This window comes from Bradyrhizobium sp. ma5 (genome assembly GCF_042258955.1).
GTDB lineage: Bacteria > Pseudomonadota > Alphaproteobacteria > Rhizobiales > Xanthobacteraceae > Bradyrhizobium.
In genome coordinates this window covers 5,158,965-5,382,093 of record NZ_CP170156.1, presented here as the reverse complement: position 1 = coordinate 5,382,093, position 223,129 = coordinate 5,158,965, and the positions used below count along the sequence as shown (strand labels likewise).

The 223,129-nt window shown below is 64.5% G+C and carries 223 protein-coding genes, 3 tRNA genes, 2 pseudogenes and 1 riboswitch (1 of these 229 running past the window's edge); of the genes and pseudogenes, 163 read left to right on the top strand and 65 right to left on the bottom strand.

The features are described 5' to 3' along the window. Positions 1–60 precede the first annotated feature (60 nt). A complete protein-coding gene (locus ACE103_RS25165) occupies positions 61–888 on the top strand; it encodes a cysteine hydrolase family protein (protein ID WP_375775281.1) in 828 nt (275 codons plus the stop codon). Positions 889–941: 53 nt separating this feature from the next. On the opposite strand, the gene plsY is transcribed toward ACE103_RS25165, so the two are convergent. Continuing rightward, positions 942–1,610, bottom strand: coding sequence for a glycerol-3-phosphate 1-O-acyltransferase PlsY (plsY, locus tag ACE103_RS25160; RefSeq protein ID WP_375775280.1), 669 nt, complete (start codon positions 1,608–1,610; stop codon positions 942–944). A 198-nt stretch (positions 1,611–1,808) separates the two neighbouring features. Here plsY and ACE103_RS25155 point away from each other — a divergent pair, with 198 nt between their 5' ends. From ACE103_RS25155 to ACE103_RS25145, 3 genes are all read left to right on the top strand, one after another. Beyond that, positions 1,809–2,324 carry a GNAT family N-acetyltransferase gene (locus ACE103_RS25155; RefSeq protein ID WP_375775279.1) on the top strand — a complete coding sequence of 172 codons (516 nt, stop codon included), beginning with the start codon at positions 1,809–1,811 and terminating at the stop codon, positions 2,322–2,324. 106 nt (positions 2,325–2,430) lie between these two features. Then, positions 2,431–2,886 carry a cupin domain-containing protein gene (locus ACE103_RS25150; protein ID WP_375775278.1) on the top strand — a complete coding sequence of 152 codons (456 nt, stop codon included), beginning with the start codon at positions 2,431–2,433 and terminating at the stop codon, positions 2,884–2,886. Between the two features lie 90 nt (positions 2,887–2,976). Next, positions 2,977–3,159, top strand: a complete 183-nt coding sequence (locus ACE103_RS25145; RefSeq protein ID WP_223966216.1) for a hypothetical protein — start codon at positions 2,977–2,979, stop codon at positions 3,157–3,159. A gap of 27 nt (positions 3,160–3,186) precedes the next feature. On the opposite strand, the gene ACE103_RS25140 is transcribed toward ACE103_RS25145, so the two are convergent. After that, positions 3,187–4,122: a sugar kinase gene (locus ACE103_RS25140; protein WP_375775277.1), complete on the bottom strand. Its 936-nt coding sequence runs from the start codon at positions 4,120–4,122 to the stop codon at positions 3,187–3,189. Further along, positions 4,106–5,149, bottom strand: coding sequence for an SPFH domain-containing protein (locus tag ACE103_RS25135; protein ID WP_375775276.1), 1,044 nt, complete (start codon positions 5,147–5,149; stop codon positions 4,106–4,108). Before ACE103_RS25135 ends, ACE103_RS25140 begins: the two co-directional genes overlap by 17 nt. Before the next feature lie 120 nt (positions 5,150–5,269). Here ACE103_RS25135 and ACE103_RS25130 point away from each other — a divergent pair, with 120 nt between their 5' ends. Next, positions 5,270–5,977: an NUDIX domain-containing protein gene (locus tag ACE103_RS25130; protein ID WP_375775275.1), complete on the top strand. Its 708-nt coding sequence runs from the start codon at positions 5,270–5,272 to the stop codon at positions 5,975–5,977. Here ACE103_RS25130 and ACE103_RS25125 read toward each other — a convergent pair. After that, positions 5,961–6,974, bottom strand: coding sequence for a phosphotransferase (locus ACE103_RS25125; RefSeq protein ID WP_375775274.1), 1,014 nt, complete (start codon positions 6,972–6,974; stop codon positions 5,961–5,963). The two genes, ACE103_RS25130 and ACE103_RS25125, sit on opposite strands and share 17 nt — an antisense overlap. A gap of 129 nt (positions 6,975–7,103) precedes the next feature. Between ACE103_RS25125 and ACE103_RS25120 the strand changes: the two genes are divergently transcribed. The 4 genes from ACE103_RS25120 (at position 7,104) to ACE103_RS25105 (ending at position 10,741) form a co-directional block, all read left to right on the top strand. After that, positions 7,104–7,589 (top strand): copper chaperone PCu(A)C, encoded by a 486-nt coding sequence (locus ACE103_RS25120; protein WP_375775273.1) that lies wholly within the window; start codon positions 7,104–7,106, stop codon positions 7,587–7,589. A 134-nt stretch (positions 7,590–7,723) separates the two neighbouring features. Continuing rightward, positions 7,724–9,496, top strand: a complete 1,773-nt coding sequence (locus ACE103_RS25115) for a PQQ-dependent dehydrogenase, methanol/ethanol family (protein ID WP_223966204.1) — start codon at positions 7,724–7,726, stop codon at positions 9,494–9,496. A gap of 79 nt (positions 9,497–9,575) precedes the next feature. Then, positions 9,576–10,118, top strand: a complete 543-nt coding sequence (locus tag ACE103_RS25110; RefSeq protein WP_223966202.1) for a c-type cytochrome — start codon at positions 9,576–9,578, stop codon at positions 10,116–10,118. Further along, entirely contained in the window at positions 10,115–10,741 is a 627-nt protein-coding gene (locus ACE103_RS25105) for a hypothetical protein (RefSeq protein ID WP_223966201.1), read from the top strand. The genes ACE103_RS25110 and ACE103_RS25105 overlap by 4 nt, the downstream gene beginning before the upstream one ends. A 51-nt stretch (positions 10,742–10,792) precedes the next feature. Here ACE103_RS25105 and ACE103_RS25100 read toward each other — a convergent pair whose 3' ends face one another. Next, a complete protein-coding gene (locus ACE103_RS25100) occupies positions 10,793–11,788 on the bottom strand; it encodes an IclR family transcriptional regulator (RefSeq protein ID WP_223966200.1) in 996 nt (331 codons plus the stop codon). Positions 11,789–11,807: 19 nt separating this feature from the next. Here ACE103_RS25100 and ACE103_RS25095 point away from each other — a divergent pair, with 19 nt between their 5' ends. From ACE103_RS25095 to ACE103_RS25085, 3 genes are all read left to right on the top strand, one after another. Further along, positions 11,808–11,987 (top strand): hypothetical protein, encoded by a 180-nt coding sequence (locus ACE103_RS25095; RefSeq protein ID WP_223966199.1) that lies wholly within the window; start codon positions 11,808–11,810, stop codon positions 11,985–11,987. 61 nt (positions 11,988–12,048) lie between these two features. Beyond that, positions 12,049–13,818, top strand: coding sequence for an acyl-CoA dehydrogenase family protein (locus ACE103_RS25090; RefSeq protein WP_374707942.1), 1,770 nt, complete (start codon positions 12,049–12,051; stop codon positions 13,816–13,818). A 34-nt stretch (positions 13,819–13,852) separates the two neighbouring features. Beyond that, positions 13,853–15,073, top strand: coding sequence for an ABC transporter substrate-binding protein (locus ACE103_RS25085; protein ID WP_375775272.1), 1,221 nt, complete (start codon positions 13,853–13,855; stop codon positions 15,071–15,073). 91 nt (positions 15,074–15,164) lie between these two features. Here ACE103_RS25085 and ACE103_RS25080 read toward each other — a convergent pair whose 3' ends face one another. Together ACE103_RS25080 and ACE103_RS25075 are read right to left on the bottom strand one after the other, a co-directional pair. Beyond that, a complete protein-coding gene (locus tag ACE103_RS25080) occupies positions 15,165–16,868 on the bottom strand; it encodes a protein kinase (protein WP_375775271.1) in 1,704 nt (567 codons plus the stop codon). A gap of 30 nt (positions 16,869–16,898) precedes the next feature. Next, positions 16,899–18,158 carry an MFS transporter gene (locus ACE103_RS25075; RefSeq protein ID WP_375775270.1) on the bottom strand — a complete coding sequence of 420 codons (1,260 nt, stop codon included), beginning with the start codon at positions 18,156–18,158 and terminating at the stop codon, positions 16,899–16,901. 637 nt (positions 18,159–18,795) lie between these two features. On the opposite strand from ACE103_RS25075, the gene nirB reads away from it, so the two are divergent. The 4 genes from nirB to ACE103_RS25055 all read left to right on the top strand — a co-directional run bounded on the left by nirB (position 18,796) and on the right by ACE103_RS25055 (position 25,625). Further along, the gene (gene nirB, locus ACE103_RS25070; RefSeq protein ID WP_375775269.1) at positions 18,796–21,255 is read left to right on the top strand and encodes a nitrite reductase large subunit NirB; all 2,460 of its coding nucleotides are present in this window, start codon (positions 18,796–18,798) and stop codon (positions 21,253–21,255) included. After that, positions 21,252–21,581 (top strand): nitrite reductase small subunit NirD, encoded by a 330-nt coding sequence (gene nirD / locus ACE103_RS25065; protein WP_074130559.1) that lies wholly within the window; start codon positions 21,252–21,254, stop codon positions 21,579–21,581. Before nirB ends, nirD begins: the two co-directional genes overlap by 4 nt. A 21-nt stretch (positions 21,582–21,602) precedes the next feature. Beyond that, positions 21,603–24,266 carry a molybdopterin-dependent oxidoreductase gene (locus ACE103_RS25060; protein WP_375775268.1) on the top strand — a complete coding sequence of 888 codons (2,664 nt, stop codon included), beginning with the start codon at positions 21,603–21,605 and terminating at the stop codon, positions 24,264–24,266. A gap of 165 nt (positions 24,267–24,431) precedes the next feature. Next, positions 24,432–25,625, top strand: a complete 1,194-nt coding sequence (locus ACE103_RS25055) for a LanC-like protein (RefSeq protein WP_375775267.1) — start codon at positions 24,432–24,434, stop codon at positions 25,623–25,625. A gap of 20 nt (positions 25,626–25,645) precedes the next feature. On the opposite strand, the gene ACE103_RS25050 is transcribed toward ACE103_RS25055, so the two are convergent. After that, positions 25,646–25,888 (bottom strand): hypothetical protein, encoded by a 243-nt coding sequence (locus ACE103_RS25050; RefSeq protein WP_375775266.1) that lies wholly within the window; start codon positions 25,886–25,888, stop codon positions 25,646–25,648. A gap of 273 nt (positions 25,889–26,161) precedes the next feature. Between ACE103_RS25050 and ACE103_RS25045 the strand changes: the two genes are divergently transcribed. Then, positions 26,162–27,388, top strand: a complete 1,227-nt coding sequence (locus ACE103_RS25045; protein WP_375775265.1) for a CaiB/BaiF CoA transferase family protein — start codon at positions 26,162–26,164, stop codon at positions 27,386–27,388. A gap of 235 nt (positions 27,389–27,623) precedes the next feature. Then, positions 27,624–28,019: a Rid family hydrolase gene (locus tag ACE103_RS25040; protein ID WP_375775264.1), complete on the top strand. Its 396-nt coding sequence runs from the start codon at positions 27,624–27,626 to the stop codon at positions 28,017–28,019. 11 nt (positions 28,020–28,030) lie between these two features. On the opposite strand, the gene ACE103_RS25035 is transcribed toward ACE103_RS25040, so the two are convergent. Continuing rightward, positions 28,031–28,720 (bottom strand): TetR/AcrR family transcriptional regulator, encoded by a 690-nt coding sequence (locus ACE103_RS25035; RefSeq protein WP_375775263.1) that lies wholly within the window; start codon positions 28,718–28,720, stop codon positions 28,031–28,033. A gap of 295 nt (positions 28,721–29,015) precedes the next feature. Between ACE103_RS25035 and ACE103_RS25030 the strand changes: the two genes are divergently transcribed. The 3 genes from ACE103_RS25030 to ACE103_RS25020 all read left to right on the top strand — a co-directional run bounded on the left by ACE103_RS25030 (position 29,016) and on the right by ACE103_RS25020 (position 32,736). Continuing rightward, complete coding sequence (locus ACE103_RS25030; protein ID WP_212309687.1) at positions 29,016–30,248, top strand: acyl-CoA dehydrogenase family protein; 1,233 nt, start codon at positions 29,016–29,018, stop codon at positions 30,246–30,248. Between the two features lie 134 nt (positions 30,249–30,382). Continuing rightward, complete coding sequence (locus ACE103_RS25025) at positions 30,383–31,441, top strand: phosphotransferase family protein (protein ID WP_375775262.1); 1,059 nt, start codon at positions 30,383–30,385, stop codon at positions 31,439–31,441. Between the two features lie 380 nt (positions 31,442–31,821). Next, the gene (locus ACE103_RS25020) at positions 31,822–32,736 is read left to right on the top strand and encodes a DMT family transporter (protein WP_375775261.1); all 915 of its coding nucleotides are present in this window, start codon (positions 31,822–31,824) and stop codon (positions 32,734–32,736) included. 102 nt (positions 32,737–32,838) lie between these two features. Here the strand turns inward: ACE103_RS25020 and lepB are convergent, their stop codons facing one another. From lepB to ACE103_RS25005, 3 genes are all read right to left on the bottom strand, one after another. Continuing rightward, positions 32,839–33,597 (bottom strand): signal peptidase I, encoded by a 759-nt coding sequence (lepB, locus tag ACE103_RS25015; protein ID WP_375775260.1) that lies wholly within the window; start codon positions 33,595–33,597, stop codon positions 32,839–32,841. Positions 33,598–33,636: 39 nt separating this feature from the next. Beyond that, a complete protein-coding gene (argE, locus tag ACE103_RS25010; protein WP_375775259.1) occupies positions 33,637–34,806 on the bottom strand; it encodes an acetylornithine deacetylase in 1,170 nt (389 codons plus the stop codon). Between the two features lie 390 nt (positions 34,807–35,196). Further along, positions 35,197–35,982, bottom strand: a complete 786-nt coding sequence (locus ACE103_RS25005; protein WP_375775258.1) for an SDR family NAD(P)-dependent oxidoreductase — start codon at positions 35,980–35,982, stop codon at positions 35,197–35,199. Between the two features lie 152 nt (positions 35,983–36,134). On the opposite strand from ACE103_RS25005, the gene ACE103_RS25000 reads away from it, so the two are divergent. Next, positions 36,135–36,842, top strand: a complete 708-nt coding sequence (locus ACE103_RS25000) for a histidine phosphatase family protein (protein WP_223967321.1) — start codon at positions 36,135–36,137, stop codon at positions 36,840–36,842. A gap of 76 nt (positions 36,843–36,918) precedes the next feature. Continuing rightward, the gene (locus ACE103_RS24995) at positions 36,919–37,686 is read left to right on the top strand and encodes an SDR family NAD(P)-dependent oxidoreductase (RefSeq protein ID WP_375775257.1); all 768 of its coding nucleotides are present in this window, start codon (positions 36,919–36,921) and stop codon (positions 37,684–37,686) included. Between the two features lie 174 nt (positions 37,687–37,860). On the opposite strand, the gene ACE103_RS24990 is transcribed toward ACE103_RS24995, so the two are convergent. Further along, positions 37,861–39,084, bottom strand: a complete 1,224-nt coding sequence (locus ACE103_RS24990) for a serine hydrolase domain-containing protein (RefSeq protein WP_375775256.1) — start codon at positions 39,082–39,084, stop codon at positions 37,861–37,863. 169 nt (positions 39,085–39,253) lie between these two features. Here ACE103_RS24990 and ACE103_RS24985 point away from each other — a divergent pair. Then, a tRNA-Trp gene (locus ACE103_RS24985) sits at positions 39,254–39,329 on the top strand. 64 nt (positions 39,330–39,393) lie between these two features. On the opposite strand, the gene ACE103_RS24980 is transcribed toward ACE103_RS24985, so the two are convergent. Then, positions 39,394–40,599, bottom strand: coding sequence for an ABC transporter substrate-binding protein (locus tag ACE103_RS24980; protein ID WP_375775255.1), 1,206 nt, complete (start codon positions 40,597–40,599; stop codon positions 39,394–39,396). 186 nt (positions 40,600–40,785) lie between these two features. Between ACE103_RS24980 and ACE103_RS24975 the strand changes: the two genes are divergently transcribed. From ACE103_RS24975 to ACE103_RS24915, 13 genes are all read left to right on the top strand, one after another. Beyond that, positions 40,786–41,550, top strand: a complete 765-nt coding sequence (locus ACE103_RS24975; RefSeq protein ID WP_375775254.1) for a FadR/GntR family transcriptional regulator — start codon at positions 40,786–40,788, stop codon at positions 41,548–41,550. Between the two features lie 65 nt (positions 41,551–41,615). After that, the gene (locus tag ACE103_RS24970) at positions 41,616–43,229 is read left to right on the top strand and encodes an acyl-CoA synthetase (RefSeq protein WP_375775253.1); all 1,614 of its coding nucleotides are present in this window, start codon (positions 41,616–41,618) and stop codon (positions 43,227–43,229) included. Positions 43,230–43,561: 332 nt separating this feature from the next. After that, positions 43,562–43,753, top strand: coding sequence for a preprotein translocase subunit SecE (secE, locus tag ACE103_RS24965; protein ID WP_223967326.1), 192 nt, complete (start codon positions 43,562–43,564; stop codon positions 43,751–43,753). Positions 43,754–43,773: 20 nt separating this feature from the next. Further along, complete coding sequence (gene nusG / locus ACE103_RS24960; RefSeq protein WP_021081670.1) at positions 43,774–44,307, top strand: transcription termination/antitermination protein NusG; 534 nt, start codon at positions 43,774–43,776, stop codon at positions 44,305–44,307. A gap of 129 nt (positions 44,308–44,436) precedes the next feature. Then, positions 44,437–44,865 (top strand): 50S ribosomal protein L11, encoded by a 429-nt coding sequence (gene rplK / locus ACE103_RS24955; RefSeq protein WP_066499365.1) that lies wholly within the window; start codon positions 44,437–44,439, stop codon positions 44,863–44,865. 5 nt (positions 44,866–44,870) lie between these two features. Continuing rightward, positions 44,871–45,563, top strand: a complete 693-nt coding sequence (gene rplA / locus ACE103_RS24950) for a 50S ribosomal protein L1 (protein ID WP_029081784.1) — start codon at positions 44,871–44,873, stop codon at positions 45,561–45,563. Between the two features lie 186 nt (positions 45,564–45,749). Beyond that, complete coding sequence (locus ACE103_RS24945) at positions 45,750–46,703, top strand: 2-hydroxyacid dehydrogenase (protein ID WP_375775252.1); 954 nt, start codon at positions 45,750–45,752, stop codon at positions 46,701–46,703. Positions 46,704–47,283: 580 nt separating this feature from the next. Further along, complete coding sequence (rplJ, locus tag ACE103_RS24940; protein WP_223967656.1) at positions 47,284–47,802, top strand: 50S ribosomal protein L10; 519 nt, start codon at positions 47,284–47,286, stop codon at positions 47,800–47,802. Between the two features lie 54 nt (positions 47,803–47,856). Continuing rightward, positions 47,857–48,234, top strand: a complete 378-nt coding sequence (gene rplL / locus ACE103_RS24935; RefSeq protein WP_223967328.1) for a 50S ribosomal protein L7/L12 — start codon at positions 47,857–47,859, stop codon at positions 48,232–48,234. A 440-nt stretch (positions 48,235–48,674) separates the two neighbouring features. Then, positions 48,675–52,793: a DNA-directed RNA polymerase subunit beta gene (gene rpoB, locus ACE103_RS24930; protein ID WP_223967329.1), complete on the top strand. Its 4,119-nt coding sequence runs from the start codon at positions 48,675–48,677 to the stop codon at positions 52,791–52,793. A gap of 127 nt (positions 52,794–52,920) precedes the next feature. After that, the gene (rpoC, locus tag ACE103_RS24925; protein ID WP_223967330.1) at positions 52,921–57,123 is read left to right on the top strand and encodes a DNA-directed RNA polymerase subunit beta'; all 4,203 of its coding nucleotides are present in this window, start codon (positions 52,921–52,923) and stop codon (positions 57,121–57,123) included. A 181-nt stretch (positions 57,124–57,304) separates the two neighbouring features. Next, positions 57,305–59,365: an FAD-dependent oxidoreductase gene (locus ACE103_RS24920; protein ID WP_375775251.1), complete on the top strand. Its 2,061-nt coding sequence runs from the start codon at positions 57,305–57,307 to the stop codon at positions 59,363–59,365. Between the two features lie 163 nt (positions 59,366–59,528). After that, entirely contained in the window at positions 59,529–61,586 is a 2,058-nt protein-coding gene (locus ACE103_RS24915; RefSeq protein WP_375775250.1) for an ABC transporter ATP-binding protein, read from the top strand. 31 nt (positions 61,587–61,617) lie between these two features. Here ACE103_RS24915 and ACE103_RS24910 read toward each other — a convergent pair whose 3' ends face one another. Beyond that, on the bottom strand, positions 61,618–62,826 hold the full coding sequence (locus tag ACE103_RS24910) for an FAD-dependent oxidoreductase (protein WP_375775249.1): 1,209 nt from the start codon (positions 62,824–62,826) through the stop codon (positions 61,618–61,620). 700 nt (positions 62,827–63,526) lie between these two features. Between ACE103_RS24910 and rpsL the strand changes: the two genes are divergently transcribed. The 33 genes from rpsL to ACE103_RS24745 all read left to right on the top strand — a co-directional run bounded on the left by rpsL (position 63,527) and on the right by ACE103_RS24745 (position 84,058). After that, entirely contained in the window at positions 63,527–63,898 is a 372-nt protein-coding gene (rpsL, locus tag ACE103_RS24905) for a 30S ribosomal protein S12 (protein ID WP_028168167.1), read from the top strand. Positions 63,899–63,913: 15 nt separating this feature from the next. Further along, entirely contained in the window at positions 63,914–64,384 is a 471-nt protein-coding gene (rpsG, locus tag ACE103_RS24900) for a 30S ribosomal protein S7 (RefSeq protein ID WP_021081660.1), read from the top strand. A gap of 30 nt (positions 64,385–64,414) precedes the next feature. After that, on the top strand, positions 64,415–66,487 hold the full coding sequence (gene fusA / locus ACE103_RS24895) for an elongation factor G (RefSeq protein ID WP_223967334.1): 2,073 nt from the start codon (positions 64,415–64,417) through the stop codon (positions 66,485–66,487). 40 nt (positions 66,488–66,527) lie between these two features. Beyond that, positions 66,528–67,718, top strand: coding sequence for an elongation factor Tu (tuf, locus tag ACE103_RS24890; protein WP_223967335.1), 1,191 nt, complete (start codon positions 66,528–66,530; stop codon positions 67,716–67,718). 94 nt (positions 67,719–67,812) lie between these two features. Further along, positions 67,813–68,121, top strand: a complete 309-nt coding sequence (gene rpsJ, locus ACE103_RS24885; RefSeq protein ID WP_002712302.1) for a 30S ribosomal protein S10 — start codon at positions 67,813–67,815, stop codon at positions 68,119–68,121. A gap of 54 nt (positions 68,122–68,175) precedes the next feature. Beyond that, on the top strand, positions 68,176–68,895 hold the full coding sequence (gene rplC / locus ACE103_RS24880) for a 50S ribosomal protein L3 (protein WP_029081772.1): 720 nt from the start codon (positions 68,176–68,178) through the stop codon (positions 68,893–68,895). Between the two features lies 1 nt (position 68,896). After that, positions 68,897–69,517 (top strand): 50S ribosomal protein L4, encoded by a 621-nt coding sequence (gene rplD, locus ACE103_RS24875; RefSeq protein ID WP_097675074.1) that lies wholly within the window; start codon positions 68,897–68,899, stop codon positions 69,515–69,517. After that, positions 69,514–69,813: a 50S ribosomal protein L23 gene (locus ACE103_RS24870; protein WP_016843746.1), complete on the top strand. Its 300-nt coding sequence runs from the start codon at positions 69,514–69,516 to the stop codon at positions 69,811–69,813. The genes rplD and ACE103_RS24870 overlap by 4 nt, the downstream gene beginning before the upstream one ends. 12 nt (positions 69,814–69,825) lie before the next feature. Continuing rightward, complete coding sequence (rplB, locus tag ACE103_RS24865; protein WP_021081655.1) at positions 69,826–70,659, top strand: 50S ribosomal protein L2; 834 nt, start codon at positions 69,826–69,828, stop codon at positions 70,657–70,659. Positions 70,660–70,671: 12 nt separating this feature from the next. Next, positions 70,672–70,950 (top strand): 30S ribosomal protein S19, encoded by a 279-nt coding sequence (gene rpsS / locus ACE103_RS24860; protein WP_018272137.1) that lies wholly within the window; start codon positions 70,672–70,674, stop codon positions 70,948–70,950. Positions 70,951–70,960: 10 nt separating this feature from the next. Then, a complete protein-coding gene (gene rplV / locus ACE103_RS24855) occupies positions 70,961–71,347 on the top strand; it encodes a 50S ribosomal protein L22 (protein ID WP_223967338.1) in 387 nt (128 codons plus the stop codon). 20 nt (positions 71,348–71,367) lie between these two features. After that, the gene (gene rpsC / locus ACE103_RS24850) at positions 71,368–72,069 is read left to right on the top strand and encodes a 30S ribosomal protein S3 (RefSeq protein ID WP_018272135.1); all 702 of its coding nucleotides are present in this window, start codon (positions 71,368–71,370) and stop codon (positions 72,067–72,069) included. 30 nt (positions 72,070–72,099) lie between these two features. Next, a complete protein-coding gene (gene rplP / locus ACE103_RS24845) occupies positions 72,100–72,513 on the top strand; it encodes a 50S ribosomal protein L16 (protein ID WP_016843752.1) in 414 nt (137 codons plus the stop codon). A 5-nt stretch (positions 72,514–72,518) separates the two neighbouring features. Then, positions 72,519–72,725 (top strand): 50S ribosomal protein L29, encoded by a 207-nt coding sequence (gene rpmC, locus ACE103_RS24840; RefSeq protein ID WP_212309665.1) that lies wholly within the window; start codon positions 72,519–72,521, stop codon positions 72,723–72,725. A 10-nt stretch (positions 72,726–72,735) separates the two neighbouring features. Then, on the top strand, positions 72,736–72,984 hold the full coding sequence (gene rpsQ / locus ACE103_RS24835; RefSeq protein WP_092114991.1) for a 30S ribosomal protein S17: 249 nt from the start codon (positions 72,736–72,738) through the stop codon (positions 72,982–72,984). Between the two features lie 75 nt (positions 72,985–73,059). After that, on the top strand, positions 73,060–73,428 hold the full coding sequence (gene rplN / locus ACE103_RS24830; RefSeq protein ID WP_011473865.1) for a 50S ribosomal protein L14: 369 nt from the start codon (positions 73,060–73,062) through the stop codon (positions 73,426–73,428). Beyond that, positions 73,428–73,742, top strand: a complete 315-nt coding sequence (gene rplX, locus ACE103_RS24825; protein WP_029081764.1) for a 50S ribosomal protein L24 — start codon at positions 73,428–73,430, stop codon at positions 73,740–73,742. The genes rplN and rplX overlap by 1 nt, the downstream gene beginning before the upstream one ends. Then, entirely contained in the window at positions 73,735–74,292 is a 558-nt protein-coding gene (gene rplE, locus ACE103_RS24820; protein WP_223967341.1) for a 50S ribosomal protein L5, read from the top strand. The genes rplX and rplE overlap by 8 nt, the downstream gene beginning before the upstream one ends. 46 nt (positions 74,293–74,338) lie before the next feature. Further along, positions 74,339–74,644, top strand: a complete 306-nt coding sequence (rpsN, locus tag ACE103_RS24815; RefSeq protein ID WP_029081762.1) for a 30S ribosomal protein S14 — start codon at positions 74,339–74,341, stop codon at positions 74,642–74,644. A 15-nt stretch (positions 74,645–74,659) separates the two neighbouring features. Further along, positions 74,660–75,058, top strand: a complete 399-nt coding sequence (gene rpsH / locus ACE103_RS24810; RefSeq protein ID WP_223967342.1) for a 30S ribosomal protein S8 — start codon at positions 74,660–74,662, stop codon at positions 75,056–75,058. Positions 75,059–75,072: 14 nt separating this feature from the next. Beyond that, positions 75,073–75,606 carry a 50S ribosomal protein L6 gene (rplF, locus tag ACE103_RS24805; RefSeq protein WP_375775248.1) on the top strand — a complete coding sequence of 178 codons (534 nt, stop codon included), beginning with the start codon at positions 75,073–75,075 and terminating at the stop codon, positions 75,604–75,606. An 11-nt stretch (positions 75,607–75,617) separates the two neighbouring features. Continuing rightward, the gene (gene rplR, locus ACE103_RS24800; RefSeq protein WP_029081760.1) at positions 75,618–75,977 is read left to right on the top strand and encodes a 50S ribosomal protein L18; all 360 of its coding nucleotides are present in this window, start codon (positions 75,618–75,620) and stop codon (positions 75,975–75,977) included. Between the two features lie 57 nt (positions 75,978–76,034). Next, positions 76,035–76,610, top strand: a complete 576-nt coding sequence (gene rpsE, locus ACE103_RS24795) for a 30S ribosomal protein S5 (RefSeq protein ID WP_097675080.1) — start codon at positions 76,035–76,037, stop codon at positions 76,608–76,610. Positions 76,611–76,649: 39 nt separating this feature from the next. Continuing rightward, positions 76,650–76,841: a 50S ribosomal protein L30 gene (gene rpmD / locus ACE103_RS24790; RefSeq protein WP_092114985.1), complete on the top strand. Its 192-nt coding sequence runs from the start codon at positions 76,650–76,652 to the stop codon at positions 76,839–76,841. Positions 76,842–76,862: 21 nt separating this feature from the next. Beyond that, on the top strand, positions 76,863–77,348 hold the full coding sequence (gene rplO / locus ACE103_RS24785; protein ID WP_375775247.1) for a 50S ribosomal protein L15: 486 nt from the start codon (positions 76,863–76,865) through the stop codon (positions 77,346–77,348). Between the two features lie 159 nt (positions 77,349–77,507). Continuing rightward, complete coding sequence (gene secY / locus ACE103_RS24780) at positions 77,508–78,842, top strand: preprotein translocase subunit SecY (RefSeq protein WP_021081647.1); 1,335 nt, start codon at positions 77,508–77,510, stop codon at positions 78,840–78,842. Positions 78,843–78,914: 72 nt separating this feature from the next. Then, entirely contained in the window at positions 78,915–79,829 is a 915-nt protein-coding gene (locus ACE103_RS24775) for an adenylate kinase (protein ID WP_375775246.1), read from the top strand. Positions 79,830–80,020: 191 nt separating this feature from the next. Further along, entirely contained in the window at positions 80,021–80,389 is a 369-nt protein-coding gene (rpsM, locus tag ACE103_RS24770; RefSeq protein ID WP_050420404.1) for a 30S ribosomal protein S13, read from the top strand. Between the two features lie 114 nt (positions 80,390–80,503). Then, positions 80,504–80,893 carry a 30S ribosomal protein S11 gene (rpsK, locus tag ACE103_RS24765; RefSeq protein WP_006021048.1) on the top strand — a complete coding sequence of 130 codons (390 nt, stop codon included), beginning with the start codon at positions 80,504–80,506 and terminating at the stop codon, positions 80,891–80,893. A 118-nt stretch (positions 80,894–81,011) separates the two neighbouring features. Next, positions 81,012–82,043, top strand: a complete 1,032-nt coding sequence (locus tag ACE103_RS24760) for a DNA-directed RNA polymerase subunit alpha (RefSeq protein ID WP_223967345.1) — start codon at positions 81,012–81,014, stop codon at positions 82,041–82,043. A 208-nt stretch (positions 82,044–82,251) separates the two neighbouring features. Next, positions 82,252–82,668, top strand: a complete 417-nt coding sequence (rplQ, locus tag ACE103_RS24755) for a 50S ribosomal protein L17 (RefSeq protein ID WP_223967346.1) — start codon at positions 82,252–82,254, stop codon at positions 82,666–82,668. A gap of 289 nt (positions 82,669–82,957) precedes the next feature. Beyond that, positions 82,958–83,752, top strand: coding sequence for an SDR family NAD(P)-dependent oxidoreductase (locus tag ACE103_RS24750; protein WP_375775245.1), 795 nt, complete (start codon positions 82,958–82,960; stop codon positions 83,750–83,752). A gap of 9 nt (positions 83,753–83,761) precedes the next feature. Further along, positions 83,762–84,058, top strand: coding sequence for a DUF1330 domain-containing protein (locus ACE103_RS24745; protein ID WP_375775244.1), 297 nt, complete (start codon positions 83,762–83,764; stop codon positions 84,056–84,058). On the opposite strand, the gene ACE103_RS24740 is transcribed toward ACE103_RS24745, so the two are convergent. The 3 genes from ACE103_RS24740 to ACE103_RS24730 form a co-directional block, all read right to left on the bottom strand. Then, positions 84,055–85,182 carry a hypothetical protein gene (locus tag ACE103_RS24740; protein WP_375775243.1) on the bottom strand — a complete coding sequence of 376 codons (1,128 nt, stop codon included), beginning with the start codon at positions 85,180–85,182 and terminating at the stop codon, positions 84,055–84,057. The genes ACE103_RS24745 and ACE103_RS24740 overlap by 4 nt on opposite strands. Before the next feature lie 21 nt (positions 85,183–85,203). Next, positions 85,204–86,283: a phosphotransferase gene (locus ACE103_RS24735; protein WP_375775242.1), complete on the bottom strand. Its 1,080-nt coding sequence runs from the start codon at positions 86,281–86,283 to the stop codon at positions 85,204–85,206. A gap of 251 nt (positions 86,284–86,534) precedes the next feature. Then, positions 86,535–87,548 carry a zinc-binding alcohol dehydrogenase family protein gene (locus tag ACE103_RS24730; protein ID WP_375775241.1) on the bottom strand — a complete coding sequence of 338 codons (1,014 nt, stop codon included), beginning with the start codon at positions 87,546–87,548 and terminating at the stop codon, positions 86,535–86,537. Between the two features lie 117 nt (positions 87,549–87,665). On the opposite strand from ACE103_RS24730, the gene ACE103_RS24725 reads away from it, so the two are divergent. After that, positions 87,666–88,043, top strand: coding sequence for a winged helix-turn-helix transcriptional regulator (locus ACE103_RS24725; RefSeq protein WP_375775240.1), 378 nt, complete (start codon positions 87,666–87,668; stop codon positions 88,041–88,043). A 276-nt stretch (positions 88,044–88,319) separates the two neighbouring features. Here the strand turns inward: ACE103_RS24725 and ACE103_RS24720 are convergent, their stop codons facing one another. Next, positions 88,320–89,918 carry an OprO/OprP family phosphate-selective porin gene (locus ACE103_RS24720; RefSeq protein ID WP_375775239.1) on the bottom strand — a complete coding sequence of 533 codons (1,599 nt, stop codon included), beginning with the start codon at positions 89,916–89,918 and terminating at the stop codon, positions 88,320–88,322. Positions 89,919–90,262: 344 nt separating this feature from the next. Here ACE103_RS24720 and ACE103_RS24715 point away from each other — a divergent pair, with 344 nt between their 5' ends. Further along, on the top strand, positions 90,263–91,621 hold the full coding sequence (locus tag ACE103_RS24715; RefSeq protein WP_375775238.1) for a DegQ family serine endoprotease: 1,359 nt from the start codon (positions 90,263–90,265) through the stop codon (positions 91,619–91,621). Then, on the top strand, positions 91,618–92,952 hold the full coding sequence (locus ACE103_RS24710) for a replication-associated recombination protein A (RefSeq protein ID WP_375775237.1): 1,335 nt from the start codon (positions 91,618–91,620) through the stop codon (positions 92,950–92,952). The genes ACE103_RS24715 and ACE103_RS24710 overlap by 4 nt, the downstream gene beginning before the upstream one ends. A gap of 257 nt (positions 92,953–93,209) precedes the next feature. Here ACE103_RS24710 and ACE103_RS24705 read toward each other — a convergent pair whose 3' ends face one another. Next, on the bottom strand, positions 93,210–94,151 hold the full coding sequence (locus ACE103_RS24705; RefSeq protein WP_375775236.1) for an alpha/beta hydrolase: 942 nt from the start codon (positions 94,149–94,151) through the stop codon (positions 93,210–93,212). 128 nt (positions 94,152–94,279) lie between these two features. Here ACE103_RS24705 and ACE103_RS24700 point away from each other — a divergent pair, with 128 nt between their 5' ends. The 6 genes from ACE103_RS24700 (at position 94,280) to ACE103_RS24675 (ending at position 102,330) form a co-directional block, all read left to right on the top strand. Continuing rightward, positions 94,280–95,479, top strand: a complete 1,200-nt coding sequence (locus ACE103_RS24700) for an RluA family pseudouridine synthase (protein ID WP_375775235.1) — start codon at positions 94,280–94,282, stop codon at positions 95,477–95,479. Positions 95,480–95,602: 123 nt separating this feature from the next. After that, positions 95,603–96,817, top strand: coding sequence for an amidohydrolase family protein (locus ACE103_RS24695; RefSeq protein WP_375775234.1), 1,215 nt, complete (start codon positions 95,603–95,605; stop codon positions 96,815–96,817). Between the two features lie 721 nt (positions 96,818–97,538). Then, a complete protein-coding gene (gene glsA, locus ACE103_RS24690; protein WP_375781177.1) occupies positions 97,539–98,537 on the top strand; it encodes a glutaminase A in 999 nt (332 codons plus the stop codon). A gap of 71 nt (positions 98,538–98,608) precedes the next feature. Next, positions 98,609–100,261 carry an MFS transporter gene (locus tag ACE103_RS24685; protein WP_375775233.1) on the top strand — a complete coding sequence of 551 codons (1,653 nt, stop codon included), beginning with the start codon at positions 98,609–98,611 and terminating at the stop codon, positions 100,259–100,261. Between the two features lie 50 nt (positions 100,262–100,311). Next, on the top strand, positions 100,312–100,875 hold the full coding sequence (locus ACE103_RS24680; RefSeq protein WP_375775232.1) for an HdeD family acid-resistance protein: 564 nt from the start codon (positions 100,312–100,314) through the stop codon (positions 100,873–100,875). 147 nt (positions 100,876–101,022) lie between these two features. Continuing rightward, positions 101,023–102,330, top strand: coding sequence for an amidohydrolase family protein (locus tag ACE103_RS24675; protein WP_375781176.1), 1,308 nt, complete (start codon positions 101,023–101,025; stop codon positions 102,328–102,330). 72 nt (positions 102,331–102,402) lie between these two features. Here the strand turns inward: ACE103_RS24675 and ACE103_RS24670 are convergent, their stop codons facing one another. After that, a complete protein-coding gene (locus tag ACE103_RS24670; protein ID WP_375775231.1) occupies positions 102,403–103,638 on the bottom strand; it encodes an MBL fold metallo-hydrolase in 1,236 nt (411 codons plus the stop codon). Between the two features lie 64 nt (positions 103,639–103,702). Between ACE103_RS24670 and ACE103_RS24665 the strand changes: the two genes are divergently transcribed. Next, the gene (locus ACE103_RS24665) at positions 103,703–104,530 is read left to right on the top strand and encodes a hypothetical protein (RefSeq protein WP_375775230.1); all 828 of its coding nucleotides are present in this window, start codon (positions 103,703–103,705) and stop codon (positions 104,528–104,530) included. A 63-nt stretch (positions 104,531–104,593) separates the two neighbouring features. Here the strand turns inward: ACE103_RS24665 and ACE103_RS24660 are convergent, their stop codons facing one another. The 7 genes from ACE103_RS24660 to ACE103_RS24630 all read right to left on the bottom strand — a co-directional run bounded on the left by ACE103_RS24660 (position 104,594) and on the right by ACE103_RS24630 (position 113,801). Next, positions 104,594–105,052, bottom strand: coding sequence for a GNAT family N-acetyltransferase (locus ACE103_RS24660; protein WP_375775229.1), 459 nt, complete (start codon positions 105,050–105,052; stop codon positions 104,594–104,596). Between the two features lie 240 nt (positions 105,053–105,292). Further along, on the bottom strand, positions 105,293–107,467 hold the full coding sequence (locus ACE103_RS24655) for an alkaline phosphatase family protein (protein WP_375775228.1): 2,175 nt from the start codon (positions 107,465–107,467) through the stop codon (positions 105,293–105,295). Next, positions 107,467–109,269 (bottom strand): multicopper oxidase family protein, encoded by a 1,803-nt coding sequence (locus ACE103_RS24650; RefSeq protein ID WP_375775227.1) that lies wholly within the window; start codon positions 109,267–109,269, stop codon positions 107,467–107,469. The genes ACE103_RS24655 and ACE103_RS24650 overlap by 1 nt, the downstream gene beginning before the upstream one ends. 387 nt (positions 109,270–109,656) lie before the next feature. Next, positions 109,657–110,955: a dicarboxylate/amino acid:cation symporter gene (locus ACE103_RS24645; protein ID WP_375775226.1), complete on the bottom strand. Its 1,299-nt coding sequence runs from the start codon at positions 110,953–110,955 to the stop codon at positions 109,657–109,659. A 98-nt stretch (positions 110,956–111,053) separates the two neighbouring features. Then, positions 111,054–112,235 carry an aminotransferase class V-fold PLP-dependent enzyme gene (locus ACE103_RS24640; protein WP_375775225.1) on the bottom strand — a complete coding sequence of 394 codons (1,182 nt, stop codon included), beginning with the start codon at positions 112,233–112,235 and terminating at the stop codon, positions 111,054–111,056. 217 nt (positions 112,236–112,452) lie between these two features. Beyond that, positions 112,453–113,241, bottom strand: a complete 789-nt coding sequence (locus ACE103_RS24635; RefSeq protein WP_375775224.1) for an IclR family transcriptional regulator — start codon at positions 113,239–113,241, stop codon at positions 112,453–112,455. A gap of 104 nt (positions 113,242–113,345) precedes the next feature. Beyond that, entirely contained in the window at positions 113,346–113,801 is a 456-nt protein-coding gene (locus ACE103_RS24630; protein WP_375775223.1) for a hypothetical protein, read from the bottom strand. A gap of 70 nt (positions 113,802–113,871) precedes the next feature. Here ACE103_RS24630 and ACE103_RS24625 point away from each other — a divergent pair, with 70 nt between their 5' ends. The 5 genes from ACE103_RS24625 (at position 113,872) to ACE103_RS24605 (ending at position 118,248) form a co-directional block, all read left to right on the top strand. Next, positions 113,872–114,657: an ATP12 family chaperone protein gene (locus ACE103_RS24625; protein ID WP_375775222.1), complete on the top strand. Its 786-nt coding sequence runs from the start codon at positions 113,872–113,874 to the stop codon at positions 114,655–114,657. Positions 114,658–114,721: 64 nt separating this feature from the next. Continuing rightward, positions 114,722–116,302, top strand: a complete 1,581-nt coding sequence (locus ACE103_RS24620; protein ID WP_375775221.1) for a flagellar hook-length control protein FliK — start codon at positions 114,722–114,724, stop codon at positions 116,300–116,302. Next, entirely contained in the window at positions 116,299–116,562 is a 264-nt protein-coding gene (locus tag ACE103_RS24615; RefSeq protein WP_050625765.1) for an EscU/YscU/HrcU family type III secretion system export apparatus switch protein, read from the top strand. The genes ACE103_RS24620 and ACE103_RS24615 overlap by 4 nt, the downstream gene beginning before the upstream one ends. 132 nt (positions 116,563–116,694) lie before the next feature. Then, a complete protein-coding gene (blaOXA, locus tag ACE103_RS24610) occupies positions 116,695–117,507 on the top strand; it encodes a class D beta-lactamase (protein WP_375775220.1) in 813 nt (270 codons plus the stop codon). 84 nt (positions 117,508–117,591) lie between these two features. Next, positions 117,592–118,248, top strand: a complete 657-nt coding sequence (locus ACE103_RS24605) for a carboxymuconolactone decarboxylase family protein (RefSeq protein ID WP_375775219.1) — start codon at positions 117,592–117,594, stop codon at positions 118,246–118,248. A 204-nt stretch (positions 118,249–118,452) separates the two neighbouring features. Here ACE103_RS24605 and ACE103_RS24600 read toward each other — a convergent pair whose 3' ends face one another. Further along, positions 118,453–119,808, bottom strand: a complete 1,356-nt coding sequence (locus ACE103_RS24600; protein WP_375781175.1) for a PLP-dependent aminotransferase family protein — start codon at positions 119,806–119,808, stop codon at positions 118,453–118,455. Positions 119,809–119,993: 185 nt separating this feature from the next. Here ACE103_RS24600 and ACE103_RS24595 point away from each other — a divergent pair, with 185 nt between their 5' ends. After that, positions 119,994–120,902 (top strand): DMT family transporter, encoded by a 909-nt coding sequence (locus ACE103_RS24595; RefSeq protein ID WP_375775218.1) that lies wholly within the window; start codon positions 119,994–119,996, stop codon positions 120,900–120,902. Between the two features lie 84 nt (positions 120,903–120,986). On the opposite strand, the gene ACE103_RS24590 is transcribed toward ACE103_RS24595, so the two are convergent. Next, positions 120,987–121,397, bottom strand: a complete 411-nt coding sequence (locus tag ACE103_RS24590; protein WP_375775217.1) for a DUF4260 domain-containing protein — start codon at positions 121,395–121,397, stop codon at positions 120,987–120,989. Between the two features lie 160 nt (positions 121,398–121,557). On the opposite strand from ACE103_RS24590, the gene ACE103_RS24585 reads away from it, so the two are divergent. From ACE103_RS24585 to ACE103_RS24575, 3 genes are all read left to right on the top strand, one after another. Beyond that, entirely contained in the window at positions 121,558–123,090 is a 1,533-nt protein-coding gene (locus ACE103_RS24585; RefSeq protein ID WP_375775216.1) for an acyl-CoA carboxylase subunit beta, read from the top strand. Positions 123,091–123,688: 598 nt separating this feature from the next. Beyond that, positions 123,689–124,036, top strand: coding sequence for a hypothetical protein (locus tag ACE103_RS24580; RefSeq protein ID WP_223967382.1), 348 nt, complete (start codon positions 123,689–123,691; stop codon positions 124,034–124,036). Between the two features lie 26 nt (positions 124,037–124,062). Then, positions 124,063–124,599 carry a GNAT family N-acetyltransferase gene (locus ACE103_RS24575; protein WP_375775215.1) on the top strand — a complete coding sequence of 179 codons (537 nt, stop codon included), beginning with the start codon at positions 124,063–124,065 and terminating at the stop codon, positions 124,597–124,599. Between the two features lie 215 nt (positions 124,600–124,814). Here the strand turns inward: ACE103_RS24575 and ACE103_RS24570 are convergent, their stop codons facing one another. Continuing rightward, positions 124,815–125,165 carry a cupin domain-containing protein gene (locus ACE103_RS24570; RefSeq protein WP_375775214.1) on the bottom strand — a complete coding sequence of 117 codons (351 nt, stop codon included), beginning with the start codon at positions 125,163–125,165 and terminating at the stop codon, positions 124,815–124,817. A 243-nt stretch (positions 125,166–125,408) separates the two neighbouring features. Between ACE103_RS24570 and ACE103_RS24565 the strand changes: the two genes are divergently transcribed. After that, the gene (locus ACE103_RS24565) at positions 125,409–125,720 is read left to right on the top strand and encodes a twin-arginine translocation signal domain-containing protein (protein WP_375775213.1); all 312 of its coding nucleotides are present in this window, start codon (positions 125,409–125,411) and stop codon (positions 125,718–125,720) included. A gap of 70 nt (positions 125,721–125,790) precedes the next feature. Here the strand turns inward: ACE103_RS24565 and ACE103_RS24560 are convergent, their stop codons facing one another. Together ACE103_RS24560 and ACE103_RS24555 are read right to left on the bottom strand one after the other, a co-directional pair. Continuing rightward, entirely contained in the window at positions 125,791–126,057 is a 267-nt protein-coding gene (locus ACE103_RS24560; protein ID WP_375775212.1) for a GCG_CRPN prefix-to-repeats domain-containing protein, read from the bottom strand. 308 nt (positions 126,058–126,365) lie between these two features. Beyond that, positions 126,366–127,061, bottom strand: a complete 696-nt coding sequence (locus tag ACE103_RS24555; protein ID WP_375775211.1) for an ArsR/SmtB family transcription factor — start codon at positions 127,059–127,061, stop codon at positions 126,366–126,368. A gap of 91 nt (positions 127,062–127,152) precedes the next feature. Here ACE103_RS24555 and ACE103_RS24550 point away from each other — a divergent pair, with 91 nt between their 5' ends. Genes ACE103_RS24550 through ACE103_RS24540 form a run of 3 tightly spaced genes read left to right on the top strand, consistent with a single transcriptional unit; the run spans position 127,153 to position 128,722 of the window. Next, a complete protein-coding gene (locus ACE103_RS24550; RefSeq protein ID WP_223967386.1) occupies positions 127,153–127,461 on the top strand; it encodes an NIPSNAP family protein in 309 nt (102 codons plus the stop codon). A gap of 32 nt (positions 127,462–127,493) precedes the next feature. Then, positions 127,494–127,847 (top strand): antibiotic biosynthesis monooxygenase family protein, encoded by a 354-nt coding sequence (locus ACE103_RS24545; protein WP_375775210.1) that lies wholly within the window; start codon positions 127,494–127,496, stop codon positions 127,845–127,847. Positions 127,848–127,903: 56 nt separating this feature from the next. Continuing rightward, positions 127,904–128,722, top strand: coding sequence for an oxaloacetate decarboxylase (locus ACE103_RS24540; protein WP_375775209.1), 819 nt, complete (start codon positions 127,904–127,906; stop codon positions 128,720–128,722). Positions 128,723–128,790: 68 nt separating this feature from the next. On the opposite strand, the gene ACE103_RS24535 is transcribed toward ACE103_RS24540, so the two are convergent. Then, entirely contained in the window at positions 128,791–129,219 is a 429-nt protein-coding gene (locus ACE103_RS24535; protein ID WP_223967389.1) for a hypothetical protein, read from the bottom strand. A 274-nt stretch (positions 129,220–129,493) separates the two neighbouring features. Here ACE103_RS24535 and ACE103_RS24530 point away from each other — a divergent pair, with 274 nt between their 5' ends. Beyond that, on the top strand, positions 129,494–130,135 hold the full coding sequence (locus ACE103_RS24530; protein WP_223967390.1) for a trimeric intracellular cation channel family protein: 642 nt from the start codon (positions 129,494–129,496) through the stop codon (positions 130,133–130,135). A 24-nt stretch (positions 130,136–130,159) separates the two neighbouring features. Here ACE103_RS24530 and ACE103_RS24525 read toward each other — a convergent pair whose 3' ends face one another. Next, a complete protein-coding gene (locus ACE103_RS24525) occupies positions 130,160–131,347 on the bottom strand; it encodes a c-type cytochrome (protein ID WP_375775208.1) in 1,188 nt (395 codons plus the stop codon). Between the two features lie 276 nt (positions 131,348–131,623). On the opposite strand from ACE103_RS24525, the gene ACE103_RS24520 reads away from it, so the two are divergent. From ACE103_RS24520 to ACE103_RS24465, 12 genes and pseudogenes are all read left to right on the top strand, one after another. Continuing rightward, a complete protein-coding gene (locus ACE103_RS24520; RefSeq protein WP_375775207.1) occupies positions 131,624–135,118 on the top strand; it encodes an indolepyruvate ferredoxin oxidoreductase family protein in 3,495 nt (1,164 codons plus the stop codon). A gap of 270 nt (positions 135,119–135,388) precedes the next feature. Beyond that, a complete protein-coding gene (locus tag ACE103_RS24515) occupies positions 135,389–136,546 on the top strand; it encodes a thiolase domain-containing protein (RefSeq protein ID WP_050405615.1) in 1,158 nt (385 codons plus the stop codon). After that, the gene (locus ACE103_RS24510; RefSeq protein WP_375775206.1) at positions 136,546–136,935 is read left to right on the top strand and encodes a Zn-ribbon domain-containing OB-fold protein; all 390 of its coding nucleotides are present in this window, start codon (positions 136,546–136,548) and stop codon (positions 136,933–136,935) included. The genes ACE103_RS24515 and ACE103_RS24510 overlap by 1 nt, the downstream gene beginning before the upstream one ends. Before the next feature lie 202 nt (positions 136,936–137,137). Then, entirely contained in the window at positions 137,138–137,998 is an 861-nt protein-coding gene (locus ACE103_RS24505; protein WP_097675119.1) for a MaoC family dehydratase, read from the top strand. A 108-nt stretch (positions 137,999–138,106) separates the two neighbouring features. Continuing rightward, positions 138,107–138,988 carry an SDR family oxidoreductase gene (locus tag ACE103_RS24500; protein ID WP_163153357.1) on the top strand — a complete coding sequence of 294 codons (882 nt, stop codon included), beginning with the start codon at positions 138,107–138,109 and terminating at the stop codon, positions 138,986–138,988. A gap of 136 nt (positions 138,989–139,124) precedes the next feature. Beyond that, complete coding sequence (locus ACE103_RS24495) at positions 139,125–140,081, top strand: dihydrodipicolinate synthase family protein (protein WP_223967397.1); 957 nt, start codon at positions 139,125–139,127, stop codon at positions 140,079–140,081. 2 nt (positions 140,082–140,083) lie between these two features. Then, on the top strand, positions 140,084–140,881 hold the full coding sequence (locus tag ACE103_RS24490) for an NUDIX hydrolase (protein WP_375775205.1): 798 nt from the start codon (positions 140,084–140,086) through the stop codon (positions 140,879–140,881). 123 nt (positions 140,882–141,004) lie between these two features. Then, complete coding sequence (locus ACE103_RS24485; RefSeq protein WP_375775204.1) at positions 141,005–141,952, top strand: alpha/beta hydrolase; 948 nt, start codon at positions 141,005–141,007, stop codon at positions 141,950–141,952. Positions 141,953–141,987: 35 nt separating this feature from the next. After that, positions 141,988–142,869, top strand: coding sequence for a DMT family transporter (locus ACE103_RS24480; RefSeq protein WP_375781174.1), 882 nt, complete (start codon positions 141,988–141,990; stop codon positions 142,867–142,869). Between the two features lie 137 nt (positions 142,870–143,006). Continuing rightward, complete coding sequence (locus tag ACE103_RS24475) at positions 143,007–143,978, top strand: Bug family tripartite tricarboxylate transporter substrate binding protein (RefSeq protein WP_375775203.1); 972 nt, start codon at positions 143,007–143,009, stop codon at positions 143,976–143,978. A 145-nt stretch (positions 143,979–144,123) separates the two neighbouring features. Beyond that, positions 144,124–146,805: a PAS domain S-box protein gene (locus ACE103_RS24470; RefSeq protein WP_375775202.1), complete on the top strand. Its 2,682-nt coding sequence runs from the start codon at positions 144,124–144,126 to the stop codon at positions 146,803–146,805. 324 nt (positions 146,806–147,129) lie between these two features. Further along, positions 147,130–148,192 (top strand): annotated as a pseudogene (locus ACE103_RS24465) (SMP-30/gluconolactonase/LRE family protein). A gap of 159 nt (positions 148,193–148,351) precedes the next feature. Here the strand turns inward: ACE103_RS24465 and ACE103_RS24460 are convergent. Beyond that, positions 148,352–148,702, bottom strand: coding sequence for a GrlR family regulatory protein (locus ACE103_RS24460; RefSeq protein ID WP_092114933.1), 351 nt, complete (start codon positions 148,700–148,702; stop codon positions 148,352–148,354). Positions 148,703–148,939: 237 nt separating this feature from the next. Here ACE103_RS24460 and ACE103_RS24455 point away from each other — a divergent pair, with 237 nt between their 5' ends. Next, positions 148,940–149,371: a hypothetical protein gene (locus ACE103_RS24455; RefSeq protein ID WP_374707963.1), complete on the top strand. Its 432-nt coding sequence runs from the start codon at positions 148,940–148,942 to the stop codon at positions 149,369–149,371. A 15-nt stretch (positions 149,372–149,386) separates the two neighbouring features. Here ACE103_RS24455 and ACE103_RS24450 read toward each other — a convergent pair whose 3' ends face one another. Beyond that, positions 149,387–149,770 (bottom strand): VOC family protein, encoded by a 384-nt coding sequence (locus ACE103_RS24450; protein ID WP_173642388.1) that lies wholly within the window; start codon positions 149,768–149,770, stop codon positions 149,387–149,389. A gap of 264 nt (positions 149,771–150,034) precedes the next feature. Between ACE103_RS24450 and ACE103_RS24445 the strand changes: the two genes are divergently transcribed. Further along, positions 150,035–150,673, top strand: a complete 639-nt coding sequence (locus tag ACE103_RS24445) for a hypothetical protein (protein ID WP_375775201.1) — start codon at positions 150,035–150,037, stop codon at positions 150,671–150,673. 217 nt (positions 150,674–150,890) lie between these two features. Further along, entirely contained in the window at positions 150,891–151,409 is a 519-nt protein-coding gene (locus ACE103_RS24440; protein ID WP_375775200.1) for a hypothetical protein, read from the top strand. 121 nt (positions 151,410–151,530) lie between these two features. Here ACE103_RS24440 and ACE103_RS24435 read toward each other — a convergent pair whose 3' ends face one another. Then, entirely contained in the window at positions 151,531–151,944 is a 414-nt protein-coding gene (locus ACE103_RS24435; RefSeq protein ID WP_375775199.1) for a hypothetical protein, read from the bottom strand. A gap of 216 nt (positions 151,945–152,160) precedes the next feature. Continuing rightward, positions 152,161–152,240: riboswitch (ZMP/ZTP riboswitch) on the top strand. 15 nt (positions 152,241–152,255) lie between these two features. Here ACE103_RS24435 and ACE103_RS24430 point away from each other — a divergent pair. From ACE103_RS24430 to ACE103_RS24405, 6 genes are all read left to right on the top strand, one after another. After that, positions 152,256–153,119, top strand: coding sequence for a bifunctional 5,10-methylenetetrahydrofolate dehydrogenase/5,10-methenyltetrahydrofolate cyclohydrolase (locus ACE103_RS24430; protein ID WP_375775198.1), 864 nt, complete (start codon positions 152,256–152,258; stop codon positions 153,117–153,119). Positions 153,120–153,263: 144 nt separating this feature from the next. Further along, positions 153,264–153,716 carry a MaoC/PaaZ C-terminal domain-containing protein gene (locus ACE103_RS24425; RefSeq protein ID WP_375775197.1) on the top strand — a complete coding sequence of 151 codons (453 nt, stop codon included), beginning with the start codon at positions 153,264–153,266 and terminating at the stop codon, positions 153,714–153,716. A gap of 151 nt (positions 153,717–153,867) precedes the next feature. Beyond that, positions 153,868–154,290 (top strand): zinc-ribbon domain containing protein, encoded by a 423-nt coding sequence (locus ACE103_RS24420; protein ID WP_375775196.1) that lies wholly within the window; start codon positions 153,868–153,870, stop codon positions 154,288–154,290. Between the two features lie 201 nt (positions 154,291–154,491). After that, on the top strand, positions 154,492–154,785 hold the full coding sequence (locus tag ACE103_RS24415) for a hypothetical protein (RefSeq protein ID WP_375775195.1): 294 nt from the start codon (positions 154,492–154,494) through the stop codon (positions 154,783–154,785). 172 nt (positions 154,786–154,957) lie between these two features. Next, the gene (locus ACE103_RS24410) at positions 154,958–155,329 is read left to right on the top strand and encodes a hypothetical protein (protein WP_375775194.1); all 372 of its coding nucleotides are present in this window, start codon (positions 154,958–154,960) and stop codon (positions 155,327–155,329) included. Positions 155,330–155,480: 151 nt separating this feature from the next. Next, a complete protein-coding gene (locus ACE103_RS24405; protein WP_375775193.1) occupies positions 155,481–156,257 on the top strand; it encodes a hypothetical protein in 777 nt (258 codons plus the stop codon). 9 nt (positions 156,258–156,266) lie between these two features. Here the strand turns inward: ACE103_RS24405 and ACE103_RS24400 are convergent, their stop codons facing one another. Next, a complete protein-coding gene (locus ACE103_RS24400; protein ID WP_375775192.1) occupies positions 156,267–156,659 on the bottom strand; it encodes a winged helix-turn-helix transcriptional regulator in 393 nt (130 codons plus the stop codon). 149 nt (positions 156,660–156,808) lie between these two features. Between ACE103_RS24400 and ACE103_RS24395 the strand changes: the two genes are divergently transcribed. After that, on the top strand, positions 156,809–157,927 hold the full coding sequence (locus ACE103_RS24395; RefSeq protein WP_375775191.1) for an L-dopachrome tautomerase-related protein: 1,119 nt from the start codon (positions 156,809–156,811) through the stop codon (positions 157,925–157,927). Positions 157,928–157,990: 63 nt separating this feature from the next. Here the strand turns inward: ACE103_RS24395 and ACE103_RS24390 are convergent, their stop codons facing one another. After that, complete coding sequence (locus ACE103_RS24390; protein ID WP_375775190.1) at positions 157,991–159,148, bottom strand: alkane 1-monooxygenase; 1,158 nt, start codon at positions 159,146–159,148, stop codon at positions 157,991–157,993. A 64-nt stretch (positions 159,149–159,212) separates the two neighbouring features. Between ACE103_RS24390 and ACE103_RS24385 the strand changes: the two genes are divergently transcribed. Then, on the top strand, positions 159,213–160,223 hold the full coding sequence (locus ACE103_RS24385) for a helix-turn-helix domain-containing protein (protein ID WP_375775189.1): 1,011 nt from the start codon (positions 159,213–159,215) through the stop codon (positions 160,221–160,223). Here the strand turns inward: ACE103_RS24385 and ACE103_RS24380 are convergent. Next, entirely contained in the window at positions 160,220–161,074 is an 855-nt protein-coding gene (locus ACE103_RS24380; protein ID WP_375775188.1) for a sterol desaturase family protein, read from the bottom strand. The genes ACE103_RS24385 and ACE103_RS24380 overlap by 4 nt on opposite strands. A 345-nt stretch (positions 161,075–161,419) precedes the next feature. Continuing rightward, a complete protein-coding gene (locus ACE103_RS24375; RefSeq protein ID WP_223967418.1) occupies positions 161,420–161,569 on the bottom strand; it encodes a hypothetical protein in 150 nt (49 codons plus the stop codon). A gap of 648 nt (positions 161,570–162,217) precedes the next feature. Between ACE103_RS24375 and ACE103_RS24370 the strand changes: the two genes are divergently transcribed. Beyond that, positions 162,218–162,553 (top strand): VanZ family protein, encoded by a 336-nt coding sequence (locus ACE103_RS24370; RefSeq protein WP_375775187.1) that lies wholly within the window; start codon positions 162,218–162,220, stop codon positions 162,551–162,553. A 237-nt stretch (positions 162,554–162,790) separates the two neighbouring features. Here the strand turns inward: ACE103_RS24370 and ACE103_RS24365 are convergent, their stop codons facing one another. Both ACE103_RS24365 and ACE103_RS24360 read right to left on the bottom strand, forming a co-directional pair. Further along, on the bottom strand, positions 162,791–162,979 hold the full coding sequence (locus ACE103_RS24365) for a hypothetical protein (protein ID WP_375775186.1): 189 nt from the start codon (positions 162,977–162,979) through the stop codon (positions 162,791–162,793). 345 nt (positions 162,980–163,324) lie between these two features. After that, positions 163,325–163,510 (bottom strand): hypothetical protein, encoded by a 186-nt coding sequence (locus ACE103_RS24360; RefSeq protein ID WP_375775185.1) that lies wholly within the window; start codon positions 163,508–163,510, stop codon positions 163,325–163,327. A gap of 258 nt (positions 163,511–163,768) precedes the next feature. On the opposite strand from ACE103_RS24360, the gene ACE103_RS24355 reads away from it, so the two are divergent. Next, a complete protein-coding gene (locus tag ACE103_RS24355; protein WP_375775184.1) occupies positions 163,769–163,957 on the top strand; it encodes a hypothetical protein in 189 nt (62 codons plus the stop codon). Between the two features lie 594 nt (positions 163,958–164,551). Here ACE103_RS24355 and ACE103_RS24350 read toward each other — a convergent pair. After that, a tRNA-Arg gene (locus ACE103_RS24350) sits at positions 164,552–164,628 on the bottom strand. Between the two features lie 85 nt (positions 164,629–164,713). Next, positions 164,714–164,998, bottom strand: a complete 285-nt coding sequence (locus tag ACE103_RS24345) for a hypothetical protein (RefSeq protein ID WP_375775183.1) — start codon at positions 164,996–164,998, stop codon at positions 164,714–164,716. 224 nt (positions 164,999–165,222) lie between these two features. Here ACE103_RS24345 and ACE103_RS24340 point away from each other — a divergent pair, with 224 nt between their 5' ends. Both ACE103_RS24340 and ACE103_RS24335 read left to right on the top strand, forming a co-directional pair. Beyond that, positions 165,223–165,669: a hypothetical protein gene (locus ACE103_RS24340; protein ID WP_223967421.1), complete on the top strand. Its 447-nt coding sequence runs from the start codon at positions 165,223–165,225 to the stop codon at positions 165,667–165,669. A gap of 232 nt (positions 165,670–165,901) precedes the next feature. Continuing rightward, positions 165,902–166,024, top strand: a complete 123-nt coding sequence (locus ACE103_RS24335; RefSeq protein WP_256459054.1) for a hypothetical protein — start codon at positions 165,902–165,904, stop codon at positions 166,022–166,024. A 321-nt stretch (positions 166,025–166,345) separates the two neighbouring features. Here ACE103_RS24335 and ACE103_RS24330 read toward each other — a convergent pair whose 3' ends face one another. Then, positions 166,346–167,155, bottom strand: coding sequence for a helix-turn-helix transcriptional regulator (locus ACE103_RS24330; protein WP_375775182.1), 810 nt, complete (start codon positions 167,153–167,155; stop codon positions 166,346–166,348). Between the two features lie 116 nt (positions 167,156–167,271). Between ACE103_RS24330 and ACE103_RS24325 the strand changes: the two genes are divergently transcribed. The 4 genes from ACE103_RS24325 to ACE103_RS24310 all read left to right on the top strand — a co-directional run bounded on the left by ACE103_RS24325 (position 167,272) and on the right by ACE103_RS24310 (position 170,092). Beyond that, entirely contained in the window at positions 167,272–167,685 is a 414-nt protein-coding gene (locus tag ACE103_RS24325) for a hypothetical protein (RefSeq protein ID WP_375775181.1), read from the top strand. A 26-nt stretch (positions 167,686–167,711) separates the two neighbouring features. Next, on the top strand, positions 167,712–168,455 hold the full coding sequence (locus ACE103_RS24320; RefSeq protein WP_375775180.1) for an MFS transporter: 744 nt from the start codon (positions 167,712–167,714) through the stop codon (positions 168,453–168,455). A gap of 114 nt (positions 168,456–168,569) precedes the next feature. After that, positions 168,570–168,974 carry a hypothetical protein gene (locus ACE103_RS24315; RefSeq protein WP_375775179.1) on the top strand — a complete coding sequence of 135 codons (405 nt, stop codon included), beginning with the start codon at positions 168,570–168,572 and terminating at the stop codon, positions 168,972–168,974. Positions 168,975–169,219: 245 nt separating this feature from the next. Further along, the gene (locus tag ACE103_RS24310) at positions 169,220–170,092 is read left to right on the top strand and encodes a DMT family transporter (RefSeq protein WP_375775178.1); all 873 of its coding nucleotides are present in this window, start codon (positions 169,220–169,222) and stop codon (positions 170,090–170,092) included. Positions 170,093–170,100: 8 nt separating this feature from the next. On the opposite strand, the gene ACE103_RS24305 is transcribed toward ACE103_RS24310, so the two are convergent. Both ACE103_RS24305 and ACE103_RS24300 read right to left on the bottom strand, forming a co-directional pair. Next, entirely contained in the window at positions 170,101–171,564 is a 1,464-nt protein-coding gene (locus tag ACE103_RS24305; RefSeq protein WP_375775177.1) for a cryptochrome/photolyase family protein, read from the bottom strand. Between the two features lie 21 nt (positions 171,565–171,585). After that, complete coding sequence (locus tag ACE103_RS24300) at positions 171,586–172,245, bottom strand: peroxiredoxin (protein WP_207830171.1); 660 nt, start codon at positions 172,243–172,245, stop codon at positions 171,586–171,588. Positions 172,246–172,634: 389 nt separating this feature from the next. Between ACE103_RS24300 and ACE103_RS24295 the strand changes: the two genes are divergently transcribed. After that, positions 172,635–173,216, top strand: coding sequence for a hypothetical protein (locus ACE103_RS24295; protein WP_375775176.1), 582 nt, complete (start codon positions 172,635–172,637; stop codon positions 173,214–173,216). Between the two features lie 61 nt (positions 173,217–173,277). On the opposite strand, the gene ACE103_RS24290 is transcribed toward ACE103_RS24295, so the two are convergent. From ACE103_RS24290 to ACE103_RS24270, 5 genes are all read right to left on the bottom strand, one after another. Then, a complete protein-coding gene (locus ACE103_RS24290; protein ID WP_375775175.1) occupies positions 173,278–175,119 on the bottom strand; it encodes an alkaline phosphatase family protein in 1,842 nt (613 codons plus the stop codon). A gap of 139 nt (positions 175,120–175,258) precedes the next feature. Then, positions 175,259–178,483, bottom strand: a complete 3,225-nt coding sequence (locus ACE103_RS24285) for an efflux RND transporter permease subunit (protein WP_375775174.1) — start codon at positions 178,481–178,483, stop codon at positions 175,259–175,261. Then, positions 178,476–179,699: an efflux RND transporter periplasmic adaptor subunit gene (locus ACE103_RS24280; protein ID WP_375775173.1), complete on the bottom strand. Its 1,224-nt coding sequence runs from the start codon at positions 179,697–179,699 to the stop codon at positions 178,476–178,478. The genes ACE103_RS24285 and ACE103_RS24280 overlap by 8 nt, the downstream gene beginning before the upstream one ends. A gap of 113 nt (positions 179,700–179,812) precedes the next feature. Then, positions 179,813–180,163: a hypothetical protein gene (locus ACE103_RS24275; RefSeq protein WP_375775172.1), complete on the bottom strand. Its 351-nt coding sequence runs from the start codon at positions 180,161–180,163 to the stop codon at positions 179,813–179,815. Positions 180,164–180,255: 92 nt separating this feature from the next. Next, positions 180,256–180,483 (bottom strand): hypothetical protein, encoded by a 228-nt coding sequence (locus ACE103_RS24270; protein WP_375775171.1) that lies wholly within the window; start codon positions 180,481–180,483, stop codon positions 180,256–180,258. 93 nt (positions 180,484–180,576) lie between these two features. On the opposite strand from ACE103_RS24270, the gene ACE103_RS24265 reads away from it, so the two are divergent. The 4 genes from ACE103_RS24265 (at position 180,577) to ACE103_RS24250 (ending at position 184,973) form a co-directional block, all read left to right on the top strand. Beyond that, the gene (locus ACE103_RS24265; protein ID WP_375775170.1) at positions 180,577–181,071 is read left to right on the top strand and encodes an ArsI/CadI family heavy metal resistance metalloenzyme; all 495 of its coding nucleotides are present in this window, start codon (positions 180,577–180,579) and stop codon (positions 181,069–181,071) included. A 148-nt stretch (positions 181,072–181,219) separates the two neighbouring features. After that, positions 181,220–181,726: a hypothetical protein gene (locus ACE103_RS24260; RefSeq protein WP_375775169.1), complete on the top strand. Its 507-nt coding sequence runs from the start codon at positions 181,220–181,222 to the stop codon at positions 181,724–181,726. Positions 181,727–181,857: 131 nt separating this feature from the next. Next, on the top strand, positions 181,858–184,569 hold the full coding sequence (locus ACE103_RS24255; RefSeq protein ID WP_375775168.1) for an EAL domain-containing protein: 2,712 nt from the start codon (positions 181,858–181,860) through the stop codon (positions 184,567–184,569). Between the two features lie 107 nt (positions 184,570–184,676). Then, on the top strand, positions 184,677–184,973 hold the full coding sequence (locus ACE103_RS24250) for a septal ring lytic transglycosylase RlpA family protein (RefSeq protein ID WP_223967436.1): 297 nt from the start codon (positions 184,677–184,679) through the stop codon (positions 184,971–184,973). 19 nt (positions 184,974–184,992) lie between these two features. Here the strand turns inward: ACE103_RS24250 and ACE103_RS24245 are convergent, their stop codons facing one another. Both ACE103_RS24245 and ACE103_RS24240 read right to left on the bottom strand, forming a co-directional pair. Beyond that, on the bottom strand, positions 184,993–187,461 hold the full coding sequence (locus ACE103_RS24245; protein WP_375775167.1) for a PAS domain-containing protein: 2,469 nt from the start codon (positions 187,459–187,461) through the stop codon (positions 184,993–184,995). 91 nt (positions 187,462–187,552) lie between these two features. Next, positions 187,553–188,350 (bottom strand): thermonuclease family protein, encoded by a 798-nt coding sequence (locus tag ACE103_RS24240; protein WP_375775166.1) that lies wholly within the window; start codon positions 188,348–188,350, stop codon positions 187,553–187,555. Positions 188,351–188,509: 159 nt separating this feature from the next. On the opposite strand from ACE103_RS24240, the gene ACE103_RS24235 reads away from it, so the two are divergent. From ACE103_RS24235 to ACE103_RS24215, 5 genes are all read left to right on the top strand, one after another. Beyond that, complete coding sequence (locus tag ACE103_RS24235) at positions 188,510–188,641, top strand: hypothetical protein (protein ID WP_263009971.1); 132 nt, start codon at positions 188,510–188,512, stop codon at positions 188,639–188,641. A 53-nt stretch (positions 188,642–188,694) separates the two neighbouring features. Then, positions 188,695–188,901, top strand: coding sequence for a hypothetical protein (locus tag ACE103_RS24230; protein WP_375775165.1), 207 nt, complete (start codon positions 188,695–188,697; stop codon positions 188,899–188,901). Between the two features lie 166 nt (positions 188,902–189,067). After that, positions 189,068–191,083, top strand: coding sequence for an acetyl-CoA carboxylase biotin carboxylase subunit (locus tag ACE103_RS24225; RefSeq protein WP_375775164.1), 2,016 nt, complete (start codon positions 189,068–189,070; stop codon positions 191,081–191,083). Between the two features lie 79 nt (positions 191,084–191,162). Next, a complete protein-coding gene (locus ACE103_RS24220; protein ID WP_223967441.1) occupies positions 191,163–192,029 on the top strand; it encodes an oxaloacetate decarboxylase in 867 nt (288 codons plus the stop codon). Then, positions 192,026–192,325 (top strand): acylphosphatase, encoded by a 300-nt coding sequence (locus tag ACE103_RS24215; protein WP_223967442.1) that lies wholly within the window; start codon positions 192,026–192,028, stop codon positions 192,323–192,325. The genes ACE103_RS24220 and ACE103_RS24215 overlap by 4 nt, the downstream gene beginning before the upstream one ends. A gap of 7 nt (positions 192,326–192,332) precedes the next feature. On the opposite strand, the gene ACE103_RS24210 is transcribed toward ACE103_RS24215, so the two are convergent. Continuing rightward, entirely contained in the window at positions 192,333–193,145 is an 813-nt protein-coding gene (locus tag ACE103_RS24210) for a class I SAM-dependent methyltransferase (protein WP_375775163.1), read from the bottom strand. Positions 193,146–193,383: 238 nt separating this feature from the next. On the opposite strand from ACE103_RS24210, the gene ACE103_RS24205 reads away from it, so the two are divergent. From ACE103_RS24205 to ACE103_RS24190, 4 genes are read left to right on the top strand one after another with little or no spacing between them, the layout of a single operon-like run. Beyond that, complete coding sequence (locus ACE103_RS24205) at positions 193,384–193,941, top strand: GbsR/MarR family transcriptional regulator (RefSeq protein WP_375775162.1); 558 nt, start codon at positions 193,384–193,386, stop codon at positions 193,939–193,941. Positions 193,942–193,967: 26 nt separating this feature from the next. Beyond that, a complete protein-coding gene (locus tag ACE103_RS24200; protein ID WP_375775161.1) occupies positions 193,968–194,633 on the top strand; it encodes a DUF4166 domain-containing protein in 666 nt (221 codons plus the stop codon). Continuing rightward, positions 194,630–196,066 (top strand): TIGR01777 family oxidoreductase, encoded by a 1,437-nt coding sequence (locus tag ACE103_RS24195; protein ID WP_375775160.1) that lies wholly within the window; start codon positions 194,630–194,632, stop codon positions 196,064–196,066. The genes ACE103_RS24200 and ACE103_RS24195 overlap by 4 nt, the downstream gene beginning before the upstream one ends. A gap of 10 nt (positions 196,067–196,076) precedes the next feature. Continuing rightward, positions 196,077–196,502, top strand: a complete 426-nt coding sequence (locus ACE103_RS24190) for a hypothetical protein (protein ID WP_375775159.1) — start codon at positions 196,077–196,079, stop codon at positions 196,500–196,502. Positions 196,503–196,523: 21 nt separating this feature from the next. On the opposite strand, the gene ACE103_RS24185 is transcribed toward ACE103_RS24190, so the two are convergent. Next, the gene (locus tag ACE103_RS24185) at positions 196,524–197,381 is read right to left on the bottom strand and encodes a LysR family transcriptional regulator (protein ID WP_375781173.1); all 858 of its coding nucleotides are present in this window, start codon (positions 197,379–197,381) and stop codon (positions 196,524–196,526) included. A 112-nt stretch (positions 197,382–197,493) separates the two neighbouring features. Here ACE103_RS24185 and ACE103_RS24180 point away from each other — a divergent pair, with 112 nt between their 5' ends. Beyond that, complete coding sequence (locus ACE103_RS24180; protein WP_375775158.1) at positions 197,494–197,919, top strand: 4-oxalocrotonate tautomerase family protein; 426 nt, start codon at positions 197,494–197,496, stop codon at positions 197,917–197,919. Positions 197,920–197,922: 3 nt separating this feature from the next. On the opposite strand, the gene lipB is transcribed toward ACE103_RS24180, so the two are convergent. Next, a complete protein-coding gene (lipB, locus tag ACE103_RS24175; RefSeq protein ID WP_375775157.1) occupies positions 197,923–198,651 on the bottom strand; it encodes a lipoyl(octanoyl) transferase LipB in 729 nt (242 codons plus the stop codon). Positions 198,652–198,711: 60 nt separating this feature from the next. Between lipB and ACE103_RS24170 the strand changes: the two genes are divergently transcribed. From ACE103_RS24170 to ACE103_RS24160, 3 genes are all read left to right on the top strand, one after another. Then, the gene (locus ACE103_RS24170) at positions 198,712–198,957 is read left to right on the top strand and encodes a FliM/FliN family flagellar motor switch protein (protein ID WP_021080574.1); all 246 of its coding nucleotides are present in this window, start codon (positions 198,712–198,714) and stop codon (positions 198,955–198,957) included. 92 nt (positions 198,958–199,049) lie between these two features. Further along, positions 199,050–199,134: transfer RNA gene (locus tag ACE103_RS24165), tRNA-Leu, on the top strand. 232 nt (positions 199,135–199,366) lie between these two features. Next, positions 199,367–199,741, top strand: coding sequence for a hypothetical protein (locus ACE103_RS24160; protein ID WP_375775156.1), 375 nt, complete (start codon positions 199,367–199,369; stop codon positions 199,739–199,741). Between the two features lie 9 nt (positions 199,742–199,750). Here the strand turns inward: ACE103_RS24160 and ACE103_RS24155 are convergent, their stop codons facing one another. Both ACE103_RS24155 and ACE103_RS24150 read right to left on the bottom strand, forming a co-directional pair. Next, positions 199,751–201,127, bottom strand: coding sequence for a polysaccharide deacetylase family protein (locus ACE103_RS24155; RefSeq protein ID WP_375775155.1), 1,377 nt, complete (start codon positions 201,125–201,127; stop codon positions 199,751–199,753). Between the two features lie 95 nt (positions 201,128–201,222). Next, on the bottom strand, positions 201,223–202,038 hold the full coding sequence (locus ACE103_RS24150) for a polysaccharide deacetylase family protein (RefSeq protein ID WP_375775154.1): 816 nt from the start codon (positions 202,036–202,038) through the stop codon (positions 201,223–201,225). 84 nt (positions 202,039–202,122) lie between these two features. Between ACE103_RS24150 and mgtE the strand changes: the two genes are divergently transcribed. The 4 genes from mgtE (at position 202,123) to ACE103_RS24130 (ending at position 205,116) form a co-directional block, all read left to right on the top strand. Next, positions 202,123–203,544 carry a magnesium transporter gene (mgtE, locus tag ACE103_RS24145; RefSeq protein WP_223967453.1) on the top strand — a complete coding sequence of 474 codons (1,422 nt, stop codon included), beginning with the start codon at positions 202,123–202,125 and terminating at the stop codon, positions 203,542–203,544. A gap of 82 nt (positions 203,545–203,626) precedes the next feature. Beyond that, positions 203,627–203,947 (top strand): DNA-binding transcriptional regulator, encoded by a 321-nt coding sequence (locus tag ACE103_RS24140; RefSeq protein WP_298376790.1) that lies wholly within the window; start codon positions 203,627–203,629, stop codon positions 203,945–203,947. A 455-nt stretch (positions 203,948–204,402) separates the two neighbouring features. Beyond that, entirely contained in the window at positions 204,403–204,612 is a 210-nt protein-coding gene (locus tag ACE103_RS24135) for a hypothetical protein (protein WP_375775153.1), read from the top strand. A gap of 75 nt (positions 204,613–204,687) precedes the next feature. Then, complete coding sequence (locus ACE103_RS24130; protein ID WP_375775152.1) at positions 204,688–205,116, top strand: DoxX family protein; 429 nt, start codon at positions 204,688–204,690, stop codon at positions 205,114–205,116. 55 nt (positions 205,117–205,171) lie between these two features. Here the strand turns inward: ACE103_RS24130 and ACE103_RS24125 are convergent, their stop codons facing one another. Beyond that, entirely contained in the window at positions 205,172–205,699 is a 528-nt protein-coding gene (locus tag ACE103_RS24125; RefSeq protein WP_375775151.1) for a DUF6428 family protein, read from the bottom strand. A gap of 49 nt (positions 205,700–205,748) precedes the next feature. Here ACE103_RS24125 and ACE103_RS24120 point away from each other — a divergent pair, with 49 nt between their 5' ends. Genes ACE103_RS24120 through ACE103_RS24105 form a run of 4 tightly spaced genes read left to right on the top strand, consistent with a single transcriptional unit; the run spans position 205,749 to position 208,379 of the window. Then, entirely contained in the window at positions 205,749–206,108 is a 360-nt protein-coding gene (locus ACE103_RS24120) for an ArsR/SmtB family transcription factor (RefSeq protein WP_375775150.1), read from the top strand. Further along, on the top strand, positions 206,108–206,794 hold the full coding sequence (locus ACE103_RS24115; protein WP_375775149.1) for an aquaporin: 687 nt from the start codon (positions 206,108–206,110) through the stop codon (positions 206,792–206,794). Before ACE103_RS24120 ends, ACE103_RS24115 begins: the two co-directional genes overlap by 1 nt. Next, positions 206,791–207,216, top strand: a complete 426-nt coding sequence (arsC, locus tag ACE103_RS24110) for an arsenate reductase (glutaredoxin) (RefSeq protein ID WP_375775148.1) — start codon at positions 206,791–206,793, stop codon at positions 207,214–207,216. Before ACE103_RS24115 ends, arsC begins: the two co-directional genes overlap by 4 nt. Continuing rightward, positions 207,213–208,379 carry an MFS transporter gene (locus tag ACE103_RS24105; protein WP_375775147.1) on the top strand — a complete coding sequence of 389 codons (1,167 nt, stop codon included), beginning with the start codon at positions 207,213–207,215 and terminating at the stop codon, positions 208,377–208,379. Before arsC ends, ACE103_RS24105 begins: the two co-directional genes overlap by 4 nt. Here the strand turns inward: ACE103_RS24105 and ACE103_RS24100 are convergent. Further along, positions 208,348–209,256: a LysR substrate-binding domain-containing protein gene (locus ACE103_RS24100; RefSeq protein WP_375781172.1), complete on the bottom strand. Its 909-nt coding sequence runs from the start codon at positions 209,254–209,256 to the stop codon at positions 208,348–208,350. The genes ACE103_RS24105 and ACE103_RS24100 overlap by 32 nt on opposite strands. 80 nt (positions 209,257–209,336) lie before the next feature. On the opposite strand from ACE103_RS24100, the gene psrA reads away from it, so the two are divergent. The 10 genes from psrA to ACE103_RS24050 all read left to right on the top strand — a co-directional run bounded on the left by psrA (position 209,337) and on the right by ACE103_RS24050 (position 221,036). Beyond that, the gene (psrA, locus tag ACE103_RS24095; RefSeq protein WP_375775146.1) at positions 209,337–210,467 is read left to right on the top strand and encodes an iron-containing alcohol dehydrogenase PsrA; all 1,131 of its coding nucleotides are present in this window, start codon (positions 209,337–209,339) and stop codon (positions 210,465–210,467) included. A gap of 25 nt (positions 210,468–210,492) precedes the next feature. Continuing rightward, positions 210,493–211,740, top strand: a complete 1,248-nt coding sequence (gene phnA, locus ACE103_RS24090) for a phosphonoacetate hydrolase (protein WP_375781171.1) — start codon at positions 210,493–210,495, stop codon at positions 211,738–211,740. 23 nt (positions 211,741–211,763) lie between these two features. Next, positions 211,764–213,212 carry a phosphonoacetaldehyde dehydrogenase gene (gene phnY / locus ACE103_RS24085; RefSeq protein ID WP_375775145.1) on the top strand — a complete coding sequence of 483 codons (1,449 nt, stop codon included), beginning with the start codon at positions 211,764–211,766 and terminating at the stop codon, positions 213,210–213,212. A 95-nt stretch (positions 213,213–213,307) separates the two neighbouring features. Beyond that, a complete protein-coding gene (locus tag ACE103_RS24080) occupies positions 213,308–214,624 on the top strand; it encodes an MFS transporter (protein WP_375775144.1) in 1,317 nt (438 codons plus the stop codon). A gap of 378 nt (positions 214,625–215,002) precedes the next feature. Then, positions 215,003–216,307, top strand: a complete 1,305-nt coding sequence (locus tag ACE103_RS24075; RefSeq protein ID WP_223967464.1) for an MFS transporter — start codon at positions 215,003–215,005, stop codon at positions 216,305–216,307. Positions 216,308–216,359: 52 nt separating this feature from the next. Beyond that, positions 216,360–217,136: an aspartate/glutamate racemase family protein gene (locus tag ACE103_RS24070; protein WP_223967465.1), complete on the top strand. Its 777-nt coding sequence runs from the start codon at positions 216,360–216,362 to the stop codon at positions 217,134–217,136. Between the two features lie 134 nt (positions 217,137–217,270). Then, positions 217,271–217,936 (top strand): GntR family transcriptional regulator, encoded by a 666-nt coding sequence (locus tag ACE103_RS24065; RefSeq protein ID WP_375775143.1) that lies wholly within the window; start codon positions 217,271–217,273, stop codon positions 217,934–217,936. Continuing rightward, positions 217,933–218,697 (top strand): aspartate/glutamate racemase family protein, encoded by a 765-nt coding sequence (locus ACE103_RS24060; protein ID WP_375775142.1) that lies wholly within the window; start codon positions 217,933–217,935, stop codon positions 218,695–218,697. Before ACE103_RS24065 ends, ACE103_RS24060 begins: the two co-directional genes overlap by 4 nt. Then, complete coding sequence (gene hydA, locus ACE103_RS24055; protein WP_375775141.1) at positions 218,697–220,109, top strand: dihydropyrimidinase; 1,413 nt, start codon at positions 218,697–218,699, stop codon at positions 220,107–220,109. The genes ACE103_RS24060 and hydA overlap by 1 nt, the downstream gene beginning before the upstream one ends. Before the next feature lie 42 nt (positions 220,110–220,151). Then, positions 220,152–221,036, top strand: coding sequence for an alpha/beta fold hydrolase (locus ACE103_RS24050; RefSeq protein ID WP_375775140.1), 885 nt, complete (start codon positions 220,152–220,154; stop codon positions 221,034–221,036). On the opposite strand, the gene ACE103_RS24045 is transcribed toward ACE103_RS24050, so the two are convergent. Beyond that, positions 221,017–221,397 carry a YybH family protein gene (locus tag ACE103_RS24045; protein ID WP_375775139.1) on the bottom strand — a complete coding sequence of 127 codons (381 nt, stop codon included), beginning with the start codon at positions 221,395–221,397 and terminating at the stop codon, positions 221,017–221,019. The genes ACE103_RS24050 and ACE103_RS24045 overlap by 20 nt on opposite strands. 170 nt (positions 221,398–221,567) lie before the next feature. Then, entirely contained in the window at positions 221,568–221,990 is a 423-nt protein-coding gene (locus ACE103_RS24040) for an SDR family NAD(P)-dependent oxidoreductase (protein WP_375775138.1), read from the bottom strand. Between the two features lies 1 nt (position 221,991). Here ACE103_RS24040 and ACE103_RS24035 point away from each other — a divergent pair. Both ACE103_RS24035 and ACE103_RS24030 read left to right on the top strand, forming a co-directional pair. Next, a pseudogene (locus ACE103_RS24035) lies at positions 221,992–222,618 on the top strand (AraC family transcriptional regulator); the annotation flags it as partial. A gap of 181 nt (positions 222,619–222,799) precedes the next feature. Continuing rightward, positions 222,800–223,129: the beginning of a phospholipase C gene (locus ACE103_RS24030; protein ID WP_375775137.1), read on the top strand. 1,374 nt of this gene lie beyond the right edge of the window; only the first 330 of its 1,704 coding nucleotides appear in the window; its start codon is at positions 222,800–222,802; the stop codon falls past the right edge of the window.

Sequence of the window (223,129 nt, the reverse complement as noted above, 5' to 3'; positions counted from 1 at the left end):
GTCAAAAAACATAGGCAAGAAAACATAGCCAAGAAAACATAGGCAAGGGAGGAAAGTCCGATGACGAGTTCCACTTTAGCAAAGGCCACGGAATCCACAGCGCCCAGCACCGCCAATCCGCTTGGGTCTGCGCCCGGCTACAAATGGCTGGTCGACGACACCAACGTCAACATGGCGATGGCGCCGCCGCCGCCCAAGGCGGTCACGATCGACGCGCAGCCGCAAACGGTGACGGTCGATCTGCACCGCACGGCTCTCATCGTCGTCGACATGCAAAACGACTTCTGTGCGAAGGAGGGATGGGTCGATCATCTCGGAGTCGACTACACGCCGGATCGGGCGCCGATCGAGCCGCTGCAGAAGCTTCTCCCGGTGTTGCGAAAGGCCGGCGTGCACGTCATTTGGCTGAACTGGGGCAATCGGCCCGATCTGAAGAACATGGCACCCAACCAGCTCCATCTCTACAAGCCGAAGGGCGTCGGCATCGGCCTTGGCGAGCCGCTGCCGGGCAGTGGCGCGCGCGTGCTGCAGAAGGACAGCTGGGCCGCGGCCGTTGTCGATGAATTGAAGCAGGAGCCCGGGGACATTCACGTCGACAAATACCGGATCAGCGGCTTCTGGGACACGCCGCTGGATAGCATTCTGCGCAATCTCGGAACCAAGACCATCCTGTTTGCCGGCGTCAACACCGATCAATGCGTGCTGCATTCGCTCACCGACGCGAATTTCCTGGGATACGGTTGCCTTCTGGTCGAGGACTGCTGCGCCACGACGTCGCCGGGCTACTGCGTTGAAGCAACCTTGTTCAACGTCAAGAAATGCTTCGGCTTCGTGACGCATTCGTCAGATGTCATCGAGGCCATTTCAGGCGCACATCGAACGGCGTGACGGATTCGGGCGCGCTGCCGCTAGCGGCAGCGACCGCATTCTGAGTGCACACGCTAGCCTTGCGAAGCCGCTTTCGATGATCCCAAGCGCGGCTCGGTCCCGGCCAGTAGCCGCTGAATGTTGGCACGATGACGCGCAATCACGTAAACGCCACCTGCGATGACCAGCAGCCGATAGGGCAGCGGCTGCTCCAACGCGCAGATCAGGGCGATCGCAGTGAGCGCCGCCAGCATCGAACCAAGGGACACCATCCGGGAAACAGCCAGCACAACGCCAAAGGCTGCGGCAGCGCCCAAACCGACCGGCCAGGACAGCGCCAGCAACACGCCGAGCCCTGCCGCGGCGGATTTGCCGCCCGTAAAATTCAGCCAGATCGAACGGCTGTGGCCCAGCAGCACGGCAAGTCCCGCCAGGCAGACCGCCCAAGGCAGCAAGGTTTGCAGATCGGTCGGTGGCGTGACCGACGGCAATGTCCCGATCCAAGGATAGAACCAACGGGCGAACGCGATCGCCGCCGCGCCCTTCAGCACGTCGACCAGGAGGACCGCCAACGCGGGCCACTTGCCGAGGGTTCGCAACACGTTTGTGGCCCCGGTGGACCTGGAGCCGTGCTCCCGGATGTCGATACCCCTGAGCAGTTTCCCCGCCAGATAGCCCGCGGGTATCGAGCCGAGAAGGTAAGCGGTCGCCAATCCAGCCACACTCGCGATCCAGAAAACCATCGGCTTCTCCTCGATGCGCCAGTGTCAGGCAAGCGTGATCCGGAGTCTACCTCTATGCGACGGCCGATGCCGCAGATATGAGAGGTGGAATCGTTTACCCGCTGCAACTCTCTTTCGAATAGGCTGGCCGCGCGATAGAAATTGCGAGCGACATGCCGATCGATCGGCCATGCTGCCGCGACGGAGACAGGACACGGAATGACGACGCACGCCATCGAGATTCGCCGCCTGTTGCCTGCCGACGCTGCGCTTTATCGCGACATCCGTCTCGAGGCGCTGAGCTTGAGCCCCGAGGCGTTCGGCAGTGCGTATGAGACGGAGAGCGTTCATCCCGTCGGCTGGTTCGCGGAGAGGCTCGCGCACGGGGCGGTGATACTTGGCGCGTTTCGGGGCGGCGAACTCGCCGGCATCGTCGGCTTCATCGCGGCGGAAGGGCCGAAACGCCAGCACAAGGGCGCGCTGGTCAGTATGTATGTGCGGCAGCAAGCCCGGCGCGCCGGTGTCGGCAGGCTCTTGGTCGATGCCGCGCTCGCGCTCGCCGCGCAATCGGTCGAGCTGGTGCAGCTCGTCGTGGTGAAGGGCAACGAGCCTGCCTGCGAGCTCTACCGGCGCGCCGGCTTTGTCGAGTACGGGCTGGAGAGGCATGCCCTGAAGATCGACGGCCGCTACTACGACGACATCCTGATGGCGAAGGACTTGCTCGGGCGCGCCTGACGTCGCATGAAGTGAAGCGTCACAGTTCCGGCGAGCCGTTGCTATAGCCGCACATCCACGCTCAACGTCACGCATCCGCTTGCTGTCATCGCCCGGGGACACTGCCATGCCGAAGATCGATCTGACAAAAGTGCCGGAACGCAAGGGGACCGGCTATCCGGCTGAGTTCGCCGCACCATGCGCGGAACGAATCCGGCAGCGTCTCGGCGACGCCGGCGGGCTCGACGATTTCAGCGTCAATCTGATGCGGCTGCCGCCGGGCAACTGGTCGAGCCAGCGCCATTGGCATTCGGACGAGGACGAGTTCGTCTACGTGCTTGCGGGCGAGGTAGTGCTGGTCGAGGACGGTGGCGAGACGGTGCTGCGCGCCGGTGACTGCGCGGCATTCCCCAAGAATTCCGGCAACGGCCACCACATGATCAACCGATCGCAGATGACGGCGACCTATCTCGAGGTCGGCTCGCGCTCACGCGCCGACGTCATCACCTGTTCCGACATCGACATGATGAGCCCGAGCTCCGACGGCCGCTTCCTGCTTAAGGACGGCCGTCCGTACGAATAACTCCTGAACCGCAAGTCGGCGCGAAAATTCGGCGTTGCGGACTGGCCGGCGAAGGGACAATCTTCCGGAGAGGGAGCTTGGTCACGGCCCATGACGGAATGGTATTTCATCTGGATTGATGGGCCGCGCGGCCCCGAGCCGCAGAAATGGTCGTCGGACGCGCTGTGGGGCCAGCTTGCGCGCCAGGACATCATTGTCCGCTTTCCCTTGACGGAGCGCGAGGCCCGGCTGTCGATCGATCAGTTGGTGCGGCTGCATCCCGTGCCGCAGTGAGCTGTGCGCGGCGGGCTCTTGGTGGCGTCAAACCACCAGCCGTCCTTCGCGGTCAGCGACCGTGATCTGGGCTTCCGTTCCCGAGTTGAAATCGAGCCGGTCGGCTTCGATGCCGTCGCTGAAGATGACGCCGTTCTCGGGCATCAGCGAGCGGACGCTGAGGCGCTCGGCGCGTTCGAGGCTGCCGCAAACGAGTGTGACCTGCGAGGTGCGGCTCGGAAACGGCTCGCGCACCGCAAAGCGCAGCGCGCCGGCGTCCCAGGCCTGCGGCAGATAGGGCGGGCCGCCGGCGCCGCTGCCGAAGCTGCCTGCGATCGCGAGCGAACCGGTGACGATGCTCTTGAACCAGGCGGTCGAGCCGAGACCGGTCGCGACGATCAGGCCGCTCGAGGACTGACGCTCCTTCCGGTCGGCGAGGGCGATCTCGTAGACGGCTGATGTATGCGTGCGTGCGCCGATGAAGAGATCGTTGACGGCATAGAGGATCTGGCCGTCGGTGAGTGCGGCTTTGGCCATCGTCACCGCCTTGTGGCCGCGTCTGTCGCCTGCGACCTCGCGCAGCAGGGCAGGGAGGTCGCGCGGCACGAAGGGCAGCAGGATGCCGTCATAGCGTCCGGCATCCGGATTGAGCCCGATCAGCGGATGGCCGTCGAGATATTTCATCGTGTTGGCGACGACGCCGTCCTGGCCGAGCGCCACCACGATGTCGGAGGGGCCGAAGATGAAATTCGGCAGAAAGCTCCGGTCGATCACCTGGTAACGGCCCCATTGCTCCAGCGCCTGCACGGTGACGTGGCGCTCGGCCTGGTAGACATCGTGTTCGCGCTGGTAGTCGGAGAAGTCCGCGCCGAGATGCTCGACATAGAATCGCGCCTGCGCCGCCGTCAGGTATTTGGCGATCAGCTCCTCGAGCCGCGTCTTGCGGGTGACGAGGACGATCTTGCGGTCATTGTCGGCGGGCACGGGGAGCCTCCACGACGGGCCTTTCCAGCAGCGTGTTGAGCAGGTCGGGCGAGACGTTGAGTTGGCCGATCTTCTCGGCCTTTTCGGCGATGCCGCTGAAGGCCTGCGCGATCAGCTGCCCCGGCTGCATGCCGGCTGCGGCCAGCGCCTGGATCACGCGGGTGTCGACGCCTTCGAAGATCTTCATCAGCGCGCCGACCCGATAGGCCTCGGCATCCGCCAAGGTGCGGGTGTTCTCGGCGTTGAGGCCGACGAAATCCTTGCGCTTGCTCTCCAGCGTGATGTCGGCGACCATGCCGGCCTCGCGCAGCTCGGCCTGCTTCGCCGCAACGCTCGCTTCGGCGTCCATCTGGGTCTCCCGGATCGAGCGCTTCTTCTGCTCGACCGCGATCTCGGTGTCGAGCTCGCTTTCGCGGATGGCGCGTTCCTGCTCCACCGCAAAGTTGCGCCGCGCGAAGATCGCTTCGTCCGCGATCTTGAGGATCGCCTCGCGCGCCTCGGCCTCCAGTGCCTTGGCGGTGTCCGGCGTCGGCTTCACGCCGCGGATGGAGACGCCGAGAATCTCGAGACCGAGGGCAGCGATATCGGCGCGGGCATGCAGTCCGCTTTCGATCAGGCCGGCGATGCGGTCGGCGGCCTGCAGCGCTTCCTTCAAGGTGAGTTCCTTGACCGCCTGCTGCGCCAGCACCTCGACGGTCGCGAGAATCCGCTGCGCCAGCTGCTCCGGGTCGTCGGACTCGTAGGTCTTGCCGTCGGCCTTGAGGGTAAAGTTGAGCATCGCGGCGGCCTTCTGCGGCTCGCTGATCCGATAGGTGACATGGCCCTGGATGGTCAGCGCCTGGAAGTCGCGCGCGATCTGCTGGAAGATGAAGGCGGCGTCGCGGCTTCCGATCGGCACCGCGACCAGCGAGGTGACCGGCCCATAATAGAAGCCGGACAGGCCGGCGCCCTGCTGGGTCACCGCGCCGCGGCGGTACTTCATGAGATAGGTGGTCGGCTGGGCCTTGATGAAGCGGAGACCGAACATGGCGTGCACTCCTACGTAAGTGTGTCTAGGCAACTAAGCTAGTTGGACTGTACAACTAAGTATGTTATTGTCAAGGCCGGCGGCGAGAAGGTTCACGCCAGCAGGGGAAGCGGGGAGAGCATGCCCGAGAAGCCGGAACTCGACTTTCCGAGGCCGCTGACGACGGTCGACGTCGTCATTTTCGCTATACGGTCAGACGCGCTTCAGGTTCTGTTGGTTCAACGCCCAAGAGCGGAAACCGAGCCGTTTCCAGGGTCTTGGGCCTTGCCCGGCGGCTTCGTCGATATCGCAGGCGATCGCGACCTCGAAGCGTGCGCGGCGCGCAAGCTGAAGGACAAGACCGGCGTGGTCAGTCCGTATCTGGAGCAACTCGGCAGCTGGGGCAGCGCGTCAAGGGATCCGCGCGGCTGGTCTGCGACGCATGCCTACTTCGCATTGCTGCCGGAACACGCCGCGGGCGGCGCGCTGGCCGCAGATGCGCAGTGGTTCGCGATCGAGGGCGAGAGAGTGAGGCCGAAGCTTGCCTTCGACCATGCCGAGATCCTGCAGGCCGCGGTGCAGCGTTTGCGGAGCAAGGTCGAGTATACCTCGCTGCCCGCCTATCTGATGCCGCCGGAATTCACGCTGCCGGAACTGCAACGGACCTATGAGATCGTGCTCGATCGTCCGTTGGAGAAAAGCGCCTTCCGCACCCGTATGCTCGCCGCCGATCTGATCGAACCAGTCGCGAAGATGCGCAAGGGACCGAACCGGCCGGCGCAGCTCTACCGGTTGAAGAAGGCCAAGGCGCCGGTGTTCTTTGCACGGACGTTCAATCCGCCGGGCTGACCGTCAAGCCGAGATCGAAGCCGGGCGTCGCAACGTCGGTCAGGAACGAGGCAAGGAACATTTTTCCAAGCACGTGCTTTGCCGCCGGCGTGTCGATCCTGAGCCGGCCGGCGCGGGCGGCTGCTGTGAGCTCGGTCAGCGTCGGTGCGGCGAGGCTCGTGTCGGGCGCGGCGCGCGGTGCCGTCGCAGATGCGCTGAACAGCACGCCGGCATAATAGAGACGGGTGAGGGCGCGGACCAGCCGCAGCCGGGCGCGCAGCGCTTCGTCGGGCGGGCAGCCAAGCCAGGCGCGATGCAAAATCTCCTCCAACTCCGGCGTTCGCGCGAAGCTGTCGCCGACAACAGCGAGATCGACCAGCGGATCGGTGCGATAGGCGGATTCCCAGTCGATCATCCAGAGCCTGTTGCCGTCGAACAGGATGTTGGCGGGAAGCGAGTCGTTGTGGCTCGAGACCGAGTTCGCCTCATCCCAGACATAGGCCGCGCGAATGCGTTCGAGATGCTCGTTGCATCGGTCGAGCACGCCGGGCGCGAACAGGCCGGTGCGGCAGACATGGGCCCAGAGCCGTGCCACGATGTCGGGATAGCGCACGAAAGCCGGAAAGGTCGGCGTCGCCTGCAACCGCGCCAGCAATTCGCCGAGCGCGTTTGCCAACGCCGGCGGCCCGCCGGGATAGCGATCGAGTGGCTGCCGCTGGATAAAATCCATCACCGCGACGCGCGACGCTTCGTCGACATAATAGAGTCGCGGCGCGATGCCGGCCTCGGCCGCGATGCGCAGCGAAACATATTGATGCGGATTGCGCAGCGGGCTCGGCACGCCTTCGATCCGTAGCAAATAATTCTTGCCGCCTGCATCGATCCGAAACAAACGCGCCGACGTGGCGCCGCCTGAGATCGGCGTCACGGCGTCGACCGCTGCTCTGCCGATGACCTCACGCAACGCAGCATGCGCTGCATCACGCTGTTCCGGCTGAAGTGTATCGAGGTCACTCATGCACAAAAAGTTAGCATGACGGCTATGCGTGCCGAAATCGCTTTGATGTTGGGTTCCCGATCTTCAATCGCTGGTCGCGCGCGACGAAGCATGAAACACTACTGAAAAATCATGTCGGGAGAAAACTTGATGTCGTTCGAGCGGGGGTTGCATTGCGCCGTTGCGTGCAGGACCGTCAAGCGCAGATCATGGATCGCGTTGCCATTATTCTGCCTGATCGGCACGTTCGGAGTGGTGCATCACGCCGTCGCGAACGAATCCTTGCAGATTGTGGATGCGCGCGTACCGGCTGCGGACAAAGAAGGCGGAGACCTTCCGTTGACGATGACGATCAAGAACGAGGCCGACAGCGCCGATGCGCTGCTCCGTGTGCGCTGCCCGGTCGCGAATTTTTCCGAGCGCCACATCGTCGATCGCGGCGAAGGCGCGCCCGCCATGCGCTCGATATCCAATATACCAGTCCCCGCCAAGACAACGCTCGAGCTGAAGCGCGACAGTTATCACGTCATGCTGCTGCAGTTGCGTCAGGCGCTCGCGCCGGGCGAGACCTTCAAATGCGCGGTCGTTTTTCAGAAAGCAGGCACCATCGAGACGGAGGTACAGGTCCAGAAGTGACCGCAAGACAAGTCGCTAAGGAAGGCGGCGGGCGGCACAGCCGATCGCCAGGACTCAAGGCTTCTCGCGCGACCGCCCGTATGTGACGGGCGGTTCGATCAATGAAGAATGCTGGATCCGGAGGAAATGAACTCATGACAAGGTTGAATTGGGTTAAATCGCACATGCTTGCGGCGGCAGTAGCATCCGCCGCGACCTTCGCGGGCTCTTTCGCGCTCGCCGACGATGTCAACCAGGATCGCCTGCTCAATGCTGACAAGGAAGCAGGCAACTGGCTGCACCATCACAAGAACTATTCGGCGACCCGCTTCTCGTCGCTGGCGGATATCAACAAGGACAACGTCAAGAACCTGAAGGTCGCCTGGACCATGCATCTCGGCGGCGTCGAGGGCGGCGGAATCTGGGGACACGGCGGCCTGGAGGGAACCCCGATCGTCGAGAACGGATTCATGTACGTCACCGACGGCTGGGGCTCGGTCTACAAGATCGACGCGCATGACGGCAAAGGCGTGCTGCTCTGGAAGATGGATCCCAAGACCGACCACGACTGGGCCGGCGCGGTCGCTTGCTGCGGCGTCGATAACCGCGGCGTCGCGCTGTGGGACAACCTCGTGATCTCGCACACGCTCGACGGCCGCCTGATCGCGACCAACAAGGAGACCGGGCAGGTCGCCTGGCAGCGTCAGGTCGCCGATCCCGACAAGGGTGAGGTGATCACCGGCGCGCCGTTGATCGTCAAGGGCATGGCGATCACGGGCGTCGCTGGCGCCGAATACGGCATTCGCGGCTGGATCGCCGCGACCGACCTGAAGAGCCAGAAGGAAGTCTGGCGCACCCACACCATCCCGGGCAAGGACGAACCCGGTTCCGAGACCTGGAAGGACGACAAGAACGCCAAGGCTAGCGGCGGCGGATCGACCTGGGTCACCGGCAGCTACGACCCGTCGACCAACACCGTCGTCTGGGGCGTCGGAAATCCCGGACCGGACTGGGACAATGAATACCGGCCCGGCGACAACCTCTACACCGACTCGTCGCTCGGTCTCGATGCCGACACCGGCAAGATCAAGTGGCACTACCAGCACACGCCGAACGATCCCTACGACTATGACAGCGTGGCGGAGAACGTGCTGGTCGACGTTCCCGGCCCCAACAACACGACGCTGAAGCTCGCGCTCGAGGCCGACCGCAACGGCTTTGCCTATGCGGTCGATCGCAACAGCGGCAAGTTCGTCTGGGGTCTGCCCTTCGTCAAGAAGGTGACCTGGACCAAGGGGCTCGATCCCGAATCCGGCAAGCCGGTGGAGTATGATCCGAAGCAGGGGGTGCAGAAGTACAACGCGTCGGTGACGCCGAGCCGCACCAACAAGGAGACGGATATCTGCCCGGGCAATATGGGCGGCAAAAACTGGCCGCCGACCGCCTACAATCCGACCCTGAAGCTCTGGTACATTCCCGTCATCGAGAGCTGCAACCACATCAAGGTCGAGGAGATGACGCCGGACAAGGTGAAGGCGCGCGAGTTCTTCACCGGCGGCGGGCCGAGCCAGAACGTCAAGATCACCGGCAGCGTCACCGCGATCGACGTCACCACCGGCAAGGTGGCGGGGAAAGCGGAGACGCAATTCCCGAATCTCGGCGGCATCCTGGCGACGCCTGATCTCGTGTTCTCCGGACAGCCGTCCGGCGAGGTGATCGCCTATGATGCGAAATCGCTGCAGCAACTCTGGCAGTTCAACACCGGCGGTGGCGTCAACGCGCCTCCGATGACGTTCTCGGTGGACGGCAAGCAGTATGTCGCGATCCTGGTCGGCCTCGGCGGTGCCTGGGACAAGTGGTTCATCGACGCCACGCCCGAGCTGAAGCGGATGCAGCCGGGCTCGATGCTCTACGTGTTCGCGCTCTGACATCGTAAGCGCGGGAGGCCTCAGCGAGAGGCCTCCCGCGTCGATCTGGCCGAGAGAAGTAAAACAAGAAACAAGACAAATGAAACAAACATGGCTGGTTGGCGCGTGGCTCGGCTGCGCGCTCGTGATGGGGTTCGTGAGCACGGCGCAGGCGCAGTCGGCGGGCGACCCGACCGATGCAGGCAAGGCGGTGTTCAAGCGCGGCAATTGCGTCGGCTGCCACAAATGGCACGGCAATGGCGGCGGCGGCTATGGCGGCGACGCGCTGTCGCTGCGCAAGACCGAGCTGACGCGCGAGCAGATCATCGAGACCGTGACGTGCGGGCGGCCAGGCACCGGCATGCCGTTCTTCGTGCGCGGCTCCTACGACACCACGAAATGCTACGAGATGACCCGGCAGGATGTCGCCGACCGCATGCCACCCGAGGCCAATGTGTTCCTGCGGCCGAACGAGATCGAGGCGGTCGCCGATTACGTGCTCGCCCACGTCAAGGGCAAGGGTGAGCCGAGCTATGACGAATGCATCGCCTTCTTCGGCGACGGCTCGCGCGTCTGCAATATCTACAAGGAGGCCGGCCATGCCGCCGCGCCGTCCGACCCAAGCGAGAAGGCAAAACCATGAGCAAGCAGAGATCGACAATCCGTGGGTTCGTCTTCGCGGCTACCGTCACCGCGGCCGTGCCAGCGATGGCGACCGCGGGAGATCTGCGCGACATCAATGTCGGCATGGACATCGGCAAGGTTCCCGACGCGGGATACATCAACCTGACCTGCGTTGGGGAGAAGACGCACAGATTGGCGGAATGGGCGCAGTGGGCGGCTTGCCCGGCCGGGCCGGACGAGCTCCGCGGCATCCGCTTCGAGTATGACCGCGAGACCGCGCGGGAAGGCACCATGGTCGGCGGCCATCCGGCCATCCTGACTGTCATGATCGACAAGGACGCCAGGATCGCGGCGTTGACGATCGAGACCGATCCGAAGGCGCGGCTCTATCTGCGCAAGAAGGCGTTCCTGCTCGGCCTGCAGGCGAAGTCACGCTACGGCGAGGACGGCTGGACCTGCTCGGAGGCGAAGCCGGGCGCCGACAAGCAGGAGGTCGGCGGCGTATTCGTCGACGAGACGTGCAGCAAGACGACCGATGGCCGGACCGTCCGGATCGAGCGTCACCTCTACCGTGAGCCGAACAAGGAACTCAAGGACATGACCGACGAGACCCGGATCACGATCAGCCGCGCGGGGTCCTGAGAGACTTCGAACATCGATCGGGCGCGTTTGCGCCGGGTAGCCCGCCCGATCTCAGGTCTCGATCGGCGCTGCGTCGACGTCGATCTGTGGTAGCAGGCCGGGCGACTGCCGTTCGACCAGCTCGCGCATCTTTCCGATGATCGCCTTGCCTTCCGCGGAGATGATCGAGCTCGGGCCGGCGACGGTGATGACGAGCGGGGGCGTCTGGTCGGCCTCGGTCAGCCGCATCGCAATCGCGCTCAGGCCGGGCGTTCCCATGTCGCGCGTGTAGGCGAATCCCTGGCGGCGGATCGTCGCCAGCGCATGCTGGATATCGCCGAAGCGGACCGCGGATGACGGTGCTTCCTCGGCGTTGATCCGCTGCACGATCCGCCGCGCATCCTCGTCGTTCATCAGGCTGAGAAACACCCGGCCCGGAGTCGAATGGGTCAGCAGCCGTCGTGCGCCGGGCTCCAGATAATAGCGCACTGGTGTCGTGCCCTGCAGCACGCGGATGTACTGGCTGTAGAGCTGGTTGCGCGCCACCACGAAGGTGGTCAGCCGCGTCGCCTCGTGCAGCTCGCGCGTGATCGCATCGAGCGTCGCTCCCGGCAATGTCTGGCTCGTGAGCCAGCCGCCGAGCAGGGCGATGCGGACCGTCGGCCGGTAGGTGCGCGCCTGCCGGTCGTGGTCGAGATAGCCGAGTTCGACTAGGCTCTTCAGCAGCGCCGACGTGCTCGACGGCGGATAGTTCAACCGGCGCGCGATCTCGGTCATGGCCGCGGGCCGCTCGATCTCGGCAAAATATTCGAAGATGCGGAGCACGCGATGGGCGGACTTGACGATTGACGGATCGGGGCTGCCGTCGGCAGCGCGAAACAATTCGTCATGCCGGTTGGCCTCGATCACCATCGCCGAGGGATCGTCCGCTTGCAGGCGCACGCGGTCGGCGACGATGCGCCTGCGGCCCCGCCGGGGCGGGGGCTGGGTATCGGAGCGAACGCCCTTCATCTTCTTGCCGCTCGTGTCCTTGAAGGCAGCGCAAGCCTGGTGCGCTGCAATATCCATTGTCGCCTTGTGCTGTCGAATGTGCAGCGAAACCAACGGACGTCAAGCGTCCGCGGTGCGGCATGACCGGGCGTGCGATCCGCGTGCGGACGGCATTTCCTCCACGTATCTGAAATTATTCTCGCAAGCCGGCTCGCCGGTGGACATCGCCGCGATCGTTCCCGATGTTGCAGGCAAGGTTTTGAACACCGAGCGATGACATCCCGCACACCGGCAAGGCTGCCGCGACGTCATCCCGAACCAGGAGAGCCCCGATGCAGATGAGCGCGCGCGACCTTCGCAGCCCCGACGATGCCGCCGATCCGGCCCGCCACATCTCGCATGATTGCGCCGGCCTCAACTTCTATGATTTCGATCGCGGGCTCCGCGGCCTGCTGGGGCTCTATCTGGCGCGCGAGGATCGCGAGCGGCTGGAGCCGCACTTCAAGCGTCTCGGAGAACTGGCGGGCGGCAGCCTCGACCGGTTGGCCCGGATCGCCGACAAGCATGCGCCGGTGCTCAATCCGAGGGACGCCTACGGCCGCGACGAGGACTGGATCGACTATCATCCGTCCTACCGCGAGATGGAGGCGATCGCGTTCGGCGATTTCCAGTTTCACGCCATGAGCCATCGCGCCGGTGTGCTCGGCATGGACCGGCCGCTGCCGGCGGTGGCCAAATACGTGTTTCAGTATCTGTTCGTGCAGTCCGAGTTCGGGCTGATGTGCCCGATCAGCGTTACCGACACCTCGACGCATTTGATCCGCAAATTCGGCTCCGACGAGCTCAAGGCCTATCTGCTGCCGAAGATGCTGTCGGACGACATGGCGACGCTGTGGAAAGGCACCCAGTTCATGACCGAGCGCGCCGGCGGCTCCGATGTCGGCGCCGTCGAGACCGTTGCGCGGCGGGATGGCGACGTCTGGCGTCTGACCGGCGACAAATGGTTCTGCTCGCACGCCGATGCCGACGTCGCGCTGATGCTGGCGCGGCCGGAAGGCGCGCCCGACGGCACCAGGGGGCTCGCACTGTTCGCGCTGCCGCGCCGCCTCAAGGACGGCCGGCGCAACAGCTACCGGATCGTCCGTCTCAAGGACAAGCTCGGCACCAAATCGATGGCGTCGGGCGAGATCCGGCTCGACAACGCGGTTGCCTATCTGGTCGGCGATCCCACGCAGGGCCTCAAGCAGATGATGGAGCAGGTCAACCTCTCGCGCCTGTCGCACGGCGTGCGTGCCGCCGCGATGATGCGGCGCTGTGTCAACGAGGCTGTCGTCAGTGCCTCGTCGCGCGCGGCGTTCGGCCAGCGCGTCATCGATTTCCCGCTGCTGCGCCGTCAGCTGATGAAGCTGATCGTACCGACCGAGCAGGCGCTGTCGATGATGCTGGTGGCGGCGCGCGCGATGGACGATGCCAACGCCGGCTCGGCGCAGGCGAGGGACCTGCTGCGGATCCTGACGCCGCTGTTGAAGTACCGCGCCTGCCGCGACAACATTCCGGTCGCCACCGGTGCGATGGAGGTGCGCGGCGGCAACGGCTACATCGAGGAATGGGTGCAGCCGCGGCTGGTGCGCGATGCCCATGTCGGCGTGCTCTGGGAAGGCACCAGCAACATCAACGCGCTCGACATCATTTCGCGCGCCGTCGGCAAGAGCGGCGCGCACCGGGCGCTCGCCGCTGTCCTTCAGTCGCGCCTCGAGGAGGCGAAGGCGTTGCCCGAGCCGTTCCGCAAGCGGCTTCGGACAGCGCTCGATCGGGCGATTGCCTTTGCCGAACGGGTGGCGGCCGATCCCAGCTCGGAGCACACGGCGCGGCTTGCGGCGAGCGCGCTCTACCATGCGGCATCTGCGATCACGCTCGCATGGGAAGGATCCCAGCCTGAGGTGGACGCACGGCGTTTGTTGCTGTCGCGTTTCGTGCTCGAGCATCGTCTGTCGACGAAGGATCCGCTGGCTCCGGCCGACGACGCGTGGGAGCGCGAGGCCATCGATCTGATGCTGAGCGATGCGCCGGTCACGTTCGGTCAAGCGGTCAGATCCCTGACGGCCTGACCACAACAACAAAAAACATCTCGGGGAGGTTTCGATGCGATCGATTGCGGCCGCGCTCACGGCGGTCTTGTGTCTGGCTGCCGTTGGGTCGGTGCGCGCGCAGGTGTCCGGCGACGTGGTGCGCATCGGCGTCATCAACGACATGTCGGGACTTTATTCCGATCTTGGGGGCGAGGGCTCGGTGGAGGCGGCGCGGCTCGCGATCGAGGATTTTGGCCCGACCGTGCTCGGCAAGAAGATTGAGCTGATGTCGGCCGACCATCAGAACAAGCCCGATATCGCCTCCGGCATCGTGCGTCGTTGGATCGACGAGAACGGTGTCGATCTGATTGCCGATGGCGGCAATTCGGCGACGGCGCTTGCCATTCAAGCCATCACCCGCGAGAAGAAGCGCATCTTTGTAATTTCCGGGCCTGGTAGTTCCGATCTTACCGGAAAGCAGTGCTCGCCTTATGGGTTTCATTTCACCTACAGCACTTACGCTGAAGCCTCCGCCGTTACCAAGGCCATGCTCAAGAAGGGCGCGGATACCTGGTTCTTCCTGACTGCGGACTACGCCTTCGGCCATGCGCTGGAGCGCGACGCATCAAGCTTCATAACGACCGCGGGGAGCAAGGTCGTTGGGTCGGTTCGCCATCCGCTCGGTGCGTCGGACCTATCATCGTTTCTGCTCCAGGCACAGAAGTCGAAGGCGAAAGTCATTGCATTGGCGAACGCGGGCGGCGATACGGTCAACAGCCTCAAGCAGGCTGCGGAGTTCGGCATCGGAAAATCTGCCGACCAGAACATCGTCGCTCTTCTGATGTTGATCACGGACGTGCATTCGCTCGGCCTCGAGGCGGCGCAGGGCATCATCTACGCGACGTCGTTTTCGTGGACCCAGAATGAGGCAACCCGGACCTTCGGTCATCGCTTCATGGCGCGTCGGCACGGGCAGGCGCCGACCATGATCCAGGCCGGCGTCTACAGTGGAGTGATGCACTATCTGAAGGCAGTGCAGGTGGCCGGAACCGACGATCCTGGCGCCGTTGCCGCCGCCATGCGCAAGCTTCCGGTCAACGATTTCATGACGCAGAATGCACAGATCCGCGAGGATGGGCAGGTGATGCGCTCGATGTATTTGGTCCAGGCCAAATCGCCATCCGAATCGCACGAGCCTTGGGACTATGAAAAGGTGATCGCGACGATTTCGCCGGACGAAGCCTGGCGGCCGCTCGCGGAAGGCGGGTGTCCGTTCGTCACGAAAGCTCAGTAACGCTTGCGTTCGCGCCGTTGGCAGGAAGTTGAAGAAGTCTCCCGGTGACGTCAGCTTCGTCGCCGCCAAGGAAGACGTCTTCAACAGCCCGCTAATGCCGCGCCAGCAGCACGACGATGATCAGGGCCAGGATGGCGCACAGCACCTTCCAGAAGGTCACGGGATCGCGGTCGTGCAGCGATTTGCGGGTCGTGACGGCGGGGCCGGCCCAGGTCGCGCCGTTCTCGAGCTCGTGCGCGAACTCGATGGCGTCGCCGAAGCGTTGCGCGGGTTCCACGCTGAGCGCCTTGCCAATCACCGCGTCGAGCCAGGCCGGCAGGTCAGGCCGGTAGCGTGACAGCGGCGCCGGTTTGCCGAACCGTGGCCGCGAGAACGGCTCGATCTCGCCGAACGGATAGTTCGCGGTGAACATGCGGTAGACGGTGACGCCGAGCGCGAACAGGTCGGAGGCCTCGTCGCCGGCCTTGCCGCCGAACAGCTCGGGCGCCATGTAGCTCGCGGTGCCCGGAATGTCCTCGGCGGGAAAATCCTCCAGCAGCGGCACGCGCGCGACGCCGAGATCGACCAGGCGCAATCCGCCATCTTTCAGCAGGATCACGTTGTCGGGCTTGATGTCGCGATGGATGATGCCGGCGCGGTGCAACGCGGTGACCGCGCGCACCAGCTTGGTTGCGATCGCGATGCCCTCGGTGAGCGACAGCCGCGGCGCATGGTTGAGCCGCTGTTCCAGCGTTTCGCCCTCGTAGAGCGGCATCGCCGAATAGAGCCTGGTCTGCCGCTCCGCGGGCACCTCGATGATCTCGCCGATCCACAGGCTGCGGACGCGCGCGGCGACCCAGGCCTCGCGCACGAAGGCGAGGCGGTAGGAGCCTTCGCTGGCGACCCGCGGATGCGGAAACTTCAGCACGACCTCGCGTCCGGCACGCTTGTCGGTCGCCTTGAACAGGCGGCTGTAGCGCCCGTCGGACAGCACGTCGTGGAGCGCGAAATCGTCGATCGTGTCGCCGCTCTCGGGCAAGTCCAAAATCGGCAAGGTCGCGATCGCATGAGTAAGGTCGTCGCGATCCGCTGGCGGCAGGTCGACGACGTCGAGCACCAGCGCGGTGGTGTTGTCGCTGCTGCCGGCCGCGAGCGCGGCATCGACGATGCTGTGCGCCGACTCGTCGGGCGGCGTGCGTTCCTCCAGCAGCTGCTGCAGGCGGGAATCGGAGAGCGCGCCGTGAACCCCGTCGCTGCAGATCACGAGACGGTCATGCTGCCGCAGCCCGACCGAGGTGTAATCGAAGCGGGCGAACTCCTCGAAACCGATGGCGCGGCTCAGCATATGGGCGAGGTCGCCGCGACCGGCGATGTGGTCCTGCGTCAGCCGCTCCAGCCGTCCATCGCTCAGGCGGTAGGCGCGGGTGTCGCCGATATGGATCACATGGCATTGCCGCCGCGACAGGATGATCGAGGAGAACGCGCAGGCCATGCCGCTGCGCGCGGCGTCGACGCGGCCCTGGCCGTAGATCCAGCTGTTGGAAGCTTCCAGCGCCCGCGCGGCGCGGCGGCGAACGCCGAGCGTCTCGGGCAGCGAATAATAGGCATCGATGAAGCTGCGGACCGCGACTTCCGCCGCCTCCCGTCCGCCCTTGTGGCCGCCGACGCCGTCGGCGACCGCGGCCACGACGTCGCGATGCAGCGCGCCCGGCTGGCCGAGGCAGGCCGCGACATAGTCCTCATTGGCTGCGCGCTTGCCGGTCTCGCTGGCGAAACCGACGCGTACGCCCAGATCGTGTTGCGCGCCGTTCGCCACGTCCGAACCCGTCCTTTTCGGAGCGGGCCGTTAGACGCGCGCTCCCGACACCGCGCCCCAGGTAGTGCGCCAGCGGACCTTGACCATCGCAAGTCCGATGAAGCCAAGCAACGCCAGCACACCGAAGAACAGGAAGCCGGCGCCAAAACCGCCGGTCATGCCCTTGGCGAAGCCAAGGGTCTGGGCGAGGAAGAAGCCGCCGACGCCGCCGGCGCAGCCGACGAGCCCGGTCATCAGGCCGATCTCGTGGCGGAAGCGCAGCGGGATCAGCTGGAACACCGCGCCATTGCCCATGCCGAGCGCCAGCACGCCGATCGAGAACAGCAGCACCGAGATCCAGGCGATGCGCGGCAGCTCGGTCAGCGCCCAGCCGCCCGCGGTCGGCGCAGTCGGGCCCTCCGGCATGAAGGCGATCACGAGATAGGCGGCGACGACCACGCCGAACAGGATCGACAGCGAACGAATCCCGCCGATGCGGTCGGCGATCATGCCGCCGACCGGGCGGAAGCCCGAACCGAACGCGACGATCAGCGCGACCAGCATGCCGGCCGCGACGCCCGAGACGTGATACTGCACGGTGAAATAGAGCGGCAGCGCATTGGCGAGGCCGACGAAGCCGCCGAAGGTGATGAAGTAGAAGAACATGAACCAGCGGCTGTCGGAATCCTTCAGCAGCGCGCCGTAGGCCTTCAGCGAAATCTTCTTGCGCTCGCCCGGCGCGTCCTTGGCCGCGAATGAGTAATAGGCGAGCACCATCAGCATCGGAATCAAAAGGCAGCCGAACACGGCCTGCCAGCCCCAATGTTCGGCAATGGTCGGCGCGAGCAGCGTGTCGAGCACGACGCCCATATTGCCGGCACCGGCGATCCCCATGACCAGGCCCTGATATTGCGGCGGATACCAGCGGCTGGCCTGGGGCAGGGCGACCGCGAACGAGGCGCCGCCGACGCCGAGCGCAAGCCCGAACAGCTCGATTGCGAGCTTGCTGGTCAGCCCGAAATGCCAGACCGATGCGGTCGCAGCGATCACGACGAGCTGGGCGATGATGCCGGTGCGCTTGGCGCCGATGATGTCGGCGAGAATGCCCATCGGCACGCGCAATAGCGCGCCGGCCAGCACGGGAATGGCGACCAGGGTGAACTTCTCGTTCACAGCCAGATTCATGTCGCGCGCGATGTAGACGATCAGCGGTCCGAGCGCGACCCACGCCATGAAACTGATGTCGAAGTACAGGAACGCGGCGAGCAGGGTCGGCCAGTGACCTGCCTTCTTGAACTCAGCTAGCTTCATCGCAAGCGTCTCGCGGTGATGCGGCGGAGATGGCCGCTGACGTGCGACGCTCTCGGGCGCAGATAAATCGAATGTGGGTGAATGCGTGAGCGCGCTCGCCGTTGAGACGCACTCCGTCAAGAGTTCAGGTCAGCAAGTTGCGTGCCATCGAATCGATCGCGTCGCTTTGCCTTGCAGTCGCAAGACGTTGCCGCGAGATCGCGAACCAAGTTCGGCGCTCGGAATTGGCGTGGCTTGCAGCAAGCGCCGCCGCGCAAACGCGCATGCTGATGCTTTCTTGTGCGATGCGTCACGAGCGCGCGATAGCGTATCAATGGCGGGTTCACGATTGCGGCCGCGGCCGCTGATGCTGTGATGCACAAGAGATCATCGGCGTGGCTTAAAATTTGGCCTGTCGTCTGCGCGGCGTGCCGCCCGGCCGATTTGAGATGGCCGAAAACCCATTGATTTTGCAATCAGATTCGTCCGCGGGGAGTTGGCACGCGTTTTGAATATCAGTCAGTAACGGAACATCGGTCGTCATCGAAGACGGTCTGCGCCCGCGGCTGGGCTTCCTACAACTCCAAACCTTTATCGGTGCCTATCAACGACGCACGCCGCGTCGCTGGATAGCGCCGTCGGAATTGAAAGGCAGACCATGCTCGACAAAGTGACCAAGCAGAAGCTCGTGGTGATCGGCAACGGGATGGCCGGCATCCGCACGGTCGAGGCGCTGCTCGAGCGCGCCCCAGATCTCTACGACATCACGGTGTTCGGCTCCGAGCCGTACGGCAATTACAACCGCATCCTGCTGTCGCCGGTGCTCGCCGGCGAGAAGACCGTCGACGACATCATGCTCAACACCGTCGACTGGTACGAGGACAACAACATCACGCTGCGCAAGGGCGAGACGATCAGCATGATCGATCGCCGCACGTGTGAAGTCGTCACCGAGGCAGGCGAGCGCGTGCCCTATGACCGCCTGCTGATCGCGACCGGCTCAAATCCGATCATGCTGCCGCTGCCGGGCAAGGACCTGCCGGGCGTGATCGGCTTCCGAGACATCTATGACGTCGACCGCATGATCAAGGCCTCGACCGACTATCGCAACGCCGTCGTGATTGGCGGCGGCCTGTTGGGCCTCGAGGCCGCCAACGGGCTGATGAAGCGCGGCATGAACGTCACGGTCGTGCATCTGCTCGACACTTTGATGGAGCGCCAGCTTGATCCGGTGGCCGGCGGTCTCTTGCGCAAGTCGCTGGAAGAGCGCGGCATGGTGTTCAAGATGCCGGCGCAGACCCAGGCGATCCTGGGCGAGGACCGCGTCACCGGCGTGCGCTTCGGCGACGGTACCGAGCTGGCGGCCGATCTCGTGGTGATGGCGGTCGGCATCCGTCCGAACTTCGAGCTCGCCAAGAAGGCGGGGCTCTACTGCGAGCGCGGCATCGTCGTCTCCGACACCATGCAGACCTATGACGGTCGCATCTATGCGGTCGGCGAATGCGTGCAGCACCGCCGCCAGACCTACGGTCTCGTCGCGCCGCTGTTTGATCAGGCCAAGGTCTGCGCCAACCACCTCGCGATGAAGGGCTTTGCCACCTATGACGGCTCGGTCACCTCGACCAAGCTGAAGGTCACCGGCATCGACCTGTTCTCGGCCGGCGACTTCGCGCCGGGACCGGACAAGGAGGAGATCGTGCTGCAGGACGCCAATCGCGGCGTCTACAAGCGCATCATCCTGAAGGACAAGAAGATCGTCGGCGCCGTGCTCTATGGCGACACCATCGACGGCCCCTGGTACTTCCAGCATTTGCGCGACGGCACCGACGTCTCGCATATGCGCGAGCGGCTGGTGTTCGGCGCCGCCAATCTCGGCGAGGGCGGCGTCAGCGGCCAGAACTCGGTTGCCGCGATGAACGACGAGACCGAGATCTGCGGCTGCAACGGCGTCTGCAAGGGTGCGATCGTCAAGGCGATCTCCGAGAAGAAGCTGTTCACGCTCGATGACGTCCGCGCCCATACCAAGGCGTCATCGTCCTGCGGCTCCTGCACCGGCCTCGTCGAGCAGGTGCTGGCGTTCACGCTCGGCGGCGACTATTCGGCGGCGCCGAAGGTCAAGCCGCTGTGCAAGTGCACCGATCACAGCCACGACGACGTCCGCCGCGTCATCGTCGAGCAGCAGCTCAAGACCATTCCCGCCGTCATGCGCTTCATGGAGTGGAAGACGCTCAACGGCTGCCATTCCTGCCGTCCAGCGCTCAATTACTACCTGCTCGCGACCTGGCCGGGCGAATATCGCGACGATCAGCAGTCGCGCTTCATCAACGAGCGCGTCCACGCCAACATCCAGAAGGATGGCACCTATTCGGTGGTGCCGCGGATGTGGGGCGGCGTCACCACGCCGAGCGAGCTGCGCGCCATCGCCGATGTCGCCGAGAAGTTCAACATCCCGACGGTGAAGGTCACCGGCGGTCAGCGCATCGACCTGCTCGGCGTCAAGAAGGAGGACCTTCCGGCGGTGTGGGCCGATCTCAACGACGCCGGCATGGTGTCGGGCCATGCCTACGCCAAGGGCCTGCGCACGGTGAAGACCTGCGTCGGCTCCGAATGGTGCCGGTTCGGCACTCAGGACTCCACCGGCCTCGGCGTCAAGCTCGAGAAGTTCATGTGGGGTTCGTGGACGCCGGCCAAGGTCAAGCTCGGCGTCTCCGGCTGCCCGCGCAACTGCGCGGAGGCGACCTGCAAGGACGTCGGCGTGGTCTGCGTCGATTCCGGTTACGAGATCCATTTCGCCGGCGCCGCGGGCCTGCACATCAAGGGCACCGAGTTCCTGACCAAGGTCGAGACCGAGGACGAGACGCTCGAGGTGATCGTGGCGCTGACCCAGCTCTACCGCGAGGAGGGCTGGTATCTGGAGCGCATGTACAAGTGGTGCGACCGCGTCGGTCTGGAGCAGATCAGGAAGCGGGTGGTCGACGACATCGCGAACCGCAAGGCGCTGTTCGCCCGCTTTGCCCATTCGCAGCAGTTTGCGCAGACCGATCCGTGGGCCGAGCGCGCCAGCCGCGGCGTCGACCGCAACGAGTTCGCGCCTCTCGCCGAATTGGAGCTCGCATGACCAGCTGGATCGAAATCGGCGCGCTCGACGACATTCCGCGGCTCGGCTCGCGCGTGGTGCGCACGCCGGGCGGCAACATCGCGGTGTTCCGGACCGAGAGCGACGAGGTGTTCGCGCTCGATGATCGTTGCCCGCACAAGGGTGGGCCGCTGTCGCAGGGCATCGTGCACAACAAGCGCGTGACCTGCCCGCTGCATAATTTCGTCATCGAGCTGGCCAGTGGCCAGGCGGTCGCGCCCGACGAGGGCTGCACGCACACCCATCCGGCCAAGGTCGAGAACGGCGTTGTCTGGTTGTCGGTGCGACAGGCGGCCGCGGTGAGCTGAGCGGGCAAGGATCGGCCAGCCATGCCCGTCAAGACCACGTGTCCCTATTGCGGTGTCGGTTGTGGCGTCATCGCGTCGAAGGACGCGGCGGGCGCGGTCCAGGTCGAGGGAGACAAGCAGCATCCGGCCAATTTCGGCCGGCTGTGCAGCAAGGGCTCGGCGCTCGCCGAGACCATCGATCTCGATGGGCGTTTGCTCGAGCCTGTCGTCGACGGCGTGCCCACGGCGTGGCACGACGCGCTCGATCGCGTCGCCGATGGCTTTAACAAGGTCATCCGCGAGCACGGGCCCGATGCGGTCGCGTTCTATGTCTCCGGCCAGCTGCTGACCGAGGACTATTACGTCATCAACAAGCTCGCCAAGGGCTTTGTCGGCACCGCCAATATCGACACCAATTCGCGGCTGTGCATGGCGTCCAGCGTCGCGGGGCACAAGCGCGCCTTCGGCAGCGACACCGTGCCGGGCTGCTACGAGGATCTCGAGCAGGCGGATTTGCTGGTGCTGGTCGGCTCCAACGCCGCCTGGTGCCATCCGATCCTGCACCAGCGCATGCTGGCGGCAAAGGAGAAGAACCCGGCGTGCAAGATCGTGGTGATCGATCCGCGCCGCACCGCGACCTGCGAGGGCGCCGATCTGCATCTGCCGCTGCGCTCCGGCAGCGACTCCGTGCTGTTCAACGGGCTGTTCGCGTTCCTCGCCGGCAGCAGCGCGGTCGATCGCGGCTTTGTCGGCAATTGCACGACGGGGATCGTCGACGCCCTCAAGCAGGTGGCCGGCCAGACCCTGGCGCAGACCGCCGCGACGTGTGGGCTGAGCGAAGGCGCGGTCGGACTGTTCTTCGACTGGTTCACGAAGACCGAACGTGTCGTCACGCTGTATTCGCAGGGCATCAACCAGTCGTCGAGCGGCGTCGACAAGGTTAACGCCATCATCAATTGCCACCTCCTGACCGGGCGCATCGGCCGTGCCGGCATGGGTCCGTTCTCGCTCACCGGCCAGCCCAACGCGATGGGCGGCCGCGAGGTCGGCGGGCTCGCCAACCAGCTTGCCGCGCACATGGAAATCGAGAATCCCGCGCATCGCGAGCTGGTGCAGCGCTTCTGGCGCGCGCCTGTCATTGCGGAGAAGGGCGGGCTGAAAGCGGTCGACATGTTCGACGCCATCGCCGACGGACGCATCAAGGCGGTGTGGATCATCTCGACCAATCCGGTGGTGAGCCTGCCCGATGCCGATCGCGCGCGTGCGGCGCTCGACGCGTGTGAGCTCGTCGTGGTGACGGATTGCATGCGCGACACCGACACCACGCGGCATGCCGATGTGCTGCTGCCGGCGCTGGCGTGGGGCGAGAAGGACGGCACCGTCACCAATTCGGAGCGCCGGATCTCGCGGCAGCGGCCGTTCCTCGCAGCACCAGGCGAGGCGCGCGCCGACTGGCGCATCATCTGCGACGTCGCCAGTCGTATGGGATATTCCGGCTTCGACTACGCCTCGGTCGCGGAGGTGTTCCGCGAGCACGCCGAATTGTCGGGCTTCGAGAATCAAGGCCAGCGCGATTTCGATATCTCGGCGCTGGCTGCGCTCGATGATCGCGCCTATGACGCGCTGGCGCCGGTGCAGTGGCCGGTGACATCGGACCATCCGGCCGGCACGCCGCGGATGTTCGAGAGCCAGAAGTTCTTCACGCCCGACCGCAAGGCGCGCTTCGTGCCGGTCGCGCCGCGCGCGGCGCAGCATGCGACGAGCCGCGACTTTCCGCTGGTGCTCAACACCGGTCGTATCAGAGATCAGTGGCACACCATGACCCGGACCGGGAAAACCGGACGGCTGCTGTCGCATATCTTCGAGCCCTATGCCGAGTTTCACCCTGAGGATGCGCGGCAGGCCGGGCTGCAAAACGAAGGACTGGTGCGGCTGACCAGCAGCTGGGGCGAGATGATTGCGCGCGTCGTGGTCAGCGCCGACCAGCGCCGTGGCTGCGTGTTCGTGCCGATGCACTGGAACGAGGAATTCGCTGGCGAGGGCCGCGTCAACGCGCTGGTCAATCCGGTGGTCGATCCGCTGTCCGGCCAGCCGGAGTCCAAGCACACGCCGGTCAAGGCCGATCCTTACGCGCCGAAATGGCACGCCTTCATCTTGAGCCGCGATGCGATCAAGCGTCCGGCAAGCGGCTACTGGGTTTACGGCAAGGCCGGCGATTGCACGCGGCTGGAGCTCGCGCTCGACGTCCGCCCGGAGAGCTGGCGCGATTGGGCGCGGGCGCAGCTCGGCCTCGAAGGCGTCGAGATCGAATGGATCGCCTATCGCGATCCGGCTGCCGGCCGCTTCCGCTATGCTGCGGTGCGCGAGGGCCGGCTCGAGGGCTGCGTGTTCATCGCGCCCGATCACGTGCTGCCATCGCGGGCGTGGCTGGCCGGGTTGTTCGCCGAGCAGCAATTGTCGGCCAATGCGCGGATGGCGCTGCTGGCCGGGCGGCCGTTCGGCGCGGGCGAGGATGTCGGGCCGATCGTCTGTTCCTGCTTCAGCGTCGGACGGCACCAGATCACCGCAGAGATCAGGAAGGGCGCCGACAGCGTCGAGGCGATCGGCCGCTGCCTCAAGGCCGGCACCAATTGCGGCGGCTGCAAGCCCGAGATCGGCAAGCTGATCGGCGCCACCGCGCGGCCGCAGCAGGCGATCGCGTCCTGAGACCCGGCGCCGACTTGACGCCTCATCGCTGCGCCGCGCCTTCAGGTGGTGCAGCTGGTTTGCCGCGCGGCATGCTTTTGGATAGCTTTCGTTCAATCGTGCCATCCTTACTTGCCTCACCCGAAGTACAGATGGACGGCGCTCAGGAGCAGGAGCCGCTACGCCATGATTACCGCGGGACGTCATCGTCCGCTTGCACCGGACGCCTGGAATGAATCGGCTGTTCGGGTCGCGATCGAAGAAATTGCGGCCGATGCGGTCGCACATTTTCATCCCGATACGTTCTGGCCGGCTCACCCGAGTGAAGACGGCGGAGGAGACGGTGATCCCAGCTTCTACAAGGGGGCGGCCGGGGTCATTTGGGCACTGGATTACTTGCACCGCACGGGGGCTACCCAGGTCGCCGGCGATTTCCGCCCCGTGCTGCCGAAGCTGATCGAGCAGACCGTAATCGACCACGACGCCAGTTCGCTGCCCGATTATGAGAAGCATGGCTCGCTGCTTCGCGGCGACATGGGGGCGGCACTTCTCGCGATGCGCCTTGAGCCGACATCGAGCCTCGCCGACCTGGTCTATAGCCGGGCCGAAGCAAACAATGAACTGCCGATCCGGGAGCTGATGTGGGGAATGCCGGGGTCGATGGTCGCGGCAGTCCACATGAGCAGGATGACCGGGGAATTGAGATGGCGCGGCCTGTTCGAAGTGCAGGCGGCGCGGCTGTTGGCCGAACTGGAGGACACGCCGCAAGGTCCACTTTGGACCCAGGATCTCTACGGTGCCAAGGATCGCTTTCTCGGGCCGGTTCACGGCTTTGCCGGCAACGTGATCCCGTTATTGCTCGGATGGGATTGGTTGACGGCAGCGCAGCAGGCGCACGTCGCCGAATTCGTGCCGAAGTCGCTTGAAGAGAATGCGTGGCGCTACGACATTGGCACGACATGGGGCCCGAGAAGCAAGCGCGAGAAGCGGCTTTTCATATGCCAGCATTGTCACGGTGCGCCGGGAATGGTGACGAGCTTTGCCGACGCGCCGTTCGCTACGCCGGAATTTGACGCGCTTCTGGTGGATGGCGGGCGCTTTGCCTGGGCCGCCGGACCGCTGACAAAGGGCTCGAACATCTGCCACGGCACGGGCGGAAACGGCTACGCATTCCTCAAGCTCTACCGACGCACGAATGATCCGATCTGGCTCGACCGCGCGCGCCAGTTCGCCATGACGGCCATCGTCCAGTTTCGTGGCGCTCAGATGGTTACCGGCCGCGGCCGGTATTCGCTTTGGACCGGTGACATCGGCCTTGCAATCTACCTTTGGGATTGCATCACCGGGGATGCCCGGTTTCCGACGATCGATGTGTTTTGACTCTAGAATGAGTCCGTGTCCTAGCAGCCGCGGCAGATGCTCTTCAGCTTGCTGTTGAGCAGGCGGTCCTCCTCGTCGGAGGCCGCCTTGGTGTAGGGGTCGTCGGCGTGGCGTTTATCGGCAGCAAATCCGCCGCCGCGACCGGCGCCGCCGGCATACATGCCGTGCAGGCCGCCACCATGGCCGTGGCCGCCGCGCGCATCGGCTGCCGGCATTGCGGCCGCAAGCAGCATCAGCAGCCCGGCCGTCGTGAATGTCCGCATGATGTCCTCCTCGTCGCGATAAAGTACCGCTGACGCTGGGGCAAATCGGTGTCGGCCAACTTCACAATTTCGCGTGGCGGCAATCGGCCGATCCTCGCGGCCGGTTCCCGAAGGACTCCGCCGCTGCGCCACACGGGGATAGCTTCATGCCGACAATGCAGTGCTCGCGGCGCCAAAATGGTGTATCGGCAAGCTCTGGCGCGCCCAAGATGGGGGCGGGACACGGTCCGGCGCCGGATAATCAAGATTGAGCAAGATTTCGGAGGAACGTTCATGTCGGCTCTGCCACTTTCGGGCATCAAGATTCTCGACCTGACGCGGGTGCTCGCGGGCCCGCTGTCGGCCCAGATGCTGGCGGATCTCGGCGCCGAGGTGATCAAGATCGAGCGGCCCGGCGGCGGCGACGACGCCCGCGCCTTCGGCCCGCCCTACCTCCCCGATCCCGAAGGCAAGGCGAACAACAACAATTCGTTCTACCTCTGCGCCAACCGCAACAAGAAGTCGGTCACGGTCAACATCGCCAAGCCCGAAGGGCAGGCGATCATCCGCGAGCTCGCCAAGTCGGTCGACGTGATGATGGAGAACTACAAGGTCGGCGACCTCAAGCGCTATGGCCTCGACTACGACACCATCAAGCAGCTCAACCCCGGCATCATCTATTGCTCGGTGACTGGCTTCGGCCAGACCGGCCCTTACGCCACGCGCGCCGGCTATGACGCGATCCTGCAGGCGATGGGTGGCCTGATGAGCGTCACCGGCCATATCGACGGCGAGCCCGGCGCCGGCCCAATGAAGGTCGGCCCCTCGATCGTCGACTACATGACCGGCATGAACACCTCGATCGGAATTCTGTCGGCGCTCTACAATCGCGACGCCAACAATGGCGAAGGGCAGCATGTCGACGTCTGCCTGTTCGACACCGTGATCGCCTCGCTGTCGCACTGGCTGCAGATCTATCTCGTCAACGGCAACATGCCGCCGCGCCGCGGCACCTGGGGCAATGGCGGCATGCCGGCCGGCGTGTTCCGCTGCACCGACGGAGAATTGATGCTGGTGGTCGGCAATGACGGCCAGTTCCAGCGCACCTGCGCCGTGCTCGGCGAACCCGAGCTCGCCAACGACAAGCGCTTCGTCAGGAACAACGACCGCGTCGTGCACGGCAAGGAGATCATGGCGATCTTCGCCGGCCTGTTCCTGAAGCATCCGGTCGCCTACTGGCTGGAGAAGCTCGAGGAGGCCGGCGTGCCGTCGGGCCCGATCAACAATTTCGAGCAGGTGTTCAGCGATCCGCACGTGCAGTCGCGCGGCATGCGGGTGAAGGTCGATCACCCCTTCGAGCCGAACCTGTCGCTGATCCGCAACGCGCTGACCTTCTCGGGCACGCCGATCACCGACTACCGCGCCCCGCCGCTGCTCGGGGCCGACACCAAGGACGTGCTGGCGACCATCGGCTATGATGACGCCAAGGTCGAAGGGCTGAAGGCGCAGGGGATTCTGTAGGCCCGCGCCGGAGCCCCGCCGCGTAATTCCGTCATCCTGAGGAGGCCGCGCAGCGGCCGTCTCGAAGGGTGAACGGCCCGGCTGGTGGCCGTTCATCCTTCGAGGCTCGCAAGAGCTCGCACCTCAGGATGACGGAGCGAGAGGGGGCTCGCGATAACACTTCGACCTAAATCGAAGCATCATTGACACGAGCCTGCTAGATTGGCGCCATCGATCCCTTATCGAAGGTACCATCATGAAACGGGAAGTGGTCCGCGTCGAACCGATCTCGAGCTGGCTGGAGCGCTGGAAGGCGCCGGCGTCGGCGGTCACCCGCGCCGGCAACATGATCTTTGTCTCCGGCCTGCCGCCGTTCGATCCGGCAACCGGCGAGATCGCCACTGGGGCCTCGATCGAGCGGCAGAGTGAGCTGGTGATGGAGCAGCTGAGGCAATGCCTCGAGGCCGCCGGCGCGTCGTTCGACAATGTGATGAAGTGCAACATCTTCTGCACCTCGGCAAAGCACTTCGCGACCTTCAACGCGATCTACCGGAGATACTTCGCGGATGATCTGCCGGCGCGGATCTTCGTCTGCATCCCGGAATGGACCGGGCCGTTCGACATCGAGATCGATTGCATCGCGATGGTGTAGGGCAGGGCCACTTACAGATCCTGGCGCGTCAGCCGGCCGTGCACCACGACCGGCCGCAGCGCCGGCTTGCTCGGCACGTCGCCCATCGTCAGCGCCATCACCGAGACCGTGACCACGCGATCGATGATGGCGCGGACGTCGTCGAGATCGCATTTGCCTTCCGACAGCCGCAGCAGACGTTCCTTCTCGCGGATGGTGTGATGCGCCATCGCGAGCGCGAAGTGCAGGCCCCAATACAGCTCGGTGTCGTCGCGGCCCGGCATCGCGCGGCGCATCGCGGCGGCGAACTTGCGCAAGTGATCGACCTCGCGGTTCTTGATGCGGCGGATCGGCGGCACCGATTCGATCGAGGCCCGGATCATGAAACGCGCCGCGGTCGAGCCCTCGCGATCGGGTCCGAGGCAGCCGCGCAAGGTGGGGCCGACGAGGGCGCGCATGATGTCCTCGATCGAGGCGCGGCCGCCGCCGTTTTCCTCCGCCGCTTTCAATTCATTGAGACGTTGGCGGTTGGTCTGGATGCTGCGGGTGACGAACAGTTCCGCGATCAATTCGTCCTTGGAGCCGAAATGATAGTTCACCGCCGCGAGGTTGACGTTCGCCTCCGCGACGATGTCGCGCAGCGTGACGTCGCCGAAGCCGCGGTCGGCATAGAGCCGCTCGGCGGCGGCGAGAATGGCGGATCTGGTTTGGTCGCTGGCCATGGCTGAGAGCCTTTCCGTTATTCCGCGGTATGCCGGGGAATGACGAAGACGACAGGGAGTTGCATTTCAAACATTTGTATGAAACTATCGTTTGAAGAGCCGGAAATGTCAATCCGCTGATCGCGGGGCGGCGTTCTGGCACACCACCGCCGCCGTTTTCGCGAACGCCCTTGCGGGCCGCGGAGGCGGGGTCAACAATGTTGCCCAAAAGGCCAAGGCCGAAGTTCGAGACTCAATCAGGGCCCGAGTTCATGGCCAGGTCAGCGGCCCAAGTCTAGGAAACGAGGAGCGTCCCATGGATTTCACGATGTCGGCCAGGCAGAAGGAATGGCTTGAGCGCGTTCAGGCTTTCATGAAAACGCATGTCCGCCCCGCCGTGCCGATCTACGACAAGCAGGACGCCGAAGGCCCGCGCTGGAAGGTGATCCCGATCCTCGAGGATCTGAAGAAGAAGGCAAAGGCCGAAGGCCTCTGGAACATGTTCATGCCGCCGTCCTCGCATGAGGACGACGAATTCCACGGCGCGGGATTGAGCAACCTCGAATACGCGCTGCTGTCGGAAGAGATGGGCCACATCTCCTGGGCGTCCGAGGTGTTCAACTGCTCCGCCCCCGATACCGGTAACATGGAAGTGTTCATCCGCTACGGCACCAAGGAGCAGAAGCGCAAGTGGCTGCGCCCGCTGATGGACGGCGAGATCCGCTCCGCCTTCCTGATGACCGAGCCGGCGGTTGCCTCCTCTGACGCCACCAACATCGAGACCCGGATCGAGAAGGACGGCGATCACTACGTCATCAACGGCCGCAAATGGTGGTCGTCGGGCGTCGGCGATCCCCGCTGCAAGGTCGCGATCCTGATGGGCAAGACCGACTTCAACGCCGCCAAGCATCAGCAGCAGTCGCAGATCCTGGTGCCGCTCGACACCCCCGGCATCAAGGTCGAGAAGATGCTGCCGGTGTTCGGCTTCGACGATGCGCCGCACGGCCATGCCCAGGTGCTGCTCGAAAACGTCCGTGTGCCGAAGGAGAACATCCTGCTCGGCGAAGGCCGCGGCTTCGAGATCGCGCAGGGCCGTCTCGGCCCGGGCCGCATCCATCACTGCATGCGCACCATCGGCAAGGCCGAAGAGGCGCTGGAGAAAATGGTGAAGCGGCTCGCCTCGCGCACCGCGTTCGGCAAGAAGATCATCGAGCATTCGGTTTGGGAGCAGCGCATCGGCGAGGCCCGCACCGATATCGAGATGAACCGCCTGCTGTGCCTCAAGGCCGCCGACATGATGGACAAGGTCGGCAACAAGACCGCGCAGGCCGAGATCGCGATGATCAAGGTCGCAGCTCCGAACATGGCGCTGAAGATCATCGACCAGGCGATCCAGGCCTATGGCGGCGGCGGCGTCTCCGACGAGGCCGGGCTCGCCAAGGACTATGCCCACATCCGCACGCTGCGGCTGGCGGACGGTCCGGACGAGGTGCACAATCGCGCCATTGCCAGACTTGAACTTCGGAAGTATGCAAACACGTCGCACTGAGCATGACGCGGAACGCATGGCGTTCGCGCTGACATCGTGCTCAGAATGAAAAAGAGAAATCAGGCTGGCGTGCCAGCCTGATTGAAGGAGCGTCCGACGGCGCTCCCCAAAAACTGAATTGAGGGAGCGTCATCGTGGCGGACGGCGTCAGGAAAGACGAAGAATTTTCCGGCACAAGGGAAGTCGAGGAGCGCCATCGTATCAACGAGGCGAACCTCGCGGCCTGGATGCAGGAACACGTCGAGGGCTATCAGGGCCCGCTCAAGGTCCTGCAATTCAAGGGTGGCCAGTCCAACCCGACCTACAAGCTCGAGACTCCCGGCCGCAATTATGTGATGCGTCGCCGGCCGTTCGGTAAATTGTTGCCGTCGGCCCATGCGGTGGATCGCGAGTTCCGCGTCATCGCGGCGCTCGGCAAGCAGAATTTCCCGGTCGCGAAAGCCTACGCGCTGTGCACCGACGATGCGGTGATCGGCTCGGCCTTCTACATCATGTCGATGGAGGAGGGGCGGGTGTTCTGGGATCCGACGCTGCCGAGCCAGGAGCCCGACGCACGCCACAAGATATTCACCAGCAAGATCGAGACGCTGGCGAAGCTGCACATGCTCGATCCCGAAAAGATCGGCCTCGGCGATTTCGGCAAGCCCGGCAATTATTTTGCGCGCCAGGTCGACCGCTGGACCAAGCAGTACCGCGCGTCCGAGACGCAGCACATTCCGGAGTTCGAGAAGCTCGCGGAGTGGCTGCCGAAGACGGTGCCGGAGCAGAAGCGCGTCTCGGTCGTGCACGGCGACTATCGCCTCGACAACATGATCTTCCACGCCACCGAGCCGCGGGTGCAGGCGGTGCTCGATTGGGAATTGTCGACGCTCGGCGATCCCATGGCCGACTTCACCTATCTGTTGATGCAGTGGACCATGCCGGGCCTCGCCAATGCCGACCTCAAGGCGTTGAACATTCCGAGCCAGGACGAGGCCGCGAGGATCTACTGCGACGTCACCGGCATGGCTGTGCCGGATCTGAACTGGTACTTCTCCTACAACCTGTTCCGCCTCGCGGGCATCACGCAGGGCATTGCGGGCCGCGTCCGCGATGGCACCGCCGCGAATGCCAAGGCCCTCGAGTCGGCCAAGCGCACCGTGCCGCTGTCGCAGGCGTCATGGGAATACGCGCAGAAGGCCGGCGCAATCTGACAACGAAAACGCGGCGCGATCCCCCAGGGTTCGCGCCGCTTCTGCTTCCGCCTTACCTCGCCCCGCTTGCGGGGAGAGCATAGGCCGCCTCCGGCGGCCGTTCTCTAGAATGCCGAACCGCAGCTTCGGCTACGTCGCATCGCAAGATGCGGTCCGGGTGAGGGGAGTCTCCGCAAACACATCTATCGCCGTTGATACGGCGAAAGCTCCTCACCCCAACCCTCTCCCCGCACGAGCGGGGCGAGGGAGCACAATCGCGCCGCTTCTGCGTGGTGCGGCATGTTTCCGCATTGTAGCCATCTGTGACTTGAGTTCGCAGCGCCGCTTTGGCAAGTCAGTCCGGTCAACGCCCGCCCTGGTCCTGATCGGACATTTTCACTTTGGCCCTTTCCCCGAATCTTCGCGGCAGCCTGTTCATGGCTGCGGCCATGGCCAGCTTCACGGCCAACGATGCCATCACCAAGGCGGTATCGGCCGAGCTCAACATCGGCGAGATCCTGCTGGTCCGCGGCCTGGTCGCGATGATGCTGGTCGCAGCACTTGCCTGGTACCGCGACGCGCTGCGCAGTTTTGGCGCGCTGCTGATCTGGCCGGTCGGACTGCGCGTCATGGGCGAGATCGGCGGCACGCTGACCTATCTTTCGGCGATCGCGCAGATCCCCCTCGCCAATGCGTCGGCGATCTTCCAGGCGCTGCCGCTCGTCATCACGCTCGGGGCGGCGCTGGTGTTCGGCGAACCGGTCGGCTGGCGGCGCTGGCTTGCGATTGCCGCAGGCTTCATCGGCGTGCTGGTCATCGTCCGGCCGGGGGCGGAGGGCTTTAGCCAGGCGTCGCTGCTGGCGTTGGCGTCAGTCGGCTTCTGCGCGGTGCGCGATCTCGCCACCCGCCGCATCCCGAAACAGCTGCCGACCGTGTTCATTACGCTGCTCACCACCGTGACGGTGACGACGGCCGGCGCTGCCGTTCTTGTCCCGCTTGGCGGCTGGCGGCCGCCGTCGGGCCACGCGCTCGGCCTGCTGGTGCTGGCCGCGGTGCTGATCCTGATCGGCTACCAATGCATCATCGTGTCGCTGCGCACCGGCGACATCTCGGCAGTGGCGCCGTTCCGTTACTCCGCGTTGCTGTGGGCGATGCTGCTCGGCTATCTCACCTTCGGCCACCAGCCCGACGTGCAGATGCTCGCTGGCGCTGCGATCATCGTGGCCTCCGGCCTCTACGCCTTCTACCGCGAGCGCAAGCGCGACAAGCTCCGCCCGGCCGCGACGGGTCCGGGTCTGCCGCCGGATGGGTTGTAGAGATTTGTAGGGCGGATTAGCCGAAGGCGTAATCCGCCGACGGTGCCGCGACGCAGGAGCGGCGGGTTACGCCTTCGGCTAACCCGCCCTACGCACCGAGCATCAGTGAATGCCGGCGAACAGCCGGTTCCAGCGCACCGAAGCCGGCCAGCGCCACACTTGCCATGCCGGCGCTTCATTGCCGATCGAGAAAAAGATCACCTTGGCTTGTCCGATCAGGTTCTCGAACGGCACGTAGCCGACGCCGCCGCGCGCAGGCGGCACGCGGCTGTCGGCCGAGTTGTCGCGGTTGTCGCCCATCGCGAAGAAATGCCCCGGCGGCACCACATAGACCTGTGTGTTGTCGTATTCGGAACGCTCGATGCGATCGAGCGTGTCGTAGCTGACTCCGTTCGGCAGCGTCTCGCGCCAGCGCTTGACGCGGACCGGGCGCGGCCCCTCGTCACGGTCGACATAATCATCGACCCGCTCGCGCTTGACCGCGGCGCCGTTGATGTACAGCGCACCGTCGATCATTTGAATGCGATCGCCCGGCAGGCCGATCACCCGCTTGATGAAATCAATCGAGTCGTCGCTCGGCAGCCGGAACACCACGACATCGCCCGGCTTGGGCTCGGAGCCGAAGATGCGGCCGGAGAACAGCGGTGGCGAGAACGGCAGGGAGTAATGCGTGTATCCGTAGCTGTACTTCGAGAGAAACAGGTAGTCGCCGACCAGCAACGTCGATTCCATCGACTCCGACGGAATGTTGAAGGACTGGAACAGGAAGGTGCGGATCACCAGCGCGATGATCAGCGCCTGCACGGCCACGCGGAGGGTTTCCGATACGCCGCCTTGCTGGCGTTCTTTCTCGGTCGACATGGTCCCGGGCTCCCGTTTCACGCCCTACGCAGCAGAATATCACTTCGCGCAATGCGCGATCAGCCGGGCGACGAACTCGCCGCAGGCCTCGAGCTGAGACATCTCGACGAACTCATCCGGCGTGTGCGCCTGCGCGATTCCGCCGGGGCCCACTACCACCGACGGCACATCCGCCATGCTGACGAACAGGCTGGCCTCGGTGCCGAACGCGACCTTGGCGTGGTCGTTGCGGCCGGCGAGCTGCTTGGCGAGGGTGACGATGGCAGCGTCAGCTGCGGTGTCGAGCGCGGGGTAGTCGAGGATTTCCTCGAAATCGATGCCGCAGTCCGGATGGCGCTTCCGCATGGCAGGCTCGATCTCGGCCTTGGCCCAGGCGATGATCGCGTCCGTCACCTGTCGGGACTCGGTGATGCCGATGCCGCGGCATTCGAACTCCACCACGCAACTGTCGGGCACGATGTTCAGTGCGGCGCCGCCATGCACGATGCTGGTGAGCAGGGTCGAATGCGCGACGTCATAGAGACTGTCTCGCTCGGCATCCGCGGCCAGCAACGCGGCGCGGCGGCGGATTTCGGTGATCAGGTCGGCGGCGTATTCGATGGCGTTGACGCCGTCGGGCGCGATTGAGGAGTGGCGGGCGAGCCCGCGGAACGTGGCGCGCACGCCGTGCTTGCCCTTGTGGCCGATGATCACCTGCATCCGGGTCGGCTCGCCGACGAAACAGCCGAGCGGCTTGATCGGCTTGCGTGCGACCTCGCGCAGCATCGGGCGTACGCCGACGCAGCCGATCTCCTCGTCATAGGAAATCGCAAGGTTGATCGGCGTCTTCAGATCGGCCGCGAGCATTTCCGGGACCATCGCGAGACAGACCGCAACAAAGCCCTTCATGTCGGTGGTGCCGCGGCCGTACAGCCGCCCGTTGCGCTCGACGAGCTCGAACGGGTTGTGGCTCCAGTCCTGTCCGGCGACCGGCACGACATCGGTATGCCCCGACAGCACCAGCCCGGGTTTGTCATCGGGGCCGACCGTCACCCACAGCGAGGACTTCTGTCCGGTGTCATCGACGATGCGCTGTCCGCTGACGCCAAGCGAGCCGAGGTAGCGCTCGATGTAGTCGATCAGGGGCAGGTTGCTGCGGTCGCTGACCGTGTCGAACGCGACGAGGTCGGCCAGTAGCTTGCGGATACGGTCGGGGCGTTGATTTTGCATTGCCTGTTCGGGTACGAGGGAGTGTGCAGGGAATTGCTGATGTGCCGGCGATCCTGCCAGCAAAGTATAACAGCTGGTTTGCCTGCCGCCGCCAAGCAATATTCGGACCGTTGCCTGCCGATCAAAATGCATCCGCGCCGTGACATGGTGGGTTTAGCTTTGCTCTACCCGTCCTACGGCTCTCGATGCGCGGCACATTCGATGTCGTCCTGGCGAAAGCCAGGACCCATTACCCCAAATGAGAATTGTTGCGTGATGCTGGGGCCGCGTTCCCGGTCACAATCAAGTTTGGCGGTTTTGGGTCCTGGCTTTCGCCAGGACGACGGTGGTGGATGTGGCGCCGTCATCGCGCCATTCGCGGGCTTGCGCCGCGAACGGAGAGTACCGTCGTTAAATCGGCTTGCCCGTATACGGCATCGACGCGGTGAGGCCGCCGTCGACCGGGATGGCCTGGCCGTTGACATAGGACGCCTCGTCGCTTGCCAGGAACAATCCCATCGCGGCGAGTTCGTGCGGCTGGCCGGGGCGCTTGAGCGGATTGAGCTGGCCGATCTTGTCCTGGGTGCCGCGCTCCTTGGCGCGATCGAACACCGGCTTGGTCATGCCGGTCTCGATCAGGCCCGGGCAGACCGCGTTGATGCGCACGCCGGTGCCGGAGAGCGAGTAGGCCGTGGTCTGCACCAGGCTGATGACGCCGGCCTTGCTCGCGCCGTAGGGATGTCCGCTGGCGCCGGACTTCAGGCCCGCGACGGAGGCGGTGCAGACGATCGAGCCGGAGCCCTGCTTGGTCATGTGCGGGATCGAATGCTTGATCGCGAGGAACGGCCCGATTAGGTTGACGCGCAGCACCTCATGCCAATGTTCCGGGGTCTGGTCGGCGAGCGGAATGAGGCCGCCGCTGACGCCGGCATTGGCCCAGATCGCATCGAGCTTGCCGTACTTCGACAGCGCCTTCTCGATGAAGGCCTTCACGTCGCTCTCCGAGCCGGCGTCCGCAGTGACGGCTTCGACCGTGCCGCCGGCATCGCGCACCAGCTTGGCGGTCTCGTTCACGCCGTCGGTGCGATCGACCGCGATCAGCTTGGCGCCTTCCTTGGTGAACAGCAGCGAGGCGGCGCGGCCGATGCCGCTTCCAGCGCCGGTGATGATGACGGATTTGCCTTCGAGGCGGCCCATGAGTTTCTCCCTGTTCACGTGGTTAGTTCGAGTGATCCTTGGCGCGTCTGCCGCGCGACGGAATTCAAACAAAATTTCAAACGTCCGAAGCACTTGAGACGATGTGCGGCGTGACGTACAGCGACGGGGGACAGTATTGAAGGGCTCATCCGATGTCCAATCCAGACAAGCCTAACGTGACGGTGACGCGGTGGTGGTGGGTTCGCCACGCACCGGTGCGCAGCGACGGCGGCAACATCTACGGACAAGAGGATATCGATTGCGACACCGGCGATGTCGAAGTGTTCGAGGCAGTCGCCAAGATGCTGCCGCGCGATGCGGTGTGGTATTCGAGCAATCTGAAGCGCACGCACAAGACCGCGGAAGCGATCTGGGCCGCCGGCTTTCCGAAGCCGGCCAACATGACGCAGGAACGCGACTTCGCCGAGCAGCATCTCGGCCAGTGGCAGGGTATGAACCGCGCCGCGTTGCTCGCGAGCCAGCCGCCCGGCAGAAGCTGGTTTGCCGACGTCAACGAGCCCGCGCCCGGCGGCGAGAGTTTTATGGATCTCTATACGCGGGTTTGCCGCACGATCGTGCGGATCACGGCGGCAGAGCCGGGCAAGAACATCATCGCGGTCGGCCATGGCGGCGTGATCCGGGCCGCGGTTGGTCTTGCGCTCGGCGGCCAGCCGGACCGGGGCCTGTCGTTCGACATCGACAATGTCTCGGTGACGCGGCTCGATCACATCGCAGGCATCGGCCTGTCAACCTGGCGGCTGCCGATGGTGAACCAGCAGCCCTGGATTGCCGATCCGCGCCACGCCGCGATGCATCAGCCGTCCGGACCTGAAGTCCGGCCGGCGAGCAAGCTTGCGTGATTGCTGCTATCGCAACACCGGAACGCTGCCTAAGCTCAACCGCAGTATTCAAACACTTCACACCTGGGAGAGAAACATGACCTTGTTCGACATGAAGGGAAAAGTCGCCGTCATCACCGGTTCGACGCGCGGCATCGGGCTCGCCATTGCCGAGCGCATGGCCGAGCACGGCGCCAAGGTCGTGATCTCCTCGCGCAAGGCCGACGTCTGCGAGCAGGTCGCGGGCGATATCAACAGCAAGTTCGGCAAGGGCACCGCGGTCGCGATCGCCGCCAACATCTCGTCGAAGGAAAACCTGCAGAACCTGGTCGACGAGAGCAATCGCGCCTTCGGCAAGATCGACGTGCTGGTCTGCAACGCGGCGTCGAACCCGTATTACGGTCCGCTTGCCGGCATCTCCGACGATCAGTTCCGCAAGATCCTCGACAACAACATCGTCGCCAACAACTGGCTGATCTCGATGGTGGTGCCGCAGATGATCGAGCGCAAGGACGGTTCGATCATCATCGTGTCCTCGATCGGCGGTCTCAAGGGCTCGACTGTGCTCGGCGCCTACGCGATCTCGAAGGCCGCCGACATGCAGCTCGCGCGCAACCTCGCCTGCGAATATGGCAAGCACAATATCCGCGTGAACTGCATCGCGCCGGGCCTGATCAAGACTGATTTCGCCAAGGCGCTGTGGGACAATCCGGACACGCTGAAGGCCTCGACCGCGCGGTCGCCGCTGCTGCGCATCGGCGTGCCCGACGAGATCGCGGGCGCCGCAGTGTTGATGGGCTCGCGCGCCGGCGACTTCCTCACCGGCCAGACCATCGTGATCGACGGCGGCGCGACGATCAGCTGACGCGCGTTGTTGGTGCGCAAAGCGCGCCACATACTCAACGTGTCATCACCCGCGAAAGCGGGTGATCCAGTATTCCAGAGGCAGTCATTATTGAGCCGAGGGGCCGCGGCGTACTGGATCGCCCGGTCGAGCCGGGCGATGACGGTCTTGGATGTGGAGCGAGGCGTGCTCGCCTCACTCCACGGCCGCGTACACCCCGTTGCGCACCAGCGAGCGGGTATATTCGCGCTGGCCCGGGCCCTGCATCATGAAGACCGCGACCAGGTCTTCGCTCGGATCGATCCAGAAGAACGTGCCGGCCATGCCGCTCCAGAAGTATTGGCCGACCGAGCCGGAGAACGGCGCGATGCCCTGCTGCGTGCGCACGGCGAAGCCGAGGCCGAAGCTGTGGCCGGGCGACACCAGCGTGCCCTGGACCTTGACGCCGGCGCCGAGGTGATCTGAGGCCATGAATTCGAGCGTCTTGCGGCCGATGATCCTTGTGCCGTCGAGCGCGCCGCCGCCCAGCAGCATCTGCGCGAAGCGGGCGTAGTCCATCGTGGTCGACACCAGTCCGCCGCCGCCGGATTCCATCGCCGGCTTCTCCAGCATGTTGAACAGCTGCACCTTCTCATTGGTCCAGGGATCGCTCGCAAACGCCTCGGCAAGCCGGCCGGCATTGGCTTCCGGCGTGTGGAAGGCGGTCTCGTTCATCTGCAGCGGGGCGAGGATGCGCTCAGCGAGGAATTCGCCGAGCGTCTTGCCGCTGACGACTTCGATGATGCGGCCGAGGATGTCGGTGGAGCGGCTGTAGTTCCACTCGGCGCCGGGCTGGCAGATCAGCGGCATGCCGGCGAGCATGGTGGCGTGCTCGGCATTGGTGATCTTGCGGCTGCGCAGCCGCGACTGCTGATAGAGCTGCTGCACCGGCCCGTTGCCGGTGTGGTCATACGTCAGACCCGAGGTGTGGCGCAGCAGGTCCTGGATCGTCATCTGCCGCTGCACCGGGACGAGCTCGAGCTTGCCGTTGTGTTCGACGCCGACCTTGGTCTCGGCGAATTCGGGGATGAACTTCGCGACGGGATCGCTGAGCAGGAAGTGGCCGTCCTCCAGCAGCATCATGATGCCGATCGAAACGATCGGCTTGGTCATCGAGAAGATGCGGAAGATCGTGTCATGCGTCATCGGCGCAGACGCGCTCGGGCTTTGCCGGCCGATCGCGTCGAACCAGCCGATCTGGCCGCGCCGCGCCACCAGCACCGTGAAGCCGGGCGCGGTTCCCTTGTCGACCTCGCGCTTGAAGGTGTCGGACAGGGCCTGCAGCCGCGTGCTCGACAGCCCGATCGATTCGGGTTTGGCGAGGGGGAGGGACGGGGTGGTTTGACTGGAGGCGTGCTTGGTGGCGGTCTGGGCGTTCATGGTCTCTCCCGGGTTCTTGATTCTTGCGGCGGAGCGCCGACGTGGAGTGATGGCCGAAGTCTGGCGCAGAAGTTTTGCAATGAACAGAAGCTTCACCGCTTCGCCCTTGCAAACCGGCCATGCCCTGTGCTTGAAACGGCGCGAACCGGCGGCGACGCTGGTTCCCTGCAGGAGTGTAGCTCAATTGGTAGAGCACCGGTCTCCAAAACCGGGGGTCGCAGGTTCGAGCCCTGCCACTCCTGCCAGCTTTTCACTAATCATTTGAACGTGTTGGCCGAGGCCCTGGACCCCGGCCATGATTCTATTCACTCACTTGATGAGCGGGCAGCCGCCGTCCTTCAGCGGCCGGAACGCCTGGTCGCCGGGCACCTCCGCGAGCACCTTGTAGTAATCCCACGGCGCCTTCGATTCCTCGGGCTTCTTGACCTCGAACAGGAACATCGAGTGCACCATGCGGCCGTCCTCGCGCACCACGCCATTGTCCGTGAAGGCGTCGCGGACCGGGGTCGCGCGCATCTTTGCCAGCACCGGCTTGGTCTCCTTGGTGCCGGCGGCCTTCACCGCGTTGAGGTAGTGCAGGGTGGCGCTGTAGGTCGCGGCCTGGTTCATGGTCGGCATCCGCTTCATGCGCTCGAAGAAGCGCTTGCCGAAGGCGCGGGTGCGGTCGTTGAGATCCCAGTAGTAGGCTTCGGTGATGATCAGGCCCTGCGCGAGCTTCAGCCCGAGGCTGTGAATGTCCGAGATGAACATCACGATGCCGGCGAGATTCTGTCCGCCCGCGACGATGCCGAATTCAGCGGCCTGCTTGATCGCGTTGATGGTGTCACCGCCGCCATTGGCGAGGCCAACGATCTTGGCCTTCGACGACTGCGCCTGCAGCAGGAAGGAGGAGAAGTCCGGCGTGTTGAGTGGATGCCGGGCGCTGCCGAGCACCTTGCCGCCGGCGGCGCGGACCACGTCGCCGGTGTCGCGCTCGATCGAGTGGCCGAACACGTAGTCGGCGGTGATGAAGAACCAGCTGTCGCCGCCGTTCTTGACGATCGCACTGCCGACGGTGTGGGCGTTGGCGTAGGTGTCGTAGGTCCAGTGCAGCGTGTAGGGCGAGCAGGACTTGCCCGTGATGTCGGAGCTCGCCGCGTCCGTCACGATCATGATCTTCTCGAACTGCTTCGACATCTCCATGCCGGCGAGTGCAGTCGCCGAGGTCGGCATGTCGATGATCATGTCGACATTCTCGGCTTCGTACCATTTGCGGGTGATGGTGGCGGCGACGTCGGCCTTGTTGAGGGCGTCAGCCGTGACCAGCTCGATCGGCTTGCCGAACATCGAGCCGCCGAACTCCTCGATCGCCATCTTGGTGGCTTCGACATTCCCGGCGCCGCCGATGTCCGAATAGACCGACTGGAAATCGGTCAGCACGCCGATCTTGAGCGGCGTCTGTTGTGCGAGCGCGGGGCCCGCCAGCGCGGCGGCGATCAGGCCGGCCGCGGACAGACTCGTGACGATGGATTTCATGGTGATGCGCCTCCCCAGGTTGTTCTTATCGGTTTGTCCGACAAAGCTAGATTTGCCTGGTTCCGCTGTCAATTCCGGCCAACCGGGTGCGACAATCCGGCCAAAAGCCCTCGATTTGACGCTCCAGAGGCCTTCGCCTATCCTTTGTCCGACAAACGACAATCGGGAAACCCCGGAGAGCTGAAGATGCCCGCCACGCCGCTGTTCCGGCGCATCGACGTCGCGCCGGCCTATCAGAAGGTCGCGGACGCGATCGAACGCGAGATCGTCAACGGCCGGATCAAGCCGGGCGAGCCGATTGGCACCGAGCAGCAGCTGGTCGCGCAGTTCGGCGTCAACCGCTCGACGGTGCGCGAAGGCATTCGCGTGCTCGAGGAGGGCGGGCTGATCTGCCGCGATTCCAGCCGCCGCCTGCAGGCCTGCCTGCCGCGCTACAACAAGCTCGCCACAAGACTCTCGCGCGCGCTGATCCTGTACGAGGTGACGTTCCGCGAATTGTTCGAGACCTCGATGACGCTGGAGGTCGCGAGCGTCGAAGGCGCAGTGGAGCGCGCGACCGAGGCGAACATCGCCGAGCTCGCCGGCAATCTCGAGCGCAGTGCCGCGGTGGTCGGCAACCCCGCCGATCTCGCCGAGCTCGATGCGGAATTCCACGTGCTGATGGCCAAGGCCTCGCAGAACCGCGTGCTGCAGCTCGCCCGCGAGCCCGCCGCGCAGCTGTTCTTTCCGACTACCGAGATGATCGTCGGCGGCGTGCCGGAGGGCGGCGCGCGCCTCGTCGAGGCGCACCGCCACATCCTCGATGCGATCACGCGGCGCGACAAGGAGGCCGGCGTGCTGTGGACGCGGCGGCATTTGCAGGACTGGCGGCGCGGCTTCGAGAAGATCGCCTCGCTCGATCGCTCAGTCGAGCACACCTACATGGAACACGCTTACGCCGCCCGGCAATAGGGACGGCAAGGCGGAGAGCGACAAAGACAAGACAACGACAAAAAGCACATTCGGGAGGGACTCAAATGAGCGGAGACATCGCAGCAACCATCCAGCGCGCCCGCGAGCACAGCATCGGCGATCTGTTGCGCCGGTCGGCCAAGCGCTACCCCGACAAGACCGCGCTGATCTGCGGCGACGTGAGCTGGAGCTTTGCCGAGCTGGACGCGATCTGCAATCGGCTCGGGCGCGGCTTGCTGGCGCTTGGCATTGCGAAGGGCGATCGTGTTGCGGTGCTGTCGCGCAACTCGCATGGCTTTGCCGCGCTGCGCTTCGCGGTGGCGCGGATCGGCGCGATCCTGGTGCCGATCAACTTCATGCTCAATCCCAACGAGATCAATTTCATCCTCGCCAATTCCGGCGCGAAGCTGCTCGCGGTCGGCCCCGATTTCGTGGAGACCGGGCACGCAGCCGCCGCCAAGGGCTCGGCGGTCGAAACCCTGATCTGGCTGCCCGGCGAGGATCCGGCCACGGCGCCCGACGGCATCACCACCTTCGACAGCCTGCTGCACAGCGACGCTTCGGCGCCGGATGCCGCCGTCGACAGCCGCGATCCCGCGCAGATCATCTACACCAGCGGCACGGAGTCGTTGCCGAAGGGCGCGATCCTGACCCATGAAGCCGTCATGTGGCAGTATGTCAGCTGCATCATCGACGGCGGCATGGCGACCGACGACACTGTGCTGCACGCGCTGCCGCTCTATCACTGCGCGCAGCTCGACGTCTTCCTGGGGCCTGCGATCTATCTCGGCGCCACCAGTCTCATTACTGGCAAGCCGGTGCCCGACAATGTCCTGGCGCTGATCGCGGCCCACAAGATCAATGCGTTCTTCGCGCCGCCGACGATCTGGATCGCGATGCTGCGCTCGCCTTCGTTCGATCGCACCGATCTGTCGACCTTGCGCAAGGGCTATTATGGCGCCTCGATCATGCCGGTCGAAGTGCTGCTCGAACTGCAGCGCCGGCTGCCCGATGTAAAGTTCTGGAATTTCTACGGCCAGACCGAGATTGCGCCGCTCGCGACCGTGCTGGCGCCGGAGCACCAGCTGCCGAAGGCGGGCTCGGCCGGCAAGCCCGCGATCAATGTCGAGACACGGGTGGTCAAGCCGGACATGACCGACGTCGGGGTCGGGGAGGTCGGCGAGATCGTGCATCGCTCGCCGCATCTGTTGTCCGGCTACTACAACGATCCGGTGAAGACCGCGGCGGCGTTTGCCGGCGGCTGGTTTCATTCCGGCGATCTCGCGACCGTCGATGCCGACGGCTACATCACCGTCGTCGACCGCGTGAAGGACATGATCAAGAGCGGCGGCGAGAATGTCGCGAGCCGCGAGGTCGAGGAGATGATCTACCGGCTGCCTGGGGTCTCGGAGGTCGCGGTGGTCGGGCTGCCGGATCCGCGCTGGATCGAGGCGGTGACCGCGATCGTCGTGGTCAAGGCGGGCGAGAGCCTCGATGCCGAGGCCGTGACCAAGCACTGCGCGGCGTCGATGGCCCATTTCAAGGTGCCGAAGCGGGTCATCTTCGTGGATGCCCTGCCGAAGAACCCGAGCGGCAAGCTGCTGAAGCGCGAGCTGCGCCAGCGCTATGTCGGCGGCGCCACGCTGGATCAGGCGGTCCAGAAGAGCTTTGCCGGGTGATCCACCCGGCCGCCGCGGTGGGCGGCCGGGGCAACGGACCTCGTGCCATCAGCCTAAGTGCTTGATTCGAGAGGCCCAGTTTCAGCCTGCCGCGGTCCCGGCCGGGGTGGGGCGCGACCCCGCCGACCTTGACCTTTGGCCGGTCTCGCAGTAGATACCGCCCACTCGCAGCCGGCCCGCTTTGATCGCGGATATCCGGCGCGGCCTAATTCCCCGAACATTCGAGCTCGTTTATCGGCTCAACCTTCCAAACGAGGGCTGGGTCCGCAAGGTCGGCTGTTCGGATTCCTTGAAACGTTGCAAATCGTCCGGAAACGGATGCGGATCTCACGATGGCTTTCAGCCCGTTCAAATTCCTGCAGGAAGTGCGCTCGGAGACCAACAAGGTCACCTGGCCGACGCGCCGCGAGACGACCATCACCACCATCATGGTGTTCGTGATGGTGGCGCTGGCCTCCATCTTCTTCTTCGCCGCAGATCAGATCATCCGCTATCTGATTACCCTGATACTGGGCATCCACTGATGAGCATGGGAACTCAATTGATGGACAAGCGCTGGTACATCGTTCACGCCTATTCGAACTTCGAGAAGAAGGTTCAGGAATCGATCCGCGAGCAGGCCAAGCAGCGCGGGCTGGAAGAGCTGTTCGAGCAGATTCTGGTGCCGACCGAGAAGGTCACCGAGGTGCGCCGCGGCCGCAAGATCGACGCCGAGCGCAAGTTCTTCCCGGGCTATGTGCTAGTGAAGATGAAGCTGACCGACGAGGCGTTCCATCTGATCAAGAACACCCCGAAGGTGACCGGCTTCCTCGGCGCGGAAAACAAGCCGATGCCGATCTCCGAGGCCGAGGCGATGCGGATCCTGCACCAGGTGCAGGAGGGCGTGGAGCGTCCGAAGGCATCGGTGTCGTTCGAAATCGGCGAGAACGTGCGCGTGGCCGACGGCCCGTTCGCCTCGTTCTCCGGCGTGGTGGAAGAAATCGACGAGGCGCGCTCGCGCGTGAAGGTCGCGGTGTCGATCTTCGGCCGTGCGACCCCCGTGGAACTGGAATTCGGTCAGGTCGAAAAGGTGGTCTGACCGGACGGCGCGGGGTATATCCCCGCGTCAAGTGAGAGGCCGTGGGAGGGAGGAGGCGGTCGCCAGCCCCTTCAACCGAACCACGGAACCTGAAACCGCCGGCACCGTCCGGCACAACAGGAGTGATAAATGGCAAAGAAAGTGACCGGATACCTGAAGCTTCAGGTCCCGGCCGGTGCGGCGAATCCTTCGCCCCCGATCGGTCCCGCGCTTGGTCAGCGCGGTCTCAACATCATGGAGTTCTGCAAAGCGTTCAACGCGCAGACCCAGAAGGAAGAGAAGAATACCCCAATCCCGGTGGTGATCACGATCTACGCCGATCGTTCGTTCACCTTCGAGATGAAGACGCCCCCGATGTCGTTCTTCCTCAAGCAGGCTGCCAAGATCCAGTCCGGCTCGAAGGCGCCGGGCCGCGACAAGGCCGGCCAGGTGACCAAGGCGCAGGTGCGCGAGATCGCCGAGAAGAAGATGAAGGACTTGAATTGCGACACCATCGAATCGGCCATGAAGATGGTCGAGGGCTCTGCCCGTTCGATGGGTCTGGAAGTTGCGGGGTAACGGCCATGGCAATCGGAAAGCGTTTGAAGAAGGCCCGCGAGGGTGTTGATCGCGAGAAGCTCTACCCGCTCGCGGACGCCATCAAGATGGTCAAGGAGCGCGCCAAGTCGAAGTTCGACGAGACGATCGAGATCGCGATCAATCTCGGCGTCGACCCGCGCCACGCCGACCAGATGGTTCGCGGCGTCGTCAACCTGCCGAACGGAACCGGCCGTACGCTGCGCGTCGGCGTGTTCGCGCGCGGCGCCAAGGCTGAGGAAGCCAAGGCCGCCGGTGCCGACGTCGTCGGTGCCGAAGACCTGGTCGAGAAGGTGCAGGGCGGTGCGATCGACTTCGATCGTTGTATCGCCACTCCCGACATGATGCCGCTGGTCGGCCGCCTCGGTAAGGTGCTCGGCCCGCGCGGCATGATGCCGAACCCGAAGATCGGCACCGTGACCATGGACGTCACCAACGCCGTGAAGGGCGCCAAGGGCGGCTCGGTCGAGTTCCGCGTCGAGAAGGCCGGCATCGTGCAGGCCGGCATCGGCAAGGCCTCGTTCTCCGAGGACAAGCTGGTCGAGAACGTCAAGGCACTCGCCGACGCGGTCTCCAAGGCGAAGCCGGCGGGCTCCAAGGGCACCTACATCCAGCGCGTGGCGGTTTCCTCCACCATGGGCCCGGGCGTGAAAGTCGAGCCGGGCACGATCCTCGGCTGAGGTCTTTGGCCGTGACGAGATAAACAGGGGCGGGATCGGGCAACCGGTTCCGCCCTTTGTTTTGCCGGAGCGTTTCGCGCTAGGCGGCTACCGGCTCGCATGAAGAAACAAGAATCCAAAGCCTGGTTCCGATTCAACCGGAATGGAAAAGGCTCCAGGTGAAGCCTCTCGCAGGAAACAATAACAATGCCCGACAAGGTCCTGGTCTATTCGCGCTTTCCGAGAAACGAGCTGGTGCGCTTCGGCGAGCGCTACGAGCTGTTGAACGCCGCGGGCAAGCCGCCGACCGAGCTGTTTCCGGCGGCGGAGCTTGGCGAGATCCGGGCGATGGTCACGGCGGGCGGAACCCCGCTTGGCGGCGAGGCGATGGACGTGCTGCCGAAGCTCGGCGCGATCATCTGCTACGGCACCGGCTATGAGGGGATCGATCTTGCCGCCGCGGCGAAGCGCGGCATTGCAGTCGGCCACAGCCCCGGCGCCAACGCCGCATCGGTTGCCGACATCGCGGTCACGCTGATGCTGGCGGCGGTCCGCCGACTGCCGGTCGTCGATAATTACGTCCGCAGCGGCGACTGGATCGGCGCCAAGCCGTCGCCGATGATGCGGCCGCAGGCTGGCATGCGCGGCCGCAAGGTCGGCGTGTATGGTCTCGGCGAGATCGGCCGCAGGATCGCGGCGCGGGTCGCGGCGTTCGAGACCGAGGTCGGCTATTTCAGCCGGTCACGGCAGGACGTGCCGTATCAGCACTTTCCGAGCCTCGAGGCGCTCGCCGACTGGTGCAGCGTGCTGATGATCGCGGTGCGCGCCGGCGCGGACACCGTCCATGCCGTCAATGCCGACATCCTGCGCCGGCTCGGCAGCAACGGGATCGTGGTCAATATCTCGCGCGGCTCCGTCGTCGACCAGAAGGCGCTGGTGGCGGCCCTTGCCGATCAGTCGATCGCGGGCGCCGGCCTCGATGTGTTCGCCAGAGAGCCGCACGCGCCGGACGAACTGACGGCGCTGCCGAACGTCGTGCTGTCGCCGCATATCGGCGGTCACACCCTGGAATCGCACGTGGCAATGCAGGACTGCGTGCTCGCCAATCTGGAGGCGTTCTTCGCCGGCAAACCGTTGCCGTTTGAGGTAAGGGGTGCCTGAGCGGCTGCCGGTTCCGGCCGTGGAACCGGTTCCCCGGCCGCAATATGAAACTGGTCTGAAATTTGCTCTTGGCAAGCAGGGCGGGACCGGTTACATAGCGGCTTCCGGGCGTGCTGGCACTTGCTGGCAGGTCCGTGCTCGCATTCCGAAAACCTGAGGTGATAGGAGATCATTCCTTTCCGCATGCCCGCAAGGATGCTCGAAAGGAAGGAAACCCGTCGCCTCAAACGGAATGAGAGCAGGGTGTTCGGCTTCGGCCGATAGCCCGATCCTGTCCGAGACTGCAGGCGCCCGCGAGAACTTCGTGTTTTCAACGGCTTAATCGTATGGCCTGCATAGACGGGTGAAGACCGGATTTTGTGCTCCACGTCGCGGCCTGGTCGCGGCTGGGAGGCTGGTTTGGTTCGAACCTCGACAGCCCATGGCCGCAAGGCTCTGGGAGGGCAGGCTTCTAGATGTCGTCTTGCCCGGCATGTCTGAAGGGTCTTTGCGCCCAACGGATCAGGTTTAGGGCGGGACGATGGGTGCAACCCGGCGGTCCTGCCTTCGCGGAAAGGCCGCCAACCGGAAAGAGCTTGCTGTGGAACGAGCGGCAAAAAAAGAGGCGGTCGGACAGCTCAACGAGGCCTTCAAGGCCACGAGCGTTGCGATCGTCGCTCACTATTCCGGCCTCACCGTGGCCCAGATGCAGAAGCTGCGCATGCAGATGAAGCAGGCGGGTGCGTCGGTGAAGGTCTCGAAGAACCGTCTCGCCAAAATTGCTCTTGAAGGCACTGACGTCGCTGCCATCGGTTCCCTGCTGAAGGGACCGACTGTGATCGCTACTTCGAGCGATCCGGTTGCGGCGCCAAAGGTTGCCGTCGAATTCGCCAAGGCGAACGAAAAGTTCGTCATCCTTGGCGGCTCGATGGGTAAAACCGTCCTGAATGTCGACAGCGTGAAGGCGCTCGCCTCACTGCCGTCGCTTGACGAACTGCGCGGCAAGATCGTTGGCCTCCTCGTGGCGCCGGCGACCAAGCTCGCTCAGCTCTCGAACGCGCCTGCGGCCAAGCTCGCACGCGTCATTCAGGCTCATGCCTCAAAGAGCGAAGCGGCCTGACCCTTCGCTAATCTCAAAACCTGGTTCGAACCAAACGTTTAAGGAAACAGATCAATGGCTGACTTGCAGAAAATCGTCGACGACCTCTCGAGCCTCACCGTGCTCGAAGCGGCTGAACTCGCCAAGCTCCTCGAAGAAAAGTGGGGCGTCTCCGCCGCTGCCGCCGTTGCGGTGGCCGGCCCGGCTGCCGGCGGCGCTGCCGCTGCTGCGGTTGAAGAGAAGACCGAATTCAGCGTCGTACTGGCTGCTGCCGGCGACAAGAAGATCGAAGTCATCAAGGAAGTCCGCGCCATCACGGGCCTGGGCCTGAAGGAAGCCAAGGACCTCGTCGAAGGCGCTCCGAAGCCCGTCAAGGAAGGCGTCAACAAGGAAGAAGCCGACAAGATCAAGGCCCAGCTCGAGAAGGCTGGCGCCAAGGTCGAACTCAAGTAATGCGCGATCCGGGAGCGCCGCAGGGCGCTCCCGGGCCATGCAAACGGCGTGCGACAGGTTGTCGCGTGGCGTACCGGACACAAAAAAGTGTGGGGATCCGTGGACTTAACCCTCGAATCTCCTTTATTGCCATCCCATATCGGGTTGGCAGCAGAAAAACACGGTAGGCGGCGGGGGCGGCAGGGCACCCGGCGGAAGCCGTTGGGAGACAGTCAGATTTCGGGCTTTTTCAGTCCGTAAAGCGGAGCGTTTGGACGAGCGGGTGCAGTGATGCGCCTCGCGCGTCGTTTTGCGTTTTGGAGGCGATGGAGGCGGGCCGGGGATTTAATTCCTGACTTTGCGCTTCGTTCCTTCGGGACGATTCGAAATTCAACCCGGGGTCGATGGCAGTCGCTCCCGGAAGGTTCGCCCCACAAAGGCGACGAAAATGAGAGGCCACGATGGCGCAGCAGACATTCACCGGTCGCAAACGCGTACGCAAGTTTTTCGGTCACATCAAGGAAGTCGCCGAGATGCCGAACCTCATCGAGGTTCAGAAGGCGTCCTATGACCAGTTCCTGATGGTTGACGAGCCGGCCGGCGGTCGCCTCGACGAGGGCCTGCAGGCGGTGTTCCGCTCGGTATTTCCGATCTCGGATTTTTCGGGCACCTCGATGCTCGAATTCGTCCGCTACGAGTTCGAACAGCCGAAATATGACGTCGACGAGTGCCGCCAGCGCGGCATGACCTTCGCTGCGCCGCTCAAGGTGACGCTGCGCCTCATCGTGTTCGATATCGACGAGGAAACCGGCGCCAAGTCGGTGAAGGACATCAAGGAGCAGGACGTCTACATGGGCGACATCCCGCTCATGACGATGAACGGCACCTTCGTCGTCAACGGCACCGAGCGCGTCATCGTCTCGCAGATGCACCGTTCGCCCGGCGTGTTCTTCGACCACGACAAGGGCAAGACCCATTCGTCCGGCAAGCTGCTGTTTGCCGCGCGCGTGATTCCGTATCGCGGTTCCTGGCTCGACATCGAGTTCGACGCCAAGGACATCGTGTTCGCGCGCATCGATCGTCGCCGCAAGCTGCCCGTGACCTCGCTGATGTACGCGCTCGGTCTCGACGGCGAGCAGATCCTGTCGACCTTCTACAAGAAGATCACCTACAAGCGGACCAAGGAAGGCTGGCGCGTGCCGTTCGACGCCAACCGCTTCCGTGGCTACTCGACCATCAACGACCTGATCGACGCCGACACCGGCAAGGTGGTGCTTGAGGCCGGCAAGAAGCTGACCGTGCGCAGCGCGCGCCAGATGCAGGAAAAGGGTCTGAAGGCGCTCCGCATGTCGGACGAGGAACTCGTCGGCAACTATCTCGCCGAGGATCTCGTCAACCCGAAGACCGGTGAAATCTACGCCGAAGCCGGCGAGGAGATCACCGAGAAGTCGCTCAAGGTGCTGAACGAGCAGGGCTACAAGGACCTGCCGCTGCTCGACATCGACCACGTCAATGTCGGCGCCTACATCCGCAACACGCTGTCGGCCGACAAGAACATGACGCGTGAGGACGCGCTGTTCGACATCTACCGCGTGATGCGTCCGGGCGAGCCGCCGACGCTGGATTCGGCGCAGGCGATGTTCCAGTCGCTGTTCTTCGATGCCGAGCGCTACGACCTCTCCGCGGTCGGTCGCGTCAAGATGAACATGCGGCTCGAGCTCGATGCGCCCGATACCCATCGCACGCTGCGCAAGGAAGACATCCTGGCGGTCATCAAGACGCTGGTCGACCTGCGCGACGGCAAGGGCGAGATCGACGACATCGACCACCTCGGCAACCGCCGGGTGCGCTCGGTCGGCGAGCTGATGGAGAACCAGTACCGGATCGGCCTGCTCCGCATGGAGCGCGCCATCAAGGAGCGTATGTCGAGCGTCGATATCGACACCGTGATGCCGCAGGACCTGATCAACGCCAAGCCCGCGGCCGCCGCGGTGCGCGAGTTCTTCGGTTCCTCGCAGCTGTCGCAGTTCATGGACCAAACGAACCCGCTGTCGGAGATCACCCACAAGCGGCGCCTGTCGGCGCTTGGCCCGGGCGGTCTGACCCGCGAGCGTGCCGGTTTCGAAGTCCGCGACGTGCATCCGACGCATTACGGCCGTATCTGCCCGATCGAAACGCCGGAAGGTCCGAACATCGGTCTGATCAACTCGCTGGCGACGTTCGCGCGCGTCAACAAGTACGGCTTCGTCGAGACGCCCTATCGCAAGATCAAGGACAGCCGCGTCACCGACGAGGTGGTCTATCTGTCGGCGATGGAAGAGGGCCGCTACCGCGTCGCGCAGGCGAACGTGCCGCTCGATGCCAAGGGCCGCTTCACCGACGACCTGGTGGTCTGCCGTCATGCCGGCGAAGTGCTGCCGGTGACGCCGGACAAGGTCGACTACATGGACGTGTCGCCGAAGCAGCTGGTTTCGGTGGCCGCGGCGCTGATCCCGTTCCTCGAGAACGACGACGCCAACCGCGCGCTGATGGGCTCGAACATGCAGCGCCAGGCGGTGCCGCTGGTTCGCGCCGAGGCGCCGTTCGTCGGCACCGGCATGGAAGGCGTGGTCGCCCGTGACTCGGGCGCGGCGATTGCCGCGCGCCGCTCGGGCGTGATCGACCAGATCGACGCCACCCGCGTCGTGATCCGCGCCACCGAGGATCTCGATCCGACCAAGTCGGGCGTCGATATCTACCGGCTAATGAAGTACCAGCGCTCGAACCAGTCGACCTGCATCAACCAGCGTCCGCTGGTGAAGGTCGGCGACATCGTCAAGAAGGGCGACATCATCGCTGACGGTCCGTCGACCGATCTCGGCGAGCTCGCGCTCGGCCGCAACGTGCTGGTCGCGTTCATGCCGTGGAACGGCTACAACTTCGAAGACTCGATCCTGCTCTCCGAGCGGATCGTGAAGGACGACGTCTTCACCTCGATCCATATCGAGGAATTCGAGGTGATGGCCCGCGACACCAAGCTCGGTCCGGAGGAAATCACCCGCGACATTCCGAACGTCTCGGAAGAAGCGCTGAAGAACCTCGACGAAGCCGGTATCGTGTACATCGGTGCGGAAGTTCGCGCCGGCGACATCCTGGTCGGCAAGATCACGCCGAAGGGCGAGAGCCCGATGACGCCGGAAGAGAAGTTGCTGCGCGCCATCTTCGGCGAGAAGGCCTCCGACGTCCGCGATACCTCGCTGCGCGTGCCTCCGGGCGTGCAGGGCACCATCGTGGAAGTCCGCGTGTTCAACCGCCACGGCGTCGACAAGGACGAGCGTGCGCTGGCGATCGAGCGGGAAGAGATCGAGCGTCTGGCCAAGGACCGCGACGATGAGCAGGCGATTCTGGACCGCAACGTCTACAACCGCCTCGCCGAGCTCTTGGAGAACCGCCAGGGCATCGCCGGTCCGAAGGGCTTCAAGAAGGATACCAAGATCACCCGCGCGGTGCTCGACGAGTATCCGAAGTCGCAGTGGTGGCTGTTCGCCTCGCCGAACGACAAGCTGATGGCCGAGATCGAGGCCATGCGGAAGCAGTACGACGAGTCGAAGAAGGGCCTCGAGCAGCGCTTCCTCGACAAGGTCGAGAAGCTGCAGCGCGGCGACGAACTGCCGCCCGGCGTGATGAAGATGGTCAAGGTCTTCGTCGCGGTGAAGCGCAAGATCCAGCCCGGCGACAAGATGGCCGGCCGTCACGGCAACAAGGGCGTGGTGTCGAAGATCGTGCCGATCGAGGACATGCCGTTCCTCGAGGACGGTACGCACGCCGACATCGTGCTCAATCCGCTCGGCGTGCCGTCGCGCATGAACGTCGGTCAGATCCTTGAGACGCATCTCGGTTGGGCCTGCGCCGGCCTCGGCAAGCGCATCGGCCAGACCATCGACGCCTACTATCAGAAGCAGGACCTCAAGCCGCTGCGCGAGACCCTGAAGAAGATCTATGGCGAGGATGAAACCATCAAGTCGCTGAACGACAACGAGCTGGTCGAACTCGGCCGCAATCTGAGCCACGGCGTGCCGATCGCAACGCCGGTGTTCGACGGCGCCAAGGAAGCCGACATCGAGGAGATGCTGAAGCTCGCGGGCTTCGACGCCTCCGGCCAGTCGACCGTCTATGACGGCCGCACCGGCGACCAGTTCGATCGCAAGGTGACGATGGGCTACATCTACATGCTCAAACTGCACCATCTCGTGGACGACAAGATCCACGCGCGTTCGATCGGTCCGTACTCGCTCGTCACCCAGCAGCCGCTGGGCGGCAAGGCGCAGTTCGGCGGCCAGCGCTTCGGCGAAATGGAGGTCTGGGCGCTGGAAGCCTACGGTGCCGCCTACACGCTGCAGGAGATGCTGACCGTGAAGTCGGACGACGTCGCCGGCCGTACCAAGGTGTACGAGGCGATCGTGCGCGGCGACGACACCTTCGAGGCCGGTATTCCGGAATCGTTCAACGTGCTGGTCAAGGAAATGCGCTCGCTCGGCCTCAACGTCGACCTGCACAATTCCAAGGTGGGACCGGCGTCGACGTCGGAAGCGGCCGAGTAACGCGTTGATTTACGCCCGGCGCGAAAGCGCCGGGCCTTCGCGCTCCGCCCGGACGTTGAGTGGGGCGCGCGTTGAATAAAAGTTTCGAATTTGCTGCCGGTGACGATCGGCACGCGAGGAGAAGACCATGAATCAAGAGATTATGAATCTTTTCAATCCGACGACGCCGGCTCAGGTCTTCGACCAGATCCGGATTTCGATCGCGTCTCCGGAGAAGATTCTGTCCTGGTCGTACGGCGAGATCAAGAAGCCGGAGACCATCAACTACCGCACCTTCAAGCCGGAGCGTGACGGCCTGTTCTGCGCGCGCATCTTCGGGCCGATCAAGGACTACGAGTGCCTGTGCGGCAAGTACAAGCGGATGAAGTACAAGGGCATCATCTGCGAAAAGTGCTCGGTCGAAGTGACGCTGTCGCGCGTCCGGCGCGAGCGCATGGGCCATATCGAGCTGGCGGCGCCGGTCGCCCACATCTGGTTCCTGAAGTCGCTGCCGTCGCGCATCGGCCTGCTGCTCGACATGACGCTGAAGGATCTCGAGCGGATCCTGTACTTTGAATACTACGTCGTTCTCGAGCCGGGTCTGACCGCGCTGAAGGACCGTCAGCTGCTGTCGGAAGACGAGTATCTGAAGGCGCAGGACGAGTACGGCCAGGACAGCTTCACCGCCATGATCGGCGCGGAAGCAATCCGCGAGCTGCTCAAGGGGCTCGAGCTCGAAAAGCTCGAGGCGACGCTGCGTGCCGACATGGCGGAGACCGACTCCGACATCAAGCACAAGAAGCTCGCCAAGCGTCTGAAGATCGTCGAGGCCTTCCGCGTCTCCGGCAACAAGCCGGAATGGATGATCATGACGGTGGTGCCGGTGATTCCGCCGGACCTGCGTCCGCTGGTGCCGCTCGACGGCGGCCGGTTCGCGACCTCCGACCTCAACGACCTCTATCGCCGCGTCATCAACCGCAACAACCGCTTGAAGCGGCTGATGGAGCTGCGTGCGCCTGACATCATCATCCGTAACGAAAAGCGCATGCTGCAGGAGGCCGTCGACGCGCTGTTCGACAACGGCCGCCGCGGCCGCGTCATCACCGGCGCCAACAAGCGCCCGCTGAAGTCGCTCGCCGACATGCTGAAGGGCAAGCAGGGCCGGTTCCGTCAGAACCTGCTCGGCAAGCGCGTCGACTATTCGGGCCGTTCGGTGATCGTGGTCGGTCCCGAGTTGCGCCTGCATCAGTGCGGCCTACCGAAGAAGATGGCGCTCGAGCTGTTCAAGCCGTTCATCTACTCGCGGCTCGACGCCAAGGGTCTGTCCACCACGGTGAAGCAGGCCAAGAAGCTGGTCGAGAAGGAGCGTCCGGAGGTCTGGGATATCCTCGACGAGGTGATCCGCGAGCATCCGGTGCTGCTCAACCGCGCGCCGACGCTGCACAGGTTGGGCATCCAGGCGTTCGAGCCGGTGCTGATCGAGGGCAAGGCGATCCAGCTGCATCCGCTGGTCTGCGCCGCCTTCAACGCCGACTTCGACGGCGACCAGATGGCCGTGCACGTTCCGCTGTCGCTCGAAGCGCAGCTGGAAGCGCGCGTCCTGATGATGTCGACCAACAACATCCTGCATCCGGCGAACGGCCAGCCGATCATCGTGCCGTCGCAGGACATCGTGCTCGGTCTCTACTACGTCTCGATCATGCGCGAAGGCCTGCCCGGCGAGGGCAAGATCTTCGGCGACATGGCCGAGCTCGAGCACGCCCTGCATTCGAAGGTCATCCACCTCCACACCAAGATCAAGTACCGGTGGGAAGGCCTCGACGAGGAAGGCAAGATGTCCAAGCGGTGGATCGAAACCACCGCGGGCCGCGTCATGCTCGGCAATCTGCTGCCGAAGAGCACCAAGATCTCGTACGACATCATCAACAAGCTGATGACCAAGCGCGAGATCTCCGGCGTGATCGACCAGGTCTACCGTCACTGCGGTCAGAAGGAGACGGTGATCTTCTGCGACCGCATCATGGCGCTCGGCTTCTACAACGCCTTCAAGGCGGGCATCTCGTTCGGCAAGGACGACATGGTCGTGCCGGCGTCGAAGTGGAAGATCGTCGACGCGACCCGTACGCTGGCGAAGGATTTCGAGCAGCAGTACAATGACGGTCTGATCACCCACGGCGAGAAGTACAACAAGGTCGTCGACGCCTGGTCGAAGGCCGGTGAAGAAGTCGCCAAGGCGATGATGAAGGAGATCTCGTCCGTCAAGAAGACGGCGAGCGGAGCGGAAGCCGAAGTGAACTCCATCTACATGATGGCGCACTCCGGTGCGCGTGGTTCGCCGGCGCAGATGCGCCAGCTCGCCGGCATGCGCGGCCTGATGGCCAAGCCGTCGGGCGAGATCATCGAGACGCCGATCATTTCCAACTTCAAGGAAGGTCTGTCGGTGCTCGAGTACTTCAACTCGACCCACGGCGCCCGCAAGGGCCTCGCGGACACCGCGTTGAAGACCGCGAACTCCGGCTACCTGACCCGCCGTCTGGTCGACGTTGCGCAGGACTGCATCATCACGCAGACCGATTGCGGCACCAAGCTCGGCATCAAGATGCGCGCCATCGTCGATGCGGGCACGGTCGTTGCCTCGCTCGGCTCGCGCATCCTGGGCCGTACGGCCTGCGATGACGTGCGCGATCCCGCCACCAACGAGATTGTCGTCAAGCGCGACACGTTGATGGAGGAGACCCATGTCGACGCTATCCAGCAGGCCGGCATCCAGGAAGTGAAGATCCGCTCGGCACTGACCTGCGAGCTGATCAACGGCATCTGCGCCAAGTGCTACGGCCGCGATCTGGCCCGCGGCACCCCGGTCAACCACGGTGAGGCCGTCGGCGTCATCGCGGCGCAGTCGATCGGTGAACCCGGCACGCAGCTGACGATGCGCACGTTCCACATCGGCGGCGCCGCCCAGCTCAACGAGCAGTCGTTCGTCGAATCGAACTTCGACGGCAAGATCGTGATCAGGAACAAGGCCATCGCCCGCAACAGCGAAGGCAATCTGGTCGCGATGGTGCGCAACATGGTCGTTGCGATCGTCGATGCCGACGGCACCGAGCGTGCAACCCACCGTATTCAGTACGGTTCGAAGATGCACGTCGACGAAGGCGACACCGTCAAGCGCGGCCAGCGCATCGCGGAGTGGGATCCTTATACCCGCCCGGTGCTCACCGAAGTCGAGGGCACGATCGGTTTCGAGGATCTGGTCGAAGGCCAGTCGATCTCGGAAACGCTCGACGAATCGACCGGTATCGCCAAGCGCGTGGTCATCGACTGGCGCACGACGCGCGGCGGCTCGGACCTGCGCCCGGCCATCGTGGTCAAGGGCAAGGACGGCAAGGTGCTGAAGCTCGCGCGTGGCGGCGACGCCCGCTACATGCTTTCGGTCGACGCCATTCTGTCGGTCGATACCGGCGCGAAGGTGATGTCCGGCGACATCCTGGCGCGTATCTCGACCGAGAGCGCCAAGACGCGTGACATCACCGGCGGTCTGCCGCGGGTGGCGGAACTGTTCGAGGCTCGCAAGCCGAAGGATGCGGCGATCATCGCGGAGACCGCGGGAACGATCCGCTTCGGCCGCGACTACAAGAACAAGCGCCGCATCTCGATCGAGCCGATGGACAAGACCGAGGAGCCGCGCGAGTACCTGATCCCGAAGGGCAAGCACATCCACCTTCAGGACGGCGACATCGTCGAAAAGGGCGATTTCATCGTCGAAGGCAATCCGGCGCCGCACGACATCCTGGCGATCAAGGGCATCGAGGAACTCGCTGCCTATCTGGTCAACGAAATCCAGGAGGTCTACCGGTTGCAAGGCGTGCTGATCAACGACAAGCACATCGAGGTGATTGTCCGTCAGATGCTGCAGAAGGTCGAAGTCACCGACCAGGGCGACACCGACATGATCTCGGGCGAGCAGGTCGACAAGATCGAGTTCGACGCGCTCAACACCAAGACCAAGGAGGAGGGCAAGAAGCCCGCCACGGGGACGCCGGTTCTGCTCGGCATCACCAAGGCGAGCTTGCAGACCCGATCCTTCTTCTCGGCGGCGTCGTTCCAGGAGACCACGCGCGTGCTCACGGAAGCTGCCGTCAACGGCAAGGTGGACCCGCTCGAAGGCCTCAAGGAGAACGTCATTGTCGGCCGCCTGATCCCGGCCGGCACCGGCGCCTCGATGGCGCGGATCCGCGAAGTTGCGGTCAAGCGCGACAAGCTGATCCTCGACGAGCGCGAGAAGCAGCAGGCGGCGATCGTGCCGACGGCTCCGGAAGCGGAGCCGCTGGCGCTGCCGCCCGCGGAATAGGCATCCGCAAGACTACGGTAGTCAGCGAGAAGGCCGGCGTTCTGCCGGCCTTTTTGTTGCTTTCTTCCCTTGCTGCGGTGCAGGAACGCAGTTTGTTCATCTTCCCTTCAGGCAAAAAAGTGCCTTTGCTAGGGTGACTTAGACCGGCTGTTTGGCTCGTGCCGGAGACGACGGAATCGATATGCTCGACTTGGCGATTGTAGGCGGCGGCCCCGGGGGGCTGATGAGCGCCTGGTATCTGAAGCGCAAACTCGGCGATCTCTGCCGCATCACCATCTTCGAGGCGTCGAACCGTCTCGGGGGCAAGATCGTCACGCGCAAATTCGACACTGCGCCTGCGATGTACGAGGCCGGCGTCGCCGAGATCTACGACTACTCGATGACGGGACCCGACCCGCTGCGCGAGCTGATCCAGCATTTCGGCCTGCAGACGATCCCGATGGATGCCGAGCAGGTGCAACTGGACGGCGAACTGCTGGCCGACGTTCCCGGCATGCGCCGCAAATACGGCGCGAAGACCGCGGCCGCAATCGAGGCGTTCCGCAAGCGCTGCAGCGAGCTGGTGTCGCCGATCGAGTATTACGAGGGCGTCGGCGCCCACGACAACGAACATCCCTGGGCCTACAAGACCGCCGAGCAGATCCTCGACGAAGAGGTCGAGGACGTGACCGCCAAGCGGTTCTTCAAGGTGATGGCGCGCTCCGACCTCGCGACCGAGACCCACAACACCAACGGCCTCAACGCGCTGAAGAACTACGTGATGGACGTCGACGGCTATATCGGCCTGTATTCGATCCAGAACGGCAACGAGCAGCTGATCGATTGCCTGCGCTCGGAGGTCAGTGCCGACATCCAGCTCAACCATCGCGTCCTCAAGGTCGGCAAGACCGCAACCGGCCGCTACCAGCTCAACATGATGAACGGCAGGGGGCCGGAGACGCGCGACTTCGACCTCGTGCTGGTCTGCCTGCCGCACTCCTGGCTCGCCACCATGCGCTGGGACGGCGAGCAGCTGCGCAAGTCGATGGTCAAGCACGTCGCCTATTTCGATCGGCCGGCGCACTATCTGCGGGTCTCGATCCTGTTCGACGAGCCGTTCTGGGGCGAGAAGATCCCGGGCGCCTGGTTCATGTCGGAAGCGTTCGGCGGCTGCTGCGTCTACAATGAGGGCGCGCGCCACGATGTCGGCAAGCACGGCGTGCTGAACTGGCTGATCGCCGGCTCCGACGCGCTCGCCTTCGCCAATCTCAGCGACGAGGAGCTGATCGACGCCGCGCTGAAGTCGCTGCCGGCCTCGCTCGGCGATGCGCGTGCGCATTTCCTCGAGGGCAAGACCCATCGCTGGCTGTCGTCGGTCAACGCGCTGCCGGGCGGCCTGCCGGTGCGCGATGTCATGACCAACCACCGCCCCGATCCGAAGGAGCACCCCGGCATCGTGGTGGTCGGCGACTATCTGTTCGATTCGACGCTGAACGGGTTGCTGGATTCCTCCGATGCCGCGACCGACATCATCGTCACCGAGATGATGCGGCTGCGCCGCGCCCGCGCGCAGGACGAAGGCGCGCTGTCCGACAAGATCGACCGCAACTATTTCGAGAATTATCGCGGCGCCGGCCCCTACAGCGAAGCCTGGCGCAATTTCACCGACCCGGCCTATCTGACCGACCTGATCAAGACGGTGTGGGGCAGGGTGAAGGGCTACAAGCTCCTGATCGCCGGCTCCGCCAGCGGCGAGCTGGTCGGCGCGCTGCGCGAGCGCGGCATCGACGCCTGGGGCATCGAGAACAACCGCTACATCCACGGCAAGACGCCGAAGGCGCTCAAGAAGTACAACAAGCTCGGCTCGATCGCCGACATGCCGTTCAAGGACAATGAGTTCGACTTCGTGTTCGAGACCTCGCTGTGCCATCTCGGCGAGAAGCAGGTGGTGCGCGGGGTGCGCGAGCTCAACCGCGTGGTCAAGACCGGCGTCGTGTTCGCGTCGGTGACTTCGGACATGGCGCCGGCGGTGATCGATCGCTACGACCTGCTGCGCGGCGTGAAGAAGCTCGGCACCTGGTGGGAATGGTCGGAATTGTTCTTCGGCAACGGCTTCGACCTGTCGATGCACCGCCGCGACTGCACCGATGCGCTGTGGACGTTGACGCTTGCCGCCAACAAGGGGCCGGGGCAGTGGTACGCCGACTCCGACAGCCTGCGCTATTCCTTCTTCGACAAGGTCGAGGCCGACCTCGACGACTAGCGGCAACGCGGCGTTGCCGTAATCTCGAATTCACCGGACCGCGCGCCGCGCCGTTGCAAACGCTTTGCCGAATTCATTGTGATCGCATAGGATTGTACCGGCAGCGTTCGCCGCTGCGGTTTCGATTTGCGGTCATGCCGGCCGTGGAGCATCGGTTGGTTTCATGGCGCCAAGACCTCCTGCATCAGACGATCCGAATCGATCGGCAGCCGACGATCCCGAGCTGAAGAAGAAGTCTGCGGCCGCGGCCGGTTCGCCGGCGGCTACGGCCTCCGCCAAGCCGGTCTCCATCAAGCCGGCCGCCGCGCCCGCCGACGACGAAGATGATGAGGACGAGGACTACGAGTTCGAGCTCGATGACGATGATGATGAGGACCTCGTCGTCTTCACCGCCAAGGAGGCCGCCGGCGCGCTCTCCACGATCTATGGCTTCGTCAAGCCGATCCTGACCAACTACAAGAAGCCGCTCGCTTTCGTCGCCATCGGCGTGCTGGTCGAGACGTTGTTCAACGTCATCATGCCGCTCAGCCTGAAATTCCTGATCGACGACGCGCTCGGCGAGGAGGATTTCCAGGCCCTTTACAAGATCCTCGGCGTGCTAGCGGTCGCCGGCATCGTCACCTCGATCATCGCGGTCTGGTACGAGCGCTGGGATGCGCGGCTTGGCGCGGGCATCATCGCCGACGTCCGGACCCGCATCTTCGACCACGTCCAGAACCTGCCGTCGGCCTATTTCGCGCGCACCAAGCGCGGCGAGATCCTGTCGCGTTTCTCGATCGATCTGTCGGCCTTCGAGGGCTCGGTCAAGACCTTCGCCAACAGCGCGGCGCTGCCTGGCCTGGAATTGGTCGCCGGCATCATCCTGATGCTGTTCCTGAACTGGCAGCTTGCCGTGGTCGCCCTGCTGGTGTTTCCGATCACGCTGATCGGGCCGCGCATCCTGACGCCGAAGGCGGTGCTGGCCAATTACGAGCAGAAGCAGAATGAGGCAGCGCTGCTCGGCATGGTGCAGGAGAACGTCGCTGCCCAGGCGGTGGTCAAGGCGTTCAACCTGCAGCGCCGTGCGCTCGGCTGGTTCACGTTGCGCAACCGTGACGTCCGCGCCAAGGCCGCGTCAGCCATGTTCCTGTCGACCATGGTGGAGCGCACCGTCACCATTTCGGTGCTGCTGCTCCACCTCGTGGTGTTGGCGATCGGCGCCTATCTCGCCACCAAGGGGCAGATCACGGTCGGCACCTTCGTGACCTTCGAGAGCGCATTCTGGGAGGTGTCGTACAACATCGCCCATCTCATGCATTTCATCCCGGTGTCGATCCAGTCCGCGGCGGCGGTGCGGCACATCCAGGAGCTGCTCGACGAGCCGACCCGCGGCGCCGACCGTCCCGGCGCGCCGGACCTGCCGCGCATCACCAACGACATCTCCTTCGACCGCGTCACCTTCCAGTATGAGGGGGCGCAGACGCCGGTGCTCGACAATCTCAGCCTCAAGCTCAATGCCGGCAAGAGCATTGCGATCGTCGGTCCCAGCGGCTCCGGCAAGAGCACGCTGATCAACCTGATCCTGCGGCTCTACGTGCCTGACGAGGGCCGCGTTGCCATCGACGGCGTCGACATCCGCCGGGTGACGCGCGAGTCGCTACGCGCCAGCATGGCGGTCGTGTTCCAGGAAAACATGCTGTTCAACATGTCGATCCGCGAGAACATCCGGCTCGGCAAGGAAGGGGCCACCGACGCGGAGGTCGAGGACGCCGCGAAGAAAGCCGAGATCCATCGCTACATCATGAGCCTGCCGCAGCGCTACGACACGCCGGTCGGTGAGCGCGGCGATACACTGTCCGGCGGCCAGCGCCAGCGCATCGCGATCGCGCGCGCGATCATCCGCAACCCGTCGGTGCTGCTGCTCGACGAGGCGACCTCGGCGCTCGACCAGACCACGGAGGCGGCGATCAACCGCACGCTGCTCAAGGTCGCCGAGGGCCGCACCATGATCTGGTCGACGCACCGTCTGACCTCGGTGGTCGAGATGGACGAGATCATCGTGATCGCCGGCGGCCAGGCCATCGAACGCGGCTCGCACGAGGAGCTGCTGGCCAAGAACGGCGTCTACCGCAAGCTGTGGGACGACCAGGGGCACAAGCATCACGACGCGGACGACGACGATGACGACGACGCGGACGATGATGAAGACGACGAGGATGAGGACGACGACGAGGAGGCGTGATATCCGCCCCGTTGCTGATGACGTCCGATGGTTACGCCCTGTCCGTGGCGTGCGGACGTTGCCGGAAGTGATTGGCCGGCCGGGTCGCTGATGCCGCCTGCGGGCGCTGCAACCGGCGCAGCGAGCCCCGGCCGAGATAACCGAGGAAGCGGGCCCAGCGCTGGGCTTGCCAATAGGGCCCGCTGCCGATCGACACCTCACGGAAGTTGAACGCCTTGGCGTTCGACCAGGCGTCGCATTCCGTCTTGACCGGATCGTCGTAGAACGCCGTGATCTTCTCCTCGCCCATGCCGTCGGTCGCGAGCCAGGCCGGGATGTGGACGTTGCAGAGCTGGGACACGTCGGTGAACACCTTGTCGGTCCCGGTGCCGGTGACGGGGCAGGTGCTGGCGAAGGCGTCGCCGACCAGCACGACGCCGGCCTGCCGATAGCCGGTGCTGACATAGACGTCGGCGGGCCTGATCTTGATGTCGCCGGCGACGTCGAATTCGCCGGTGAGCCGGCGCAGCCGCGGCAGCGCTGCATTCAGCGTCTCGACCGGATTGCGCCGCATCGCGCGCAGCCACGGATCGTCGGCCGGGCGGTAGGTGAAGAGGTTGGCGCGCATCCGGTTTTCGACCGGAAACAGCGTGATGTAGGGGATGCGGTCGCTCGGCCGCTCCGAAAAGTAGGTCATGGCCGCGAACGGGAAGGCGGGGCGGCCGACCGGGACGAAATCGAAGCCGAGCGAGATCGAGTGGCAGAAGCTGGTCACCAGCCGCTCGATGCCGAGCATGCGGCGCAGCCCGACATTCAGGCCGTTGGCGAGCACCACGAGGCGCGCCGAGATCTCCTCGCCGCCCGAGAGCACGAGCCGCTGCCGCTCGGAGCTGGTCGCGACATTGATGACCTTGCCGCGGATGAATTCCGCCGGCGCGGCGATCTCGGCTCGAATCGCGGTGATCAGCGCGTCGTACATGATGCCGTATTGCCGGCTCGGCTGCCGGTCGAGCAGGTGGCCGAATCGCGCGATCCAGTTCTCGCCGTCCAGCGTCGCCGAGCGCAGTACGGATTCGGCAAGGCCGGTCCTGGCGAATCGCGCGAGCTGGAGGTCGCCGCCGATCTTTTCGACGCGGAAGTCGAATGGATAGGCCTGATGGGGGTCGATCACGACGGTCGGTATCCCGGCACGGCCGAGCATGGCGGCCGCGGTCGAGCCCGCAAGACCTCCGCCAATGATCGCGATGTCGGTGTACCGCATGACGTTTTCCGTGGCCGTAGACCGCAATTTTTGCGCTGCGAATGGCAAATAAAGGCTTAGTTTCGAAATTCGCCTTCGGGTCCAAGTTGGGGAGAATTGTTTCTAATCATATTTTACCCGGGTATAATGCGATTCCAGTGGCGTGCCGGAGATTCGGATTCGGGTGAGGGGAGTCGCAGACGCTGTCGTATTTCGACGCCCGGTGAGTGGCGCGAAATGCGAAATCTGCAAGCGCCAGAGGCGTTTCTTTGCTTGTCGTTTTGCTTGACTTCACTATCTCTCGCTTATACAAGGCCCTCACTTAACGACAGGCGGTGAGCTACGCTAGCGTCGGAACGGAACACCCAAAGGCCCTTTTTCAGGCGCCGGACGGGCACCAACCTCGACGAATGCCGCTCAAACGCTGTCGATGATAGCTAGGCAATGCCAGGACGATTTTGGTTCTCTTGAGCACGTCCTCTTGAGAGTGAATTCGGATGCATGACCTCGGTGGCGGACCGGACAGCGAACGCTGAACGGTTCGGGATCGCGGTCCTCTGTGGCGTCGATGCGCTTTCCGCTCAGTGATGAGTGGTTGGCGCGATTTCGCTTTGCGCGGTTGCTTGTTCCGCGTCGAGTGGGCCGGACGGGACGGCTAGTCCTGAGAAGAAATTTGCGGAGCCATTCAAGGTTTTCGCGCGAACTAAAGGGTGAAGGCTGCATGCCGACGATCAACCAGCTGATCGCAAAACCACGTGAAGTGCAGAAGTCGCGCAAGAAGGTGCCGGCGCTGCAGCAGTCGCCGCAGAAGCGCGGCGTGTGCACGCGCGTCTATACCACGACCCCGAAGAAGCCGAACTCGGCGCTTCGTAAGGTCGCCAAGGTGCGCCTGACCAACGGTTTCGAGGTGATCGGCTACATCCCGGGTGAAGGCCATAACCTGCAGGAGCACTCGGTGGTCATGATCCGCGGCGGCCGCGTCAAGGACTTGCCCGGCGTGCGCTACCACATCCTCCGTGGCGTGCTGGATACCCAGGGCGTCAAGAACCGTAAGCAGCGTCGTTCGAAGTACGGCGCGAAGCGTCCGAAGTAAGCGGGAAACGATCAGATGTCGCGTCGCCATTCTGCTGAGAAGCGTGAAGTTCTTCCGGATCCGAAGTTCGGGAACATCATCATTACGAAGTTCATGAACTCGGTGATGTACGCCGGGAAGAAGTCGGTCGCCGAAAACATCGTCTACGGTGCGCTCGGCATGATCGAGGCCAAGACCAAGCAGCCCCCGCTCGGCGTGTTCGAGCAGGCGCTCGAGAACGTGATGCCGACCATCGAGGTTCGCTCCCGCCGCGTTGGTGGTGCGACCTACCAGGTGCCGGTGGAAGTCCGCTCGGTGCGCCGTCAGGCGCTCGGCATCCGCTGGCTGATCTCGGCCGCCCGTGAGCGCAACGAAAAGACCATGACGGAGCGTCTCTCGGCAGAGCTGCTCGACGCCTCGAACAACCGCGGCAACGCCGTCAAGAAGCGTGAAGACGTGCACCGGATGGCGGAAGCCAACCGTGCCTTCTCGCACTATCGCTGGTAACGGCGAAACACGGAATTTAAGGAACAGCCTATGCCTCGCGTTCATGCCATAGAGAACTACCGCAACTTCGGTATCATGGCGCATATCGATGCCGGCAAGACCACGACCACCGAGCGCATCCTCTATTACACCGGCAAGAGCCACAAGATCGGCGAAGTGCACGAAGGTGCCGCGACGATGGATTGGATGGAGCAGGAGCAGGAGCGTGGCATCACGATCACCTCGGCTGCGACCACTGCGTTCTGGAACGGCAAGCGCCTGAACATCATCGACACTCCCGGCCACGTCGACTTCACCATTGAAGTCGAGCGTTCGCTGCGCGTGCTCGACGGCGCCGTTTGCGTGCTCGACTCCAACCAGGGCGTCGAGCCGCAGACCGAAACCGTCTGGCGCCAGGGCGACAAGTACAAGGTTCCGCGCATCGTCTTCGCCAACAAGATGGACAAGACCGGTGCCGACTTCTTCAAGTGCCTGTCCGACATCGTCGACCGCCTCGGCGCCAAGCCGATCGCGATCCAGCTTCCGATCGGTGCCGAGAACAACTTCAAGGGTCTCGTCGACCTGGTCGTCATGAAGGGCATCGTCTGGAACGATGAATCGCTCGGCGCCAAGTTCGACTACGTCGATATCCCGGAAGACATGGTCGAGCAGGCCAAGGAATACCGCGAGAAGATGGTGGAAGCCGCCGTCGAACTCGACGACGATGCTCTGGCTGCCTTCCTCGACGGCAAGGAGCCGGACGAGGCGACCCTGAAGCGTCTGATCCGCAAGGCGGTGCTGACCGGCGCGTTCTATCCGGTGCTGTGCGGCTCCGCGTTCAAGAACAAGGGCGTTCAGCCGCTGCTCGACGCCGTGGTCGACTACCTGCCGTCGCCGGTCGACGTGCCCGCGATCAAGGGCATCGATGATGACGGCAACGAAGTCGTGCGCAAGGCGGACGACAAGGAGCCGCTGGCGCTGCTCGCGTTCAAGATCATGGACGATCCTTTCGTCGGCACCATCACGTTCTGCCGCATCTATTCCGGCGTCCTGCAGTCGGGCACCGGCGTGGTGAACTCGACCCGCGAGAAGAAGGAGCGGATCGGCCGCATGCTGCTGATGCATGCGAACAACCGCGAAGACATCAAGGAAGCCTACGCCGGCGACATCGTCGCGCTGGCTGGCCTGAAGGAAGCGCGCACCGGTGACACGCTGTGCGATCCCGACAAGCCGGTGATTCTCGAGAAGATGGAATTCCCGGAGCCGGTGATCGAGATCGCGATCGAGCCGAAGTCGAAGGCCGACCAGGAAAAGCTGGGCGTGGCGTTGGCGAAGCTCGCCGCGGAGGATCCGTCGTTCCGCGTGTCGACCGACCAGGAGTCCGGCCAGACCATTCTCAAGGGCATGGGCGAACTCCATCTCGACATCAAGGTCGACATCCTCAGGCGCACCTACAAGGTCGACGCCAACATCGGCGCGCCGCAGGTGGCGTTCCGCGAGCGCGTAACCAAGAAGGCCGAAGTCAAGTACACGCACAAGAAGCAGACCGGCGGTACCGGTCAGTTCGCCGAAGTGTCGATCGTCGTCGAGCCGAACGAGCCCGGCAAGGGCTATGAGTTCGAATCGAAGATCGTCGGCGGTGCGGTGCCGAAGGAATACATCCCCGGCGTCGAAAAGGGCCTCAACAGCGTGATGGGCTCCGGCGTCGTCGCCGGCTTCCCGGTGGTGGACGTCAAGGTGCAGCTGGTCGACGGCAAGTATCACGACGTCGACTCGTCGGCGCTGGCGTTCGAAATCGCGTCGCGGGCTGCGTTCCGCGAGGCGCTGACGAAGGGCAAGTCCGTTCTGCTCGAGCCGATCATGAAGGTCGAGGTGGTGACCCCGGAGGACTACACCGGTTCGGTCATCGGCGACCTGAATTCGCGGCGCGGCCAGATCCAGGGTCAAGACATGCGCGGCAACGCCAACGTCATCAATGCGATGGTGCCGCTCATGAACATGTTCGGTTACGTGAACAACCTGCGCTCGATGAGCCAGGGGCGCGCGACCTTCACAATGCAGTTCGATCACTACGCCGAAGCACCGGCGAACGTGTCGGCTGAAGTCCAGAAAAAGTTTGCTTGATTGTCGTTGGTTAGCAACTGACGACTGAACGGAGAGTCAAATGGCCAAAGCAAAATTCGAGCGTAACAAGCCCCACTGCAACATCGGCACCATTGGTCACGTCGACCATGGCAAGACCTCGCTGACCGCAGCGATCACCAAGGTGCTTGCAGAAACCGGCGGCGCGACGTTCACCGCCTACGACCAGATCGACAAGGCGCCGGAAGAGAAGGCCCGCGGCATCACGATCTCGACCGCACACGTCGAGTACGAGACGCAGAACCGCCACTACGCTCACGTCGACTGCCCCGGCCACGCCGACTACGTGAAGAACATGATCACCGGTGCTGCCCAGATGGACGGCGCGATCCTGGTCGTGTCGGCCGCTGACGGGCCGATGCCGCAGACCCGCGAGCACATCCTGCTCGCCCGCCAGGTCGGCGTGCCCGCGCTCGTCGTGTTCCTCAACAAGTGCGACATGGTCGACGATCCGGAGCTGCTCGAGCTGGTCGAGATGGAAGTTCGCGAACTGCTCTCGAAGTACGAGTTCCCGGGCGACGATATTCCGATCATCAAGGGTTCGGCGCTCGCCGCCCTCGAAGACAAGGACAAGGCCCTCGGCCATGACGCCATCCTCGAGCTGATGAAGCAGGTTGACGCCTACATCCCGCAGCCGGAGCGTCCGATCGACCAGCCGTTCCTGATGCCGGTTGAAGACGTGTTCTCGATCTCGGGCCGCGGCACCGTCGTCACCGGCCGTGTCGAGCGTGGCATCGTCAAGGTCGGCGAGGAAATCGAGATCGTCGGTATCCGCGCCACCCAGAAGACCATCGTCACCGGCGTCGAAATGTTCCGCAAGCTGCTCGATCAGGGCCAGGCCGGCGACAACATCGGTGCGCTGCTCCGCGGCACCAAGCGCGAGGAAGTCGAGCGTGGCCAGGTGCTGTGCAAGCCCGGTTCGGTCAAGCCGCACACCAAGTTCAAGGCTGAGGCTTACATCCTCACCAAGGAAGAGGGCGGTCGTCACACCCCGTTCTTCACCAACTACCGTCCGCAGTTCTACTTCCGCACCACCGACGTGACCGGCGTTGTGCACCTGCCCGAAGGCACCGAGATGGTGATGCCGGGCGACAACATCGCGATGGAAGTGCACCTGATCGTGCCGATCGCGATGGAAGAGAAGCTGCGCTTCGCGATCCGCGAAGGCGGCCGCACCGTCGGCGCCGGCGTCGTCGCCGCCATCATCGAGTAAGGGTGGATCAGTCAGTTTGCAGCGGGTGGGTTCGCCCACCCGCCGCTCACCACTCGCTATTCGCTAATCGAGCGACGAAGAAAGAGATACGGCAATGAACGGCCAAAACATTCGCATCCGTCTCAAGGCGTTCGACCATCGAATCCTCGATACGTCGACCCGTGAGATCGTGAACACGGCGAAGCGCACCGGTGCGCAGGTTCGCGGACCGATTCCGCTGCCGACCCGCATCGAGAAGTTCACCGTCAACCGTTCGCCGCACGTTGACAAGAAGAGCCGCGAGCAATTCGAGATGCGCACCCACAAGCGCCTCCTCGACATTGTCGACCCGACCCCGCAGACCGTCGATGCGCTGATGAAGCTCGACCTGGCCGCCGGTGTCGACGTCGAGATCAAGCTCTAAGGTTTTGGATTTTTACGTCCGCCGCTTGCGGACAGAAAGACAGGAAGCACGCCGATGCGCTCCGGAGTGATCGCACAGAAGGTCGGGATGACGCGGGTCTTTACGGAGACCGGCGAGCATATCCCTGTGACCGTGCTGAAGTTGGGCAACTGCCAGGTGCTGGGCCACCGCACGACCGAGAAGAACGGCTATGTCGCTCTTCAGCTCGGCTCGGGCGCCCGCAAGACGGTGTACATGCCGAAGGCCGAACGCGGCCAGTTCGCGGTCGCCAAGGTCGAGCCGAAGCGCAAGGTTGCCGAGTTCCGCGTGTCCGAGGACGCGCTGATCCCGGTCGGCGCGGAGATCCAGGCGGACCATTTCGTGGTCGGCCAGTTTGTCGACGTGACCGGCACCTCGATCGGTAAGGGTTTCGCCGGCGGCATGAAGCGCTGGAATTTCGGCGGTCTGCGCGCCACCCACGGCGTGTCGGTCTCGCACCGCTCGATCGGTTCGACCGGTGGCCGTCAGGACCCCGGCAAGACCTTCAAAAACAAGAAGATGCCCGGTCACATGGGCGTCGACCGCATCACCACGCTCAATCTGCGCGTGGTTTCGACCGACGTCGAGCGCGGCCTGATCCTCGTCGAAGGCGCCGTTCCCGGCTCCAAGGGCGGCTGGATCTCGGTGCGCGACGCGGTCAAGAAGCCGCTGCCGAAGGAAGCCCCGAAGCCTGGCAAGTTCAAGGTTGCCGGCGGCGAAGCTGCCGAGGCTGTGGCCGAGAAGGAGGGTGTGTGAGATGGAACTGAAAGTCACCACCCTTGAAGGCAAGGAAGCTGGTTCGGTCCAGCTGTCGGACGAGATCTTCGGTCTCGAGCCGCGCAAGGATATCATCCAGCGTTGCGTGCAGTGGCAGCTCAACAAGCGCCAGGCCGGCACCCACAAGGCGAAGGGTCGCGCCGAGATCTGGCGCACCGGCAAGAAGATGTACAAGCAGAAGGGCACCGGCGGCGCCCGTCACGGCTCGGCCCGCGTGCCGCAGTTCCGCGGCGGTGGCCGTGCCTTCGGTCCGGTTGTTCGCTCCCATGCGACCGACCTGCCGAAGAAGGTGCGCGCGCTCGCGCTGAAGCATGCGCTGTCGGCCAAGGCCAAGGACGGCGGGCTGATCGTGATCGACAATGCGCAGCTCGAGGCGGCCAAGACCAAGGCTCTGATCGGTCACTTCTCCGGCCTCGGCCTGACCAATGCGCTGATCATCGACGGCGCCGAGCTGCACAACGGTTTCGCGACCGCGGCCCGCAACATCCCGAACATCGACGTGCTGCCGATCCAGGGCATCAACGTCTACGACATTCTCCGCCGCCACAAGCTGGTGCTGACCAAGGCTGCGGTTGATGCGCTGGAGGCGCGCTTCAAATGAAGAACATCGATCCGCGCCACTACGACGTCATCATCTCGCCGGTCGTGACGGAAAAGGCGACGCTCGCCTCCGAGCACAACAAGGTGCTGTTCAAGGTCGCCGGCAAGGCGACCAAGCCGCAGATCAAGGAAGCGGTCGAGAAGCTGTTCGACGTCAAGGTGAAGAGCGTCAACACCCTCGTCCGCAAGGGCAAGACCAAGGTGTTCCGCGGCAATCTCGGCTCGCAGTCGGACACCAAGCGCGCGATCGTGACCCTTGAAGAGGGCCACCGCATCGACGTGACTACCGGACTATAAGGCGCAACGACGATGGCATTGAAAACCTACAATCCCACGACGCCGGGCCAGCGCCAGCTGGTCATGGTCGATCGTTCGGCGCTCTACAAGGGCAAGCCGGTGAAGACCCTGACCGAGGGCAAGCTCGGCAACGGCGGTCGCAACAACACCGGTCGCATCACCGTGCGTTTCCGCGGCGGCGGCCACAAGAAGGCCTACCGCACCGTCGACTTCCGCCGCGACAAGGTGGACATGCCGGCGGTGGTGGAGCGGCTCGAGTACGATCCGAACCGCACCGCGTTCATCGCGCTGATCAAGTATCAGGACGGCGAGCTGGCCTACATCCTGGCGCCGCAGCGTCTGGCGGCGGGCGACACCGTCGTCGCCGGCAACTATGTCGACGTCAAGCCGGGCAACGTCATGCCGCTCGGCAACATGCCAGTCGGCACGATCGTGCACAACATCGAGCTGAAGATCGGCAAGGGCGGCCAGCTGGCGCGCTCCGCCGGTACCTATGCCCAGATCGTCGGCCGCGACCAGGACTACGTCATCGTCCGCCTGAACTCGGGCGAGCAGCGTCTCGTGCACGGCCGTTGCCGCGGCACGATCGGCGCGGTCTCGAACCCGGACCACATGAACATCTCGATCGGCAAGGCCGGTCGTACCCGCTGGCTCGGCTGGCGTCCGCATAACCGCGGCGTCGTCATGAACCCGATCGACCATCCGCACGGCGGTGGTGAAGGTCGTACCTCGGGCGGTCGCCACCCGGTTACTCCGTGGGGCAAGCCGACCAAGGGCAAGAAGACCCGCACCAACAAGTCGACCAACAAATTCATTCTCCTCAGCCGCCACAAGCGGAAGAAGTAAGGAACGCCGGACATGGTTCGTTCAGTCTGGAAAGGCCCGTTCGTCGAGGGTTCTCTGCTCAAGAAGGCAGATGCCGCGCGCGCGTCCGGCCGTCACGACGTCATCAAGATCTGGAGCCGTCGCTCCACCATTCTGCCGCAGTTCGTCGGCCTGACCTTCGGTGTCTACAACGGCCAGAAGCATGTGCCGGTGGCGATCAACGAGGAAATGGTGGGTCACAAGTTCGGCGAGTTCTCGCCGACCCGGACCTTCCACGGCCACTCGGGCGACAAGAAAGCCAAGAAGGCTTGAGGAATAGACGATGAGCAAACCAAAGCGCGAACGTGTCCTCGCGGACAATGAGGCCAAGGCCGTCGCCCGCATGCTGCGCGTCAGCCCGCAGAAGCTGAACCTGGTGGCGCAGCTGATCCGCGGCCGCAAGGCTTCGGCTGCGCTCGCAGACCTGCAGTTCTCGCGCAAGCGGATCGCGGTCGACGTCAAGAAGTGCCTGGAATCGGCGATCGCCAACGCCGAGAACAACCATGACCTCGAGGTCGACGATCTCGTCGTTGCCGAGGCGCATGTCGGCAACGGCATCGTGATGAAGCGTTTTGCTCCGCGCGGCCGTGGCCGTTCGGGCCGTGTGTTCAAACCGTTCTCGCACCTGACCATCGTGGTTCGTCAGGTCGAGGCCGAGGCAAGCGCCTAACTAGGGCGCAGGAGAAGACGATGGGTCAAAAGATCAATCCAATCGGGCTGCGTCTCGGCATCAACCGGACCTGGGACTCCCGTTGGTTCGCCGGCAAGCAGGAATACGGCAAGCTGCTGCACGAGGACGTCAAGATCCGCGAGATCCTGCACAAGGAACTCAAGCAGGCGGCCGTCGCCCGCATCGTGATCGAGCGTCCGCACAAGAAGTGCCGCGTGACGATCCACTCGGCCCGTCCGGGCGTCGTGATCGGCAAGAAGGGCGCCGACATCGACAAGTTGCGCAAGAAGGTTGCCGACATCACCTCGTCGGACGTCGTGATCAACATCGTCGAAATCCGCAAGCCGGAGCTCGACGCGACCCTGGTCGCTGAATCGATCGCCCAGCAGCTCGAGCGCCGCGTGGCGTTCCGCCGCGCCATGAAGCGCGCCGTGCAGTCGGCGATGCGTCTCGGCGCCGAGGGCATCCGCATCAACTGCTCGGGCCGTCTCGGCGGCGCCGAAATCGCGCGCATGGAGTGGTACCGCGAAGGTCGCGTGCCGCTGCACACGCTGCGCGCCGACGTTGACTACGGCGTTGCCACCGCGTTCACGACCTTCGGCACCTGCGGCGTCAAGGTCTGGATCTTCAAGGGCGAGATCCTCGAGCACGATCCGATGGCCCAGGACAAGAAGATGGCCGAGGGCGACAACACGCCGCGTTCGCGCCGCGACGCCGCTTGAGGCAAAGCAGGAATTTGAGGGCTTAAAGCCATGATGCAACCTAAGAAGACGAAGTTCCGGAAGGCGCATAAGGGCCGTATCCACGGCGTTGCGACCTCTGGCGCGACGTTGGCGTTCGGCCAGTTCGGCCTGAAGGCGATGGAGCCTGAGCGCGTCACCGCCCGTCAGATCGAAGCCGCCCGCCGCGCGCTGACCCGTCACATGAAGCGTGCCGGCCGCGTCTGGATCCGGGTGTTCCCGGACGTGCCGGTGTCGAAGAAGCCCGCCGAAGTCCGCATGGGCTCCGGCAAGGGTGCGCCGGAATTGTGGGTGGTCCGGATCAAGCCGGGCCGTGTGATGTTCGAGATCGACGGCGTGCCGGTGCAGACCGCCAAGGAGGCGCTGTCGCTCGCCGCCGCCAAGCTGCCGATCAAGACGCGCTTCGTTGCGCGCATTGCGGAGTAATCGCCATGGCCGAGATGAAAGTTGAAGACATTCGCGCGATGAGCGACGACCAGCGGGACGACGCGGTCCTTAACCTGAAGAAGGAACGCTTCAACCTGCGTTTCCAGCGCGCCACCGGGCAGCTGGAGAACACGTCGCGGATGCGGGAAGCCCGCCGCGATATCGCTCGTATCAAGACCATCGCCGCGCAGCTGCGCGCGAAGAAGAAGTAAGGGGCCAGCTATGCCGAAACGTACTCTGCAGGGCGTGGTCGTCAGCGACAAGCAAGCCAAGACCGTGGTGGTGCGCGTTGACCGCCGCTTCACCCACCCGATCTACAAGAAGACGATCCGCCGTTCCAAGAACTACCACGCGCACGACGAGGACAATCAGTTCAAGCCGGGAGACATGGTCTGGATCGAGGAATCGAAGCCGATCTCGAAGCTGAAGCGCTGGACCGTGGTCCGGGGCGAACACAAGAAAACGGCCTGATTACCTCGGCCTGGCCGAAGTCATTCAGGGAAATTTTGGGCGCGCTAAAGCGCAGAAAGAGGACGAGGTGCATCAATGATTCAGATGCAGACCAACCTCGACGTGGCCGATAATTCAGGCGCACGCCGTGTCATGTGCATCAAGGTTCTTGGAGGTTCCAAGCGCCGCTATGCCACCGTGGGCGACGTTATCGTTGTGTCGATCAAGGAAGCCATTCCGCGTGGCAAGGTGAAGAAGGGCGACGTGATGAAGGCCGTCGTGGTCCGGGTCCGCAAGGACATCCGCCGCGCCGACGGTTCGGTCATCCGTTTCGACCGCAACGCCGCCGTGCTGATCAACAATCAGTCCGAGCCGGTCGGCACCCGTATCTTCGGGCCGGTGCCGCGCGAGCTGCGCGCCAAGAACCACATGAAGATCATTTCGCTCGCGCCGGAGGTGCTGTGATGGCTGCCAAGATCCGCAAGGGCGACAAGGTGATGGTGCTCACCGGCCGCGACAAGGGTCGCACCGGCGAGGTGTTCGAGGTGCGTCCGGACGAGAACAAGGCTCTCGTTCGCGGCATCAACATGGTGAAGCGTCACCAGAAGCAGAGCCAGACCCAGGAAGGCGGCATCATCTCCAAGGAGATGCCGATCCACCTGTCCAACGTTGCGTATGTCGGCAAGGACGGAAAGCCGACCCGCATTGGGTTCAAGATTCAGGCCGATGGCAAGAAGGTTCGTGTTGCCAAGAGCTCGGGAGCAGAGATCGATGGCTGATACAGCTTACACGCCGCGTCTGCGTGCGGAGTATGACACGAAGATCCGCGGCATGATGACCGAGAAGTTCGGTTATGCCAACGTGATGCAGGTGCCGCGCCTCGACAAGGTCGTGCTCAACATGGGCGTGGGCGATTCCGTCAACGACCGCAAGAAGGCCGAGACCGCCGCTGCCGAGCTGAGCCAGATCGCCGGCCAGAAGGCGATCGTGACCTATTCGCGGATCGCGATCGCGACCTTCAAGCTGCGTGAGAACCAGCCGATCGGCTGCAAGGTCACGCTGCGCAAGACCCATATGTACGAGTTCATCGACCGCCTGGTGAACGTGGCGCTGCCCCGCGTCCGCGACTTCCGCGGCCTGAACCCGAAGAGCTTCGACGGCCGCGGCAACTATTCGCTCGGCATCAAGGAGCACATCATTTTCCCCGAGATCGACTTCGACAAGGTCTCGGAAGCGCGTGGCATGGACATCACGGTGTGCACCACCGCCAAGACCGACGACGAGGCGCGTGCCTTGTTGGCCGCTTTCAATTTCCCGTTCCGGCAGTGAGTAGCTGAGCCAAAGCCACTCAAACGCGGATACCCAGGAGCCAAGCATGGCAAAGAAGAGTTCGATCGAGAAGAATAACCGGCGCAAGCGGATGGCGAAGAACGCTGCTCCGCAGCGTGAGAAGCTGAAGGCGATCATCGCCGACAAGACCAAGCCGATGGAAGAGCGCTTCGCGGCGACGCTGAAGCTTGCCGAGATGCCGCGCAATTCGTCGCCGACGCGCATCCGCAACCGTTGCGAGCTGACCGGGCGTCCGCGCTCGAACTATCGCAAGAACAAGCTCTCGCGCATTGCGCTGCGTGAACTCGGCTCCAAGGGCCTGGTTCCCGGGCTCGTGAAGTCGAGCTGGTAAGGGAGGGTCGGAACCATGTCTACGCACGATCCGATCAGCGATCTCATCACCCGCATCCGCAACGCGCAGATGCGCTCCAAGTCCAAGGTTTCGACCCCGGGCTCGAAGATGCGCGCCAACGTGCTCGAAGTGCTGAAGTCCGAGGGTTACATCCGCGGCTACGCCAGCGTCGAGCATGCCTCGGGCCGCAGCGAGCTCGAGATCGAGCTGAAGTATTTCGACGGCGCGCCCGTCATCCGCGAGATCGAGCGGGTGTCGAAGCCGGGCCGCCGCGTTTACGCCTCGGTGAAGAACCTGCCGCGCGTGAACAACGGTCTCGGCATTTCGGTGTTGTCGACGCCGAAGGGAATCATGGCTGACCACGAGGCGCGCGACGCCAACGTGGGCGGCGAAGTTCTCTTCACGGTGTTCTGAGGAAGGATTTTACGATGTCACGTATCGGCAAAAGGCCGGTGGCGATCCCGTCGGGTGTGACGGCAAGCGTCGAGGGCCAGACGGTGAAGGTGAAGGGGCCGAAGGGCCAGCTTCAGTTCGTCGTGCATGACGACGTCGAGGTGAAGTTCGAGAACGGCCAGGTCAAGGTCGCGCCGCGCGTCAAGACCAACCGTGCGCAGGCGATGTACGGCACCGCGCGCGCGCAGGTCGCCAACCTCGTCGAGGGCGTCACCAAGGGCTTCGAGAAGAAGCTCGAGATCACCGGCGTCGGCTACCGCGCCGCGATGCAGGGCAAGAACCTGCAGCTCGCGCTCGGCTACAGCCACGACGTGGTCTACGCGATCCCGGAAGGCATCACCATCGCGGTGCCCAAGCCGACCGAGATCATGATCACCGGCAACGATCCGCAGCGCGTCGGCCAGGTCGCCGCCGAGATCCGCGCCTACCGCCCGCCGGAGCCCTACAAGGGCAAGGGCGTGAAGTACGCCAACGAATTCATCTTCCGCAAGGAAGGCAAGAAGAAGTAACGGAGCCGGTCATGTCACTCAAGGTTACGAATGCCCGGCGCAAGCAGCGCGTCCGCCTTGCGCTTCGCCGCTCGGCTGGCGGCCGTCCGCGGCTGTCGGTGTTCCGCTCGTCCAAGCACATCTACGCGCAGGTCATCGACGACCAGAAGGGCGAGACGCTCGCGTCCGCCTCGTCGCTGGAGAAGAACCTGCGCGACGCCGGCAAGACCGGCGCCGACATCGATGCGGCGAAAGCCGTCGGCAAGCTGCTGGCGGAACGCGCGGCGCAGAAGGGTGTCAAGGAAGTCGTGTTCGATCGCGGCGCTTACATCTATCACGGGCGCGTCAAGGCGCTCGCGGATGCGGCGCGCGAAGGCGGATTGAGCTTCTAAACGTTACGAACGATTACAGGATAGAGGCGTAAGGCCTCCTAGAGATTGGAAAACACCATGGCAGGTGAACGCGAACGCGGCGGACGCGAACGGAGCAGGGATCGCGAAGAGCGCGACAGCGAGTTCGTCGACAAGCTCGTCCATATCAATCGCGTGGCGAAGGTCGTCAAGGGCGGCAAGCGCTTCGGCTTTGCGGCGCTGGTCGTGATCGGCGATCAGAAGGGCCGGGTCGGTTTCGGCCACGGCAAGGCGCGCGAAGTTCCGGAAGCGATCCGCAAGGCGACCGAATCGGCGAAGCGCAACTTGACGCGCGTCGCGCTGCGCGAAGGCCGCACGCTGCATCACGACGTCGCCGGCCGTCACGGCGCCGGCCGCGTCTATCTGCGTACCGCTCCGGCGGGTACCGGTATCATCGCCGGCGGCCCGATGCGCGCGGTGTTCGAGACGCTCGGCATCCAGGACGTGGTGGCGAAGTCGATCGGTTCGTCGAATCCCTACAACATGGTTCGCGCAACCTTCGACGCGCTGAAGCATCAGGATTCGCCGCGCTCGGTGGCTGCCCGCCGCAACATCAAGGTCTCCACCCTGCAGTCGCGCCGCGTCGGCGGCGACGCCGAAGTGGTGGCGGAATAACAACGCGCGCTTCTCGAAGCGCTATTCGGAGTTACTGTCATGGCCCAGGCCAGCAAGACCATCAAGGTCGAGCAGATCGGCAGCGCAATCCGCCGCCATCACTCGCAGCGTTCGACGCTGATCGGCCTCAAGCTCAACAAGATCGGCCGGGTTGCCGAGCTGCAGGATACCCCTGAAGTTCGCGGCATGATCAGCAAAGTTCAGCATCTCGTCCGCGTCGTCGGCGAGTAAGCAGAGATAAGGAGAAGGGCGATGAAGCTCAGCGATATCGCCGACAACGCCGGCTCGCGCAAGAAGCGCATGCGTGTCGGCCGTGGCATCGGTTCCGGCAAGGGCAAGACCTCGGGTCGCGGCGGCAAGGGCCAGACCGCGCGTTCGGGCGTCCGCATCAAGGGTTTCGAAGGCGGCCAGATGCCGATGCATCGCCGTCTGCCGAAGCGTGGCTTCAACAACATCTTCCGGCTCGACTTCGCCGAGATCAATCTCGACCGTCTGCAGGAAGCGATCGACAACAAGCTGGTCGATGCGAGCGCGACGGTGAACGTCGAGTCGCTGGTGAAGGCCGGCGTGCTGCGCCGCGCCAAGGACGGCCTGCGGCTGCTCGGCCGTGGCGAGATCAAGACCAAGCTGACCATCGAAGCCCACGGCGCTTCCAGGTCGGCGATTGCTGCGGTCGAGAAGGCCGGCGGCTCGGTCAAGATCCTGGCCCCCGCCAAGGACGAAGGCGAGGCGGCGTAACATCTGCGTCATTGCCCGCGGCCTGCGCGGGCAATCCGCAGATCGAATGATGGACTTATCGAGGCCGAGCACCAGATAATGTCCGGTGTCTGCCGACGGCCCCGAGAGGACTGGTTCCTTGGGGGCGTCGGCGAAGCGGGCTCCGGGAGAAAGCCGAACATGGTCTCAGCAGCCGAACAACTTGCCGCAAACCTCAATTTCGGACAGCTGGCGAAAGCCGACGAGCTGAAGAAGCGCATCTGGTTCACCCTGGGTGCGCTGCTTGTTTATCGACTGGGCACCTACATCCCGCTGCCGGGCATCGATCCCAACATCTGGGAGCAGGTGTTCCGCAGCCAGTCCGGCGGCATCCTCGGCATGTTCAACATGTTCGCCGGCGGCGGCATCCACCGCATGGCGATCTTCGCGCTGAACATCATGCCGTACATTTCGGCATCGATCATCGTTCAGCTCTTGACCACCGTGTCGCCGCAGCTCGAGGCGCTCAAGAAGGAAGGCGAGGCGGGCCGCAAGACGCTGAACCAGTACACCCGCTATCTGACGGTGATCCTGGCGCTGTTCCAGTCCTACGGCATCGCGATCGGCCTCGAAGGTGCCGGCAATGTCGTCAGCGACCCCGGCATGTTCTTCCGGATCTCGACCGCGATCACGCTGACCGGCGGCACCATGTTCCTGATGTGGCTCGGCGAGCAGATCACCTCGCGCGGCATCGGCAACGGTATCTCGCTGATCATCCTCTCCGGCATCGTCGCCGAGCTGCCGTCGGCGCTCGCCAATATGCTGGAACTCGGCCGCCAGGGCGCGATGTCGACCGGCCTGATCCTGATCGTCATCGTGATGGCGGTCGCCGTGATCGCCTTCATCGTGTTCATGGAGCGCGCGCAGCGCCGGCTGCTGATCCAGTATCCGAAGCGCCAGGTCGGCAACAAGATGTTCGAGGGCCAGTCCTCACATCTGCCGCTCAAGCTCAACACCTCGGGCGTGATTCCGCCGATCTTCGCCTCGTCGCTGCTGCTGCTGCCGACCACGGTCGCGAACTTCAACGCCGGCAAGGGGCCGGAGTGGTTCCAGTGGCTCACCACGCAGCTCAGCCACGGCCGGCCGCTGTTCCTGCTGATGTATCTCGCGCTGATCGTGTTCTTCGCCTTCTTCTACACCGCGATCGTGTTCAACCCGACCGAGACCGCGGACAATCTGAAGAAGCACGGCGGCTTCATTCCGGGCATCCGGCCCGGTGAGCGCACCGCCGAATACATCGACTACGTGCTGTCGCGCATCACGGTGCTCGGCGCGATCTATCTCGCGATCGTCTGCCTGATTCCTGAAATTCTGATTTCCTACGCCTCGGTCCCGTTCTACTTTGGCGGCACATCGCTCCTGATCGTCGTCAGCGTGACGATGGATACGGTGTCGCAGGTGCAGGGCTATCTGCTCGCTCATCAGTATGAGGGGCTGATCAGGAAGTCGAAGCTCAGGGGAGGCCGCCGCCGCTGATTGCGGCGCGACCTCAAACTCAAAAACACAGGTGTGCGGACGTCGCCCACCTAGCCGGGGGGCGAAACAGATATGAGATTGATCCTTTTGGGGCCGCCGGGCTCGGGCAAGGGAACCCAGGCGCAGCGGCTCGTGCACCGGCATGGCATCGTTCAGCTCTCGACCGGCGAGATGTTGCGCGCTGCCGCTGCCGCGGGCACTCCGGTCGGCTTGCAGGCCAAGGAGATCATGGCCAATGGCGGCCTGGTTCCCGACGAGGTTGTGGTGGGAATCATCGCCGACCGGATCGAGGAGCCTGACGCCAAGAAGGGCTTCATTCTCGACGGCTTCCCGCGCACCGTGCCGCAGGCGGAGGCCCTGGACGAGCTGCTCCGGAAAAAGCACCTCAAGCTTGACGCCGTCGTCGAGCTGCGCGTCAACGAAAGCGCGCTGCTCGCCCGTGTCGAGAAGCGTGCCGAGGAAACCCGCGCGCGCGGCGAGGAAGTCCGCCTCGACGATACGCCGGAAGTGCTGACCAAGCGCCTGGCGCAGTACCGCTCGCTGACGGAACCGCTGATTCACTATTATTCGGAGCGGCGGAAGCTTCTGACCGTCGATGGGATGATGACCATCGAGCACGTCACCCGCGAGATCAACCGGATCCTGACCGCGCTCGGCGCGCTGGAACCGAAGGAGCACGAGGAGCCCAAGATCGCCTCGAAGGCCTCCAGGACGGCCAAGAAGACTGCGAAGACAGCGACCAGGAAGGCAGCCGAATCGGCGAAAAAGCCCGCCAAGCCGGCCCGGAAAGCCGCCAAGGTGGCCTCAAAGCCGGTCTCCAAGGCCAAAGCTGCCAAGAAGACTACCAAGAAAGCTGCGAAGCAGCCGGCCAAGAAGACCGTGAAGAAGGCCGCAAAGCAGGCCGCCCGTGCCGCGAATGCCCGGAAGGGGGCAAAAGCGGCCAAAAAGGCAGCAAAAAAGCTCACGAAAAAGCGAGCTAAACGCTAGGAGCGGTTGACGAAACCGACATGAATCCTTTAATAAGCCCCGCATCCAAGTTGGATAGTTTTATGACGATGCCGGGCCCCGAAGGACATGAGGGGAAGGGCGTCGTGTTCGCGTTTGTGGACACAAGCCCGCAGAGAGCAAGAACTTGAGAAGCCCGCATCCGTGATGGAGCGGCGACAGGAGAGAAGTCCGTGGCCCGTATTGCCGGCGTCAACATTCCTACCAACAAGCGCGTGCTGATCGCGCTTCAGTACATCCATGGTATCGGCCAGAAGAACGCGGCCGACATCATCGAGAAGGTCAAGATCCCGGTGGACCGTCGCGTCAACCAGTTGACCGACCAGGAGGTCCTGCAGATCCGCGAAGTCATCGACCGCGACTATCTGGTCGAGGGCGATCTCCGTCGTGAGGTCGGCATCAACATCAAGCGGCTGATGGACCTCGGCTGCTATCGCGGCCTGCGTCATCGCCGTGGTCTGCCGGTGCGCGGCCAGCGTACCCACACCAATGCGCGCACGCGCAAGGGGCCGGCCAAGGCGATCGCCGGCAAGAAGAAGTAAGTTTTGCGAATTGCAGGTGGGGGGTAGCGAATCGAAATTCGCTGCTCGCCATTTGCGTTTTGAGGTGTAGCCGCTGGCACTACGGCGGCGTTGAGATCACAGGAAAGGTTTGAAATGGGCAAGGAAGCCACCCGCGTACGTCGCCGCGAACGCAAGAACATCGCCTCCGGCATCGCGCACGTGAATTCGTCGTTCAACAACACGACCATCACCATCACCGACGCGCAGGGCAACACCATCGCCTGGTCGTCGGCCGGCACGATGGGCTTCAAGGGCTCGCGCAAGTCGACCCCCTATGCCGCGCAGGTCGCGGCCGAAGACGTCTCCAAGAAGGCGCAGGAACACGGCATGCGCACGCTGGAGGTTGAAGTGGCCGGCCCGGGTTCGGGCCGTGAGTCGGCGCTCCGTGCGCTGCAGGCTGCGGGCTTCACCGTCACCTCGATCCGCGACGTGACCACGATCCCGCACAATGGCTGCCGTCCGCGCAAGCGTCGGCGCGTTTGATCTGTAAATCGCGGGCGGCGTCTCGCCGCCCTGCGATCGTTTTTGGAATTGACCGCGCGGACTGTTCCGCGATCTCCAACGCCAGGTTCGGCCATACGACGGGCCCGACGACTGGCACATGGGTGAACAAGTGACGATCCAGAAAAATTGGCAAGAACTCATTCGACCGAACAAGCTGCAGGTGACGCCGGGCTCGGACGCGAGCCGGTTCGCCACCGTGGTCGCCGAGCCGCTCGAGCGTGGCTTCGGCCAGACGCTCGGCAACGCGCTGCGCCGCATCCTGCTGTCCTCGCTGCAGGGCGCGGCGGTGCAGTCGGTGCACATCGACGGCGTGCTGCACGAGTTCTCCTCGATCGCCGGTGTCCGTGAAGACGTCACCGACATGGTCCTCAACATCAAGGACATCTCCATCAAGATGCAGGGCGAAGGCCCGAAGCGCATGGTCGTGAAGAAGCAGGGCCCGGGCGCCGTCACCGCCGGCGACATCCAGACCGTCGGCGACGTTACCGTGCTCAATCCCGACCTGCAGCTCTGCACGCTGGACGACGGCGCCGAGATCCGCATGGAATTCACGGTCACGACCGGCAAGGGCTATGTCGCCGCCGAGCGCAACCGGCCTGAGGATGCGCCGATCGGCCTGATCCCGGTCGACAGCCTGTTCTCGCCGGTCCGCAAGGTCTCCTACAAGGTCGAGAACACCCGCGAGGGCCAGATCCTCGACTACGACAAGCTGACCATGACGATCGAGACCAACGGCGCGATCACGCCGGACGACGCGGTGGCCTATGCTGCGCGCATCCTGCAGGATCAGCTCAACGTGTTCGTCAACTTCGAAGAGCCGCGCAAGGAAGTTACGCAGGAGATCATCCCCGATCTCGCGTTCAACCCGGCGTTCCTCAAGAAGGTCGACGAGCTCGAGCTGTCGGTGCGTTCGGCGAACTGCCTGAAGAACGACAACATCGTCTACATCGGCGACCTCGTGCAGAAGTCGGAAGCGGAAATGCTCCGCACCCCGAACTTCGGCCGCAAGTCGCTGAACGAGATCAAGGAAGTGCTGGCCCAGATGGGTCTGCACCTCGGCATGGAAGTGCCGGGCTGGCCGCCGGAGAACATCGACGAGCTCGCCAAGCGCTTCGAGGATCACTACTGATCCGAATTCACCGTCGTGGCCGGAGCATCTCCGGCCACGATTCTTTGCGGCGCGATCCCGGAAAAGTGCGCAGCGGTTTTCCGACAGGGATCACGCCCAAACTGAATAGCAAAAGCGCGACCTTGCGCTTTTGCGGGCGAACGCAGGATGCCCACCTGCAAAACTTGTCGCTGAACCACCGCGGCAGAATTGAAGAAGGAAGAAGTCAATGCGTCACGGCAAGGTTCATCGGAAGCTCAACCGCACCGCCGAGCACCGGCGTGCGATGTTCGCCAACATGGCGGCCGCGCTGATCAAGCACGAGCAGATCGTCACCACGCTGCCGAAGGCCAAGGAGCTGCGGCCGATCGTCGAGAAGCTCGTCACCCTCGGCAAGAAGGGCGGTCTCTCCCTGCGCCGCCAGGCGATCTCCGAGCTGCGCGACCTCGACCAGGTCCGGAAGCTGTTCGACACGCTGGCGACCCGCTACAAGGACCGCCAGGGCGGCTACACCCGCATCATCAAGGCCGGCTTCCGCTACGGCGACAACGCGGCGATGGCCGTGATCGAGTTCGTCGACCGCGACGTCGACGCCAAGGGCCAGGACTCCGGTCCGACCCAGGACAAGGAAGCCGAGGCGGCGTAAGCCGCTCTTGAGCCAAGGTTTTGAAAACGGCGCCCTCGGGCGCCGTTTTTGTTTGGCCACGCTCCATCCCAGTCTTCGTCCTGGCGAAAGCCAGGACCCATTACCCCAAATCTCAATTGTTGCGCGACGCTGGGGCTCAAATCCTTCTCATAATCACCTGCGGTGGTAATGGGCCCTGGCTTTCGCCAGGACGACGAGGTGTGTTCTACCTCCTCACGCATCGGTGAGATGCGATTGCGGTGCATCATGCCGCGCCCGATATTTCCATCGACATCAATGGAGATGACAGATGAAAATCGACCTTTCCGGAAAGACTGCACTGGTGACCGGCTCGACCGCGGGCATCGGCAACGCCATCGCGAGGGGGCTGGCCGAGACCGGCGCCGAGGTCGTGGTCAACGGCCGCAGCCAGGCCAAGGTCGATGCGGCGGTTGCCGCGATCGCCAAGGCGGTGCCGGGCGCCAAGGTTCGCGGCATCGCTGCCGACGTCTCGACATCGGCCGGTTGCAAGGCGCTGCTCGCGGCGCTGCCCGAGGTCGACATCCTCGTCAACAATGCCGGCATCTTCGAGCCGAAGGGCTTCTTCGAGATTCCCGACGAGGACTGGAGCCGCTTCTTCGAGGTCAACGTGATGTCGGGCGTGCGGCTGTCGCGCGGCTACATGCAGGGCATGCTGAAGCGCAATTGGGGCCGCATCGTCTTCATCTCCTCGGAGTCCGGCCTCAACATTCCGACCGAGATGATCCATTACGGCACGACCAAGACCGCGCAGCTTGCGATCGCACGCGGGCTCGCGCAGCTGACCAAGGGCACCGCCGTGACCGTCAACTCAGTGCTGCCCGGGCCGACGATGTCAGAGGGTGTCGAGACCTTCGTCAAGGATCTCGCCAAGCAGAACGGCCAGTCGGTCGAGGAGGCGGCCTCCAACTTCGTCAAGCAGCACCGGCCGACATCGCTGTTGCAACGCTTTGCCAGCACCGAGGAGATCGCCAACCTTGTCGTCTATGTCTGCTCGAAGCAGGCCTCCGCGACCAACGGCGCCGCGCTGCGCGCCGAGGGCGGCATCGTCAACACCATTGCCTGAGGCGCGGCCATGTCAGCCTATGTGATTTCCGAGGTCGACGTGAAGGATGCCGCAGGCTTCGAGGCCTATCGCACGATCGCCGCCAGGGCGATCGCGCAGTATGGCGGGCGTTATCTTGTGCGCGGCGGCGCCGCCGAAGCGGTCGAGGGCGGACCGCCGCCAAAGAACATCATCGTCGTCGAATTCCCGTCGATGGCGCGGCTGCGCGAGTGGTACGCGTCACCGGAATACGCCGAGGCACTCAAGCACCGGCGGGCCGCGCTGGACCGCCGGCTGATCTTCGTCGAAGGCGTTCTGCCAAGCTAGGCTTTGGCCCCGTCGAGGAACTCGCTGAAGCCCGAGGGGCGATAGGGGCCGAAGCACAATTGCTCCAGCACGCCGATGCCCGTCCGGTCGCCGTGGCGGGCGCGCACCACCTGTTGCACGTGCACGTTCTCGCGGGCGAGCGGATCGAGCGTAGCAGGATCGAACGACTCACCGCCGATCTCGAGCTCGCCCTTCCACATGCCCTGGCCCCATTGCGGATGACCGTAGCCGAGGCCCTTCATCTGGAATTTCAGGATCGGGTCGAGCGCGATGGTCGAGGTATGACCGTCGATGTCGACCAGATCGATTTCAGCCGACTGCGCCAGCCGCGTGTTCGGCACATATTTGACGCGGTGCCGCGCGGTCGCCATGCGGCGGTCGCGCCCGTCGACGACGCCGGGGATCTCGGCCTCGCTTCGGTAGAGCGGCGCGGTAATGCCCTCGCGGACCAGCGCCTCGCCCTGCGTGCCGTCGAAGAAGATCGCGTGCGAGATGTGGTCGTCCCAGACCAGCGGGGCCCAGAGGAAGAACACGCTCGGCAGCGGCATCGGCGCGCCGCCGACGTCGCGTTCGCCGACATTGCGCACGCCCCAGGAGCGATCCTTGGTGCCGTAGCATGCGTGATCGTTGACCTTGATCTCGCCGTCGGGGTGGCGCACGACGCCGCTCCAGCGGCCGAACTGGTCGAACCGGGTCGAATCCATCGCGCGGCGATCGCCCGACCAGAGCGTCTGGCGCGCCTCCTGGATCGCGGCCGTGCGCGCGGAGAAGGTCAGGTCGCAGGAAAGCCCGGTCGCGTTGTCGTCGAGCACGACTCGGGTCCGCAGCATCGGCTCGATGACCTCGAGCCTGAAAGGGCCGACCTGCATTTCGGTGCGCTCGATCGGCGCCCGCCGCGAACCGTAGAAGCAGTGCTGCCGTCCGCCGCGCTCCACGACGCTGAAGGCGCAATCGAGGATTTTGCGGTGCGGGTAGATCGCGATGCCGATGCCGAAATAATACGCGCCGTCCGCGGTGTAGCCGTTGAACCAGGTGCGGTCATAGACATTGCGGTCGCTGGTCGAGGGAACCGCGATCGGCTCCGGCGTCTGGTGGATGGGGAAGTCGTCCAGTTTGTTGAGCACGCCGATTCCTTTCGATAGTCCTCAGTCCGGCCAGTATGAGAAACTGTTGTGGTCCAGCGCTTGCGCGCAGGCGCCACGGGTCATTTTCAGGAACAGCGCGTCGCCCCGTTCGGAGCGCTGGACGCTGAGCGCGGAGACGACGCCCATCATGATGCCATGCAGCGTGTAGCGCCGGTAATCCCGCCAGCAAGCATCCCAGTCATAGTCCCGCACGCCGCGCCGGATCAGCTCCGAATGATAGAACCGCACCAGATCGGCTTCATGAAGCCGCCGTTCGGACGGATCGATGCCGGCCGACAGGAAATAGGCGACGTCGACGATGCCAGGTCCCACCGTCAGCGTCTGCCAGTCGAGTGTGGCCATCGGACGGGTGTTGCCGCGGACCTCGAACAGCATGTTGTCGAGCCGGAAATCCGCATGCTGCAAGGTTCGCGGCGTCGATCGGTCGGACTGGTAGCGCGGGATCGCGTCCGGAAGCCGGTCGATCAGATCCAGGAATTCCGTCTCGATCACGCCGTGATACCGCTCCTTGTAGAGACCGATGATGCCGGGCAGCACCGCGCGAAGGTCTCGGCGCCGGCTAACGGCAACCACGAAGCATTGCACGGCGTCGAGCGTCGGGTCGTTCCATCGCGGCGCATGCAGCGCAGCCGCCTCACGCATCGCTGTCAGGCAGTCGGCGATCGCGCATCCGGCGAGCTGGTCGCCCGGACGCGCGGGCGCCAGATCTTCCAGGATCAGCGTGAAGTCGTCGGTCGCCGGATCGATTTCGGCGAGGATCGGCCGCGGGGTGTGAATGTCGACGGTCGCCGCCAGCTCGCGATAGAACGCGACCTCGCGGACATAGAGCGTGTGCGCGGAACCGGAGCGGCGGCTGTCGGGATCGGCGGCCGGGAATTTGCCGACCACGCTTGCTGGCGCATTCGGCTCGTCGCCGTCATAGGTCAGATGAAATCGATAGCTGTCGCCGACGAGGCCATTGCCGACCGGTTTGCAGACGAGCTCGACGACTCTGGCCTGGTCGATCACACCGGCTTCGCGCAGCGCCCGCGTCATCCACTCCGGATCGATCCGCGACGGATCGGCCGTGAGCAAACTCATCGGTTTCCTCCCATCCCCGTAAGCGTCACCACCGTTCCGGCCACGTCTCGCGCAGCCGGATTAAGGGACGGGGTGATCGTTGCGCAGAGCATACAGGCGATGCTGGCTTTGGCAAAAGCCATGCCCCACCTGTGGGGATATCTCGGGAGTTCCGTAGGTGCGTAGGGCGGGTTAGCGTCAGCGTAGCCCGCCGTTTCTGGCGCGTGGCGTGGTGGATTGCGCCTCCGGCTAACCCACCCTACGCATTGTCGTTACCAGCCCTCCAGCACGATCTTGCCGCGCGACTTGCCGCTTTCCAGCAGCGCATGAGCGCGCTTGAGGTTGGCGGCGTTGATGGTGCCAAAGGTCTGGTCGAGCGTGGTGCGCAGCACGCCCTTGTCGATCAGGTCGGCCACGTCGTTGAGCAGATGGTGCTGCGCAATCATGTCGGGTGTCTGGAACGAGGAGCGCGTGAACATCGATTCCCAGTGCACCGACACCGCCTTGCCCTTGAACGCGGCGACGTTGAATTCCGCGGGATCGTCGATCAGGCCGAACTTGCCCTGCGGTGCAATGAAGTCGGCGATCGACTTGTAGTGCTGGTCAGTGAAGGTGAGGCTGGCGACGAGGCCGACCGGCGGCAGCCTCAAGCTCTCGATCTGCTCCTTCATCGGCTGCGAGTGATCGATCACCGCATGCGCGCCGAGATCGCGGCACCACTTCTGAGACTCCGGCCGCGTCGCGGTCGCAACCACCGTCAGCCCGGTGAGGCGGCGCGCGAGCTGGATCAGGATTGAGCCGACGCCGCCGGCGCCACCGGTGATCAACAGCGTGCGCGGATCGAGGCTCTTGCCCGGCACCGCGCCGAGTCGGTCGAACAGCAGCTCCCATGCGGTGATCGAGGTCAGGGGCAGGGCGGCGGCCTGCGCGAATGACAACGATGCAGGTTTGTTGCCGACGATCCGCTCGTCGACCAGATGAAATTCCGAATTGGTGCCCTGGCGCTGGATCGAGCCCGCGTAGAACACCTCATCGCCGGGCTTGAAGAGCGAGACGTCGGGCCCGACCGCGTCGACCACGCCGGCCGCATCGAAGCCGAGGATCTTGTAGCTGCCGTCGGTCGGCGCAGCGCGCTTGCGCACCTTGTAGTCGACCGGGTTGGCCGAGATGGCCTTCACCGCGACGCGGATGTCGCGCCCCTTCGGTTCGGGCTTGGCGATCTCGAAATCGACGAGCGAATCCGCCGCCTCGATCGGCAGCGATTTTTGGTATCCGACGGCCTTCATGCCTGGTCTCCGTGGTGGGCGATTGCCTGCCGTCTAACTGTCGCGCTAGCGTCCGTTTGGCAAGTACTGTAAAATCAGGGAACTAGTCCCTGTTTGTATACTATTGGGAAATTACCGATGAAACGGAAGAATTTTGCGCGCCGGCCGGGCTGCGCGGTCGAGGCGGCGCTCGACCTGATCGACGGCAAATGGAAGGGCGTGATCCTTTATCACCTGCAGGCCGGCACCCAGCGCTTCGGCGAGCTGCGGCGGCGGATGCCCGGCATCACCCAGCGCATGCTGACCAAACAGCTGCGGGCGCTCGAGGACGACGGCCTCGTGACCCGTAAGGTCTACGCCGAGGTGCCGCCGCGGGTCGAATACACGCTCTCCGAACTCGGCGAGAGCCTGCGTCCGGTGATCGATATTTTGAAAGCCTGGGGCGAGGGCCATCAGGAACGGTTGTCCTGCGCGCCGGCGCCGGAAGTCGTTGTGAAGAAGAAGCGCGCGGCCTGAAGCATCAGGTGCGCTTGAATCGGCCACGCCGCAAACTCTGCTGCACCTCTCCCGCTTGCGGGGGAGGTCGCATCGCATTTCATGCGATGCGGGTGGGGGCTCTTTCCACAATGTGACTCGCGGAGAGAGCCCCCACCCTGGCCCTCCCCCGCAAGCGGGAGAGGGAACGCAGTTCCGATGCCGCTACGTTTCGATGATCTCAGGCACTTCATAGCAATGAAAGCCGGGAGCGATGTCGCTCCCGGCCTTCGTTTGTTGACGACTGATCAGGTCGCGTCAGAACGCAACCTGGGTGCGCAGTGCGACCGCGTCGAACTTCGAACCGGCATCCGCAGGCGAGGTCGCCGAAGCCTGCTTGGCGACGTCGCCGTGCAGGTAGTTCAGCATGAAGCGGACATTGTTGTTGACGTACCAGTTCAGCGCGGCGGTGTAGACGGTCTGCCGTCCGCCCGCGATGCCGACGGCCTGGCCGACCTGGTCGTTGAGGTTCATCGTGCTGACGCGGCCCGCGATTTCCCACGCGCCGATGCCGCCGCCGGCAAGCGAGAACGGATCGTGCGGCTTGATGCCGCCATAGGAAGCCGTGGCCGGGTTGTAGGCGTGGTTCTCGCCGGTCAGCACGTAGCCGACCTGCGCGTAACCGCCGTCGAATTTCAGGCTCGGCGCGCCGAACGGCGGCAGCCCGGTATTCGCAGAGCGGTCGACATTGAACCAATAGTACTCGCCCTGCGCGATGAACGGGCCGTAGGTCGCGGCCGCCTCGACGCCGTAGACCTGAGCGCCCGAGACGTTGGCGATCGCGCCGGTCGAGATCAGCGTCGTGGGGTCGATGCGCAGCTCGGGCCGGTCGTTCAGCGTGAGCGTCTGCGCCTGCGTCAGCTGATTGCGCGGCGGCTGCACCAGCCATTCCGCATCGGCGCCGATATGCACCGAATAGTCCTTGCCGCTGATCGGATTGCCGGCGACGCGGACCACCGCGCCATACTGCTCCGATGACCCCGCCGGGGTGACGCTGGAGGCCGAGTGAATCTGGCCGGTGGTCGGTCCGGTGGCATAGCCGCCGAGCCAGAGCTGGTCGTTCCACCAGCGGGTGCCGATGGCGGAACGGAAGTCGCCGGCCGCGACGTTCTGCGCGATGATGCCGGCCGAGGCGCGCTCCATGAACAGGATGTCGTTGGAACTGGTCGACTCGTCCATGGTCCAGAGCAGGTCCATGATGCCGCCTTCGATCGCCATCTTGCCGCCGAACGGCTTCAAGCCGGTGTAGCTCAGATACGCATTCTCGACGCCGGAGGTGCCGCCGCCCGGCAGCGATCCCGGTGCCGCACCGCCGAAGCCGTCGGACGAGCCGCCGAAGTCGTAGACCAGCGCGTAATTCCAGTCGCCGAAGAATTTGCCGATGATGCCGATGCGGGCGCGGCGCAGGTTCTCGCCGCTGTCGAGCTTCTGCGGCGAGGTGGCTGCGGTGTTCGGACGATAGTCGTAGCCGCCGACATCCCAGTGCACGCGGCTCGTGATCGCGACGCAGTTCTGTTCATCCGCAGTGCAGATCGTCGGCCGGTTGTTCGGCATCGTCACCACGACGCCGGACGGCGCGACCGGGCCCTTGACCGGGATCGCTGCGTTGGCGCTTGCGACCCGCGCGGCCTTGGCATCGGCCGCCTTCGCGTTGGCGTTTGCGCTGGCAGCGGTCGCGGTATTGGCATTGGTCTGCTTCTGCAGCTTGTCGAGCTTCTGCTCGAGCATCTTCAGCTGCTGCTTCAGCAGCGCGATCTCCGCGTCGCTGCCGCCTCCGGCCGATTGCGAATAGGCCGGCGAGGCGGCGAGCGCCCCTGCAAGCCCGATGGCGATTGCACCAACTTTTGTCGCACCCATTGTGCACCCCTGTTGTGTTTGAATTCCCCACTCACTCACTGAAACGTCCTAGGAGTTGATCGTGACTGACACACGACAGCGCCGCCTGGCATCGCAGTTCCGCTTGTTGTCCGCGGGCAACAAGCGGAGCGGCGCAGTGAGATGACAATCATCATAGAAGTTTGGCGGCGCGCTTCAACGCGGCTACCGGCGGTTTTGCACCGGTCCGGCGGGGGCCAGTTATCCCGCCGGGCGCCCTTCAATTGCCCGGCGAACACGCCTATATTCCGGCGTTTCCACGAGAGGTGAGAATGCTCCGACCTGTCCGCTTCGCTGCCATATCCGCTCTGTGCACATTGGCTTTCATGGGGAATCTGTCCCCGGCCGCGGCCCAGGACCGCCGCGTGCCGTCCTCGCAGGCCGAGCTTCAATTGTCCTACGCGCCAATCGTGCAGCGGGTGCAGCCGGCGGTGGTCAATGTCTACGCCGCCAAGACGGTGCAGAACCGCAATCCGTTTCTGGACGATCCGGTCTTCCGCCGCTTCTTCGGCGTCCCGGGGCAGCAGCCCGAGCAGATGCAGCGCTCGCTCGGCTCCGGCGTGATGGTCGACGGCTCCGGCCTTGTGGTCACAAACAATCACGTGATCGAGGGCGCCGACCAGGTGAAGGTCTCGCTCGCCGACAAGCGCGAATACGAGGCCGAGATCGTGCTGAAGGACAGCCGCACCGACCTTGCGGTGCTGCGGCTGAAGGGCACCAACAAGGAGAAGTTCGCGACGCTCGACTTCGCCAATTCGGATCAGTTGCAGGTCGGCGACGTCGTGCTGGCGATCGGCAATCCGTTCGGCGTCGGCCAGACCGTGACGCACGGCATCATCTCGGCGCTGGCGCGCACTCAAGTCGGGATCACGGATTATCAATTCTTCATTCAGACCGACGCCGCGATCAATCCCGGCAATTCGGGCGGCGCGCTGGTCGACATGACCGGACGGCTCGCCGGCATCAACACCGCGATCTTCTCGCGCTCCGGTGGCTCCCAAGGCATCGGCTTCGCGATCCCCGCCAACATGGTGCGGGTGGTGGTGGCCTCCGCCAAGAGCGGCGGCAAGGCGGTGAAGCGGCCATGGCTCGGTGCGCGGCTGCAGGCGGTCACGCCGGAGATCGCCGAGACGCTCGGGCTGAAGCTCCCGACCGGCGCGCTGGTCGCCAATGTCGCGCCGAACAGCCCGGCGGCGAAGGCCGGGCTCAAACTGTCCGATCTGATCGTCGGGATCGACGGCACGCCGATCGACGATCCCAACGCGTTCGACTACCGCTTCGCCACCCGTCCGCTCGGCGGCAACGCGGAGATCGAGGTGCAGCGCGCCGGCAAGCCGGTGAAGCTCACCGTGCCGCTGGAGACCGCGCCCGACACCAACCGCGACGAGATCGTGCTGACCGCGCGTTCGCCATTCCAGGGCGCCAAGGTCGCCAACATCTCACCGGCGCTGGCCGATGAGCTGCATCTCGACGCCGGCGCGGAGGGCGTCGTCGTCACCGAGCTCGCCGACGACGGCACAGCCGCCAATGTCGGCTTCCAGAAGGGCGATATCATCCTCGCCGTCAACAATGAGAAGATCGTGCGCACCAGCGACCTCGATAAGGTATCGAAAGCGGGGTCGCGGATCTGGCGCATCACGCTGGTGCGCGGCGGCCAGCAGATCAACGTGACGCTCGGCGGATGAGCCCAAAACAACCGCGCGAGGCCAGCAACCTGTTCGCCGCGGCGGGGATGGAGCAGGACGCGCCACACCCGCTGCCGGACCGGCTGCGCCCGCGCACGCTGGCCGACGTCGTCGGCCAGGATCACATCCTCGGCCCCGACGGCGCGCTGACCCGCATGCTGGAGACCCGCACGCTGGGCTCGCTGGTGTTCTGGGGACCGCCCGGCACCGGCAAGACCACCGTGGCGCGGCTTCTGGCCGATGCCACCGAGCTGCATTTCGAGCAGATATCCGCGGTGTTCTCCGGCGTCGCTGACCTGAAGAAGGCGTTCGATGCCGCGCGGGCCCGGCGCGAGACCGGCAAGGGCACGCTGCTGTTCGTCGACGAGGTGCACAGGTTCAACCGCGCGCAGCAGGATTCCTTCCTGCCGGTGATGGAGGACGGCACCGTGGTGCTGGTCGGCGCCACCACCGAGAACCCGTCCTTCGAGCTCAACGCGGCGCTTCTGTCGCGGGCTCGCGTGCTGGTGTTTCACTCGCTCGATACCGCTGCGATCGAACGGCTGTTTGCCAACGCCGAGAAGATCGAGGGCAAGGCCCTGCCGCTCGATGCGGAAGCGCGCGCCGTGCTGGTGCGGATGGCCGACGGTGACGGTCGCGCCTCGCTGACATTGGCCGAAGAGGTCTGGCGCGCCGCGCGCAAGGGCGAGGTGTTCAACGCCGAGCAGTTGCAGGCCATCTTGCAACGGCGTGCGCCGATCTACGACAAATCGGCCGACGGTCACTACAATCTGATCTCGGCGCTGCACAAGTCGGTGCGCGGTTCGGATCCGGATGCGGCCCTGTATTATCTCGCCCGCATGCTCGATGCCGGCGAGGATCCGCTGTTCCTGGCGCGGCGCGTGGTGCGCATGGCCGTCGAGGACATTGGTCTCGCCGATCCGCAGGCGCTGGCGGTCTGCAACGCCGCCAAGGATGCCTATGACTTCCTGGGCTCGCCGGAAGGTGAGCTCGCGATCGCGCAGGCCGTGGTCTATCTCGCCACCGCGCCGAAATCGAACGCGGTGTATACGGCGTTCGGCGCTGCGATGCAGACCGCGAAGCAGGGCGGCTCGCTGCTGCCGCCGAAGCACATCCTGAATTCGCCGACCAAGCTGATGAAGTCTGAGGGCTACGGCTCCGGCTATCAGTATGATCACGACGCGCCCGACGCGTTCTCCGGTCAGGACTATTTCCCGGAAGCACTCGGTCGCCAGACCTTCTACGATCCGCCCGACCGCGGCTTCGAACGCGAGATCCGCAAGCGGCTGGATTATTGGCAGCGGCTGCGCAAGGAGCGGGGCGGGAGCTAGAGCAAGACGAGAGATCATGCTGCGGCCGCGAATAACGCGCGCGTTCTCGTTTCCGCCTGCGGCGTGGGAGCGTCAGTTGCAGAAGCCCGCAAATGCCATATGCAATTTGTGTAACTTCGGAATATTAGAAATATATCCCTGAGTTGCCCGACGTGTCAAGTTGCTTGGTCGAACGCCGCGCGCCGCCGGCTACTTTGCATGGGGTTGTTTTCGATATTTTGGCAGCGCCCGCTGCGACGGCGCATAACTCCAGCGCGTCACTTGACGCTCTTCACGAACTCAAGAATCTCATCCGTCAGGCGCGTGTCCGGCGTGTTGATCGCATAGACCTCCGACGTATGGCTGTGCTGCGGCAGCATGAAGCTGCGGGCGCAGCCGCTTGGCCGCTTGCAGCTGGCCTGTTTCAACAGTTCGAACTGCTCGACGAAGCGCGGCGGATCGAGCTCGGCCGCGGTGATCAGGAACGGGATCGGGCTCGCGAGCAGGCCTTGCAACGAGGAACGTTCGGCGTAGCGCGAGGGATCGGAGCCGTAATAGGCGAGCTCGGCATCGCCGGCCGGCGAAGCCGTCAGATCGTAGATGCCCGACATCATGATCGCGCCGGCAAGGCCGCCGCCCTTCACCTTGTGGAATTCGCCGTGTGACACATAGCTCGCGACATGGATCGCGCCGGCCGACTGGCCCATCAGGAAGATGCGCCTGGGGTCGCCGCCGCGGCTCGCGATGTTCTCCGCGACCCACTGCACGATCGCGCCCATGTCTTCGGCGCCTGCCGGCCACGGAAAGGCCGGCGCCAGGCGATAGGTGGCATTGACGCCGACAAAGCCGCTCTTGGTGGCCCACAGCATGACGTTGTCGTAGAACGGGCTGCCGGGGGTGCGCTTGTTGCCGGCAATGAAGCCGCCGCCGTGGATGTAGATCAGCACCGGCCGGGGCGCCGCTGCCGCGGTGTCCGGCGTGAAGGCGTCGAGCAGATGCCGGTCGGCAGGGCCATACTTGACGTCGCGCTCGACCTTGACTCCCTGATAGGGCTCCTTCTGTTGCATCGGTGCGTAGAGCGCGGCCGTCTTGGGCATCTCGACGACGCGGCCGAGTTCCAGGAGCTTCCAGGCCAGATCTTCCGGCATCGGGTTTTCTTGGGCCGGCGCTGGCCCTGACAGCATCAGGGCCGCCGCCAGGGCCATTAGTGTCAGTCTCATTCCAGGGCCCCGTCGCTTGCCGTAGGCGGCCGAACATGGCCGATGTTGTGCCGGACTTGCACCGATTTCGCCGTGACGATTCGCGGCATTTGCGCTACCCACGGGCTTAACTTCGGAGTTGCAACCCCATGAGCCGCCGCGTCAAGAGACCTCTCCGCCCAGCGAGCGAGCGCGCCAAAGGCGCGCGTTCCCATCGCGGCCCGGCAGCTGAGCGGGGGCCGGCGCATCGTGCGGGCGGCAAGTCGGCAGCGGTGCGCCTTGGCGACAAGCAACGGGCGCCCAAGCCATTCGTCCCGCCCGAGCCCGAAAAGAGCGTCGCCGAACCGCCGCCGTTGCCGACCAAGGTGCAGACCGTGGTGGTGACGGCGGACGAGGACAATATGCGCGTCGACCGCTTTCTCGAGGCGCGTTTCCCCGGCCTGTCGTTTTCCCACATCCAGCGCATCGTTCGTAAGGGCGAGCTGCGCGTCAACGGCAAGCGTGCGGACAGCAAGGACCGGCTGGAAGAAGGGCAGAGCGTGCGCATTCCGCCGCTGCGGCTCGATACGCCGAAGGCGGCCGCCAGCCTCTCCGAAGCGGCCAAGAAGACCCTCCAGGACCTCAAGGACATGACCCTGTTCGAGGACGCCGACGTCATGGTGCTGAACAAGCCCGCAGGTCTGGCGGTTCAGGGTGGCTCCGGCATTACGCGCAATGTCGACGACATGCTGGAGGTGATGCGCGACGCCAAGGGCCAGAAGCCGCGGCTGGTGCATCGGCTCGACCGCGAGACCTCGGGCTGCCTGCTGATCGCCAAGACGCGCTTTGCCGCGACCGCTCTGACCGGCTCGTTCCGGCATCGTTCGGCGCGCAAGATCTATTGGGCGCTGGTCGCCGGCGTGCCGAAGCCGAAGCAAGGCCGGATCTCGACCTACCTCGCCAAGGAGGAGAGCGAGGAAGACAGCATCATGCGGATCGCAGCGCATGGCGACGAGGGCGCCAGCCACGCCGTGACCTACTACGCCGTGGTCGAGACCTCGGCGACGAAGCTCGCCTGGGTGTCGCTCAAGCCGGTGACCGGCCGCACCCATCAATTGCGCGCCCACATGGCGCATATCGATCACGCGATCGTCGGCGATCCCAAATACTTCAACAAGGAAAACTGGCAGCTGCCGGGCGGCCTGCAGAACCGGCTGCATCTGCTCGCCCGCCGCATCGTGATTCCGCACCCGCGCGGCGGCGTGATCGATGCGACAGCGCCGCTGCCGCCGCACATGCTGCAATCCTGGAATCTGCTCGGGCTCGAGGCCGACCGGTTCGACCCGATCGAGAACGCGCCCGAGGAGTGACGGCGGACGCCGCCTCCCGATATCCGCCGCGGACAGCAAGAACGATCAAAGCGGCTCATCGCGCCGCGGCTATGTTGCCGCGCGCCGGGAACTGCCGGCATGCAACCGTCAAAGAGGCTGTCCATGACCGGGATCTGGTTACGCGTCGCGCTTTTCCTGATTGGCTCGGCTGTCGCCGCTGCGGCGGCACATGCCGAGACCGTGGTGCTGCGCGGCGGCACGCTTTACGCATCGGCCGATGCGGCTGCGTTGCCGGATGCGGCGATCGTGATCACGGACGGCATGATCAGCGCGGTCGGCAAGTCCGGTGACGTCAAGCCGCCGTCGGATGCGCGCCTGATCGATTGCAGCGGCAAAACCATCGTTGCCGGGTTCTGGAACAGCCACGTGCATTTCACGGAACATGTCTGGCACAACGCCGGCGAGAGACCGGCCGCACCGCTGACGCAGCACATGCAGGAGATGCTGACCCGATGGGGCTTTACCACGGTCTGGGACCTCGGCTCCGATCCACGCAACACGCTGCCGCTGCGCAAACGCATCGCCGCGGGTGAGGTCGCAGGTCCCACCATCCTGCTCGCCGGCAACGTGTTCCCCAAGGGCGGCCACCCCGTCTACCTGCCGCCCGAGATTCAGCTTCCTGAAGCCGCGACGCCGGAGGAGGCGGCGAAGTGGGCGCGCGACTGGCTCGCGATGGGCGAGGACGGCATCAAGCTGTTCACCGGCGCGTTCATGGGCGACAAGCCCGTCGTGAACATGGACCCGGCGATTGCAAAGGCGGCCGTCGACGTCGCACATGCGCAAGGCAGGCCGGTGTTCGCGCATCCGCAGAACAAGGTCGGCGTCGAGACGGTGATTGCAGCCGACGTCGACGTGCTCGCGCACACGACGCCCAGCGAGCGGAGCTACACCGATGACCAGCTGGCGCGGTTCAAGGCGAAGGGGACGGCGCTGATCCCGACGCTTTCGCTGTTCACGACGGTGGTTCTCGACCCCAACGTCACCAACCGTCTGGTGGCCGCGACCGTCAATCAGCTCAAGCAGTTCTCGGAGAACGGCGGCACGGTGCTGTTCGGCACCGATGTCGGCTTCACCAAGCTGTACGACACCACGCAGGAATTCCAGCTGATGCACCGCGCGCTGTCGGAACGCCAAGTGCTGGCCTCACTGACCACCAATCCGGCACGGTTCTTCAAGGCCGCGAAGAAGGGCAGGGTGGAGCAGGGTTTTGACGCCGATCTCGTGGTGCTCGACGGCGATCCGCTCAGCGACGTCGCCAATCTTGCGAAGGTGAGCATGACCATCCGTGCAGGTCACGTGATCTATCAGAAGCCGTGACAGCCGGCCGGGAACGCGCAAATCAAACGCAGCGTTGACCCGCAGCGATCCGGTTCAAAGCAATCGAATGTCCGAATCTGTTTGGCTATCCAAACGGACCGCTTTGATTTCGTCGCATGATCTTGAGCGTGAGCAGGACCGCCCCGAGTACAAGAAACAGGACGCCAACGACGGTTGTGCTCGTGGATTCGAACGTCACACCCACTGCCGTCAACAAGCAGCCAAGAACGATAGCAACCAGCCCACCAAGCTTCTTTACCAGCAGAAACTGTCCGTCGCTTGCGCGCGCCACCATGATCAACCTCACTCTGCAAGTGATGCGGTCATTCCACCATCGCCGCGTGCCGGTGTTGCTCGGACAAACGGCAGGCTCACATCCGCACGCGACAATCGTACTCTCGAGCACCAATGATGCAAATCGCTCGTTGCTGGCAAGACGATTTCTCTTTTGATTCAATTGCGCCACTGGCGATTGGGCAGCCCTGTTGACTTAGCTGTGTTGGAACGTCGCAGTGATCGATGAAGTGGCACATTTTGCATAGCGCTGTATTTCTGCGACGCGCCACGCGTTCAGCTCATTTGTCGTAAAGTGCGCTAGACCAACACAAGCATTGCAAATGCTACGGGAGCGGGTCGTTGACTCCGTGTTTTTTTGGTGCCTATTTTAGGTTGCCGACTAAACGACCTGAAACATCAGGGTCAAAATCCGGAAGGAGAGCCAATGTGGCGACCTTCGATCGCGGAACAAGCGGAGCGGCCTTTCATCTCGACGGGGCACTTGCCCGATCCCGAGATGGTGCAGGAGCTCGTGTCTCAAGCTCATCTGCGCTTCAAGTCGAACAACGAAGGAAGCAATTCGCAGGTCTACCCGGCGCTGGCCAGAGTGCCGAGTGAGCTGTTCGGCGTCTGCGTGGCCGGCGCCAGCGGACGCGTCTACGGTGCCGGCGATATCGATTACGAATTCTCGATCATGAGTGTGTCGAAGCCATTCGTGTTCGCGCTGGTGTGCGAGGCGATCGGCCCCGAAGAGGCGCGCGCAAAATTGGGTGCCAATGCGACCGGGCTGCCGTTCAATTCGCTGGCGGCGATCGAGCACGGAGCCGGGCGCACCAACCCAATGGTGAACGCGGGTGCGATCGCGACCACAAGCCTCGTGCCGGGGCCGAGCGCGGAACAGCAATGGCGCTTCATTCATGACGGCCTTTCGCGCTTCGCGGGCCGCAAGCTCTCGCTCAACGAGGAGGTCTACGCCTCGGCATCGGAGACCAATTTTCGCAATCGAAGCATCGCCCGGTTGCTGGAGAGCTACGACCGGATCTACTGCGACGCCAGGCAGGCGACCGATCTCTACACCAGGCAGTGTTCCCTGAATGTGAGCGCCAGGGATCTGGCCGTAATGGGCGCGACGCTGGCTGATGGTGGAGTCAATCCGGTCACCCGGAAGCGGGTGGTCGATGCGGCGGTCTGCCACTATGCGTTGGCCGTGATGGTCACTGCCGGATTGTATGAAACGTCAGGTGACTGGCTGTACGACATCGGTCTGCCCGGCAAGAGCGGCATCGGTGGCGGCATCGTCGCGGTGTCTCCAGGAAAAGGTGGTTTCGGCACCTTCGGGCCGCCACTGGATGCGGCCGGCAACAGCGTGCGAGGGCAGCTCGCCGCGAAGTTCCTGTCGCAAAGACTGGGCATGGATCTGTTCGTGTCCCAACCGGACGAGTGAAACAAGATGCTCTGAGGATCGGTGGAGCTGTAGCTCGATCGATCGCAACGCCGGGCAGGTTGGAGGACACGATGGCAGCGCAAGCGATCTCGATCGGTGACATTCGGCAGGAAGAGCGTGCATCATGGGTGCCCATGATCGCGATTGCGTTCGGTCAGATGATCATGTCGTTCAACGTCGCGTCGTTGCCGGTTGCCATGGGGGGAATGGTGGCCAGCTTCGGAGTGCCGCCGACCACGGTCGCGACCGGAATCGTGGCCTACTCGATGCTGGTGGCCGGGTTCGTGATGCTTGGCGCGAAGCTCGCCCAAAGGTTCGGGGCGGTGCAGGTCTTTCGCGTTGCCGTCGTGCTTTTCCTGATATCGCAGATCGCGATGACGTTCAGCCCTACGGCTTCCGTCATGATTTCCGCTCAGGCGCTTTGCGGCGTTGCGGGCGCGGTGATCGTGCCCTCGCTCGTCGCGCTGATTGCCGAGAACTATGCCGGACGGCAGCAGGCGACGGCCCTTGGTGCGCTTGGCTCGGCGCGGGCTGCCGCCGGCGTGCTGGCATTTGTCATCGGTGGGTTGCTCGGCACCTACATCGGCTGGCGCCCCGCGTTTGCAATTCTCATCGCGGCCTCGGCGGTCGCTTTCGCGCTGAGTTTCCGCCTGCGGCCGGACCGCGGGCGCCCGGATGTTCGGATCGATCTGATCGGCGTCGCCCTTGCCGCGAGCGCAATCATTTTCATCAGCTTCGGATTCAATAATTTGAACGGCTGGGGAGTGATCCTGGCGACCGCTAACGCGCCGTTCGACTTGCTGGGCGTGTCGCCGGCACCGATTTTGATCGTGCTCGGCATTGTACTCGGGCAGGCATTCCTGATGTGGACGCATCGGCAGCAAGCCGCAGGGAAGACGCCGCTGCTGGCGTTGGAGGTGATCGACTCGCCGCAGGAGAGGTGTGCCGTCTACGCGCTGTTTGCGGTCGTGGCGCTTGAGGCTGCCCTGAACTTTACCGTGCCGCTTTACATCCAGATCGTGCAGGGGCGTTCTCCGATCGCGACGGCGATCGCGATGATGCCGTTCAATCTGACGGTTTTTGTCTCGGCGATGCTGATCGTCAATCTGTACGACAAACTGACGCCTCGACAGATCGGACGCTTCGGCTTTGGTCTCTGCACCATCGCGTTGCTATGGCTTGCGTTCGTCGTGCGCAATGACTGGAGCGAGATTCCCGTTCTGTTTGGGCTCGTGCTGTTCGGCATCGGCCAGGGCTCGCTGGTGACGCTGCTGTTCAACGTTCTCGTGACTGCCTCGCCCAAGCAGTTGGCCGGGGACGTCGGGTCTTTGCGCGGAACCACACAGAATCTGGCGGCTGCGGTTGGCACCGCGGTGGCCGGAGCTCTTCTGGTCGGTCTCTTGAGCACGATCGCGCTCGGCAGGATCGCGGCCAGTCCGGTGCTGACCAAGGAACTTCAGAGCCAGGTCGATCTGAGCAACATCACCTTCGTCAGCAATGACCGGCTGCGCAGCGTGCTCGAGGCCACCAGCGGTACGCCGCAGCAGGTCGAGGAAGCCGTCCGGGTCAACACCGAAGCGCGCCTGCGGGCGTTGAAGATTGGATTGCTGATCATGGCCGGCCTTGCTCTGCTTGCGGTCATTCCCGCGGGTCGGCTGCCGAATTATCGGCCGGGAGAAATACCGGGCGATGAAGCGACGGGCGAGGGCGAGCGGTCGGCCTGACTGGATGTTGGGCGTTGGGCCCGCCGGACCTTGGGATCAGGGAGGATGACATGGCCACCTATGAGAACAGCTCCACAATGCTCCGCGGCCTGCCTGGTCCGCCACTCTGGGTGTGCGTTCTGCTCGGTTTCGTGATGATCGCCGCGGGCCTTCTGGTCTTGGGAGATGTGGTGCTTTTCACCGTGATCAGCGCCATCTTCATCGGCTGGACGGCGATCGTCGCCGGTGCGTTCGAAATCCTGCACGCGTTCTGGACCAAGGGCTGGGGCGGATTTGTGTGGCAGCTTCTGCTCGGGGTGCTCTACCTTGCATGCGGCATCGTCCTGCTGAGCCAGCCGGTGGCGAGTGCGTTGCTCCTGACCTATGCCCTCGGTCTCCTGCTTTTGGTTTCGGGGATCGTGCGCATGCTGGTCGGGATCGGCCATTGGCAGCAGTCCGGCTGGATCATGCTGGCATCCGGTATGTTTGGCGTCCTGGCAGGCCTCGTCATTTTGACCGGGTTTCCAGCAACCGGGCTGTGGGTGCTCGGGCTGCTGCTGGGGATCGATCTGCTGTCGCATGGCGTGGGATGGCTGACCTATGCTTTGCAGCCTGCCGCCAGAGCGGCTCAATAGGCCGTCGAGGAGCTTCAATCAGCCTTCATCAGGTCCCGCGCACAGCCAGATCAATGACGATCTCGAACGATGCCCTATCGGCGGAGAGTGGACATGTCAGGTTTGAGCAAAAGCCTCTGCGTTTCCGCGCTGGTCGCGTTGATTGTGATGGGCCTGATTGGCTCGCCGCCGGCGCGAGCGCAGCAGGATGCCGGCGTGCTGTTCCAGAACGTTCGCATTTTTGATGGCAAGAATGGCGCGCTCTCCGGGCCGTCCAATGTGCTGGTCCGGAACAACAAGATCGAGAAGATCTCGACTGCGGCGATCACGGCTGATGCCCAGGTGATCGCCGGCGACGGACGGGTGCTGATGCCCGGGCTGATCGACGCGCATTGGCATGCGATGCTGGTCCGCCCGACGCCGGCGGCCGCGATAGCTGGCGACGTCGGCTACACAAATCTCCTTGCGGCCGCGGAGGCAACGGCCACGCTCATGCGAGGCTTCACCACCGTGCGCGACATGGGCGGGCCGGCCTTTTCCCTCAAGCGGGCGATCGACGAAGGTCTCGTCGTCGGCCCGCGCATCTACCCATCCGGTGCCATGATCACCATCACCGGCGGCCATGGCGATTTTCGGCAGCTGTCCGAGCTACCCAGAACGATCGGCGGCATGCTCAGCCGCATGGAGAGAATAGGTGGCGCCATGGTCGCGGACAGCCCGGATGAAGTTCGCGTCCGCGCGCGCGAGCAGCTCATGCAGGGAGCATCTCAGGTCAAGCTCACGGCGGGCGGCGGGGTGGCGTCACCGTTCAGTCCGCTCGATGTGTCAACGTTCACCGAACCGGAGCTGCGCGCGGCGGTCGAGGCCGCCGAGAACTGGGGCACTTACGTCGCCGTACACGCCTATACGTCGGTTGCGGTCCAGCGATCGATCGCAGCGGGCGTCAAGGTTATCGAGCACGGTCACCTGATGGACGACGCGTCGGCCCGCCTGATGGCGGACAAGGGAGTTTGGCTGAGCACGCAGCCCTTTCTCGATCTGTCGGGCGCCAGTGCCCTTGGACCGGCCGAGCAGGAGAAGATGCGCCAGGTCGTTGCCGGCACCGACAGGGTGTACGGCTTCGCGAAGAAGTACAAGTTGAAGACGGCATTCGGCACGGATGTCCTGTTCTCGAAGGCGCTCGCTGACAAGCAAGGCGCCATGCTGACGACGCTCACGCGATGGTATACGCCGGCTGAAGCGCTTGCGATGGCGACATCGACGAATGCCGAGTTGCTCAGTCTGTCCGGGCTTCGAAATCCATATCCAGGCAGGCTAGGCGTGGTGGAGGAAGGCGCGCTGGCCGACCTTCTGCTGGTCGATGGCAATCCGATCGAGAACATCAAACTGATCGAAGATCCGGCAAAGAACTTCCTGGTCATCATGAAGGATGGAAAGGTCTACAAGAATCTTCTTGGTGGTGACCGCAACAGGTAGACGCGGCTCTGCGCCAACACCCGTGACTGAAGCGCGAGGGCCGACATTCATTCATTGTCGCGCTGCGTCGGTCTATTTGGGAGGAAGGCGCAAGGTGGTGAGATCCGAGCCGACAATCGTCGTGCCGGTAAATCCGCCGGCTTCGGCGGCGGCGCGATAGTCCGCTTCGGTGAGCGCGCCACCGGGGACCTTGTAGGGGCCGTGATGCGTTGCCCCGACCTGCGGCGCGAGGTGGGTCAGTACCAAATATTTGGCGCCCACACGCTTTGCCATGGCGCCGAGGTCGGGCGCCAGGCTTTGGCGGTAGAAGACGGGCGGCGGCATGCCGCTGTTGCGTTCCGGACCTAAGACCGGATGCATGGTGGAGCGCACGATCACGTCGGCGCCTTGTGCCAGCTTCTCGACTTGCGCTGACGTCGACGTCGGACGCGGCGGAGCGGCACTGTCATTGCTGGCGTCGCCGCCGATCACGACGTTGCCGACCGGCGTGTCGACGCGATAGGAGGCATGGCCCGCGATGTGGGTCGAGCGGATCGCGCTCACCCGGACCTCGCCCTTTGACCAGATAACCTGTGGCTCGTCCGTCGGCTCGAATGTGACGAGATGCACAAGCTCAGTAGGTCCGCCAGCCAACCGTCTCTTGTCCTCCGAAACCCGCTGCGCGATTTCGCCGGACTGAATGAAGGCGTCGCCGATATGCGCGACAAACTTGCCGCAGCTCAGGGTGAAGCCGAGCGGCGAGGGCGCATCGCTGCTGCAGACGACATCGAGCTTGTCCCCGCCCGAATTCCAGTTCCAGCGCGTGAGCAGGAGGTCGACGAGGCCCTCGGTGTGATCCGAGTGCATATGCGTGAGGAAGACGGCGTCGATCTGGCCGGGTTCGATGTCCAGTTGCGACAGCCGCAGTTCGGTGCCCCGGCCTGCGTCGAACTGCAGCTTCAGCGTTCCGCAATCGGCACTGTCGTCTCCGTAGCGCACGAGTGTGCCGGCGCCCGCGACGCCATTGCGCAGGGCGGGGCCGCTCATGGTGCCGGTCAAGGTGACGAGCAGGCAGGGCGCCGATTGGGCCGGAAGCGGCAGCAGCAGCCAGATGACGGCCAGCAAGGGTGTCGGAAGAATGAAGCGCCACATCCTGTCGGCTCCCGCGTCGTCCTGGTCTTCATCGAGACTGCCAAAGTCCGCGCCGCATCTCAACGCCCGGCCGCGCCGCATCGAGGTGTTGTGATCGCGCCACTCACCGGGCGCGTCCCTGCGCGCATGCATGCTGCTGTGGGTATGCCGGCGCGCTGCCTTGATGTGGCTCGACAATCTGCTTGCGACCCGTTTCAATAAGCCGTTCGTCGAGGCAACATGACCCGGTAGGGCACCTTACGTGCAATCATCCGCCATTAAGATCGCAATGACCGGTTGGCGGGATGCGTTGAATGCAATTGCGCAAATGGTGCCTGTGGTTGGACCGGCGTTCCTCCTGACCCTTGTATCCGAGGCACTGGGCCAACTGTTGCTGGGCTATTCGTTCGCGGCTGACCTTGCGGTGTCCGAAGGTCTTTACATATCGCAAAGCCTGGTGCTGGCTCCGCTTGCGATTGCTGTTCACCGTTACGTCTTGCTTGGCGAAGTGACACCGCGCTATGCGCTCAACCCGACCGATCAACGCGTCCGGCGATACTTCATCCTGGCCGTTGCCATCCAGGTTCTGTGGCTCTCGATCGCGATTTGGTTCGTGCTCGGGCATTTCATCTTTGGTGCGCCGCTGGTCCCGGGGCAACCGATTTCGCCGGGCAACGAAGGTCCGGCATTCTGGGCACTTGTCGGAGCCTTTGTTGCGGCTCTCGTGACCGGCTTTGTTGTAGCGATTGCGACGTTGGGTATCGTCATTCTGTTTCCGGCCTTGGCTGTAGATGCGCCCGGTGCCGAGTGGCGCAACGCGCGAGACGACAGCAGGGGACATACCTACCGAATATTCTGTGCCGTTGCCCTTGGCATGCTCCCAACTGTTCTATTCGCCGCGCTCGACGGGGTGACCCTCGCTCCTAAGGGGGCCGGTTCGTCGCCCGGGCTGCATTCAGCGCCTCAGGCTGTCGGCGTTGTCTTGCAGGCGGTCGAAGTGGTGCTGATCGTCGCCGTACTCGCGTCAATCACCTCGAAGCTCTATTTGGCCTGTGGCAGCCGACTGAACAGGGCTCCTCGAACGGCCTGATGATGGTTCGTGCGCGTTGCTGGCCGAAGGTCAGAAGGCGTACTCTGACCGGCCGGTGAAGGGTTAGAGCGTCAGCTTGTAGCCGACATGGCTGCCGACGAATCCTAGTCGTTCATAGAAGCGGTGTGCGTCGGGGCGCGCCTTGTCGGTGGTCAGCTGCACGAGATCGCAGCCTCTCGCTTTGCATTGGTCGATCGCCCATTCGAACATCTGTTGCCCGACGCCGGAGCAGCGGTGCGTCTCGGCAATTCGGACCGCTTCGATCTGTCCCCGCCAGGCGCCCAGCTGTGCCATTCCGGGAATGAAGCTGAGTTGAAGGGTCCCGATCACCTCGTCGTCGAGGGTTGCCACGACCAGCAATTGGTTGGGATCGGCGAGGATGGCCTCGAATGCGTCGACATAGCGTGGGTTCGGCGGCGAGCTCGCATCCTCGCGCTGCTGCCCCAGGATGTCGTGGGCGAGGAGGGCGATGATCGCCGGAATGTCGGCGGGTTGAGCCTTGCGGAAAGCGACTGGCGTCATTGAACGAGATTCCATGGAGACGAACGGTAGCGTCAGACACGCTTTGCGCCGTGCTGAGGGCAAGTTCAAGGGCCACGGAGGTACGGTCGGGCGTAACCCGGATGAGCGAAGCGATATCCGGGGTCACGAGCTCCCGCATATCGCTGGCGCTCATGCGGGCTACAAGGCCGATTGATCTGATCCGAATCGAAATCCGCCGGCCTTTCGGCCGGCGGATTGTTGTCTCGCTAGGTGCAGTCGTCAGTGGTCCCAGCCACCGTCATGATCCCAGCCGCCGCCATGATGATGGCCGCCGTCGTCGAAGTCGAAGAAGTCGAACAGATCGCTGAGCGCCGGGCTGTTGACCGGAACATAGGGATTGCCGGGCGCCGCAACCGGGTTCGGGAAGTTGTCGCGGCTGCGGTTCGTGATCGGCTCCAGGCGCCAATTCCGCTCGATGAATTTGATGATCGAGACGTGATCGGCATATTCATGCGAGATGTGGCCGTGCCGCGCGAACGGCGACACCACGATCAGCGGAATACGGGTGCCGTCGCCGAAATAGTCGAGCGGCTGCACATAGCCAGAGTCGAAGTAGCCGCCGCCTTCATCGAAGGTGATGAAGATCGCGGTGTCCTTCGCATAGTCCGAGGCCTGGACCTGGTCGACGATCTTTTTCGCGAAGCCTTCGAACAGATTGAGCTTGGAGGACGACGGGTGACCGTCGGTAAAGCCGCTCGGCTTGACGATGGAGACCGCCGGCAGCGAGTGCTTGGAAAGGTCGGAGTAGAGATCAACCGAGTCCTTGATATGGGCTGCGACCTGGTCCGGGTGCGACATGATCGAGGTGTCGTACTGGAACGGATTGCAGATGTTGCAGTACTCGTCGGCGTTCGGACCGGCCACGCCCCAGTTGAGCTGGTAGGGATCGTTGACGTAGTTGTTCCACTGGTCGCCGTAATACTTCCAGGAGATGTTCCGCTCGTTCAGGCTGTCGCCGATGCTCTTGCGGGTCGACGGCGGGATGGTGAACGGGGTGTTGGACGGGTTGGTGTCGGTGTAGGCGTTCTTGCCGTTGCCGAAGTAACCCGGATTGTAGTTGTTCAAGAGATAGTAGTGGCCGGGTTCGCAATTCGCGTTGATCCGGATCCCCTTCAGATAGTCCAGGATCGGCTTGACGCCGGGCTGGGTCGGATCCGAGCAGTCGCTGTAGGAGCCGCCGCCGGACACCGGGCTGGTCTGGAAGGGCGGCGCGAAGCCGCCATTGCCGCCGGCGCCGTAGCCGTCTTCGGTGTACCAGTTGTTGGTGCCGGAAGCCGGGTTCGGATTCTCGATTTCATGCACGATGCCGGCGTCGGGCGTGCCGCCGAACACCTGCGTGCCGTTCGGCGGCACGGCGGCGTTGCCGTAGGTGTCGCTGAAGTAGAGCATGTCGGCATGGCCGAACATGATGTGGTTGGCACCGGTGCCGCCATTGACGGACTGATGGAAGTTGTCGCTCATCGCGTATTTCTGCGCGAGCGAGGTGAAGTAGGGCACGTCACCCTTCTGCACGTTGTAGAAGCCGAGCGCCGTCGAACCTTCACCCGTGGTCGTTGCCGTCGGCAAGTATTCCGTGGAGAAGTTGGAGGGCTGTGCCGCACCGTTGGCACCGGCGCCGACGGTGACCTCGACCCAGGCGAACAGATTGCCGCCGCAGCCCGACGGATTGTCGCGGCTGGCCGCCGAGTGGTTGCAGTTCAGCTGCTGCCACATCTGGTAGAAGCGATGCACCGGGCTCGCCGAATAGGAATCGTAGGGCATCGCGTCGGTGTTGGTGAGCTGGAACGGACCGGCCGGCAGCGCGCTGACATTGGTGATACGCTGGTCGGGGGTCTGCGAGCTCTGACCGGTGCCGCCGCTCAGGAGGAACTGGTAGTACTCGGACGGCAGGCCGGATTCCGACTGCTGCGCCAGCGCAAGCGACGCTTCGCAGGTGGTGATCGGCGAGCTGCCGCATTTGTTCGGGATGTAGGAGACCTTGGGGCCGCCGACGAGCGGAGCCGGCAGTTGATCCTTGGGGAAGTTCTGCTTCGGCGGGCTCAGCAGGAACGCGTCGTTCAGGCCGGTATCGGTCGCTGCCTGCTGATGCGCCTTTTCGAAGTTCGGCCCGGGGATCGCGTTCTTGTTGTGATCGAGCTTGACGATGCCCTGCGAAAGCAGATTGAACACGCTCTCCTCGCGCCGTTCAGGCACGTAGGTCGCGAACACGTGGTCGAAGCTGCGGTTCTCACCGATGATGACGATCACATGCTTGATCGGCGACCGCGTCTCGTGTCCACCGTGATGATTCCAGTCCTCCGCAAGCACCGGGCCGGCGGTGAACTGGCCCAGCGCAAGTGCGCTGAGGGTGAGGCGGCAACCTTGCAGCCAACGTGACTTGTGCCTGTCGCGCATTAAAGCTCTCCTTTTTGCAGTGGCTTGGTGGAACTTGCAGCGTTTCGCGGCACGACCCTGATCCGTCCCATCATGCCGCCGTCCTCATGCTCGAGGACGTGGCAGTGGTAGACGAAGGTGCCGACGATGTTGGGATCGCGAAAATCCATGCGCAGGCGCACGCTCGGATATTTCAGCATCCGGCCGTTGTAGTAGGGGACGTTCACGGTATCGCGCAGGAACGGCTCGTTGACGGCGACGCCGGACCAGTCGAGCAGCTGGAAGTGCAGCTGATGGATGTGGAAATCATGCAGCTCCATCGAGCGGTTCTCGATGATCCAGTCCTCGACGTCGCCCTGTCTCACGGTGATGTCGGGAATGTCCGATTGCGGATCGAACGGTTTTGGCGTCTCGCCGTCGAGCGTCATGAAGAATTTGGTCGGGCTGTTCGGATCGCTCGGGTTCTCCGGCTGCTCGGAGAAGAACAGCTTCCGGATGCGCACCGGCGCGACGTTCCCGACCCACGGCCGCTCCGGTTTCGGAAGCGGCTCGGCGTGCGGCGGCAGTGAGGCCTGCGGCTCGCTTGCATCGGCTGAGGCGTTGATCGCCACCAGGGCGCGGTTGGGATCGTTCTCGCCGGCGGGCCCGGTGTCGACCGCGCGTGTCACCAGCAGGGCCGAGCTGCCGGCCGGCGGGCCCTCGACGATGAATTCGGCACGCGAGCCCGGCGGCAGGCCGATATGGTTGACCCATTGCACTGACGGCGAGGGGCTGCCCTGGAATTGCAGCGGCACGCCGTCGAGCCCGACGATCCCGATCTGCTGCGGTGTGCGGCCGACCAGCAGCGCGAGGTTGAGATAGGTGATCGCGGACGCGTTCAGCACCCGCCAGAGCTGCCGCTCGCCGGGCTTCATCGTCAGCGTCGCCGGCGGATAGTTCGGAAAGGGCACCGGCACGAAGTTGACGGAGAGGTCCTTCGACGGCTTGCCGAAGCCGGTGCCAGAGTTGGCGACGTCGCCGTCATTGTCGAGCTGGCTCTTGGTCATGACCGGCTCGGATTTCGACGGCGGCGCGTCGGGATTGACGAGATCCTGGTCGCGGATCACGAGCACGCGCTCGGGGAGGCCAGCGAGCTGTGGATCGGCGCGCTCGATGCCTTCGATGATGATGGCGCCCGAGGCGCCGCCGAGCACCTGCGTCTTGCTGAAGCCGTGCAGATGCGGGTGATACCAATAGAGACCGGGCGGCGCGTCGTCCGGGATGCGCAAGCGGTATTCGAACGGCGCGTCGTCGGGCTGGATCGAGGTCTTCAGCACGTCATCCTGATGGCAGACCGGCGGCACCGTCAGCCCGTGAAAGTGCAGGTTGGTCGAGATCGGCGTCATCGCGCCGCTCTCGCAAATGTCGGCTTGCTTTCGCGTCGTGCAGATCGGCGCACCGGCGAGCGGGCGGTCAATCGCAGGCGTTGCCGTATCGGGATCGACGAGGTCGTTCTTGAAATGGATGACCAGCTGGTCGCCCGGCCTCAGCCGCAAGGTCGGCGACGGCCTGCCGTCCGGCGTCAGATAGCAATAGCGGCTCGTGCCATCCGGCAGCTTCTGATCGTGGATGCTGAGGTCGGTCTCGAGCATGCCATCGCGGCTGCGCAGTTCGGCGGATTCCTCGATCGCACTTCCGGGCTCAGGTCGGGCGCAAACGTCTTGTTGCGTGCGCGGCGCATTCTGCAAGCCCGTTGCGCCGAGCCATGCCGTCATGCCGCTCACGGCAAGCCCGAGGCAAGCCGCGACGATGACACAACAAACGGTCGAAAGTCGTCGTGCCACGCCGCCCCGCCAATACGTCGACACGAGCGCGCAAGTGCGCACGGACGCCACGCGTGACGTCAGTCCACGTCTTGCGACCGCGATGGTCGACAAATGCTTCTGTTTGGTGTCGGGACGCTAGCCGCGCGTTGTTGCCGAAATCTGGCAGGTTTCTAACACGCAGATGACAGCATCTTGCGGCACTTCGACGCAGAAATGCGCGCGCCGTTCAAACCTGCTGTGCGATCAATCGGATGCGCCATTCGCGGATCGAATTGCGGAGAAAGCAGGACGCGCAGGCAGCCGTCAGATATTTTTTCGGTGTCACCGATCTTGTCATGTGCAAGCGCGTCGGCAACGAACAGGTTCCAGCGAGCGGCCTCGTGGCTTCGAGGCCGCAATCTCGCGCTATCCTGCGACGGCCGTCGGCAGGAATTTGGCGTCTTGCTCGACAGGCTCGCTCAACTCGTTCTCCCATTTTGCAACGACGGCGGTTGCGACGCCGTTTCCGATGACATTGGTCATCGTCCGCCCCATGTCCAGAAAGGCGTCGATTCCGATCAGCAGGACAAGGCCGCCCGCCGGCAGGCCAAAGGTGGGCAGGGTCGCAGCGGCAACCACGAGCGATGCGCGCGGCACGCCGGCGATGCCCTTGCTGGTGATCATCAGAAGCAGCAGCATCGCGATCTGGGTCGTGATCGGCATCTCGATGTTGAAGGCTTGCGCGACGAACAGCGCGGCGAAGGTCTGGTACATCATCGAACCGTCGAGGTTGAACGAATAGCCGAGCGGCAGGACGAAGCCGGTGATTCGCTCCGAAACGCCGAACTTCATCAACTGCTCGATCATCTTCGGGAAGGCTGCCTCGCTGCTTGACGTCGAGAAGGCGATCATCATCGGTTGCCGGAGCAGGCGAAGCAGGTTCCGGATCGAGCCGCCGAGCACGACGCTGCCCGCGCCGATGATGATCGCCCAGAGCACCGCCAGTCCGAAGTAGAAGGCGCTGACGAACTTTCCATAGGTGACGAGAACCCCAAGCCCCTGCGTGGTGATGACCGCGGCCATCGCTGCGAACACGCCGACCGGGGCAAAACGCATGACATAGTCGGTGAACTTCAGCATGACAGGAACGATCTGATCGATCGACCGCGCGATGTCGGGGGCCAGCGTGCCCTTCACGGCACTCAGCGCAAAGCCGAAGAACATCGCGAAGACGAGGATTTGCAGCACTTCGTTTCCGGCCATCGCCTGCACGACGCTGATGGGGAAGACGTGCGCGGCGAAATCCTTGACGTTCAGGCTGCTGGTCTGGACATTGGCCGTGGCGTTGGCGTCGGGGAGCGCGAGACCAAGGCCGTGCCCGGGTTGCAGCAGGTTCGCGAGCACGAGCCCGACCGACAGCGACGCCACCGACGCGGTGATGAACCAGGCCAGCGATTTGACGGCGACGCGCCCCACAGCACCGCCGCTTGCGCCGAGGCTGGAAATTCCCGAGACGATGGTCGCGAACACCAGCGGCGCGATGATCATCTTGATCATCCGCAGGAAGATATCCGACACAATGGCGAAATAGCCGGCGATTGCCTTGGCTTGTTCCGGGCTCGCGAGAACGTTGCACGCGTAACCCACGGTGATGCCGAGCAACAGGCTCACCATGATGTATGTGGTCAGCTTGTTCGGGGTCTGGGTTCTGCTGCCTGCCTGCATGACGTGATCCTTCGCCACCGGAGAGTTGCAACGTCCGAGCTGTGGCGCGCCTTCCGGCGTCTCGGAGTGCTGCTGAACAATACGGAGAGCCGGTCCGGCTATCCGAGCTTTGACAGGACGGCCGTGCGGGCCCGGGTTGACGGTGCGTTGCGGGCTCGGATGGCCTCGATCAGGCGGTCGATGTCTTCAATGGTGTTGAACATGCCGAGCGACACGCGGATGCCGTCGCGCTCCGGCGAGATGCGGATGCCGTTCTGCGTGAAGTAGTCCAGCCAGTCGGCAGCAGGCAAGGCGATGACGTAGATGTGCGGCGCGCGATGCTGGCGCTCTCGCGGCCCGACCAGGCCGATATCAAGCCGATCGAGGCGGTCGATCAGGTAATCGCCGAGGTCGAAGCAGTGTTGCTGGATCTTCTCAATCCCGATCTGATTGATGAAGTCGATCGCCGCGCCGAGCGCCTGGATTGCCGGAAGGTTGAAATTGCCGAGCTCGAAGCGGCCCGCGGTCGCGGGCAGGGCCACGTTGTCCGGTCTGGCGATGAAGTCGAGCGGCGGTTCTGCAAGACTTGCCGCCGCGAGGTAGGCCGGCTCCAGCTCGGTCCGCGTCGCATCCCAGTACAGAAGACCGAGCCCCTGTGGCACGAGCAGGCCCTTATGCGTGCCGGAACCGATGAACGTGGCCTTGATGGCCTTGGCGTCGATCGGCACCACGCCGATGCCCTGCATCGCGTCCACGACAAAGTAGAGCGAATGCTGCGCGCAGAGTTCGCCGACGCTTGCCACGTCGAAACGGTGGCCGGCATGGAAGGTGACGTGAGACATGGAGATCGCCCGCGTCCGTTCGTCGATATGCGGCCGGAAGCTTTCCGCATCCACCACGTCAGTCATGGGGATGAAGACGATCTCGACGCCCTTCTTCCGCAGATTGAGGAAGGCATAGGCGTTATTGGGATGATCGCCGTGGATCATCAGAACCTTGTCGCCGGCGCGAAGCGGCAGCGCGTTCGCGGCGATGTTCATGCTCTCGGAGGTGTTCTTGGTGAACGCGATTTCGTGCGGCTCGACCCCGAGGAAATCCGCGACTTTCGCACGGGTCTCTTCGAGGCGGTTCAGCCAGATCTGCTTCGGGCCGGCGTTTTCGAAGCTTTCCCATAGGAAGCGTTCGTAGGCTTCCTTCACTGGACGGGAGAGCGGGGTCTGAAAGCCGCTGTCGAGGTACACCACGTGCTCCGTGGCCGGGAAGGCCTTGCGAACGGCTGCAACGTCGTAGTGCTGGCGCATGATCACTCCGGTGGCTCAGGCGTGGGCTTTGGGCACGGCAAAACGTCCCGCCGGATCGGCTGGCGGCGTCGATCAGTTCTGGTGTCGGCATGCGGACTTGGAGCGAGCTGCCTCAATCATGGTCAGCTCAATCATCTGCCCCGAGAATACACAGGATTTGCGCGAGATCGAGATTGAATCCGAAAAACGAGAGTATTCATTCCGAAAAATGAGAATCTCAGAATTCGTCTTCATATTCCTGTAGAATGGTTTCGGACAACAGCGCCGCCGCCTCCTGCAACGGAGCGATGAAGGCGTCGAGGCCTGCGAAACCGACACGTGCCGCAGGCACAGATACGCCGAGGCATGCGATCAGATCGCCGGCCGGCGAGACGATCGGCACGGCGCAACCCACAACGCCCCGGACGAATTCCTCGTTGGTCTTCGCCCAGCCTCTGCGCCGTGTCTCCTCGAGCAACGCCAGCAATTCGTCGGGGTCGGCGATCGTGGTCGGCGTGTACCGGACGAGGGGGAGTGACCTGACCAGCCGCTGGCGGACCTTCGCGGGCAGCCGGCTCATGTAGATCTTGCCGGTCGACGTGCAATGGAGCGGTGCCGCTTCGCCTGGATTGAACTGCAACGCCTGCTGTTGCTTGGAGCGAACGCTGTCGACGTAGACCACGACGTTGTCGCGGACGACGCCGATCTCGCACTGCTCGCCGATGCGGTCGGCCACCGCACTCAGCACAGTATGCCGGCGCACGGAGCGAAACGCTGCCCCAATCGTCTTGGCGGCGAGCGTCACCAACTTGCTTCCGACCACATAGCGCTTGGTGCCGAGCGCCTTCTGGATCAGGCCTCGGGCTTCGAGATTGCCGATCAGCCGATGCGCAGTCGGAAGCGGAAGGGAAAGCGCGGCGGCGATCTCGGCAGCCGACAGAGCCTTCTTCTGTTCGGCAACAAAGGTCAGGATCGCGATGGCCCGATCCAGCGGCCCGTCATTGGAACTGTCAGGTTCGTTGGCCACGATCCATTCCTCTGTGTCGATGACGCCCGTCAGCTTTACAGCAAAGCAAACCGAAGGCTCCTTTCGGATCGCGATGCAGGCCTCGATATGAGGATCGTCGTGGGTTACCGCCTGAACTGTACGAGAAACATCCGCAATGAATCGTGCTGGCTCTCGACGTCCGAGATCACCCAGCCGTCGGGACCGTTGACGGCGATGAAGGTGAGCGTGACCGCGCGGCCCTCATTGTCGAACGTGACCGTCACATCCGTCTTGTCGAACTGCCGGCGCGGAATCGCGATCGAGATCGGGCCGAGCCGCCAGGTCGGGCTCTGCACCAGGAAATCGTACGGTGCGTCGTGCAGCGCCGTCCAGGCGCCGCGCAGGCTGGAATCGAAGAATTGCCGGGCCGTTTCGTCGTCGCGCGGCAGGCCATTCGAAAACGCCGGGCTGCCTCTTCCATAGTAGGCGTAGACGTTGCGGATCAGCGATTCCGGCGAACGGAACCCGGCGTCGGCGCGGGCGGCCCCGAAGGCGACCGCAACCAGCAGAAAACCCGCAAGGATCTGGGCGCGTTCCATCAGCTTTATTTGCCGTTGCCGCTGACGTATCTTGCAGGGAAATCCTCCCAAACGAAAGCCGGCCGGCGCGATGCGCGAACTCTTCGACGACGTTCCAGAACAATCCCCGCTCGATCCGCAGGAAGCGGTGCGGCGCCACATCCGCACGCCGCAGCGCAAGCGCTTTTACACCAGCGCCGGCGTGGCCGAGGCCGATGGTGGATTTTCGGTCACGCTCGACGGCAAGCAGATCCGCTCGCCCTCCGGCAAGCCGGTCGTGGTGCCGACCCGCGCCATTGCGGATGCGGTCGCGGCGGAATGGAATGCGCAGGGCGAGACCATCGATCCCATGACCATGCCGCTGACGCGCCTCGCCAACAGCGTGATCGAGGGGGTGATCGATCGCGTCGACGAGGTCGCCGACGATGCGGCAAAATTCCTCGGCAGCGACCTGCTGTGCTATCGCGCCGGCCATCCCGAGACGCTGGTGGCGCGCGAGGCCCGGCATTGGGACCCGATCCTGTTCTGGGCCGCCGATGCGCTCGGCGCCCATTTCGTGATGGCTGAAGGGGTCATGCATGTCGGCCAGCCCGAGCCCGCGATCAAGGCGGCGCGCGCGGCGTTCCCGACCGACCCCTGGTCGGTCGCGGCGCTCCATGTGGTGACGACGCTGACCGGCTCGGCGCTGCTGGCTCTGGCGCTGGCGCATGGTGTCCGCGACGAGGACCAGGTCTGGGCCGCCGCCCATGTCGACGAGGACTGGAACATCGAGAAATGGGGCGTCGACGAGGAGGTCGCCGCGCGCCGCGCCGCCCGCCAGGTCGATTTCAAGGCCGCCGCCAGCGTCCTGAGGGAGTTCAGGTCGGCTGCCGGTTAACGAGGGGTTTACGGCGCCGGGCTAGCCTGCGGTTTGACCCTGCCGCCTGGCCGAGACCTCCGACATGGCTATCGCCGTCAATCCCGTGCTGCCGGTGCTCGCTTCGAAAGAGGCGGACAGCGTTGCGCCCGACCTCACGCTGGAGGCCGGCAGCGTCGTCAATGCGCAGGTGCTTAAGGTGTTGTCCGCCGACCTGGTGCGGATCGCGATCGCGAGCCTGTCGATCGACGTCCAGACCGAGGTGCCGCTGCAACAGGGCCAGAACCTGCAGCTTGCGGTATCGCAGACCAGCGACGGCATCCGCCTGCAACTGGTCGGGCCGGGGGCTGACACGGGCGATGCCGTGCAATTGTCGCCGGCAGCGGCCAACGTCACCGCTGCTCCGCAACCCGTCGCCACGGCGCCGAAGGCAGTGTTGACGCCGCTCGAGCGCATCACCATCACCGCGACGGCGCAGCATGCGGCCGCCGTCCAGGGCAGCCAGGCGCCGCTGTTTGCCAACCTTGCGGCGGTCGCTGCGGCCAATCTGCCGCCGAAGCTGCAGGCCGCGATCGCGCAGGTGCTGGCGCAGCAGACCGGCCTCAACGAGAATTTGAGCGGCGATGCCGTCAAGGCCGGCTTCCAGAGATCCGGCCTGCTGCTGGAGGCGACGCTCGCCGCGGGCGTAGCACCTGCGGGCGGCAGCGTGCCCGATCTGAAGGCCGCGCTGATCGTGTTGCGCCAGGCGCTGACCTCGCTCGGCGCCGGCGATGCCACAAGGCCTGCGTCCACGCCGCTGCAGCAGCCGGCGCTCGCTAATGCCGGCACGGCGCCGAGCATTGTGCCGCCAGGCACGCCCGAGCTCGAGGTTCAGGAGATTTTGCTGCCGCAGGCGCGCGTGCCGGTTGCCGAGGATCTCACCCGCGGCGCCACCCACCTTGCAGGCGCTCTAGCGGATGCGCTCGATGCCGGCCCGTCTGCGGGCGGCGCGCTCAATCTCATTCAGGAAGCGCTGCACGAACTCGGCAACCCGGCACGGCAGGGCGCCGCGCCGCGGGAGATGCTGCCCGGCGATGTGCCCGCACGCGGCAGCACGCCGCCACCGCCGTTTCACGGCGCGCTGCCGTCGGCGCAGGCCGTTGCGGAGCCTTCGGTTGCCCCTGGCACGCCGCTTTCGACCGCCGCGCATCGCCTCTTGGAAAACACCGACGCGGCATTGGCGCGGCAGACCCTGCTGCAGATCGCATCGCTGCCGGACCGTGGCGACAGCACGCGTCCGCAGCTCGACGCCATGGTGCCGCGCTGGAATTTCGAGATCCCGTTCCTGACCCAGCAGGGCACGGCGATGGCGCAGTTCGAGATTGCCCGCGACGGCGGCGGCAACGAGGTCGAAGCCGCCAAGCGGGTGTGGCGGGCGCGCTTCACGCTCGACGTCGAGCCGGCCGGGCCGGTGCACGCGCTGGTCTCGCTGAACGGCGAGCGCACCTCGGTGCGGATGTGGGCCGAGCGTCCCTCGACCGCCGCGCAATTGCGCGCCGGCGCCTCCGAGCTGAGTCAGGCGCTGACCAGGGCGGAGCTTACGCCCGGCGATATCGAGATCCGCGACGGCAGCCCGCCGCAGCCTGCGCTGGCGCGCGCCGGCCATTTCCTGGATCGCGCGTCATGAGCGAGGCGCAGAACCAGCTCGCGGTCGCACTGCATTACGACCACGCCGGCGCGCCGCGCGTGGTCGCGAAAGGCAAGGGCGCGATCGGCGCCAAGATCATCGAGGTCGCCAAGGCCAACGACATCCCGATTGAGGAGAACGAGGTCTTGGCCGGCGCGCTCTCCAATGTCGAACTCGGCGACGAGATCCCGGCCGAGCTCTACAAGGCCGTCGCCGAGGTGCTGGTGTTCGTGCTGCGGCTGTCGGGCAGGGCGCGCTAAGCATAGCGTTTTCAAGCGAAGTGGGCACAGGTTCGCGTGAAGAAAGTGCTTCAAGCAAGCGAGACTCATTGCCATCCTTTCACCACGATGGCATCAGCATCGTCGTCAACCCGAACCAGATCAGGTCCTCTTGTGATCCATCGCCGCTATGCGCTCGGTCTGTTCGCCGCCGCAGCCATTTCGCCGTCGCGCAGCTTCGCCAACGTGTCCTACCAGCGCAGCGAGTTTCGCGAGGATCTGCAAAAGCGGTTCTTCGATCTCGGCACCGAGGGCACCTTCGTCGGCTACAAGATCGACGACTATCTAATCATCGCGAGCGACAAGGTTCGTTCCGGCGAGGGCAAATTGCCGGCTTCGACTTTCAAGATCCCGAATGCGCTGATCGCGCTCGAGACCGGCGTGGTGCAGGATCCGGACAAAGACGTCTTCAAGTGGGACGGCACAACGCGCAGCATCGAGGCCTGGAACAAGGATCACACGCTGCGCTCCGCGCTCGCGGTGTCGGCCTTCCCGGTGTTCCAGGAGATCGCGCGCCGGATCGGCGCGGAGCGGATGCAGAAATATCTCGACGTCATCGACTATGGCAACCGCGACATGGGCGGCGGCATCGACCAGTTCTGGGTGACGGGCAATCTGCGCATCGATCCGGTGCAGCAGATCGATTTCCTCGACCGGCTGCGCCGCGGCGTGCTGCCGGTCGGCAAGCGCAGCCAGCAGCTGGTGTGCGACATCCTGCCCGTCACCAAAGTCGGCGACGCCGCCATTCACGCCAAGACCGGATTGACCGACAAGGAGCACGGCTCGCTCGGCTGGCTGGTCGGCTGGGCCGAGAAGGGCAGCGACATCACCGTGTTCGCGATGAACATGGACTGCAAGACCCAGGCGCAGATCGATGCGCGGATGAGCGTCACGCAGCAATGCCTCACCGATATCGTCGCGCTGTGACGATCTGATCTGCGTGCGCCGCGGCTGGTGAGTACCGCGCGGCTCGACTAGCATCCTCCGATAAAAGCAGAATCGGAGGAAATCATGCAATCAGGATCCGTCTGGCTCTCGTCGCTCACGCTGGCCGCGGCCGGCGGCTGGCTCGCGGCCACAATGTTCTCGGCGCCGGCCACCAGCAAGGAGCCGCGCTTTCCGCAGCTCACCATGGATCAGCTCAGCGACCTGCAAAGGCCGCTCGGCGAGGCGATCATGAAGGTGTCGAGCGTCGGCATCGGCGGGCCCTACAATCCGATCATCCGCAGCCCGGTGCTCGGCCAGCGGCTCTACGATCTGTTCTATTATCTGCGCTGGCAGACCTCGGTGCCGACCAGGCTGAACGAGTTCGCGATCCTGATCATCGGCCGGCAGTGGCGCTCGCAGGTCGAGTGGTTCGCACATGCGCCGCTCGCGGCCAAGGCCGGCTTGTCGGCCGATGTCATCGCCGAGCTGAAGACCGGCAACCGTCCGTCGAAGATGGCCGACGATGAGGCCGTGGTGTACGATTTCGTCACCGAGCTGACCATGACCAAGAAGGTCTCCGACGAGACCTATGCGCGGGCCAAGGCAATCTTTAACGATCAGCAGATCGTCGATCTCACCGCGCTCGCCGGCAATTACGTGATGGTCGCAATGCTGCTGGCAATGGCGGAGGAGACGGTGCCGCCGGGCAAGGAGGAGCCGTTCAAGGTCGGCGAGAAGTAAGGCGCTGCCGCTGCAGTCGCTTCACCTCGCCCCGCGTGCGGGGAGAGGTCGGATCGCATCGCCAGATGCGATCCGGGTGAGGGGGAGTCTCCGCAAACACAACTATCACCGTTCACGCGGAGATAGCCCCTCACCCCAACCCTCCCCCCGTAAGAACGGGGCGAGGGAGCACAGCGCCGTCGCGGTCCTGACCTCATCCATGCGCTAGCGCCCGATCGCCCGCTGCAACGCCGGCATCAGTTTCGGGTCGCGGCATTGCGCGACGTTGAAGCGCATGAAGCCGGTGGCCGATTGCGTGGTGCTGAACACGTTGCCCGGCGCCAGCACGATGTTGTCGGCGAGCGCCGCGCGCGCCACGTCGGCGGAATCGCAGCCGTCGGGCAGGCGGCACCAGAGCTGGAAGCCGCCGCGCGGCATCAGCCACGGCTCGATGCCGATGCGCTGCAGCTTGTCGCCGACGTCGCGGCGGGCGCGCGCCAGCCGCCGGCGCAGCTCCTCGACATGCTTGCGGTAGAAGCCGGTCGCCAGCACGCTCGCGATGATTTCGGTCGCGACCGCGCAGGGGCCGCCGAACCCGGTCGCGACCTGCAGATCGACCAGCTGCTCGATCCAGTCGGCGCGCGCTGCGATGAAGCCGCAGCGCAGCGACGCCGACAGCGTCTTGGAGAAGCTGCCGATCCGGATCACGCGGTTCAGCCCGTCGAGTGCCGCGAGCCGCGCCGATGGCTCCGGCTCGAAATCCGCGAAGATGTCGTCCTCGACGATCGTCAGGTCATAGGCCGCCGCGGCATTCAGCACGCGGTGCGCGGTCTGCGGCGACATCGTCGCGCCGGTCGGATTGTGCAATCCGGAGACCGTGATGTAGAGCCGCGGCCGCTCGGCTTCGAGCACCGCCTCGAAACTTGCGACGTCGGGGCCCGATGGCGTGTAGGGCACGCTGACCAGCTTGACCTGATGGGCGCGCAGCAGCGCCCGAAAATTGAAATAGCAGGGATCGTCGACCAGCACCGTGTCGCCGGGCCGCAGCAGGAAGCGGCAGATCAGGTCGATCGCCTGGGTGCCGGACATCGTGAGCAGCACCTGCTCGGGCGACACTTCGAGACCTTCGTCGGCGAACCGCGCCATCAGCATGCGGCGGAGCGCCAGCGAGCCGCGCGTCGCACCGTAATCGGCGAGCACGGCGTCCTCGGCCCGCGCCAGGCCGCGGAACGCGCGCCGCAGCGCCTCGGTCGGCATCCAGTCGGCGGGCAGCCAGCCGCAGCCCGGCTTCAGCGCGCCGCTCGCGGCGTCGAGCGATTGCCGCGACACCCAGAACGGATCGACGGCGCGGTCGTGCTGCGGCTGGTCCTTTGTGAGCGCCAGCGGCGGCAGCGCCGCGGACGAGACATAGAAGCCCGAGCCCGGCCGCGCCCGGATCAGGCCCTCGGCGGCGAGCCGGTCATAGGCCTCAACCACGGTCGAGGGCGAGACGCCCATGGTCGCGGCAAAGCTGCGGATCGAGGGCAGGCGGTCGTCGGCGGCGAGCGCGCGGCTCGCGATCCTGGCGCGGATCGCGTTCATCACGTCGGTGGTCCGGGTCGCCTTCGGCGCCAAAGCGGCGCGGTGATTGGATGGCTGCCGCAAGTGTTTGCCCTTTAAAGTGTATGCCTACCTCTACCCATACAGTTTGGCGGTATTGTACTGATCCGTAGCTGCCTTGGCCAGTCCGCCGCCGCTATCCTCGCCTGCGAAAGTCGAGGTGTGCGATGAGCGATTCGAAGACATTGCCGAGGAAGTCCTGGACGGGTGAGGCGAGCGGCGGGTCGCTCGAAGGCTGGGGCAGCGGCCTGCTAGGCGTGATCATCTTCAGCGGCTCGCTGCCGGCCACCCGCGTCGCGGTTGCCGGATTCTCGCCACTGTTCCTGACATCGGCACGCGCGGCCATCGCGGCGCTGCTCGGCGCGGCCCTGTTGGCGGTACTGCGGCAGCCCTGGCCGCAGCGCAGGGACCTGGCGTCGCTGACCATCGTAGCCCTCGGCGTCGTGATCGGCTTTCCGCTGTTGACCGCGCTGGCGCTGCAGCACATCACCTCGGCGCATTCGATCGTGTTCATCGGGCTGCTGCCGCTGTCGACCGCCGTGTTCGGCGTGCTGCGCGGCGGCGAGCGGCCGAAGCCGCTGTTCTGGCTGTTCTCCTGCATCGGCAGCGCGACGGTCGGCGCCTTCGCTCTGTCGGGCGACGGATCGGCATCGCTGACCGGCGACTTGCTGATGGTCGCCGCCATCATCGTCTGTGGCCTCGGCTATGCGGAGGGTGCTGCGCTGTCGCGCCGGCTCGGCGGCTGGCAGGTGATCTCCTGGGCGCTGGTGCTCTCGGCGCCGGTGGTGCTCGTGATGACGATCGTGACGCTGCCGCCGAGCTGGCAGGGCATCGGCGCGCCGGCCTGGCTCGGGCTCGCCTACGTCTCTATTTTCAGCATGCTGGTCGGCTTCGTGTTCTGGTATCGCGGCCTTGCGCTCGGCGGCATCGCCAGCGTCGGCCAGTTGCAGCTGTTGCAGCCGTTCTTCGGCCTCGCGCTGGCCGGGCTGTTGCTGCATGAGCCGGTCGCCTGGTCGATGATCGCTGCGACCATGCTGGTCGTCGTCTGCGTGGTGTTCGCGCGCCGGTTCGCCTGACCACGTCGGCCCTCTCCGATAGAAGTGAAGACAGCATGCCCGGCGCAAGGCCGGGCATGACGCGATAGAGAAAGAGGGCGGGCGCTAAGCCAGCTCCTGCGCTTTGCCGATTCGCCCGAGATGGGTGTAGCCGAATCCTCTTGGGTATTTCAGCCCGTAGCCGAGCGCGCGGTCGATCCCGATATGGGCAAGCCAGATCATCGCGATCGAGAGCACCAGCGGTCCTTCGCCGGCAAAACCCAGCGTCATCAGCGCCACTGGCGCCAGATAGGTGTGAGCGGCGTTGTAGGCGATGGCGCCGGCCCGCGGGCTGATCAGGTAGGCGGCAAAGCTGATGTCCGGCATCAGGAACAGCAGGACGTAGATCAGCCACGAGCCCTCCCACTTGTAGTAGAGCAGGGTCATCCCGACGAACAGCACCAGCCCCTCCAGCCGGAGCAGGGTGCGCACCCCGCCGGTGGCGGCGCCGGTCTCGGCCGTGGTCGTATCAGTCATCGCTGTCTCCCCAGATGTCGGAAAATCCTACCGTTTTTGCGCCCGAACCCGGTCACAAGCGCCTTTCCGGTTCCGAAATGGCCGTGCTAAAGCCATTCCGAACGAAGCGGGCCCCGGCCCGCGCCGGGACGCGGACTGTAGCTAACACGGGCGGAAACAAATGAAAGACATCCTCGACACCCTCGAAGAGCGGCGCGCCGGCGCCAAGCTGGGCGGCGGCGAAAAGCGCATCGAGGCGCAGCACGCCCGCGGCAAGCTCACCGCCCGCGAGCGGATCGAGCTGCTGCTGGACAAGGGCTCGTTCGAGGAATTCGACATGTTCGTCGAGCACCGCTCGATCGAGTTCGGCATGGAGAAGAACAAGATCCCCGGCGACGGCGTCGTCACTGGCTGGGGCACGGTCAACGGCCGCAAGACTTTTGTCTTTGCCAAGGACTTTACCGTTTTCGGCGGCTCGCTGTCGGAAACCCATGCCCTGAAGATCACAAAACTTCAGGACATGGCGATGAAGGCGAGGGCGCCGATCATCGGCCTCTATGACGCCGGCGGCGCGCGCATCCAGGAGGGCGTCGCTGCGCTCGCGGGTTATTCCTACGTGTTCCGCCGCAACGTGCAGGCCTCGGGCGTGATCCCGCAGATCTCCGTCATCATGGGCCCCTGCGCCGGCGGCGACGTCTATTCGCCCGCGATGACAGACTTCATCTTCATGGTGAAGAACACCAGCTACATGTTCGTCACCGGCCCCGACGTGGTGAAGACCGTCACCAACGAGGTGGTGACGGCGGAAGAACTCGGCGGCGCCTCGGTGCACGCGACGCGCTCCTCGATCGCGGACGGCGCGTTCGAGAATGATGTCGATGCGCTGTTGCAGATGCGCCGGCTGATCGACTTCCTGCCGTCCAACAACACCGACGGCGTGCCGGAATGGCCGAGCTTCGACGATATCGGCCGGGTCGACATGTCGCTCGATACGCTGATCCCCGACAATCCGAACAAGCCCTACGACATGAAGGAGCTGATCCTCAAGGTCGTCGACGAGGGCGACTTCTTCGAAATCTCGGAGACCTTTGCGAAGAACATCGTCACCGGCTTCGGCCGCATCGCCGGCCGCACGGTGGGCTTCGTCGCCAACCAGCCGATGGTGCTGGCCGGCGTGCTCGACAGTGATGCCTCGCGCAAGGCGGCGCGCTTCGTGCGCTTCTGTGATGCCTTCAACATCCCGATCGTCACTTTCGTCGACGTGCCGGGCTTCCTGCCGGGCACCGCGCAGGAATATGGCGGCCTGATCAAGCACGGCGCCAAGCTGCTGTTCGCGTATTCGCAGTGCACGGTGCCGCTCGTCACCATCATCACCCGCAAGGCCTATGGCGGCGCCTTCGACGTGATGGCCTCGAAGGAAATCGGCGCCGACATGAACTACGCCTGGCCCACCGCGCAGATCGCCGTGATGGGTGCCAAGGGCGCGGTGGAGATCATCTTCCGCAGTGACATCGGCGACCCCGACAAGATCACCGCGCGCACCAAGGAATACGAAGACCGCTTCCTGTCGCCCTTCATCGCCGCCGAGCGCGGTTACATCGACGACGTCATCATGCCGCATTCAACCCGGCGGCGGATCGCGCGGGCTCTCGCGATGCTCAGGGATAAGAAGGTCGAGATCCCGGCGAAGAAGCACGACAATCTGCCGCTGTGATGGGAGCGTAGGGTGGGTTAGGCGAAGCCGTAACCCACCATCTTCCTTCGCGATCCACGGCGGGTTACGGCAGCGCCTAACCTCTACGAAGCCAGGCTAGAAGTAGGTCATGCTACCGTCGCTCCATGACTGTTTTCTGATCTCATATGAAGTTCATTGTGAGTCGCGCCGCATCACGCTCCGTGCTCGGCGTGACACCAGGCCTCATCCGGCGCCGGACCCGGCTTCCGACTGTGTCGTCGTCTTTGAGGGGGTAGAAGGCTACGATTTCCGCGACGATGCATTTGGCAACATCATCTTTTCACTGACAGAGACTTCGATCGACAAGGTTCTGCTCGATCATCGCGCGGATATCCGAGAGTCTTACAGCACGTCCGGAGCGCCGGGACCGTGGGCCTGTGATCTCGATTCGGCGAGCGCGATACTCGGCGCTAAAGGAGTTAGGGGGTTCGAGCTTTCGTCTTCGTATGGGCTGTCTGGGTGGATACTCGCGACAAAGGCGACCGCGTAGGACGGCCTAGCGGGGCCTCTACCATCTTGTGATGACGAATGCAGCAGGTTACGGCTATGCCTGACCCGCCCTACAGGTTCGAACCTGATGACCGACGACGAGCCGACCGACGAGATTTCCCAGATCGAGGCGCAGATCGAGGAGCTTGCCGAGAGCGCCGAACGGTCCCAGCGGATCATTCTCGGCTCGAAGATCGCGATCGCGGGCGGGTTCGCATTGCTGCTTGCTGCGCTGCTCGGCCTGTTCAGTTCCGGTGAGACCGCGGCCCTCGGATCGATCGCGCTGGTGCTCGGCGGAATCGTGTCGCTTGGATCGAATGTCAGCACGTTGCGGCAGACCGAAGCCGCCATCAGCACCGCCGAGGCGCGCCGTGCGCGACTGATCGGCAACATCGATCTTCGGCTGGTTCATGATGCGCCGCTGAAGCTGATGTGATGGGCTGGGCGGGCGAGGGCACGCACATGATCGAAACGCCGCGCCTTCGACTTCACAGATGGAACGACCGCCACCGCGACGCGTTCGCGGCGATGCATGCCGATCCCGACGTCATGGCTGACTATGGCGGACCGATCGGTCGGGCGGAGAGCGAGACAAAATTCGAGCGATACGCTGCCGCGCAGCGCGACCACGGCATTTCCCGATGGGCCGTTGAGGATGTCGGCGGCGCATTGCTCGGCTATGCCGGCGTGATGCCGCGGCTGGCGAACGATCATCCGCTCGGCGCTCATTTCGAGATCGGCTGGCGTTTCACGCGCAAGGCCTGGGGCCACGGCTACGCGACCGAGAGCGCCAGCGCGGCGCTGCGGCACGCAATCGATAACGCCGGGCTGCGCGAGATCGTGTCATACACCAGCCTGGACAACGTGCGCTCGAAGGCCGTGATGGCGCGGCTCAATCTGCGGCGCGATCCCGGGCGTGACTTCACGACATTGACATTGCGCGGCGAGCCGTGGCGCGGGCTGGTCTGGGTCGTGCCATCGGGATGGCCGCGTGGCTGATTTGGCTTGTCACAAAGCTCGGACGATGCCGCGAGAACGCGGATTTATGACTTACAGATCTCGCCACATATTCAGTGTCGTCCCGGCGAAGGCCGGGACCCATAACCACAAATGCCGCTTACCGCGCGACTCCGGAACGACGAGTCCCCACACAACTCCTGCTGCGGCGTATGGGCCCCGGCCTTCGCCGGGACGACAGCGGGAGGAGCGCACCCTTACTTCGCTGCCAGCGGCACGTAATCGTATTCGCCGACACCTTGCAAAACCAAGAACGTCAGCGACGTCGTGCCGGCGTTGGTGACGAGGTGAGGGCGGGTGGGCCGCACGGCGTAGATCTCGCCGGGCTTCAGGTGTACTTCCTCCTTCGGCTCCTGCAGGAACAATCGCATCTGACCTTCCAGCACGTAGAACGTGTCGGAGATGTTGCTGTGGGTGTGCCACGGCACTTTCTGGGTCGGCGAGAGCTGCAACTCCATGATGCGGAAGCCGGGGCGCGCGGCGTGCTGGGCGCGGCGCTCGACGTCGTAGAGGTGGCTGGCATCCTTGATCGGTTGTCCTGATTTCATCGCGGCCTCCCGGAGATGTTCTTGTGATGCGCGATGCTAGTTCGGTTCGGCCGCGCGTGGAACGGTCGGAATCGGCATGACGGGTAGAACGCGAGGCGTCGTCGTGATGGTTGTGTGACGTCATGCCAATGCGGACGCGGCTGCGCGGCGTCGAACTCCCTCGAACGTGAATGTGCGGTTCAGCGAGCGTTCAGGTCGCGGCGAAAAAACTGGCGATCCAACTCAGCAACAAAGGGAACTCTGATGGAACGTCGGGATTTTCTGAAGATGGCCTTCGGTGTCGCCGCCGGCGTGGCGACTCTTGCAGCAACCGTCCAGGCGGCGCCGCTCGCGCTGCTTCCACTCAATCAGGACGCCCGCGCGCCGGCCGGCAACGATGCGCATCCGGCCGTCACCACCAGTGACGAGGTCGGTCGCCTGAAGCCCGAGCAGGTGCACTGGCATCACGGCCACCGCGGCTGGCATCATCGGCGCTGGCACCACCGGCATTGGGGCTGGCGCCACCGCCATTGGCGCAGGCATCACTGGCGTCATCATCACTGGCGCCACTGGTGATATCGGCGCCGCCTCAAAAAAAGAAAAACCCCGCGCAAGGCGGGGTTTTGTTTATGCAGGTGCGCCGCGATCAGATCGGGCGGCAACGGCCGTAGCGCCAGGCGAAACCGTACGGGCAAGCGCGAACGCGCGGCGCCACCACGACCGCGCCGGGTGCGACGACGACGGGGCGCTCAACAACGACCGGGCCGGGTGCGACGACGACGGGGCCACGGTTCCTGACGCAGCCGCCATAGGGACCGCGATGCCAGCCGGGGCCGCAACCGCCGGCCGCGTCAGCGGCACTGATGCCGGCCGCTGTCGTCACCAAAACTGCTGCTGCAAAAAGATACTTCATGTCTTCTCCTTTTAATTCGGCCGCGCTGCGGCACCGCAACAAACTTTAGATTACCGATTCGCCCGGCCGGATCATTGCAGAAGCCGTGCCCGATGTCGCCGACCTTAGTGCTGCGGGCTGAATGCGACATGAATGCTGCAGCTCACAGCTGCGTCAGTGCGTCGCAAGCGAATGAGCCCAGCATCAATTTGAAACATTTCGCAATCGCGAGCAGAACGGAGCGCGCAGCGGCGTGCGCGAAGACGTATCGGCGAGCGATGCAAGCACGAGCAAGCGTTCGCGAACGACCGCGACTTGAATGCGCGATGCTATTCGCCCGCGCCGAACAGCGCAGCGAACCGCTTCTCGCCGTTTCGCGAAAAATTGACCACGCGGCTGCCCGGTGCGGTATCGCGCGCGGCCCATTTCAATTCGGTGAAGCGGTCCATCATCGCGGCGCCCAGCGTGCCGGCGAGATGGTGGCGCCGCTCACTCCAGTCGAGGCAGGCCTTGCACACCGGGCGGCGCGGATGCGTCAGCGCATCGGCGTCGATCTGCAGCTCCTCGGCCATGAAGCGTTTGCCTTCGCCGGTGAGCTCGATCGCCTGCTTGCTCTGGCGCACCAGCTTCTGCCGCCGCATGCTGTCGAGCATCTGCACGCCGAGATCGCCGGCGAGATGGTCGTAGCAGATGCGGGCGCGGCGCAGCGCCGGATCCTTCGGGCCGGTGCGCACGCGCATATGGCCGGCGCGGGCGGCGATGCCCTGCAGGCCCTCGAGCACATCGGCGACGTCGGGGTCGGAGAGCCGGTAGTAGCGGTGGCGGCCTTGCTTCTCGGGCTCGATCAGCCCGCCGGCCTCGAGCTTGGCGAGATGCGAGCTCGCCGTTTGTGGCGTGATGCCGGCCTCCTGCGCCAGCTCGCTCGCGGTCAGCGCGCGGCCGGTCATCAGCGCGGTCAGCATGTTGCAGCGTGCGGGGTCGCCGACCAGGGCGGCGATCCGGGAGATGTCGGGTCCTGCTTTCATAGTTCGATGATAGCCGAAGCATCGCGGTCGGGCAAGGCGGTAGTGTCCATCGTGCCCGTCGCCCGCAATGACGAAACACCAGGAGGCCCAAATGACCGTCACCGTCTTCATCCGCTACCAGCTCGATCCGTTCAAGCGCGCGATGTTCGAGGAGTATTCGCGGAACTGGCTCTCGATCATCCCGCGCTGCGGCGGCGATCTGCTCGGCTACTGGATGCCGCACGAGGGCACCAACAACATCGCCTTCGCGCTGATCTCGTTCGAGAGCCTTGCCGCCTACGAGGCCTATCGCGCGCGCCTGCGGCAGGACGGCGAAGGCGTGGCGAACTTCAACTTCGCGGAACAAAACCGCTTCATTCTTGCCGAGGAGCGGACATTTCTGCGCAAGGTCGAGCTATAGTCGTTCCACAACAACAATGCGCGGAGGCGCCCATGATTGCCGTGATCTTCGAAGTCTGGCCGAAGGCTGAGCACCGGGATCTCTATTTCGACCTTGCCGCCGAGCTGAAGCCGATCCTGCAGGAGATCGACGGCTTCATCTCGGTCGAGCGGTACGAGAGCCTCACCGAGAAGGGCAAGTTCGTGTCGCTGTCATTCTTCCGCGACGAGGCCGCGGTAGAAGCCTGGCGCAACACGATCGAGCACCGCCGCACGCAGGCCAAGGGCCGCGCGCGGATCTTCGAGAATTACCGGCTGCGGGTCGCGAGCGTGATGCGCGACTACGGCTTGAATGAACGCGATCAGGCACCGAAGGACAGCCGTGCGGTGCACGAAGCAAAGCTCTAGCGCTCGCATATGCGCGTGCCTATCTCTGCGCGGCCAATGAATCTAGGGAGCGACCAATGCCACTGCCAACTGCTGACACACGAGCCGCCTTCAAGAAGCTGCACGAGAGCGGGTGCTTCATCATTCCGAACCCGTTCGACGTCGGCAGCGCCCGCGCCTTGCAACATCTCGGCTTCAAGGCACTGGCCTCGACCAGTGCGGGCTTTGCCTGGACCATCGCCAAAGCCGACAACCGCGTCACCGTCGACGATGTCTGCGATCACCTGACTGCGATCTGCGCGGCGGTCGATATTCCCGTCAACGCCGATTTCGAGGGTGGCTTCGCGGTCGAGCCCGACAAGGTCGCGGTCAATGTCGCGCGCGGCGTCAAGACCGGCGTTGCCGGGCTCTCGATCGAGGACTCGACCGGCGATGCCGCCAACCCGCTGTTCGAGCACAAGCTCGCGGTCGAGCGCATCAGGGCGGCGCGCAAGGCCATCGATGCCGACAACAGCGGCGTGCTGCTCACCGGCCGCTGCGAGGCGTTCCTGTGGGGCAAGAAGGACCTCAATCTGGTGATCGAGCGGCTGCAGGCCTATTCGGAAGCCGGGGCGGATGTGCTGTATTCGCCGGGCATCTCGACCAGAGAGGAAATCTCTGCGGTCGTGAAGGCGGTGGCGCCGAAACCGGTCAATCTCCTGATCGGCGGCGCGTCCGAGCTGACGCTGCAAGCGGTCGGCGACCTCGGCGTGCGGCGGATCAGCGTCGGCGGGGCGCTGGCACGGATGGCCTGGACTGGCGTCATGAAGGCGGCCAAGGAAATGGCCGAGAAGGGCGCCTTCACCGAATTTGCTAACGGCTATCCCGGTGGCGAGCTCAACAAGATGTTCAAGTAGACTTCGCGCGAAAAAAAGCGGCGGGCCGTTGGGGCCCGCCGCTCGCGCCTGGTCAGTGTCATCACGCGTTACTTGGCATTCTCGGCCGGCGGAGCCGCCGGCTTGTTCATGTCCGACTTGTTCATGTCAGACGGCGGGCTCGCCGGGTTGGCCGGCGCCGCGCCCGTGGTCACGCCGGGCTGGCTGTTCGGCTTCGGCGTCACGTCGCGCATGCCCGGGGGCGGCGCGGCCGGGTTGACCGGCTGAGTCTGCGCGGTCTGTGTCGACGGCGTCGTGCCGGCCTCGTGCACCGAGGTGTTGTTCAACCCGTAGAACAGTGCGCCGAGCACCACGGCCACCGCAACTGCGAACATCGCGACCTTGGTGCTGCTCGCCGGTCCCTCCTGGAGTTCCGGATCCGGCTGCAGCTCGTTGTCCAGGCTGTTGAAGCGCGCCTGACGGCGGATTTCGTCATCGGTCAGGTTGGCGCGATACGGATCGTCAGGGTTGTAAGTCATTTCAAAGTTCCTCCGTTAGCCCCCCAAGGCTAAGCGTCAAGGCTAAGCGCGTAGGCTAAACGCAGGAGACAATCGCTGGCGCGTGAGGATGTTCCGCGCCAATGTTGCAACCTGTTCATGCGGGAACCGACGATTCCCTGGAGTGTTTTCGCGCGAAGTGGATACCGGTTCGCGTGAAGAAAACGCGTCAAAACAAGAATCTAGAGCCCCCGTTCCTGTTCAATCGGAACGGGATAGGCTCTAGGTTCCGAACCTGTTCCATGAGGCCTTTTCAATGTGGACCATGCCGCCCACCGATTCGGTGCTGCACGTGCTCTCGTTCATTGCCGTTGCGGCGCAATCGATGACGGCGGCGCTGGCGGCCGGCAGGCGCAGCATGGATTGGGCCGGCGTCTGCATGCTGGGAGCGATCACCGCGCTCGGTGGCGGCACCATCCGCGACGTGCTGCTCGGGCACTATCCGCTGCTCTGGGTCGCGCATCCGATCTACCTTGCGATCGCGGCGGCCGGCGCCTTCGCCACCATCCTGCTGGCGCGGCTGGTGCACAGGCTCAATCTCGCATTCCTGGTGCTCGATGCGATCGGGCTTGTGGTGTTTACCATGGCCGGCTGCGACGTGGCCTGGCAGGTCGACGCCTCGCTGCCGATCGTGATCGTCTCCGGCATGATCACCGGCTGCGCCGGCGGCGTGCTGCGCGACATCCTCTGCAATGATGTGCCGCTCCTGTTTCGCAGCGAGCTCTACGCCAGCGTCTCGGTGGTGACGGGGCTATTCTATGCGACCGCCTTCGGGCTGCAGCTCAACGACTGGCTCTGGACCGGGCTGACCTTCGTGCTCGGCCTGACGTTCCGGATGTTGGCGATCCGCTACAAATGGGAGATGCCGAAATTCGTCTTCAGCGGCGAGGATCGCTGATCAGCTATTTCGCCGTCAGCGCCCTTATTTCGCTGTCCGCGCCTTGGCGACCTCGTCCGCCGTCACGGCCGGCGCCGCATTGCCCCAGGAATTTCGGATGTAGGTTGCGACGTCGGCGACCTCCTGGTCGGTGAGTTTTGGATAGGCCGGCATCGAGCCTGCGTTGGGTGCGCGCGGCGTGGTCAAGGTCTGCGCGCCGTCGAGGATGATGCGCAGCGTGCTCGCAGGATTAGCCGATTGCAAATTGGTATTGCCGGGCAGCGGCGGATAGATCCGTGGCGCGCCGGAGCCATTGAGCTCATGGCAGGCGACGCAGGCGCCGCGATAGAGCCGCTCGCCATTGCTCATCTGCGCCGGTGAGGGCGGGGTGACCGCAGGTTCCGGCGCGCCGGCCGGCAGGCTCTTCAGATAGACCGCGATCGCGTGCACGTCGGCGTCGCTCATCTTCGAGGTCGAGTTGACCACCACCTCGGACATCAACGGACCGGCATGGCTGTGCCCGTTGCGGCCGCTCTGCAGATATTCGGCGATGTCGCCGGCGCTCCATGATTTCAGCCCGCTGCGCGCGGCGCCGTCGAGCCGCGGCGCGAACATGCCTTGCACGATGCTGCCACTGAGCGCCTGGTCGCGTCTGTCGGCGCCGAACGCATTCTTCGGCGTGTGGCAGGCGCCGCAATGGGCGAGGGCCTCGACGAGGTAGCGGCCGCGATTCCATTCCGCGGTCTTGCTCTGGTCCGGCTGGATGATCCCCGGCGCGAAGAACAGGGCGTTCCAGCCGCGCATCAGCACGCGGTAGTTCAACGGCCAGCGCAGCTCGGGCGGCGGCGCCTTGTTGCTGACCGGCGCGAGCGTCGCGAGATAGGCGCGGATCGCCAGGATGTCGTCGCGGATCAGCTTGGTGAAAGACGGGTAGGGGAAGGCAGGGTAGTAATGCGCCCCGGTCGGCGAGACGCCCATCCGCAGCGCGCGCAGGAAATCGTCGTCGCTCCACCCGCCGATGCCGGTATCGCGATCGGGGGTCAGGTTCGGCGAGAACACCGCTCCGAATGGCGTGTCGATCCGCTTGCCGCCGGCGAAGGGCTTGGCCGGATCGGCGGTGTGGCAGCTTGCGCAGTCGCCGGCAATCGTGAGCGCCTTGCCGCGGGCGACAATGTCGTCGTCGGTTGGCGCGGCCGTGCATTCGCGGGCCGCGAACGCACTGCACAACAGCATACTGGCCAGAATCGCACCGGTCGTCCGATGTCGTCGCCGCATCCAATCACCTTCCGGTCCACAGGACGCGTTACGCCATTTCGCCGCGGGCCTGTCCAGCGACAGAAACCGAAACGGCGCTGCAATATTCCCGGCACGAAGTTGCGATTTTTGAGTGACGGGCTTGGTCGCCCAGAATTGTGCTGCGCGGGCCGGAATATCCGACATAGACTGGTTCTAACAAGTTCGGATGACTAGCTAAAAAGCAGGCGTCGCGACCAGCGCAAAGAGGGCTAAATGGGAATCAACCAAGGGCCTATCAGCCTCGACCAGAAATACACCCAGGGCACCGGTCACGTCTTCATGACCGGCATCCAGGCGCTGGTCCGCCTGCCCATGGCGCAGATCAGACGCGACCGCGCCGCAGGCCTCAACACGGCAGGCTTCATCTCCGGCTATCGCGGTTCCCCCCTCGGCGGCTATGACCAGCAGCTGTTCGCCGCCCGCAAGCATCTCGAACAGTACAACATCAAATTTCAGCCCGGCGTGAACGAGGACCTGGCGGCCACCGCGATCTGGGGCTCGCAGCAGCTCGCTTTGTCGCCCGGCGCCAAATATGACGGCGCGGTCGGCATTTGGTACGGCAAGGGCCCCGGCGTCGACCGCTGCGGCGACGTCTTCCGCCACGGCAATGCGGCGGGCTCCGCCAAAAATGGCGGCGTGCTCTGCCTTGCCGGCGACGACCACGGCGCAAAGTCCTCCACCGTCCCGCATCAGTCCGACCACGCCTTCATCTCCGCGCTGATGCCCTACCTCTACCCCTCCAGCATCCACGAAATGATCGAGATGGGCCTTTTGGGTATCGCGATGTCGCGCTACTCCGGCTGCTGGGTCGGCATGAAGGTGATCACCGAGACGGTCGAGACCACGGCCGAGATCGACCTCACCGACGAGATGACACCGTTCATCATCCCGGCCGATTTCGAGCTGCCGCCGGGCGGCCTGAACATCCGCTGGCCCGACGACCGCTTCGAGCAGGACCGCCGGCTGCAGGACTACAAGGGCTTTGCCGCGATCGCCTTTGCCCGCGCCAACAAGGTCAATCGCATCACGATGGATTCGCCGAACGCGCGCTACGGCATCATGGCCTCGGGCAAGAGCTACGAGGACATCCGCCAGGCACTGCGCGAGCTCGGCATCACGCCGGAGATCGCCGCCAAGATCGGCATCCGCCTCTACAAGATCGGCATGCCCTGGCCGCTGGAGCCGGAAGGCGTACGCAACTTCGCCGTCGGCCTCGAGGAAATCTTCATCGTCGAGGAGCGCCGCGAGATCGTCGAGAACCAGGTCAAGCAGGAGCTGTTCAACTGGCGCGACGACGTGCGTCCGCGCATCGTCGGCAAGATGGACGATCACGACAAGCGCTTCCTGACCTTCGCCGCCGAGCTCAGCGTGGCCTCGCTTGCAAGCTCGCTCACCGAACGGCTGCTTCGACTTAATCTCAATCCTGAAATCGCCGAGATGCTGCGCGCCAAGGCCGACTGGTTCAACGGTCGCCAGTCGTCGCAGATGCAGGCAACGGCACCGGTCAGCCGCACGCCGTATTTCTGCTCAGGCTGCCCGCACAACACCTCGACCAAGGTACCGGAAGGTAGCCGCGCGCTCGGCGGCATCGGCTGCCACTTCATGGCGCTGTGGATGAACCGCTCGACCGAGACCTTCACCCATATGGGCGGCGAGGGCGTGCCGTGGGTCGGCATCGCGCCGTTCACCAACGAGAACCACATCTTCGCCAATCTCGGCGACGGGACTTATTTCCACTCCGGCATTCTGGCGATCCGTCAATCGATCGCTTCCAAGGCCAACATCACCTACAAGATCCTCTACAACGACGCCGTCGCTATGACCGGCGGCCAGCGCCACGACGGCGACCTGTCGCCGCAACAGATCACCTTCCAGCTCCACGCCGAAGGCATCCGCGAGATCTATCTGGTCTCGGAAAACCCCGCCGCCTATCCGGCCGACAGCATCGCGCCCGGCGTCAAGCTGTTCCATCGCGACGAGCTCGAGAACGTCCAGAAGATGTGCCGCGACACCAAGGGCACCTCGGCGATCGTGTTCGTGCAGACCTGCGCCGCGGAAAAGCGCCGTCGCCGCAAGCGCGGCCTGATGGAAGATCCGGCGCGGCGCGTGCTGATCAATCCTGCCGTCTGTGAAGGCTGCGGCGACTGCTCGGTGCAGTCGAACTGTATCTCGGTCGAGCCGCTCGAGACGGAATTGGGGCGCAAGCGCACCATCAACCAGTCGACCTGCAACAAGGACTATTCCTGCGTAAAGGGCTTCTGCCCGTCCTTCGTCACGGTCGACGGCGGCACGCTCAAGCGTCGCGCGCCGACCGAGCTCGGCGATATCGGCGCCTTGCCGGAGCCGGCCTCGAAGCCCGCGCTCGACCGGCCCTACAACATCGCGGTCGGCGGCGTCGGCGGCACCGGCGTGCTGACGATCGGCGCGCTGCTCGGCATGGCCGCGCATATCGAAGGCAAGGCCTCGATGATCCTCGACATGTCCGGCCTCGCGCAGAAGGGCGGCGCGGTGTTGAGCCATGTCCGGCTCTCCGAGCACACCGCCGACGTGACCTGCTCGCGCATCGTGACCGGCACGGCCGATCTCGTCCTCGCGGCCGACGAGGTCGTCGCGGTCTCGAAGGAAACGATCACGCTGTGCGAGCCGAGCCGCACCGTCGGCATCATCAACAGCCACATCATCCCGACCGCGGATTTCATCCTCAACCGCGACTTCAATTTCCAGAGCCGCAAGGTCAACAGCGTGCTGGAGACCGAGCTGCGCAAGGACTCCGCCTTCTTCGACTTCACCAAGCCGGCCGAGGCGCTGCTCGGCGACTCCATTGCCACCAACATCATGATGATGGGCTTTGCCTATCAACGCGGGCTGCTGCCGCTGTCGGCAGAATCGATCCAGCAGGCGATCGAGGTCAACGGCGTCTCGATCAAGATGAACACGCAGGCCTTCCAGCTCGGGCGTCTGGCCGCGGCCGATCCGGCGCGGCTTGCCTCGATGATGAAGGGGCAGGATGACGACGCAGCCCCGGTCAAGTCGCTGGATGCGATGTCGCTCGACGAGATCATCACCCATCGCATGGCGCTTCTGACCGGCTATCAGAACGCGCGTTTGGCCAAGCGCTACCGCAAGCTGGTCGACCAGGTGCGCGACGCCGCCACCAAGGGCGGCTATGGCGAGGCGCTGCCGCGCGCGGTCGCGATCAACTACGCCAAGCTGCTCGCCTACAAGGACGAGTATGAGGTGGCGCGGCTGTTCACCGACGGCCGCTTCGAGAAGCAGCTGCGCGATCAGTTCGAGGGCGACTTCAAGTTCAACTTCAATCTCGCTCCGCCGATCCTGGGCGGCGGGCTCGATGCGCAGGGCCGTCCGAAGAAGCGCGCCTTTGGGCCGTGGATGATGTCGGCCTTCAGGGTGATGGCGCGATTCCGCTTCCTGCGCGGCACGCCGCTCGACATCTTCGGCTACAATGCCGACCGCAAGCTCGAGCGCGACCTGATCGCGGGCTACGAGAAGGATGTCGCGACGGTGTTGAGCCTGCTGTCGCCGCTCAATCACGACATCGCAGCCGAACTGCTGTCGCTGCCCGATCGCATCCGCGGCTACGGTCCGGTGAAGGACAAGGCGATCAAGGAGGCAAAGGTTCGCTACGCGCAACTCGCCGCCGACCTCGCCAACCCGCCGCCCGCGCCGCGGCAGATGGCGGCGGAGTAGGGCGTAGTCGCAAATCCGATGTCGTCCCGGCGAAAGCCGGGACCCATAACCACCGCACTTCGTTGTAGCGCAACGCTGGGGCCACAGCTCACTCCCACCACACAATCCTGTGGTTGTGGGTCCCGGCTTTCGCCGGGACGACATCCGTTCTTGGGCGCGCATATTGTGCCGCGCGTGACGGTCTCGCCTGACGGAATATTTCCGCGCTTGCCAAGGTCGCGCCGTCGGTTCAGAAAAACGCTGGAGCGAGAAACGCCAGCGGAGAGCGATTTGACCATCAAGGGCAAGGCCTACATTGCCGGGATCTACGAGCATCCCACCCGGCATGCACCCGATAAATCAACAGCACAGCTGCACGCCGAGGTCGCCAAGGGTGCGATCGAGGATGCCGGGCTCACCAAGGACGACATCGACGGCTATTTCTGCGCCGGCGACGCGCCGGGCGGGCTGTGGCCGATGGTCGATTATCTCGGCCTCAACACCAAGAAGCTGCGTCACGTCGACTCCACCGAGACCGGTGGCTGTTCCTATCTGATCCATCTCGGCCATGCCGCCGAAGCGATCGCTGCGGGCAAGTGCTCGGTCGCGCTGGTCACGCTGGCAGGCAAGCCGCGCACCGGCCCGATGCCGCCGCGCGCCTCGGGCGCCGAGGCCGATTTCGAACTGGCTTACGGGGCTACCACGCACAATGCCTATGGCATGTGTGCCATGCGCCATATGCACGACTACGGCACCACCTCCGAGCAGCTCGCCTGGATCAAGGTCGCGGCCTCGCATCACGCACAATACAATCCGCATGCGATGCTGAAGGAGGTTGTCACAGTCGAGGACGTCTTGAACTCACCGATGATCTCGGACCCGCTGCACCGGATGGACTGCTGCGTCGTCACCGACGGCGGCGGCGCGATGATCGTGACCACGCCGGAGATCGCCAAGAGCCTGAAGAAGCCGCTCGTGCGCCTGATCGGCCATGGCGAGGCGATGAAGGGCCCGCGCGGCGGCAAGGATCTCGATCTGACATACTCCGCCGGCGTGTGGTCCGGCCCACGTGCTTTTGAAGAAGCGGGCGTGACGCCGAAGGACATCAAATACGCCTCGATCTATGACAGCTTCACCATCACGGTGCTGATGCAGCTCGAGGATCTCGGCTTCTGCAAGAAGGGCGAGGGTGGCAAGTTCGTCGCCGACGGCAATCTGATCTCGGGCGTCGGCAAGCTGCCGTTCAACACCGATGGCGGCGGCCTGTGCAGCAACCATCCCGTCAATCGCGGCGGCATGACGAAAATCCTCGAGGCGGTGCGCCAGTTGCGCGGCGAGGCGCATCCGAAGGTGCAGGTGCAGAACTGCGACCTCGCGATCGCCCACGGCACCGGCGGTCTGCTCGGCGTTCGCCACGCCGCCTCAACCTGCATTCTGGAGCGTGCGTGATGTCTGAAGCGAAGAAGTACAATGCCCCGGTGACCAATCCGGAGACCGCGCCGTTCTGGGAAGCGGCGAAGGCGGGCAAGTTCATGATCAAGCGCTGCACCACCTGCGGCGAAGCGCATTACTTCCCGCGCGCGATCTGTCCGTTCTGCTTCTCCGACAAGACGGTGTGGGAAGAGTCGAGCGGCGAGGCCACGGTGTACACCTACAGCCTGATGCGGAAGTCGCCGACCGGTCCGTATGCGATCGCCTATGTGACGCTGAAGGAAGGCCCGTCGCTGCAGACCAATATCGTCGATTGCGATCTGGAGCAGGTGAAGATCGGCCAGAAGGTCAAGGTGGTGTGGAAGCCGACCGACGGCGCGCCGCTGCCGTTCTTCACGCCGTCGTAAATACCTTCTCCCCTTGTGGGAGAAGGTGGCGGCTGAAGGCCGCCGGATGAGGGGTTCTTTCCGCGAACGATAGTCTCTCTGCGGCGCGAACCCCTCACCGAAGCGAGTTTGTGACGACTGCCGGTGCGGCCCTCTTCCGCAAGGGGAGAGGGCGCATCAATTGGCAGCGCAAAGCGAGAAAAGAGTTCGGGGAGAAACAACAATGCCAATCGTGTACGAACAGCTGATGGCCCTGAAGAATCTCGGCCAGAAATACAGCTACAGCGATCGCGACGTGATGCTCTACGCCTATGGCATCGGGCTCGGCGCCGATCCGATGGACGAGAAGGAGCTCGCCTTCGTCAATGAGGGCGTGCTGACGCCGCGCCCGCTCAGGGTGGTGCCGACCTTCGCCTCGGTCGCCGCCTGGGGCGCCGGCCCCGGCGAGATGAACCTCAACCGCGTGATGGTGGTCGACGGCGAGCGCGACATCACCTTCCACAAGCCGTTCGCGACCGCAGCCCACATCACGGCCGACTCGACCGTGCTCGACGTGTTCGACAAGGGCAAGGACAAGGGCGCGGTGATCCGCCACCAGACCGTGCTCAAGGACGAGAAGGGCGACAAGCTCGCAACCCTCGTCGCCTCGCGCTTTGCCCGGGGCGATGGCGGCTTCGGTGGTCCGTCCGATGGCCAGCCCGAGCCGCACAAGGTGCCGGAGCGTGCGCCCGACAAGGTGGTCGACATCACCACGCGGCCCGACCAGGCGCTGATCTATCGGCTCTGCGGCGATCGCAACCCGCTGCATTCCGATCCGGAATTCGCGAAGAAGGCCGGCTTCCCGCGGCCGATCCTGCACGGCATGTGCACTTACGGCATCACCTGCCGCGGCGTGCTGCAGACCTACGCCGATTACGATCCGTCCGCCTTCAAGCAACACGCGGCGCGGTTCTCCTCGCCGGTGTTTCCCGGCGAGACCGTGACCATGGAGCTGTGGAAGGACGGCAACGTGGTGTCGTTCGAGGCCAAGGTGAAATCGCGCGGCGTCACCGTGATCAAGAGCGGCAAGACGGTGCTGGCTTAGTACTCCGTCATTCCGGGATGGTCCGAAGGACCAGACCCGGAATCTCGAGATTCCGGGTTCGCGCTGCGCGCGCCCCGGAATGACGGCAACAAAAAGGGAGAAACGACCATGGGATTACTCGACGGCAAGGTGGCGCTGATCACGGGCGCCGGCGGCGGACTTGGTGAGGCCTACGCAAAGCTGTTTGCGCGCGAGGGCGCAGCCGTGGTGGTCAACGATCTCGGCGGTCCGCGCGACGGCTCGGGCTCCGACAAGTCGATGGCCGACAAGGTGGTCGACGCGATCAAGGCCGAGGGCGGCCGTGCGGTCGCCAACGGTGCCGACATCTCGACCCTGGCCGGCGGCCAGTCGGTGTTCGACGACGCCATCAAGCATTTCGGCCGTGCCGACATCCTGGTCAACAATGCCGGCATCCTGCTCGACGAGACCTTCCACAAGGCCAAGGAAGCCAACTGGGACAGGGTGATGAAGGTGCATCTGAAGGGCACCTTCTGCTGCACCCAGCCGGTGTTCAAATGGATGCGCGACAATGGCGGCGGCGTCATCGTCAACACCTCCTCGACCTCGGGCCTGATCGGCAATTTCGGCCAGACCAATTACGGCGCGGCCAAGGGCGGCATCTGGGGCCTCTCCAACGTGCTGGCGATCGAGGGCCGCAAGTACAACATCCGGATCTGGACGCTGGCGCCGGGCGCGCTGACCCGCATGACCGCAGACCTGCCGCGCTACAAGGAGAACCCGGGCGCGGCGCTCGGCCCAGACGGCATTGCGCCGGCGGTGCTGTACATGGTGAGCGACCTGTCGGGCGACCAGACCGGCAAGGTGCTCGGCGTCTCCGGTCCGCGCGGCGTCCGCGAAATGCGGATGATGGAAATGGAAGGGTGGACGCCGCCGTTCACGGGATGGAAGGCCGAGGATATCGTCACGCATGCCAACGAGATCTTCTTCTCCGAGGAGGAGATCAAGAAGTCGGCGCGGCGGTTCAAGTAGACGAGTGCCATTCCGGTGCGATGCGCGGCATCGGACCGGAATCCTCCGGCTTCGGCCGGGGAATAGGGCTTCGGCGACGCGCAATGGCGCATTCCGGAATGACGCTGTATAGAGGGCGGAAACAGACGAGGCACCCATGACCAAACTCACCGCCCAGGCCGCAGGAACCTTCGCGATCGCGCCGACCCCGTTCCACGACGACGGCCGCATCGACGAGGCATCGATCGACCGGCTGACCGATTTCTACACCGAGGTCGGCTGTGACGGTGTCACGGTGCTGGGCATCCTGGGTGAGGCGCCGAAGCTCGATGCCGCGGAGGCGGAGCAAGTCGCGCTGCGCTTCGTCAAGCGCGCCAAGAAATTGCAGGTGATCGTCGGTGTCTCGGCGCCCGGCTTTGCCACGATGCGCTCGCTGGCGAAGAAGTCGATGGATGCGGGCGCTGCCGGCGTCATGATCGCGCCGCCGCCGCATCTGCGCACCGACGACCAGATCACAGGTTATTTCAAGCAGGCGCAGGAAGCGATCGGCGACGATATTCCCTGGGTGCTGCAGGACTATCCGTTGACGCTCACCGTCGTGTTCACGCCCGCCGTGATCCGCAAGATCGTGATGGACTCGCCATCCTGCGTGATGCTCAAGCACGAGGACTGGCCGGGCCTGGAGAAGATCTCCACCTTGCGCAACTTCCAGAAGGACGGCTCGCTGCGGCCGCTGTCGATCCTGGTCGGCAATGGCGGCCTGTTCCTCGATTTCGAGATGGAGCGCGGTGCCGACGGCGCGATGACCGGCTATGCATTCCCCGAGCTCCTGATCGACGTCGTCAATCTGTCGAAGGCGGGAAAACGCGATGCTGCGCATGATCTGTTCGACGCGCATCTGCCGCTGATCCGCTACGAGCAGCAGCCCGGCGTTGGCCTCACCGTGCGCAAATATGTGCTGCAGAAGCGCGGCATCATCTCCTCCAGCGCCCAGCGCAAGCCCGGTGCGGTCATCACGCCGCAGGCGAGGGCGGAGGTCGACTATCTGCTCTCCCGCGTGGCGCGCGTCGACCGCCGCGCCAATCTCCAACCGCAATCCAGTGCAGCAGGATAATTATGACCGAGATCGTTGCCCCGCGCCTTGCTTCGACCGTGCTGCTGCTGCGTGACGGAACGCCGTCCGAAATCGAAGTCTTCATGATGGTTCGCCATCACCAGATCGAGTTCAACTCGGGTGCGCTGGTGTTTCCGGGCGGCAGCGTCGACAAGAACGACAAGGAGATCGCCGCCGATCCCGCGCTTTATTCCGGCGGGGAAGGGCTCGACGGCGACGCGCTCGGTTTCCGGATCGCGGCGATCCGCGAAACTTTCGAGGAGAGCGGAATCCTGCTGGCGCGGCCGCAGCGGTCGAAGGATCTGGTCGACGCCAAGCGTGCGAACGACATCGCGACCGCGCATCGTGCGGCGTTGAACGAAGGCAAGATCAGCTTCCTCAAGGTGCTCACGGACAATGGCATGGTGCTCGCGCTCGACGAACTCGTGCCGTATGCGCACTGGATCACGCCGGAAGGCATGCCGAAGCGCTTTGACACCTGGTTCTTTCTGGCTGCAGCGCCGCCCGAGCAGCTCGGCGCCCATGACGGCAAGGAATCGACCGATTCGATCTGGGTGTCGACGCGCGAGGCGCTGGAGGGCGGCGAAACCGGCCGCTTCAAGCTGCCGTTCCCGACCACGCGCAATCTGATCAGGCTCGGCAAGCAGCCGAACGTCGCTGCTGCGCTCGCCGACAGCAAGGGCAAGTCGATCGTCGCCGTGATGCCGGTGATGACCAAGACCGCCACCGGCCGCCAGCTCCGCATCCCCAAGGAAGCCGGCTACGACGGTGAGGTGTTCGACGTCGGTGCGATGGGGTAGTCCCGTCGGTCATCCGTCGCCCTCTCTACACTTCGGCCTCTATCGAAGTATCGCCACCGGAAGCTCGCTATAACCACGTAGGTCACCGCGCTGGGCCAATTGCCCCGCGCAAAAGGAGCCGACGTGCAAGCATCTTTCGAAACGCCAATATCCGACGAAATCCATCTGACATTGCCCGGCAGTGACGAGACGCTGCTGCTGCTGCGGCACTGGCCAGGCGCAGGCGATCCCGTGCTTTACGTTCACGGTGCGACGTTCCCGTCGTCGCTGTCGGTTGGCTACCGCTTTGGCGGGCGGTCTTGGGCGGACGATCTCAATGCCGCCGGCTTCGACGTCTGGGGTTTTGATTTCGTCGGCTTCGGCGGCTCGAGCAGGCCGCGGCAAATGTCGGTGCCCGCGAGCGGGGTCGCGCCGCTCGGCCGCGCACCGGAAGCCGCCGTTCAAGTCAGCGCGGTGGTCGATCACATCCGCAAGGCGCGCGCCGGTGCGCCGGTTCACATCGTCGCGCATTCATGGGGCACGATGGCGGCCGGCCGTTTTGCGGCCGACCGCCCGGAAGCCGTCGGCCGCCTCGTGCTGTTCGGACCGATCGTCCGACGTGAGCTGCGCGGCTTGCCGCTTCCCGAGAGTATCGGCGCATGGCGCGAGGTCACCATCGCGGATCAATTGAAGCGATTTGTCGAGGACGTCCCGCCGTCGCATCCGCCGGTGCTGATCGAGCCTGACCTCGCTGAATGGGGGCCGGCCTATCTGGCAAGCGATGACGGCGCGACCGGACGCAACCCGCCAGCGGTCCGGATTCCGAACGGGCCGCAGGCGGACATCATCGCCGCGATGTCGGGGCAGCTCGCCTACGATCCGCGCCGCGTCCAGGCTCCGACACTGATCGTGCGCGGTGAATGGGACAACCTTTGCCAGGATGCCGACGCGGCCTGGCTGACACATGCGCTGGGCGCCTCGACGAAGGCCGACGTCGTCGTGCCGAGGGCAACGCATTTGATGCATCTCGAACACGGGCGGGAAGGCCTGTTTGCTGCGACTGCCGGCTGGCTCGCAGGGAGCGTATCGTGAGCGGGCCCGCGACTGGCGACGCGCGCCAACCCCACATGGGCTTCGAGCTGGCGCTGCTGCTGGTGCTCGCCACCCTCTGGGGCGGCTCCTACACCTTCATCAAGCTCGGCGTCGCGACCATCCCGCCGATCACGCTGATCGCGGCGCGTACTGCGATCGCGGGGCTCCTGCTGCTCGTCATCATGCGGATGCGCGGCGTGACCATGCCGACCGACGGCGCGACCTGGCGCCGCTTCATCTTCCAGGCCTGCCTCAACAGCGTGATCCCGTGGACGCTGATCGCCTGGGGCGAGCGCTTCGTCGACGCCGGGCTCGCCACCATCCTCAATTCGGCCTCGCCGATCTTCACCTTCCTGTTCACGGTCGCGATCACCCGCCACGAGGCGGCGAGCCCGCGCAAGCTGTTCGGGGTGATTGCCGGTATGGCCGGCATCTGCCTGATCGTCGGCGTCGATGCATTCCGCGATCTCGGGGAGGGTATCGTGGCCGAGGTCGCGATCGTCGTGGCCACGATCTGCTACGCCTGCGCCGCGATCTTCAGCCGCGGTTTCAAGGGGCTCGATCCGATGGCGCCGGCCGCGGGCTCGCTGATCGCGGGCGCCGCGATCCTGATTCCGCTCAGCCTCGTTGTCGAGCGGCCCTGGACGCTGGCGCCATCGACCAGCTCGCTCGCCGCCTTGCTGGCGCTTGCGGTGTTCTCGACCGCGATCGCCTTCGCGATCTACTTCCGCCTGATCCAGACCCTGGGCTCGGTCGGCACCACCGCGCAGGCCTATCTGCGGGTGCCGATCGGGGTGGCGCTCAGCGTCGTTTTTCTGGGCGAGCGACTGAGCCCGGCGGCATGGCTCGGGCTCGCCTGCGTCGTGATCGGCGTCGCCGCGATGACAATTCCTTCGCGAAGGGTCTCGGCTGCCTGAGGTCATCGCCGCGATGACGATTCCGGCGCGAAGGATCACCACGGCCTGAAGTTTCGTCTCCCGAAACCGGCGCCTTGCTGGCGGCAGCCAATCCCTGCATCCTGTCCGCAACAAGATGACAGGCGGGAAACCGGACGATGCTGCGGCGGATCAACCTCATTGCCGGTACCTGCCTTGCGCTGCTGGCGCTGGCGGGCGCGGGACGCGCGCAGGATTTCCCGAACCGGCCGATCCGCATCGTCATTCCCTATGCGCCCGGCAGCGTCGCCGACGTGTTCGCGCGCATTGTCGCGCAGGACATGCAGGAGCAGTGGAAGGGCACCATCGTCGTCGAGGCCAAGTCCGGCGCCAACGGCTCGATTGCGGCCGAGGAGGTCGCGCGGTCCGCGCCCGACGGCTATACGTGGCTGCTGGTGACGACGTTCTTCACCGCAAGCCCGGCGCTGAACACCCAGCTGCGCTGGGATCCGGTCAAGGATTTCGAGCCGGTCGGGCAGATCTGTCTCGCCCCGAACTTCTTCATCGTGCCGACGTCGTTGCCGGTGAAGTCCGTTGCCGACTATGTCGCGCTCGCCAAGGCCAAGCCGGGCACGCTGAACTACAGCCATCCCGGCAAGGGCTCGACCGGCCATCTCGGCTTCGAGCTGTTCAAGCGGTTGGCCGGGATCGACGTCACCGCGATCGGCTACCGCGGCTATCCGCAGATGGTGCCTGATATCGCGAGCGGCCTGATTACCTCGAGCTTCCTGTCGGCGAACCAGGCGCTGGCCCAGGTGCAATCCGGCAGCATCAGGATCATCGCGTCGATCAGCGACGGCCGCTCCAAGTATTTCCCCGATGTGCCTACCATGGCCGAGCAGGGCTTTGCCGAGGCACAGGTGACGCCGTGGTTCGGCTTCGTGGTGCCGGCAGGCACCCCGCAGCCGGTGGTCGAACGCATCAGCGCGGCGCTGGAAACGGCGCTGGCCTCCGCCGAGGTGCGCAAGAAGCTCGACGTGGCCGGCTGCGACGCCAGGAGCGGGCCGCTCAAGCGCTTCGCTGAGATCATCAAGGTCGACGTCGCGATCTGGGCCAGGGTGGTCAAGGAGGCCGGCATCCCGCCGGACTAGGCCGCGTTAATCTTTGCCGGAATCGGCCGCCGGCGGTCCCGGGTGATACAGGTCACACCGCCGGCCGGTCCGGGGCTTCAGCATGTTTCCCCAAAGCCCGTAAATTCCCGTATATTGGGGCGCATTGGACCCCGGCCTTGATGACATGACCGCTGAATTGCCGCCGAATTCGCAAGCGCCGCGTGCGTTCTCCCTCTCCATTGGCCAGCTCACGTTCGGCAGCTTCCTGCTGGTGCTGGCTGTGATCATCATCACGTCCACGGCCAGCGTGATCGCGATCCGGCACATCGATACGACTTTCGCCGAGCTGCAGCGGCTGCAAAGCGTCGGCGACATCGCCGAGGACATCGACCGTCGTACCAACGAGCTGCGGCTGGCGGCGCGGGACTTCGTCACCGAGCCCGGCAACCAGTCGGCCCAGGTCGCAGAGGCGGCCCAGTCGCTGAGCGAGATCCTGAAGAAGACCCGGATCGAGCTGGCGCCCGAGCAGCAGGACATGATCGACGGCGTCACCCAGCGGCTGGCAACCTATCGCAGCGGGATCGAGCGCATCTCGGCGTTGCTCAGCCGCCGCGCGGAGATCGTCGCCGGGCTGCCGCCGCTGCGCGACGCCTTCGACAAGGCGGTCGCCGTCAGCAATGATGCGGCGCTGGCCAAAGCGCTGTCGCAGGCCCAGAGCCGCATTGCCACCGCGCTCCTGGCGCACAACACGTCGGCGGCCGAGCAGGCCGCGCAAAGCATGCGGGCGATGACCATCGCCGACCCCACCCTGCGCAGCACGGTCGACAATTATGCCGAGGCGATCAGCGCGATTTCGGTGCGCGAGGGCCAGATCGCCGACATCGACCGCGAGGTGCTCGGCGCCGAAGGCCGCCTGATCCAGAAGGTCACCGAGCTGTTGCGCGAGCTCAGCTCTCGCCGCGGCCATGTGCTGTCGCGCGATTTTGCGCGCACGCTGGCCGAAGCAAAATGGCAGAGCATCGTGCTCGGCACGGCAGGGGTGCTGATCGGCCTGTTCGCCTCGGTGCTGGTGGTTCGCCGCACCGTTCGCCCGCTCGCCAGGATCGCCGGGTCGATCCGCAAGGTCGCGGGCGGCGAGAAGAGCGCCTTCATTCCGGGCGCCGACCTCGACAACGAGATCGGCGACATTGCGCGCGCCGCCGAAGTGTTCCGCCAGACCCTGGTCGACGCCGACAGCGCGCGCGAGGCCGCACTGCGCGCGCTCGCCGAGCAGCGGCTCGCCGAGGAGAGCTACCACAAGCTGTTCGAGGCTTCGGTCGACGGCATCTACGTCACGACGCCGGGCGGCGCGCTGCTCAACGCCAATCCGGCGCTGGCGCGGATGATGGGCTATGCCACGCCGCAGGACCTGATCAACGGCATCGGCGACATCGCCTCCACCGTCTATGTCGATGCTGCGGCGCGAGAGCAGTACCAGCAGCTGATGCAGCGCGACGGCACGGTGCGTGACTACGAGTATCAGGTGCGCTCGCGCGACGGCACCGCGCTGTGGCTGTCCGATTCCGCGACCGTCGTGCGCAACGACGAGGGCGAGGTGATCCGCTACGAGGGCACGGTGCGCGACATCACCGACCAGAAGCGCGCCGAGGATGCCATCGCCGAAGGCCGCCGGCTGTTGCAGATGGTCATCGACACGGTGCCCGCCGTCATCAACGTCAAGGAACGCAATTTGCGCTACGTGCTGATGAACCGCTACATGGCGGGCATCTTCGGCATCGAGCCGCAGGACGCGATCGGCCAGACCACTGCCGAGCTGATGTCGCGCTATGGCGCGGCCAAGACCGACGAGAACGACAAGCGCGTGCTGTCGGCGCGCCGCGAGCTTGGCTTCTATGAAGAAGAGTACAAGGACGCAGCCGGCAACATGCGGCAATGGCTCGTCAACAAGCTGCCGATCCTCGACGCGCAGGGCGACATCGAGAACATCGTCACGGTCGCGCTCGACATCGGCGAGCGCAAGCGGTCCGAACAGGAGATGCGCAAGGCGAGGGATTCCGCCGAGGCTGCGCTGCGCAATCTGCGCGAAACCCAGAATTCGCTGATCGAGGCCGAGAAACTCGCCGCGCTCGGCCGCCTCGTGGCCGGCGTCGCCCATGAGGTCAACAATCCCGTCGGCATCAGCCTCACGGTGGCCTCCGCGCTGGAGCGCAAGACCGCGAACTTCGCGACCCAGGTCGAGCGCGGCGACTTGCGACGCTCGAGCCTCAACGACTTCCTGAACACGGCGCGGGATGCCTCCTCGCAGCTCGTCGCCAATCTGAACCGCGCCGCCGAGCTGATCCAGTCGTTCAAGCAGGTCGCCGCCGACCGCAACTATTCGGACCAGCGCACCTTCGATCTCGGCGATCTCACCGAGCAGGTGGTGATGAGTCTGCGGCCCGGTCTGCGCAAGCACAATCTGACGCTCAACGTCGATTGCGAGCCGAACCTGATCATGAATTCCTATCCCGGACCGTATGGCCAGGTGCTGACCAATCTGTTCCTCAACGCGGTCGCGCATGCGTTCCCGGACGGCAAGGCCGGCGAGGTCGAGATCCAGGTCCACGCCTCCGGCGGCGACAATGTCGAGGTGATCTTCGCCGACAATGGCTGCGGCATGAGCCTCGACGTGCGCCGCCGCGCCTTCGATCCGTTCTTCACGACGCGGCGCGACCAGGGCGGCACCGGGCTCGGGCTGCACATCGTCTACAGCATCATCACCAACCGCCTCGGCGGCCGGCTCTCGCTCGAGTCCGCGCCCGGCAACGGCACCCGCATCCAGATGATCCTGCCGCGCGTCGCACCGCTGGAGCAGGCCGCGGAGTAGGGCGCGCGATTGCCTGTCCGTCTTGTGCTCTGACCCCGCCTCGTGCTCTGACCCCGCCATCCTAAGGCGCGAGCGGAGCGAGCCTCGAAGGGTGAACGGCCCGCTGGTGGCCGTCGACCCTTCGAGACGGCCGCGTTGCGGCCTCCTCAGGGTGATGGTTGGATTTTCGAGTGCGCGAGAAGGCCATCAATATTCGATCGGCATCGATCAATGCCCGGCGGCATTGGACCGTCCGCGACAACGCTCCTACGGCTCGCTCAGCCGACCCGGGGATCAACGGGCGGTACGGGCAGGGAGGACGACATGATTTCACGGCGCAATCTGATGGCCGGCATCGGCGCGGGCATCGCGAGCGCAGCGGCTAGCCGCGTCATGGCGCAGTCGTTCCCGTTCAAGCCGAACCAGCGCTACCCGGATCCGGCCGTCGAGATCCTCGATCCGGCCTTTGCCAAGTACCGGCTCTACAGCTCTACGCTGGAGCAGGTCGCGACCGGCATGCGTTGGGCGGAAGGGCCGGCCTATTTCCCCGAAGGCGGCTATGCTGTTCAGCGACATCCCCAACAACCGAATCATGAAGTACAGCGGGAAGGATGGCAGCCTCAGCGTCTTCCGCAGTCCCGCCAATTTCGCCAACGGCAACACCCGCGACCGCCAGGGGCGGCTCGTCACCTGCGAGCACTCGGTGACACGGCGGATCACGCGCACCGAGAAGACCGGCAAGATCACCGTGCTGGCCGATAGTTTCGAGGGCAAGCGCTTCAATTCGCCGAACGACATCGTGGTGAAATCCGACGACACGATCTGGTTCTCCGATCCGGTGTTCGGCATCGCCGGCGAATGGGAGGGCTTCAAGGCCAAGCGCGAGCAGGACAACACCAACGTCTTCCGGATCGGCACCGACGGAAAGCTAACCGCCGTCATCACCGATCTGGTCAATCCCAACGGGCTCGCCTTCTCGCCGGACGAGAAGAAGCTCTACGTCGTCGAGTGGAAGGGCACGCCGAACCGCAGCATCTGGAGCTACGACGTCAATGCCGATGGCACCGTCGGCAACAAGACCAAGCTGATCGACGCCGCCGATCAAGGATCGCTCGACGGCTTCCGCGTCGACCGCGACGGCAATCTGTGGTGCGGCTTGGGCAGCAACGGCGCGCTGCAATCGGAGCCTGTCGAGACGGGCGGCCGCAAGATCTATCAGCTCAAGGGCAAACCTGAGGATCTCGACGGCGTCATGGTGTTCAGCCCGCAGGGCAAGCCGCTCGGTTTCATCCGCCTGCCGGAGCGCTGCGAGAACCTGACCTTCGGTGGACCCAAGAACAACCGCTTGTACATGGCGTCATGCCATTCGATCTACGCACTCTATGTCGAGACGCACGGCGCGACGTGAGGCATCTACTGCGCCCCTACCTCTCCGACCCGTCATCCTGAGGAGCGCGCTCTTGCGCGCGTCTCGAAGGATCGACGGCCGCTAGCGGGGCCGTGCATCCTTCGAGACGCCGCTTTGCGGCTCCTCAGGATGACGGGACTCAGACCATGGTTTCGATCCCTAGTTGATATCCGCGAGCTTGTGCAGCGTCGCGCCGAAGATCAGGCTCGCCTTGCCGACCAGCGCGGTTCCACTCATGGTGCCGCGGGTGTCGGTGAAGGTGCCGGAGACGCCGATGCCGACCGGCGCCGGCCCGCCGAACAGCGGGTTGTCGGTCTCGCGCGGCGTGGTGTGGCGTTGCACGAGGACCTCGCCCTTGAACGCATCACCCTTCACCGTGTAGCTGCCGGTGTAATACAGATAGGCATCGCCGCCGAGAATTTGCCCGTCGCGGAAGAGAATCACTCCGCTGCCCTTGCCGACGCGTCCGTCCAGCAGGGTGACGTGGATTGAGTACAGCCCGTTCTTCATAATGTCCCATTTACCGGCTGCCGCGCCCGCAGCAATCCGGATTGGTTTTTTATGCCAAAGCGAGCAACCTCGTGCAATGCGGCAGGTTGATTCCGGGGGGTCCGGAGTGGCCGTGAACCCTCGGTTCCTGCCAGGCGGTGTGACGGCGCGATGACAGCGGACCGTACGCGCGAATCGAACTGGCCCGCGAAATGCATAGCTCTGGTTGCACTGGCCGGTGAGTGCTGGAGCGAACACATGTCAGACTGGATTGAATCGGGTGGCCGTTTGGCGCGCCCTCGCAATGCCAATGGAACTTGGGCCCGTCGTGCGGGCCGTGTGATGGTGTTTCTCGGACTGATGATGCTGGTGCTGGCGGCCGCCGTGCAAATCGCGCGGGCGCGCGATCCCGATGGCCGCTACGCCAATTCGCCGCTCAAGGAATGGTTCGACGGTCTGCGCAGCGGCAAGGGGCCATGCTGCTCGGATGCCGACGGCAGCGCGGTCAGCGACGTCGATTGGGAATCGAAGGACGGGCACTACCGCGTGCGTCTCGACGGAGCCTGGGTCGATGTTCCCGACGAGGCTGTGGTCACCGAGCCCAACCGGGTCGGCCGCGCCATGGTCTGGCCGATCAAGAGCTACATGGGCGTGACGATCCGCTGCTTCATGCCCGGCAGCATGACGTAGCGGAGCGGTCGTCGCTCACGCGTATTTCTGGTCGCGCTCGAGCAGTTCGATCGAGATGCCTTGCGGGCCGCGGATGAAGCAGATCCGCACGCCGGGGCGGATCGTGGTCGGCTCCTTGGTGAACTCGACGCCCTTGGCCTTGATCTCGGCCGCAACCGCGTCGATGTCCTTCACGGTCAGCCCGAAATGATCGAGCCCCTGATACGGCGTCACCGGCGGGGCATTGACGCCGTCGCCTTGCGTCACCTCCGCGATGAACACCTTGGCGCCGCCGAGCTGGACGTCGATGCGACCGGGGCCGCGGATGATCTCGCCGCCGAGAATGTCGCGCAGCCAGGTCGCGGTTGCCTCGGGATCGGGGCTGCGCAGATGGACATGGTCCCAGGTGACGACAGGCATTGCGGTCTCCTCGTTGTTCTCGCGCCGCTTGCGTGCGCGGCACTCGCTCTCGGGCGGCGCAAATCTAGCGAGCGGCCCGTTGGGATACCATCCCTCCGTGATGCCAGCCGCAAGATTGTCGTCCCGGAATGAAACCATTCCGGCCGTCGGTGATTGGTCTCGCGTGGCCGCTCGACCTGCGGCCGTCCCGGATGCCGCATGCTGAGATGCCCGCGGCTTCTGTGCTGGGCGGCTCGATCGGGCGTCGAGGGTGAGGGCACGACGATGCGGATCGGCTTGGCGTCGTTTCGAAGGCATACCGCCGGACGTCTCGGTGAGGGCGGCCTTTGCGTCAGCCTGCTGCTGTCGGCGATCGCGGTTGCCGGGACTGCGGCTTGGTTCATGCTCCCTGAGCCGAGCGATGCCGGAGAGCAGGATGTCAGGCCGGCGTCTTCCGCCGTCATCCGCTCCGCGCAGGATGCATCGACCGGTGCGCAGCCTGCCCAAATCACAAATCAAGCCGCTAGGGATGCGCCGGCCGCACCGGCAGGTGAACCGGCCACGGTCGGCATCGCCACCGCCGCGCAGCCAGCCGAGGCGGCCAAAGCGTCCGAGCCCGGAACCGAAAGATCGCCGCTGGACCGGCTGCGGATCGCTTCGCAATCCTGGCGGCGCGGCGGGCTGGGTTCGAAGATGCTGGTCACCCTGACGCTGCGTAATGCCAATGATTTCGCGGTAAAGGATATCCAGATCGCCTGCGCCTTCATCCGCAGCGACGGCAGCCCCGTGACGGAACGCAAGCGGCTGATCCCGGACACCATCGCTATGAAGAGCCGCAAGACCTATCCGCGAATGCTGATCGGGTTCGTAAACGTTAACGCAAACAAGGCGAAATGCGCCGTCGTGACGGCCAGTCGGGCTTAGTCCCTGCATCCCGAAAAAGTGACCGGGAATTGACTTGCCGGGTGAACCGTAACGGCCAGGCAGGAACTAACTAATAAGCCGACCGTTAGAGAACGACCCGGAAGCGCAGGATGGCGTCTGTCCGGGTGATCATGCGCAGACGATGAATTCGTTGCGCGATGGCTGGTGTCGTCGCGTCGAGTTGAACCGCGCCCGCAGCGCGGGGGGAGCTATCAAAATGCCTGTGGCGCGTTATTTCCTGTTCGTTGGTGGCGTGCTGCTTGCGCTGCTCTTCGTCGTCAATGCCTTTGTACCGCAGGAGGCCGTGGTCGCCAGCCAGGGCCTATCGTCGCCCGGCGTCGACAGCAAGACCATGGTACGCATCAAGTCGACCCAAAAACTGCCGGAGCGGGTGGTGTACGACACCAACCTGCCGACCCTCGTTCCGTCGCAGGTGAACGCGGTTGCCGCAGCGGCCCCGCCGGCTGCCAGCGACGCATCGGCGCAGGCCCGCGTCCGCAACACGTTCGCCCAGTTCATTCCGCCGGAGAAGGCTGACGCACAGAAGGGCACCGTGGTGGCCGAGGCGAAGCCGGCCGAGCAGCCGGTGCAGGCGCCGAAGAAGCACAAGATTGCGCGCAGCCATACCCATTCCCAGCAGCCGATGCGGCTGGCCCAGCCCGGCATGTATCAGCCTTATCGTGTCGCGCAGCAGCAGCCGCGCATGGGCTTCTTCGGCGGCTTCGGCACCTGGTAGGCGAGGACACGCCGCAATCGGCAAGCGATACGCCGCCGCAGACACTTGCGGCGGCATTTTCATGTCCGCGAGATCAGACGGGTAACCGGTTGCGGGAAGGCGGCCGGGTGGCCGGAACCGGTTAGCGCGGCAGGCGCGGAATCTTGTCGGCGAAGCCGTTGTAGCAGGTCAGCCGCTCGTCCTCTTCCTTGACGAACCGACAATCGGCAACACCCTTGGCAGGGGCGGCCTTCGGCTTGGGCTGCGGCTTGAAGATCTCGTCGTAGCACATCAGCCGCTCCTTGGTGGCGTCGTCGATGTCCTGGCAGGCCTGGAGCTTCTGCGCGACCGATTGCGGCTTGCCAGGTGCAGCCTTCTCGCCCTTCTTGGCTGCCGATTTCTTCCCGACCTGGACCAGCGGCTTGTCGCCGACCATCGGCTGCGGGGCCGCCGCCGGCTTGTCGGCGGCGGGGGGTGGCGTGGTGGCTGGAGCGGTGCCTTGAGCATGCGCGGCAGCCGGGCAGAGGAGCGCCAGCGCGAGGATGATATGTCTCATGATGAAAATATCCGAAGTGGCGTGATGACCGGAAGGATGGCGCCGGGGATCGGAAAAGCCCGGCAAGCGCCGAGGCTTATCGCAAGTTCTGCCCGAATCCTACCCCCGGAGGGGGCCTGCCCGGCACCGATCCACCGGCAAAGCAGGGGCAATTCGTCGCCGGTTCGGCCGCAAGCGGGCGTGATTTGCGTTTGCCGGGCCGGGCGGCTATGACGGCGCCATCTGCGCGACTGGCGCTTGGATGGACCACCATCGGGGAGCGCAGAGACTGAACGCCGCGCGCCTGGGCACCGCTTCGAAACGGAGGTGCCATGACGGCGAACATTCTTGATGGGCATGCACATGCCCAAATTGTCATCGACAAGGTTGCGAGCGAACTGGACCGGCTGCCCCGCGCGCCCGGGCTCACGGTCGTGCTGGTGGGCGATGACCCGGCGAGCCAGATCTACGTGCAGAGCAAGGTCAGAATGGCCGGGCGGCTTGGCCTGCGCGGCGAGGTCGAACGCCTGCCGGATGACGCCAGCGAAACCGATCTGCTGGCCAGGATCGATGCGCTCAACGCGCGCGATGATATCGACGGCATCCTGATTCAGCTGCCGCTGCCGGCGCATATCGACGCCTTGCGCGTGATGGCGGCGGTCGATCCCGCGAAGGATGTCGACGGCCTGCACGCCCTGAACGCAGGCCGGCTGTTTCACGGCGACGATGCCTTGGTGCCGTGCACGCCGCTCGGCTGCCTCAGGCTGATCAAGTCGATCCGGCCGGATCTCACCGGCGCTCATGCCGTGGTGATCGGCAGCTCCAATATCGTCGGCAAGCCGATGGCCGCGCTGCTGCTGCAGGAGCAGGCGACCGTGACGCAGACCCACATCCACACCCGTGGCATCAGCAAGATCTGCCGCCAGGCCGACATCCTGGTCAGCGCGGTGGGGAAGGCGGGCCTCGTGCGCGGCGACTGGATCAAGCCGCAGGCCATCGTCATCGACGTCGGCACCACGCGCGTCGAGAAGCCGGAGGGCGGCTACGCGGTCTGCGGCGACGTCTTCTTTGACGAGGCGGTGCAGGTCGCCGGCGCGATCACGCCGGTGCCGCGCGGCGTCGGCCCGATGACGATCGCCTGCCTGATGGAGAACACCGTGAAGGCGGCAAAGGCGAGGGCGGCCCGGCTGCAATAGCGCGGGATGCCTGCTGCGAGACGCGAGCGGCGGGTGCCGCGCGCGTCTCGTGCCCGGATGTCCCGTGCGCGAAGTTCATGACCCCTGAGGTAATGGAACGCCCGCAGCATTGGTCTATCGTCGCGCGACACACGGAGGCGGGCGATGCTGTATGCGGAAGATCTCACCGAGGGCCAGACATTCCAGCTCGGCACCTACACCATCGGCGAAGCCGAAATCCTGGAGTTCGCAGGAAAATATGATCCGGTGCCGATCCATACCGATCCCGTCGCGGCCTCGGCGGGCCCGTTCGGCGGCCTGATCGCAAGCGGCTTCAACACCATCGCGATCTATCAGCGGCTCGTCGTGGAGGCGATCTGGACCAAGGTGGCGGGCATCGTCGGGCGGAGCTTCGAGATCCGTTTGCCGAGCCCTGTCCGCCCGGGCGCCACGCTGACCGGGCAATCCCGGATCCAGAAGATCACCATCAGGCCGGAGCGGCGCGACGCCGTCGTGATCTTCAAGACCGAGCTCGTCAACGACGAGCAGCGCCCCGTCCTTGTCCTGGTTCTCGATGCGCTGATCCACATGCGGCCGGCGGAGCAGCAGCGGACATAACCTCTGCCCGGATCGATCTGGCCGCCCGGCAATGCTGCGGCTACCATGGCAAGCCTGCCCCGAACTGGGCGTATCAATGACGTCGTCCTGATATGGCCGGACCGCCGGGCGGCAAATTCGTCGATACGGTTGCAAGACGGATGGTGTGGGCGTGAAGCGCAGCAAGCAGACGCGCGGCGAGATCGAAGCCAAGCAGCACAAGGCTGAGGAATGGCGTCGCACGCTGGCTCAACGCGCCGCCGAACGGCTGCGCCTGCGCGACTACAAGATCGCGCTGGCGCGCGACGAGGTTCCGGTGGTCACGAGCCAGCTCGCACCCACGAACAGCTATTCGATTCCTGATTTCGTCGAACGCGGAACCTATCGGCCCGAGCCGTTCGTCTGCAAGGATTGCGGCGTTGCCGAGGTCTGGACGCCGTTGCAGCAGAAATGGTGGTACGAGACTGCCAAGGGCGACGTGTTCACCAAGGCCGTGCGCTGCCGGGTCTGCCGCACCAGGGCGCGCGCACGCAAATCCGCCGCCCGCCGCGTGCATCTGGAAGGGCTCGCGAGGAAGAAGCCTTCTGCCACGTAGCGAGCCGTTGCGCCTCGCGTCGGCCACATACACACAGCGATGGATCTGGAACCCACGCGCACGCGGTCAATGCGTCGCGCGTGCGGAACGTTTCGTGGCCTGATCGGTTCGAGACTTCGAAGCCTCCGGCGAGGGGTGCGGGCGGGGAGGAACCAGCCAGGGAAACATCCAAGGCCGGAACCAACAAAGAAGGAACAGCGGATGAAGCTCAATTCCACGCAAGTCAAGCAGACCATGACGCAACTGAACGCGCAGGTGCTTCCGGATGATCATCCGGCGGTGGCGCAGCTGAACAGCGTGTTCGGCGAGCACACATTCTTCGTCGACACCACGGGGCTCAAGGTCCTCGAACCCGCCCAGAGCTCCGACATGTCGGGGCAGACCGGTGAGGTGGTTAGCCTTGCCGAGTGGAGCGATCCGGAGCTGACGTCGCTGCGGCCGCACGAGCCCGAACCGACCGGCGTGCTCATCACGCTTGAACCCAGCAAGCACTAAAGCGATTCAATCGGATCATGCTCTGAGTGCCGCATCGAGCGGCACCGCAATCGGCCTTCTTGATGGCGACAGTCTCCAACGTCACATCAAGAGGTGTCGAAAGTCACATGGCAAATCAGCGCCGCCTGCGTATGCATCGGTTTGAGATGGGTATCCAGGCGGTGAGGGCCAGATGGGGATCGTGCGGCGCTGGAGCTCTGACGAGGACGAGAAGCTCAGAGAACTCGCCAGGGCCGGCAAGAACGCTCTCGAGATCAGCAACGAACTGACCCGCAGCGCATCGGCCGTGCGCCGCCGCGCCGAGGTGCTGTCGGTCCTCATTATGGCCAAGGCGTTTCGCGCCCGCCCGTCACATGTCGCCACCCATCTCGAAAGGGTCGCAATCGACGCGATCCGCAATCGCCGTTCGTTTCCTGCAGGCGTCGGCCCCAGCACCATTGCCGGAATGATCGAGAAGGGATGGATCGTCCCAGAGATGGGGCGCCGATATCGCGTTACCGATGCTGGCACGGAGGCGGTGCGCCGGAAGATCCCGAGCGGGTGAGGGCAGCGCAGCAAGGGTTCGTGCCAGCCGGACTATTCGAGGCCGGCTGCAAGATTCTGCGCCCGAGACGGATGTCCCATCCGTTCAATCATCGGAGGCGCGACGACCGGGGTCTCCGTGTCTCCCTCCAGCCGTCCGTGTGATTGCGCCGATGCTTAACGCCCAGTTTGCTCCAGCCGACCGGTACCAGCGTTTCGCTGATCTTGCGCCGTTCGTTCGTGAGGTGATCGGCACCATCGCGGCATTGACCTCGGCTCAGCGGCTGGACGTGGAATTCCTCGAAAGGGAATTCATCCCTGCGCTTGGTCTCAACGATGAGCTTCTGCGTGAGCAGCCGCCGGAGCTTGCGCCGTATTTCGGCAGGGGCCTCCACCTCTGGCAGTATCCGAGCCAGCTCGCGCCGTATCTGGCCTGGCTTGCGCGCAACGCGTCCGGCATTTCCTCCTACATGGAAATCGGCTGCCGCTGGGGCGGCATGTTCATTCTGGTTACCGAGTGGCTGAGGCACAGCGGCGCCGACCTCAAGACCGTGATCGCACTCGATCCGATCGCGCCGACGCCCTTCATCTCGACCTATTTCGATCTGCTGCAGGAGCAGGCGTCCATCGAGCCGGTCTACATACAGGACTTTTCGACCTCACCGCTGGTCGCCGCCCATGTCGATCGGCTGAGGCCCGACTTCGTTTTCATCGACGGCGATCACAGCCTGCGCGGTGCGCTGCAGGATCACCTGCTGGTGCGCTCTCACGCCAGCATCATCGTGCATCATGACATCCACTCGCAGGCCTGTCCGGATACGACGTTGCTCTGGAAGGCGCTGAAGGAGTTCGAGGCACCTGGCTTCGATACGTTCGAATTCATCAGCCAGTATCCGTCCGTCAACGGATCGTTCCTCGGCATCGGCGCAATGAAGCGGCGGCAAGCCTGAGCTGTTGCCCTAGCTGGCGCGCGGTGCCGAAGCAGACGCACCGTTGACTGCACGCGGCGAGGGGCGGCGCGTCTCCAGGTACGAATTGCCCCAGACCCACAGTGACCGGATGACCGGCTCGAGCGAGCGCCCGAGCGGCGTCAGCGAATATTCGACGCGCAGCGGCACCTCCGGATAGATCTCGCGGTGGATCAGATCAGCGGTTTCGAGCTCGCGAAGCTGTCGCGTCAGCATGCGTTGCGAAATCCGCGACAGCCGCCGCCCGAGTTCGTTGAAGCGGATGGTGTCGCCGAGCAGATGATAGAGGATCACGGCTTTCCACTTGCCGTCGATCAGGTCGAGCGTCGCCTCGACCGGGCAGCCGACCGCACAGTCATAGCTCTTCGCATCAAGCTCTTTCATGGTTCACTCCCTGATACTACCGGACATTCCTGTGCGTAATTGTCAGCGTTCAAATTAGCGCGCAACGTCGATCCCGCAAAGCCGAACCTTGCCGATCAAGGCGGGCACGGCGCGCAGGACATATCAACGATAACAGGGAGGGGACCCGCGTGAAGCGAGGGATTTTGTTGATCGCCGCGATGACGGCGAACGTGATGCTACCAAGCGCGCATGCGGACGAGGCGGTTCGTGCCGAGATCGTGGCGCGGTTGCCCGAGTCGGTCGGCAACATCGCCATCACGCCGGATAACCAGCTCATCTTCAGCCATCACCCGTTCTTCAGTCCCGAGATCAGGGTCGCCAAGCTGACGTCGCCGACGACATCACAGCCATTTCCAAGCGCGGAGTGGAATACGCCGCGGAAAGGCACCGACCAGTATCTCGACAATGTGCTCGGGCTCAGGTCGGACGAGAATGGCGTGGTGTGGATCATCGACATGGGATTCCGCACCAACATCACACCCAAGCTGGTCGGATGGAATACCCGCAGCGACAAGCTCGAGCGCATCTACTACATGCCCGATCCGGTCACGCGGCCGGGCTCACAGCCGCAGGACATCGTGATCGACCAGAAGCATCGCAAGTTCTATATCGCCGACGAGAATATCGGCCCCGGCGGCGACGGATCGCATGCCGCGATCATTGTCATCGACATGGATACCGGACGCGCCAGGCGCGTGCTTGACGGCGACCGCTCCACGATTCCCGAAGACCTGCCGATCACCGTGGACGGCAAGGATCTCACCGTCTCGGGCAAGGACGGCAAGCCGTCCATCATCAAGGTCGGCTGCGATGGCATCACCATGGATGTGAGGTCGGAATGGGTCTATTTCGCGCCGCTCAGCGGCCGCTCGATCTACCGCGTGCGCGTCGCCGACCTGAATGACGAGAAGCTGACGCCGGCCGAGCTCAGCGCCAAGGTCGAGCGCTATTCCGACAAGCCCAACAATGGCGGGCTCTCGATCGACTATGCCGGCAATCTCTATCTCACCGCGGTCGAGAGCAAGTCGGTGGGCGTCGTCGGCACCGATCGCAAGTACCGTACCTATCTGAGCGATGCCGAGATGGTGTGGCCCGACGGGATCACGGCGTCCTCGGACGGCTACATGTACGTATCGGCGTCGCAAATCTCTGCGGCCGGGATGTTCCACGGCGGCAAGGGCGAGAACAAGGCCCCGTATCTGATCTATCGCTTCAAGCCGCTCGCGGCAGGCTACGTCTCGCGATGACCGCGCATCGCGCGTATTGACGACGATCGCCCGACCTGCTCGCAGGCCGGGCGACACCTGCTATCACGCATTCGCCGGCCGGTCGCCGAGATTGAGCTTGCTCTTGTCGCCGCCGGCCCACGCCAGTGTCTTCGGATCCATCACGCGGAACCAGAGCGGCGGGATCGCAGCAAGGCCGAACATGCCGGTGTAGCCGTTCGGCAGCCGCGGAATGTCGTCGAAATCGCGCAGCGACTGGTAGGGGCGCATCGGGTTGGCGTGGTGATCGGAATGACGTTGCAGGTGGAACGTCATCAGGTTCGAGACGATGTGGTTGGTGTTCCAGGAGTGGCGCGGCTCGACCGCCTGGTAGCGGCCGTTCGGCAGCTTCTCGCGCAGCAATCCGTAGTGCTCGACATAATTGGCCTGGGTCAGCGCGTACCAGCCGAGGAAATGGTGCGCGACGATGAACGGCGCGACCTTCCAGCCGAACAGTGCGATCAGAATGGCCGCGACGACGAGCGTCAGCGCAAAGCCCTGCAGGATCTCGTTGTTGACTGACCAGACCGGCTCGCCGCGCCGGGTCAGCCGCTCGGCCTCATTGCGCCAGCCGCGCTTGAACGCGCCCGGCAGCTCGCGGGTGGCAAACGTATAGATCGATTCACCGAACCGCGCGCTGGCGGGATCCTCGGGGGTCGCGACCCAGGTGTGATGGCCGCGATTATGCTCGACGCGGAAATGGGCGTAACCCACCGCGCAGTTGGCGAGCATGCCGAACAAGATGTTGAGCCGGTCAGCCTTGTGGCCGAGCTCGTGCCCGATCAACAGCGCGCCGCCATTGATGGTGCCAACGCCGAGCAGCAAAGCGACATAGGACCACCACGGCAGCTGCTGGGTGCCGAAGAACGCGATCAGGGCGACGTAGTTGATCCAGGGGAACACCACGGTGATGCGCGCAAGCCGCAGATAATAGGGATCGGCCTCCATCGCCGCGACCACTTCCGCCGGCGGATTGTGGGTGTCTTCGCCGAAGACGACATCGAGCAGCGGGATCAGGATGAAGATGAAGACGAACGGAATCAGCGTCACCAGCGGATTGTGCGTCTGCAGAAACCACCAGTAGGACAACAGCGGGATCAGCGGCGGGATGAACGAGAGCATCCATAGATAGCGCTTGCCGTCCTGGTAGGTGATGGTTTCGCCAGCGGCATTGCGAGGCGGGCCTGCGCCGCCAGTTTCCAACAGGCCAATTTTGTGGCATTTTGCGCCAAGCGGCTGGACGTTCGCGAGGGAGGGCGCCAAGGCAATGCAGGGATCGGAGGCCGATGCCCTTCGCACGCCGGTGTCCGTGAGCTATGCGCGGGCGCTGGTGCGGGCGTTTGGCAAGACGCGCGGCGAGCGCGACGAGCTGCTGCAGGGCACCGCAATCCAGCAGGACGTGCTCGACCAGCCCGGCGCCCACATGCCGGTGTCGTCGCTGGTGATCCTCGCCGCCAACATCACCCGCCGGCATGGCGAGCTGTGGCCGCTGTCGGCCGCGGCGGTCTGGTCGACATCGCTGCAAGGCGCGCTCGACGTCGCGACCAGGACGGCGCCGACCATCGCGGATGCGCTCAACACCGGCGCGCGCTTCGGGTCGACCCGCGCGCCCTTCATCCGCAACCGGCTGCACACCACGCCGCGCTCGATCCAGATTGAAATCTCGCCTGCGGTGGCCATGGACGGCGCGCTGTGGCGCGCCGTGGCGCTGGCGGTCAGCCTCAACGTGCACGCGGTCTATGCGCAGCTGCTCGAGGATGCGATCGACCAGGCGACCTTGCAGTTTCCCTGGCCGCCGCCTGCGGGCGCGGAGCGGCTGATGCAGCATTATTCCTGCGCGGTGAAGTTCAACGCCGCCGCCTTCATCTTCGATGTGCCGAAGCAGCTATGCGCGCGGCCTTCGCCGTTTGCCGATCCGGAATTGCACGCCAAGGCGATCGAAGCGCTCGAGGAAATCGAGAAGCCGCGCTCCGACACCGCGGCGCTGGCGCGGATCGTCGAGAGCCTGATTGCGGCGCGGCTGCCGCAGCGCCTCGGCGAGGAAGAAGCCGCGCGCCTCGTCGGCACCTCGCGGCGGACGCTGGTGCGGCGGCTGGCGGAGGCGGGCTGCGCCTTCCGGCCGTTGCTCGACGCCGTGCTGCGGGAGCGCGCCCGGACAATGCTCACTGCCGATACACGGTCGCGCGACGAGATGGCGGCCGCGCTGGGCTACACCGACGCGACGAGCTTCAGCCGCGCCTGCCGGCGCTGGTTCGGCGAGAAGAGCTTGCGCGGCTAGCTCAGCGGCGCGCTTTGGCGCGGCTGTGCAGGCTTTCCACCGTTCGACAGAGGTTGGGTGGCTGACGGATCGTCGCGCTTGCGCTTCGCGGTCCACGCGACAAACGGGTAGGCCAGCAGCGCCAGGTAGCTGGAGGGCATTGGATGATCGACGCCAAACGCGTTCGGATGCTGCCCCTTCGGAAGGTAGGCGCTCCCGAACAGCACGTCGTAGAACGAGAACAGCCCGGCGAAGTTCTTGTCTCTCGCTGCCGTGTCGCTGCTGTGGTGCCAGTGATGAAATTCCGGCGACACCAGGACGTGCCGCAGCGGTCCATAGTTCAGGCGGACATTGGCATGAACCAGCCAGGCCTGCCAGTAGTAGACGAGCAGATAGGTCGCGATCGCTTCCGTAGAGAAACCGAGCGCGTAAAGCGGAAACAGCGCGCCGGCCTTCATGAACATCACGTCGAGCGGGTGCTGGTGAATCGCAGCGAGCCAATCCAGTTCCTCGACCGCGTGGTGAACGGAATGGATCTGCCACATCGCGGGCACGACGTGCAGGATGCGGTGCGTCCAGTAGACGCCGAGGTCGGCGATCAGGATCACAAGGGGCACTTGAGCCAGATACGGAAGATGGCCGATCGTCTGCGTCACTGCCGCAGGCAGGACCGATTGATTGACCAGAATGGCCGCCGTCATGATGGCGATCACACCGGCCAGCACCAGCCCGGCGTTGATGAACAGGAAGGCCATGTCGGTCAGCAGGCCACGTCTGAAAATCTTCTGAGGCCTCGCGGCGAACAGTCGCTCGAAAGGTACGAAGATCAAAACCGTCAGCAAAAGCTGAGTCAGTCCAAATAGATCGCGCATTCAAAATGGCCGCCGGAAATAGCGGTAGCCTATCACCTCGGCTCCCGATAGCGTCAATAGGAAGGAAAGCCCAAGCGCAAGCAGCGTTAAGCGGGAGCGTTAATCGGCCCGGTTCCAGGTCGCCGGGCACGGCAGGAAACCAGCCAAGTCCAGCGCCGCGGATCTTCGCGGCCGGGGAGATGCAGGTCTATTCCGGTGGTCGGGTCGACCGCGCACGAGCCACGCCGGCATGGGCTTGCTTGCGGCGGATCAAGAGTCCTATGCCCCCGACGACCGCTAACACTGCTCCGGCGATCATGAGCCAATGCGGCAATTGCAATGACAGCAAGAAGTCCTTTGCCATTGTCACTCCAGGACGTCGTACTCAAATGCTATGCCCTCAGGGTCGTTTTCCTCTAGCCATTTTTCAGCGACCTCGATCGTTGCGAAGACCTTGATATGGTTCTCGTCGCCGACCTTTTTCGCTGCGTCCGTGTAGATCCAGACAGTTTTCATCGCATCAACTCAAAAAAGTCTGACCTTGCTCAACCGCAACCTGGTGCCGACAACGTGCCGCAGCAGCATATGTCGGGTGCCAACTGTGATCCGATCTCGTTGGATGTCGTCCTGCCCGGCGTGGTAAGCCTGCATGTCGGCACTAAACTGGCGGACGACCTCCGGCGGGACCTCGATCGGCTTTCGGGGAATGGGCATGCCAGAGAGAGACAGGGACCTTGGCTTTCGTCGTCGGTCGCGCGTGAGCGGTGAAAGCTGTTGTGGCTCGCGACAGACCAAATCGTGTCAAACCTTTCTGCCGGTCAGTGCATGAAAGCCACCATCAGCGCAATCGTGACCAAGACGTATGTGCTTGTAACGGTGATGCCCAGGTATAAGCGCTCCATAACGGCCTCGCTGCCTTTCAAGGTGAGGTGCCGCCCCCTCGTTGTTCATCGTAGCGCTTGCTGCGCACCGCGAAGTTGGAATTTCGACTTACGGTGGGTCTACGGAAAGCACCATCGGGATTAGTCCTTGTGGGCCACCCCGGTATTGCGCCGATCCCGCCTGTCGCTGACGCGCGCGATGGGCTAATTCAGCGACGGTGCATCTAAGACACCACGACTTGGAAATCGTTGCTTGCTTGCATCAAGGATCAGGACGTTCGGAATGGTCATTGGCTGGCTAGCGCTGGCCTTTATTGCGTTCGCCACACTGTCGCCGATCCAGGACCGCCCCTCGTTTGCTGATGATCCGCACGTCGAGCATTTCGTCGCATTCGCGGTGATGGCATTGGCCTTTGTGGTCGGCTATCCCCGGCGCGCCATGCCGATCGTGCTCTTGGTCGTTTTCAGTGCGTTAACGCTCGAAGCAATGCAATTGCTAACCCCTGACCGGCACGGCCACCTGGCCGACGCATTCTTCAAGGTTGCAGGAGGCATCGCCGGCATCGGAGCGGGCCAGCTTCTACTGCTGCTCGTTCTGCGCAACCAGTCCGACCGGTGACTTCAACCGTTGAACTTCGCGAACGGCCAAGCAGCTTCTCCAGGGTCGAGAAACGGCGCCTTGCTGAAGCGAGCACGACAGTCAGACGCTGACGGCCTCCGTGATCATGCGGCGTTGTCATAGTGCCCTGCGCAGGCGGTCAGCAATTTGCTCAGGGCAAATACACTTGCGCCGTCCAACGCATGGCAGTTCAAACGAGGCGTTCGTTTGGAGTTTGATGCCGCGTCTGCGCTCGTCCTAGCTTCGTTTCAGACGAGCGATCCTCTTGTAGTCGATCCACAACTCGACGAATTCGTGCTCGTCCAAAAAACTCTCAGCTCGGCGCTTTGCCTCCTCGTCGTCATTGCAACGAAGTTCATACGTTGCGCGGGCGACGCCGGCCGGGTCTACTCCAAATGCCACGTAAGGTTTGCGTTCTTCAATCATTTTGTCCCCACGACTTAATGGCAGTCCGATTGACGCAGCTCGGCGTCGGAAGATGTCATTGCAAATCGATGTATCTCAAATAACGAAGGAGGCCGCCGGCCGCTGAACAGCGGCCTCCTGGACCCCGATTTCAAATGAACGCCTTGGCAAAAAAATCGCCGCCGAAGGTCCGATATAAGTAGAAGGCAAATGCGCTACCCAGTGAAGTCCAAACACGGCTATCCACATAGGGAACTGTCGTGACGTTGCGAGCGCGACACACTTCTGTGACCTCGGAGCGATCTGCATCGCCCGCGATCCGCGCAACCATGTTCGATCAATCGGTGATCCGCGGGTTCGATGTTTTCATGAGCCGGCGCCGATGACGATCGGAGCGAGCGGAAAGCTCGATGCCGGGCTGCGCGAGGCGCGATAATAATCCGGTTCGACGACGATGATGACTACGCGCCGCACTACGTTGATCGGATGCTGGTCCTTGTGCAGGAGCGTGGTGCGGATCTCGCGAAACTTTTCGGCTTTCGCAGTGGTCATATGGCCGAAATGTTTCCCACCTCTTGCTGACCCCGCAGATGTCCTATTGCGCTTGACCGGGTCGGACTCGGCGTATCAGCAGTGAACCTGCGCGGCGAACCTCGGGCGGGATCTCAAGCGGTTTCGGGTAGGGGGCATCGGCCGAAATATCGACATGTGGCGTTCGGCCACGTGTGTGCAGGTTCACAGAAGCATCGAAAACCAAGTGCTATATTTAAGAGGATATTGCGGTCGTTCATATTGCTGACGGAGTCCACGATGAATTGCACGGCATCGATACAGCCAAGGTTCCTCGTTCGAAAAGGAAGCACCGACTGGATGGTCTACGATCGACAACGCAAGGGGGCGGCCCAATTGAACGATTACAGTTTGGCTGAGAAACTGACGAAGGAGCAGGCCGAGCAGATCAAGCAGCGGCTGGCGACCTGGAACCTTCAGCCGAGTTGAACTAGCCCGAAACGCCCTTCCCGAAGTTGATTGCCTCGCCGCCGTGACCGTTGCGGTGCATAGACTGATTTTAAGAAAGAGGAGCCGGCGCCAGGGCCTGTACGCCAGCTCCTCCGAAACGGAGACCGTAAGACGTTCCCCAAACCGGTCCCGTCCCTCTGAGAAGCCTGCGCCGACCTGCTTGCTGATTTGCTAACGGCCCGCTCGGCCAGCCCTCGACAGGCGGCGAATGGATATCGTTTTCCGGCAGGCCGGGCGGGAGTAACCCTTAATGGCGTTGCTTGGGGGCGGAACGAGCGGCGATATCGGAGGTAGGTTGTCGGCTCCCGACCCTTACACCCCCAACCCGGTCGGGAGTTGACAGAATGGCGACCTCGACGCGCCGTCCGCGTCGGGGTCGTTCCTCATTGCGCACATCGCATTTCAGAACAAACGCCAATCCGCCCTGTTGCGCCCTTGTCGCGCGGAGTGATTTGAGGCGGTTGGTAATGTCTTGATTTTGCTCGCAGCGAGTCGGGCTTGCTCGCAACACGAATACGATCATCCAGAACGAAATTGGTTCGTCCTAAACCATTGGACGATCGATGAAAACGCTGGCGCGCTCGGAGAGATTCGAACTCCCGACCCTCGGAATCGAAATCCGATGCTCTATCCAGCTGAGCTACGAGCGCGTTGCGGGTCGATTATCAGACTTGGGCTGTCGGGGCCAGCAGCGATGGCGCGGCGTCCGCGCGTCCCGCCAGCCTTCTTTTGAGCTCAGAAGCAGGGATGCCGGCGATGATCCTGGCCGATATAGGCGGCCGAGCCCTGGTAGCACTTGTTGGTCGACGGGCCGTCGTAATAGGCGAAGCTGCCGGCGGCCGGGCCCGGGCCGTAATTGTGCAGATAGCTGATGTGGTAGGGCAGGCCCCAATGCGCGTGGTGGTGATGCCGGTGGTGGCGCGGGGTGGCCGAGAGGTCGGCCGCGACGGCCGGCGTGAGGGCCGGGATGGCCAGGGAAACGGTCACGGCGAGGGCGGCGAAAAGCTTGGTCTTGGTCATTGGCGGCCTCCTGGCGTTCACGCTGGAATCGGCTTGCTCAGCCGGTCCAAGGTCCTCTAGCGCTTCATTTAACCCGGAATCCGGCCAAAAAGCTGCGGGAAATCGGTCACAGGGCGCCAAATTTTGCCTTTTTGCGGATGCTTAACGGATTGCCAACACAGTCCGGCCAGACTCTTGCGGTCAGGTCCGCCCGGGCTCGTCTTTCCCTCGGTTTCGAACATTCCATGCGCATCACGCCCCTTGTCGCTTTGCTGCTCTCGGTTCTGGCGGTCACGCCAGCGCGGGCCGTTCTGCACATCACGCGCGACCATGGCGGCTATGTCGAGGAGTACAAGGCCAAGTACAAGCAGATCCGCGAGCGCCGCGAGCGCGTCGTGATCGACGGCATCTGCAATTCGGCCTGCACGCTGGTGTTTGGCATCGTGCCGCTGAACAAGATCTGCGTGACGCCGAAGGCCAGCATCGGCTTCCACCAAGCCTATTACGACAAGGCATTCACCTTCGGCATCAAGGTCACTAGCCTCGAGGGCACCTCGGACCTGATGTCCTATTATCCCGATACGGTGAAGGACTGGATCCGCCGCAATGGCGGGCTCACCACCGAGATGAAGAAGATCAAGAACGGCGTCGATCTCTGGAAGATCGTCGATCCCTGTCCGGAAGAGTGGTAGGCGCGGACACTCGCGCGCTCCGAACCTTCTTCAAGCGCGGCTTTGCGTGCTTGTCGCGAGCGGCCAGTGCCGGCGATCCGAAACCCTGCAGTCAGAATTTGGAACCGGCAGCACGGGCCATTCGTTTTGCTCATGATGCGTTCATCCTGATGATGCGATGGTGGTCCGAGCAGCGAGAGCGAGCCTCATCGCCGGAGCAGACCGGCCCAGCTCGCCCGCACAGGAGGTTGTGATGGCAACCAGGTCCAATCTTTCGAAGGCCGAGCTCGCCCGCGGCGTTGCCGGCGCCGCATCAGCGTTGGTGCTGAGCGCGCTCGTCCTGTTCGTCGCCGCACATCACCTGAGCGGCGGGTAGACCGGGCGGCGGGTCCGCCAAGCCAGTCATGAAAACAGGAAGGTCCCGATCAGGAGGCCGGCCGCAAATGCCCAGAGTCCGAGGGTGCAGGCCGAGATGACCCGAACGAGATTGCGCAGATCCACGTCCTGCCAGCTGCTGTGGGATCGATACGTCAATGCAGGCACCCCCTGCGACGGCCGCCTTTGCTCTCCGCCGGGGAACCCTGTTCCTCATAGATGCCCAAATGAAGGCAACGGCCGGTTGTGCCAATCACGCGTTTGCGATCCGTAGGCGCCGATCGGCGGCCTTCCTCGCCGGCCGGGACCGAGCCTGAGCCCCTCAGGCCGCGAAGGCCGAACCGCCGCCTTGCACGATGTCGCTGAGATATTTCGCCGGCGGCTTGCCGAGCGCCTTCTTGAACATGGTGATGAACGCGGTGACGGATTCATAACCGAGCGCGGTTGAGACCTGCTGAACGCTCACACCGGCCGACAACTCGCGCAACGCGACGATCAAATGCAGCTGCTGGCGCCAGCGGCCGAACGTCAGGCCGGTTTCGCTCAGGACGAGACGCGCGAGGCTGCTTTCGCTCATGGCCACACGGCCCGCCCATTGGGCCATCGTGCTGCGATCGGAGGGATCGTCGGCGAGATCAGCCGCGATCCGTCGCAGGCGCGGTTCGCCCGAGATCGGCAGATGCAGCTGCTGGATCGGCATTTGCGGCAATTCGTTCAGCAGCAATTGCGCGACCAGCGTCGCATCGCCGACGTCATGCTGCATGCGATCCGACAGCGCGACGATGAGCTCGCGGAGCAGCGGCGAGATCGACAGCGTGCAGCAGCGGTCGGGCAGGTCGGCGGCACCGGGCTCGATGAAGACGAAGAAGATCCGCGCATTGGCGGTTGCAATATTGGTGTGGCGGGTGCCGCCGGGGAGCCAGACGCCGCAATGCGGCGGCACCATCCACAGTCCGTTCGGAACGCGGCACATCACGCCACCGCCGAGCGCAAACACCAGCTGTCCCTTGCGGTGCGCGTGCTCGGCCGCCTCGACCCTGTTCTCGGTGACGTCGAGGCGAACGGCGAGGGCCGGGGCCACGACGTCATCCGGATCGAGGTCCGGCCAAGGATAGCGAAGCTGAAAACCCATCGCGAAGCTAAAAACCCTTCGAGTGACTGAATTTAGCGATCAATAGATTAGATATGTAAATTCTTCCGGCAGCCAAGTCGATAGCTTCCGCGCATGCAGACAGCCGGGAGCATGCGATGACGATGATTGCGCCGATGCGGAATTTGAGCGGGCAGGGGCTCCTGGTCGCGGGGATCCTGCTGATCGCCTCGGCGCTTCGTGCTCCCATCACCGGCGTGGCGCCGATGCTCGGCATGATCCGCGAGAGCAGCGGGGTCAGCGCGGCGGAGGCAGGGGTCCTGACGACGCTGCCCTTGCTTGCGTTCGCTGCGATCTCACCGGTTGCTGCCATCTTCGGGCGCAGGTGCGGCATGGAGCGGTCGCTGTTCGGCGCGCTGCTGGTCATCGTGGCCGGGATCGCGCTGCGCTCGTCCGGTCCGGTCTGGGCGCTGTTCGCCGGCACCGCCACCATTGGTGCCGGGATCGCGGTTGCAAATGTCCTGCTGCCGAGCCTGCTAAGCGGGACTTCCCGACCCGCATCGCCAGCCTGACGGGCGCCTACGCGATCACGTCCGCATTGGCCCAGGCGCTGGCATCCGTCGTGGCGATCCCGCTTGCTCTATTGCCCGGATCGAGCTGGCACCTCTCGCTTGCGAGCACACTGATCTTTCCGTTGGTGGCGCTGGTCGCCTGGGTCCCGCAACTGGGGATGCACTCGGCTCCAGCGATCGAGCCTGGCTCGCCGTCACGTCGCGGGCGCATCTGGCACTCGCCGCTAGCCTGGCAGGTCACCGGCTTTCTCGGCCTGACCTCGCTGGTGTTCTACATCATCGTCGGATGGCTGCCCGCCATTTTGGTGCAGGCGGGCTATTCAGCGGCGGCGGCGGGCACGCTGCATGGCGTGGCGCAATTGGCGACGGCGGTTCCCGGCTTGATCCTTGGTCCGATGGTCCGGCGCATGAAGGATCAGCGCGGCATCGCGATCGTCGTGTCGCTCGCGACCTGCGTCGCGCTGCTCGGCTTGTGGCAGCTTCCGTCGCTTGCGATGGTGTGGGTCGCGCTGTTCGGTTTCGGGGCAGGAGCTGCCTTCATCCTCGGTCTGACATTTGTTAGCCTGCGAACCGCGCACAGCCAACAGGCGGCCGCGCTGTCGGGCATGGCGCAATGCCTCGGCTATACGCTCGCGGCTGCGGGCCCGCCGCTCGCCGGACTTGCCCACGATGCGACCGGAGGCTGGGAGGTTGCGCTCGTCTGCTGTGCCGTCGCGACGGTGCTGATGGCAGTCCTTGGCAACTTCGCCGGACGCGCGTCAACGATCTGATGCTTGTTCTGTGTGGACATCCGGCCTGTCAGACCGGCTTCCGCACCGGCGGCGTACAGGGGATGGCGGATGCCCGTCGGTTGTACGCGATGAAGCCGCGCGCTATGGAGACGCGTGGCGAGCAAGAGCCCGGGGAAAGTGCCGTTGAGGATATCCGCCAATACGCGCATCGTGATCGGATCGACGCTTTTTGCCCTGGCGTCGAGTGCGTTGCTTTATCTGGTTCCGGCGAGCCCGAACGACAGACTTCTGCTGCGCGGCACATTTCACTTCTATCAGGGGCACGCGTTTCTCGTCCCCGTCAAATACGTCGATGGCAAGATCGAGTCTGCCCGACTGTATGAAGATGACAGGCTTCTCGGTCCGCCGAACAGCACCCAGCAAGAGATCATCGACAAGGGCGCCGGCCGATTTGGACTTTACCGGGATCGCTGGGGCTATTTCGGACCGGCCTTGATGTTCTCGACGAGTGACAATACCGACCCGAACACCAACGGCAGGAAGTATCACCTCAGGTGACGATGTGGCGTGCGGAGCGACCTTGCCTTCCAGTAGCGGAAGGTATCGAGGGTGATCGGTACGAAGGCGGTGCCGAACAGCGTTGGATCGGGCACGACAACATCCGCCGCCGCGTATGGGTCCCTGCTTTCGCAGGGACGACACTGTGGCTGAGACACCACCTGCTTGCAGCGGTGGGCTCGCCCGCCACCCTCGCAAAATTCGCGATTGCCGGTTGCATCTTCTTCAGGCAATGACGGCCTGCAATGAACAAGAGCTTCGAGGAAACTGCCGCTCGTCTGGCGCCGGCGATGTTTGTCGTGCTGTGGAGCACGGGATTCATCGGCACCAAATACGTCATCAACAACGCGGAGCCGCTGACCTACCTGGCGATCCGAATGGCGTTCGTGGTGGTGGTGATGGCTGTGATCGCCGCGGTCGCACGGCCGAAATGGCCGGACCGGACAGGTGTTTTCCACAGTGCGGTAGCCGGCATCCTGGTGCATGGCTTCTATCTCGGCGGCACCGCGATTGCGATCGCGCATTCGATTCCCGCAGGGCTGTCGGCGTTGATCCCGGGCTTGCAACCGATCCTGACCTCGACCATCGCTAACCGCTGGCTCGGCGAGCGCGTCACGCCGCTGCAATGGGGCGGGCTCGTGCTCGGTCTCGCCGGGGTTGTGCTGATCCTGCACAACCGGCCGATGACGGGCGATGCGGGATGGGGCTGGCTTGCCTCCGGCGTCTCGCTGATCAGCATCACGCTTGGCACGCTGTACCAGCGCCGTTACTGCAACCAGATCGACTGGCGCGCCGGCAACCTCGTGCAATACGTCGCGGTGACGATCTTCTTCGGCATCGGTGCCTGGCTGTTCGAGACCAATGTCGTGCATTGGACCAGCGAGTTCGTGCTGGCCATTGCCTGGCTGGTGTTCGCGCTGTCGATCGGCTCGATTGGGCTATTGTACTGGCTGATCCGTCACCATGCCGCGACCTCGGTCGCGAGCCTGTTCTATCTGGTGCCGGCGGTGACCGCGCTGATGGCCTATGTGCTGTTCGGCGAGCGGCTGGACAACGTCGCGATGGCCGGCATGGCGGCCTGCGCGGCGGCGGTGCTGGTGGTCAACCGCCGCTCTTAATCCTTGCTCTATTCCTTGCCGCGGATTTTTGCATAGGCCGCGAGCGCGCGTTCACGGCCCTTCTTGTGATCGACAATCGGGGGCGGATAGGTCGTACCGAACTCGACGCCCGCGCTCGCCAGCTCGATCGGCGTCGCGGTCCAGGGCTGATGGATGATGTCGTTCGGTAAACGCGCCAGTTCCGGCACCCAGCGCCTGACATAGGCGCCGTCCGGATCGAACTTCTCGCCTTGCAGGATCGGATTGAAGACGCGGAAATAGGGCGCGGCGTCGGCGCCGGAGCCCGCGACCCATTGCCAGTTCGCCGGATTGGAGCCGGCATCGGCATCTACCAGCGTGTCCCAGAACCATTCTTCGCCGCTGCGCCAGTCGATCAGGAGGTGCTTCACCAGGAACGAGGCGACCACCATCCGCACCCGGTTGTGCATCACGCCGCTGTGCCAGAGCTCGCGCATCCCGGCGTCGACGATCGGATAGCCGGTCAAGCCGCGCTGCCAGGCCTTCAAGAAAAGCGCGTTGCGCTTCCACGGAAAGGCGTCGAACTGCTCCTGCAGATTCCGATCCGCCATATCAGGCACATCGAACAGCAGGTGACGGCAGAACTCGCGCCAGCCGAGTTCGCTGAGGAATTTGTCGATGTCGCCTGCGAGGTTTGGATGCTCGGCGGCGGCGAAGCGGGCGGCGTGCCAGATCTGGCGCGGGCTGATTTCGCCGAAGCGCAGATGCGGGGAGAGGCGCGACGTGCCGTCGCGGTCCGGCCGGTCGCGGTCGCCGGTGTAGCCGCTGACACTCTCGTCGAGGAACGTCTTCAGCCGGGCCTGCGCCGCGACTTCGCCGGGGGTCCAGCTTTCGCGCAGGCCGCCGGCCCAATCGGGCCGCGTCGGCTCGAGATCCCAGTCGTCGACGGCTTCGCTCGCGACGCTGCCGACGGATGTGAGCTTCCTGGGCGCCGGCAGCGGCTTTGGCGGATCACCGAGACCCTGTACGCGCCGCCAGAATGGCGTGAACACGCGCAGGCCGCGATTGTCCTTGTTGCGGATGACCTTGGGGTCGACGAGCAGGTCGCCGGCAAAAATTTGCGAGTCGATGCCGTCAGTTGCGAGCGCAGCTTCGACATCTCTGCCAACGGCTCGATGTGGCGCCTGCGCGATGTCGTTCCAGAACACGGCGCTCGCATTGATGTCGCGCGCAAGCGCGGCGATCACGGAGGCGGCGGGCCCGGTGCGCAGTACCAACGTTCCGCCGATCGCCTCACAGCTCTTGCGGAGCGCGCGCAGCGACTGCGCCAGCCACCATCGCGTCGCCCCGCCGAGGGGGCGCACCGCCGGCGGCATCAAAGCGCGACTTTCGTCGTCGCGGATATAGAGACCAACCACGGGCGCGCCGCGGCTGGCCGCTTCATGCAGGGCCGGGTGATCCGACAGCCGCAGATCGTCGCGGAACCAGACGATAACAGGCTGTGCGCGGGCCACCCGGACGCTGCGTACTAACAGTTACTTCGGCTGCGGCACGATGCGGATGTAGGGCTTCGGTTCTTTCCAGCCCTGCGGATAGATCGTCTTGGCCTCGTCGTTGCTGACCGAGCCCGCGATGATCACGTCCTCGCCCTGCTTCCAATCGGCAGGGGTGGCGACGCGGTGCGTGGCGGTGAGTTGCAGCGAGTCGATGACGCGCAGGATCTCCTGGAAGTTCCGGCCCGTGGTCATCGGGTAGACCAGCACCAGTTTGATCTTCTTGTCGGGGCCGATGATGAACACGTTGCGGACCGTCTGATTGTCAGCCGGCGTGCGGGTGAGGGGATCGCCCGAGGTCGAGGCCGGCAGCATGTCGTAGAGCTTCGACACGTTGAAATCGGTGTCGCCGATCATCGGGTAGTTCGGCGCGGCACCCTGGGTTTCCTTGATGTCCTCGGACCATTTGGCGTGACGGTCGACCGGATCGACCGATAGGCCCATCAGCTTGACGCCGCGCTTGTCGAATTCGGGCTTCAGGCGGGCGAGCGTGCCAAGCTCGGTCGTGCAGACCGGGGTGAAGTCCTTGGGATGAGAGAACAAAAGCACCCAGCTATTGCCGATCCAGTCGTGGAACTTGATCTTTCCTTCGGTGGTCTCAGCTTCGAAGTCGGGGGCGACGGCGCCAATCTGAAGTGCCATGATTTTACCTCATCTCTTTGATGTTGCTGCTGAAATTGTATTTGAGGTCGTCGGTTCCCAGTATAGGACGCAACAAGGCTTAAGTGAACGGCTTCTGAAAAAAGGTGAGACATTTCTCCTTGAGGGCGGAATTCCAAGCAACTTGTTTTGATCAGTAGTCCTGCGACGAAATATCAGCTGCGGCACAAAAGCTTGGAAATGCCCAGATAAAGCCGCTTATCGCCGTCATCACGCCGGCCCCGGCTGCTATAGGACTGAACCGTGACAGCGTTTAAATCGACCAAATAGCAACCATCTAAAAATCTCGGAACCCAAGTTCCGAATCATTAACCACTCGTTTACGCCCGCATGGAAAAGCTGGCCTCAGATAGGAATTGAAAGCTCCCACAATGTCTACCCCAAGTACCAAGACCGCTGAGGCTCTCAGCGGTGCGTTGCATCCATCCTGCCGCAAGACCGCCGCCCATGCGCTGACCATCGTGCGCGACGGCGTGATCACCGGCGAAGGCCCGACCACCAAGGGCCGTATCCATTTCTCCCGGTCACTCGATGCCGATGACGCTGCCTGGTGCGCGCGCATCCTGACGGCGGCCGCGGTCGAGCATCAGCCGGTCAGCCGGGCGGAGATCGAGGCGCTGTTCGCGATCAACGAGGCGGCTGCCGAGCGCAGCGATGCCGGCCGGTTCGACGACCTGCTCGCCAAGGCGATCGCCCATCATGCCGCGTCCGAGTCCGGTCTGCCGGTGCCGCCGCGCACGGTGGCGCTGTCGCCGGATACGAGCATCGATCGCTGGGCGCCGACGCAGGGCACCAAGATGGACACCAAGGTCCTGGAATGGATCGCGGGCCGGATGCGCGGTCAGCGCCGCACCGGCCGCGCGCTCGCGGCGATGGTGGCGACGCTGGTCGGCGCGACTGCGCTGCCGCTCGCGGCGCAGCTGCCCAACGTGTTCGACATCGGGATGATGTGATCATCCGGGATGATGCCTGTGCATCATCCCGAACCACGACTTCAAGCGAGAGCGGCGGGGATCACTTCCCCGCCGTTTTCTGTTTGCCGCTTGTCTCCTCGAGCCCGAGCGTCCGCCCCGGGAACCCGGCGACGTCGAAATAGCGGGTCGAGAGCACGCGCTGGAATTTCAGCACGGTGCGCAGGCCATTGGCCGACGGCTTCTTCGAGATGAGGGTGCCCTCGGCCATCTTCGGCACGATGCCGTTCGGCAGTGCTTCCGACATCACCCGGCCGATCAGCCCGCCATTGTTCGGCGCGCGCAGGCCGAGCAATTGCGCCGCGGTCATGCCGACATCGGCGTTGCTGACCGGCAGCGGATCGACATAGCCCGCCTTGAAGTCGGGGCCGATCGCCGCGGTGAAGTTGTAGGTGTCGCCGCGGCTGAAGCTGCCATGCATGCCCTGGCCCTGGCGCAGCACGGTGTCGGCGATCTGCACCGAGCAGTTGGTCGGGATCTCGCAGCCGCTCGACCAGGAGCGGAAGTTGACCACGATCGACGGGTTCGGCGTCACGGCCTTGCCCTTCAAATTGAGGTTGGACATCGGCAGCGTGCCGGGGAAGGTGCCGAGCTTGTCGTCGACGAACAGGCCGCTGACATAGTCCTGCTCGAGCAGCGCCTTGATGACGCGGTCGGCGAGCTTCTTGTCGCGGTTCGGCAGATAGATCAGGTCCGAGCCGCCATTGGTCGCGATCACGACGTCAGGCTTTGCCGGGTCCTGGCCGAGCACGCCGTTGCCGGCCTTCGGATGGGCGTTATCGGCGACCTTGGCGTTCTTGTCGTTGGGGTCGAACAGCGGCAGGTTCAGCGCCTTGGCGAGATCGATCGCCAGAAAGCCCATCGGCAGGAAATCCTTCGGCGTGTCGCCATAGGCGACCTTGACCGAGGGGCTGGTCTTGCTTTCCTTTGAGATCGTCGAGAAGCCGTGGTCGGAGGAGACCATGATGTTGGTGTTGGCGGAAAGTCCGAGTTCGTCGAGCGCCTTGCGGAGCTGGGCGAGGTTGTTGTCGGCATTCTTGATGCCGGCCATCGAGGTCGGGCCGTTGATGCCGGGCGTGATGGTGTTGAGGCTGTCGCCGGTGTTGTGCTGGCTGCCATCCGGATCGCGCGACCAGAACACCAGCACGAACGGCTTGTTGCGCGCCTTGAACATCGGCAGCACGACCTTGGTCGCGACATCGGCCATGTAGGCCTGCTGGGCGACGTTGGCGACCGTCGTGCCTGGCGTCTTGGCGTCGCCGGCCTTGGCATTGTCGCCGCGGCTCGGGGTGGCGAGCGGCAGGCCGGCCTTGGTCAGCGCGTCCTTCATCTCGTCGGAGAGCGGCACGCCGGCCTTGCCGCCGGTGGAATCGTCGACCACGATCGTGTTCTTGCCGCGGTCGGTGTGGTCGAACAGCAGGGTCGGACCGAGCTTGCCGATGGCGGCGGTGCTGAAGCCCTGGCCGCGGGCCATCTTCAACAGGGTCTCCTCGTTGAGGTAGTCGCCATTGAAGTGATCGTCGATATCGGCGAGCACGGCGTCGTTCTCGATGAAGGGGACCACGGTGTCGCCGGCGGGCACCGAGGTGTAGCCGGTAAAGATCGTGTTGGAGAAGGTGCCGGTGTCGCCGAGATAGTGGCCGGTCGAGAGCGCCGAGCTGTTCGCCATCGTGAAAGTCGGGAACAGCGAATGCGAGTTCTTGAAATGGACGCCCTTGTCGCGGATCTCGGCCATCGCAGGCGCCGTCTGCGGCGTCACGATGCCGCCGCGCAGGCCGTCGGGGACGAACAGGATCAGGTTGCGGGGTTTTGCATTTTGCGCGGAAGCGGCGCCGGCCGAGAGCGCGATCATGCTCGCGGACAGTAATGTAATGGCATGGCGCATTTTGTTATTCCCCCTGATGAAGCCCCGCGGCAGCCCGCCGCAGCTTTCGTTTAGTTTTGCCACATGACAGAAATGTTACAGCGCCCGCCGGGCGCTGTAACTGCCGGATTTTTCTTGGCGACGGCCGGTCAGCCAGCCGTCATTCCGCGGGCTGAACCGCGGTTCTCTCATGGCGCGCAGCGCTGCCGGCATGCCCGTACCGTGCATAGAGCGCGGGCAGGACGGCGAGCGTGAGCAGGGTCGCGCTGATCAGGCCGCCGATCACGACGGTAGCGAGCGGCTTCTGCACCTCGGCGCCGGTGCCGGTGGCGAACGCCATCGGCACGAAACCGAGCGAGGCCACCAGCGCGGTCATCACCACCGGCCGGAAGCGGGTGAGGGCGCCTTGCTCGATGGCCTCCCGGATCGGCACGCCGCGCTCGCGCAATTGCCGGACGAAGCTCAGCATCACGAGCCCGTTCAGCACTGCAACGCCGGATAACGCGATGAAGCCGACCGCCGCTGAAATCGAGAACGGCATGCCGCGCAGCCACAGCGCCGCGATGCCGCCGGTGAGCGCCAGCGGCACCGCGCTGAACACCAGCAGCGCATCGCGCGCGGAGCCCATCGCCGCCAGCAGCAGCAGGAAGATCATCGCAAAGCAGGCCGGCACCACGACGGCAAGGCGCTGGCGCGCCGCGGCGAGATTCTCCGACTGGCCACCCCAGGTCATCCAGTAGCCGGGCGGCAGCTGCACCGATTGCGCGACCTTTGCCTGGGCTTCCTCGACCACCGAGCCGAGATCGCGGCCGCGGACGTTTGCCGTCACCACGATGCGGCGCTTGCCGTTCTCGCGGCTGATCTGGTTCGGTCCCTCGGTGAAGGAGAACTGCGCGACGCGGTTGAGCGGCAGGCTCTGCACTGGTGAACTCGGCGTTGCCTTCGGCAACGCGACCGGCAGGTTGCTCAGCGCCTCGAGATCGGAGCGCACGCTCTCCGGCAATCGCACCACGATGTCGAAGCTGCGATCACCCTCGTAGACCACGCCGGCATCCTGGCCGCCGACCGCGGCACCGATCACGTCCTGGACCTCGGAGACGCTGAGGCCCCACCGCGCGATCGCCGCCTTGTCGACCTTGATCTCCAGCACGGGCAGGCCGCCGGCCTGCTCGACCTTGACGTCGGTCGCACCGCGCACGCCGCGCAGCGCAGTGGCGATCTGGTTGGCGGCCTTCTGCATCGGCTCGAACTCGTCGCCGAACACCTTGACCGCGATGTCGCCGCGAACGCCGGCGAGCAGTTCGTTGAAGCGCATCTGGATCGGCTGGGTGAATTCATAGACGTTGCCGGGCAGCCGGCCGACCGCCTTCGAGATCTCCTCGATCAGCTGCTCCTTGGTCAACGACGGATCCGGCCACTCTGCGCGCGGCTTCAGGATGATGAAGGTGTCGGACGCGTTCGGCGGCATCGGATCGCTCGCCACCTCCGCGGTGCCGGTCTTGGAGAAGACGAACGACACCTGCGGGAAGCGGCTGACCGCCTTCTCGACCGAGAGCTGCATCGCCTGCGACTGCGACAGCGCCGTGCTCGGAATCCTGAGCGCGTGCATGGCGATGTTTTTCTCGTCGAGCGAGGGGATGAACTCCTGGCCGAGCCGGAAGAACCCGAACAGGGCGGTCGCGAACAGCACGACCGCCACGGCGATGACGGGCAGGGGCGTTGCAACCGCGCGCCGCAGCAGCGGGCTGTACCAGCGCTTTAACGTGGCAACGAGCCAGTTCTCCTTCTCCTGGACGCGGCCGGTGATGCCGATCGCGATCAGCGCCGGAACCAGCGTCAACGACAGCACGAAGGCGGCGGCAAGCGCGAGGATCACGGTCAGTGCCATCGGCTCGAACATCTTGCCTTCGACGCCGGTGAAGGTGAGGAGCGGCACATAGACCAGCAGGATGATGGCCTGGCCGTAGAGGCTCGGCTGCACCATCTCCACGGCGGACGCCCGCACCGTCGCCAGCCGTTCGTCGCGCGTCAGCACGCGGCCGAGCGCGTGCTGCTTCTCGGCAAGATGACGCAGGCTGTTCTCGGTGATGATGACGGCGCCGTCGACGATCAGGCCGAAATCCAGCGCACCAAGGCTCATCAGATTGGCGCTGATGCGGCCCTGAAACATGCCGATCGCCGTCATCAGCATGGCGATCGGGATCACCAGTGCCGTGATCAATGCCGCGCGGAAATTGCCGAGCAGCACGAACAGCACCGCGACCACCAGCAGCGCGCCTTCGCTGAGATTGCGCGCCACCGTACCGATGGTCGCATCGACCAGCTGGGTGCGATCGAGCACCGTCTCGACTGCGACGCCTGCCGGCAAGGATGGCGTGATCGCGCGCAGCTTGGCGTCGACCGCGGCCGATACCGTGCGGCTGTTGGCGCCGATCAGCATCAGTGCGGTGCCGACCACGACCTCGCGGCCGTTCTCGCTGGCGCTGCCGGTGCGCGTCTCGCCGCCGATCGAGAGCGAGGCGAGGTCGCGGATCCGGACTGGGACGCCGCCGCGGGTGGTGACGACGACGGCGCCGAGCTCCTCGATGTTCTCGAGGCGGCCGCCGGATCGGACCACGAATCCTTCGCCGTTGCGCTCGATATAGCGCGCGCCGCGGCTGACATTGTTGCTCTCGATCGCCTTGGCGACGTCGGCGAAGGTGAGGCCGAGCGCGATCAGCTTCGCCGCATCGGGCTGGACCTGGTACTGCTTGAGATAGCCGCCGATCGAATCGACGCCGGCGACACCCGGCACCATCTTGATCTGCGGCTTGATGATCCAGTCCTGCACCGTGCGCAGATAGGCGTCTTTCTCGACCTCGCTTTGCAGCAGCTGGCCGTCCGCCGTCAGGAAGCGGCCGTCGCTCTGCAGACCCGGCGCGCCGTCGGTCTGCACCTTCTGGCCGGAGTAGTGGACGGTCCACATGTAGATTTCGCCAAGGCCCGTCGTGGTCGGCCCGATTCGCGGCTCGATGCCCTGCGGCAGGCGCGCGCGGACTTCGGTCAAGCGCTCGCCGACCTGCTGGCGGGCGAAATAGATGTCGGTGGCTTCGCTGAACACCGCCGTGATCTGCGAGAAGCCGTTACGCGAGAGCGACCGCGTGCTCTCCAGCCCCGGCGCACCCGCCAGCGCCGTCTCGATCGGGAAGGTGATCTGCTTCTCGATTTCCGCCGGCGACAGCGCCGGGGCGACGGTGTTGATCTGGACCTGCTTGTTGGTGATGTCGGGCACTGCGTCGATCGGCAGCCTGGTCAACGCGAGGCCGCCGAGGAACATCAGGACCGCCGCCAGTGTGACGACGACCAAGCGCCGCTGGATCGCCAGACCGATGATGCGCTCAATCATGGCCGTGCTCCGCTTCGTCCTTCTCGACCTCGGCCTTCAACGTGAAGGTGTTCCGCACCGCGATGGTCTCGCCGGCGGCAAGACCCGCGACGATTTCGATGTCGTCGTCGTCCTCGCGACCGGTCCGCACCGATCTCGCCTCGAAGCCGTCGGCATCACGCACGAATACGGTCGGTGTCCCCTTGATGGTTTGAATGGCCTTCTTCGAGACCATCACAGTGGACGGCGCGCCTGACAGCGGGACCTCCGCGGTGACGAAGGTGCCCGGCTTCCAGCGGTGCTCCTTGTTGGGCATGGTCGCGATCACGCGGGCATTGCGGGTCTCGCGGTCGAGCAGGGGGCTGACGAAGATCACGCCGGCATTGGCTTCATCCTCGGTGCCGATGGCGTGGATCTTGACCGAAACGCCTTCGCGGACCGCGCCGATGTCTTCAGGCGACACCGCCAGATCGACCCAGATGTCATCGAGATTGACGATGACGTAGAGCTCGCTCTCCTGGCCTTCGCGCCCGATCAGTCCGCCGAGATCGACCCGCCGTTCGGACACCCGGCCGCTGATCGGTGCGCGCAGGAACTGCGTCCGCAGGCTTTCCGGCGGCTGGTTGGGCAGATCTGCGATCTCGCTTTCCGACAGGCCGAGCGCAAACAGCTTCTGCCGCGCGCCGTCGAGCTTGATTTGGGCGTCGTTCGCGGTCAGCCGCGTGCGCAGGAACTCGTTTTCCGAGACGATGCGGGTCTCGACCAGCGTCTTCTGCCTGGCATAGAGAGTTTGCTGCAGATCGTTGGTGAGCCGCGCGGCGAGGTATTCGCTCTTGGCATCGGCCACCTCACGGCTTTCGATCGCCGCGACGATCTCGCCTTTCTCGACCACGTCGCCGAGACGCTTGCGCAGTTCCGTAACAGTCCCGAGCACGCGCACGGAGACGCGGCCAATGTGGTCGGCGTCGGGGATCAGCGATCCGGGCGCGAGGAAATGCCGCTTCAGCGTGCCGCCGCTGGCCGGTGCGAGCGTGATGCCGGATTCACGAATCTGGTCTTCGCTCAGCTCGATATGTCCGGGAGCCTCATGCGTGGCCTCAACCTTCGGTACGCCGGTGACCGCAGACTCCTGCGTCGTGGCCGGGAACTTGACCGGCCAGCCGATCCATCCGGCCGCTAGCATGATCAGTGCAATGCCGGCAGCCACGCCGGCGAAAAATAGAACAACCCGTTTCATATGCGCCTCTCCGCAGCGCATGCCGATGGCCCTGCGCTGTCGCGACATCGATCTGTGCGGAAGCGTGCGCGCTACCGGATGGCAGCGGCGCACGGCCGGTCATGCCGACCGGATCAGGCGCGGGGTGGTTTGAATGGGGAGAGGCGATCGGCCGACGCCGGCAGCCCGATGCTGCTGGCGCCATAGCTATGCGACGCATAAGCGATCGGGAATGCCGTCTCCTGCGGCGCCACGGAGGCGACGTGCGTCAGACAGTGATCGCCGTGCAGTGAGGCCGGATGCGCGGGAGCCTTGCCGCCGGTGTCGTTGATCGACTGTGCGATCGAGAAGCCGGGAGCCGCATCGTCGTCGCCGTCGAAGGCCCAGCCGTGGAAGAACGATAGCACCAGCGCAAGCGAGATCAGCCCCGCAAGCAGGCTGCGCCAGCGGCGCGATCCTGTTGCATGAGTGGAAGGCTGAATCATGGTGCGCGAAGCGTCCATGGGCTCTAATTAGCGCCGCGACCGCGCGCATTCAAGTTCAAGTCCGCGACAGATTAGCCGTGGATACTATAACGTTACACGCTTTCAGCGGTTCGGCGCATCAGCCAGCGGCGCGCGGCGACGACGGCCCAGATCGCTTCGACCAGGCCGAACGGCCAGGCGCCCTGCAGGAAACCGTAGGCCGAGCCGAGCGCGCAGGAGGCCGCGAAGGCCAGGATGAACCACGGGCTGCGATCCTCTGCTGCGTAGCAGACGAGCATCATCGTCACGGCGAACAAACCGAACAGCGTGAGCGCATCCATTCCGCAGCAGAACTCCTGTTGTAACGCCGTTGATATCTGAGCATGCTTGGGTTGGAATATCCATCCAGCGTCGCCGCCCGAAGGGATTGCCCCATGAAGCGCATGCATGTTCACGTCGCCGTCAAGGACATCCAACAATCGGTCGGCTTCTACTCGGCGTTGTTCGGCGCCGAACCGACGGTCGTGAAATCCGATTATGCCAAATGGATGCTCGACGATCCCCGCGTCAACTTTGCGATCTCGACCCGCGGCCGCGAGCCGGGGCTCGATCATCTCGGTATTCAGGTGGAGAGCGCCGAGGAGCTCGGCGAGGTCTATGGCCGGCTGCGCAAGGCGGGCGGCGAGGTGATCGAGCAGGGCCAGACCGTGTGCTGCTATGCCAGGTCCGAGAAGTCGTGGATAGATGATCCCGCGGGGATTGCATGGGAGACCTTCCATACGACGGGTGAGAGCATCGTCTATGGCGACGGCAGCGGCGAGCGGACCGCGCGCGTCGCGCACGAGAAGCAGGAAACCAACCAGAGCGCCTGTTGTACGCCGCAGCCCGAGGCCACGCCGCCCGAGGCTTCGGCCTGCTGTCGATCCTAAGCTCGAGGCGATCGCACAGGCTTGCGCCGAGACACGGCCAAGGCAGCCGTCGCGTCGGCGCAGCCGGCTACCGCTGTAAGCAAATGCTTAATGCCTGCGACATATTATCTCAGCGACGACTCCCCTCCGTGCTAACAGCCCCCTAACCATGCGGCTTTTGCCAATCAAGGATCCTGAGCGGTCCTGGCGTCTCATCAAGGCACAATGGAAGAAGGACGCTGAAGGCGTCGGAGAGGATTTTGCCACCTTTGGCGGCATCGGAGCCTTCGAAGCGCTGACCGCCAGGGAAGGTGACAGTCAGGGGCTGTACCACCTGACCGACGGCGAACGGGTCCACGCAGTCTGCCAGGTCAGGCGTCTCCTGATGAGCCGATACACGTCGCCGGCGCTGAGCGCGCGTTTCGTCAATGTGTCTCCGATCTACGATCTCGGCCTCGCCGATATCGGCGATTACGCGCAGATGCTCGTGGCGCTGTTCTCCGGCGTCGTCTGGCTGTCGCGTGATGCGCTGGCGGCCAGCCACATCCGGTTTCTCCTCAAGAGTCCGGGCGACTCGCAATTCTTCGCCGCGCTCAAGGCCGCGGCGCCCTTCTCGCCATTCTCGAAGTTCAGCATCGAGGGCGCGTTGATCGAGTGCAGCCTGAAGGAGGCCTGAGCGGTCGCGTCCTGAGGATGCCCGTGCCGATCTCGCTCAGCTACTCATCCACCTTAACAGTCCGATAACTGACTTTCCTAACGAGCCCTTGGGTTGTGTTCCCTTAGAAGGGCACCCGCAGGGGCAGGAAAATGTCGGTTGTGTCAACGAACAGCGTGAAGCCGGAGCACCGGCGGCTGTCGATCAAGGGTGTGTTGCGCGCCACCAGGATGGGCGCCATTCAGTGGCTCGTCCTGAGCGCCGCGCTGCTGGTGCTCGCCATCACGCTCGGCACCGGCTATCTCGCGCTGCAGTTTCGCGAGCGCGCGCTGGAGATGTCCGAACGTGAGCTGAACAACACCGCGCTGCTGCTGTCGCGACATTTCGACCAGCAGCTCAGCGACCTCCAGCATGTCCACGACGACATCGTGAACTATCTGCGGTCGGAGCAGGTCGAGACTGCCGATCAGTTCGAAAAAAACATGTCGCTGCTGAGCGCACACGAGATGCTGCGCACGCGGCTGGCCGCGCTGCCGCATGTCGGCGGGCTCAATCTGTTCAATGCCAAGGGATGGCTGATCAACTCGTCCGAGATGTGGCCGGTGCCCGACATCAGCATTGCGGAACGTCGCTATTTCCAGGAGTTCACCTCGGGACGGCCGACGTCGCCGGTGATCGTCGAGCCCGCGATGAGCAAGGTGACCGGCAACTGGACCACGATCTTTGCGCGCAAGATCACCGGCCGCAACGGCGAGATCATCGGCTTTGCAAGCCGCGGCGTCGAGCCTAGCCATTTCGAGGATTTCCTCGCTTCGCTGGCGCTGAGCGGCGACACCGTGATTTCGATGATTCACCGCGACGGCACCATCATCGCGCGCTATCCGCAGGATGCCGAAGTGATCGGCCGCAACATCATCAACCTGCCGGTATTCCAAAAGGTCATCAGCTTTGGCGGCAACACGTCGGGACGGTTCGTTGGCGCTTCTGGTGAGGAGAACGTCGGTGCGGTCAGATCGTTGTCGCATTTTCCGATCCTGATCCTCGCCACCACGAAGACATCGAGCGCGCTCGAGGACTGGCGCGCGCAGACTAAGCTGCAATTCTGCGCGGCTGTGTTGGCGGTATCGGTCATCAGCTTCGCGGTCTTCCTGATCGTCCGCCAGCTGCAGCGGCAGCACGACGCGGCAAACCGCCGGCTGTCCGAAAAAAGTCAGCATCTCGACACCGCGATCAACACCATGACCCAGGGGCTTCTGCTGTTCGATGCCTCGGCGCGGCTTGTGATCTGCAACCAACGATACCTCGACATGTTCGGCCTGTCGCCCGACGTCGCCAAGCCCGGCTGCGATCTGCGCGACCTGATCCTGCATCGACAGGCGCTCGGTTCATTCGTCGGCGATGTCGATGAATACTGTGCGCGGTTCACCAATCCCAGGGGTGACGAAATCCGCGACTCGGTGATCATGACGCCCGACGGCCGCAGCATCCGCCTGATCTACAAGCGCGCACCTGACGGCGGCTGGGCCACCACGCTCGAGGACGTCACCGACGGGCGGCGTGCGCAGGCGCAGATCGAGTATCTCGCGCATTACGATGCCTTGACCAATCTGCCGAACCGGACGCTGTTCCAGCGTCACGCGGAAGAATTGTTGCGCGAGGCTATCGTCCGCGAGTTCGCGATCCATTACATCGATATCGATGAGTTCAAGCGGATCAACGACACGCTGGGTCATCCGATCGGCGATGAATTCCTGCGGCGCGTCGCCGAGAAGCTGCGCCAGTCGGTCGGATCGAACGACTTCATCGCGCGCCTCGGTGGCGACGAGTTCGCGATCGTCCAGCATGACATCACCTCGGACGACGACGTCAGCGATCTGGTCGCGCGTGTCTATCAGTCGCTGCGCACGCCGTTCGACTGCCACGGTCATTGGCTGTCGAGCGACGCCAGCATCGGCATTGCGATCGCCCCGCGCCACGGCTCCGACCTGTTCGGCCTGCTCAAATGCGCCGACCTCGCCATGTACGCGGCCAAGGCCGCCGGGCGCAGGACCTACCGCTTCTTCGATCCGGCGATGGAGAAGCAGGCCAATCTGCGCCGCGCGCTGGAGGCCGATCTGCGAACTGCGTTGGCGGAGGATCGCTTCGAACTGCACTATCAGCCGCTGGTCGACCTGCGCAGCGACGAGGTGACCGGCTGCGAGGCGTTGCTGCGCTGGCGCCATCCGGTGCGCGGCATGATCTCGCCTGCGGAGTTCATCCCGGTCGCCGAGGAGACCGGGCTGATCGAGGAGATCGGCCAGTGGGTGTTGCGCACCGCCTGCATCGAGGCGGCGGCCTGGCCGGCGCATGTGCGCCTGGCGGTCAATGTGTCGCCGATCCAGTTCAAGTCGGAGACGCTGGCGCTGAAGGTTGCAAGCGCGCTTGCCGAGAGCGGGCTCGACCCGCGCAGGCTCGAGCTCGAGATCACCGAGGCGGTGCTGATCGCCGACGACGATGCGGCGCTGGTCACGCTCGGCCAGCTCCGCGCGCTCGGCGTCCACATCGCGCTCGACGATTTCGGCACCGGCTACTCGTCGCTGCAATATCTGCAGCGCTTCCCGTTCGACAAGATCAAGATCGACCGCAGCTTCGTCAAGGAAGTGACCCGCAACAGCGGCTCGGCCTCGATCATCCGCGCGGTGGTCTCGATCGCCGCCGACCGCAACATGATCACGACAGCCGAAGGCGTCGAGACCGATCAGCAGCGCGATACCGTGCAGATGCTCGGCTGCACGCAGATGCAGGGCTATCTGTTCAGCAAGCCGGTTCCGGCGCAGGACCTCCGGATGCTGCTCGCGGCCGACAGCGTCGAGGACGCCGCCTGAGCGGCTCTCGCTGAAAAGCTCCAAAAAATCGACCTGCCGACCTGTCGGGCGCGGAACCGAAACCGTGGAACCGCGTTCCATTGCGGGGCTCGACCGGCAGGCAATCAATGAAGACCGCAATAACGTCCGCGGCCATGCTGTTGTTTACCTCGTGCATGGCGAACGCAGAGAGTGGCCTTGCGTCCTATTATCATGGCATCGGCAGGAGTGGCGAGATGACCTGCGCGCATCGCAAGCGGCCGTTCGGCAGCATGGTCACGGTGTCCTACCGCGGGAAATCGATCCGGTGCCGGGTCAACGACCGTGGGCCGTTCATTCGCGGGCGGATCATCGATGTCTCGACCACGGCGGCCCGCGCGCTCGGCATCCTTCAGCTCGGCGTCGCGCATGTGGAGATCGAGTAGCGAACGGCGGGCAGCGGGATCAGGGTTTTGAGGCGGTCGCCCGCTGCTCGGCGATCGCCTTGCGGAGCGTGCGCGACAGCGCCTCGACCGAATAGGGTTTCTGGATCAGCTCGAAGCCGCTATGCGCGTTCTCGGCGAGCACGTTGCTGTAGCCGCTGGTCAGCACCACCGGCAGGCCGGGAAAGCGATCGCGGATCACGCCGGCGAGCTCGACGCCATTCATGCCGGGCATGATCACGTCGGAGAACACGAGGTCGGCGGCGAACTCGTTCTCGGAGAGGATCGACAGCGCCGCGTTGGCATTCGCCGCGCGCTTGACCGAATAGCCGAGATCCTCGAGCAGCTCCGTGGAGAACTGGCCGACATCGTCGTTGTCCTCGACCACGAGGACGCGATAACCGCGGCCGATCGATGCCTGCTCGATGCCGGCACTGGCCGCGACCTTGGCGTCCGCCGGGCGCATCGCCTGCGGCAGATAGATGGTGAAGGTCGCGCCGTGCCCCGGCGTAGAGGTGACCTCGATATCGCCGTCGGATTGCTTGACGAAGCCGAAGGCCTGGCTCAGTCCGAGGCCGGTTCCTTTGCCGACCTCCTTGGTGGTGAAGAACGGTTCGAAGATCGCGTCGAGATTTTCCGGCGAGATGCCGGTGCCGGTATCCTGGATCGAGACCGTCACGAAATCGCCGCTGCGCGAGGCCTGGGCGCGCAGGGCAGGGATGTGCTTGACCTTCCTGACGCCGATCGTCAGCTGGCCTTCGCCGTTCATGGCATCGCGGCCGTTGACCGCAAGGTTGATCATCGCGGTCTCGAACTGGCCGATATCGGCGATCGCAAAGCAGTCGGGATCCTCGATCCTGACCTCGATGTGAATCCGCGCGCCGGCCAGCGGGCGGATCAGCTGCACCACGCTATCGACCTGCGTTCCGACATTGAACACTTCCGGATTGAGCGGTTGCCGGCGGGCGAACGCCAGGAGCTGCGCGGTGAGCTTGGAGGCCCGCTCGACGGTCTCGGAGATCGCGTCGATATAGCGGCGTCGCCGCTCGTCCGGCAGCTCGCGGCGGCGCAGGAAGTCGGTCGCCGAGCGGATGATGGTGAGCAGATTGTTGAAGTCGTGCGCGACGCCGCCGGTGAGCTGGCCGACCGCTTCCATCTTCTGCGACTGCCGCAGCGCTTCCTCGCCGAGGCGCCGTTCGGTGATATCGACGGCCTCCGGCACCGCGCCGACGATGGTGCCGTGCTGGTCCTGCAGCGGGCGCATCGCGAAATCGAAATACCGCTCGCCGATCGGGAGCTGCAATTGCAGCTCGATCTTGACGTCCTCGCCGCGCATCGCGGTTGCAAAGGCATTCTGGATCACGCGCGGCATGCCGTCGGTCGCAGTGAACCAGGGCGTATCCCAGAACGGCTTGCCGACGACATCCGCCGCCTCGGCGCGGATGCCGGCCAGCGCGGTCTGGTTGCTGTAGAGCAGGCCGCCATCGCGGTTGAGCAGCATCTGGTATTGATGGCTGGTTTCCAGAATCGCGCGGGTCTGTGCTTCGCGGGATTCGAGCTGGGCGGTGCGCTCCAGGATGCGCCGCTCCAGCGACTCGTTGAGCTTGCGCAGCTCGATCTCGGCTTCCTTAGCCGCCGTGATGTCGTGGGCGACGCCGATGAAGCCGATATGCTTGCCGTTCGGGTCCCAGCGCGGTTGCGATTCCGAGCGCAGCCAGCGCCAATCGCCCGCGGCGTTGCGATAGCGAGCCTCGAGCACGAACGGCTTGAGCGACAATTCGCCGGTGATCTGCTCCTGCAGGATGTTCGGCAGATCGTCCGGATGCAGCGCCTTGCGCCAGTCGAACACGACCGCTTCCTCGAACGGCAGGCCCAGGAAATCGAGATACGCCTGGTTGGCGAAAGAGCGGGTGCGGTCGAGCTTGGTCACCCAGATCGGCACCGGCGCGCTGTCGGCGATCAGGCGGAAGCGTTCCTCGCTCTCGCGCAGGGTTTCCTGCGCCAGCATCTGATCGGTGACGTCGAGATCGGCACCGACCAGCCGCAGCGCACGGCCGTTGCGATCGCGGTCGATCTTGGCGACGACCCGGATCCAGCGGCTCTCGCCGTCGTTCGGGCGGATGATGCGGTACTCGGCGGTGTAATCCTCGCCGCCGGCCTTGAGCACGCCGAGCAGGTGGCTGATGGTTCGTTCGCGATCGTCGGGGTGGATGCGCGCGACCCAGTTCTCATAGGTCTCGTTGACCTCCTCGGGAGGCAGGCCATGCACCAGCAGATATTCGGGGGAGCGGCGGTTGCGCACGCCGTCGCGGAAATCGATCTCGAGCCCGCCGACCCGCGCGATGCGCTGGATCCGTGCCAGCTCGGCCTCGCGCTCCTGAAGCTCGCGATGGGCGCGGTCGCGTTCGCGCGCGATCTCCTCAAGGTGCTGCCGCAGCCGTTCGGCTGCCGCAGCTTCGGGAAGCACATCAGCGGGATCGGGTGGGGTCATACGCGCCGGCAACCTCTCGGCGCAGTTTCACACAGGAAGCGGCGGTTTTTCCAGCGCGATTTGCGGCGATCACTCGCCCGTCACTTGCCCCTCATTTGCCTTTGGGCGGACGGCAATTATAGGCCCTGCGGAACCCGGCGGCCTGCGCGTCCTCCTCGGAGCAGAACCAGCGATCCGGATTGCCGAGGCCCGGGTAACTGCGGCACGCCTGCAAATGATAGATGCCGACATTGCCGGTGACGCGGGCGCGGACGGCATACTTGCCCTTGATATTGCAGCTTGCCGGCATCGGCAGGTCGTCCGGGAAGAGCGCATTGCGGATCTGCGTGTCACGGTCGGCCGGGCAGGCGTTGCCAAGCAGGGCGCCGTCCTTCTTGCCGAGACGAAAATCGCGCGGCGCCACGAAGCAGCCCTTCCACAGTCCCGCACGACCGTCCTTGGCGGTGGCTTGATCCGGCTTGAATCGGCCAGTGGCCGATGTCTCGACGTTGAGGGCGTAGCCCTTCTGCACCATCACCTGGCTGAGGCTGGTCGGGTCACCCTCGAGCTTGCAGACGCCGAGGCGGCGCTTCTTGAAGGTCGGATCGACGCCGATGTCGTCGCAATGAATCGGTTTGCCGCCGATCAGCTTTGTTAGCTGGTCGCGGGCCTCAATCCCGCAGGTCCAGACGTCGGCGTGCTCGTCGATGCAGAGCTGGTCGGCCGCCGGCGCGTCGATGCCGTCGAGCCGATAGACCGTGTTGCCGAGCTGAACGGTGCCGGCGTCCTTGACGATCGCCGTGGCCGAGGGGCCAGCGGTCGCAGACAGGGCAGCCGTTGCAGACAGGACAGCGCTCGCGGACAGGCATGTCAGGAGAAGTGTCGTGATGACCGGATTGCGAAACCGCATTTTCTCACTTCAGATTTTTGGCGGGCAGCCGAACTTCTAGCACAGGCAGGTACGATCCAACCAAGGCCTGTTCGTACGAGATGCGTGCGCGCCGTCACATCCCGATCGGCATTCCGCGACGTAGAACGGCCGGACACTGCCATCGATAGGGATGCTGATATGGCCGAGTTCATCATCAACCTCATTGCCGATGTCATCACCGACATCTGGACCCTGCAATGCCTCGCGCGCTGGCGGCGGAAGAGACCAACGGCACCTCAGGAAACAGCTTCCGAGCAAAGATCCGATTGACTTCATGAGAACAAAATAGGAACATGATGTGCCACCTGAATCCCGGATGCCCCATGATGTCTGCACGGCCCGAATCTGATGACGATGACGGGCTGGAAGCGGCTGTCGATCAGGCGATTTCCGCCTGCGGCGGCAATTTGCGTGCGACCGTCCGGGCGCTGATCGTGGCCAATGAATTCCTGGAGAATGAGGTCAGCGAGCTGATGAAGGCCGTCGCGAAGGCGCATTCGCGCGGCCGCTTCAAGACCTATTCGGGCTGAAACACCCCTCAGGCTACCGCCAGGGACTGGGCAAGGATTGGCCACGCCGGGGCCGGGTCTGCATTTGCCTCCGGGGCATTTTGCTGTACCACGGAGCGGTTACGCCCAATCGCCCGTGCCGGATTGCGCGGGGAGGAATCCTGCCCAAAGCCCAAGCAAGAAGAGCATGTTCAAACGAATCCTGATCGCCAACCGCGGCGAGATCGCCTGCCGGGTCATCAAGACTGCGCGCCGTATGGGGATTGAGACGGTTGCCGTCTACTCCGAGGCCGACCGCGACGCGCTGCATGTCGAGATGGCCGACGACGCCGTGTTGATCGGCCCGCCGGCCGCGGCCGAGAGCTATCTTCTGATCGACAAAATCGTCGACGCCTGCCGCAAGACCGGCGCGCAGGCGGTGCATCCCGGCTACGGCTTCCTGTCTGAGCGCGAGGCGTTTCCGCGCGCGTTGGAAACCGCCGGCATCGTCTTCATCGGCCCGAACCCCGGCGCCATCGCCGCGATGGGCGACAAGATCGAATCCAAGAAGGCCGCGGCCAAGGCCAAGGTCTCAACCGTGCCCGGCCATCTCGGTGTCATCGAGGACGACAAGCACGCCGTCCAGATCGCCGACGAAATCGGCTACCCCGTGATGATCAAGGCCTCCGCCGGCGGCGGCGGCAAGGGCATGCGCATCGCGCACTCGAAGGGCGAAGTCGCCGAAGGCTTCAACCTCGCCAAGGCGGAAGCAAAATCGTCGTTCGGCGACGACCGCGTCTTCGTTGAGAAATTTATCGTCGATCCCAGGCACATCGAGATTCAGATCCTTGGCGACAAGCATGGCAACGTGATCTATCTCGGCGAGCGCGAGTGCTCGATCCAGCGCCGCAACCAGAAGGTCATCGAGGAAGCGCCGTCGCCGCTGCTCGACGAGCAGACCCGCCGCAAGATGGGCGAGCAGGCGGTCGCGCTCGCCAAGGCCGTGAACTACGATTCGGCCGGCACGGTGGAATTCGTCGCCGGCCAGGACAAGAGCTTCTACTTCCTGGAGATGAACACCCGCCTGCAGGTGGAGCATCCCGTCACCGAGCTGATCACCGGCATCGACCTTGTCGAGCAGATGATCCGCGTCGCGGCCGGCGAGAAGCTTGCGCTCGCGCAGAAGGACGTCGCGCTGACCGGCTGGGCGGTCGAGTCCCGCGTCTATGCCGAGGATCCGTTCCGCAACTTCCTGCCGTCGATCGGCCGCCTGGTGAAATACCGTCCGCCGGCCGAGGCCAGCCATGACGGCATCACGATCCGCAACGACACCGGCGTGCAGGAGGGCGGCGAAATCTCGATCCATTACGATCCGATGATCGCCAAGCTCGTCACCCATGCCCCGTCGCGCGCCGCCGCGATCGAGGCGCAGGCGACTGCGCTCGACGCCTTCTATGTCGACGGCATCAGGCACAACATTCCGTTCCTGTCGGCATTGATGAACCATCCGCGCTGGCGTGAGGGCCGGCTCTCGACCGGCTTCATCGCGGAGGAATTCCCGAAGGGATTTTCCGCGCGTGCGCCCGAAGGCGAGATCGCGCGGCGGCTCGCGGCGGTCGGCGCCGCGATCGATCACGTGCTTGGCGAACGCAAGCGGCAGATCTCCGGCCAGATGGGCGGGCGCGTGGTGCTGCGCGAGCGCCGCCGCGCGGTGTGGCTCGATCGCGCCGAGATCGCGCTCGACGTCGCGCGCGAGGATGACGCCATCGCGGTGCGCTTCATTGGCACCGACGGGCTGCCCGGCAATCCGCACAATCTGGTGTCGAGTTGGGTGCCGGGCGAGCCGGTCTGGCAGGGCACCATCGACGGCAATTTTGTCGCCGTGCAGGTGCGCGCCATCAACAACGGCTTCCGCCTCGCGCATCAGGGTTTTGAGGTGCCGGTTTATGTCTTCACCGAGACCGAGGCGACCTCGGCGCAGCTGATGCCTGTGGTTTCGGCCGCCGACACCGGCAAGAAGTTGCTGTGCCCGATGCCCGGGCTCGTGGTGTCGATCGCGGTGACCGAGGGCCAGGAGGTCAAGGCCGGAGAGACGCTCGCGGTGGTGGAAGCCATGAAGATGCAGAACGTGCTGCGCGCCGAGCGCGACGGCACGGTCAAGAAGATCCACGCCGCCGCCGGCGCCACGCTCGCGGTCGACGCGCTGATCCTGGAGTTCGCATAAAAGAGCTCCGCCTTCGCGAAGGCTCCGGCGGACCAGTCGTCGCCGGCGCTCTCGCAAGGACGAACAAGGAGTCAGAGACATGGCCTTCCGCAAGCGCCGCGAAGCACTGCGATCGATTCTGAGCGGATCAACCTGCATTCGCCCGGGCTCGGTCTATGACGCGACCTCGATCCGGATCGCGGAAGATCTCGGTTTCGAGCTCGGCATGTTCGGCGGCTCGGTGGCGTCGCTCGCCGTGCTCGGCGATCCCGATATTGCGCTGATCACGCTGACCGAATTCGCCGAGCAGGTACGCCGGATGTCGCGCGCGTCGACCTTGCCTGTGCTGGTCGATGCCGACCACGGTTACGGCAATGCCCTCAACGTTCGCCGCACGGTTCAGGAGGTCGAAGCCGCCGGTGCCGCGGGCCTCACCATCGAGGACACGTTGCTGCCGCAAGCGTTCGGTCAGGCCAAGGCGCAGCTGATCTCGCTCGATGAAGGCGTCGGGAAGATGAAGGCCGCGCTCGACGGGCGCAGCGATCCGTCGCTCGTCATCCTGGGCCGGACCGGTGCCGTCTCGATCACTGATCTCGATGACGCGGTCATGCGTGCCAAAGCCTATGAGGCGGTCGGCGTCGATGGACTGTTCTTCACCGGCATCAAGTCGCGCGAGGAGCTTGAAGCGCTCTCGGCCGCGACGACACTGCCGATCGTGCTCGGCGGCGCGCCGGAAGAGATGACCGCGCTGGATTATCTGGCAAGCCAGCGCGTCAGAATTGCGCTGCAGGGCCACGCGCCGTTCGCGGCCGCAACCCAGGCCGTCTACGAGACGCTGAAGGCGCTGCGCGAAGGCACTTCGCCGAAGCACCTCAAGGGCGTCGCCTCGTCCGAACTGACCGGACGGGTGATGCGCGAGGCGGAGACCAAGGCGCGCAGCGGCGAGTTCCTCGGTCTGAAGAAATGAGCGGCGTGATCCGCCATGTCACGATCAGCGGCCGTGTCCAGGGCGTCGGCTATCGTGCCTGGGTGGACGAGCAGGCGAACGCGCGCGGCCTCGAAGGCTGGGTCCGTAACCGCCGTGACGGCAGCGTCGAGGCGGTGTTCGCCGGAGCCGACAACGTTGTCGCCGACATGATCTCTGCATGTGGCCGCGGACCGTTCTCGGCGCGGGTCGATGCCGTGCACGCCGGGAGCGGCACTTCCGATCTTTTGAACCAGCGCCGGGCAGGGCAGCGGTTCTCGGTCCTGCCGACGGTCTGACGCGTGGTCACGCAACAGCCGTGATCACCAGCGCCTGAATGCGGCCTTCGATCGCGCCGTTGCCGAAGCGGCGCGCGAGCGCCGCTGCGGCGTGCTCAGTCGCAGCATCAAGGCCGATACCGCCGCGCGCCTCGATCTCGCCGCGCAGCGGTGAGCCCTGACAAAACCCGATCGCCGGATCGTGCGGCGCGTTCGCACGGCATTGCTGCGGTACGGTGTCGATCTCGATCTTGCCGAAGCCCGCGGCCAAGAGATCGGCCCGGATAGGGTCTGGCGCGTAGTGGCCATGAGGCGTGCGCGCCAGGAATCGCGGCGGATCGGCCGGGAAGACCTCCGCCAATGCCTGGGTCACCACGTCGGCAAACTCGTTGTCTTCGATGCGATCCCACATGCTGAACAGGAAACGGCCGCCCGGCTTCAGGACACGGCGCGCCTCCGCATAACCCTTGGGCTTATCGGGGAAGAACATCGCGCCGAACTGGCAGGCGACGACATCGAAGCTCGCACTGTCGAACGGCAGGTTGAGTGCGTCGGCCTGCCGCCACCTGATATCGGCCCCGTCCGGCATCCGCGATTTCGCCCGTTCGAGCATGGGTTCATTCAGGTCGGTGGCCACGATCCTTGTGTCGCGGCCGAGCGCCGACCACAGCGCGCGGGTGACGGTCCCGGTGCCCGCGGCCGTCTCGAGCAGGTCGCGCGGGCCAAGAGCCTTGGCGCGTTGCGCCAGGTCGCGTGCGTAGGGTTCAAAAATCATCGGCACGAGCAGCCGGTCATAGAGTTCGGGAATGGAACCGACGAACTCCTTGTCCGACGCTGTCATGGTTGATGCTCCTCGCGCAACTGGGCCGGCAACCGGCTTTCCACAGCGCGGCCCTAGAGTTTTGTGTCCGATCAGCGTGGACGAAGGTTCGGTGGTTACGAAGAAAAAGGCTGCCGTCCGCGATGAGGTGGAGTGACGCGTTCGTCACGCCGGTCACCGGGCGGACCGCCGCACCGTCGCTCAAGAGCGGCTCCCGGCACCTCTTGACTTTCGCTCCGAATAATCTGATATTTCTGTCATGACAGAAATGACCGCCAAAAAGAAACTCCCTGCCGCCGTCGAGCGCTTCATCCTGCATTGGGGCGACATGGGCGACGGATGGGGTGTCAACCGCTCGGTCAGCCAGATCCACGGGCTACTCTACCTCGCCGAAGCGCCGATGACCGCGGAAGACATCGCGGACACGCTCGGCATGGCGCGCTCCAACGTCTCCAACTCGATCAAGGAATTGCTGTCCTGGGGATTGATCCGGCGGGTGCCGATCCTTGGCGATCGTCGCGACCATTTCGAGGCTGAGACCGACATTTGGGAGGTCGCGGCGAAGATCGCGGCCGGGCGCAAGGAGCGCGAGATCGATCCGGCGCTTGCCGCGCTACGCGCCTGCGTCTCCGACGCGGCCGACGATCCCGCCATCAGCGCGCTCGCCAGCAAGCGGTTGAAGGAGATGCTGACATTCACCGAGCTGGTCGACCGCTGGTACACGCAGATGCTGAACGTGCCACGCCCGCGCCTGGTCGCGTTGATCAGGCTCGGCGAGAAGATCGTGAGTTTCCTGCCGACAGGCAGAGCCAGATAGGGGCGGCGGCGTAACGGGAGTGTGCGATGGCGTCAGCAAGGATATCGACCTTAAAGACAGCGCCGGCTTCCGATACGAAACTGTTCGACGACCATCGCTTCCGCGCGTTGCTGCCGGATGAGGATTGGGGCCGCCTGCCGGTCGCGATCTGGCGGCGCTTCTCGAAGCGGTTCGAGGACGGCAACACCGTCGTCTATGTCGGCGAGGTCGAGGAAGCCTTGAGCAGCCGCGCCGGCTGGTGGCTGGCACAGGCCGCGCGTTTGATCGGCGGACCGCTGCCGACCGGCACCGAGACCCGCGTGCCGATGATCGTCACGGTCACCGAGGACGCCGCGACCGGCGGTCAGATCTGGACCCGCATCTGCGCGCGCCGCGATGGCTTCCCGCAGGTGATCCATTCCGCCAAGCGCTTTGCCGGGTCGACCGGGCTCGAGGAGTATGTCGGCTTCGGCGTCAGCATGGCGCTGCGGATCGCGGTCGAGCACGAGGCGCTGGTGTTTCACAGCGTCGGCTACTCATTGCAACTCGGTCCGTTTCGCCTGCCGCTGCCCGAATGGCTCACGCCCGGCGATCTCACCGTCACGCATTCCGATCTCGGCTGCGGCGACTTCCGCTTCACGCTGGAGATTATCCACCCGCGTTTCGGCCGGCTGATCCGTCAGTCTGCCGTGTTCAGGGAGGCTTCGTCATGACGCCGCTGCTGTGGACTTTGGTCGCCATCCAGATCGCGATGGGCGCCTTCGACACCTTCTATCACCACGAATTCACCGAGCGGCTCGCCTGGCGTCCCTCGCAGCGCCATGAGCTTCAGTTGCACAGCGTGCGGAACATGCTTTATGCGCTGCTATTCCTCGTGCTCGGCTGGCTCGAGGTGCACGGCATTCTTGCGATCGCCGTCATGGCCGTGCTGGTCATCGAGGTCGTCATCACGCTGATGGATTTCGTCGAGGAGGATTTGAGCCGAAAGCTGCCACCGAGCGAGCGGATCAATCATACGCTGCTGGCGATCAACTATGGCGCCATCCTGGTGCTGCTGGTGCCGGTGCTGATCGGCTGGGCGGTGCTGCCGACCGCCGTCGTGCCGGCTTCTGCGGGCCTGCTAAGCCTGTTCGCAACGGCCGCGGCCTTCGGCGCGGCGCTGTTCGGTGCGCGTGACTTCGCCGCTGCCAAGCGACTGGGACGGATGTCCAGCGCGCCGGCCGCGAGCTTGGTCGAGAAATTGCCGGCGCGGCAGACCGTGCTCATCACCGGTGCGACCGGTTTCATCGGCAACCGTCTCGCCGCGAGCCTCACCGCATCAGGCCATCAGGTGATTGCGCTGATCCGCAATCCGGCGAAGGCCGAGATGTTGCCGCCGCCGGTGACGCTGATCACGAGCCTCGACCAGCTGCCTGCCGATAGCAAGATCGACGCCATCGTCAATCTCGCGGGCGAGCCGATCGGCAACGGTCTATGGACTGAAGCCAAGCGCCGCAAGATCATCGCCTCGCGTGTCGACATGACGGCCGAGGTGATCAGGCTGATCGCGCGGCTCGAACGCAAGCCGGCGGTACTGGTAAGCGGGTCCGCGATCGGCTGGTACGGGCTCTGGCAGGACCAGGTGCTGACGGAGTCTGCGAAATCCCATGCCTGCTTCAGTCACGAATTGTGCGAGGCCTGGGAGAATGCGGCGAAGCCAGCCGCCGATCACGGCGTGCGCGTGGCGTATTTGCGGATCGGTCTCGTGGTCGGCACCGATGGCGGCTTCATCACGCGGATGCTGACGCCGTTCGAATTCGGTCTCGGCGGCCCGCTCGGCTCGGGCAAGCAGTGGATGTCATGGATCGAGCGTGACGATCTGGTGCGCCTGATCGCGCATGTGATCGCGAAACCTGAACTATCTGGCCCGATCAACGCGACGGCGCCGATCCCGGTGACCAATACGAAGTTCACCGAGGAGCTGGGACGCCGCCTGCACCGGCCCGCGGTCTTCCGCGTCCCTGCCGTGCTGCTCCGTGCAGTCGGCGGCGACTTCGCCAACGAGCTCCTGCTTGGCGGCCAGCGCGTGCTGCCGAACAAGGCGCTGAGCAACGGCTTTGTGTTCCGGCACGAAACCTTGCGCAGCGCGTTCGATGCGATCTTGTGAGGAGGGTGACATGTCTGATGACGGTTGCCACGCATTTGGAGGTTGGCTCGCCGGATGCGGGGCCGCAACTGCGGTTCTCTCCGGCGTTGTCCAGACCCTCTTGATGGTCGTATCCGGCGGCGACATCACGAGGCTGCTGGGAGGCGCCATCGCGCTTCTGCTTCCCACATTCCTGGTTCTCGTCGTCACATGTGTGCTGACCGCCGTTCCCGCAGCGATCGTGATCTGGCTGAGCAAGCAGCTGGAGATTCGATCCGCGGGGTTCTTCGCCAGCGCGGGCGCTGCGATCGGTGCGTTGAGCATCACGGTGCTGCTGCGGTCTCCGGCCGTCTGGACATCCGGATTTGTCTGCCTGTTCGCCGCCGCCGGATTCGTCGCAGGCCTGACCTACTGGTTTGTCGTGAGAGAGCTGGAAGCCGCCGAGCATTCCTTGTGATGCCGCAGAGCCATGCCCGCACTACGCTGCAGACGCCACGCTTCGGAACGTCGCTGCCAGCGTCCGCAGTGCCGCGAGCTTGGCGGGATCGCTGACCTTCGAATGCAGCATCACCTTTGACGCGCCGAGCCGCGGCAGCTTGTGCGTGGGCCCGATGTCGATCAGGCCCGGCGGCGCGATGCGGCGGACGAGCGGTGCGACGGCAAGGCCAGCGAGCGCGGCTGCGACCACCGCGGTGACGCCGCCGCCGACGAAGCCTTCGGTCCACGCGATGCCGGCCTTGTCGAGCGAGCGTACGGCCAGCGCACGCACCCCGCACGGCGGCGCCAGCGTTGCCAGCGGGAGTGCGTCGCCGCGCGGCCAGACGAAGCGCTTGGCGGCGAACCAGCCGAATTCGTCTTCAGTCAGTTTCTCGCCGCCACGCCGGCTGCCTTCCTGGCGTACGATCACGGCGTCGAGTTCGCCGGCATCGTAGGCGTCGAGCATCTCGCGCGAGAAGCCGATGGTCACGGCGAGTGCAAGCTGGGAGGCCATTGCGTGCAGGCGCTCCAGCAGCGGCACGAGCTCCGGACCAGCGGCGTGATCGCTGATCCCGAGCGTGAGTAGCTGCCGCGCCAGCTTCTCGCCGGAAAGTGCGCGGTCATGCACCTCGATCAGCGCGCGGGCGTGATGTAGGAACGCCGCGCCATCGGCAGTGAGCCGCACCGCGCGCGGCGAACGCTCGACCAGCCGCTTGCCGAGCACGGTTTCCAGACGCTGCAATTTCATGCTGATCGCCGCCTGCGTGGTGCCGAGCGCCTCGGCGGCACGGGTGAAGCCCTGCAGCTCGGCGACGAGGAGGAACGCCTGCACGGTGTCGATATCGAGCGTCGTCATGATCAACAAACATTATCATTGCTATCCATCTAGATAAGATACCAAGATGATGCGCAAAGGTCTAGCTAGAGGAGGCGCGATTGACCCGCGCCAACCGAATTCAAGGAGACCGATCATGCCGCTCATCACCGTCACCTATGCGACCTCCCGCGAGAGGCCGTCGCTGAAGTCCGACATCGCCGCCGCCGTGTCGGACCTGACCTCGGGGATCCTGCACAAGGACCCCAAGGTCACGGCAATCATTGTGAAGTCCGCCGACGCGGCCGACTGGTTCGCCGGCGGCAAGTCGCTCGCCGAGCAGGGGCTCGCGAGCTACTGGCTCGACATCCACGTTACCGAAGGCACCAACACCAAGGACGAGAAGGCGGCCTATCTCGCCGCGCTGTTCAAGCGGATGGGCGAATTGCTCGGGCCGCTCCACACCGAGAGCTACGCCCATGTCGACGAGGTGAAGGGCGATGCCTACGGCTTCGGCGGGCTGACCCAGGAGCGCCGCTACATCGCCGGCAAGCTCGAGGTCGCGTCGCAGAAGGCGGCGTAGGTCCTATGAGGTCGCTTCCGGCAGGCGCGCCGCTATGCCGCCGAACACCTCGGAAAATGCCTGCCGGAGCGCGATGTCGACATCGGCCATCGTGACCGGCAGCCCGAGATCGACCAGCGAGGTCACGCCGTAGCGCGGATCGACCACGCCGCAGGGCACGATCGCCTGGAAGTGCGAGAGGTCGGGCTCGACATTGATCGCGATGCCGTGGAACGAGACCCAGCGGCGCAGCCGCACGCCGATCGCGGCGATCTTGTCCTCATGTCCCGGCCCCTTGTCCGGACGCCGCACCCAGACCCCGACGCGGTCCTCGCGGCGCTCGCCGCGGACGTTGAAGGCGGCCAGCGTGCGGATGATCCATTCCTCCAGCGAGGCGACATAGGCGCGCACATCCGGCCGACGCCGCTTCAGGTCGAGCATCACATAGGCAACGCGCTGGCCCGGGCCGTGATAGGTGACCTGGCCGCCGCGGCCGCTCTGGAAGGTCTGGAACCGCGGGTCGAGCAGGTCATCGGCCTTGCCGCTGGTGCCGGAGGTGTAGAGCGGCGGATGCTCGAGCAGCCACACCAGTTCCGGCGCCGAGCCCTCGGCGATCGCGGCCACCCTTGTGTCCATCGCGGCGAGAGAATCGGGGTAGGGCACTGGACGGTCCGAGATCCGCCATTCGACCGCTTCGCCGCCCGAAGGGCGCGCAAAGGTCGTCAAATCGAGGCTTTGGCGGTCGTTAACCATTGGCTAACCCTAACGTGGTCAGGTGAATCCACAATTTAGTTCCAGTTCGGCGGTTCAGAAGTGCCCACCCTCGATAAAGTCAGCGTCGATCTCATGGTGGTCCTCGGCACGACCACCATGCCGATCCACCAGGTCATGCGGCTGTCCCGCGGCGCCATCATCGAACTGGATGCCACCGAGGCCGACGAGGTCAAGATCCTCGCCAACAACCTGCCGGTGGCCAGCGGCGTCGTCCTGGTCGACCGCAACCGGATTGCGGTCGAGGTCAAGCAGATGCTGCCGAAATCTCCCGGGGTTCGCAGTTAATTCATGCATCAAGCGCCTTGTCCCTGCATGCATGATTTGTTACATGGCCCCCTCGATGCGGCGGCGCCTTAGGGTTCCATCCGACATCCTTAGCGCTCGTGGCGGAATTGGTAGACGCGCTGCCTTGAGGTGGCAGTGGGTAACACCGTGGGGGTTCGAGTCCCTCCGAGCGCACCACACCTCAGCTGATCCTTGAAATCGCTGGATTTTTCGACGAACTGGCCGTGCCGGCCCCGCGCCCCGTGGCAGGTCCGACGAGTGCCCGCGGCTGACGTGGAGTGCCGGCGGTCCTGTAACACCGGTCAGGTAGTTTCGCGGATGCATGGCCTCGTGGGCGTGGCGCTGCCGACCGGAAGCGGCCGCTTCGTCCGATCGCGCGGCCGCAAGCCAGCCCCACCCGGAGCGCCTGATGATCTTTGCCAGCTACGCCTACCGTATCCTCTCCAACTTCGTGTTCCTGGGGCTGGTCTATTGCACGCTGAACCTGCTGGAGAAATACGAGCAGCGCGCGACGGTCGCTATCCTGGTCCTGGTCTATGCAACGATGCATGCCCTCTCGGGCCTGCGCTCGTTCTATTTCTTCCAGCGTATCGAGCGCCTCGAAGGCGAGACGCGGCGGCTCGCCACTGCGGCCGGTGAGGGGCCCAATGCTGCGGCCTCGCGCAAGCAGATCGTCGCCGATGTCACCGCGCTCAAGCATGCCGGCGAGATCAAATCCTATATCGACATCTTCTTCCTGGCGCTGGTGATCCTGCTCTGCGTCGCCAAGATCGTGGTCAGCTAGATCGCGGCTCTAGTCAGGCACGCGCTTGCCGGCCGCCGAGGCCTCGGCGCGTGGGGTGCGTTTGGCGACGTGGACCGACGCATTGCTCGCGGTCGGCGGCGCGACACGCAGCGGCGCTCCGTGAAGCCGGCCGTGGGCCGCAGCGGGGAGCTGATGCGCGGCCTGCTTCGGGTGCCTGGCCTGGCGCGCTGACATCGCCTGCGCGCGCGGTGCGCCGACGCCGGGGACAGCTGCCGCGCGCTGTGCCAGACGGCGTTCGGCCGCCGAGCGGGCCGCAAGCAGTGTCACGTCCAGCGCTTCGGGAATGCGAAACACGTCAGCCGCCGGTATCGGTAATGTCGAGGCCGACTCGGGCTGCGTGAGTTGCGGCTGCGGCCACAGCGTGCGGACGGATGCGCCGACGCGCGCGCGCTGCGCGTGATCGAGGATGTCGGCATCGCGCCAATCCATGTCGGCAAACACCGGCGCCGGCAGCGTCCGCGTCGCGGTGAAGACGAAGTTCGGTATTTTGGGCCAGCGCGTGATCGCGATCGTCTCGGTCGGCGGACGCATGAACCATTGCTGCGGCTCGGTCGGCGTCGCTGGACGGTCCGCTGTCGCGGGCACGACATGGACGATGCGGTAGCCGCGCTCCTTCAGCGTGTTGAGGATGCGCGGCAGCGCCGCGACCGTGCGAGGCTGGATGTCATGCAGCAGCAGGATGCCCTTGTGCTTGGCCTCGATCCGCTGGATCGCGAGATCGTAGACCCGCTGCGGCGAGATGTGGCGCCAGTCGTCAGCCGGGAAGTCGGCGCTCCAGACCTGGATGCCCTGCGACGCCAGATAGGCTTCGGGGATCTCGGCGCGCATCAGGCCGGGGATCCGGAAGAACGGCGCGAGCTTGCTCTTGTCGCCGTTGAGCGCGGCGAGCGTCGAGGCGATGCCGTCGTCGACTTCCTGCCGTACTTGTTCGAGCGGCATCTTGTTCATCGTCAACGGATGATTCTGGCTGTGCGTGCCGACGGTATGTCCGGCGGCGATCAGCTTGCGCACGCCCTCCGGATTGAATCGGGCCTGGGAGCCGATGGTGAAGAAGGTCGCCTTGACGCACTGGCTGGCGAGAATGGCCAGCACCTGATTGCTGTATTTCGGCAGCGGTCCGTCGTCGAAGGTCAGCACCACCTCGTGATCGGCGAGCGGCAGCGTCTCCGGATACTGCATGGTGCCGATCCGCGGATGCTCCGTGGGATCGACGACGAGGGTCCGCGAGGTGCCGAGTGCGTTGGGGTTACCCGGGCAATCCGCGGCGAGGGCGGCCGGCGGCGTCATGAAGCAGCAGCCCAGCAGCGCCGCGCCGATCACGGTCCGCGACCGCTTCCGGATCATCACCAGGACGTCTGCAATCATCGATCTCGGCCGCATTCCAAACGCACTGACGAATCCTTAAGGACGGCCCCATGAATGCCGCCTTAACGGTCTGTAATCCACCTTGGGTGGCGGGTTCAATGTGTCCGGTCGGACACGGTCTTCATCGCCGCCGGGATGATGTGGACGACGTGATAATTATGCTCCTGCAGGTACCTTAGGAAGGCGGGCAGCATCTCGGCTGTTCGCATTTGCGGGTCGTGCAGCAGGATAATTCCCTTGCGATGGCCCTCGAGCCGCCCGGTGAGCAGCTTGAGTTCCTCCTCGGGGGTCATCTTGTTCCAATCGCTGGCCCAGAAATCGGCGCCGAACACCGCGATACCACGCTTTTCCATGCGCTCGAGCAGCGCGGGCGTCGATTCGAAATAGGGGAACCGGAACAACGGCGTGCTCGGGACCGTGCTCGCGGTGCCGCGCAGGGCGGTCTGGACTGCTTCGATCCCCCGATTGATGTTCGCCTCGGCCTGATCCGTCGGCATTTTGTTGAGATGCGGATGGTCCCAGCTGTGATAGCCGATGCTGTGGCCGAGGCGTGCGATCTTGCGGACCATGTCGGGATGATCGGCCGCATTGCGGCCGACCATGAAGAAGGTGGCCTGCACGCATTCGGTTGCCAGCGCCGTCAGCACCTTGTCGGTGACGCCAGGTGTCGGCCCGTCGTCGAACGTCAGCACGACTTCGCCATCCCGCAGCGGCAGGGTCTGCGGAAAGCTTTTCTGCCCGACGCGCGGATAGGTCGCAGGGTCGACCTCCAGCACACGCGAGGTGCCGAGTGCGTCCTTGCGCGGGCATTCGGCGGCCTTCGCCGAGCTAATCAGCGCAACAGGTGCGAGCGCGATCAGCGCCGCGACAATGTTCAGGATCGGTCGCGGTGCGCTCGACATCTTTCTCATTGCACTGGGCCCCACCGATTAGGTAATCCGTTCCGCACTCATCAGAGCAGTTTTTCCCCTCCTGTCAAACCGGCGAAACACGGCATGGCCGAGAATATCGACGTTGCCGAACCCGCCGAGGCCGACCCGCTCGCCCGGATGCCGATGCGGGACGAGGAGGGCCAGCTCCGCCCCGAATTCGTCGCTGGCATCACCCGGGCCATCCACGCCGCGGACCGGCCTCTGCTGTGCGAGGTGGTGGCGGAACTGCACGAGGCCGATCTCGGCGACCTGATCGAGGCGCTGGAGCCCGACGACCGCGTCACCCTGGTCGAGATCACCGGCACGGACTTCGACTTCTCGGCGCTCAACGAGGTCGACGAGACGGTCCGCGAGGAGATCCTCGAGGAACTCGAGCCGGAGACCGTCGCCGAGGGCGTCCGCGAACTCGAATCCGACGACGCCGTCGAGCTGCTGGAGAGCCTCGATGAGGAGGACCAGGAAGAGATCCTGGAGAAGCTGCCGGCGGCCGAGCGCGAGGACATCGAGCGCAGCCTGCTGTATCCGGAGAATTCCGCCGGCCGGCGGATGCAGACCGAGTTCATCGCGGTGCCGCCGGATTGGAAAGTCGGGCAGGCGATCGACTACATGCGCGACACGCCCGATCTGCCGGACCGCTTCTACGAGATCTACGTGGTCGACGCTGACAAGCACCTGCTCGGCGCCGTGCCGCTCGACGTGCTGCTGCGCACGCGCCGCCCGATCCCGGTCAAGGATCTGATCGACGAGGACCGTCGCCGGGTCTCCGCGCTGGAGGACCAGGAAGAAGTCGCGCGGATGTTCGGCAAGTACAATCTGGTCGCGGCTCCCGTCGTCGACACCACCGAGCGGCTGGTCGGCGTGATCACCATCGACGACGTCGTCGACGTGATCGAGGAGGAGGCCGACGAGGACCTCAAGGCACTCGGCGGCGTCACCCATCCTGAAGAGCTGTCCGACACGGTCTGGACCATTGCCCGCGGCCGGTTCAACTGGCTGCTGGTCAATCTTGCCACCGCGTTCCTGGCTTCGTCGGTGCTCGGCCTGTTCGAGGGCCAGCTCGAGAAGATGGTGGCGCTCGCGGTGCTGGCGCCGATCGTGGCGAGCCAGGGCGGCAATGCCGCGACCCAGACCATGACGGTCGCGGTGCGCGCGCTCGCCACCCGCGAACTCGGTGCGTTCAACGCGACACGGGTGGTGCTGCGCGAGACCATGGTCGGGCTCGTCAACGGCCTCGCCTTTGCCGTCATCACCGGCATCGCCGCGGTGGCCTGGTTCAGGATCCCCGGTCTCGGCATCGTGATCGGGCTTGCGATCATCTGCAACCTGGTCGCCGGCGCGCTCGGCGGCATCCTGATTCCGATGGTGCTGGAACGGGTGCGCGCCGATCCCGCGGTCGCCTCCGGCACCTTCGTCACGACCGTCACCGACGTGGTCGGCTTCTTCTCGTTTCTCGGCATCGCCACGCTTTGGTTCGGGCTGAAATAGTCTGCGACTTGGCGGCCGGCTTATCGTTAATCGCGCCTTAACGGGGTTGGCGGATGATGGTCCCATCTTCACGGGGGCCATCATGCAGCGGTTGCGGCTCAAGGCGGACGGACGGATCGTCGAATTGCGCGACGGGCAGGAAATCCCGCTCGTGCCCGCACATCCCGCCGAGGCGGCAATGCAGCCTTCGGCCTCGCAACCGGCCGTGCGCGATCTGCGCCGCCGGGCCCAGCTCACCCAGCTCGAATTCGCCGCCAAGCTCGGCGTGCCGGTCGAGACCATCCGCAACTGGGAGCAGGGCAAGCGCGCCCCGCGGGGACCCGCCCGCGCGCTGCTCGCGGTGATCGCCCATTCGCCGGAGACGGTGTTCGCCGCACTGTCGAGCGAGCCGACCGCGGCGTGAGCTGATACGGCGCGCTCCGCCGTCATTGTCAGCCAATTGATCGAATTCACGCGCCATATTCGCAACCGTCGTTTTGGCGAAAGCCAAGACCCATAACCACCGCATGTGGTGTTGAACGGGATTGTCGCCTCAGCGTCGCGCAACAATTGAGATTTGGGGTAATGGGTCCTGGCTTTCGCCAGGACGACACCGAATGTGCGGCGCAGCCCTTATCCGCAATCGTCGTCCCCGCGAAAGCTGGGACCCGTAACCATAGGGGCGTGTTGTTAGAGAGGGCTGTGGCCCCAGCACCGCGCAACAATCGCCTTCGGTGGATATAGGTCGCGGCTTTCGCCGGGCCGGTCGCAACGGGGCCTTCGCTCCCGGCACAATCTCATGGGACTTGCCAGCAAGGCGGTTTGGCCGCTTTAATCGCGGGATTGCAGTACGTTCTTATTTGAAGCGTGGATTTCCCCATGAAGGCCATCGAGCAGATCATTGCCGGCTACGTGTCGCTGAAGAATCGTCAAGCGCTGGAACAGCTCAGAGACCATCGCCAACAACTATTGGACGATGTTCGAACGCACAGCGTTCCCGGTTTCAGGCCATCGGTCGTGAATGAGACTCTCTCCGAGGAGATCGAGCTCATCGAGGGAGCGTTGGCTTGCTTCGACGAGGACAGATAGTTCGCGACCGGGGCGCTAGGCCAGCTGGACATCGTTGTTCTGCGATTGCGACAGACTTCTATTTGGGAGGTACGCATGATCGACCAGAGAACTGCGCCTTATGCTGCCTTTTTGCTCCGCGTTACGCTTGCCGGACTTTTCATTGCTCATCTCTACGGCAAATGCGTGCTCAAGCCGATTAGCCTGTGGTGGAACGGCCTTTCCAAACTCGGTTATCCCGAATGGGTTCTTGCCTACGCTCTAAGCGCCGAATTCGGATCGGCGCTTCTGCTGCTGCTCGGCATCTATACGCGCTGGGTGAGCATCTACGCGATCCCGATGATGCTAGGCGCAACCCACTTCTGGATGCTTAGAAAGGGCTATTGGTTCACGGAAGCCGGCTGGGAGATGCCGTTCGTCTGGGCGATCATGCTCGCCGTCCAGGCGCTGCTGGGCGACGGAGCGTTTGCGGTGAAGGTCCCCAAGCTGCCTTGGGAGCGCCGGCTTCTGCCAACGACAGCCTGACGGCTTCGCGAGGGGGGCGCGCGACCGGCGCGGGCCCGCCACGCGGTCACATCCATCAACCGCAGCAAGGCTGCTTGGCTTTCGGCGCGCAGCACGATTGCTGTTCCTGCAGCCATCGGTCGCGCGGCTTGCAACTCGACGGGCGCGCCGAGAGATAGACGTGGATCGCGGCGTCGCCCGTATCCATGCGTTCCGCGCGATAGATTTGCATCGGCCGGACGCCATCGCTGACCTCAAAGGTCAGCTTGGCTTGCGGATCGAAACCGACGGCCTCGTCGACCTTGCGGATGATCGCGAGAAATCTCCCGGCCGGCATGTGGCCTCGGTTTTCCTCTTCGATGTCCCAGAGCTGAATGAAGGTCTCGCTCCAGCTCTCAGGGTTCGCGCCGCAATCGAGCCCTCTGAATGAGCCGGTTTTGACTTCGGTCACGTGGTAGCTGGGTCGGACGTCGCGCCCGTCGTAACTGAAGATCAGCGGCTTCTCCTTGTGCGCCTCGAGGCTGGAAAGGAGGGCGGCAGATGAAAGCTCTTCCACCGCGAGCAGGGCGCCGACGGTCGATCGGGTATTGGCAAGCATGGTCATGGCTGCTATCCTCATTTCAATGATTATTGAATTATAGGATTATCGAAAGATGGAGGAGCGTCAAGCCCGAACCGCCTTCGCCGCGCTGTCGCAGGAAACGCGGCTGCGGATCGTGCGGTTGCTGGTCCAGGCCGGTCCCGATGGCATGGCGGCAGGGGCGATTGCCGAGGCGGTTGAAGTATCGCCATCCAACGTGTCGTTCCACCTGAAGGACCTCGAGCATGCGGGCATGATCGTGCCACGCCGCGAGGCGCGTTCGATCATCTACTCGGCGGATTACACTGGCCTCCGCGATCTCATCGCCTTCCTGATGAAGGATTGCTGTGCGGGCCACCCCGAAATCTGCGCGCCGGCGCTCGCCGATGCCGAGTGCAGGCCTTCCACGGCCAAGAAGAAGGCGCGTGTCTGATGCGCGCCTTCGATCTGCCGCGACGCCTTGTCGCCGAGGGCCTCGGCACCTTGCTGCTGGTCACAACCGTCGTTGGCTCCGGCATCATGGCCGAGACGTTGACCAAGGACGTTGCGTTGGCGCTGCTCGGCAACACCCTTCCGACCGGCGCCATTCTGGTCGTGTTGATCACGATTCTCGGACCAATTTCCGGCGCGCATTTCAATCCGGCGGTCACGCTGGTCTTCATGCTCAAGGGCGAGCTCCGTCCACCGCATGCAGCGCAGTACATCGCGGCGCAGGTGCTCGGGGGAATCCTCGGCGCAATGGTCGCGCATGCCATGTTCGGCCTGCCGCTCCTGGAGTTCTCGGCCAAGGCAAGGACAGGATTTCCGCAGTGGTTTGCGGAATTCATTGCCGCGTTCGGACTGGTCGCAACGATCATCGGTGGCCTCCGGTTTCGTGAGGCCGCAATTCCATGGCTGGTTGGGCTTTACATCACGGCCGCGTACTGGTTCACCGCATCCACGTCGTTCGCCAATCCGGCCGTTGCCATCGCGCGATCGTTCACCGATACGTTTTCCGGCATCCGCGCGCAGGACCTGCCGGGATTCATCGTCGCCGAGGTTCTGGGAGCCATGGTCGCGCTGGCATTCATGAGCTGGCTGCTGCGGGGCGCCGAAACCACAGAGGAAGTCACCCGATGACGATCACGATCTACCACAATCCCGCTTGCGGGACGTCGCGCAACACCCTGGCGATGATCCGCCAAAGCGGGGAGGAGCCCGAGATCGTCGAATATCTCAAGACGCCTCCCTCACGCGACAAGCTGGTCGCGCTAATCGCTGCCATGGGCATGACGCCGCGCGCGCTGCTCCGCGAGAAAGGCACGCCGTATGCCGCGCTCGACCTTGCTAATCCGAAATGGAGCGACGACGAATTGATCGATTTCATGATGGCGCATCCGATCCTGATCAATCGGCCGATCGTGGTCTCGCCCAGGGGCGTGAGGTTGTGCCGGCCGTCCGAAGCCGTCCTTGATCTCCTCGCCGTTGTCGACATCGGCCGGTTCGTCAAGGAAGACGGCGAAGTGGTCTTGCCCAGGAAGCCGGGTGCGCACGCCGGATGAGCCGCCGCGCAGATAACGTCCTGATCGTCGCGCTCGGCACCACGCAAACCCTGGCCTGGGCGTCGAGCTACTATCTGCCGGCGATTCTCGCGGACCCGATTGCGCGGGACCTCGGCATCTCGACGAACTGGCTGTTCGCCGCGTTCTCGATGGCGCTCGTGATCTCAGGACTACTCGGCCCGCGCGTCGGCCGCCAGATCGACCGCATGGGCGGGCGCGAAGTGCTCTGCGCGTCCAACCTGATTCTGGCGTCCGGCCTAATCCTGCTCGGGCTTTCGCAGGGCACCGTTCTGATGGCCGCAAGCTGGCTGTTGCTCGGCGTCGGCATGGGCCTCGGCCTGTATGATGCGGCGTTCGCGGCGCTCGGGCGCATCTATGGCAACACCGCCCGCCGCTCCATCACCGGCATCACCCTGATCGCCGGGTTTGCCAGCACGATCGGCTGGCCGCTCACCGCGTGGGGCCTCGCAACCATCGGCTGGCGCTGGACCTGCTTCGGCTGGGCGGCGGCGCACATTCTCATTTGCCTGCCGCTCAACGCCTTCCTGGTCCCCAAGCTGAAGAGCGAGCACCGGATCGCAGCCGACACGCCCAAGCCGCATATTCCAATCGACCGCGCGATGGTGCTGCTTGCCTTTGCCTTCGCGGCGGCCTGGAGCGTCACGTCGGCGATGGCGGTGCATTTGCCGCGAATTCTGGAGGCGTTGGGCGCGACGCAAACGCAGGCGATCGCGGCAGGCGCGTTGATCGGTCCGGCGCAGGTGGCGGCAAGGATTGTCGAAGCGAGCCTGCTGAAGCGCTTTCATCCGCTATGGTCGGCGCGATTGGCCTGCATCACGCACCCCTTGGGCGCCTGCGTCATCGGCCTGTTCGGTGGAGGCTTCGCCGGGATCTTCGCGCTGCTGCACGGCGCCGGAAACGGCATCCTCACGATCGCGCGTGGCACGCTGCCGTTGGCGATATTCGGTCCAAAGGATTACGGCTACCGCTTGGGGCTGCTCGGCGCGCCGTCGCGACTGTCGCAAGCGATCGCGCCCCTGGCGTTCGGATTCCTGATTGCGCCACTCGGCGGCTATACGTTCGCGGTCACGTCGGCTCTCAGCCTGGCCGCGCTGCTCGCGTTGTTCGCACTCAAGGCCGAGCCGACGAGCCCTTCGCAGTAGCGTCGCGACTCTTCATCCGCCGAACCGTCTCGATGAAGGCCTTGATGATCGGTGAGTGGCCGCGGCCGCTGTGATGAGCGATGCTGTACTGGGTCTTGATGGTGCGGTCGCTGATCTCGAGCGCGCGCAGGTTAGGATGCGGCACGAATTCGAAGTCGGCGACGACGCTGATGCCGAGGCCGCGCTCGACTGCCTTCCACACGCCCTCGCGGCTCTCGATCTCGAACACCGGTTCGATCTGGATGCCCTCGGCCTGCATCGTCGCCTCGAAGGCGCGCCTTGTGGTCGAGCCGCGCTCGCGCAGCACGATGGGCTGGTCGGCGAGCTCGCGCAGCCTGACCGACTTCCGCTTGAACCAGGGATGATCGCGGTTGACGAATACGATCACGCGGTGGGTGCGATAGGGGATCATGGTGACGCGCGGGTCTTCCGGCACCTCGGCCAAGATCGCGACGTCGGCCTCGAAATTGACGATGTGACGAAGCGTGCGTTCGGAATTGCCGAGCAAGGTCGAGATCTGCACCTCGGGATGATCGCGCTTGAACGCTGCGATGATCTCGGTGGCGTGAAACGGCCCGACGGTCGCGACCCGCAGGTGCCCCTTGGTCGCCTTGCCGTGCGCGGCCAATAGTTCGTGCGCCTCGTCGCAGAACGTCATGATGCCGCGGGTGATCTCGAACAGCGCGCTGCCGGCTTCGGTGAGCTCGGTGTGCCGCGGCTTGCGGATCAGAAGCTCGACGCCATAGGTCTCCTCCAGCTCCTTGACCTGAATGGTCAGCGTCGGCTGCCCGACATTGAGCACGCGCGAGGCCGCGGTGAAGCCGCCATGGGAAGCGACCGCATGGAAAGCGCGAAGCTGGCTGAACACTATTGACATAATCAATAGAACGCATCCGAAGAATGAATTTGTCAATAGTAGCCGGCGCCGTACCTTCGCGCCAAATGGAGGACGCGCGGATGGACTGGAGTTATTCCAACCCGGTAAGGATCGAATTCGGAGCCGACAGCTTCGACAAGCTGCCGGCGCTGATCGCCAAGCGCGCCTATGCGCTGGTGACCTATGGCGAGCCGGTCTTCGCCGAGCTTGAGCGGCGGCTGCGCGCTGCGGCGGGGGCTTCAGTTCTAACCATCCGCGACGTCGCGCCCAATCCGGATTACCGCCTCCTCACCGAGCAGACCGCGCGCTTTGCCGGGCTCGCCAAGCAGCCCGAGGTCATCGTCGCGCTCGGCGGCGGCTCGGTGATCGATTCCGCAAAGGTGTTCGCGGCCGCCGGCGGCGACTTCGCGATCGTCAAGACTTATCTAGAGACGCAGCAGGGCGCCGATCGGCTTTCGGCGATCCCGATCATCGCGGTGCCGACCACCGCGGGCACCGGCAGTGAGGTGACGTGCTGGGGCACGGTGTGGGACGAGGCCAATGGCAAGAAATACTCGCTGGCGCGTCCGTCGCTCTATCCGACCCATGCGGTGATCGATCCGCGCCTGATGCTCGGCAAGCCGCAGCTCCTCACCATCAGCACCGGCCTCGACGCGCTGTCGCATGCGCTCGAGAGCATCTGGAACGTCAACAACAACCCGGTGTCGGCCAACCATGCAGTGGCGGCGGCGCGCGGCGTTCTCGACGTGCTGCCGAAGCTCGCCAATGATCTCGGCAATCTCGAACTGCGCAGCCGGATGGCGCAGGCGGCGCTGTTCGCGGGCCTTGCGTTCTCCAACACCAAGACCGCGATCGCGCATTCGCTGTCCTACCCGATCACGCTGCGGCATGGCGTGCAGCACGGCATCGCTTGCTCGTTCTCGCTGCCGATGGTGCTGCGCAGCGTGCGCGGGGCGGGCGGGCTCTGCGAAGACAGCCTCAAGCAGATCTTCGGCAGCGACCTCGCACGCGCGGCCGACGATCTCGAGGACTTCATGGCGCGGCTCGGCATCTCCTGCAATCCGGCCGCCTACAGGATCGACCGTGCGGAATGGCACGCGCTGATCGCGGACTCGCTCGAGGGCGAGCGCGGCCGCAATTTTCTGGGGTCGAAGGAACGGCTGATCGAAGCATCGCAGACGCTGCGGATGCCGAGCGCGGCGAGCGCGTGACGACGGCATAGTGACACGGAGAGATATCATGCAGGACAATCGCAAAACCATCACTGTCAACGGACGCCGCTACGACGCGCCGACGCGGCCGACGGTCGTGATCTGCCTTGACGGTTCGGAGCCCGGCTATATCGAGCAGGCGATCGAGGCCGGCGTCGCGCCGACCTTCGCGCGTTTCATGAAGGAGGGCGCGCATGTCCATGCCGCCAGCGTGATCCCGAGCTTCACCAATCCGAACAATCTTTCGATCATCACGGGGCGGCCCCCTGCGGTGCACGGCATCGCCGGCAATTACTTCTACGACACGGCGAACGACGCCGAAGTCATGATGAACGATCCGAAATTCCTGCGCGCGCCGACGATCCTGGCCGGTGTCCATGACGCCGGCTACAAGGTGGCCGCCGTCACCGCCAAGGACAAGCTGCGCACCTTGCTCGCCTACGGGCTCGACTATGCGAGCGGCCGTGCCATCGCGTTCTCGTCGGAGAAGGCCGACCAGGCCACCAAGGCTGCCAACGGCATCGCCAATGTGCTCGACTTCGTCGGCCTGCCGCTGCCCGAGGTCTATTCGGCCGACCTGTCGCGCTTCGTGTTCGCGGCCGGTGTCAAGCTGGTCGAGCGGCATCGTCCGGACCTGATGTATCTGTCGACCACCGACTACATCCAGCACAAGGTCGGGCCCGGCACCAAGATCGCCAACGACTTCTACGCGATGATCGACGGCTATCTCGCCAGGCTCGACGCGCTCGGCTGCAACATCGTGGCGACCGCCGACCACGGCATGAACGACAAGTTTTTGCCCGACGGCAAGCCCGACGTGATCTACCTCCAGGACGTCATGGATGACTGGACGGGGAAGGGCGCCGCAAGGGTGATCCTGCCGATCACCGATCCCTATGTCGCCCATCACGGCTCGCTCGGCTCGTTTGCGACGATCTACACGCCCGATGGCGCCGACGTCGACACGCTGCTGATGCGGCTGCGCGACATCAAGGGCATCGAGGTGGCGCTGCCGCGCAAGGATGCCTGCGCGCGGTTCGAGCTGCCGCCCGACAGGATCGGCGACATCGTCGTGATCTCGACCAGGCACAAGGTGCTCGGCACCAGCGCATCGCGCCACGATCTATCCGGGCTGACCGAGCCGCTGCGCTCGCATGGCGGGCTGACCGAGCAGCGGGTACCGCTGATCGCCAACCGCAAGATCGTGCTGCCCGCCGGGCACGCCTTGCGCAATTTCGACGCCTTCGACGTCGCGCTCAACCGCATCCAGTGACATCCGGACTTGAGGACACCACCATGAACATCCAGAGCCCGGCCGTTCGCCATGAGCAGATGCGCATCGCAGGCAGCCTCGTCGACACCGACGAGCATGTCGAGGTCTTCAATCCCTACACCAACAAGGTGGTGGGCACGGTGCCGGCGGCGCGCCCGGAGCATGTCCGCAGCGCCTTTGCCAGGGCGGCGGCGTTCAAGCCGAAGCTGACGCGTTACGAGCGCCAGCGCATCCTGCTGCGCACCGCAGAGATTTTGGCCGGTCGCAAGGAGGAGTTCGCGCGGCTGATCACCGCCGAGTCCGGCCTGTGCTGGAAGGACTCGCTCTACGAGGCCGGGCGCGCCTACGACGTTTACTCGTTCGCCGGGCAGCTCGCGATCAAGGACGACGGCGAGACGTTCTCCTGCGACATCAGCCCCCAGGGCAAGGCGCGCAAGATCTTCACGACGCGGACGCCGCTGCTCGGTGCGATCTCGGCGATCACGCCGTTCAACCATCCGCTCAACATGGTGAGCCACAAGATCGCGCCGGCGATCGCCACCAACAACCGCGTGGTGCTGAAGCCGACCGAGCTGACGCCGCTGACCGCGCTCGCGCTCGCCGACGTGTTGTACGAGGCCGGGCTGCCGCCCGAGATGCTGTCGGTGGTGACGGGCAATCCGCATTCGATGGGCGATGCGATGATCACCGATCCCGACGCCGATCTCGTGACCTTCACCGGCTCGGTCAGGGTCGGTAAGCACATCGCGGACAAAGCCGGCTACAAGCGCCTGGTGCTCGAGCTTGGCGGCAACGATCCCCTGATCGTGATGGAGGACGCCGACCTCGAGAAGGCGGCCGAGCTTGCGGTTACCGGCGCGACCAAGAATTCCGGCCAGCGCTGCACGGCCGTGAAGCGCATCCTCTGCGTTGAGGCCGTTGCCGACGATTTCGCCGCGCTGGTGCTGAAGAAGGCGCGCACCCTGAAGTGCGGCGATCCGATGGACCCGACGGTCGATGTCGGCACGGTGATCCATGAGGGCGCGGCGAAGGAATTCGAGCGCCGGGTCAACGCCGCGGTTACCGACGGCGCCGAGCTCCTGCACGGCAACGACCGCGAGGGCGCGCTGTATCCGCCGACGGTGGTCGACCGGATTGCCTACACCAGCGAGCTGGTGATGCAGGAAACCTTCGGGCCTGTGATCCCGATCATCCGCGTGCCCAACGACATCGAGAGCGTGATCCGGATATCGAACGCCACCGCGTTCGGGCTGTCGTCCGGCGTCTGCACCAACCGGCTCGACTACATCACGCGGTTCGTCAACGAGCTCGACGTCGGCACCGTCAACATCTGGGAAGTGCCGGGCTACCGGATCGAGATGTCGCCGTTCGGCGGCATCAAGGACTCCGGCCTTGGCTACAAGGAAGGCGTGCAGGAGGCGATCAAGAGCTTCACCAACGTCAAGACCTATTCGCTGCCCTGGCCGGTCTAGGGACGCGCGTCGATCCGAAGCAGGGCCGCACGCGCACAACAAAAAAGCGCGGCGGCCGAGGCTGAACAACAAGACAATCATCAGGGGAGGCTGCAATGTCGATCACGTTCAGTCCGGCGAGCGTCGGCTCGGTCGGAGTCCAAAATCCGGAGCTTGCGACATCGTTCCGCCGCGCGCAGTGGCGGATGCTGTTCGCGGCGATGTTCTGCTATCTGTTCTTCTACACCGGGCGGCAAACCTTCGGCTTCGCCATTCCCGGCATCCAGGCCGAGTTCGGCGTCAGCAAGGAGGCGCTGGGCTGGGCCAGCGCGGCGCTATTGTGGTGCTACGCGGTCGGGCAGGCCATCAACGGCAATCTCGGCGACAAGTTCGGCGGCCGCCGCGTGATGAGCGCGGGCGCGATCCTCTCCTTCATCATGAACTGGGCCACCAGCCTCTCGACCGGCATCGTCAGCCTCACAGCGTTCTGGGGCATCAACGGCTATTTCCAGTCGATGGGGTGGGCGCCGGGCAGCCGCCTGCTGTCGAACTGGTGGGGCCGCCATGAGCGCGGCACGGTCTACGGGCTCTATACCTTCGCGGCCGGTCTCGCCTCGGTGCTGTCGTTCGTCACCTCGCTGGTGGTGGTCGGCTATTTCCAGCTCGACTGGCGCTGGATCTTCCGCATTCCGGTGGTGCTGCTGCTGCTCGGCGGCATCGCGTTCTATCTGATCGCGCGCGAGAAGCCCGAGGACATGGGCTTTGCCTCGCCGCACGACGAGGCCGACGACGTCACGGCAACCGAGGCCGCGGTCGACGCCAATGAGGGCTCGCTCGCGCGCTACAAGGCGGTGCTGTCGAACTGGCGCCTCTTGGTCGCCGGCGTCTCGATCGGTTTCCAGAACGCGGCGCGCTACGGCCTGCTGGTCTGGGTGCCCGTGCACTTCCTCGGCAGCAACTGGGCCAAGGCTGGTGCGACCTCGGCGATCGATCCGCGCTGGATCAGCATCGCGCTGCCGGTCGGCATGGCGGTCGGCGCGTTCAGCAACGGTTGGGTCTCGGACAAGGTGTTCGGCTCGCGCCGCTACCTCGCCATCGTGCTCTACATGGTGCTCGCCGCGGTCACCGCGTTGTGCATGTACGCGATCCCGACCACCGAGGTCTATCTCGGCATGACGGTGCTGTTCCTGTGCGGCTTCTTCACCTATGGCCCGCAATCCTCGTTCTGGGCGCTGTGCCCGGATCTGGTCGGCCACAAGCGGGCAGGGACCGCGACCGGGGTGATGAACTCCTTCGCCTATCTGTTCGCCGGTCTCGGCGAGCCGATCATCGGCCACTTCATGGACAAGCATAACCAGACGTCGCTGGTGTTCCTCGTCGTCGCGGTCTGCGCGACCTCCAGCGCGGTGGTGGCAGCCTTCATCCGGCGCTGACGCACTATCCTCGTCAGCGGCTTCACGACAGGTCCGCGCTTCCCGGGAAGCGCGGACTGCTCTTTTTTGGAAAGAGCAGAACGCCGTTGCGCGCGGACGCTGCAGCCGCAACGCCGGGCCAATTCCCTGGATTCGGCTGGCTCGGGCGTATGACCCAACGCCCAATTCCTCACCAGTGGCTGACCAATAACGAGGCTGAGACCGTATAATATCTATAAATATCAATATGATGTATAAAATTGTATGCAGAATGCAAAACGTGCTTGTCGCTCCGGCCGCCTTGAAGCAGACTTCGCGCGGGGCAGGAGAGGGCCAATGACCTTCGATGACGAGGGTCGTGCCAGGGGCAAAAACAATCTGCGGGCAGAGGAGCGAGCAATGAGCGATCAGGTGTCCACCATCGCAATGGCAGATACGGCGAAGCCTTCCGGCGTGCGCTGGAAGATCTTCCTGCTGATGCTGTTCCTGATCTCGATCAACTATATCGATCGCGCTTCGCTCTCGGTCGCGATGCCCGTGATCGCCAAGGAGTTCGACATCGATCCGGCGATGCAGGGCCTGATCCTGAGCTCGTTCTTCTGGACATACGCGCTGATGCAGGTGCCGGGCGGCATGCTCGCCGACCGCTTCAAGCCGCGCATCGTGATCGCGCTCGCGACATTGTTCTGGGGCTTCTTCCAGGCGCTGGCGGCGCTGTCCACCAGCTGGATGCTGCTGCTGCTGACCCGGCTCGGGCTCGGCGCGTCCGAAGCGCCGATCTATCCGGCCGGCGGCAAGCTCAACGCGATCTGGATGACGCAGACCGAACGCGGCCGCGGAGCCACTCTGCTCGACGGCGGCGCACCGCTCGGCGCTGCGCTCGGCTCGATCGTGATCGCCTGGCTGATGGCGGCATTCAGCTCCTGGCGTGTCGCCTTTGTGATCGCCGGCATCGGCACCATGCTGTGCGGGCTGTGGGCCTGGTACTACATCCGCAACGCGCCGCGCGAGCATCCCTCGGTCAATGAAGCCGAGGCGCGCTATCTCGAGGAGGCGCATGCGATCGAGGACGCGGCGACGCCGCCGTCGTCGGGCGCGAGCGGGCTGGCCTATTTCCGCTTCCGCTCGGTCTGGTGCATGTGCCTCGGCTGGATGTTCTTCAACACCACCTTCTATGGCCTGCTGACCTGGATGCCGACCTATCTGTTCAAGGTGCACGGCTTCGACATCAAGGCGCTCGGCGGCGCATCCTTCATCATCTTCTTCGCGGGCTTCGTCGGCGAACTGGTCGGCGGCTGGATCGGCGACGGCTGGCGGGCGCGGGGCGGGGCGCCCAACACCGTGTTCCGCACCCTGTTCGGCATCGCGGCGATCATGGCGACGGTGTCGATCTTCCTGGTCGCCTACGTCACCAACGCGGTTGTGGTCGTGGTGCTGCTGTCGACGACGCTGTTCTTCTTGCGCTGGTGCGGCATGTACTGGGCGATCCCGTCGGCGCTGGCGGGCCGCGGCAAGTCCGGCTTCCTCGGCGGCTGCATGAATCTCGGCGGCAACATCGCGGGCATCACCACGCCCCTGATCGTCGGCTTCATCGTGCAGGCCACCGGCTCCTACTTCCTCGCTTTGATGTATTTCGCCGCCGCGGGAATTGCGCTGTTGATCTGCTCGACTCTGATCGACTACAGCCGCAAGCTCCCGGTCTAGAACGGATGCGGCCGAATCTGCCAAAGGTTCGGCCGCTTGACGAGGCTCACGAATGACACGTCCTATCAGGCTCGGCATGCTGACGCCGTCGTCGAATACCGCACTCGAGCCGATCACCTGCGCGATGCTGGCAGGCGTCGACGACGTCTCGGCGCATTTCTCGCGCTTCAAGGTGACGGAGATCGCGCTGTCGGAACAGTCGTTGCGCCAGTTCGACGCCAGCGAGATTCTGCGCGCGGCAGAATTGCTCGCCCATGCCAAGGTCGACGTCATCGCCTGGAACGGCACCTCGGCAAGCTGGCTCGGCTTCGACCGCGACGAGAACCTGTGCGAACAGATCACGGCGGCAACCGGAATCAAGGCCTGCACCACGGTGCTGGCCTATCGCGACCTGCTGCGGCGGATCGGCGCCAAACGCATCGGTCTGGTGACGCCGTATCGCAACGATGTGCAGGACAAGATCATCGCCAACTGGAATTCGGCTGGGCTGCATTGCCTCGCCGAGCGACACCTGTCGCTGCAAGACAATTTCTCTTTTGCCGAGGTCAGTGAGGCCGAGGTCGCAGACCTGATCGAGCAGGTGGTGCGCGAAGGCTGCGATGTCGCCGTCGTGCTCTGCACCAACATGCGCGGTGCGGGCGCTGCCGAACGGTTGGAGCGCGGATTTGGCGTTCCAGTGCTGGATTCGATTGCGGTGACGCTGTGGGCGTGTCTCGCAGCCGTGGGCTGCGATCCGGCGAGCGTGCACGGCTGGGGCAGCCTGTTCACGAATCCCGATCTGCGCGCGGCGACCGCGATCCCCGATCATGACGATAAAGGCGTGCGGTGACTGAAGCCAAGACCAAAACGAAGGCGATCAGACGGAGCAAGGAACCCAAGCGCGCGATCACGGCGCAACAACGGCGCCGCCTGCGCGTGCCGCGAGTCGGACTGCACGAGCAGGCCGCGGCGCGGCTGCGCACCATGATCGTGCGCGGCGAATTGGCGCCGGGTCAATCGCTGGGGGAGGCGGACCTGTCCGATGCGCTCGGCATTTCGCGGACCCCGCTGCGCGAGGCGCTGAAGCAATTGGCGAACGAGGGCCTGGTTGAACTCAGGCTCAACCACAGTGCCGTGGTGGCGCCGTTCCGCCGCGCCGAATTGACCGAATTGTTCGAGGCCGTCAGCGGCATCGAGCGCTGCGCGGCCGAGCTCGCCGCGCTGCGCATGGAGGACGCCGACTTCGAACGGCTCGACGCGCTGCAGGACAAGATCGAGTGGCATCACGGCCGCGGCGAGCTGCGCGACTATTTTCAAACCAACCAGCAGATCCATTCGGCGATCGTCGGGTTCGCCCGCAACGCGGTGCTGAAGGCGACGCACGAGGCGCTGCTGGCGCGGGCCGAGCGGGCGCGCTTCTTCGCGCTCTCGGTGCTCGGGCGCTGGGATGAATCGGTGCGCGAGCACCAGGAGATTCTTGCCGCGCTCAGGCGACGCGATGCTGCGCGGGCCGGGCAGATCCTGGCCCATCACGTGCGCCGCACCGGTGAGATCGTCGCCGAGACGCTGGATGGCAAGGGAGATGAGGCCGCGGTGCCGGACACTCTCGCGAAGCCGCGCGGCCGCAAGACGAGGAACGTTGCGCCATGAAGATCCTGCTGCTCAATCCCAACACGACCGCGGCAGTGACGGATCTGCTCCATGCCGCCGGCAGCAAGGCGGCATCAGCCGGCACCGAGCTCGTGCCCGCGACCGCCTCGCGCGGCGTGCCTTATATTGCGACCCGCGCCGAGGCGCAGATCGGCGGCGCAATCGCGCTGGAGATGCTGGCGGAGGCCAGCCCGGGCATCGATGCCGCCATCATCGCGGCGTTCGGCGATCCCGGCCTGTTCGGCGCGCGCGAGCTGTTTGCGTTTCCGGTGGTCGGATTGGCCGAGGCCGCGATGCTCACCGCCTGCATGCTCGGCCGGCGGTTCTCGATCGTGACCTTCGCCGGCGCGCTGGCGCCCTGGTACGAGGAGTGCGTCGCCATGCACGGGCTGAGTTCACGCTGCGCCGGCATCCGCACGCTCGACGGTGGCTTCCAGTCGATCTCCGACGTCCAGGCCGAGAAGGAGGAACTGCTGGTCGCACTCGCCAACCAGGCGGTCGAACAGGACGGCGCCGACGTCGTGATCCTGTCAGGCGCGCCGCTCGCCGGCCTTGCCGCAAAGGTCCGCGACCGCATTCCAGTGCCCGTGGTGGATCCTGTCGCGGCCGCCGTGCGCCAGGCGGAGACGCTTACCGTGCTCAAGCCACGCAAGGCGGTCGCCGGCACTTTCCGCCGGCCCGATCCAAAACCGACGATCGGGCTGGCCGAGCCGCTTGCCGCCATCATCGAACATCGCTCACCGAAAGAGGGGACGGACTGATGTCCTTCGACACCATCATCCGCGGCGGCACCGTCGTGACCGCTGCCGACACCTTCGCCTGCGACGTCGGAATCCGTGACGGCAAGATCACGGCGCTCGGTCACGATCTCGGCGATGCGGCCGAGATCATCGACGCCACCGACCGGCTGGTGCTGCCCGGCGGCATCGACAGCCACGTCCATTTCGCCCAGCCGTCGGGCGACGGCATCGTGATGGCCGACGGCTTCGCCAGCGGCACCCGCTCGGCGGCGTTCGGCGGCAACACCACCGTGCTGCCGTTCTGCCTGCAGGAGAAGGGCCAGACGCTGCGCGAGGCGCTCAAGCACTATCATTCGTTGGCCGAAGGCGAATGCCATGTCGACGTCGCTTTCCATCTGATCGTCACCGATCCGACCGAGCATGTGCTGGGCCAGGAGCTCCCGGCGCTGGTCGAGGACGGTTACACCTCGCTGAAAGTCTTCATGACCTATGAGGGGCTGGCGCTGTCGGATCGCGAACTACTCGAGACCATGTCGGTCGCGCGCGAGACCGGCGCAATGTTGATGGTGCATGCGGAAAACTTCGATGCCATCTGCTTTCTCACCGACCGGCTGGAACGCGCCGGCAACACCGCGCCGCGCTTCCACGCGACCTCGCGGCCGATCCCGGTCGAGCGCGAGGCCACCCATCGCGCCATTTCGCTGTCAGAGCTCGTCGACGTGCCGATCATGATCGTGCATGTCTCGAATCGCGAAGCGATGGACGAGATCCGCCGCGCCCAGCAGCGGGGCTTGCGGGTGATGGGTGAAACCTGCCCGCAGTACCTGATGCTCACCGAGAAAGATCTCGATCAGCTCAACATGGAGGGCGCAAAGTACGTCTGCTCGCCGCCGCCGCGCGATGTCGCCAGCCAGCAGGCGTGCTGGGAAGGCCTGCAGCAGAAAGTGTTTTCGGTGTTCTCGTCGGACCATTGTCCGTTCCGCTACGACGACCCGCAAGGCAAGCTCGCGCCCAAGGGGCGAACCAGCTTCCGCTGGGTGCCGAACGGCATCCCCGGGGTGGCGACGCGGCTGCCGATCCTGTTCTCCGAAGGCGTGGTGAAGGGGCGCATCGACCTCAACAGCTTCGTCGCCTTCAGCGCCACCAACCACGCCAAGATCTACGGCCTCTATCCGCGCAAGGGTACGATCGCGGTCGGCTCGGATGCCGACATCGCGCTGTGGGACCCGAAGCGCAAGGTGACGATCCGCCACGAGCTGATCCATGACGGCTCGGACTACACGCCTTATGAAGGGCTCGAAGTCACGGGCTGGCCGGTGATGACCATGGTGCGCGGCAAGGTGGTCGTCGACGACGGCACGCTGGTCGGCAGCAAGGAGCACGGCACATATCTGCCGCGCGCCAAGTCGCCGTCCGCCGCAACCATTCCGTGATACGAAGGACATTACCCGCGAACCAGAAGGCAGGAGACCACCATGCCCTACGCGACGACAGATGACGGCGTGCGGCTCTATTTCGAGGAGACCGGATCCGGCCATCCGGTGATCCTGGTCCATGAATTCGCCGGCGACCTGCGCAGCTACGAGCCGCAGATGCGGCATTTCGGCAAGCGTTTCCGCACCATCGCCTACAATGCGCGCGGCTTTCCGCCGTCCGACGTGCCCGAGCAGGTCTCCTCCTATTCGCAGGCGCGCGCCGCCGACGACATCCTGGCCGTGCTCGATCATATCGGCGCGCCGAAGGCGCATATCATCGGTCTCTCGATGGGCGGTTTTGCAACGCTGCATTTCGGCATCAGGCATCCGGCGCGCGCATTGTCGTTGTGCGTAGGCGGCTGCGGCTATGGCGCCGAGCTCGACAAGCGCGAGACGTTTCGCGCCGAAGCCGACGTGATCGCGGCCACGATCCGCAAGGAGGGCATGCCGGCGTTCGCCGAGCGCTACGCCTACGGACCGACGCGCGTGCAGTACGAGAACAAGGACCCGCGCGGCCACGCCGAGTTCAAGGCCATGCTGGCCGAGCACTCGGCGGTGGGGTCGGCCAATACCCAGCAGGGTGTCCAGAAGGAGCGCCCATCGCTCTACACGCTGGTCGACGAGATGAAGCGCATCACGGTGCCGACGCTGATCATCACCGGCGACGAGGATTGGCCATGCCTGCTGCCGGGCATCCTGATGAAGCAGAGCATCCCGTCCGCCGCGCTCGCAGTCATGCCGAACTGCGGCCACGCCATCAACATCGAGGAGCCGGACGATTACAACCGGATCGTCGGCGAATTCCTGTCGCAGGTCGAAAGCGGCCGCTGGCCGCAGCGTGATCCGAGAGCGGTGAGCGCGTCGATTACGGGGATGAAGGGCTAGGCTCGGGGCGCAATTGCCCCGTGCTCAAATGCTCGTGCGCAATCAGCCAACCGGATTGCTCTTTGCGAAACACTCTGGTTCCTCGGCCGTCTCCGCCAATGTTCTCGCCGCGGACCCTGCCGGTCAATGCGAAGCTGTAGATGACGGCGGCCGAGGTGTCGGATTGCGTGATCCAAATCGATTCCAGGGTCGCGTAGTTGTAATCATCGACCAGCTTCCAATTGGCCTGCATTGTGGAGGCGAAAGCGTCCCTGCCGCATATTGCCGTCCCGTTGCTATAGAACAGCACGACGTCATCGGTGAGAAATGTCAGCGCGGAATGGATGTCCCTCTCGATCAACGATGCAGTAAAATCGGCCATGCAAGTCTGTGGCGTGTTTGCGGGCATGTCTGCTCTCTGTTCTCAGCGGCGAATTGCGATAGGAGAAAATCGGCGCAATGCGGCGAGATCCTGGGTGATCCCGAGACCGCTGCCCTGATTGGCCTCGGTGACCAAGCTGATGCATTCGTCTTGAGTAGCGGTCTCCATTCCTACGCTCGGCTCTCCGCGGCCCAGATCACGGCGTCGGCCCCGGCGGGGATCCGCATCGGGCTCGACGGATCGGTCACCGCGCGCCACACCGCCTCGGCCACGTCCTGCGCGTGGGTGACAGGCCCTCCGTCGCCGAAGCGAGCGAAGACACTCTGCACGAGCTCGGCATAGGCCGCGTGGTCGAGGCCCTGCGCGTGGGCGCGTGCAGTATCGCCGAAGCGGGTCTCAGGCGAGCGGCCCGGCAGCACCAGGCGCGCGCGCACGCCGAACTGCGCCAGCTCCAGCGCCATCGACTCGGTGAATGCGTTCACCGCTACCTTGGTCGCGGTGTAGGAGGCGATCAAAGGGATCGATCTCAACGTCACGCTCGAGGTGACGTTGACGACAATGCCGGCCCTGCATTGCGTGAACTGCGGCAGCACGCTCGCCACCGCAGAGTTCAGGATCGGCGACCAGGACGGTCCAACCGATCTGCGGATGCTGATCGGCCATTGCAGCTTCGGATCGGAGGACGCGAGCCTGCTGGTGTCGCTGCTTCCCCAGCTGGTGCATGTGCGCGGCGAACCGCGGCTCGCCACCCTGATGCAGTTCGTCCGGGACGAATTCCGTGAACGCCGCCCGGCGCGCGAAGTGATCCTGGCCCGTCTGCTCGAGGTTCTCCTGATCGAGGCGTTGCGCTCGACGGCGGGTACCGCGGCGTCGCGGGGTCTTGTGCGCGGGCTCGCCGACGAGCGTCTCGCTGTTGCGATTCGCCGGATGCATGAAAGCCCGACGCGGGCCTGGACGGTCGCGCAGCTGGCGAAGGAGGCGGCGCTATCGCGCTCGGCATTCTTCGACCGGTTCAGCCGCGCTGTCGGCGTCGCACCGATGGAGTATCTGCTGGCCTGGCGCATGGCGATGGCCAAGGACATGCTCCGGCAGAACGAAAGCGGCATCGCCGAAATCGCCGAACGTGTCGGCTACGGCTCAGCAAGCGCATTCAGCGTCGCCTTCACCCGCCATGTCGGATTGTCGCCGACGCAATATGCGCGGGAGCAGATCGAGCCGTGACGCGCGTGCCGGCGTCATCGAGATAGAGATCAATCCAACATGCTTCGCGAGCGCTGCAACCGACGCGTGAATCGAACGCGCGATGATGGATCGCTGTGATGAAACTTACACAGGGCTGTCATCGGTGATGGATAACTTGTCGCATGTCGACGTCATAAATCCTTAAAAAATGGGGCAAGAAGTGAAGGCGAAATTCCTTTCAACGGTCGGAGTCTGTCTGGTCGCTGCTGCTGCAGTTGTGTGCAGCGCCGCCGCTCACGACGATGATAGAGACCACGATCATCGTCATCCGCGCGACATTCACACCGCAACACCGATCAAGCATCTCGTCGTGATCTTCAACGAGAACCGCTCGTTCGATCATTATTTCGCGACCTACCCGAATGCGGCCAATCCGACCGGCTCGATTCCGTTCACGGCCAAGCCGCATACGCCGAAAGTCAACAACCTCGTCACCGCCAATCTATTGGCCAACAACCCGAACACCAATCCGGCCAACGGCACGGGCGCG

What these genes read in the sequence shown, in the direction of transcription:
- rpsC (WP_018272135.1), top strand. Translation starts at nt 71,368, where the DNA reads ATGGGTCAAAAGATCAATCCAATCGGGCTGCGTCTCGGCATCAACCGG.
- ACE103_RS24150 (WP_375775154.1), bottom strand. Translation starts at nt 202,038, where the DNA reads ATGAGAAAGATGTCGAGCGCACCGCGACCGATCCTGAACATTGTCGCG.
- ACE103_RS24535 (WP_223967389.1), bottom strand. Translation starts at nt 129,219, where the DNA reads ATGACTTACAACCCTGACGATCCGTATCGCGCCAACCTGACCGATGAC.
- ACE103_RS24495 (WP_223967397.1), top strand. Translation starts at nt 139,125, where the DNA reads ATGACCAAACTCACCGCCCAGGCCGCAGGAACCTTCGCGATCGCGCCG.
- ACE103_RS24045 (WP_375775139.1), bottom strand. Translation starts at nt 221,397, where the DNA reads ATGGCCGATTTTACTGCATCGTTGATCGAGAGGGACATCCATTCCGCG.
- rplC (WP_029081772.1), top strand. Translation starts at nt 68,176, where the DNA reads ATGCGCTCCGGAGTGATCGCACAGAAGGTCGGGATGACGCGGGTCTTT.
- ACE103_RS24125 (WP_375775151.1), bottom strand. Translation starts at nt 205,699, where the DNA reads ATGACCATGCTTGCCAATACCCGATCGACCGTCGGCGCCCTGCTCGCG.
- ACE103_RS24555 (WP_375775211.1), bottom strand. Translation starts at nt 127,061, where the DNA reads ATGAAAGCAGGACCCGACATCTCCCGGATCGCCGCCCTGGTCGGCGAC.
- ACE103_RS24070 (WP_223967465.1), top strand. Translation starts at nt 216,360, where the DNA reads ATGACACGTCCTATCAGGCTCGGCATGCTGACGCCGTCGTCGAATACC.
- ACE103_RS24100 (WP_375781172.1), bottom strand. Translation starts at nt 209,256, where the DNA reads ATGTCAATAGTGTTCAGCCAGCTTCGCGCTTTCCATGCGGTCGCTTCC.
- ACE103_RS24760 (WP_223967345.1), top strand. Translation starts at nt 81,012, where the DNA reads ATGGGTGAACAAGTGACGATCCAGAAAAATTGGCAAGAACTCATTCGA.
- ACE103_RS24660 (WP_375775229.1), bottom strand. Translation starts at nt 105,052, where the DNA reads ATGACGCCAGTCGCTTTCCGCAAGGCTCAACCCGCCGACATTCCGGCG.
- ACE103_RS24915 (WP_375775250.1), top strand. Translation starts at nt 59,529, where the DNA reads ATGGCGCCAAGACCTCCTGCATCAGACGATCCGAATCGATCGGCAGCC.
- argE (WP_375775259.1), bottom strand. Translation starts at nt 34,806, where the DNA reads ATGCAAAATCAACGCCCCGACCGTATCCGCAAGCTACTGGCCGACCTC.
- ACE103_RS24605 (WP_375775219.1), top strand. Translation starts at nt 117,592, where the DNA reads ATGCAATCAGGATCCGTCTGGCTCTCGTCGCTCACGCTGGCCGCGGCC.
- fusA (WP_223967334.1), top strand. Translation starts at nt 64,415, where the DNA reads ATGCCTCGCGTTCATGCCATAGAGAACTACCGCAACTTCGGTATCATG.
- ACE103_RS24230 (WP_375775165.1), top strand. Translation starts at nt 188,695, where the DNA reads ATGATGTCTGCACGGCCCGAATCTGATGACGATGACGGGCTGGAAGCG.
- ACE103_RS24140 (WP_298376790.1), top strand. Translation starts at nt 203,627, where the DNA reads ATGCAGCGGTTGCGGCTCAAGGCGGACGGACGGATCGTCGAATTGCGC.
- rplP (WP_016843752.1), top strand. Translation starts at nt 72,100, where the DNA reads ATGATGCAACCTAAGAAGACGAAGTTCCGGAAGGCGCATAAGGGCCGT.
- rpsQ (WP_092114991.1), top strand. Translation starts at nt 72,736, where the DNA reads ATGCCGAAACGTACTCTGCAGGGCGTGGTCGTCAGCGACAAGCAAGCC.
- ACE103_RS25125 (WP_375775274.1), bottom strand. Translation starts at nt 6,974, where the DNA reads ATGAGTGACCTCGATACACTTCAGCCGGAACAGCGTGATGCAGCGCAT.
- ACE103_RS25000 (WP_223967321.1), top strand. Translation starts at nt 36,135, where the DNA reads ATGTCCAATCCAGACAAGCCTAACGTGACGGTGACGCGGTGGTGGTGG.
- rpsS (WP_018272137.1), top strand. Translation starts at nt 70,672, where the DNA reads ATGGTTCGTTCAGTCTGGAAAGGCCCGTTCGTCGAGGGTTCTCTGCTC.
- rplO (WP_375775247.1), top strand. Translation starts at nt 76,863, where the DNA reads ATGAAGCTCAGCGATATCGCCGACAACGCCGGCTCGCGCAAGAAGCGC.
- ACE103_RS24205 (WP_375775162.1), top strand. Translation starts at nt 193,384, where the DNA reads ATGACAGAAATGACCGCCAAAAAGAAACTCCCTGCCGCCGTCGAGCGC.
- ACE103_RS25145 (WP_223966216.1), top strand. Translation starts at nt 2,977, where the DNA reads ATGACGGAATGGTATTTCATCTGGATTGATGGGCCGCGCGGCCCCGAG.
- ACE103_RS25105 (WP_223966201.1), top strand. Translation starts at nt 10,115, where the DNA reads ATGAGCAAGCAGAGATCGACAATCCGTGGGTTCGTCTTCGCGGCTACC.
- rpsH (WP_223967342.1), top strand. Translation starts at nt 74,660, where the DNA reads ATGTCTACGCACGATCCGATCAGCGATCTCATCACCCGCATCCGCAAC.
- ACE103_RS24510 (WP_375775206.1), top strand. Translation starts at nt 136,546, where the DNA reads ATGTCTGAAGCGAAGAAGTACAATGCCCCGGTGACCAATCCGGAGACC.
- ACE103_RS24570 (WP_375775214.1), bottom strand. Translation starts at nt 125,165, where the DNA reads ATGAAATCAGGACAACCGATCAAGGATGCCAGCCACCTCTACGACGTC.
- ACE103_RS24360 (WP_375775185.1), bottom strand. Translation starts at nt 163,510, where the DNA reads ATGACCACTGCGAAAGCCGAAAAGTTTCGCGAGATCCGCACCACGCTC.
- ACE103_RS25150 (WP_375775278.1), top strand. Translation starts at nt 2,431, where the DNA reads ATGCCGAAGATCGATCTGACAAAAGTGCCGGAACGCAAGGGGACCGGC.
- rpsN (WP_029081762.1), top strand. Translation starts at nt 74,339, where the DNA reads ATGGCAAAGAAGAGTTCGATCGAGAAGAATAACCGGCGCAAGCGGATG.
- ACE103_RS24260 (WP_375775169.1), top strand. Translation starts at nt 181,220, where the DNA reads ATGCGGCTTTTGCCAATCAAGGATCCTGAGCGGTCCTGGCGTCTCATC.
- ACE103_RS24155 (WP_375775155.1), bottom strand. Translation starts at nt 201,127, where the DNA reads ATGATTGCAGACGTCCTGGTGATGATCCGGAAGCGGTCGCGGACCGTG.
- ACE103_RS25165 (WP_375775281.1), top strand. Translation starts at nt 61, where the DNA reads ATGACGAGTTCCACTTTAGCAAAGGCCACGGAATCCACAGCGCCCAGC.
- rplR (WP_029081760.1), top strand. Translation starts at nt 75,618, where the DNA reads ATGTCACTCAAGGTTACGAATGCCCGGCGCAAGCAGCGCGTCCGCCTT.
- ACE103_RS24520 (WP_375775207.1), top strand. Translation starts at nt 131,624, where the DNA reads ATGGGAATCAACCAAGGGCCTATCAGCCTCGACCAGAAATACACCCAG.
- ACE103_RS24115 (WP_375775149.1), top strand. Translation starts at nt 206,108, where the DNA reads ATGCGCGCCTTCGATCTGCCGCGACGCCTTGTCGCCGAGGGCCTCGGC.
- nirB (WP_375775269.1), top strand. Translation starts at nt 18,796, where the DNA reads ATGCTCGACAAAGTGACCAAGCAGAAGCTCGTGGTGATCGGCAACGGG.
- glsA (WP_375781177.1), top strand. Translation starts at nt 97,539, where the DNA reads ATGTGGCGACCTTCGATCGCGGAACAAGCGGAGCGGCCTTTCATCTCG.
- ACE103_RS24370 (WP_375775187.1), top strand. Translation starts at nt 162,218, where the DNA reads ATGGTCATTGGCTGGCTAGCGCTGGCCTTTATTGCGTTCGCCACACTG.
- ACE103_RS24750 (WP_375775245.1), top strand. Translation starts at nt 82,958, where the DNA reads ATGAAAATCGACCTTTCCGGAAAGACTGCACTGGTGACCGGCTCGACC.
- arsC (WP_375775148.1), top strand. Translation starts at nt 206,791, where the DNA reads ATGACGATCACGATCTACCACAATCCCGCTTGCGGGACGTCGCGCAAC.
- rpmC (WP_212309665.1), top strand. Translation starts at nt 72,519, where the DNA reads ATGGCCGAGATGAAAGTTGAAGACATTCGCGCGATGAGCGACGACCAG.
- nusG (WP_021081670.1), top strand. Translation starts at nt 43,774, where the DNA reads ATGGACAAGCGCTGGTACATCGTTCACGCCTATTCGAACTTCGAGAAG.
- rplA (WP_029081784.1), top strand. Translation starts at nt 44,871, where the DNA reads ATGGCAATCGGAAAGCGTTTGAAGAAGGCCCGCGAGGGTGTTGATCGC.
- ACE103_RS24455 (WP_374707963.1), top strand. Translation starts at nt 148,940, where the DNA reads ATGTCAGACTGGATTGAATCGGGTGGCCGTTTGGCGCGCCCTCGCAAT.
- ACE103_RS25085 (WP_375775272.1), top strand. Translation starts at nt 13,853, where the DNA reads ATGCGATCGATTGCGGCCGCGCTCACGGCGGTCTTGTGTCTGGCTGCC.
- ACE103_RS24720 (WP_375775239.1), bottom strand. Translation starts at nt 89,918, where the DNA reads ATGGGTGCGACAAAAGTTGGTGCAATCGCCATCGGGCTTGCAGGGGCG.
- ACE103_RS24500 (WP_163153357.1), top strand. Translation starts at nt 138,107, where the DNA reads ATGGGATTACTCGACGGCAAGGTGGCGCTGATCACGGGCGCCGGCGGC.
- ACE103_RS24630 (WP_375775223.1), bottom strand. Translation starts at nt 113,801, where the DNA reads ATGGAACGCGCCCAGATCCTTGCGGGTTTTCTGCTGGTTGCGGTCGCC.
- ACE103_RS24745 (WP_375775244.1), top strand. Translation starts at nt 83,762, where the DNA reads ATGTCAGCCTATGTGATTTCCGAGGTCGACGTGAAGGATGCCGCAGGC.
- lipB (WP_375775157.1), bottom strand. Translation starts at nt 198,651, where the DNA reads ATGGTTAACGACCGCCAAAGCCTCGATTTGACGACCTTTGCGCGCCCT.
- ACE103_RS25050 (WP_375775266.1), bottom strand. Translation starts at nt 25,888, where the DNA reads ATGCGGACATTCACGACGGCCGGGCTGCTGATGCTGCTTGCGGCCGCA.
- ACE103_RS24300 (WP_207830171.1), bottom strand. Translation starts at nt 172,245, where the DNA reads ATGGCACTTCAGATTGGCGCCGTCGCCCCCGACTTCGAAGCTGAGACC.
- ACE103_RS24705 (WP_375775236.1), bottom strand. Translation starts at nt 94,151, where the DNA reads ATGAGACTGACACTAATGGCCCTGGCGGCGGCCCTGATGCTGTCAGGG.
- ACE103_RS24415 (WP_375775195.1), top strand. Translation starts at nt 154,492, where the DNA reads ATGAAGCTCAATTCCACGCAAGTCAAGCAGACCATGACGCAACTGAAC.
- ACE103_RS24490 (WP_375775205.1), top strand. Translation starts at nt 140,084, where the DNA reads ATGACCGAGATCGTTGCCCCGCGCCTTGCTTCGACCGTGCTGCTGCTG.
- rplK (WP_066499365.1), top strand. Translation starts at nt 44,437, where the DNA reads ATGGCAAAGAAAGTGACCGGATACCTGAAGCTTCAGGTCCCGGCCGGT.
- ACE103_RS24130 (WP_375775152.1), top strand. Translation starts at nt 204,688, where the DNA reads ATGATCGACCAGAGAACTGCGCCTTATGCTGCCTTTTTGCTCCGCGTT.
- ACE103_RS25155 (WP_375775279.1), top strand. Translation starts at nt 1,809, where the DNA reads ATGACGACGCACGCCATCGAGATTCGCCGCCTGTTGCCTGCCGACGCT.
- rpsL (WP_028168167.1), top strand. Translation starts at nt 63,527, where the DNA reads ATGCCGACGATCAACCAGCTGATCGCAAAACCACGTGAAGTGCAGAAG.
- ACE103_RS25055 (WP_375775267.1), top strand. Translation starts at nt 24,432, where the DNA reads ATGATTACCGCGGGACGTCATCGTCCGCTTGCACCGGACGCCTGGAAT.
- ACE103_RS24730 (WP_375775241.1), bottom strand. Translation starts at nt 87,548, where the DNA reads ATGAAGGCCGTCGGATACCAAAAATCGCTGCCGATCGAGGCGGCGGAT.
- rpsG (WP_021081660.1), top strand. Translation starts at nt 63,914, where the DNA reads ATGTCGCGTCGCCATTCTGCTGAGAAGCGTGAAGTTCTTCCGGATCCG.
- ACE103_RS24620 (WP_375775221.1), top strand. Translation starts at nt 114,722, where the DNA reads ATGGCTATCGCCGTCAATCCCGTGCTGCCGGTGCTCGCTTCGAAAGAG.
- ACE103_RS25090 (WP_374707942.1), top strand. Translation starts at nt 12,049, where the DNA reads ATGAGCGCGCGCGACCTTCGCAGCCCCGACGATGCCGCCGATCCGGCC.
- ACE103_RS24595 (WP_375775218.1), top strand. Translation starts at nt 119,994, where the DNA reads ATGAGCGATTCGAAGACATTGCCGAGGAAGTCCTGGACGGGTGAGGCG.
- ACE103_RS24335 (WP_256459054.1), top strand. Translation starts at nt 165,902, where the DNA reads ATGGCAACCAGGTCCAATCTTTCGAAGGCCGAGCTCGCCCGCGGCGTT.
- ACE103_RS24345 (WP_375775183.1), bottom strand. Translation starts at nt 164,998, where the DNA reads ATGACCAAGACCAAGCTTTTCGCCGCCCTCGCCGTGACCGTTTCCCTG.
- hydA (WP_375775141.1), top strand. Translation starts at nt 218,697, where the DNA reads ATGTCCTTCGACACCATCATCCGCGGCGGCACCGTCGTGACCGCTGCC.
- ACE103_RS24980 (WP_375775255.1), bottom strand. Translation starts at nt 40,599, where the DNA reads ATGAAATCCATCGTCACGAGTCTGTCCGCGGCCGGCCTGATCGCCGCC.
- ACE103_RS24195 (WP_375775160.1), top strand. Translation starts at nt 194,630, where the DNA reads ATGACGCCGCTGCTGTGGACTTTGGTCGCCATCCAGATCGCGATGGGC.
- ACE103_RS25110 (WP_223966202.1), top strand. Translation starts at nt 9,576, where the DNA reads ATGAAACAAACATGGCTGGTTGGCGCGTGGCTCGGCTGCGCGCTCGTG.
- ACE103_RS25035 (WP_375775263.1), bottom strand. Translation starts at nt 28,720, where the DNA reads ATGGCCAGCGACCAAACCAGATCCGCCATTCTCGCCGCCGCCGAGCGG.
- ACE103_RS24870 (WP_016843746.1), top strand. Translation starts at nt 69,514, where the DNA reads ATGAAGAACATCGATCCGCGCCACTACGACGTCATCATCTCGCCGGTC.
- ACE103_RS24970 (WP_375775253.1), top strand. Translation starts at nt 41,616, where the DNA reads ATGAGCGGAGACATCGCAGCAACCATCCAGCGCGCCCGCGAGCACAGC.
- ACE103_RS24575 (WP_375775215.1), top strand. Translation starts at nt 124,063, where the DNA reads ATGATCGAAACGCCGCGCCTTCGACTTCACAGATGGAACGACCGCCAC.
- ACE103_RS24330 (WP_375775182.1), bottom strand. Translation starts at nt 167,155, where the DNA reads ATGGGTTTTCAGCTTCGCTATCCTTGGCCGGACCTCGATCCGGATGAC.
- ACE103_RS24405 (WP_375775193.1), top strand. Translation starts at nt 155,481, where the DNA reads ATGCTTAACGCCCAGTTTGCTCCAGCCGACCGGTACCAGCGTTTCGCT.
- ACE103_RS24615 (WP_050625765.1), top strand. Translation starts at nt 116,299, where the DNA reads ATGAGCGAGGCGCAGAACCAGCTCGCGGTCGCACTGCATTACGACCAC.
- ACE103_RS24285 (WP_375775174.1), bottom strand. Translation starts at nt 178,483, where the DNA reads ATGATTGAGCGCATCATCGGTCTGGCGATCCAGCGGCGCTTGGTCGTC.
- ACE103_RS24545 (WP_375775210.1), top strand. Translation starts at nt 127,494, where the DNA reads ATGATTGCCGTGATCTTCGAAGTCTGGCCGAAGGCTGAGCACCGGGAT.
- ACE103_RS24945 (WP_375775252.1), top strand. Translation starts at nt 45,750, where the DNA reads ATGCCCGACAAGGTCCTGGTCTATTCGCGCTTTCCGAGAAACGAGCTG.
- rpsK (WP_006021048.1), top strand. Translation starts at nt 80,504, where the DNA reads ATGGGCAAGGAAGCCACCCGCGTACGTCGCCGCGAACGCAAGAACATC.
- rplE (WP_223967341.1), top strand. Translation starts at nt 73,735, where the DNA reads ATGGCTGATACAGCTTACACGCCGCGTCTGCGTGCGGAGTATGACACG.
- ACE103_RS24525 (WP_375775208.1), bottom strand. Translation starts at nt 131,347, where the DNA reads ATGCTGTTGTGCAGTGCGTTCGCGGCCCGCGAATGCACGGCCGCGCCA.
- ACE103_RS25040 (WP_375775264.1), top strand. Translation starts at nt 27,624, where the DNA reads ATGAAACGGGAAGTGGTCCGCGTCGAACCGATCTCGAGCTGGCTGGAG.
- secY (WP_021081647.1), top strand. Translation starts at nt 77,508, where the DNA reads ATGGTCTCAGCAGCCGAACAACTTGCCGCAAACCTCAATTTCGGACAG.
- ACE103_RS24310 (WP_375775178.1), top strand. Translation starts at nt 169,220, where the DNA reads ATGAACAAGAGCTTCGAGGAAACTGCCGCTCGTCTGGCGCCGGCGATG.
- ACE103_RS24710 (WP_375775237.1), top strand. Translation starts at nt 91,618, where the DNA reads ATGAGCCCAAAACAACCGCGCGAGGCCAGCAACCTGTTCGCCGCGGCG.
- phnY (WP_375775145.1), top strand. Translation starts at nt 211,764, where the DNA reads ATGAACATCCAGAGCCCGGCCGTTCGCCATGAGCAGATGCGCATCGCA.
- ACE103_RS24295 (WP_375775176.1), top strand. Translation starts at nt 172,635, where the DNA reads ATGTCTACCCCAAGTACCAAGACCGCTGAGGCTCTCAGCGGTGCGTTG.
- rplX (WP_029081764.1), top strand. Translation starts at nt 73,428, where the DNA reads ATGGCTGCCAAGATCCGCAAGGGCGACAAGGTGATGGTGCTCACCGGC.
- ACE103_RS24715 (WP_375775238.1), top strand. Translation starts at nt 90,263, where the DNA reads ATGGGGAATCTGTCCCCGGCCGCGGCCCAGGACCGCCGCGTGCCGTCC.
- ACE103_RS24050 (WP_375775140.1), top strand. Translation starts at nt 220,152, where the DNA reads ATGCCCTACGCGACGACAGATGACGGCGTGCGGCTCTATTTCGAGGAG.
- nirD (WP_074130559.1), top strand. Translation starts at nt 21,252, where the DNA reads ATGACCAGCTGGATCGAAATCGGCGCGCTCGACGACATTCCGCGGCTC.
- ACE103_RS24210 (WP_375775163.1), bottom strand. Translation starts at nt 193,145, where the DNA reads ATGACAGCGTCGGACAAGGAGTTCGTCGGTTCCATTCCCGAACTCTAT.
- ACE103_RS25130 (WP_375775275.1), top strand. Translation starts at nt 5,270, where the DNA reads ATGCCCGAGAAGCCGGAACTCGACTTTCCGAGGCCGCTGACGACGGTC.
- ACE103_RS24280 (WP_375775173.1), bottom strand. Translation starts at nt 179,699, where the DNA reads ATGAAACGGGTTGTTCTATTTTTCGCCGGCGTGGCTGCCGGCATTGCA.
- ACE103_RS25060 (WP_375775268.1), top strand. Translation starts at nt 21,603, where the DNA reads ATGCCCGTCAAGACCACGTGTCCCTATTGCGGTGTCGGTTGTGGCGTC.
- ACE103_RS24365 (WP_375775186.1), bottom strand. Translation starts at nt 162,979, where the DNA reads ATGATTGAAGAACGCAAACCTTACGTGGCATTTGGAGTAGACCCGGCC.
- ACE103_RS24580 (WP_223967382.1), top strand. Translation starts at nt 123,689, where the DNA reads ATGACCGACGACGAGCCGACCGACGAGATTTCCCAGATCGAGGCGCAG.
- ACE103_RS24480 (WP_375781174.1), top strand. Translation starts at nt 141,988, where the DNA reads ATGGGCTTCGAGCTGGCGCTGCTGCTGGTGCTCGCCACCCTCTGGGGC.
- ACE103_RS25030 (WP_212309687.1), top strand. Translation starts at nt 29,016, where the DNA reads ATGGATTTCACGATGTCGGCCAGGCAGAAGGAATGGCTTGAGCGCGTT.
- ACE103_RS24735 (WP_375775242.1), bottom strand. Translation starts at nt 86,283, where the DNA reads ATGAGTTTGCTCACGGCCGATCCGTCGCGGATCGATCCGGAGTGGATG.
- ACE103_RS24995 (WP_375775257.1), top strand. Translation starts at nt 36,919, where the DNA reads ATGACCTTGTTCGACATGAAGGGAAAAGTCGCCGTCATCACCGGTTCG.
- ACE103_RS24380 (WP_375775188.1), bottom strand. Translation starts at nt 161,074, where the DNA reads ATGCGCGATCTATTTGGACTGACTCAGCTTTTGCTGACGGTTTTGATC.
- ACE103_RS24640 (WP_375775225.1), bottom strand. Translation starts at nt 112,235, where the DNA reads ATGCGCCAGCACTACGACGTTGCAGCCGTTCGCAAGGCCTTCCCGGCC.
- ACE103_RS24080 (WP_375775144.1), top strand. Translation starts at nt 213,308, where the DNA reads ATGTCGATCACGTTCAGTCCGGCGAGCGTCGGCTCGGTCGGAGTCCAA.
- ACE103_RS24385 (WP_375775189.1), top strand. Translation starts at nt 159,213, where the DNA reads ATGCAGGGATCGGAGGCCGATGCCCTTCGCACGCCGGTGTCCGTGAGC.
- rpoC (WP_223967330.1), top strand. Translation starts at nt 52,921, where the DNA reads ATGAATCAAGAGATTATGAATCTTTTCAATCCGACGACGCCGGCTCAG.
- ACE103_RS24530 (WP_223967390.1), top strand. Translation starts at nt 129,494, where the DNA reads ATGTGGACCATGCCGCCCACCGATTCGGTGCTGCACGTGCTCTCGTTC.
- ACE103_RS24600 (WP_375781175.1), bottom strand. Translation starts at nt 119,808, where the DNA reads ATGAACGCGATCCGCGCCAGGATCGCGAGCCGCGCGCTCGCCGCCGAC.
- rplF (WP_375775248.1), top strand. Translation starts at nt 75,073, where the DNA reads ATGTCACGTATCGGCAAAAGGCCGGTGGCGATCCCGTCGGGTGTGACG.
- ACE103_RS24290 (WP_375775175.1), bottom strand. Translation starts at nt 175,119, where the DNA reads ATGCGCCATGCCATTACATTACTGTCCGCGAGCATGATCGCGCTCTCG.
- rpmD (WP_092114985.1), top strand. Translation starts at nt 76,650, where the DNA reads ATGGCCCAGGCCAGCAAGACCATCAAGGTCGAGCAGATCGGCAGCGCA.
- ACE103_RS24425 (WP_375775197.1), top strand. Translation starts at nt 153,264, where the DNA reads ATGCTGTATGCGGAAGATCTCACCGAGGGCCAGACATTCCAGCTCGGC.
- ACE103_RS24200 (WP_375775161.1), top strand. Translation starts at nt 193,968, where the DNA reads ATGGCGTCAGCAAGGATATCGACCTTAAAGACAGCGCCGGCTTCCGAT.
- plsY (WP_375775280.1), bottom strand. Translation starts at nt 1,610, where the DNA reads ATGGTTTTCTGGATCGCGAGTGTGGCTGGATTGGCGACCGCTTACCTT.
- ACE103_RS24275 (WP_375775172.1), bottom strand. Translation starts at nt 180,163, where the DNA reads ATGATTCAGCCTTCCACTCATGCAACAGGATCGCGCCGCTGGCGCAGC.
- ACE103_RS24975 (WP_375775254.1), top strand. Translation starts at nt 40,786, where the DNA reads ATGCCCGCCACGCCGCTGTTCCGGCGCATCGACGTCGCGCCGGCCTAT.
- ACE103_RS24505 (WP_097675119.1), top strand. Translation starts at nt 137,138, where the DNA reads ATGCCAATCGTGTACGAACAGCTGATGGCCCTGAAGAATCTCGGCCAG.
- ACE103_RS24190 (WP_375775159.1), top strand. Translation starts at nt 196,077, where the DNA reads ATGTCTGATGACGGTTGCCACGCATTTGGAGGTTGGCTCGCCGGATGC.
- ACE103_RS25120 (WP_375775273.1), top strand. Translation starts at nt 7,104, where the DNA reads ATGTCGTTCGAGCGGGGGTTGCATTGCGCCGTTGCGTGCAGGACCGTC.
- ACE103_RS24775 (WP_375775246.1), top strand. Translation starts at nt 78,915, where the DNA reads ATGAGATTGATCCTTTTGGGGCCGCCGGGCTCGGGCAAGGGAACCCAG.
- ACE103_RS25045 (WP_375775265.1), top strand. Translation starts at nt 26,162, where the DNA reads ATGTCGGCTCTGCCACTTTCGGGCATCAAGATTCTCGACCTGACGCGG.
- ACE103_RS24340 (WP_223967421.1), top strand. Translation starts at nt 165,223, where the DNA reads ATGCGCATCACGCCCCTTGTCGCTTTGCTGCTCTCGGTTCTGGCGGTC.
- ACE103_RS24430 (WP_375775198.1), top strand. Translation starts at nt 152,256, where the DNA reads ATGACGGCGAACATTCTTGATGGGCATGCACATGCCCAAATTGTCATC.
- ACE103_RS24265 (WP_375775170.1), top strand. Translation starts at nt 180,577, where the DNA reads ATGAAGCGCATGCATGTTCACGTCGCCGTCAAGGACATCCAACAATCG.
- tuf (WP_223967335.1), top strand. Translation starts at nt 66,528, where the DNA reads ATGGCCAAAGCAAAATTCGAGCGTAACAAGCCCCACTGCAACATCGGC.
- rpsJ (WP_002712302.1), top strand. Translation starts at nt 67,813, where the DNA reads ATGAACGGCCAAAACATTCGCATCCGTCTCAAGGCGTTCGACCATCGA.
- ACE103_RS24375 (WP_223967418.1), bottom strand. Translation starts at nt 161,569, where the DNA reads ATGAAAACTGTCTGGATCTACACGGACGCAGCGAAAAAGGTCGGCGAC.
- ACE103_RS24135 (WP_375775153.1), top strand. Translation starts at nt 204,403, where the DNA reads ATGAAGGCCATCGAGCAGATCATTGCCGGCTACGTGTCGCTGAAGAAT.
- ACE103_RS24400 (WP_375775192.1), bottom strand. Translation starts at nt 156,659, where the DNA reads ATGAAAGAGCTTGATGCGAAGAGCTATGACTGTGCGGTCGGCTGCCCG.
- ACE103_RS24445 (WP_375775201.1), top strand. Translation starts at nt 150,035, where the DNA reads ATGCGGATCGGCTTGGCGTCGTTTCGAAGGCATACCGCCGGACGTCTC.
- ACE103_RS24180 (WP_375775158.1), top strand. Translation starts at nt 197,494, where the DNA reads ATGCCGCTCATCACCGTCACCTATGCGACCTCCCGCGAGAGGCCGTCG.
- rpoB (WP_223967329.1), top strand. Translation starts at nt 48,675, where the DNA reads ATGGCGCAGCAGACATTCACCGGTCGCAAACGCGTACGCAAGTTTTTC.
- ACE103_RS24245 (WP_375775167.1), bottom strand. Translation starts at nt 187,461, where the DNA reads ATGACCCCACCCGATCCCGCTGATGTGCTTCCCGAAGCTGCGGCAGCC.
- ACE103_RS24700 (WP_375775235.1), top strand. Translation starts at nt 94,280, where the DNA reads ATGAGCCGCCGCGTCAAGAGACCTCTCCGCCCAGCGAGCGAGCGCGCC.
- ACE103_RS24590 (WP_375775217.1), bottom strand. Translation starts at nt 121,397, where the DNA reads ATGACTGATACGACCACGGCCGAGACCGGCGCCGCCACCGGCGGGGTG.
- ACE103_RS24475 (WP_375775203.1), top strand. Translation starts at nt 143,007, where the DNA reads ATGCTGCGGCGGATCAACCTCATTGCCGGTACCTGCCTTGCGCTGCTG.
- ACE103_RS25115 (WP_223966204.1), top strand. Translation starts at nt 7,724, where the DNA reads ATGACAAGGTTGAATTGGGTTAAATCGCACATGCTTGCGGCGGCAGTA.
- lepB (WP_375775260.1), bottom strand. Translation starts at nt 33,597, where the DNA reads ATGTCGACCGAGAAAGAACGCCAGCAAGGCGGCGTATCGGAAACCCTC.
- ACE103_RS24460 (WP_092114933.1), bottom strand. Translation starts at nt 148,702, where the DNA reads ATGAAGAACGGGCTGTACTCAATCCACGTCACCCTGCTGGACGGACGC.
- rplQ (WP_223967346.1), top strand. Translation starts at nt 82,252, where the DNA reads ATGCGTCACGGCAAGGTTCATCGGAAGCTCAACCGCACCGCCGAGCAC.
- secE (WP_223967326.1), top strand. Translation starts at nt 43,562, where the DNA reads ATGGCTTTCAGCCCGTTCAAATTCCTGCAGGAAGTGCGCTCGGAGACC.
- ACE103_RS24920 (WP_375775251.1), top strand. Translation starts at nt 57,305, where the DNA reads ATGCTCGACTTGGCGATTGTAGGCGGCGGCCCCGGGGGGCTGATGAGC.
- ACE103_RS24105 (WP_375775147.1), top strand. Translation starts at nt 207,213, where the DNA reads ATGAGCCGCCGCGCAGATAACGTCCTGATCGTCGCGCTCGGCACCACG.
- ACE103_RS24675 (WP_375781176.1), top strand. Translation starts at nt 101,023, where the DNA reads ATGGGCCTGATTGGCTCGCCGCCGGCGCGAGCGCAGCAGGATGCCGGC.
- ACE103_RS24060 (WP_375775142.1), top strand. Translation starts at nt 217,933, where the DNA reads ATGAAGATCCTGCTGCTCAATCCCAACACGACCGCGGCAGTGACGGAT.
- ACE103_RS24225 (WP_375775164.1), top strand. Translation starts at nt 189,068, where the DNA reads ATGTTCAAACGAATCCTGATCGCCAACCGCGGCGAGATCGCCTGCCGG.
- ACE103_RS24220 (WP_223967441.1), top strand. Translation starts at nt 191,163, where the DNA reads ATGGCCTTCCGCAAGCGCCGCGAAGCACTGCGATCGATTCTGAGCGGA.
- ACE103_RS24695 (WP_375775234.1), top strand. Translation starts at nt 95,603, where the DNA reads ATGACCGGGATCTGGTTACGCGTCGCGCTTTTCCTGATTGGCTCGGCT.
- rplN (WP_011473865.1), top strand. Translation starts at nt 73,060, where the DNA reads ATGATTCAGATGCAGACCAACCTCGACGTGGCCGATAATTCAGGCGCA.
- psrA (WP_375775146.1), top strand. Translation starts at nt 209,337, where the DNA reads ATGGACTGGAGTTATTCCAACCCGGTAAGGATCGAATTCGGAGCCGAC.
- ACE103_RS24685 (WP_375775233.1), top strand. Translation starts at nt 98,609, where the DNA reads ATGGCAGCGCAAGCGATCTCGATCGGTGACATTCGGCAGGAAGAGCGT.
- rplL (WP_223967328.1), top strand. Translation starts at nt 47,857, where the DNA reads ATGGCTGACTTGCAGAAAATCGTCGACGACCTCTCGAGCCTCACCGTG.
- ACE103_RS25135 (WP_375775276.1), bottom strand. Translation starts at nt 5,149, where the DNA reads ATGTTCGGTCTCCGCTTCATCAAGGCCCAGCCGACCACCTATCTCATG.
- ACE103_RS24235 (WP_263009971.1), top strand. Translation starts at nt 188,510, where the DNA reads ATGGCCGAGTTCATCATCAACCTCATTGCCGATGTCATCACCGACATC.
- ACE103_RS24645 (WP_375775226.1), bottom strand. Translation starts at nt 110,955, where the DNA reads ATGCAGGCAGGCAGCAGAACCCAGACCCCGAACAAGCTGACCACATAC.
- ACE103_RS24075 (WP_223967464.1), top strand. Translation starts at nt 215,003, where the DNA reads ATGAGCGATCAGGTGTCCACCATCGCAATGGCAGATACGGCGAAGCCT.
- rpsE (WP_097675080.1), top strand. Translation starts at nt 76,035, where the DNA reads ATGGCAGGTGAACGCGAACGCGGCGGACGCGAACGGAGCAGGGATCGC.
- ACE103_RS24065 (WP_375775143.1), top strand. Translation starts at nt 217,271, where the DNA reads ATGATCGTGCGCGGCGAATTGGCGCCGGGTCAATCGCTGGGGGAGGCG.
- ACE103_RS24655 (WP_375775228.1), bottom strand. Translation starts at nt 107,467, where the DNA reads ATGCGCGACAGGCACAAGTCACGTTGGCTGCAAGGTTGCCGCCTCACC.
- ACE103_RS24160 (WP_375775156.1), top strand. Translation starts at nt 199,367, where the DNA reads ATGATCTTTGCCAGCTACGCCTACCGTATCCTCTCCAACTTCGTGTTC.
- ACE103_RS24240 (WP_375775166.1), bottom strand. Translation starts at nt 188,350, where the DNA reads ATGCGGTTTCGCAATCCGGTCATCACGACACTTCTCCTGACATGCCTG.
- ACE103_RS24550 (WP_223967386.1), top strand. Translation starts at nt 127,153, where the DNA reads ATGACCGTCACCGTCTTCATCCGCTACCAGCTCGATCCGTTCAAGCGC.
- ACE103_RS24565 (WP_375775213.1), top strand. Translation starts at nt 125,409, where the DNA reads ATGGAACGTCGGGATTTTCTGAAGATGGCCTTCGGTGTCGCCGCCGGC.
- ACE103_RS25005 (WP_375775258.1), bottom strand. Translation starts at nt 35,982, where the DNA reads ATGGGCCGCCTCGAAGGCAAATCCGTCATCATCACCGGCGCTGGAAGC.
- mgtE (WP_223967453.1), top strand. Translation starts at nt 202,123, where the DNA reads ATGGCCGAGAATATCGACGTTGCCGAACCCGCCGAGGCCGACCCGCTC.
- ACE103_RS24120 (WP_375775150.1), top strand. Translation starts at nt 205,749, where the DNA reads ATGGAGGAGCGTCAAGCCCGAACCGCCTTCGCCGCGCTGTCGCAGGAA.
- ACE103_RS24250 (WP_223967436.1), top strand. Translation starts at nt 184,677, where the DNA reads ATGAAGACCGCAATAACGTCCGCGGCCATGCTGTTGTTTACCTCGTGC.
- ACE103_RS24215 (WP_223967442.1), top strand. Translation starts at nt 192,026, where the DNA reads ATGAGCGGCGTGATCCGCCATGTCACGATCAGCGGCCGTGTCCAGGGC.
- ACE103_RS25100 (WP_223966200.1), bottom strand. Translation starts at nt 11,788, where the DNA reads ATGGATATTGCAGCGCACCAGGCTTGCGCTGCCTTCAAGGACACGAGC.
- ACE103_RS24270 (WP_375775171.1), bottom strand. Translation starts at nt 180,483, where the DNA reads ATGGATGCGCTCACGCTGTTCGGTTTGTTCGCCGTGACGATGATGCTC.
- ACE103_RS25095 (WP_223966199.1), top strand. Translation starts at nt 11,808, where the DNA reads ATGTGCAGCGAAACCAACGGACGTCAAGCGTCCGCGGTGCGGCATGAC.
- ACE103_RS24255 (WP_375775168.1), top strand. Translation starts at nt 181,858, where the DNA reads ATGTCGGTTGTGTCAACGAACAGCGTGAAGCCGGAGCACCGGCGGCTG.
- ACE103_RS24450 (WP_173642388.1), bottom strand. Translation starts at nt 149,770, where the DNA reads ATGCCTGTCGTCACCTGGGACCATGTCCATCTGCGCAGCCCCGATCCC.
- ACE103_RS24470 (WP_375775202.1), top strand. Translation starts at nt 144,124, where the DNA reads ATGACCGCTGAATTGCCGCCGAATTCGCAAGCGCCGCGTGCGTTCTCC.
- rplV (WP_223967338.1), top strand. Translation starts at nt 70,961, where the DNA reads ATGAGCAAACCAAAGCGCGAACGTGTCCTCGCGGACAATGAGGCCAAG.
- ACE103_RS24325 (WP_375775181.1), top strand. Translation starts at nt 167,272, where the DNA reads ATGACGATGATTGCGCCGATGCGGAATTTGAGCGGGCAGGGGCTCCTG.
- ACE103_RS24680 (WP_375775232.1), top strand. Translation starts at nt 100,312, where the DNA reads ATGGCCACCTATGAGAACAGCTCCACAATGCTCCGCGGCCTGCCTGGT.
- ACE103_RS24910 (WP_375775249.1), bottom strand. Translation starts at nt 62,826, where the DNA reads ATGCGGTACACCGACATCGCGATCATTGGCGGAGGTCTTGCGGGCTCG.
- rplD (WP_097675074.1), top strand. Translation starts at nt 68,897, where the DNA reads ATGGAACTGAAAGTCACCACCCTTGAAGGCAAGGAAGCTGGTTCGGTC.
- ACE103_RS25075 (WP_375775270.1), bottom strand. Translation starts at nt 18,158, where the DNA reads ATGAAGCTAGCTGAGTTCAAGAAGGCAGGTCACTGGCCGACCCTGCTC.
- rplB (WP_021081655.1), top strand. Translation starts at nt 69,826, where the DNA reads ATGGCATTGAAAACCTACAATCCCACGACGCCGGGCCAGCGCCAGCTG.
- ACE103_RS24540 (WP_375775209.1), top strand. Translation starts at nt 127,904, where the DNA reads ATGCCACTGCCAACTGCTGACACACGAGCCGCCTTCAAGAAGCTGCAC.
- ACE103_RS24560 (WP_375775212.1), bottom strand. Translation starts at nt 126,057, where the DNA reads ATGAAGTATCTTTTTGCAGCAGCAGTTTTGGTGACGACAGCGGCCGGC.
- ACE103_RS24355 (WP_375775184.1), top strand. Translation starts at nt 163,769, where the DNA reads ATGAATTGCACGGCATCGATACAGCCAAGGTTCCTCGTTCGAAAAGGA.
- ACE103_RS24410 (WP_375775194.1), top strand. Translation starts at nt 154,958, where the DNA reads ATGGGGATCGTGCGGCGCTGGAGCTCTGACGAGGACGAGAAGCTCAGA.
- ACE103_RS24990 (WP_375775256.1), bottom strand. Translation starts at nt 39,084, where the DNA reads ATGAACGCCCAGACCGCCACCAAGCACGCCTCCAGTCAAACCACCCCG.
- ACE103_RS24440 (WP_375775200.1), top strand. Translation starts at nt 150,891, where the DNA reads ATGCCTGTGGCGCGTTATTTCCTGTTCGTTGGTGGCGTGCTGCTTGCG.
- ACE103_RS24585 (WP_375775216.1), top strand. Translation starts at nt 121,558, where the DNA reads ATGAAAGACATCCTCGACACCCTCGAAGAGCGGCGCGCCGGCGCCAAG.
- ACE103_RS24625 (WP_375775222.1), top strand. Translation starts at nt 113,872, where the DNA reads ATGCGCGAACTCTTCGACGACGTTCCAGAACAATCCCCGCTCGATCCG.
- ACE103_RS24725 (WP_375775240.1), top strand. Translation starts at nt 87,666, where the DNA reads ATGAAACGGAAGAATTTTGCGCGCCGGCCGGGCTGCGCGGTCGAGGCG.
- ACE103_RS24435 (WP_375775199.1), bottom strand. Translation starts at nt 151,944, where the DNA reads ATGAGACATATCATCCTCGCGCTGGCGCTCCTCTGCCCGGCTGCCGCG.